General features: G+C 43.9%; 216 protein-coding genes, 4 pseudogenes and 1 other annotated feature (2 of these 221 running past the window's edge). Of the genes and pseudogenes, 32 read left to right on the plus strand and 188 right to left on the minus strand.

Annotation, left to right across the window (positions count from 1 at the left end):
* The 14 genes from PPM_RS17725 to PPM_RS17790 form a co-directional block, all read right to left on the minus strand.
* Positions 1-33, minus strand: the 5' portion of a protein-coding gene (locus PPM_RS17725; protein ID WP_013372147.1) for an amino acid permease. Its footprint begins 1,377 nt before the window's first position; 33 of the gene's 1,410 nt are visible here — the first part of the coding sequence; the start codon lies at positions 31-33; its stop codon lies beyond the left edge, outside the window.
* A gap of 424 nt (positions 34-457) precedes the next feature.
* Positions 458-1,036: a hypothetical protein gene (locus PPM_RS17730; RefSeq protein ID WP_013372148.1), complete on the minus strand. Its 579-nt coding sequence runs from the start codon at positions 1,034-1,036 to the stop codon at positions 458-460.
* A 44-nt stretch (positions 1,037-1,080) separates the two neighbouring features.
* The gene (gene floA, locus PPM_RS17735) at positions 1,081-2,082 is read right to left on the minus strand and encodes a flotillin-like protein FloA (RefSeq protein ID WP_016324559.1); all 1,002 of its coding nucleotides are present in this window, start codon (positions 2,080-2,082) and stop codon (positions 1,081-1,083) included.
* Between the two features lie 43 nt (positions 2,083-2,125).
* Positions 2,126-3,493: an NfeD family protein gene (locus tag PPM_RS17740; RefSeq protein WP_013372150.1), complete on the minus strand. Its 1,368-nt coding sequence runs from the start codon at positions 3,491-3,493 to the stop codon at positions 2,126-2,128.
* Between the two features lie 277 nt (positions 3,494-3,770).
* On the minus strand, positions 3,771-4,214 hold the full coding sequence (locus PPM_RS17745; protein ID WP_013372151.1) for a GatB/YqeY domain-containing protein: 444 nt from the start codon (positions 4,212-4,214) through the stop codon (positions 3,771-3,773).
* Between the two features lie 16 nt (positions 4,215-4,230).
* Positions 4,231-4,404, minus strand: a complete 174-nt coding sequence (gene rpsU / locus PPM_RS17750; RefSeq protein WP_005547957.1) for a 30S ribosomal protein S21 — start codon at positions 4,402-4,404, stop codon at positions 4,231-4,233.
* A gap of 170 nt (positions 4,405-4,574) precedes the next feature.
* Complete coding sequence (locus PPM_RS17755) at positions 4,575-4,934, minus strand: histidine triad nucleotide-binding protein (RefSeq protein ID WP_013372152.1); 360 nt, start codon at positions 4,932-4,934, stop codon at positions 4,575-4,577.
* A gap of 162 nt (positions 4,935-5,096) precedes the next feature.
* Positions 5,097-6,440 carry a PLP-dependent aminotransferase family protein gene (locus PPM_RS17760; RefSeq protein ID WP_013372153.1) on the minus strand — a complete coding sequence of 448 codons (1,344 nt, stop codon included), beginning with the start codon at positions 6,438-6,440 and terminating at the stop codon, positions 5,097-5,099.
* A 348-nt stretch (positions 6,441-6,788) separates the two neighbouring features.
* A complete protein-coding gene (locus PPM_RS17765) occupies positions 6,789-7,202 on the minus strand; it encodes a hypothetical protein (protein ID WP_013372154.1) in 414 nt (137 codons plus the stop codon).
* 261 nt (positions 7,203-7,463) lie between these two features.
* On the minus strand, positions 7,464-10,853 hold the full coding sequence (locus tag PPM_RS17770) for an AAA family ATPase (protein ID WP_016324560.1): 3,390 nt from the start codon (positions 10,851-10,853) through the stop codon (positions 7,464-7,466).
* On the minus strand, positions 10,850-12,034 hold the full coding sequence (locus tag PPM_RS17775; protein ID WP_013372157.1) for an exonuclease SbcCD subunit D: 1,185 nt from the start codon (positions 12,032-12,034) through the stop codon (positions 10,850-10,852). Before PPM_RS17775 ends, PPM_RS17770 begins: the two co-directional genes overlap by 4 nt.
* 30 nt (positions 12,035-12,064) lie before the next feature.
* On the minus strand, positions 12,065-16,084 hold the full coding sequence (gene addA, locus PPM_RS17780) for a helicase-exonuclease AddAB subunit AddA (protein ID WP_013372158.1): 4,020 nt from the start codon (positions 16,082-16,084) through the stop codon (positions 12,065-12,067).
* Positions 16,081-19,647: a helicase-exonuclease AddAB subunit AddB gene (gene addB, locus PPM_RS17785; RefSeq protein WP_013372159.1), complete on the minus strand. Its 3,567-nt coding sequence runs from the start codon at positions 19,645-19,647 to the stop codon at positions 16,081-16,083. The genes addA and addB overlap by 4 nt, the downstream gene beginning before the upstream one ends.
* Positions 19,648-19,887: 240 nt before the next feature.
* Positions 19,888-21,267, minus strand: a complete 1,380-nt coding sequence (locus tag PPM_RS17790) for a class I SAM-dependent rRNA methyltransferase (protein ID WP_013372160.1) — start codon at positions 21,265-21,267, stop codon at positions 19,888-19,890.
* Positions 21,268-21,556: 289 nt separating this feature from the next.
* Here PPM_RS17790 and PPM_RS17795 point away from each other — a divergent pair, with 289 nt between their 5' ends.
* A complete protein-coding gene (locus PPM_RS17795; protein WP_013372162.1) occupies positions 21,557-22,579 on the plus strand; it encodes a Na/Pi cotransporter family protein in 1,023 nt (340 codons plus the stop codon).
* On the opposite strand, the gene PPM_RS17800 is transcribed toward PPM_RS17795, so the two are convergent.
* From PPM_RS17800 to gpr, 21 genes are all read right to left on the minus strand, one after another.
* Positions 22,569-23,003 carry an NUDIX hydrolase gene (locus PPM_RS17800; protein WP_013372163.1) on the minus strand — a complete coding sequence of 145 codons (435 nt, stop codon included), beginning with the start codon at positions 23,001-23,003 and terminating at the stop codon, positions 22,569-22,571. The two genes, PPM_RS17795 and PPM_RS17800, sit on opposite strands and share 11 nt — an antisense overlap.
* A gap of 103 nt (positions 23,004-23,106) precedes the next feature.
* Positions 23,107-24,450, minus strand: a complete 1,344-nt coding sequence (gene mtaB, locus PPM_RS17805) for a tRNA (N(6)-L-threonylcarbamoyladenosine(37)-C(2))-methylthiotransferase MtaB (protein WP_013372164.1) — start codon at positions 24,448-24,450, stop codon at positions 23,107-23,109.
* Position 24,451: 1 nt separating this feature from the next.
* On the minus strand, positions 24,452-25,216 hold the full coding sequence (locus tag PPM_RS17810) for a 16S rRNA (uracil(1498)-N(3))-methyltransferase (protein ID WP_013372165.1): 765 nt from the start codon (positions 25,214-25,216) through the stop codon (positions 24,452-24,454).
* A 160-nt stretch (positions 25,217-25,376) separates the two neighbouring features.
* Positions 25,377-26,069 (minus strand): site-2 protease family protein, encoded by a 693-nt coding sequence (locus PPM_RS17815; protein WP_013372166.1) that lies wholly within the window; start codon positions 26,067-26,069, stop codon positions 25,377-25,379.
* Between the two features lie 2 nt (positions 26,070-26,071).
* Positions 26,072-27,037: a 50S ribosomal protein L11 methyltransferase gene (gene prmA, locus PPM_RS17820; protein ID WP_013372167.1), complete on the minus strand. Its 966-nt coding sequence runs from the start codon at positions 27,035-27,037 to the stop codon at positions 26,072-26,074.
* A 248-nt stretch (positions 27,038-27,285) separates the two neighbouring features.
* Complete coding sequence (locus PPM_RS17825; RefSeq protein ID WP_016324562.1) at positions 27,286-27,471, minus strand: YfhD family protein; 186 nt, start codon at positions 27,469-27,471, stop codon at positions 27,286-27,288.
* A gap of 24 nt (positions 27,472-27,495) precedes the next feature.
* On the minus strand, positions 27,496-27,870 hold the full coding sequence (locus tag PPM_RS17830; protein WP_013372169.1) for a hypothetical protein: 375 nt from the start codon (positions 27,868-27,870) through the stop codon (positions 27,496-27,498).
* Positions 27,871-28,052: 182 nt separating this feature from the next.
* Positions 28,053-29,249 (minus strand): NAD(P)-dependent malic enzyme, encoded by a 1,197-nt coding sequence (locus PPM_RS17835; RefSeq protein WP_013372170.1) that lies wholly within the window; start codon positions 29,247-29,249, stop codon positions 28,053-28,055.
* Between the two features lie 62 nt (positions 29,250-29,311).
* Positions 29,312-30,658 (minus strand): 2-hydroxycarboxylate transporter family protein, encoded by a 1,347-nt coding sequence (locus PPM_RS17840; RefSeq protein ID WP_013372171.1) that lies wholly within the window; start codon positions 30,656-30,658, stop codon positions 29,312-29,314.
* A 120-nt stretch (positions 30,659-30,778) separates the two neighbouring features.
* On the minus strand, positions 30,779-31,486 hold the full coding sequence (dcuR, locus tag PPM_RS17845; protein ID WP_013372172.1) for a two-component system response regulator DcuR: 708 nt from the start codon (positions 31,484-31,486) through the stop codon (positions 30,779-30,781).
* Entirely contained in the window at positions 31,479-33,134 is a 1,656-nt protein-coding gene (gene dcuS, locus PPM_RS17850) for a DcuS/MalK family sensor histidine kinase (RefSeq protein ID WP_080567872.1), read from the minus strand. Before dcuS ends, dcuR begins: the two co-directional genes overlap by 8 nt.
* A gap of 153 nt (positions 33,135-33,287) precedes the next feature.
* Positions 33,288-34,412 carry a molecular chaperone DnaJ gene (gene dnaJ / locus PPM_RS17855; protein WP_013372174.1) on the minus strand — a complete coding sequence of 375 codons (1,125 nt, stop codon included), beginning with the start codon at positions 34,410-34,412 and terminating at the stop codon, positions 33,288-33,290.
* A gap of 246 nt (positions 34,413-34,658) precedes the next feature.
* Positions 34,659-36,494, minus strand: coding sequence for a molecular chaperone DnaK (dnaK, locus tag PPM_RS17860; protein ID WP_013372176.1), 1,836 nt, complete (start codon positions 36,492-36,494; stop codon positions 34,659-34,661).
* 87 nt (positions 36,495-36,581) lie between these two features.
* The gene (gene grpE / locus PPM_RS17865) at positions 36,582-37,154 is read right to left on the minus strand and encodes a nucleotide exchange factor GrpE (protein WP_013372177.1); all 573 of its coding nucleotides are present in this window, start codon (positions 37,152-37,154) and stop codon (positions 36,582-36,584) included.
* 121 nt (positions 37,155-37,275) lie between these two features.
* A complete protein-coding gene (gene hrcA / locus PPM_RS17870) occupies positions 37,276-38,307 on the minus strand; it encodes a heat-inducible transcriptional repressor HrcA (RefSeq protein ID WP_013372178.1) in 1,032 nt (343 codons plus the stop codon).
* Between the two features lie 977 nt (positions 38,308-39,284).
* Positions 39,285-39,761 carry an N-acetyltransferase gene (locus PPM_RS17880; RefSeq protein WP_025674283.1) on the minus strand — a complete coding sequence of 159 codons (477 nt, stop codon included), beginning with the start codon at positions 39,759-39,761 and terminating at the stop codon, positions 39,285-39,287.
* A gap of 156 nt (positions 39,762-39,917) precedes the next feature.
* Positions 39,918-41,105, minus strand: coding sequence for a radical SAM family heme chaperone HemW (gene hemW, locus PPM_RS17885; protein WP_013372181.1), 1,188 nt, complete (start codon positions 41,103-41,105; stop codon positions 39,918-39,920).
* A gap of 417 nt (positions 41,106-41,522) precedes the next feature.
* Positions 41,523-43,337: a translation elongation factor 4 gene (gene lepA, locus PPM_RS17890; RefSeq protein WP_013372182.1), complete on the minus strand. Its 1,815-nt coding sequence runs from the start codon at positions 43,335-43,337 to the stop codon at positions 41,523-41,525.
* 71 nt (positions 43,338-43,408) lie between these two features.
* A complete protein-coding gene (locus tag PPM_RS17895) occupies positions 43,409-43,918 on the minus strand; it encodes a hypothetical protein (protein WP_013372183.1) in 510 nt (169 codons plus the stop codon).
* 26 nt (positions 43,919-43,944) lie between these two features.
* Entirely contained in the window at positions 43,945-45,204 is a 1,260-nt protein-coding gene (locus PPM_RS17900; protein ID WP_013372184.1) for a stage II sporulation protein P, read from the minus strand.
* Positions 45,205-45,436: 232 nt separating this feature from the next.
* Positions 45,437-46,438: a GPR endopeptidase gene (gpr, locus tag PPM_RS17905; protein WP_013372185.1), complete on the minus strand. Its 1,002-nt coding sequence runs from the start codon at positions 46,436-46,438 to the stop codon at positions 45,437-45,439.
* Between the two features lie 198 nt (positions 46,439-46,636).
* Between gpr and rpsT the strand changes: the two genes are divergently transcribed.
* The gene (gene rpsT, locus PPM_RS17910) at positions 46,637-46,909 is read left to right on the plus strand and encodes a 30S ribosomal protein S20 (protein WP_013372187.1); all 273 of its coding nucleotides are present in this window, start codon (positions 46,637-46,639) and stop codon (positions 46,907-46,909) included.
* A gap of 84 nt (positions 46,910-46,993) precedes the next feature.
* Here the strand turns inward: rpsT and holA are convergent, their stop codons facing one another.
* The 6 genes from holA to PPM_RS17940 all read right to left on the minus strand — a co-directional run bounded on the left by holA (position 46,994) and on the right by PPM_RS17940 (position 54,717).
* The gene (holA, locus tag PPM_RS17915) at positions 46,994-48,025 is read right to left on the minus strand and encodes a DNA polymerase III subunit delta (protein WP_016324565.1); all 1,032 of its coding nucleotides are present in this window, start codon (positions 48,023-48,025) and stop codon (positions 46,994-46,996) included.
* Positions 48,026-48,238: 213 nt separating this feature from the next.
* On the minus strand, positions 48,239-49,702 hold the full coding sequence (locus tag PPM_RS17920) for an anti-sigma factor family protein (protein WP_013372189.1): 1,464 nt from the start codon (positions 49,700-49,702) through the stop codon (positions 48,239-48,241).
* A complete protein-coding gene (locus tag PPM_RS17925; protein ID WP_013311184.1) occupies positions 49,699-50,247 on the minus strand; it encodes an RNA polymerase sigma factor in 549 nt (182 codons plus the stop codon). Before PPM_RS17925 ends, PPM_RS17920 begins: the two co-directional genes overlap by 4 nt.
* A gap of 394 nt (positions 50,248-50,641) precedes the next feature.
* Entirely contained in the window at positions 50,642-53,386 is a 2,745-nt protein-coding gene (locus tag PPM_RS17930) for a ComEC/Rec2 family competence protein (RefSeq protein ID WP_016324566.1), read from the minus strand.
* Between the two features lie 79 nt (positions 53,387-53,465).
* Positions 53,466-53,984, minus strand: a complete 519-nt coding sequence (locus tag PPM_RS17935; protein WP_013372191.1) for a deoxycytidylate deaminase — start codon at positions 53,982-53,984, stop codon at positions 53,466-53,468.
* 85 nt (positions 53,985-54,069) lie between these two features.
* Positions 54,070-54,717 carry a ComEA family DNA-binding protein gene (locus PPM_RS17940; RefSeq protein ID WP_013372192.1) on the minus strand — a complete coding sequence of 216 codons (648 nt, stop codon included), beginning with the start codon at positions 54,715-54,717 and terminating at the stop codon, positions 54,070-54,072.
* A 287-nt stretch (positions 54,718-55,004) separates the two neighbouring features.
* Between PPM_RS17940 and comER the strand changes: the two genes are divergently transcribed.
* Positions 55,005-55,850 carry a late competence protein ComER gene (gene comER, locus PPM_RS17945; RefSeq protein ID WP_013372194.1) on the plus strand — a complete coding sequence of 282 codons (846 nt, stop codon included), beginning with the start codon at positions 55,005-55,007 and terminating at the stop codon, positions 55,848-55,850.
* On the opposite strand, the gene leuS is transcribed toward comER, so the two are convergent.
* On the minus strand, positions 55,831-58,269 hold the full coding sequence (gene leuS / locus PPM_RS17950) for a leucine--tRNA ligase (protein WP_013372195.1): 2,439 nt from the start codon (positions 58,267-58,269) through the stop codon (positions 55,831-55,833). The genes comER and leuS overlap by 20 nt on opposite strands.
* 61 nt (positions 58,270-58,330) lie before the next feature.
* Positions 58,331-58,588, minus strand: a binding site (T-box leader).
* 179 nt (positions 58,589-58,767) lie between these two features.
* On the opposite strand from leuS, the gene PPM_RS17955 reads away from it, so the two are divergent.
* The gene (locus PPM_RS17955; RefSeq protein ID WP_013372196.1) at positions 58,768-59,157 is read left to right on the plus strand and encodes a tautomerase family protein; all 390 of its coding nucleotides are present in this window, start codon (positions 58,768-58,770) and stop codon (positions 59,155-59,157) included.
* A gap of 71 nt (positions 59,158-59,228) precedes the next feature.
* On the opposite strand, the gene PPM_RS17960 is transcribed toward PPM_RS17955, so the two are convergent.
* From PPM_RS17960 to spoVAC, 15 genes are all read right to left on the minus strand, one after another.
* Positions 59,229-60,002 carry a class I SAM-dependent DNA methyltransferase gene (locus tag PPM_RS17960; protein ID WP_013372197.1) on the minus strand — a complete coding sequence of 258 codons (774 nt, stop codon included), beginning with the start codon at positions 60,000-60,002 and terminating at the stop codon, positions 59,229-59,231.
* 3 nt (positions 60,003-60,005) lie between these two features.
* Entirely contained in the window at positions 60,006-60,914 is a 909-nt protein-coding gene (locus PPM_RS17965; RefSeq protein WP_013372198.1) for a S1 RNA-binding domain-containing protein, read from the minus strand.
* Positions 60,911-61,258, minus strand: coding sequence for a ribosome silencing factor (rsfS, locus tag PPM_RS17970; RefSeq protein ID WP_013372199.1), 348 nt, complete (start codon positions 61,256-61,258; stop codon positions 60,911-60,913). The genes PPM_RS17965 and rsfS overlap by 4 nt, the downstream gene beginning before the upstream one ends.
* Positions 61,255-61,851 (minus strand): bis(5'-nucleosyl)-tetraphosphatase (symmetrical) YqeK, encoded by a 597-nt coding sequence (gene yqeK, locus PPM_RS17975; protein WP_013372200.1) that lies wholly within the window; start codon positions 61,849-61,851, stop codon positions 61,255-61,257. The genes rsfS and yqeK overlap by 4 nt, the downstream gene beginning before the upstream one ends.
* Positions 61,835-62,425 (minus strand): nicotinate-nucleotide adenylyltransferase, encoded by a 591-nt coding sequence (nadD, locus tag PPM_RS17980; RefSeq protein WP_013372201.1) that lies wholly within the window; start codon positions 62,423-62,425, stop codon positions 61,835-61,837. Before nadD ends, yqeK begins: the two co-directional genes overlap by 17 nt.
* A 17-nt stretch (positions 62,426-62,442) precedes the next feature.
* Positions 62,443-62,739, minus strand: coding sequence for a ribosome assembly RNA-binding protein YhbY (gene yhbY, locus PPM_RS17985; RefSeq protein ID WP_013372202.1), 297 nt, complete (start codon positions 62,737-62,739; stop codon positions 62,443-62,445).
* Positions 62,740-62,807: 68 nt separating this feature from the next.
* On the minus strand, positions 62,808-63,677 hold the full coding sequence (gene aroE, locus PPM_RS17990; protein ID WP_013372203.1) for a shikimate dehydrogenase: 870 nt from the start codon (positions 63,675-63,677) through the stop codon (positions 62,808-62,810).
* A 105-nt stretch (positions 63,678-63,782) separates the two neighbouring features.
* Positions 63,783-64,910: a ribosome biogenesis GTPase YqeH gene (gene yqeH / locus PPM_RS17995; RefSeq protein WP_013372204.1), complete on the minus strand. Its 1,128-nt coding sequence runs from the start codon at positions 64,908-64,910 to the stop codon at positions 63,783-63,785.
* On the minus strand, positions 64,903-65,433 hold the full coding sequence (locus PPM_RS18000; protein ID WP_013372205.1) for a YqeG family HAD IIIA-type phosphatase: 531 nt from the start codon (positions 65,431-65,433) through the stop codon (positions 64,903-64,905). Before PPM_RS18000 ends, yqeH begins: the two co-directional genes overlap by 8 nt.
* A 142-nt stretch (positions 65,434-65,575) precedes the next feature.
* Positions 65,576-67,822 (minus strand): transglutaminase domain-containing protein, encoded by a 2,247-nt coding sequence (locus PPM_RS18005; RefSeq protein ID WP_016324567.1) that lies wholly within the window; start codon positions 67,820-67,822, stop codon positions 65,576-65,578.
* A complete protein-coding gene (locus PPM_RS18010) occupies positions 67,819-69,066 on the minus strand; it encodes a DUF58 domain-containing protein (protein WP_016324568.1) in 1,248 nt (415 codons plus the stop codon). Before PPM_RS18010 ends, PPM_RS18005 begins: the two co-directional genes overlap by 4 nt.
* 3 nt (positions 69,067-69,069) lie before the next feature.
* Positions 69,070-70,029: an AAA family ATPase gene (locus PPM_RS18015; protein WP_016324569.1), complete on the minus strand. Its 960-nt coding sequence runs from the start codon at positions 70,027-70,029 to the stop codon at positions 69,070-69,072.
* A gap of 215 nt (positions 70,030-70,244) precedes the next feature.
* Complete coding sequence (spoVAE, locus tag PPM_RS18020; RefSeq protein WP_013372209.1) at positions 70,245-70,601, minus strand: stage V sporulation protein AE; 357 nt, start codon at positions 70,599-70,601, stop codon at positions 70,245-70,247.
* Positions 70,598-71,620: a stage V sporulation protein AD gene (gene spoVAD / locus PPM_RS18025; RefSeq protein ID WP_013372210.1), complete on the minus strand. Its 1,023-nt coding sequence runs from the start codon at positions 71,618-71,620 to the stop codon at positions 70,598-70,600. The genes spoVAE and spoVAD overlap by 4 nt, the downstream gene beginning before the upstream one ends.
* Entirely contained in the window at positions 71,617-72,123 is a 507-nt protein-coding gene (spoVAC, locus tag PPM_RS18030; protein ID WP_016821646.1) for a stage V sporulation protein AC, read from the minus strand. The genes spoVAD and spoVAC overlap by 4 nt, the downstream gene beginning before the upstream one ends.
* A gap of 184 nt (positions 72,124-72,307) precedes the next feature.
* On the opposite strand from spoVAC, the gene PPM_RS18035 reads away from it, so the two are divergent.
* Entirely contained in the window at positions 72,308-73,387 is a 1,080-nt protein-coding gene (locus PPM_RS18035; protein ID WP_016324571.1) for a M42 family metallopeptidase, read from the plus strand.
* Between the two features lie 93 nt (positions 73,388-73,480).
* Here PPM_RS18035 and PPM_RS18040 read toward each other — a convergent pair whose 3' ends face one another.
* Entirely contained in the window at positions 73,481-74,197 is a 717-nt protein-coding gene (locus tag PPM_RS18040) for a metal-dependent hydrolase (RefSeq protein ID WP_016324572.1), read from the minus strand.
* Between the two features lie 350 nt (positions 74,198-74,547).
* Between PPM_RS18040 and PPM_RS18045 the strand changes: the two genes are divergently transcribed.
* A complete protein-coding gene (locus tag PPM_RS18045; protein ID WP_016324573.1) occupies positions 74,548-75,261 on the plus strand; it encodes an expansin EXLX1 family cellulose-binding protein in 714 nt (237 codons plus the stop codon).
* Between the two features lie 230 nt (positions 75,262-75,491).
* The gene (locus PPM_RS18050; protein ID WP_016324574.1) at positions 75,492-77,753 is read left to right on the plus strand and encodes an AraC family transcriptional regulator; all 2,262 of its coding nucleotides are present in this window, start codon (positions 75,492-75,494) and stop codon (positions 77,751-77,753) included.
* Between the two features lie 72 nt (positions 77,754-77,825).
* Here PPM_RS18050 and PPM_RS18055 read toward each other — a convergent pair whose 3' ends face one another.
* The 5 genes from PPM_RS18055 to PPM_RS18075 all read right to left on the minus strand — a co-directional run bounded on the left by PPM_RS18055 (position 77,826) and on the right by PPM_RS18075 (position 83,447).
* Positions 77,826-79,367, minus strand: a complete 1,542-nt coding sequence (locus PPM_RS18055) for an extracellular solute-binding protein (RefSeq protein WP_016324575.1) — start codon at positions 79,365-79,367, stop codon at positions 77,826-77,828.
* A gap of 111 nt (positions 79,368-79,478) precedes the next feature.
* On the minus strand, positions 79,479-80,372 hold the full coding sequence (locus PPM_RS18060) for a carbohydrate ABC transporter permease (protein ID WP_013372217.1): 894 nt from the start codon (positions 80,370-80,372) through the stop codon (positions 79,479-79,481).
* An 18-nt stretch (positions 80,373-80,390) separates the two neighbouring features.
* A complete protein-coding gene (locus PPM_RS18065; RefSeq protein WP_013372218.1) occupies positions 80,391-81,383 on the minus strand; it encodes an ABC transporter permease in 993 nt (330 codons plus the stop codon).
* A 232-nt stretch (positions 81,384-81,615) separates the two neighbouring features.
* Positions 81,616-82,392 (minus strand): NAD-dependent epimerase/dehydratase family protein, encoded by a 777-nt coding sequence (locus tag PPM_RS18070; RefSeq protein ID WP_013372219.1) that lies wholly within the window; start codon positions 82,390-82,392, stop codon positions 81,616-81,618.
* 167 nt (positions 82,393-82,559) lie between these two features.
* Positions 82,560-83,447: a DMT family transporter gene (locus PPM_RS18075; RefSeq protein WP_013372220.1), complete on the minus strand. Its 888-nt coding sequence runs from the start codon at positions 83,445-83,447 to the stop codon at positions 82,560-82,562.
* A 147-nt stretch (positions 83,448-83,594) separates the two neighbouring features.
* Here PPM_RS18075 and PPM_RS18080 point away from each other — a divergent pair, with 147 nt between their 5' ends.
* Complete coding sequence (locus PPM_RS18080) at positions 83,595-84,344, plus strand: YdcF family protein (RefSeq protein ID WP_013372221.1); 750 nt, start codon at positions 83,595-83,597, stop codon at positions 84,342-84,344.
* Between the two features lie 104 nt (positions 84,345-84,448).
* On the opposite strand, the gene PPM_RS18085 is transcribed toward PPM_RS18080, so the two are convergent.
* Entirely contained in the window at positions 84,449-84,910 is a 462-nt protein-coding gene (locus PPM_RS18085) for a DUF523 domain-containing protein (protein WP_013372222.1), read from the minus strand.
* 387 nt (positions 84,911-85,297) lie between these two features.
* On the opposite strand from PPM_RS18085, the gene sigK reads away from it, so the two are divergent.
* Entirely contained in the window at positions 85,298-85,999 is a 702-nt protein-coding gene (gene sigK / locus PPM_RS18090) for an RNA polymerase sporulation sigma factor SigK (RefSeq protein WP_013372224.1), read from the plus strand.
* Positions 86,000-86,107: 108 nt separating this feature from the next.
* Here the strand turns inward: sigK and PPM_RS18095 are convergent, their stop codons facing one another.
* Positions 86,108-86,479: a hypothetical protein gene (locus PPM_RS18095; protein ID WP_013372225.1), complete on the minus strand. Its 372-nt coding sequence runs from the start codon at positions 86,477-86,479 to the stop codon at positions 86,108-86,110.
* 349 nt (positions 86,480-86,828) lie between these two features.
* Here PPM_RS18095 and PPM_RS30185 point away from each other — a divergent pair, with 349 nt between their 5' ends.
* Positions 86,829-87,038: a hypothetical protein gene (locus PPM_RS30185; protein WP_013372226.1), complete on the plus strand. Its 210-nt coding sequence runs from the start codon at positions 86,829-86,831 to the stop codon at positions 87,036-87,038.
* Positions 87,039-88,315: 1,277 nt separating this feature from the next.
* Here PPM_RS30185 and PPM_RS29685 read toward each other — a convergent pair.
* The 3 genes from PPM_RS29685 to PPM_RS18110 all read right to left on the minus strand — a co-directional run bounded on the left by PPM_RS29685 (position 88,316) and on the right by PPM_RS18110 (position 89,211).
* Complete coding sequence (locus tag PPM_RS29685) at positions 88,316-88,492, minus strand: hypothetical protein (RefSeq protein WP_013372229.1); 177 nt, start codon at positions 88,490-88,492, stop codon at positions 88,316-88,318.
* A 56-nt stretch (positions 88,493-88,548) separates the two neighbouring features.
* A complete protein-coding gene (locus tag PPM_RS18105; RefSeq protein WP_013372230.1) occupies positions 88,549-88,863 on the minus strand; it encodes a hypothetical protein in 315 nt (104 codons plus the stop codon).
* A gap of 144 nt (positions 88,864-89,007) precedes the next feature.
* Complete coding sequence (locus PPM_RS18110; protein WP_013372232.1) at positions 89,008-89,211, minus strand: hypothetical protein; 204 nt, start codon at positions 89,209-89,211, stop codon at positions 89,008-89,010.
* A gap of 208 nt (positions 89,212-89,419) precedes the next feature.
* On the opposite strand from PPM_RS18110, the gene aiiA reads away from it, so the two are divergent.
* From aiiA to PPM_RS18135, 5 genes are all read left to right on the plus strand, one after another.
* Complete coding sequence (gene aiiA / locus PPM_RS18115) at positions 89,420-90,178, plus strand: quorum-quenching N-acyl homoserine lactonase AiiA (protein WP_013372233.1); 759 nt, start codon at positions 89,420-89,422, stop codon at positions 90,176-90,178.
* Between the two features lie 14 nt (positions 90,179-90,192).
* A complete protein-coding gene (locus PPM_RS18120; RefSeq protein ID WP_013372234.1) occupies positions 90,193-91,515 on the plus strand; it encodes an MFS transporter in 1,323 nt (440 codons plus the stop codon).
* A 45-nt stretch (positions 91,516-91,560) separates the two neighbouring features.
* Positions 91,561-92,949, plus strand: a complete 1,389-nt coding sequence (locus PPM_RS18125) for an Asp-tRNA(Asn)/Glu-tRNA(Gln) amidotransferase GatCAB subunit A (protein ID WP_013372235.1) — start codon at positions 91,561-91,563, stop codon at positions 92,947-92,949.
* A gap of 29 nt (positions 92,950-92,978) precedes the next feature.
* A complete protein-coding gene (locus PPM_RS18130; RefSeq protein WP_013372236.1) occupies positions 92,979-93,170 on the plus strand; it encodes a hypothetical protein in 192 nt (63 codons plus the stop codon).
* 159 nt (positions 93,171-93,329) lie between these two features.
* On the plus strand, positions 93,330-93,941 hold the full coding sequence (locus PPM_RS18135) for a TetR/AcrR family transcriptional regulator (RefSeq protein WP_013372237.1): 612 nt from the start codon (positions 93,330-93,332) through the stop codon (positions 93,939-93,941).
* A gap of 1,482 nt (positions 93,942-95,423) precedes the next feature.
* On the opposite strand, the gene PPM_RS18155 is transcribed toward PPM_RS18135, so the two are convergent.
* From PPM_RS18155 to PPM_RS18165, 3 genes are all read right to left on the minus strand, one after another.
* Positions 95,424-100,016: a fibronectin type III domain-containing protein gene (locus PPM_RS18155; protein WP_013372238.1), complete on the minus strand. Its 4,593-nt coding sequence runs from the start codon at positions 100,014-100,016 to the stop codon at positions 95,424-95,426.
* A 232-nt stretch (positions 100,017-100,248) separates the two neighbouring features.
* Positions 100,249-101,127, minus strand: a complete 879-nt coding sequence (locus tag PPM_RS18160; RefSeq protein ID WP_013372239.1) for a hypothetical protein — start codon at positions 101,125-101,127, stop codon at positions 100,249-100,251.
* A gap of 210 nt (positions 101,128-101,337) precedes the next feature.
* Complete coding sequence (locus tag PPM_RS18165; protein ID WP_013372240.1) at positions 101,338-102,804, minus strand: Ig-like domain-containing protein; 1,467 nt, start codon at positions 102,802-102,804, stop codon at positions 101,338-101,340.
* A 334-nt stretch (positions 102,805-103,138) separates the two neighbouring features.
* On the opposite strand from PPM_RS18165, the gene PPM_RS18170 reads away from it, so the two are divergent.
* Positions 103,139-103,627, plus strand: coding sequence for a hypothetical protein (locus PPM_RS18170; RefSeq protein WP_013372241.1), 489 nt, complete (start codon positions 103,139-103,141; stop codon positions 103,625-103,627).
* Positions 103,628-103,664: 37 nt separating this feature from the next.
* Here the strand turns inward: PPM_RS18170 and PPM_RS18175 are convergent, their stop codons facing one another.
* The 11 genes from PPM_RS18175 to moaA (PPM_RS18225) form a co-directional block, all read right to left on the minus strand.
* Positions 103,665-104,495 carry a hypothetical protein gene (locus PPM_RS18175; RefSeq protein WP_013372242.1) on the minus strand — a complete coding sequence of 277 codons (831 nt, stop codon included), beginning with the start codon at positions 104,493-104,495 and terminating at the stop codon, positions 103,665-103,667.
* A gap of 26 nt (positions 104,496-104,521) precedes the next feature.
* Positions 104,522-104,959, minus strand: coding sequence for an AAA family ATPase (locus PPM_RS18180; RefSeq protein WP_013372243.1), 438 nt, complete (start codon positions 104,957-104,959; stop codon positions 104,522-104,524).
* Between the two features lie 3 nt (positions 104,960-104,962).
* A complete protein-coding gene (locus PPM_RS18185; protein ID WP_013372244.1) occupies positions 104,963-105,700 on the minus strand; it encodes a tRNA(His) guanylyltransferase Thg1 family protein in 738 nt (245 codons plus the stop codon).
* Positions 105,701-105,805: 105 nt separating this feature from the next.
* Entirely contained in the window at positions 105,806-106,153 is a 348-nt protein-coding gene (locus PPM_RS18190) for a DUF2294 domain-containing protein (RefSeq protein WP_013372245.1), read from the minus strand.
* Between the two features lie 185 nt (positions 106,154-106,338).
* Positions 106,339-107,004, minus strand: coding sequence for a molybdate ABC transporter permease subunit (modB, locus tag PPM_RS18195; RefSeq protein WP_013372246.1), 666 nt, complete (start codon positions 107,002-107,004; stop codon positions 106,339-106,341).
* A gap of 27 nt (positions 107,005-107,031) precedes the next feature.
* On the minus strand, positions 107,032-107,847 hold the full coding sequence (modA, locus tag PPM_RS18200; RefSeq protein WP_013372247.1) for a molybdate ABC transporter substrate-binding protein: 816 nt from the start codon (positions 107,845-107,847) through the stop codon (positions 107,032-107,034).
* Between the two features lie 74 nt (positions 107,848-107,921).
* Positions 107,922-109,001 carry a thiazole biosynthesis adenylyltransferase ThiF gene (locus tag PPM_RS18205; protein ID WP_013372248.1) on the minus strand — a complete coding sequence of 360 codons (1,080 nt, stop codon included), beginning with the start codon at positions 108,999-109,001 and terminating at the stop codon, positions 107,922-107,924.
* A gap of 89 nt (positions 109,002-109,090) precedes the next feature.
* Positions 109,091-109,795 carry a molybdenum cofactor biosynthesis protein gene (locus PPM_RS18210; protein WP_013372249.1) on the minus strand — a complete coding sequence of 235 codons (705 nt, stop codon included), beginning with the start codon at positions 109,793-109,795 and terminating at the stop codon, positions 109,091-109,093.
* Between the two features lie 62 nt (positions 109,796-109,857).
* Positions 109,858-110,106 carry a molybdopterin converting factor subunit 1 gene (gene moaD / locus PPM_RS18215; RefSeq protein WP_013372250.1) on the minus strand — a complete coding sequence of 83 codons (249 nt, stop codon included), beginning with the start codon at positions 110,104-110,106 and terminating at the stop codon, positions 109,858-109,860.
* A gap of 134 nt (positions 110,107-110,240) precedes the next feature.
* Complete coding sequence (fdhD, locus tag PPM_RS18220) at positions 110,241-111,053, minus strand: formate dehydrogenase accessory sulfurtransferase FdhD (protein WP_013372251.1); 813 nt, start codon at positions 111,051-111,053, stop codon at positions 110,241-110,243.
* A 40-nt stretch (positions 111,054-111,093) separates the two neighbouring features.
* Positions 111,094-112,107: a GTP 3',8-cyclase MoaA gene (gene moaA, locus PPM_RS18225; protein ID WP_016324579.1), complete on the minus strand. Its 1,014-nt coding sequence runs from the start codon at positions 112,105-112,107 to the stop codon at positions 111,094-111,096.
* Between the two features lie 602 nt (positions 112,108-112,709).
* Here moaA (PPM_RS18225) and fdhF point away from each other — a divergent pair.
* Together fdhF and PPM_RS18235 are read left to right on the plus strand one after the other, a co-directional pair.
* Positions 112,710-115,652 carry a formate dehydrogenase subunit alpha gene (gene fdhF / locus PPM_RS18230; protein WP_013372253.1) on the plus strand — a complete coding sequence of 981 codons (2,943 nt, stop codon included), beginning with the start codon at positions 112,710-112,712 and terminating at the stop codon, positions 115,650-115,652.
* A 12-nt stretch (positions 115,653-115,664) separates the two neighbouring features.
* Positions 115,665-116,147, plus strand: a complete 483-nt coding sequence (locus PPM_RS18235; RefSeq protein ID WP_013372254.1) for a DUF1641 domain-containing protein — start codon at positions 115,665-115,667, stop codon at positions 116,145-116,147.
* 82 nt (positions 116,148-116,229) lie between these two features.
* Here PPM_RS18235 and PPM_RS18240 read toward each other — a convergent pair whose 3' ends face one another.
* The 6 genes from PPM_RS18240 to PPM_RS18265 form a co-directional block, all read right to left on the minus strand.
* The gene (locus PPM_RS18240; RefSeq protein ID WP_013372255.1) at positions 116,230-116,583 is read right to left on the minus strand and encodes a hypothetical protein; all 354 of its coding nucleotides are present in this window, start codon (positions 116,581-116,583) and stop codon (positions 116,230-116,232) included.
* A gap of 145 nt (positions 116,584-116,728) precedes the next feature.
* Positions 116,729-117,730 carry a 2-keto-3-deoxygluconate transporter gene (gene kdgT / locus PPM_RS18245; protein WP_013372256.1) on the minus strand — a complete coding sequence of 334 codons (1,002 nt, stop codon included), beginning with the start codon at positions 117,728-117,730 and terminating at the stop codon, positions 116,729-116,731.
* Positions 117,731-117,778: 48 nt separating this feature from the next.
* Entirely contained in the window at positions 117,779-118,786 is a 1,008-nt protein-coding gene (locus PPM_RS18250) for a tripartite tricarboxylate transporter substrate binding protein (protein WP_013372257.1), read from the minus strand.
* A 129-nt stretch (positions 118,787-118,915) separates the two neighbouring features.
* On the minus strand, positions 118,916-121,357 hold the full coding sequence (locus PPM_RS18255; protein WP_016324581.1) for an AraC family transcriptional regulator: 2,442 nt from the start codon (positions 121,355-121,357) through the stop codon (positions 118,916-118,918).
* A gap of 204 nt (positions 121,358-121,561) precedes the next feature.
* Positions 121,562-123,226: a methyl-accepting chemotaxis protein gene (locus tag PPM_RS18260; RefSeq protein ID WP_016324582.1), complete on the minus strand. Its 1,665-nt coding sequence runs from the start codon at positions 123,224-123,226 to the stop codon at positions 121,562-121,564.
* A gap of 27 nt (positions 123,227-123,253) precedes the next feature.
* Entirely contained in the window at positions 123,254-124,258 is a 1,005-nt protein-coding gene (locus PPM_RS18265; protein WP_016324583.1) for a BMP family lipoprotein, read from the minus strand.
* A 271-nt stretch (positions 124,259-124,529) separates the two neighbouring features.
* Between PPM_RS18265 and PPM_RS18270 the strand changes: the two genes are divergently transcribed.
* Positions 124,530-127,706 carry a bifunctional cytochrome P450/NADPH--P450 reductase gene (locus tag PPM_RS18270; protein WP_013372262.1) on the plus strand — a complete coding sequence of 1,059 codons (3,177 nt, stop codon included), beginning with the start codon at positions 124,530-124,532 and terminating at the stop codon, positions 127,704-127,706.
* A gap of 89 nt (positions 127,707-127,795) precedes the next feature.
* Here PPM_RS18270 and PPM_RS18275 read toward each other — a convergent pair whose 3' ends face one another.
* The 4 genes from PPM_RS18275 to PPM_RS18290 all read right to left on the minus strand — a co-directional run bounded on the left by PPM_RS18275 (position 127,796) and on the right by PPM_RS18290 (position 131,209).
* Entirely contained in the window at positions 127,796-128,392 is a 597-nt protein-coding gene (locus PPM_RS18275; RefSeq protein ID WP_013372263.1) for a restriction endonuclease, read from the minus strand.
* A gap of 167 nt (positions 128,393-128,559) precedes the next feature.
* Positions 128,560-129,969 carry an aspartate ammonia-lyase gene (gene aspA, locus PPM_RS18280; protein ID WP_013372264.1) on the minus strand — a complete coding sequence of 470 codons (1,410 nt, stop codon included), beginning with the start codon at positions 129,967-129,969 and terminating at the stop codon, positions 128,560-128,562.
* Positions 129,970-130,167: 198 nt separating this feature from the next.
* Positions 130,168-130,698, minus strand: coding sequence for a GNAT family N-acetyltransferase (locus PPM_RS18285; RefSeq protein WP_013372265.1), 531 nt, complete (start codon positions 130,696-130,698; stop codon positions 130,168-130,170).
* A gap of 109 nt (positions 130,699-130,807) precedes the next feature.
* Positions 130,808-131,209, minus strand: a complete 402-nt coding sequence (locus PPM_RS18290; protein ID WP_013372266.1) for a VOC family protein — start codon at positions 131,207-131,209, stop codon at positions 130,808-130,810.
* 450 nt (positions 131,210-131,659) lie between these two features.
* On the opposite strand from PPM_RS18290, the gene PPM_RS18295 reads away from it, so the two are divergent.
* On the plus strand, positions 131,660-132,823 hold the full coding sequence (locus PPM_RS18295; protein ID WP_013372267.1) for an aminotransferase A: 1,164 nt from the start codon (positions 131,660-131,662) through the stop codon (positions 132,821-132,823).
* A gap of 510 nt (positions 132,824-133,333) precedes the next feature.
* Here the strand turns inward: PPM_RS18295 and PPM_RS18300 are convergent.
* The 7 genes from PPM_RS18300 to PPM_RS18330 form a co-directional block, all read right to left on the minus strand.
* On the minus strand, positions 133,334-134,407 hold the full coding sequence (locus PPM_RS18300; protein ID WP_013372268.1) for an ABC transporter substrate-binding protein: 1,074 nt from the start codon (positions 134,405-134,407) through the stop codon (positions 133,334-133,336).
* Positions 134,404-135,225, minus strand: coding sequence for an ABC transporter permease (locus tag PPM_RS18305; RefSeq protein WP_013372269.1), 822 nt, complete (start codon positions 135,223-135,225; stop codon positions 134,404-134,406). The genes PPM_RS18300 and PPM_RS18305 overlap by 4 nt, the downstream gene beginning before the upstream one ends.
* Positions 135,215-136,027, minus strand: a complete 813-nt coding sequence (locus tag PPM_RS18310) for an ABC transporter permease (protein WP_013372270.1) — start codon at positions 136,025-136,027, stop codon at positions 135,215-135,217. The genes PPM_RS18305 and PPM_RS18310 overlap by 11 nt, the downstream gene beginning before the upstream one ends.
* The gene (locus tag PPM_RS18315) at positions 136,017-137,126 is read right to left on the minus strand and encodes an ABC transporter ATP-binding protein (RefSeq protein ID WP_013372271.1); all 1,110 of its coding nucleotides are present in this window, start codon (positions 137,124-137,126) and stop codon (positions 136,017-136,019) included. Before PPM_RS18315 ends, PPM_RS18310 begins: the two co-directional genes overlap by 11 nt.
* A 76-nt stretch (positions 137,127-137,202) precedes the next feature.
* Entirely contained in the window at positions 137,203-138,339 is a 1,137-nt protein-coding gene (locus PPM_RS18320; RefSeq protein ID WP_013372272.1) for an N-acetyldiaminopimelate deacetylase, read from the minus strand.
* Between the two features lie 182 nt (positions 138,340-138,521).
* Entirely contained in the window at positions 138,522-139,235 is a 714-nt protein-coding gene (dapD, locus tag PPM_RS18325) for a 2,3,4,5-tetrahydropyridine-2,6-dicarboxylate N-acetyltransferase (RefSeq protein WP_013372273.1), read from the minus strand.
* A 212-nt stretch (positions 139,236-139,447) separates the two neighbouring features.
* Positions 139,448-140,353 carry a hypothetical protein gene (locus tag PPM_RS18330; RefSeq protein ID WP_013372275.1) on the minus strand — a complete coding sequence of 302 codons (906 nt, stop codon included), beginning with the start codon at positions 140,351-140,353 and terminating at the stop codon, positions 139,448-139,450.
* Positions 140,354-140,586: 233 nt separating this feature from the next.
* Between PPM_RS18330 and PPM_RS18335 the strand changes: the two genes are divergently transcribed.
* Positions 140,587-141,531 carry a DMT family transporter gene (locus tag PPM_RS18335; protein WP_013372277.1) on the plus strand — a complete coding sequence of 315 codons (945 nt, stop codon included), beginning with the start codon at positions 140,587-140,589 and terminating at the stop codon, positions 141,529-141,531.
* A gap of 74 nt (positions 141,532-141,605) precedes the next feature.
* Positions 141,606-142,469, plus strand: coding sequence for a sulfurtransferase (locus tag PPM_RS18340; RefSeq protein WP_013372278.1), 864 nt, complete (start codon positions 141,606-141,608; stop codon positions 142,467-142,469).
* Between the two features lie 143 nt (positions 142,470-142,612).
* Here the strand turns inward: PPM_RS18340 and PPM_RS18345 are convergent, their stop codons facing one another.
* From PPM_RS18345 to PPM_RS18465, 25 genes and pseudogenes are all read right to left on the minus strand, one after another.
* Positions 142,613-143,617, minus strand: coding sequence for a phosphotransferase enzyme family protein (locus PPM_RS18345; protein ID WP_013372279.1), 1,005 nt, complete (start codon positions 143,615-143,617; stop codon positions 142,613-142,615).
* 68 nt (positions 143,618-143,685) lie between these two features.
* Positions 143,686-144,285 carry a YdeI/OmpD-associated family protein gene (locus tag PPM_RS18350; RefSeq protein ID WP_013372280.1) on the minus strand — a complete coding sequence of 200 codons (600 nt, stop codon included), beginning with the start codon at positions 144,283-144,285 and terminating at the stop codon, positions 143,686-143,688.
* A gap of 176 nt (positions 144,286-144,461) precedes the next feature.
* Complete coding sequence (locus tag PPM_RS18355; protein ID WP_043886018.1) at positions 144,462-144,830, minus strand: hypothetical protein; 369 nt, start codon at positions 144,828-144,830, stop codon at positions 144,462-144,464.
* A gap of 137 nt (positions 144,831-144,967) precedes the next feature.
* Positions 144,968-145,591, minus strand: coding sequence for a class I SAM-dependent methyltransferase (locus tag PPM_RS18360; protein ID WP_013372282.1), 624 nt, complete (start codon positions 145,589-145,591; stop codon positions 144,968-144,970).
* A 22-nt stretch (positions 145,592-145,613) separates the two neighbouring features.
* Positions 145,614-146,069 carry a DinB family protein gene (locus PPM_RS18365; RefSeq protein WP_013372283.1) on the minus strand — a complete coding sequence of 152 codons (456 nt, stop codon included), beginning with the start codon at positions 146,067-146,069 and terminating at the stop codon, positions 145,614-145,616.
* Positions 146,070-146,073: 4 nt separating this feature from the next.
* Positions 146,074-146,451 carry a hypothetical protein gene (locus PPM_RS18370; protein ID WP_013372284.1) on the minus strand — a complete coding sequence of 126 codons (378 nt, stop codon included), beginning with the start codon at positions 146,449-146,451 and terminating at the stop codon, positions 146,074-146,076.
* A 200-nt stretch (positions 146,452-146,651) separates the two neighbouring features.
* Complete coding sequence (locus PPM_RS18375) at positions 146,652-147,383, minus strand: class I SAM-dependent methyltransferase (protein WP_013372285.1); 732 nt, start codon at positions 147,381-147,383, stop codon at positions 146,652-146,654.
* A gap of 186 nt (positions 147,384-147,569) precedes the next feature.
* On the minus strand, positions 147,570-147,812 hold the full coding sequence (locus tag PPM_RS30190) for a hypothetical protein (protein ID WP_013372286.1): 243 nt from the start codon (positions 147,810-147,812) through the stop codon (positions 147,570-147,572).
* 348 nt (positions 147,813-148,160) lie between these two features.
* Positions 148,161-149,042: pseudogene (locus tag PPM_RS18385) on the minus strand (class I SAM-dependent methyltransferase).
* Positions 149,043-149,090: 48 nt separating this feature from the next.
* On the minus strand, positions 149,091-149,306 hold the full coding sequence (locus PPM_RS30195) for a hypothetical protein (protein ID WP_013372287.1): 216 nt from the start codon (positions 149,304-149,306) through the stop codon (positions 149,091-149,093).
* 84 nt (positions 149,307-149,390) lie between these two features.
* Complete coding sequence (locus PPM_RS30200) at positions 149,391-149,588, minus strand: hypothetical protein (RefSeq protein ID WP_013372288.1); 198 nt, start codon at positions 149,586-149,588, stop codon at positions 149,391-149,393.
* A gap of 129 nt (positions 149,589-149,717) precedes the next feature.
* On the minus strand, positions 149,718-150,143 hold the full coding sequence (locus PPM_RS18400; protein ID WP_013372289.1) for a hypothetical protein: 426 nt from the start codon (positions 150,141-150,143) through the stop codon (positions 149,718-149,720).
* Between the two features lie 71 nt (positions 150,144-150,214).
* A complete protein-coding gene (locus tag PPM_RS18405) occupies positions 150,215-150,838 on the minus strand; it encodes a hypothetical protein (RefSeq protein ID WP_013372290.1) in 624 nt (207 codons plus the stop codon).
* A gap of 29 nt (positions 150,839-150,867) precedes the next feature.
* The gene (locus PPM_RS18410) at positions 150,868-151,452 is read right to left on the minus strand and encodes a hypothetical protein (RefSeq protein WP_228392867.1); all 585 of its coding nucleotides are present in this window, start codon (positions 151,450-151,452) and stop codon (positions 150,868-150,870) included.
* A 629-nt stretch (positions 151,453-152,081) separates the two neighbouring features.
* Complete coding sequence (locus tag PPM_RS18415; protein ID WP_013372292.1) at positions 152,082-152,933, minus strand: aminoglycoside phosphotransferase family protein; 852 nt, start codon at positions 152,931-152,933, stop codon at positions 152,082-152,084.
* The gene (locus tag PPM_RS30205; RefSeq protein WP_228392935.1) at positions 152,927-153,145 is read right to left on the minus strand and encodes a hypothetical protein; all 219 of its coding nucleotides are present in this window, start codon (positions 153,143-153,145) and stop codon (positions 152,927-152,929) included. The genes PPM_RS18415 and PPM_RS30205 overlap by 7 nt, the downstream gene beginning before the upstream one ends.
* A 2-nt stretch (positions 153,146-153,147) precedes the next feature.
* Positions 153,148-153,375: a hypothetical protein gene (locus PPM_RS30210; protein WP_013372294.1), complete on the minus strand. Its 228-nt coding sequence runs from the start codon at positions 153,373-153,375 to the stop codon at positions 153,148-153,150.
* Between the two features lie 198 nt (positions 153,376-153,573).
* Complete coding sequence (locus PPM_RS18430; protein WP_013372295.1) at positions 153,574-154,020, minus strand: hypothetical protein; 447 nt, start codon at positions 154,018-154,020, stop codon at positions 153,574-153,576.
* 224 nt (positions 154,021-154,244) lie between these two features.
* Positions 154,245-154,775, minus strand: coding sequence for a hypothetical protein (locus PPM_RS18435; RefSeq protein WP_013372296.1), 531 nt, complete (start codon positions 154,773-154,775; stop codon positions 154,245-154,247).
* Between the two features lie 197 nt (positions 154,776-154,972).
* Complete coding sequence (locus PPM_RS18440) at positions 154,973-155,503, minus strand: hypothetical protein (RefSeq protein WP_013372297.1); 531 nt, start codon at positions 155,501-155,503, stop codon at positions 154,973-154,975.
* 183 nt (positions 155,504-155,686) lie between these two features.
* Complete coding sequence (locus PPM_RS18445) at positions 155,687-156,160, minus strand: hypothetical protein (protein ID WP_013372298.1); 474 nt, start codon at positions 156,158-156,160, stop codon at positions 155,687-155,689.
* Positions 156,161-156,273: 113 nt separating this feature from the next.
* Positions 156,274-156,816 (minus strand): DMP19 family protein, encoded by a 543-nt coding sequence (locus tag PPM_RS18450; protein WP_102163622.1) that lies wholly within the window; start codon positions 156,814-156,816, stop codon positions 156,274-156,276.
* Positions 156,817-157,004: 188 nt separating this feature from the next.
* Positions 157,005-157,418: a GNAT family N-acetyltransferase gene (locus PPM_RS18455; RefSeq protein ID WP_013372300.1), complete on the minus strand. Its 414-nt coding sequence runs from the start codon at positions 157,416-157,418 to the stop codon at positions 157,005-157,007.
* A gap of 88 nt (positions 157,419-157,506) precedes the next feature.
* Complete coding sequence (locus PPM_RS18460) at positions 157,507-157,956, minus strand: GNAT family N-acetyltransferase (protein ID WP_013372301.1); 450 nt, start codon at positions 157,954-157,956, stop codon at positions 157,507-157,509.
* Between the two features lie 524 nt (positions 157,957-158,480).
* On the minus strand, positions 158,481-159,050 hold the full coding sequence (locus tag PPM_RS18465; protein WP_016324596.1) for a TetR/AcrR family transcriptional regulator: 570 nt from the start codon (positions 159,048-159,050) through the stop codon (positions 158,481-158,483).
* Positions 159,051-159,289: 239 nt separating this feature from the next.
* Here PPM_RS18465 and PPM_RS18470 point away from each other — a divergent pair, with 239 nt between their 5' ends.
* Positions 159,290-160,039, plus strand: a complete 750-nt coding sequence (locus PPM_RS18470) for an SDR family oxidoreductase (protein ID WP_013372304.1) — start codon at positions 159,290-159,292, stop codon at positions 160,037-160,039.
* Positions 160,040-160,289: 250 nt separating this feature from the next.
* Here PPM_RS18470 and PPM_RS18475 read toward each other — a convergent pair whose 3' ends face one another.
* The 16 genes from PPM_RS18475 to PPM_RS18555 all read right to left on the minus strand — a co-directional run bounded on the left by PPM_RS18475 (position 160,290) and on the right by PPM_RS18555 (position 175,432).
* The gene (locus PPM_RS18475; RefSeq protein WP_016324597.1) at positions 160,290-160,745 is read right to left on the minus strand and encodes an NUDIX hydrolase; all 456 of its coding nucleotides are present in this window, start codon (positions 160,743-160,745) and stop codon (positions 160,290-160,292) included.
* Between the two features lie 888 nt (positions 160,746-161,633).
* Entirely contained in the window at positions 161,634-161,984 is a 351-nt protein-coding gene (locus PPM_RS18480; protein ID WP_013372308.1) for a hypothetical protein, read from the minus strand.
* 775 nt (positions 161,985-162,759) lie between these two features.
* Positions 162,760-164,481, minus strand: coding sequence for a helix-turn-helix domain-containing protein (locus tag PPM_RS18490; protein ID WP_013372309.1), 1,722 nt, complete (start codon positions 164,479-164,481; stop codon positions 162,760-162,762).
* A gap of 108 nt (positions 164,482-164,589) precedes the next feature.
* Complete coding sequence (locus tag PPM_RS18495) at positions 164,590-165,369, minus strand: (2Fe-2S)-binding protein (protein ID WP_013372310.1); 780 nt, start codon at positions 165,367-165,369, stop codon at positions 164,590-164,592.
* 1 nt (position 165,370) lies between these two features.
* Positions 165,371-166,411: an ABC transporter substrate-binding protein gene (locus PPM_RS18500; protein ID WP_013372311.1), complete on the minus strand. Its 1,041-nt coding sequence runs from the start codon at positions 166,409-166,411 to the stop codon at positions 165,371-165,373.
* Between the two features lie 108 nt (positions 166,412-166,519).
* Positions 166,520-166,834, minus strand: a complete 315-nt coding sequence (locus tag PPM_RS30215) for a hypothetical protein (protein ID WP_016324598.1) — start codon at positions 166,832-166,834, stop codon at positions 166,520-166,522.
* A gap of 205 nt (positions 166,835-167,039) precedes the next feature.
* Positions 167,040-167,417 (minus strand): retropepsin-like aspartic protease, encoded by a 378-nt coding sequence (locus PPM_RS18510; RefSeq protein ID WP_013372313.1) that lies wholly within the window; start codon positions 167,415-167,417, stop codon positions 167,040-167,042.
* The gene (locus PPM_RS18515) at positions 167,418-167,660 is read right to left on the minus strand and encodes a hypothetical protein (RefSeq protein ID WP_013372314.1); all 243 of its coding nucleotides are present in this window, start codon (positions 167,658-167,660) and stop codon (positions 167,418-167,420) included. It lies immediately after the preceding gene.
* Between the two features lie 179 nt (positions 167,661-167,839).
* Complete coding sequence (locus tag PPM_RS18520; protein WP_013372315.1) at positions 167,840-168,478, minus strand: hypothetical protein; 639 nt, start codon at positions 168,476-168,478, stop codon at positions 167,840-167,842.
* A gap of 293 nt (positions 168,479-168,771) precedes the next feature.
* Entirely contained in the window at positions 168,772-170,133 is a 1,362-nt protein-coding gene (locus PPM_RS18525) for a caspase family protein (RefSeq protein ID WP_016324599.1), read from the minus strand.
* Between the two features lie 271 nt (positions 170,134-170,404).
* Positions 170,405-170,821: a DUF2569 family protein gene (locus tag PPM_RS18530; protein ID WP_043886020.1), complete on the minus strand. Its 417-nt coding sequence runs from the start codon at positions 170,819-170,821 to the stop codon at positions 170,405-170,407.
* A 247-nt stretch (positions 170,822-171,068) separates the two neighbouring features.
* The gene (locus PPM_RS18535; RefSeq protein ID WP_016324600.1) at positions 171,069-171,503 is read right to left on the minus strand and encodes a hypothetical protein; all 435 of its coding nucleotides are present in this window, start codon (positions 171,501-171,503) and stop codon (positions 171,069-171,071) included.
* A gap of 275 nt (positions 171,504-171,778) precedes the next feature.
* Positions 171,779-172,384, minus strand: coding sequence for a class I SAM-dependent methyltransferase (locus tag PPM_RS18540; RefSeq protein ID WP_013372319.1), 606 nt, complete (start codon positions 172,382-172,384; stop codon positions 171,779-171,781).
* A gap of 955 nt (positions 172,385-173,339) precedes the next feature.
* Entirely contained in the window at positions 173,340-174,152 is an 813-nt protein-coding gene (locus tag PPM_RS18545) for a class I SAM-dependent methyltransferase (protein ID WP_013372320.1), read from the minus strand.
* A 212-nt stretch (positions 174,153-174,364) separates the two neighbouring features.
* Positions 174,365-175,024 (minus strand): hypothetical protein, encoded by a 660-nt coding sequence (locus PPM_RS18550; RefSeq protein ID WP_013372321.1) that lies wholly within the window; start codon positions 175,022-175,024, stop codon positions 174,365-174,367.
* A 183-nt stretch (positions 175,025-175,207) separates the two neighbouring features.
* Positions 175,208-175,432 (minus strand): helix-turn-helix domain-containing protein, encoded by a 225-nt coding sequence (locus PPM_RS18555; protein WP_010345209.1) that lies wholly within the window; start codon positions 175,430-175,432, stop codon positions 175,208-175,210.
* A 153-nt stretch (positions 175,433-175,585) separates the two neighbouring features.
* Between PPM_RS18555 and PPM_RS18560 the strand changes: the two are divergent.
* Positions 175,586-175,858 (plus strand): annotated as a pseudogene (locus tag PPM_RS18560) (DUF6809 family protein); the annotation flags it as partial.
* Positions 175,859-176,030: 172 nt separating this feature from the next.
* On the opposite strand, the gene PPM_RS18565 reads toward PPM_RS18560, so the two are convergent.
* The 11 genes from PPM_RS18565 to PPM_RS18615 all read right to left on the minus strand — a co-directional run bounded on the left by PPM_RS18565 (position 176,031) and on the right by PPM_RS18615 (position 188,501).
* Positions 176,031-176,519 (minus strand): hypothetical protein, encoded by a 489-nt coding sequence (locus tag PPM_RS18565; protein WP_013372323.1) that lies wholly within the window; start codon positions 176,517-176,519, stop codon positions 176,031-176,033.
* 159 nt (positions 176,520-176,678) lie between these two features.
* Positions 176,679-177,308, minus strand: a complete 630-nt coding sequence (locus PPM_RS18570) for a hypothetical protein (RefSeq protein ID WP_013372324.1) — start codon at positions 177,306-177,308, stop codon at positions 176,679-176,681.
* A 111-nt stretch (positions 177,309-177,419) separates the two neighbouring features.
* Positions 177,420-178,376 carry a hypothetical protein gene (locus PPM_RS18575; protein ID WP_013372326.1) on the minus strand — a complete coding sequence of 319 codons (957 nt, stop codon included), beginning with the start codon at positions 178,374-178,376 and terminating at the stop codon, positions 177,420-177,422.
* A 167-nt stretch (positions 178,377-178,543) separates the two neighbouring features.
* Complete coding sequence (locus PPM_RS18580; RefSeq protein ID WP_013372327.1) at positions 178,544-179,056, minus strand: hypothetical protein; 513 nt, start codon at positions 179,054-179,056, stop codon at positions 178,544-178,546.
* Positions 179,057-179,240: 184 nt separating this feature from the next.
* Positions 179,241-179,996: a hypothetical protein gene (locus PPM_RS18585; protein ID WP_013372328.1), complete on the minus strand. Its 756-nt coding sequence runs from the start codon at positions 179,994-179,996 to the stop codon at positions 179,241-179,243.
* A gap of 512 nt (positions 179,997-180,508) precedes the next feature.
* Positions 180,509-181,465, minus strand: a complete 957-nt coding sequence (locus PPM_RS18590; protein WP_013372329.1) for a DUF2971 domain-containing protein — start codon at positions 181,463-181,465, stop codon at positions 180,509-180,511.
* Between the two features lie 135 nt (positions 181,466-181,600).
* Positions 181,601-182,137, minus strand: coding sequence for a hypothetical protein (locus PPM_RS18595; RefSeq protein WP_013372330.1), 537 nt, complete (start codon positions 182,135-182,137; stop codon positions 181,601-181,603).
* A gap of 137 nt (positions 182,138-182,274) precedes the next feature.
* Entirely contained in the window at positions 182,275-182,712 is a 438-nt protein-coding gene (locus PPM_RS18600) for a tyrosine-type recombinase/integrase (RefSeq protein WP_013372331.1), read from the minus strand.
* A gap of 283 nt (positions 182,713-182,995) precedes the next feature.
* Entirely contained in the window at positions 182,996-185,059 is a 2,064-nt protein-coding gene (locus PPM_RS18605; RefSeq protein ID WP_013372332.1) for a methyl-accepting chemotaxis protein, read from the minus strand.
* 285 nt (positions 185,060-185,344) lie between these two features.
* The gene (locus tag PPM_RS18610; protein ID WP_013372333.1) at positions 185,345-185,884 is read right to left on the minus strand and encodes a CueP family metal-binding protein; all 540 of its coding nucleotides are present in this window, start codon (positions 185,882-185,884) and stop codon (positions 185,345-185,347) included.
* A 229-nt stretch (positions 185,885-186,113) separates the two neighbouring features.
* Positions 186,114-188,501, minus strand: a complete 2,388-nt coding sequence (locus PPM_RS18615) for a polyprenyl synthetase family protein (protein WP_013372334.1) — start codon at positions 188,499-188,501, stop codon at positions 186,114-186,116.
* Positions 188,502-188,678: 177 nt separating this feature from the next.
* On the opposite strand from PPM_RS18615, the gene PPM_RS18620 reads away from it, so the two are divergent.
* Positions 188,679-189,248, plus strand: coding sequence for a TerD family protein (locus PPM_RS18620; protein WP_013372335.1), 570 nt, complete (start codon positions 188,679-188,681; stop codon positions 189,246-189,248).
* Positions 189,249-189,291: 43 nt separating this feature from the next.
* Here PPM_RS18620 and PPM_RS18625 read toward each other — a convergent pair whose 3' ends face one another.
* The 4 genes from PPM_RS18625 to PPM_RS18640 all read right to left on the minus strand — a co-directional run bounded on the left by PPM_RS18625 (position 189,292) and on the right by PPM_RS18640 (position 193,531).
* Entirely contained in the window at positions 189,292-190,212 is a 921-nt protein-coding gene (locus PPM_RS18625) for a hypothetical protein (protein WP_013372336.1), read from the minus strand.
* Positions 190,213-190,425: 213 nt separating this feature from the next.
* The gene (locus tag PPM_RS18630; protein ID WP_013372337.1) at positions 190,426-191,367 is read right to left on the minus strand and encodes an ADP-ribosylglycohydrolase family protein; all 942 of its coding nucleotides are present in this window, start codon (positions 191,365-191,367) and stop codon (positions 190,426-190,428) included.
* Between the two features lie 83 nt (positions 191,368-191,450).
* On the minus strand, positions 191,451-192,539 hold the full coding sequence (locus PPM_RS18635) for a hypothetical protein (RefSeq protein WP_016324602.1): 1,089 nt from the start codon (positions 192,537-192,539) through the stop codon (positions 191,451-191,453).
* Entirely contained in the window at positions 192,536-193,531 is a 996-nt protein-coding gene (locus PPM_RS18640; protein ID WP_013372339.1) for a hypothetical protein, read from the minus strand. Before PPM_RS18640 ends, PPM_RS18635 begins: the two co-directional genes overlap by 4 nt.
* 217 nt (positions 193,532-193,748) lie before the next feature.
* Here PPM_RS18640 and PPM_RS18645 point away from each other — a divergent pair, with 217 nt between their 5' ends.
* The 3 genes from PPM_RS18645 to PPM_RS18655 all read left to right on the plus strand — a co-directional run bounded on the left by PPM_RS18645 (position 193,749) and on the right by PPM_RS18655 (position 195,780).
* Positions 193,749-194,399: a hypothetical protein gene (locus tag PPM_RS18645; protein WP_013372340.1), complete on the plus strand. Its 651-nt coding sequence runs from the start codon at positions 193,749-193,751 to the stop codon at positions 194,397-194,399.
* Positions 194,400-194,433: 34 nt separating this feature from the next.
* A complete protein-coding gene (locus PPM_RS18650) occupies positions 194,434-195,003 on the plus strand; it encodes a DUF1697 domain-containing protein (RefSeq protein ID WP_013372341.1) in 570 nt (189 codons plus the stop codon).
* Positions 195,004-195,195: 192 nt separating this feature from the next.
* The gene (locus PPM_RS18655; RefSeq protein WP_013372342.1) at positions 195,196-195,780 is read left to right on the plus strand and encodes an RBBP9/YdeN family alpha/beta hydrolase; all 585 of its coding nucleotides are present in this window, start codon (positions 195,196-195,198) and stop codon (positions 195,778-195,780) included.
* A gap of 105 nt (positions 195,781-195,885) precedes the next feature.
* Here PPM_RS18655 and PPM_RS18660 read toward each other — a convergent pair whose 3' ends face one another.
* The 9 genes from PPM_RS18660 to PPM_RS18700 all read right to left on the minus strand — a co-directional run bounded on the left by PPM_RS18660 (position 195,886) and on the right by PPM_RS18700 (position 205,526).
* The gene (locus PPM_RS18660) at positions 195,886-196,422 is read right to left on the minus strand and encodes an SMI1/KNR4 family protein (protein ID WP_013372343.1); all 537 of its coding nucleotides are present in this window, start codon (positions 196,420-196,422) and stop codon (positions 195,886-195,888) included.
* 53 nt (positions 196,423-196,475) lie between these two features.
* Positions 196,476-196,910, minus strand: coding sequence for a hypothetical protein (locus PPM_RS18665; RefSeq protein WP_013372344.1), 435 nt, complete (start codon positions 196,908-196,910; stop codon positions 196,476-196,478).
* A 29-nt stretch (positions 196,911-196,939) separates the two neighbouring features.
* Entirely contained in the window at positions 196,940-197,599 is a 660-nt protein-coding gene (locus tag PPM_RS18670) for a DUF2625 domain-containing protein (RefSeq protein WP_016324603.1), read from the minus strand.
* A gap of 36 nt (positions 197,600-197,635) precedes the next feature.
* Entirely contained in the window at positions 197,636-198,154 is a 519-nt protein-coding gene (locus tag PPM_RS18675; protein ID WP_013372346.1) for a hypothetical protein, read from the minus strand.
* A 30-nt stretch (positions 198,155-198,184) separates the two neighbouring features.
* On the minus strand, positions 198,185-199,345 hold the full coding sequence (locus PPM_RS18680) for an immunity 26/phosphotriesterase HocA family protein (protein ID WP_013372347.1): 1,161 nt from the start codon (positions 199,343-199,345) through the stop codon (positions 198,185-198,187).
* A gap of 84 nt (positions 199,346-199,429) precedes the next feature.
* Positions 199,430-200,437 carry a phosphotransferase gene (locus PPM_RS18685; RefSeq protein WP_013372348.1) on the minus strand — a complete coding sequence of 336 codons (1,008 nt, stop codon included), beginning with the start codon at positions 200,435-200,437 and terminating at the stop codon, positions 199,430-199,432.
* A gap of 93 nt (positions 200,438-200,530) precedes the next feature.
* A complete protein-coding gene (locus tag PPM_RS18690; protein ID WP_016324605.1) occupies positions 200,531-201,529 on the minus strand; it encodes an AraC family transcriptional regulator in 999 nt (332 codons plus the stop codon).
* Positions 201,530-201,557: 28 nt separating this feature from the next.
* Positions 201,558-202,751, minus strand: a complete 1,194-nt coding sequence (locus tag PPM_RS18695) for an MFS transporter (protein WP_013372350.1) — start codon at positions 202,749-202,751, stop codon at positions 201,558-201,560.
* Between the two features lie 24 nt (positions 202,752-202,775).
* Positions 202,776-205,526: an alpha-L-rhamnosidase gene (locus tag PPM_RS18700; RefSeq protein ID WP_013372351.1), complete on the minus strand. Its 2,751-nt coding sequence runs from the start codon at positions 205,524-205,526 to the stop codon at positions 202,776-202,778.
* A gap of 261 nt (positions 205,527-205,787) precedes the next feature.
* On the opposite strand from PPM_RS18700, the gene PPM_RS18705 reads away from it, so the two are divergent.
* Positions 205,788-206,792, plus strand: a complete 1,005-nt coding sequence (locus PPM_RS18705) for a hypothetical protein (RefSeq protein WP_013372352.1) — start codon at positions 205,788-205,790, stop codon at positions 206,790-206,792.
* A 128-nt stretch (positions 206,793-206,920) separates the two neighbouring features.
* Here PPM_RS18705 and PPM_RS18710 read toward each other — a convergent pair whose 3' ends face one another.
* From PPM_RS18710 to PPM_RS18725, 5 genes are all read right to left on the minus strand, one after another.
* Entirely contained in the window at positions 206,921-207,322 is a 402-nt protein-coding gene (locus PPM_RS18710; protein WP_013372353.1) for a hypothetical protein, read from the minus strand.
* Positions 207,323-207,344: 22 nt separating this feature from the next.
* Positions 207,345-207,671 carry a hypothetical protein gene (locus tag PPM_RS18715; RefSeq protein WP_013372354.1) on the minus strand — a complete coding sequence of 109 codons (327 nt, stop codon included), beginning with the start codon at positions 207,669-207,671 and terminating at the stop codon, positions 207,345-207,347.
* A gap of 94 nt (positions 207,672-207,765) precedes the next feature.
* Positions 207,766-208,116: a CbrC family protein gene (locus tag PPM_RS18720; protein ID WP_013372355.1), complete on the minus strand. Its 351-nt coding sequence runs from the start codon at positions 208,114-208,116 to the stop codon at positions 207,766-207,768.
* Complete coding sequence (locus tag PPM_RS29435) at positions 208,094-208,237, minus strand: hypothetical protein (protein ID WP_013372356.1); 144 nt, start codon at positions 208,235-208,237, stop codon at positions 208,094-208,096. Before PPM_RS29435 ends, PPM_RS18720 begins: the two co-directional genes overlap by 23 nt.
* A gap of 115 nt (positions 208,238-208,352) precedes the next feature.
* A complete protein-coding gene (locus PPM_RS18725; protein WP_016324606.1) occupies positions 208,353-209,555 on the minus strand; it encodes an MFS transporter in 1,203 nt (400 codons plus the stop codon).
* 360 nt (positions 209,556-209,915) lie between these two features.
* Here PPM_RS18725 and PPM_RS18735 point away from each other — a divergent pair, with 360 nt between their 5' ends.
* Complete coding sequence (locus PPM_RS18735) at positions 209,916-211,676, plus strand: methyl-accepting chemotaxis protein (RefSeq protein WP_080567874.1); 1,761 nt, start codon at positions 209,916-209,918, stop codon at positions 211,674-211,676.
* Between the two features lie 296 nt (positions 211,677-211,972).
* Positions 211,973-213,568: an S-layer homology domain-containing protein gene (locus PPM_RS18740; protein ID WP_013372360.1), complete on the plus strand. Its 1,596-nt coding sequence runs from the start codon at positions 211,973-211,975 to the stop codon at positions 213,566-213,568.
* A gap of 88 nt (positions 213,569-213,656) precedes the next feature.
* Here PPM_RS18740 and PPM_RS18745 read toward each other — a convergent pair whose 3' ends face one another.
* Entirely contained in the window at positions 213,657-214,619 is a 963-nt protein-coding gene (locus PPM_RS18745) for a helix-turn-helix domain-containing protein (protein WP_013372361.1), read from the minus strand.
* Positions 214,620-214,749: 130 nt separating this feature from the next.
* A complete protein-coding gene (locus PPM_RS18750) occupies positions 214,750-215,145 on the minus strand; it encodes a hypothetical protein (RefSeq protein WP_013372363.1) in 396 nt (131 codons plus the stop codon).
* Between the two features lie 125 nt (positions 215,146-215,270).
* Here PPM_RS18750 and PPM_RS18755 point away from each other — a divergent pair.
* Positions 215,271-215,618: pseudogene (locus PPM_RS18755) on the plus strand (transposase); the annotation flags it as partial.
* A gap of 143 nt (positions 215,619-215,761) precedes the next feature.
* On the opposite strand, the gene PPM_RS18760 reads toward PPM_RS18755, so the two are convergent.
* From PPM_RS18760 to PPM_RS18840, 17 genes and pseudogenes are all read right to left on the minus strand, one after another.
* Positions 215,762-216,208, minus strand: a complete 447-nt coding sequence (locus PPM_RS18760) for a DinB family protein (RefSeq protein WP_016324608.1) — start codon at positions 216,206-216,208, stop codon at positions 215,762-215,764.
* A gap of 280 nt (positions 216,209-216,488) precedes the next feature.
* Complete coding sequence (locus tag PPM_RS18765; RefSeq protein ID WP_013372366.1) at positions 216,489-217,472, minus strand: sensor domain-containing diguanylate cyclase; 984 nt, start codon at positions 217,470-217,472, stop codon at positions 216,489-216,491.
* A gap of 24 nt (positions 217,473-217,496) precedes the next feature.
* Positions 217,497-218,303: an alpha/beta fold hydrolase gene (locus PPM_RS18770; RefSeq protein ID WP_013372367.1), complete on the minus strand. Its 807-nt coding sequence runs from the start codon at positions 218,301-218,303 to the stop codon at positions 217,497-217,499.
* Between the two features lie 86 nt (positions 218,304-218,389).
* The gene (locus PPM_RS18775; RefSeq protein ID WP_013372368.1) at positions 218,390-218,740 is read right to left on the minus strand and encodes a hypothetical protein; all 351 of its coding nucleotides are present in this window, start codon (positions 218,738-218,740) and stop codon (positions 218,390-218,392) included.
* Between the two features lie 111 nt (positions 218,741-218,851).
* A complete protein-coding gene (locus tag PPM_RS18780) occupies positions 218,852-219,688 on the minus strand; it encodes a methyl-accepting chemotaxis protein (protein ID WP_013372369.1) in 837 nt (278 codons plus the stop codon).
* A gap of 226 nt (positions 219,689-219,914) precedes the next feature.
* Positions 219,915-221,137 (minus strand): annotated as a pseudogene (locus tag PPM_RS18785) (glycoside hydrolase family 1 protein).
* Between the two features lie 28 nt (positions 221,138-221,165).
* Entirely contained in the window at positions 221,166-223,082 is a 1,917-nt protein-coding gene (locus tag PPM_RS18790) for a beta-glucoside-specific PTS transporter subunit IIABC (protein ID WP_013372370.1), read from the minus strand.
* A gap of 116 nt (positions 223,083-223,198) precedes the next feature.
* Positions 223,199-224,026: a BglG family transcription antiterminator LicT gene (gene licT / locus PPM_RS18795; protein ID WP_013372371.1), complete on the minus strand. Its 828-nt coding sequence runs from the start codon at positions 224,024-224,026 to the stop codon at positions 223,199-223,201.
* A 202-nt stretch (positions 224,027-224,228) separates the two neighbouring features.
* Positions 224,229-224,414: a hypothetical protein gene (locus PPM_RS18800; RefSeq protein ID WP_013372372.1), complete on the minus strand. Its 186-nt coding sequence runs from the start codon at positions 224,412-224,414 to the stop codon at positions 224,229-224,231.
* Between the two features lie 10 nt (positions 224,415-224,424).
* A complete protein-coding gene (moaA, locus tag PPM_RS18805) occupies positions 224,425-225,441 on the minus strand; it encodes a GTP 3',8-cyclase MoaA (protein ID WP_013372373.1) in 1,017 nt (338 codons plus the stop codon).
* Positions 225,442-225,510: 69 nt separating this feature from the next.
* Entirely contained in the window at positions 225,511-225,744 is a 234-nt protein-coding gene (locus tag PPM_RS18810) for a MoaD/ThiS family protein (RefSeq protein ID WP_013372374.1), read from the minus strand.
* Positions 225,737-226,180, minus strand: coding sequence for a molybdenum cofactor biosynthesis protein MoaE (locus PPM_RS18815; RefSeq protein WP_013372375.1), 444 nt, complete (start codon positions 226,178-226,180; stop codon positions 225,737-225,739). Before PPM_RS18815 ends, PPM_RS18810 begins: the two co-directional genes overlap by 8 nt.
* A gap of 86 nt (positions 226,181-226,266) precedes the next feature.
* On the minus strand, positions 226,267-227,286 hold the full coding sequence (locus PPM_RS18820) for a ThiF family adenylyltransferase (protein WP_013372376.1): 1,020 nt from the start codon (positions 227,284-227,286) through the stop codon (positions 226,267-226,269).
* A 108-nt stretch (positions 227,287-227,394) separates the two neighbouring features.
* Positions 227,395-228,591 carry a nitrate/nitrite transporter gene (locus tag PPM_RS18825; RefSeq protein WP_013372377.1) on the minus strand — a complete coding sequence of 399 codons (1,197 nt, stop codon included), beginning with the start codon at positions 228,589-228,591 and terminating at the stop codon, positions 227,395-227,397.
* 208 nt (positions 228,592-228,799) lie between these two features.
* Positions 228,800-229,447, minus strand: a complete 648-nt coding sequence (locus tag PPM_RS18830) for a response regulator transcription factor (RefSeq protein WP_040103856.1) — start codon at positions 229,445-229,447, stop codon at positions 228,800-228,802.
* Between the two features lie 7 nt (positions 229,448-229,454).
* The gene (locus PPM_RS18835; protein WP_043886023.1) at positions 229,455-230,519 is read right to left on the minus strand and encodes an ATP-binding protein; all 1,065 of its coding nucleotides are present in this window, start codon (positions 230,517-230,519) and stop codon (positions 229,455-229,457) included.
* A gap of 1 nt (position 230,520) precedes the next feature.
* On the minus strand, positions 230,521-230,686 hold the 3' portion of the coding sequence (locus tag PPM_RS18840; RefSeq protein WP_013372380.1) for a GAF domain-containing protein. The gene runs 287 nt beyond the window's last position; the window shows 166 of its 453 coding nt (coding positions 288-453); its start codon lies off the right edge, out of view; the stop codon is at positions 230,521-230,523.

Genomic DNA, 230,686 nt, shown 5'->3' on the forward strand with positions numbered 1-230,686 from the left:
AATATTCTTCTTTCTGAACAAGAAATTCCCCATCCATCCCATCCTCCTAAACATAAATTTTTACTTTTTTTGTATAACCCTGTAATATCACCTCGATATAAATCAAATTTTAGCTAAATATGGGGTAAATTTTCATAAGTTCTATCGTTGTGAACATTATATATAAAAAAGAAAAAATGAAAACGACTTTTGGAAAGCTTCGTTCACATTGTTACATTTGATCATTTTTCACGAATATATTTTCACAAATCAGATCCCAAACTAGACAAAATGCCGTCTTTTTAGATGACAGTAAATGTGAGAAAAATGTAGCATATATGAGATCTTCACATTCGCTGTCAGGTAATTAGAGCATTTGCCGTTAAGTCTTTTTTTATTCCAGCATGTTTATGTATCGCTAAAAACATCGTAAAAAAAGATCCGCCACAGCCAAAGCCGTGACGGATCTACGATTATTTTAGCGTCTTCCTCCATCCATGTAACGCTTGGAACGCGGAGGCCCTAATATCTCTGCCCAAATTACACCTCTGCGTAGGTCAGCTGCATTCACTGTACCACTCTCTTGCGAAGTTTGCTCTAGCCCATCTGTAATTTCCTCCGAATCTCTCGCATTGGATATACGATCGAGACGGGCTAAAACCATCCTTCGCTCTTCTTCCATAATACGAATTCGATCCTCTAAAGTCGTACCGTTATCTAATGAATCCTGGTCCATCCGTTCTGCCTTTTCCAGCCCGTCTCCTACTTCTTCTATACGACGAGCTTCGATCACCGCACGTCGCTCATTAGGAAATTGACGTTGCAATTCTCCAGTAACATCTTGCTGACGTCGCTCTTGCTCAGGTTCCGTTGTGAAAGGTCTGGGCGAGGTCGAGGACCCGCGCGAACCATGATCACCACCAAAAGTAGGCATACCTTGCCGCCGGGGAGATTTCCGATCTCCGCCTTGAATGCTTTTCCCCAAGAAGGACACCAGCGCAAAGCCAATCACGATCAAGATATACAAATGGTCAAAGATCCAGCTGATAAAGTTCATCACTCACCGCCTAACTGCCTAATTCATAGGCTACGTCCCGTTAGTTAATCCCGGCTTTTGTTATCATTTCCCGAGTTCTCATTCGGTTTGCCTAAGGAACTACGCATTTGCGTATCTGCCTCAATATTTTTTAAATTCATATAGTCCATGACGCCAAGTTTACCGCTACGTAGCGCTTCAGCCATTGCCAGAGGCACTTCGGATTCGGATTCCACCACGCGTGCTCTCATTTCTACGACACGTGCCTTCATTTCCTGTTCTTGTGCTACAGCCATCGCACGCCGCTCTTCGGCTTTTGCCTGCGCAATACGTTTGTCAGCTTCCGCCTGCTCTGTTTGCAGGAAGGCACCGATATTTTTACCTACATCAACGTCTGCAATATCAATCGATAAAATTTCAAATGCTGTCCCTGCATCCAAACCTTTGGACAATACGGTTCTCGAAATGGAATCTGGATTTTCCAGCACGTCTTTATGCGAGTTACTGGAACCAACCGTTGTTACGATACCTTCACCAACCCGAGCAATAATCGTTTCTTCTCCGGCACCGCCGACGAGCCGATCAATGTTGGCACGCACCGTAACACGAGCTTTAACTTTCACTTCGATACCATCCTTGGCGACCGCAGCAACAATAGGCGTCTCAATAACACGCGGATTAACGCTCATTTGGACCGCTTGCAGAACATCCCGTCCCGCAAGATCAATCGCAGCCGCACGTTCAAATTCAAGCGGAATATTAGCCCGCTGCGCGGCAATCAACGCATTGATCACTCGGTCAACATTCCCCCCTGCGAGAAAATGACTTTCCAGCTGATTGATATTCAAGCCTAGACCAGCTTTGGTAGCCTTAATGAGGGGATTGACAATTCGGCTTGGCGTGACACGCCGCAACCGCATAGCTACCAGCGTAATGATACCGATCCGAACACCCGAAGCCAACGCCGAAATCCACAGCATCACCGGGAAGAAACTAAAAAACACGCTCAATACAATAATCGCTACTACGGCAATCAGCAAAATGCTGACAATACCCGATTCGAACACTCGCATCATCCTCCATTAATCTAATTCTTCGTTGTTAGCTTGCTTAGACACTTGCGTCTGCCTTGACCACAATTCGCCCGCCTTCTACTTTGGATACGATAATCGGCATATTCGGGGCGATAAACTCTCCATTCGTTACAACATCCACTCGCTCATCAGCGATTAGCACCGTTCCAGCTGGACGTAATGGGGTCAGACTGACACCCCTCTGACCTAGTAACGTTTCCCGATTCACAACCGAAGAAAACCCTTGGTCAGCCGTTAAACGTTCCTGAAGTATAAAACGGTTCCATATCCCTCGGTCCTTAAAGACAACTGCGATGATCGCCACCACGGCAACAGCCCCTGCAAAAGCAATCCCCAAAGATATAAACGCATGCTGCATGTTGTATGCTGCACGGACTACACCCGCGACAAGGCTGATGGAACCCAAAATACCCAGAATGCCAAAGCTTGGAATGAACATTTCAAGGATAAGCAGTGCCAGACCGATAATGAACAACAGCCACGTCTCCGAACCTGCAAAGCCAGCGATATAATTACCAAAGAAATACAAACCAAATCCAAGTACGCCCAAAATTCCCGGCACACCAAAGCCAGGTACAAGCAGCTCAATAACTACACCCGCGATACCAATAAATAAAAGCAAGGTCTGCACGATCGGATTGGTCAATATCTCGGCTGCTTTTTCAGCCCATGTGCGCTCCACACGGATTACATCATCTGTACTGTAGCCCATCCACTGAATAACTTCTTGTTCCGAAGATGCAATGTGATCCGCATACCCCAATTTCAGCGCTTCCTCACTGGTTAAAGAAATGATCTGGCCATTTTCCTTATTAAAGTTCATCTCCGGGATAGATACAGTCGTTTTGGAGTCGACCATGCCTCTAGCGATATCAGGATTGCGTCCGCCAGCTTCTGCGGCAGATGCCATGCTACTCTTCCACCAAGCTATCGTTTTGGGGTCTGTAATAGCATTCCCCCTGCCGTCTACTAACGCGGCTGCTCCGATAATACTCCCCGGTTTCATAGCAATCTTGTTAGCACTCAACGCAATATAGCTACCCGCTGAGGCCGCTTCACCTTTTATATAGGCTACGGTCGGAATAGGACTGTCTTTAATCAGTTTGCCCAGCTTTTCCGCTGTATCTACCCGTCCGCCAGGTGTGTTAATATCCAGTAAAATCAGACCTGCTTTAGAATCAACTGCTTCTGCAAATCCACGCTCCATAAATTTGCCCAGACCCTGTTCAATTTCCTGATCAACTGGTATAACAAACACAGCTCCACCCTTTGTTTGAGCCAGCGCTGATCCAGAATAAACTAAGGGTAACAACAGAACGGATATCATAATCCACAACGTTAAAAAGATCAATTTGCGGCTGGAGTGGTGATGTTCTCTATGCATTTCTTTCCCCCCTTTCAATCTCTCCTTGTTACAGCATACCAAACTTTGTTAGACAAACTATACAGTTTTCAGGATTTAATGTGAAATTATTGGGTATATTGCTAATCCTGACGCCTGTCAAATACTTTACGCCCCTAACAGGCATCACGTTTCACACAATCATAGAAAACGTTTTCAAAAAGACGTCTTCCACCATTCTATTTTGGCAGGCATCACACATATAGAAATAACACCCTCTGTGAACAGAGGGTGTTGTGTTTTCCTGTTTGTCGCAGGTTTATTGCAGAAATTGCTGAACCGCTTGGTTCACGAGCTTACCGTCAGCACGACCTTTTACCTTAGGCATCAAGGCCGTCATTACTTTCCCCATCTCGGCTTTCGAAGAAGCACCGGTTTCCTGGATGGTCTGCTGTACAATAACTTTAATTTCTTCTTCAGAAAGTTGTTCAGGAAGGTACTGAGCGATGATCTCTATTTCTGCTTTAGTGCTTGTCGCAAGTTCATCACGACCGGCTTTTTCAAACTCATGGAGGGCATCTTTTCGCTGTTTGATCTCACGACTCAGAATATCAAGCACTTCGTTGTCGTCCAAATTCCGTTTCAAATCTATTTCAAGATTTTTAATCGTAGAACGAACCATTCGAATGGTGGAGAGTTTGAACTTGTCCTTACTCTTCATTGCTTGCTTCATATCTTCGTTCAATCGTTCGCTCAAATTCATGATTACTTAGATCCTCCTAGAACTTTCTCTTACGAGCAGCCTCGGACTTTTTCTTGCGCTTTACGCTTGGCTTTTCATAATGCTTGCGTTTCTTCACCTCAGCCAATACGCCATCCTTAGCAATGGAACGTTTAAAGCGACGAAGTGCAGCATCAATTGTCTCGTTTTTGCGAACTTTAGTTTCAGACACCAGTTTTCCCTCCCTCCGACCAGACCGTCCAAGAGCAATAACACGGTTCATCAAATTTTATTATAGGTGAAACGGAAACCAGGTGTCAACCTATAAGAAAAAATGAGTACATAGAAGGAACCTTTTTTCCCGTCAGTTCCGCATTACTGAAAAGACTAGCTCTGTCATTTTTAAGAATGCGAGTCCGAAATACCTGTCAAGGCACCTAATTTGGCGCCCCCTAGCAAGTGATAATGCAGATGCCCTACCGCTTGTCCACTATCCGGGCCACAGTTGTTAATCAACCGATAACCAGACTCAGCAATTCCTAACTTTTTCGCAACCTCAACCGCAACACGATGGATCTCCGCGATAAGAGGAAGATCCTCCTCCGTTACAGCATTCATTGAAGGAATGTATTTTTTTGGAATAATGAGCACGTGTACTGGCGCCGCAGGCTGGATGTCATGAAATGCGAGCACATTGTCGGTTTCCAACACCTTTTTGCTGGGGATGCTTCCATCTACAATTTTCAAAAACAGATCGTCCATTCAAAACCCTCCTTTGGCAGTGAGCCGATCATCAGCAATTATACACAAGCAGTCCTTGCTGTCGGCATTCAAAGTTATGTATTTTTCACACCAAACAGAAACATAATCAATCATAATTGGTTATGCCTGTGTTTCTATATGTATCATAACGGAAAATGGGGCTTAATACCAGTTTCCCTTACTAACTTCCTCTATTATAGATTTAACCCCTTGATCAATTTGGTCTGGCTGTGCACGCGAGATACTTATGCGCAAAAATTTTTCTTGTTCCCTGTAGCTTGATAAATAAAAGCCTTTGCCAGCTACAACCTGGATGTTTCTGGCGTTAAGGCTGTGTACCAAACGTTCCAAATTCACCGTCCTCGGCAGCTTAAACTGCGTATAAACGCCTGAGGTTGCAGCTGGAGTTTGGATGTACCCAGTCTGATTGTATCGCTCCACCGCCTTGTTCAAAATACGAACGCGCTCCGAATATAGTTTGGATATCGTGTGTTTATGGCGTTCATACATTCCATTTTTAATATAGATATCAAGTGCTGCCTGAGACAAAATCGATGTGTCAACATATCTTTTATAGCTACTGAACGTCCTTAATAGGCTTTCTGGCAGTACCGCAACCCCTAATCGCAAGCCAGGGAAAATGATTTTGGAGAAGCTTTTCAAGTAAATAGTATGCTCTGTCTGATCGTATGCATAAATGGGATCAACAAGATGATCAACTCCCAAATCAGCCATATAGTCATCTTCTACGATGTACACATCATATTTGGCGGCCAAGGCAGCTATCGTTTTTCGTTCCTCCATGTTATATGAGATACCTAGAGGATTATGATACCTTGACATCGTATAAAAAAATTTGATGTTCTCCTGCTTAAATTGATTCTCCAACTCATGAAAATCCAGACCTTCCGCTGTCCGTGCAATCGTATTGACGGGTATGCTCTCTTCCTCCAAAAAACGCAAATAAATATTGTAGCTGGGCTGCTCGACCAAAATCTTTTCTTTGCCATTGGGAAACGACATTTTTGCGAGTATCTCTAATGCCTGTTGAACACCTGAAGTAACGATAATCCGATCTGTTTTTGCAAATACCTGAGTATCAGCCAAATGGGAGACGAGCGTATGTCGTAATGTTTCCAATCCTTGCGAATCCCCGTAAGTGAACAGATGATATTTGTAGGTATCAATAGCCTGATTTAGACAATGCTGAAAATCCAGATAGGGAAAAACATTTAAATCCGGGGATGCTGAAGCAAAATCAACGCAGTCTGAAATATCGCTATGGTGTACGTCGCTGGGATTTTCCACTACATAGTATCCGCTTTGCGGTATGGAATAAATGGCATGCTTCCTTTCAAGTTCAGCATAAGCTCGCAGAATTGTACTTTTGCTGCACTTGTATAGCTCCGAAGCATCACGGACCGATGGTAGCTTGTAACCAGATCTATATTGTCCCTCGCGAATTTTAAGCTCTATATCTAATAAAATCGAAACATATTTTTTCACGATATCCTCCTGCCTGTTCTGTACATCCTTTTACATGCTTATTCCTTCTTATGTTTCTGTACATGCTTGATGTTAACATGGTTTATAGATAAACAGGATACCTCTTTTCATTAAACTGTACCCATACAGTTGTCATCCATTAATCATTGTAACCTCGCCAAAGGCTGTAACCTTATAGCTCATTTGCATATTGAGACGGTAGATGTGAAAAAGAGGCTGTTTCTTCATACTGGAAGAAACAGCCTTACTTAGTGATGATGTATGGATACGCCTATCTAGCCACTTGTACTGTACAAGAGCTGTAGGCGGGAGAGAGTATACGATGGTTAGGCAACGAAGGAGATCGGATTAGTAGTAAGGCAGTAAGCTAATCGCTGTCAACGCAGCAAGCGGCAGAATCAAACGATTAAAGCGGCGACGTCCATATGGGAATCCGTACGCATAGGCGGGTACTGGGACCGGGTAAGGGTACGGATAAGGATACGGAGGGTACGGAGGATAAGATGCATAGCCGCCATAAGCACGAGAGCCGCATCCACAATTGTTAGGCGGATAGGGGAGATTAACATTTTCCATTTCTTCTCCACCCATAGGAACAGCTAAGTATATCTTTTCATCATCCACATGCTCTACAATTCCGTCATACATTGTCCCGTCCTTTACCCATACGCATACATAACGATGCATATGCTGTTGACATAGTGTTTTAGCATCCATCTGTTGCGATGCTGTAACATTTTCGGTTGTCATGCTTTTTTCCATGGTTGTTTCCTCCTAGGCTCTTGCATGTATACCGTATGTTATTCAAAAACGGGCTATGTGCTACATCAAATTGGGCGAATTCCGGCTTACAAAAAAAAGAAGCACCCCGGGAGCTCTTGGCAGAGCCCCTCTGAACGGACGTATGACGGGAAGATTTCTTCCGCAGCATACGTCCGCCGGGGTGCTGTATGATTAACTTGTCGGCTTAGCTGTATTATAACAACAGTTTGAAACTGTATCTGTGATCCGTATCACATTGTTTCAAAATGTTTCCATAACCACACGAGAGCCTCCACCAGTCTGCTCTGCGGGAAGAACAACTAGCTTGCGTGGGAGCCGGGCCCGCAATTCAGGCACATGACTAATCACACCAACAGATAATTGATCGTGATGCAGCTTTTCTAGCGAGGTAATCACTGTGTCAAGCAGTTCAGGGTCCAACGTTCCAAAGCCTTCATCCAGAAAGAAAAATTGAAGAGGGTATTGGCCTCGCAATTGAATTTGAGCTGACAGCGCAAGCGCAAGCGACAAAGAGGTCAGGAACGTTTCGCCGCCGGACAAGGTCGATACCGGACGTTTGACTCCACCGTTGGCATCATCACTAATAACAAAACCACCGCTGGAATCTACTTCTAGCGCATAGCGCTGCTTAGTCAGAAAACGCAGGCGGCGTGAAGCAGATTGGCTGACCTGCATGAGCTGCTCTTCGGCAATATATTCAACGAAGGCATTACCTCGAAAAACAGACTGGAGCTTGGACATTTTTTCCGCCTCGCTACGCAGATGCAAACGATTGGACTCCAGCTCCATCCAGCGGACGTGCCGACGCTGCAAGTCCTCTAAATCACGCTCAGCCTTGGCGCGATTCTGAAGCGCCTCTTCGTCGCGTGCACGGCAATCACGCAGCCTCGCAGTGGTCGTTTCCCACTGTTCCTCTGTTACTGTTGCTCCATTCAACTGCTCTTCGACATGCTTTAAGCGGGAAGACAGCTCCTTCTCCCGTTCTCGGTGCAAACTCACTTCACGCTCATAACGTGCAGCTTCTTCCGGTCCCAAGCAGCATTCCATGACCTCTGCTTCCGTAGCAAAAGAGGAAGCTTCCAGACGGATACCCCAACGGGATTCTGCCGTCTGCCGTCTTTCTTCTGCCGAGTCGGAGGCCTGTCGCGCTATCAATGAAGCATGAACGGCCTGCTGCTTACGTTCTTCCGCTTCGGTACGGCGGCGTGCAGCGGCTTCGGCTCCGTTTTTCAGTCCCAACAAGCGTGAGGTCGCTTCTTCCAGCAATGAGGCTGCTTGGCCTTCTCCAACCCACTTTCGGAGCTGTTCTTGCTTTTCACGCAGCAAATCATCTTTACTTTGCAGCCCTGTACGACGGGCAATAATGATTTTGTCCTCCTCGATGATGCTTTGCTGTATCTGCTGTACACGCGCTGCCTTTTCTTCAAGGAAGGTCACGCTCATCTCCAGCCGGGATCGTAACTCCTCCGCACGCCGGTCGCGCTCCTGCATAGCGCGATAACGCTCCGCAGCTTGGTCGGGGCCGACATCCGGCAGCTGCGTCGCCCATTCGGCGCGTAGCCCCTCGCTGCGCGTGGTGCATGCCTCACGCTTGCTGCGCGCCTGCGCCAGTGCTGCAACCGCCGCCTCCTGCTCGGCGGCTGCACGGATACGCCGCTGCTGTCCGGCGGCGTCCGCCTCACGCAGTGCCTGTGCCTCGGCAGGCAGCGTATGCGCACGAGCTGCCAGCTCACCCGCAGCACGCTCCAGCGCTGTACAGCGCTCCGCCCATACGGCGACACCGCGAGGCATAGCAGCCGCAGGCGTAAAAGGCTCGCCTGTGGCGGCAGCACCGCTGTCTGCGGCGGCGGGCTGCGCCAGCAGGCTGCGCTGCTCGTGCAACTGCTGGCGCAGCGTGAGGCGCAGCTCCTGTAGGCCGAGCCGCAGGCGATGCAGCTCATCCGGCGCAGAGGAATCCGCGCCATGGGCCGCAACAGCAGCAGGCGCGGGGTGATGCAGAGAGCCACACACTGCGCATGGCTCTCCTTCACGCAGCTCGGCAGCGAGGTGCTGCGCGAGACGTCCGAGCTCCTCGGCACGGAGCTCGTGACGCAGCTGCTCCTCCTCGGCAGCCAGTGCCGACACGTCGGCTGTAATTTCCGCCTCCAGCGCCAGCAACGCCTCAATGCCTTCAGCCACTTGTGCAGCAAGAATAGAACGCCGTGCCTCCGTCTCCTGTGTCTCCTGCTCCATTAGCTTTAAACGTTCGTCTGCTAGCGCAAGCCGTTTCTCCTGAGTGGAATACTCCTGTTCAGCTTCACGCCATTGCTCATTCGCTGTCTCCAGCTGTTGCAGCCGCTGCACAGCCTCTTGTAGCATACGCCGCTCATCTGCCCGCACTTCATTTTGCTTCAACTCCTGTTGAAGCTCCTGCTGCCGCTTCAAACCTCGTGTCTGTAACTCTTGTTCCTTTACGAGACCTGCGGCATGCTCAGCAAGGGTTTGTTCGCTATGCGCCAGCTCGACCGCCAAACGTTCCCGTTCAGTCCGCAGCACTTCCGTATCACGTTCCAGTTGAAGTGCCTGCTCCAGTTGGTCGATCCGAAGCAACAGCTTTGGTTCTTCCGCACTGAGTGCTTGCCGAGCCTGCTCGTCTGCTTGCACAGATACAAGCGCCGCCTCCGCTGCGGAGGCAGCCAGGACTGCCATTTGTTCAGCATTCTTCTGTCGTTTTTCTGCTTCGACAACGGCTTCTTTCCAATCCGTCAGTGCAGGCAGCAACGCCTCCGCTGCAGATGCTTGTCGCAGCTTACGCTCCAGCAAAGCAATGCCTGGTTCCTGTCTTGCCATCTCCTCCAGCTCGTTCACTCTTTGGCGAAGCTCGATGACCAGTTCCCGTGTTTTGTTCAGCGCCTCCGCTTCCCGTGAAACACGCTCTAGCTCGCGGCGCGAAGCCTCTGCATGGTCAATCGCTTCTTTAAGACGCAGCTTTACAAGCTCAAGCGCTTCAGCACTCGCATCCCCCAGCCCTTGCTGCTCCGCTTCCAACGATTTCAGGGCGATGTCGTTGTCCTTCACACGGCGGCTCAGCTTCTGTGTAAGTTGATCTCCGTACTTCTCCAGATGGAACAAACGCTGCAGCATCTGTCTGCGTTCACTGCCCTTTAAGGATAAAAACTCCGCAAACTTTCCCTGCGGTAGTACGACAGCGCGCGTAAAATCGTCCATTTTCAAGCCGATATACTCCTCCACACAGCGTGTCACATCCTGTACCTTGTCGGCAAGCACTTCCTCGCCGTCTTCTGTATACGCAATAAAACGGCTAAGCGTATTATTAACCGATACGCCTCCTGCACGTTTGAAACGTCGTTCTACACGGTAACGGCGAGGTCCTTGAGCTGACATTAATTCAAACGTAAATGCTACAGCCAACGTATCCTCGGCATGATTCATAATGCCTTGTGTACCATTCACCGCCCGCTCCACTTTACCGTACATAGCCAATGTAATGGCATCCAGCAACGTTGATTTACCACTACCCGTTGGACCAAAAATTCCGAACAGTCCCGTTTCGGTCAAATCGTCAAAGCGAATTTCCTGCGACTCCCGGTAGCTTTGCAATCCTGCCAGTTTCAGAAGGATCGGCTTCATACCTCATCCTCCTCAGCTTGGTCTCTTGCATCATCCTGTTCTACCAATTCCAGAAACAACTGTACTAATCCGTCATCCGGCTGTGCTCCGCCCGTCTGTCGTTGGTAAAACGCCCGGAACAGCTCATGAACCGGCAGTTCTGAACGTTGCTGTTCCAACTGTGCCGCAGCCATTTCTGGGTACACGGGGCGAATATGAATGATGCCTTCACGGCTTTTGCGCAACCGTTGAATATCTCCCATTGACATCGCTTCATCCAGCGTAATTTCCAGGTCAATAAAGGCATCAGCATCCAGTCCTTCGTCCAGCCAGCGATATACCTCTTCCAGACCTCCCCGTGCTCGCCACCTCACTAATGGGCGTCCACTGGTAATATACAATTCCTCAACCTGTGCTGGCTTGCCGGCAATCACGTCAATTAACGTAACCGATTTGGCTTGTCCAGCTTCGGAAAAGCTATAAGCCAGCGGAGAGCCACTATAACGCATCAGCCCATCGCCCTTCACATATTGGGGACGATGCAAATGACCCAGAGCCGTATACTGCGCTCCAATGCTCAAAGCAGACGGATCTACGGTATAAGCTCCCCCGACCTGAATCGGGCGTTCCGAATCCGACTCCAGCCCGCCAAGCACATAAATATGGCTCATCGACAAATTAACAGTATCGGGCTGAAACGCTGTACCTAGCTGCGACATCAGCATTCCTACACGGCGGCTATATGCCTCGCGTAGTATGGTTTCATCCCCGTCTTCAGACAATAGCTCATTCAGACGAGACTCGGAGGGATAAGGCAAGGCCGCAATACATGCCATTTCGCCCGTTCGCGGTGTACGAACGTGTACTGCTTCCCCATGAGGCAGTCCCAGCAATGTAATTCCACGCCCGCTCACCAGCGGGGTGACCGAGGCTACCCTTTCCGGCTGATCATGATTGCCGGCAATGACGACGAGCGGTCTTCCTCCAGCCGTAAGACGCGCAGATGCTTCATAAAACAATTGCTCTGCGGCGGCCGAAGGATTGACTGAGTCGTACACATCTCCAGCCATCATAATCAAATCAGCCTGCTGGTCGTCAGCCATTTTCACTAATTCTTCCAAAAACGCCTCCTGCTCCTTCAGGCGGCTTCGCCCTTCCAACGTGCGACCCAAATGCCAATCACCTGTATGCAAAATCCGCATGCTATTCCCCCTCTCCTTATCTATATATAACTACAACCGCACACTCTCTTCAGCTTCTATAAAATACAACCATTTCTCAGCAACCTTATTGCCTGTAATCTCTTCAATCACACGGGCATACAGCTCCAATTGAAAACGATATTGGTCCGTTAAATGTGACAGCGTACGATATTCGGAGACCCGGTCTGTTTTATAATCCAGCAGCACCAGTCCTTCGGGAGTTTCGAACAGACAATCAATGATCCCGTTCATCAGCACTTTATCGTCCTGCCCGCCTTCCGTAACTGTCTTCTGTTCTGGCAGCATCACAGGTAAACTGTGATTCCAGTAATCGGTTGCCCGCATGGTATAAGTAAACGGAAGCTCACGCTGAATACGGGATGAACGCAACATTCTGCTCCCCAGCTCACTTGAGAAAAATCTTAATATTTTATCCGTATCCAGCGCCTCTGCATGAACATCCAGTAAAATGCGTTGATTCAGCAAACGAGCCTTTGTTTCCTCAATAATTTCAGCGCTCATTACTCCATCTAAGGGCAGATGCAGCATCAACGTATGATAGACCGTTCCTCGTTCCGTAGGAGTCAGTCGCTGATTCCCCATAAACTTAGGTCTGCGCAAGTGTAATTGACTGCCCCCAGTGTCAGAATTTTCACAATCTTCTGGTAAGTCTGCTTGTTGGGAGATAGAAGATAGATTCAGCCAATCGTCCGATCCAATCTCCTGCATCTCCAGCCATCTTTTCATCTCTGTGACCGATGTATTGGCTGCTGTCTTGCCCGCCCGTTCATACGGGTAGGTCCAAGAAAGAGCCGCAGCAATATCCGTTTCACTTTCTTCGTCTAATTCGATTAGCTCAACATTTCTCAGTGCTTCAGTTTTCTTTTGGCGTTCTTCGGCCGATACCTCTTCTTCACGATCCGAGTTCACACGAGAGCCAGAAAGTGTTTCTGAGGCTACGATTTTAAATAACCAATCTGCCCCCGGCATGTGTTCCAGTCTGTGATAGTCCCCCTCCTGATCCCCTGCCGCTTTCCTCAGCGAAGTTGCAGAAGGATGCCGAATCAATGCAGGACCTACCCAGTCCAGATAGCTGCGACCTGCCGCCAGTATATAGTCTGGTAATACTGTTTCCGTATGCTCCTTGGCACGCGCCCAACCCGCTGCGCGGGAAGCGAGATCCTTCACGGTTCCGGTCATAATCAGCTTTTCACGCGGACGCGTAAGCGCTACGTATAGCACACGCATTTCTTCAGCCAACAGCTCCAGCTGTGAGCGTCGACGGATCGCTAAATTAGGCAGCGTAGGGTAGCTGACACGGTTTTGTTCCTCCACATATTTAGGACCAAATCCCAACTCCTTGTGCATTAGAAACGGCGCATTCAGATCCTGCTGATTAAACATTTTTGCCGTCCCCGCAATAAACACAACAGGAAATTCAAGTCCTTTACTTTTATGAATGGTCATAATGCGGACAGCCTGATCGGGTTCAGTCCCCCCACTGATCGATCCTAAATCACCGCCCCGCTCCCGCAGACGGGAAATAAAGGTCAGGAATCGGAACAAGCCACGGTTGGACGTAGAAGTCTCATACTGTCTCGCTCGGTCATATAAGGCCCGTAGGTTGCTTTGACGCTGTGAGCCGCCAGGCAATCCACCCACCCAATCTAGATATCCTGTTTCCTCCAGCACATTCCAAATCAATGCACTTAAGCTGCCTTGTCTGGCTTCCTGCCGCCATGCGTCCAAATTACGCAAAAATGAGCGTAGTCGGGCAGACAACGTATTGCCGTCGTCCCTATGGACAGAGTGGGGTGGAGATAGCGAGTCCTCAGTGAAAAGATCCATCTCCAATACGTCAGCAGAGGTCCCTTTTACGCTCTGATCGACTTGTTCAGTCTCTGCTGCCGCCAGCAATGCATCATAAAATAATCCATCCGGCTTCTCTAGCCGAATTTGTGCCAGTTCATCTTCGGTCAAGCCGACAATTGGCGAACGAAGCACGGATGCAAGCGGGATGTCCTGCTGCGGATTATCAATAATGTGCAGGAGGGACAACATCACTTCAACTTCCGTTGCCTTAAAAAAGCCTGTCGTCTGCTCTCCAGAGGCTGGAATGCCCTCAAGCCGCAGTTCCTCGACAATTAAGGGAGCCCATACGCTTGCTGAACGAAGCAAAATGACAATATCACCGTAGACTGCTGGACGCATCGCTTTTAATCCCCTATCGTAAATCAACAGTGGTTGTCCAGTATCTCCAGTCAGCTCCTTAATCCGTTGCGCGATCGCACGAGCCTCCAACTGTGCCGTTTCGAGCTCCGCAAGCTCGGCCAGCTCACTTTCCTGTAAAGCCGATTCGTCCCCCATTTCAGGTAGCTCCAAAGTCTCGGAAAGACCACGTCCACCTTTATCAACTAACAGCAGCTCAGGTGCGTATGCAGACGCAGCTTCCTGCTCTGTCTTCTCGGGATAGGACGCGCCGTGCACCAGCCATGCTCGTTCATCGTATTCAATTTCCGCTACATCCACACTCATAATCTGGCGGAACACCAAATTAACCGCATCGACAACTTCCTCCCGACTGCGAAAATTACGCGCCAGATCAATCAAAAAGCCATCTTCCTGCTCCTGCATACCGTACCGTTGATACTTATTCAAAAACAGCCCTGGCTCGGCCAGTCGAAACCGATAAATACTCTGTTTCACGTCTCCCACCATAAAACGGTTACCCGGTTCCTCGCGTGATACCAGTCTAACGATATCTTCCTGTACGGTATTCGTATCTTGATACTCATCCAGCAACACCTCGTCGAACTGTGCCTTGTATTCAAGTGCAGCATCGGAAGGGAGCAGCTTGTACGGAGTGGAGTCGGGATGTCTTAATATTTTGAGACAATAATGCTCCAAATCCCCGAAATCCACCAGTCCTTTTGACTGCTTGTGCTGTTGAAATCGTTCCCCGAAAGCAATCACGGTCTCCACCAGTTCGTCCATCAGAGGAGCCGTCGCATGCAGTTCCTCCAAATAAGCTTCTGCTCTCCTACCGAACAGGGAAGCCTTCATATCTGTAATCATTTTCTTAGCAGCCTCGCGTAGCGTCTTAACCCGTTCCTGCAATGCAGGCTCGGTTTGATCTTTTTTGACTGGCTTGAGCTTACCAAAGGACGCTGCCTGAAAATGATCATACAAGGATGCCCACGGCTGTGTCTCCAGCTCCTGCAGCAATTCCTTCACCATCGCCGCATCTTCTTGCAGCGTCATGGCATAGGGTGCAGGACCGCCAGCCTGTATAGCTGTTTCATGCGCCTGTTCCAGCAAACTCGCGGCTCCGCGCAACGAAAGTGCAGCATCCGCCAAAATACTGCGAACCCAGGGAGTCTCCCCCAACGCAGCTACATCCTGTACACGAAATGCTGCTGCCGTCTCCCGCAGCCAATGCTCCGGCCAAGGATGACTTTGCGAAAAATCATACAACCGCTGAACAAGCACATACATGGCATCATCGGTGCGTTCTCCACTAAACCAGTCGACCAGTCTGCGGAATGTGCTGCCTTCATCATGGGCCTCATATTTCTCCTCAAACAGTTCTTCTAATAGTTCTTGGCGCAGCAATTCTGTTTCATGCTCATTCATAATCCGAAAGCCGGGATCAAGAGGAATGGCCTGATAATGCCTGCGGATGACCTCCATACAAAAAGAGTGAAGTGTCGTAATTGAGGCGCGATTCAACAACGATAGCTGTCGGCGCACATGTTCACTTTCCGGTTCCTGTTCCAGCACACGTTCCAGGGCTTCGCGTATCCGTTGACGCATTTCAGCGGCTGCAGCCTTCGTAAAGGTCGCCACTAGTAACCGATCCACACTGAAGCCGAGCCGGGGATCGACAATTTTGCGAATAATACGCTCTACCAGCACTGCTGTTTTACCAGAACCCGCCGCTGCCGCGACCAGCATGTTGTTACCAGACTCCGAAATGGCACGCCACTGATCATCACTCCACATACTTCCTTCCGGCTTCGGCAAGCCTTTAGCGTTTGACGTGCCTATCATTGCTTCATTCCTCCTTTCCCTTCCTGTGTATGACCGAGCAGATCCCAGACCTGATCCTTACCCGGTTTCCCCCATTGGTTGTAATCACTGCCTTCCAGACTGTCATCAAATTGACAAACAGGCTTAAAAGAACAGAAGGTACATGCCGTTTCTTGCTGGATGCGATAAGGTTCAATGGCAACATCGCCCTCTGTCATCCGTGTACCAATCGTCCGAATGTTATTGCGCACCGACGCTAACAGGCTATCCCACTGTTCAGGCGAAGCAACGGAAGCACTGCTATAAAAACTGCCGTCTGCTTTCACCGCAACAGGTAAAATAGAGGAATATCCCTTGTCCAATGCTGTATCCATTTGCCCAACTACATCCCGATCCGCAAGCAACAATCCCTTCATCTTAAAGCGTTTCAAAAGCTCCTGACGAGCCTGTTCTGCGCTAAGGCCATTAGGTGATTGCAGCATCGGATTGTGGACGTGAAAATACAGTGTACCCGCCGGATAAGCAGTCTCGCCCAACCATTCCTCCGCCGCATTCAACAGCACATCCAGGTACGTGAGCATTTGCAGGGACAAGCCGTAATACACCTCATGTAGCTTAAGATCCTTTTGGCTGGACTTGTAATCAATGACACGCAGAAGTAATCCTTTTTCTCCTTCTGCCACATCCACACGGTCAATCCGTCCGACAATTTCCATCACAACGCCGTTATCTAGTCGGAAGCTTAACGGAGGAAGCAGCTGACCTGGTCCAAAGTCCAACTCCAGCCCAATCGGCTCAAAGCTACCTCTCCGTGCATGTTCACCCAAAATTAGCGAAGCACGGCTCACGATGTCTTTTAACTTGCGCAAAATATAGCCATACCGCTTGGAGCTCATTAAAATCTCGCCTTGCAGACGAGGTGCCAAACGCTCCACCGTACTTTCCGCCTCTTGGCGACATTCCTCGGTGCTGAGACTTCCCCAGCTGACATTGCGTTCACGCAGATTGATCGCCATCTCACCAAGCGCTGCGTGGAATAATTGTCCGATATCCGGAGCCTTCAGACGATACATTTGACGTTCCTTCAAACGAAGACCGTGAGAGGCAAAGTGAGAAAATGGACATGCGACAAAACGTTCCATACGAGATACGCTGGTGCGCAGCTTGCTGCCATATAGACGGCGACTCGTTTCCTTCTGCATTTCGGCATGATTTTCGTAAAAAAGTGAGGTCAACAGCTGACGCAGCTTGTCCTTCTCACGCCCCTGCTGGCTGGCATACCAGTTATACACCTCCCACCAGGGAGATAAAATATCACCGCCACGCCGCCAATGCCGTAATTGCGCAATGAGCTGCGGCAAAGCCTCGGACGGATGGGAAGCATACTCCCATTGCGTCGTCCAAGCGTCTCCAGGCAAAGGGTATCCGGCCAGTGGACGTTCATCCAGACCAGGAAGCAGTTGCCGCACATGTCGCACTAACTCTGACGGCAGCAATGGCTTGCCTTCTTCATCAGTCACCGCATAGCTCATCCATAGGCTTTTACCGGCTGAGGTAAGGGCCGTATAAGCGAGAAAGCGTTCGTCCAACAGACGTCTTGTCATATCTGGTGCCAGGTCTACGCCTTGTTCGTTCAATGCCGTACGTTCCTGCTCATTCAGCACACCATCCTCATGGAACACAGCCGGCATTACTCCTTCGTTCATCCCTAGCACAAAGGCATGTTGAATACCCGATACACGTGTACGGTCCGTATTTCCGACCAGTACCTGATCCAGAGCCGGTGGAACAAGCCCCATACGGAACTCAGCCAATCCCGTTTCCAGCACACCCGCAAACAAAGCAGTATCCAGTCTCTCATCACCCATCATTTCGACGATTTGATCCAGCAATTCAAGCACCGCATCCCATACCTGGCGGTGCTCCTTCGCCTGCTCAGGATTTCCTGATTCCTCTGCCTGATGAATGAAGGCGTCCAGCTTGTGACCAATTTCTGCATCCTCCAGCAACAGATACACGGCTTCACACTTCTCAAGCGCCGTTCGTGCCTTACCCATACGCTTCTCAAAAGCATGTAAAGGCGTCACAATCACATCTCGGCACAACTCCATCAAATCCAGCGTTTCATCCCGTTGACGGTTCCGTTCCTGTTCCTCCAGCTCCAGTGACAAGCTGGGTACAGCCTGCCATGGTCGGCCATCTGTCCAACGGCTGCCTTGTATTCCACAGGCCAGCACATAGTTTTCCAGACGGTCCATCTGCTCGCGGCTCACTCGACCGTCCAGCGGCAATAGAAGGTCTGTTTTGACCGCACGAAATACATCCTCATATCGCCAGCGTCGCTGCACGATATCCAGTGAAGCCCGAATCAATTCCACTAAGGGATGATGAAGTATACTTCTCCGCTGATCCAAAAATACCGGGACCTGATATTGCTTGAATATCGGTTCCACCCATGGCTCATAGTCTTCAATATGACGCACAAACAAGGCCATCTCCCGATAACGCGCGCCCTCTTCACGGGCCAAGCGGCGCATTTCGCGTACGGCTCCTTCCAGCTCGGCACGGCGATTTGCTGCAGCATACAGCTTTATACCCTCCGGTTGTGTATCTGCCCATTGCTCTCGTAGCTGCTGTAGCCGCATCCGCTGTTCCTGATTCCACAGCCCTGTACGATGTTCGAAATTAGCCTCCAAATACGCCAACGCTGGACGCTCCTTAAATCTCGGCATCGGATCAGGACGTAATAACTGTGTCTGCGTTTCAATCATCAGCTCGTCTGCCATTCCTTTAAGCTTGACGTAGGTAGCCGCCGAAGGATGAAACAAATCCAGCTCATGCGGAAGCTGGCCACTTTCGTAGCTGCGGTTACAGGTCAACGCCACCGTCAGCGAGGAGGCGTGCAGCATAAGTTGCTCCACCACCTTATATTCATGCGGTGTAAACCTTCGGTAGCCATCCATCCAAATGTCTGCTCCGCGTATAAGTGAAGACTGTGCAATCTGTTCTGTTAGCATGCGAAGCGTATCTTCACCATCGATATATTTAAGCGTCAGCTCCCGTTCAAAATCCTCATAGATTAGGCCGATATCCTTCAGCTTGCCTCTTAATATCGGGGCGGACTCCCCCGCAGCATGCATTCTCTCCAGTTGTTCCGGTACAGACCGAGCATCATTTCCGTACTGCTTTAACTCTGTAAACAACGTATTCAACCGATCCACAAAACCGAGTTGGTCTCCCGAATCCTTAAACAAACTCAGTTCATCCTTGCGACGACGAATAATTTTATATAAAAGCATCTTCTTGCCTTCTTCTGTTACAGGCACCAGGGCTGAACCCCCTGTTTCCTGCATGACTAAATAGGCAAGACGATGGAATCCCATCACCTGGGCGCGAACCGACCCCTGAATACCGTTTCCGGCTTCTGTAAGCAACGCATGCTCTGAAGCAAATGACGATTGCTCGGGCACAAGTAACAGCATAGGTTTACCTAGCGGCTCCTCGCGTAACATAGACGTCATTTCATTGCGGATTAACGTGCTTTTACCACTACCAGAGCGGCCAATCAATAAGCGGACCGACATGATGCGGCCTCCTTTCCAACCAAAAACATTCTATTAAACAGTATAGCATATCAGACAAAGGAGAAAAGAACGTACGTTTGCCATGTTGTAGCAATTGAGCCCTTCTCAAAAACAAACAGTCCCGCAGGATGGCTTGGTGCAAGCCTTCTCTACAGGACTGATTTATACTAAAAATGAGTTTGTTTCACCTAGTTATCTTTATCGCCTAAAAATAGATTACCTTTAACAAGGGTATAAAGTCTACAGCCGTGTCCGGCTGCGCACTTCAAAGATGGCAAATTTCAAATAATGACCTTCCTCCACACCTAAAATTTGAGGATGGTCCTTCCCTGCCGCTCTCCAATCTACCAGTCGGAGGGTTTTACCGGCATCTGTCGCCGCTTCCTTAATCGTGTCCAAAAACAGCTCTGGCCGCATATGGAACGAACAACTCGCCGTTACCAAATAACCGCCCTCATTGACAAGCTTCATCCCATGAAGGTTGATATCTTTATATCCACGTGTAGCTCCTTTGACAGCACTCTTCGTTTTGGCAAAAGCTGGCGGATCCAGAATAACTACGTCAAAGGTGCGTCCGCCACCCGCAGTCAGCGGCTTGGATGTATCTCCTTTGCCCCCCGCTCGCGCGGTGCGTTCCTCTACACCTTTCACCTGATTACGTAAATATTGAAAAGCATCGTCGACGACAAACTCGACGCGATCCTCAAAACCGTTCAGCTTCACGTTATCCCGAGCACTTTCAATCGCATGTTCAGAAATATCCAGACAAGTTACTTTTTTCGCACCATGTTTACACGCATTGAGCGTAAAGCTACCTGTATGTGAAAAACATTCCAATACAGTTGCGCCGTCCCAGAATGGGAATTCAACCACCTTACCACTTTTATTCACAGGCTTCATGACCGTTGTGGCGTCATCGCCTGGGGTTGCAGCTACTTCTTGTAACGTAATTCCGCTACGCGCTCCCCAACCTGTCATCAACGGCGCGATAGCCGCGCGATTTTCACGCTGGTCAAAGAAATAGCCAGTCTTTTGGCCCTCTTCGATATCGACCTTGATTTGTAAGCCATTTTCCGTCACCACCACATGGCGCGGGCAATCGCCGTACAAAGGACCTTTCGTCTGTTCCAACCCTTCCAGCTCGCGGATGGATACATCACTACGCTCATATATACCAACTGGCCCCATGACTTCAACAAGCGCATCTCTGATTTCTTCCCTGCGCCGATCCATGCCAAGCGTTAACAGCTGAACGACCAATACATCACCAAAACGGTCTACAATCAGCCCAGGCAAAAAATCAGCCTCGCCGTACACCAAGCGATAAGCGTTCCCCCCAGTCACAAAGCGTTCGCGATGCTCCAAACAATTACGGAAACGTTGGGCAAAGAAGCTTTGGTCCATCACTTCCAGCGGCTCATAGGACATCACACGCACTGTAATTTGCGAAGCAGGATTATAGTAACCTGTCGCCAAATAACGACCTTGATGGTTAAGGATGTTGACCAAATCACCTGCTTCTGGATCACCCTCAATCTTGGCTATTTCATTTTTAAACACCCAAGGGTGTGCTTGCTCCAGCCTTTTTTTGCGGCTACGTTCTAATATTACTGAAGGCAAAATCCTTCACTCCTATTCTTGAATTACTTAAAGTCCTTAAAAGTGTGGTGTTCGATGGGACGCAGCTCTGCGGTTCATTTGTTCGTACGATCGCTGGCGCTTCTCCAGATTCAAATGAACCGCTTCGCTACTGCCCGCCTGTATATCGATGTCACGCTTTTAGAGCTTGTGAAGATACTTCAAAATTATTGTTCCGTAAAAAACTGCTCACCCATGCTTGTCATGGCTGTCCTTGACAGATCATAGGCTGTTACATAAGTATTTTCACCTAGAAAAGGGGGCTATGGCCGTGTTCATACATGTTATACTCCCACTGTGCGGTGGGCTGCTTATTTTTTTAGGTGGAATGAAGCTGATGGAAGCTGCCCTCCGGCATTTGGCTGGCCCCTTCCTTACCCGCTGGCTGAACCGGGCTACGGTTTCCCCTTGGCGGGGAATGCTGTTCAGCTCAGGCATTACCGCCCTACTGCAAAGCAGCACCGCCGTAACGGTGCTGACGATCGGACTGGTCAACGCCGGGCTGTTGACCTACGGCCGCACGCTCGGCATCATTCTCGGCACCAATATTGGCACCTGCCTGACGACCGAGCTGATGGGGCTTCAGCTTGGCAAGCTGGCTGTTCCGTTGCTATGCGGTTCACTGCTCTGCTGGGGCACTGCCGTTCTGTGGGGAGAAACGGTCGCTGGCCGCCAGTATGCAGCTGCCGGAGCTTCACCCAGCTCTAATGGGCTCAGCCGCCCACAGGCTGTACAATTTATCAGCCTCGTCTTTGCCGGATTTTCGCTGATTCTGGCAGGTATCCGTGTGATGCAAGCCGTCGGCCCCTGGATTGAACAGGCCGGACTATTCCGCTGGTTTCTTGATCATGCTGCAGCCAACATGTGGTGGGCCTTCGCTGCGGGTGCCTGCCTGACCGCACTGGTTCACAGCAGCGCAGCCGTCATTGGTATGGCGATTAGCCTGGCTGCTGCGGGTGCCTTACCAGTCGATGTAGGGATCGCCATCGTCATTGGCTCCAATGTAGGCACCTGCGTGACTGCCCTGATTGCCGCTGTTGGCGGCAGCGTGTCTGGAAAATTTGTGGCCTGGTCCCATGTGCTGTTGAACGTAGGCGGGGCATTGCTCTTTATGCCGTTGATCCCTGGACTGGATATGGTCGCCACCTGGATATCTACCGAGCCCGGTGCCAAGGTAGCGCATGCCCAAACCCTGTTTAACGTCATCAGCTCTCTGCTTGCCTTGCCCCTCTGTTATTTACCTATATGGACACGTATAGAGGAGCGTATGTCCCTCCATAGAACTAAACGTTAATTCCTAACATGGACAGCGCCTTGCTTAGAATGACATCATTGTTGTCATATCCACCCTGGCGCTGAAGACGCCAAGCTTCTTCGGGCGTATGCCATGCGACGCCTTTGATTTCTTCAATCTGTGCCTGTAAATTCCCATCCAGTGCCTCTACGAGATAATAATGAACTTCCTTGTCCACTTCCCCATATTCAGGGTGCTGATACGTATAAGCAATCATATCCACATGCTGAATAATTCGTCCGTTCAGCCCTGTTTCCTCACGAATTTCACGTAGAGCTGTTTGTTCGATTGTTTCACCTGGTTCCATTTTGCCTTTAGCCAAAGATATCTTGCCATATCGGTCAGTAATCAGCTGAATTTCAAGTTGCTCCTCCTGTTTGCGGAACACTACGCCACCTGCGGAAATTTCCTTTTTTGCTGCCATCCTGTAATCTCCTTTCCTTGCGCAACAAGGATTCCGTCCTCTCTGTAAGGAAAGGCGAAATCCTTGTTGGCCATCGCTATTGCCTGTTCAGGCTCTTTTTATTTTACAAAGCTGTTTGCAGCCCATTCTCCAATACGCGGACCAATTGGCCTTCACTTTCATTAACGCCTGCCTTCGTCAGCTTCACGCGGCACACCTTACCAACCAGATCCTTATTACCTTCAAACACCAGTTGAATGTAGTTGTCACTATAACCGTAGAGTATGCCGCTATCTTCTGTCCCTTTAGGGGCTACTTCAGGAATAACTTCCAGCACCTGACCAACAAACTTCTCAGCATATGCCAGCTGCATTTGCTCAGACAGTTCAATCAGCTCACGCACACGTGCATTTTTCACGTCCTCGTCAACCTGATCCTCCATACGCGCCGCAGGCGTTCCAGTACGCTTGGAATACGGGAACACGTGCATTTCCGAGAAACCGATTTTTTTCATCAGCTCATAGCCATTGCGGAACATTTCGTCCGTTTCTCCAGGGAAGCCGACAATTATATCTGTTGTAATCGCTACATCTGGCATTGCTTTTCGAATCATAAGCATTTTGTTATAAAACTCTTCTGTCGTGTACTTGCGGCGCATCCGTTTCAGCACGGTATCGTCCCCTGCTTGAAGCGGTATGTGGAAATGGCGAACCAGCTTATTGGAGCGTTTCAGCACGTCCAGCATTTTTTCATCAATCTGGCTGGCTTCAATCGAGCTGATACGAATACGTTCCAGCCCTTCCACTTTCTCCAGGTCCCACAGCAGATCGGATAGGTCATAATTATCCATATCGTCGCCATAACCACCCGTATGGATACCCGTGAGTACGATTTCCTTGTAGCCTGCGTGCACCAGTTGACGCGCCTGTGTGATAATGCTCGCCGCATCACGGCTGCGGGATAAGCCCCGCGACCACGGGATAATACAGAAGGTGCAGAAGTTATTGCAGCCATCCTGAATTTTTAGAAACGCGCGGGTATGATGAGCAAAATCAGGTACATCCATTTCCTCAAACACACGGGTCTTCATTATATTACGCACCGCGTTTACGGGTTGACGCGACTCTTGGATCTCCTTTACAAACGGAATAATCTTATCTCGGTCCTGCGTACCAATAACAAGATCAACACCTGGAATATCCATAATTTCAGCTGGAGAAGTTTGAGCGTAACAGCCCGTCACTGCCACAATGGCATCTGGATTTCGGCGAATCGCGCGACGAATGATCTGACGGCTTTTTTTATCACCGGTGTTCGTAACCGTACATGTATTAATTAAATAGACATCAGCGGTCTGCTCGTCAAAATCCACCTGCTCATAACCTTCTTTTTTGAACAGCTGCCAGATCGCTTCTGTATCATAAAAGTTTACCTTACAACCTAATGTGTAAAATGCCACTGATGGCATATTAAACCCCTCCCATTTCTCCTGTCTCATATAAAATGCATGCCAATGCAACCATACCTGCGGTCTCCGCACGCAAAATACGTCTTCCCAGTCCTGTAGACTGTGCCCCGGCCTGCTCGGCCTCTAGGCTTTCCGCTTCAGTAAAGCCGCCTTCCGGGCCCACAACTACGAGCACACGCGGCTTGTCTGTGGACGCCCAGTGTCCTGCAAAAGGCTGGATTACATCCCGTAGCTGCCGACCCTGCTCTTTTTCATAACAATAACATATCAAATCATACCCAGCAAAAGAAGCCAGAAGTTCTTTCCACGTCAGGGGTGCGCTAACTTCCGGAATCCGATTGCGATGGCTTTGCTCAGCCGCTTCTTTCACAATTTTGCGCCAACGCTCCAGTCGCTTGCCTTCCTTTTTGGCATCATACTGTACGACCGTACGCTCCGATAAAAACGGTACGAAGCCGGTGGCTCCGATTTCCGTACATTTTTGCATCACTGTCTCCATCTTGTCCCCTTTAGGAAGACTCTGCGCGATGGTGATCTGAACATACGGTTCAGAGGTCATCTCCAGCGGTTCAATAATCGTCGCTTTCACATGATCCTGCTCAATCGTATCCAATGCAGCCAGCGCTTCCCTGGATACCCCGTCACTGACTATAATTTTGTCGCCACTACGGCCGCGCATGACTTTGGCAATATGCCGTGCGTCCTCACCCGTAACAATTACGTGATCTTCTAGAAATTGCTCTGCCGGAATAAAATAACGCTGCATTCTCTCACACCTATTCTAAAAATAACTATTATCCATTAACGCTCCGTACAAATTCCGAATAAATCACCAAGCACCATCATATCATCTTTTGCTCCTGTATGACCAGTCTGTTCCCTCTTCTGTTTATGTTATACCGATTCTCGTAAAAAAAAGGGAGCCCTTAGGCTCCGAACAGTCCGGTAATGTAAAAAGAGAACTGCAAAAACTGTATATAAATCATCTGAGACAGCGTGTAAAGAGGTTCAATCGTTACAGCTCGTACCTGCGGAATTATCAGTATAAGCAGAAAAATAAAGATCGACCATTGCTCAAACTGCTGGAGCTTGCGGCGCACAGGAGTGGGAGCCACATCCTCCACAATCCGGTAGCCATCGAGTGGAGGCAGTGGAATTAAATTAAAGATAAACAAAAACAGATTCAAATTGATCAGTGCATTGATAAATAAATAGATTGCCTGTGCCACCCGCTGGTTCTCCATTCCCGGCAATACTTGAAAATGAAGCAGCACAGCATAGATCAGCGTAGTCACAAATGCAAGCAGCAGATTGCTCAGCGGACCAGCAGCCGATACAATAATGCCCATGAGGCGCGGACGGCTAAAATTGTCACGATTGACCGGGACTGGCTTGGCCCATCCAAAGCCTCCGATCAACAGTAACAGCGTACCCAGCAGATCAATATGAACTGCCGGATTTAAAGTCACGCGCCCAAGTAGCTTGGCCGTAGGATCGCCAAATTTATTGGCATAATACGCATGAGCAAACTCATGCACCGTAAACGATATGATCACAGCCAGCAAGTAAAATGGAAGGACATTTAAATTTACCCGAAAAATACTTTGTAAAAAATCCATGCTTACCTCTTTCTCGCCACAAACGCCAGCCAATCTTCATCCCGGTTGATTTCGGCAATCTCAAAGCCAGCAGCTTTCAATGCGGTTTCGACAGCCTCTTCTTTGTTCTTCCAAATTCCTGAAGCAATATAAATACCGCCTGGCTGTAGGGCATTATATACATCATCAATGAACAGCAAAATGATCTCGGCTAAAATATTAGCTACCACGAGCTTGACCGGCAGTTGAATACCCAGCGTTGGATCACTTGCATTGAGCACGGAGAGCAAATCGCTTTCTTTAATGGTGATACGTTCCTCCAGTCCGTTCAAACGCGTATTTTCACGCGCACTCGATACTGCCACCGGGTCGAGATCCAAGGCAAGTACATGCTTTGCTCCCAGCTTTATCGCTCCAATGGCTAAGATACCGGAGCCTGTACCAACATCAATGACTTCTTCTCCACCCTGAATCACGGATTCCAGCGTTCTCAGGCAAAGGGATGTCGTCGGATGTGTACCAGTGCCGAAGGCCATACCCGGATCAAGCTCAATGATTTTTTCATCTTCACTCGCAGGCTCATACTCTTCCCAAGTCGGTTTGATGGTCAAATGATCCGATACACGCAAAGGCTTGAAATATTGTTTCCAGGCATTAGCCCAGTCATCCTCGTTGACCGTTTTCAGCTCATACCGAACCTCGCCAGGGTCAATATCAAATGTTCTCAATTGTTCAACCCGCGGCTCAATTTGTGCACGCACGCTGTCCATGTCTATTTCTTCAGCAAAATAGCCCTTGATGATCGCTTGTCCTTCAGGAATATCGTTCAAAGGGCGATCGTACCACTGTCCATAAGACGTATCCCGCGGCTTGTTGAGCGAACCGGATTCTTCAATGGAAACCCCTCCTGCACCTGCTTCGTGCAGAAAATTCGAAATCATTTCGACAGCTTCCTCGCTTGTATGTATTGTAATTTCATTCCACAACATGGTTTACATTTCCTCCTCATTTCACATGCATACATTACATTGTACTATATACTCGCATAGGAGTTCAAAAAAGCAGATGGACTCATTTTTGAAAATCAAACCACCTGCGACTACTACCTTTGTCTTCAGGCCCTCTAGTTTTAGCGTAACAGCATATAGCGGATAATAAATAGAACAAGGGGAAAACACAAATAAGACGGCTATCCCGCAAATCACCTTTTTAGATGGGATACCCGCCTTATTGTATTCTACTCGTTGTCGTTTATGATACGTTGCTGACGGCGGTCAGCTACTTCACTACGCCGGATCGCTTCCAGATCCTCTGCATCTGCCAGCTCTGCCGAGAACTCAACATCCTCGTTTTTGGCAGATTGCATGCGTTTGATTTTCTCGGTTTTGGTCAGCACTTTATCGAACCGTTTGTTTTTAGACATCGGTCACTGCTCCTTCCAAACTTGTCACAGCATTCCACCCGCTTGTTCCACGATGGACATCGCCTGATGATGAATGGACTCATCCACCACAGCAGTCAATAAAATATCGCGGCCCGTCGGTCCACCTTGTCCTCCGTCACTCATGCCACTGGCAGCAGGGTCAGCCGCAGCCAATATCGCCGGACTACGATCTGTAAATTCCACTCCCTGCGTTAGTGAAGACAAGCTGTTAATCTGTCCCGAAAACACAGGCAGTCCGGCGTTGCCCGTAGACTGCCGCGGATAGCGGCTAAAACGATCTATCGACATATCCGTTACCCGGAGAGCTTCCAGCTTTCTCGCGGCTCCCTGTGCTTCCTCAGGACTTTTGAAATACGCCAAAATATTTTTTTCGCCCATTCCAAAACCCCCTGTGTAGTAATTGAGCGCAACTCTTGTTTGAGAATATGGATCGTTACGCTTTACTTTAGCCTGCTCATTGGCAAGACTTTATATTCTCCACGAAGGGCTAAACAGATACAGACATTATCAAGAACAGCAGGCCAAGACCATGAACTAAAGTTTGTGAAGAACATAACTTTTTATGGATGTAAAGTAGTAGCCGGAGTTTCACCTGACATGGCTACTCCTGTCTCCAAGGCTGCGCGAATAACAGCATCCCGTACCTTTTGAACCACCTTCGCATTAAAAACATTCGGTATGATATAAGTTTCACTTAGCTCCTCAGGGCAAATGGCATCAGCAATGGCAAGACCGGCTGCCAGTTTCATCTCCTCGTTAATCGTCTTGGCATGGCAATCCAAAGCGCCCCGAAAAATTCCCGGGAAGCACAATACATTATTAATCTGGTTAGGAAAATCGGAGCGGCCGGTAGCAAGCACTCGCACATAAGGTAAGGCTATAGCCGGATCAATTTCCGGCTTCGGATTCGCCATAGCGAACACGATAGGATCAGTTGCCATGCTCTGTATGTCTTCCACAGTCAATATATCTGGACCCGACACACCGATGAACACATCAGCTCCCACAATCACCTCAGATAAGCTTCCACTTAAATTATGCGGGTTAGTCATGTTCGCATACTCTGTCCAATGCGGGTTACTGTATTCTACACCACGGTGAATGGCTCCTTGCCGATCCACGCCAATCAGATTGCGTACCCCTGCCTTGAGCAGCATACGGGAGCAGGCCATACCTGCCGCACCGATCCCGGCAAATACGACTTTGACATCTTCCATTTTTTTGCCGCATACCTTTAGTGCATTGACCAAACCTGCTAATACAACAACTGCCGTACCATGCTGATCATCATGAAATACTGGGATGTCGAGTTCGTGCTTCAACCGTCTTTCAATCTCAAAACAGCGTGGCGAAGATATATCTTCCAAGTTAATGCCGCCAAAGGCAGGAGCGATCATTTTGACAATTTGAACAATCTCATCAGGGTCCTTCGTATTGAGACAGATGGGGAATGCATCGACACCTGCAAATTGTTTGAACAGTACTGCTTTACCCTCCATCACAGGCATAGCAGCCTCTGGCCCGATATCTCCCAATCCAAGTACCGCGGTTCCATCTGATACGACCGCTACTGTATTTTTTTTGATCGTTAATTGATATGCTTTGGCTGGGTCATTGGCGATTTCCATGCAAATTTCAGCTACACCCGGCGTATAAACTTTGGATAACCCCTCCATTGTTTCAATTGGCTTCTTGGGTAAGGTCTCCATTTTGCCACCTGCATGTAATTCTCTAATCTCATCTATTAAACTGCTCATATTTTTCTCCGTCCTTTCATGCCTCTATTGGATATGAAACTCAGTCCTGTGTATAAATCTCATCAGCTCCATAATTGGAGTAACAAGGTGGCTAAAATGACCGTGCCCGCCCCGCCAATCCGTGTAGCAATTTGGGCAAAAGGCATCAGTTCCATCCGATTGGATGCAGACAGAATGGCTACATCGCCCGTGCCCCCTAATCCGCCGCGACAACTGGTCACCAAAGCAGCTTCTACGGGATACATGTGAATCCATTTTCCTGTGAAGTATCCAGTAACAATCAATGCAACCACTACAGATGCACAGGTAATCGCATAAGGAACCGTTAGAATCCCAACTACACTATCTAATGGCACATACAAAATACCTAACCCCACCATCAAGGGCCACGTCAGACTAGCGGTTATACATTTGTACAAATGAAAAGCTCCCTGCTCCAATGTGTTCGGCATGATCTGAATACATTTAATTAATGCCGCCGCCAGAATCATGAGAATCGGCCCTGGAATATGGAGATACGGCTCCAGCAGCTTACCCACAATAAAGAAAGTACAGGCCAACAACAGACCACCACCCATTAATGGAAAAGAAACGGATTGTCCCAAGTTTACCGGAGATAACTCACCTTTGTTTTTTTCGAGTTTTAACAACCTTCCGTTACCAGAAGTTTTTGGTTTTTTCTCCGCTAATCTCTTCAAGACGCCTGCACCTATAATTGCAACAATGTTACCGATAATTGCAGCCGGGATAAACTGGGATACGAATACTGCAGAATCCTTGCCCAGTACCATCCCATACGAAATGGACAACGGTAAAATGCCTTCTCCAATCCCGCCGGAAATAATCGGAATGATGATGAAAAAAAATGTATGATAAGCACTGTAGCCAAAAGCCATACCCACCACCATACCGACGGCAACAGCAGCAATAGATCCTATGATAATGGGGGCAAAAATTTTGACAATTCCATTCATCAGCATTTTGCGATCCATACCAAGAATACTGCCGGTTACTAGACATGCGATGTAAAAATAAAGAAAATTCGAGGTTTTCATAAGCGTGTGCACAGCCCCCATCGCAGATGGACTGAACATATTCCAAAATACCATTAACGATGGAACCATAAGGGATAAAATGGCTGGCCCGCCTATATGTTTAAGCAGCGGAAGTTTGGCTCCCAGATCACTGAGCAATATACCTAAAATCATGATGACGGCAAACCCGCCTAATAGATCGTTCGGAAGTCTTTCTGTAATTGCAGCCGCATAAACAATTAGCGCGATCACGGCATATAGCGGAAGAGGAATCACTCCCACCTTTATCCTCCCCAGCATCCTAAACCCATCTACAGTATTTTTACTCCATCTTTGCCCCTTTTGAATGACAGGCTGGTTCGTAGCATTTTCCATAAATCTCCCTCCATAAAGTGAAGAATGATGATCATGTTCCCATTCTACACCTTGGAAAACGCTTTATTTGGTTTTAAAACTAAGAACTAGCTTTTGTAACTAAAGTAATCAGAAATAGGGCTAAATATAACTATTGATGATTCCTTCTGCCTGCGGCAAAACCTGATATTGGTAAACAGGGCGTCCAATGGTACCATATATAGTTTCCATAGAAAGCACTTCAATCTCTGTCATAAAAGCCAAATACTTGCGCATAGACACCCTGGAGATCCCTGCACTCTCCGCAATATCCTCCGTGGAAAATAGAACCTTATGATGCTGCTGGATACAATTCCATATCATAGCCAGCGTGGATTTCGTTATCCCCTTGGGCAACCGTGCCAAGTCTTTAGTCAAGCTTTTATGATAAATCAGTCGATCCAACTCCTCCTGCGATAGTAGACTGCGCTCACGTACAATACTAATGTGCTCTCGATACCCGGTAAGTGCCTCTAGAAAACGGTTAAAGTGGAAAGGCTTGATCAAATAATCCACAGCGCCAAAATTCATCGCCTTTTTGACACTACTCATGTCACTTGCAGCTGAGATGACAATAACATCCACATTCACTCCAGACTCCCGTATGAATGACAGTAAATCGAGGCCATTACTTTCTTGCATATACACATCTAGCAATATCAGATCAATAGCTTGTTCAGCTAAATATTTCTTAGCCTCTTCCACCGAAGAAGCCCAACCGCCACATTGGAATCCCTCTACCTGCTCCATATATTTGCGGTTAAATTCTGCAACCATCGGATCATCTTCTACAATCAGGACATTAATCATGTTCATCATTCCCCGCTATAATGTATGGAATCTTAATCTGAAAACAGCACCCCTGCTCGACTGGGATCAACTTTACACTACCTTGTAGCCTCTTCACGCTTTGCGCCACTAGATAAAGTCCCATCCCTCGTGACTCTCCCTTGGTCGAAAAACCTTTTTCAAAAATAGCCTTCACAAGGTCCTCCGGTATACCCGGACCATTGTCGCACATGATACAGGTCAGACAGCCATGCTTCTGATTTTCCTCATAATAAAGTGAAAGGGTAATCCGCTTGTGCTCCAGAGATTCCATCGCCTCCACCGCATTATCAAACAGATTGCCAAGAATAGTAATCAGCTCGTGAGTCGTTTGAGTTTGACTGGATTCAGGTAAGTGACTACCCGGAGTCAGTTCAAAACTTACCCCTGCCTCTCTGGCCCGGCTTAATTTTCCTAATACAAACCCCGCCATCACTGGGTCCTTAAGCTGCCGAGTAATGGAACCAATCTCTACTTGATGATGTTCGACGGCGTCCATAATATAGTGTTCCAGTTTATCATACATTCGCAAGTGCACCATCCCCATAATGACATGCAGCTTGTTCATAAATTCATGAGCCTGTGCGCGTAGTGCTTCCGTGTACAAAGAAACTCCGGTCAAACGTTCCGCAAGCTGGTTCATCTCCGTCTTATCCCGAAAGGTTACAATGGCTCCGACAATTTTTCCTTTGACCCGTATCGGAACACTGGTGGTCAGCAAGGTAATCCCACCCAACTCCATCTCCTCATCCATCAGTGGAGTGCTTACTTCCAAGACCTCTTGTAATCGGAAAGCAGATAAATAAACAGTAATTTCCTGTCCAGAGAATGAGAAGTCTTCAATCCCCGCTTGCCTCAGTAGACGGATCGCTTCTGCATTCATCAGCATGATACGACCGCATTCATCTACCGCAATGACTCCTTCCTTGATGGATTGCAACATCGCGCTGCGTTCCTCCAGCAAACGTGCGATTTCCGGCGGTTCCAGACCGACCAGCATATTTTTGATTTTACGAGCCAGCACAACCGCTCCTCCTGTGCCAATCAACATTCCGATACCAATGGCGATAGCAATAAGACGGGTGTTGCCTTCCTGGGCCCGCTGTACATCTTGCATGGATATACCAACAACAATTGCCCCTACCTGCTTTCCCGTCACACTGAACACAGGGGAAAAGGCTCGCATGGACATGCCTAATGTCCCCTTTGCAACGGACACACTCTCCTGACCATGAAGTGCAGTATACTCGTCTCCTCCGACAAAGGCTTTGCCAATCCTCCTAGCATCGGGGTGCGTTTTACGAATTCCCTTCATATCCATAACCACGACGAATTGGATATGATTCGCTGTTGAGACCTTCTTCACATACTCCTGCATGGAAGGAGAAGAACCTGTCTGTTGCAATTGCTCGATAATAAGTGGTGTATGGGCGAGTGTACGTGCAATGGACATTGACTTTTCCTCAAGCCCCTTCTCCGTTTCAAGCTCAACTCTCTCCGCAAATAACAGTGTTACTGGCAGGAGCACAAGTGCCATAACCAGACATACGAGCAGCGTTATTAGACCTCTGAGCTTTAAAAGCGGCTTACCTCGACGCAGACTTGTCCGTATTTTTTCGATGGAACTCACTCCTTTCTAGTTGATAGAAGCTCAATAGTTAACTTTGGTTGTACAAAAATGGCTATGTATGTGTTTACGTGAATATAAAAAAAGGGACTATCCCGCAATTGCGGAATAGTCCCCTCGGATTCATGATTGAAGCTCCGCGATTTAGACTTTGGCTTAGTCGCCTCGGAAAGCCCGCTTCACACGATCAAAAAAGGACTGCTCATTCTCATGTGTCTGCTCTCCACTAAGCGAAGAGAACTGACGCAGCAAATCCTTCTGTTCCTCACTCAGCTTGCTAGGCGTTACCACAACTACCTTAATATGCTGGTCACCTTGACCTACGCCGCGCAGTTTTGGCACACCCTTTCCTTTAAGACGGAAATAAGTGCCTGTTTGTGTGCCTGCTGGAACTTTCAGCTTCACTTTCTCGGTCAACGTTGGGATCTCCACCTCATCTCCCAATGCTGCCTGTGAAAACGTCAGCGGAATTTCACAGTAGATATCGTCTCCCTCACGCTCAAAGAAGTCGTGCGACTTCACACGGAATACGACGTACAAGTCACCAGCCGGTCCTCCGTTGACACCGCCTTCGCCTTCCCCGTTGATACGCATTTGTGCGCCGTCATCCACACCCGCCGGAATGCGAATATGAATTTTACGTTTCTTGCGGACACGGCCTGATCCGCTACAAGTCGTACATTTTTCCTTGATAATTTTTCCGGAACCACCGCAATTGGAGCAAGCGCGTCGATTAACCATGCGGCCAAACGGTGTATTCTGTACCACTTCTTCTTGTCCACTGCCATGGCAGACGGAACAGGTCTGTGGTTGAGTGCCCGCCTTGGCTCCTGTACCATGACACGTATCGCATGTTTCCGTACGTTCAATTTGAATGTCGGTTTCTTTACCAAACACCGCTTCTTTGAATTCAATCGTCATCGTATATTGAAGATCGTTCCCTCGTTGCGGTGCATTCGGATCACGCCGACCGTTACCGCCACCAAAGAACATATCAAAAATATCACCAAACCCGCCACCGAAGTCGGCACCACCAAAGCCGCCTCCCATGCCCTGATTTGGGTCTACATGACCGTATTGGTCGTATCTTGCCCGCTTCTGACCATCGCTGAGAACATCGTAAGCTTCTTTTACTTCTTTAAATTTAGCTTCTGCGTCCGCAGCCTTGTTCACGTCCGGATGATACTGACGCGCAAGCTTGCGGTAAGCCTTTTTGACTTCTTCATCCGAAGCGCCTTTTGCGACACCTAGTACCTCATAATAATCACGCTTATCAGCCAATGTTCCACCCCCATGCCTACAACGTGTCTGCACTACATATAAAAGGAAAGCCAAAGGCGCGGGATGACCCGGCTCTGACCTTCCCATCATTTCAAGGCAGTACAACCCGTAATATGCTTATTTATCTTGGAAATAACGGTTACCCTTAGGCTAATTGTTATTTATCAAGGCAGCTACGCTGCAATTACTGTTCAGTATATCATAACGTGCCGGTATACCGTAAAGTTACACTACCCGATCCGTTGCTTAGTCTTTCTTCTGATCTTCGTCAACAACTTCATAGTCCGCATCAACAACATTGTCACGGCCTTTGCTGTCTGCTGCTCCGTCTTGAGCTTGTGCTGCTTGAGCAGCTTGCTCATACAATTTCACAGACAATTGCTGAACGATTTCAGTCAGTTCTTCAGTAGCTTTTTTGATGTCTTCCAGGTTGTCGGATTCCAGCGTTTTTTGCAGATTTTCTTTAGCTGCATTTGCTTTTTCGACTTCACCTGCATCCGCTTTTTCGCCCAGATCTTTAATCGTTTTGTCTACGGAGTAGATCAGTTGGTCCGCAGCGTTTTTCGCTTCTACCAACTCTTTGCGTTTCTTATCTTCTTCCGCATGCAACTCGGCATCCTTCATCATACGTTCTACTTCTTCGTCACTCAAGCCGCTAGAAGATGTGATCGTAATTTTTTGGCTTTTACCTGTGCCTTTATCTGTAGCAGATACGTTCACAATACCGTTCGCATCGAGGTCGAAAGTAACTTCGATTTGCGGTACACCACGTGGTGCTGGAGGGATATCTCCCAATTGGAAACGGCCCAGTGTTTTGTTGCCTGCTGCCATTTCGCGTTCACCTTGCAGCACGTGAATTTCTACGCTAGGCTGATTGTCGGCATACGTCGAGAATACCTGCGATTTGCTCGTAGGGATTGTCGTGTTACGATCAATCATTTTGGTGAATACGCCACCTGCGGTTTCAATACCGAGGGACAGTGGAGTTACGTCAAGGAGAACGACGTCCTTAACATCACCTGTCAATACACCTGCTTGAACTGCTGCGCCCAAAGCTACTACTTCATCAGGGTTTACGCCTTTATGAGGCTCTTTACCTGTCAGCTTTTTGATTGCTTCTTGTACAGCTGGAATACGTGTAGAGCCGCCGACCAAAACGATTTTATCGATGTCGCTAGCACTCATGCCTGCATCTTTCATCGCTTGACGAGTAGGTCCCAAAGTACGTTCAACCAGACCTGCAGACAATTCTTCAAACTTCGCACGAGTCAGGTTCAACTCCAAATGCTGTGGAACGCCATCAGCTACTGTGATAAACGGCAAGGAAATTGTCGTTGTCAGCACGCCGGACAGTTCTTTTTTCGCTTTTTCTGCTGCGTCTTTCAGACGTTGTACAGCTGCTTTATCTTTGCTCAGGTCAATACCTTGATCTTTCTTGAACTCATTTACGAGGTAATCAATAATCACTTGGTCAAAGTCATCGCCACCCAGCTTGTTATCGCCGCTTGTTGCTTTAACTTCGAAGAAACCATCCCCCAGTTCCAAAATGGATACGTCGAATGTACCGCCGCCCAAGTCATATACGAGGATCGTTTGGTCTTCGGATTTTTCCATACCATATGCCAATGCAGCTGCTGTTGGCTCATTGACAATCCGCAGAACTTCCAGACCGGCAATTTTACCTGCGTCCTTAGTTGCTTGACGTTGACCATCATTGAAGTAAGCTGGAACAGTGATAACCGCTTGAGAAACCGTTTGGCCCAGATAAGCTTCAGCGTCAGCTTTCAGCTTTTGCAAAATCATAGCGGAAATTTCCTGTGCGGAATATTCCTTACCATCGATGTTTTCTTTATGATTTGTACCCATGTGGCGCTTGATGGACATGATTGTACGATCCGGGTTCGTAATTGCTTGGCGTTTTGCCGTTTCCCCCACAGTACGCTCCCCATCTTTTTTGAAACCGACAACGGAAGGGGTTGTGCGCGCGCCTTCCGGATTTGGAATAACGACGGCTTCGCCGCCCTCCATAACAGCCACACAAGAGTTGGTTGTACCTAAGTCAATACCGATTACTTTGCTCATCGGACAATTCCTCCTTCTGTATATACGAGGCCCTCAGGCCAGAATGGTTGAATCAAAATGATGTAATTCTAATGTATATAGAAAAAGTTACATGCTAACTTTTACCATCGCTGGACGAAGCACCTTGTCCTTCAGCATGTATCCTTTTTGTACCTCTTCAACGACGATGCCTTCATCATGCTCTTCGCTCTCTACCTGCATAATAGCCTGGTGGAAATCAGGATTAAACGGTTGTCCCACTGCATTCATGGCCGTCACTCCCTCTGCCTGAAGCACACTCTCAAACTGGCGGAAAATCATTTCCACGCCTTTGGTGAATGACTCAGACTCCGCTCCTTGCGATGCTGTTGCCAGCGCTCGCTCGAAGTTATCCAGAACAGGCACCAACTCGGTAACAAGCTTCATAGACGCATATTTAGCAAGGTCTTCCTTTTCTTTCAGTGTACGGCGGCGAAAATTATCAAAATCCGCCTGTGCGCGCAAAAACCGCTGCTGATGCTCCTCAGCCTCTGCACGAAGTTTTGCCACCTCTGTGTTTTCTTCCTCGGCTTCCAGTGCTGCCGCTTCATTCACCGGCTCTTCCTGCTGGCTCGTTTCGGCAGCTTCCTCTGTGCTTACATTTTGTTGTTTTTCATCTTGGAACGCTTGTTCTTCCTTCAAAATGTTTCACCTCCTTCAAGTCATAACTACCCATACAAAAGCACGCAACAATGCACCCGCGCAGGATACAAACCGTATCCCGGCGCGGAACATGTAGGACCGCAACCTGTGCGATCTTGTTCTATTTAAACCGTTGCGTTAGCATTGCGGTCAAATCCTTAGACAGGATACCCAAAATATTAATAACTCTCGCATACTCCATCCGCGTCGGACCCAATATACCTATCGTACCCAACGCTTCTCCGTCTACTGCATATGTAGCAGTAATCAGGCTGCAATTGGCAAATGCTTCATGATCATTTTCTGTACCGATGCGGACTTGAATTTCAGGGGCTCCGGCTACAGGAGTCATCAGTTTAAGCAGCGTTGGTGTTTCCTCCAGCAGATCGAGAATATGTTTAACCTTTTCTACATCTTTAAATTCAGGTTGATTCAGCATGTTCGTCGCACCGCTCAAATACAAGCGCTGATCCGATTCATTATCGAGTGCTTTATCCAGCACCTTCATAGCGTCCTCAAAATGAGACACATGCTTCTCCATTTCCTGACCAAGCGCGGTGTAAAGGCGTGATTTAAGCTGATAAATCGGCACACCGACCAGCTTGCTGTTCAGTAAATTCACAACCTTTTCCATCTCGGAAATTGAAATTCCAGGTGGAATATCCACCGTTTTATTCTCCACCTGACCGGTATTGGTCACGATAATCGCCACAGCCGTCGTTTCGTTGAGCGGCAACAGCTGAAAATGACGCAACGAAGTATGAAACACCTCCGGCCCAAGCAAGATGGAAGTATAATTGGTCATATGGGACAAAATGCCTGATGCATGCTGAATCACTTGCTCCATTACATTCAGCTTTTCGGCGTAAAAGGCTTTTAGTTCCCGCATTTCCATAGGCTTCAGTGTATTTAGTGGCACCAAATGGTCCACATAATAACGATAACCTTTATGAGACGGGATGCGTCCCGCAGAAGTATGGGGTTGCTCCAGATAGCCCTGTTCCTCCAAATCCGACATTTCATTACGGATCGTGGCTGGGCTGAATCCGACATCCTGCCTTTTGGATATGCTGCGGGAACCCACTGGCTCAGCCGAACGAATGTAGTCATCAATAATCGCATTCAAAATGAGTCTCTGACGTTCGGTTAACAAGCGAATCCCCCCTTATCGTTTATCCATAATAGCATGATTGTTAAATGGAATCATTAGCACTCGTTCGCGATGAGTGCTAACTGATAATACAAAAATACCAAACCGACCTGATCATTGTCAAGTCAGATCAGTATTTTCAATAAACGAGATTTATTACATCCATTTTGATTATTGATATGGAAACAGAGCGTTTACACTTTTTCACATAAACCCTCATTATTCATCATATCCAAACCGTATTTATGTATAGGGATACAGAATGCAAAAAATTGAGACTGTGTCTCCAAACTGTTGTAACTTTATTGTCTTTGAGGAGGAATAGGATCTGAGAAGCCAGCGCCGCAACCTTTTATACGCATTAATCGCTCTTTCACCTACAATTTGTATGTTTTACATTTTAATCGAATTGTTTCCGTACACAGGCCTAGGAAGAATCCTTGCTTTGCCACTAGTTTTTATTCTGAACGCTGCCCTTATGATTTCAGTGATCCATTTAATTCGTAAATTAAGACCCTTGTGGTGTGCCTTAATCTTGATCCCTACAATACTGTTAAGCATATGGAATACCATTTTATTTTACCCACAAGAATTCAGTCCAAGCATTCCCAAGCAAATAAAATATAGTGTCACTGCTATATTACATTATGATGATTTAACACCAGCTGATTGGGAAGAGTACACATATCGTCCAAGCCGAACTGGAGAGTCTGAAAAATATATTGTCGCCTTGTATAAATACAAAGGTCAAGTCCCGTTAGATGGCACTACATACTTTTATAATGATACGGATTACCATAAGGACCATCCCATAAGAAGCCTGAGTGATATACCTTCGGAACTGGAGCCTCATCATCAATTTATTTGGTGGTTACTCCAAACATTTGAGAAACGAACAAGGGCACAATAATGTAAGCTGTAACACATACGCAAGGCTGCGTCCTGATAAAAAAACACTGAACTGCCTCATTATTGACAGGTCAGTTCAGTACTTTCAACACTGCGATTTCATCACAATTGTTTTGTTTACTGCAATGAATGCAGTCAGTCCATACCTTTTCAGGGAAAATCTCTTTGCTAACTACATCAAAACCGTTTTTTATAAAAAAGGATACCTCGTAGGTTAGTGCCATAATTTTAGGAATATGTTGCCGCCGTGCTTCTCTAATAAGGCCTTCCACAAGCTTGGAGCCGATTCCCATTCCTTTATGCCCCTCAGAGATACCAAGGGAGCGAATCTCTACCAAATCAGCCCCCAATTTGCATAAAGAACCACAACCAACGACTTCGCCGTCCACCTCTGCAACAATAAACAGCTCCAGTTGGCGCGTAAGCACTTCCCTTGAACGTGGCAGCATAATCCCCCGCTCTGCATAGCCGCTAATCATTTGATATAAAGGCTCCACATCCTCAGGAACCGCACTTCTGCACAATACATCTTTACACACTGAAGCCATTTTGCTCTCCTCCTGCCGCTTGCCGCATATAATGAATAAATATACAACATTACGCATATAATCGCAATACTCCATTTACCCTGCTGTGGCAGAATGGTGTAATAAAATGATGGCCCAGCTTACGAAGTCAAAATGTACTGTATTGAAGCTTGCAACTTATGAATTTACCGTGATCGAACCGATGAACTCTGCAAATACGTCATTTCCGAATAAAATACCGCGTTCGCTCAAACGATACCCATCCTCGATTGATTCGATTAACCCTGCATTCAGCATTTTTCTAAGAGGAACTGTAAACGTGTCTTCCAATGTCTGACCGAATTGAGCTTCAAAGCGGGATTTGGACACACCCTCCAGCATTCTCAAACCGACCATGAGAAAGTCCTCCATAGCTTCCGCCGTCGGCACCTCAAAGCTGTCCAAACGCGGTAGGCCATTCCGAGTAGCCTCCACATAAGGGTTAATGCCCTTAATGTTCATATGACGCTCTCTGCCAACATAACCATGTGCCCCAGCGCCAAGACCATAATAATCCTCATTCCGCCAATAAGTCATATTGTGCTTACTACCCAAACCTGGTTTAGCGAAATTGCTAATTTCATACTGTTCATAACCCGCTTCTTTCATGCGACGCATAAGGAGCAAATACATTTCCAGTTCGTCATCTTCATGTGGAAGTGGCAGCTGATTTTTCTGGTATAACGTGTGGAAGAGCGTGTTCTCTTCAACCTTCAAACTGTAGATAGAGTAATGAGGAAGATCCAGCTCCAGCGCTCTACTGACGCTTTCATCCAGCATGTCGACCGTTTGGTTCGGCAAACCGAACATCAGGTCAATCGACAGATTGTCCAAGCCGGCCTTACGTGCGTTTTCCAAACTACGATAGACGTCATCTGTACTATGAATACGACCTATGCCTGTAAGCAGATCATTCTGGAAAGCCTGCACACCAAAACTGAGTCGATTGACGCCGCCCTCTTTCATCACAGAAAGTTTTTCAAAATCAGTTGTGCCTGGATTGGCTTCCATGGAAAACTCAATATCTTCCGCCCAGTTTGGAAAATAGGTACGAACGCTCCTCAGGAAATATTCCATTTCCTTCGGATTGAGGGTTGTTGGTGTTCCTCCCCCGACAAAAATGGTCTTTATCTCTCCTGGCGGGTGAAGTTTGACCGTATGTTCCATCTCCCGTTCTAAGGCATACAGATATTCCATAACAGGCTGATCCTTGAGCACATAAGAGTTGAAGTCACAGTAAAAGCATTTATTCGTGCAAAAAGGTATATGCAGATAAACCGCTTGAGGCGCGGATGAATATTCATGTTTTTGTATGGATGCGGTCATACCGATCCTCCTTGTCGATTCAGGGTATAGTGAGAAAATGAGCCGAGGTCGAGACCAACCGCTTCGTGTTCCATTTGATCTTCTGATCGCTGTTACTCCCCAATTTTCCATTATATAAGCACTCTTAGGGATAAAATTGGGGAGTAAAGGCGAGCGCTACGCTTCTCCAGATTCAAATGGCCCACTCCGCTGCTGCCCACCACGAATCGGTCATTTTTTGTGGTGTAGGTGTTGCAGTAAAAGAAAAACATCTTTATACATACTCTAAAGATTGATTTAAAAATATAGTTGCCATATTACTCTAAATCAGAACTTGAACGAGCTCTCTGTCCTGAATAGCTTGCTCAAATAAAGAACGTCCATTCTCCATGCATGGCAAATGCCTCATGAAAGAATGGACGAATACTTCAAACTGCTTTACTCATCTATCTTCAGTACCGCCATAAATGCTTCCTGTGGTACTTCTACGTTACCGACCTGCTTCATACGCTTCTTGCCCTCTTTTTGCTTCTCAAGCAGCTTCCGTTTACGGGAAATATCGCCGCCATAACATTTGGCCAAGACGTTTTTACGCATAGCCTTAACGGTTTCACGCGCAACAACCTTTGTTCCTACAGATGCCTGGATTGGCACCTCGAACATTTGCCGTGGAATCAACTCGCGCAGCTTCTCACAAATGATACGTCCGCGGTGGTAAGCTCGATCTCTATGCACGATGAATGACAATGCATCGACCTGCTCACCATTCAACAGAATATCCATCTTCACCAGATTAGATTGGCGATAGCCTGAAATCTCATAGTCAAAGGAAGCATAACCTTTGGTGCTGGATTTAAGCTGATCAAAGAAATCATATACGATTTCAGATAAAGGAATCTGGTACGTAATCGTTACCCGTGTTGTATCCAGGTACTCCATGTTCACGTATTCACCACGCTTGCTCTGACAAAGCTCCATAACCGTACCTACATAATCATTGGGCACGATGATGCCTGCCTTAACATATGGCTCTTCTACATGTTCAATACGTCCTACTTCCGGGTAGTTGGATGGGTTATCAATTTCAATCGTTTCCCCGTTAGTCAATTGTACACGGTAAATTACGCTTGGTGCCGTTGTAATCAGCGGAATATTGAATTCACGTTCAATACGTTCCTGAATAACGTCCATATGAAGCAGACCAAGGAAACCACAACGGAAGCCGAAGCCCAACGCACTGGATGTTTCCGGTTCAAAGCTGAGCGAAGCATCGTTCAGTTGCAGCTTTTCAAGCGCCTCACGCAAATCGTTATATTCCGATGTTTCAATCGGGTACAGACCGCAATACACCATTGGATTAATTTTCCGATAGCCTGGCATCGGTTCTGGTGTTGGATTTTTGGCATCCGTTACCGTATCCCCGACACGAGTGTCGCCCACATGCTTGATTCCGGCAACGATAAAACCAACATCACCGATATTTAGCTCATCCACGATCGTCATACGTGGCATGAAAGCTCCAACCTCGATAACCTCAAACGTTTTGTCAGTGGCCATCATCTTAATTTTCGAACCCGCACGGATACTGCCATCTACAACACGTACATATACGATAACGCCTTTATAAGGATCATAATGCGAATCGAAAATAAGCGCCTTGAGCGGATTATCCGGATTTCCTTGCGGAGCAGGCACACTTCTGACCACCTGTTCCAAAATTTCCTTGATACCGATTCCAGCTTTGGCTGAAGCATGTACGGTTTCGCTCGTGTCCAAACCGATAACATCCTCGATTTCCTGCTTTACCCGTTCAGGATCAGCACTTGGCAAATCAATCTTGTTAAGCACTGGCAAAATCTCCAGATTGTTGTCCAACGCCAAATAAACGTTAGCCAATGTCTGCGCCTCTATCCCCTGCGCTGCGTCTACTACCAGCAAAGCACCTTCGCAGGCTGCCAAACTACGAGATACCTCATAGGTAAAATCGACGTGTCCCGGTGTATCAATCAAATTCAAAATGTACTCTTCGCCGTCATCGGCCTTATAAGTGAGTCGCACTGCCTGGAGCTTAATCGTAATCCCGCGCTCACGCTCCAGTTCCATCTGGTCAAGCACTTGCTCCTGCATTTCGCGGGAAGTGAGTGCACCGGTGTACTCCAAGATCCGGTCAGCCAGCGTAGATTTACCATGGTCTATATGTGCAATGATACTAAAGTTCCGAATTTTACGTTGTCTTGCCAAAATGTCAGTCATGCCTTACCCCCACACAATGCCTAGTATCAATCAGCTTATTATAGCAGTTGTAAGGGGGGTCAGCAATATTTCTATTCTGTTACCCCGTCAAATACAGATACAACCCAGCGAATGCCCTGTCTTGACAGGTTTTGAAGCAGTCCAGCCGTTTTGTCAGCCATGGTATCCACCGAAGCCTGCTGCGCCTTTACGGCTAGCAGCTCACGAGGAGTCTCTAGGCCCTGCTGATTATTGTCATCCTGTGCAGTCTTCATATCCCATTCATGTGTCCAGCGTGCGGTCTGTTCCTCACTTCGTTTGTTTGTATTCCCTTCATTCATGTTCGTTTGTGGCTCAAACTCGACCTTTCTACTTGTATTATACGTACGATTATGCACTTGGGCATCAGCTACCGGGGTATCCTCAATCACCGTCTGCTCATATTCAACTTTCTGTTGATTTACTGATGAAACTGGATTCTCGTCCCATTCCGGGCCATAGACTGAGCGCAGACCAGAACCTGCCAGCTGCATGCCAAGTAACACGCCCGCTCCGATCAGAAGCACAAATCCAAGCGCTTTTTTACGAAAATGTCCGGTCATTCTATCCCCCCTAACTGCTACCTTATTTAATTGCCGCTATTGCTCTTTTTGGTGTCAGATACGTTGGTGCCCGCCTTCTGGGCTTTCTGATCCTCCCAATACACTTCACTGATCATATCCGCCAAAACGTCAGAAGTTCGTTTTAACTCCTCCTCCGTGTTGTCAATCCCTCCGATTTCGATCAAAATGCTATGCGAAGACAAGCTTTGATTATATTCACCGTTGTTTCCTTTGCCGCCATCTTTTCCCCATACACCTCGTGATACGCCGTGATAGGATTTTTCCAGCTTTTCATGAATACGAGCAGCAAAAGCTTCATTTTTACGCCAATTTTTGTTGTCATGTCCGATGATAAAATACACTTTGGCATAAGAAAGTCCATTAATGGTGGCTGTTGTTTTTCCATGACGTTGGGAATCACGATGAATATCAAGTAGATAAGTTAAACCTTTATTTTGAGCCAAAACCTCCTTGACTGTTGCGCGTGAATATTTATAGGAGTAGTTCCAATTGTAATTTTGAACTGTGGTGGCATAATCCTTGTTTACATGCAGTGTAGATATCCCTTGCTTTTCCAGTCTCTTCTTTACGAAGTCACCTACCCTTGATACATTAGCTGACTTAGAACCTGAATTGGGGTTAGAACTGGTTTTGCTCAGTAATGGATTATATGCTTCTCTGGGATGAGAATGGTAGATTAATATACGCTTCTCCCCTTTGGCGGCATCACCTGGATCATCCTCACGTGCAGGGTCTGTTTCCGGTGTTGTCGGAATATCCGGCGTAGTAGACGGCGGGTTCTCAGCTGCGTCTGAACCCCCAGGGGTATCTGTCGTTCCCTGATCAGGCTGATAATCCGTAGGACCCTCTACCTTGTCGTTCCCCGAACCCTTGCGCAGCAAGACAGGCGCACCAGCAGACATGCCAGGAATTTCACGAGAAATGAGACTTTTGGGATCCTGCGGATTAATACCTGTAAGCATCTGAAAAACAAATGGCGACCATTGTTCACCCGACAACGAAGAATGCTGCTTCTTTTGTGCCAAATGAGGTACCTCCATACCTAGCATATCCGCGAAAAAACCGCTGGACACCGAGCCTGCCAATCCTTTCATCGAAGAAACAGGAGAGGTTTGCAAACGATTTTCTGCCAACCCTCCTAGTCCCAAAACGACAAATAAAAGCGCCGAGCCCATGATAAGCAGCACAAGCGTATGTCCCATTGCCAAAATTTCGATACCTTTTCTTCTCCATCTTCCGACGTTCCAGGTCTGAATTTTTTTCATGTGAGCCTTGTCCTCCTTCGTCCCGTCGAAACCCGCTTATTACATTCAGAACACAGGGTTCCTATCTGTTGCGGAAATCTCTTATACTTCAACTCTATGAACGGAGAACAATTACTAGAACACAAAAATCTCTATCACAGGTCCAGCCCACCCCTTTTCGAAAGAGATAAGCTACCTGTTAAATAGAGATTTTTGTGTCGTGTCTTAGAAAGATGGTTTTGCTAGCCCTTCATTAATGCGTATAAGCGGCGACATTGTCGGGATCAACAGCCTCATGTAGAGCAGCGTTCAATCCGGTCGCAATGATATTCGCGATATCTTCAATGAATTCATCAATCTCTTTTGGAGTCACAATCAAATCATGCCCTAGTGGTTGGAGCACCTCTTTCACTAGCCCAAGTCTCTCAGGTTCTGATATTTCATCCAACATTCCGAGAATTACTTTGGTAGAAGCTTTTTCTTTGGTAAAATGTGTTTTCATCAGTTCGATTACATTGTTGACGATGGTCGAAGCATAGCATACCGTTGGAACGCCGATAGCGATACACGGAACCCCCATAATATCCTTGGTGATACCACGCCGCTTGTTGCCAATACCTGAACCTGGATGTATTCCGATATCCGCCACTTGGATAGTCGTATTGACACGCTCTAGTGAACGTGACGCCAAAGCATCAATAGCAATAATCAGTTCTGGTTTTGTGCGATCCACAATGCCTTGAACGATCTCACTGGATTCGATTCCCGTGATACCAAGAACACCCGGCGCAATTGCACTCACATCCCGATATCCAGGGTTGATCTGATCAGGTGTCAGTTCAAAATATTGACGGGTGACCATTAAATTTTCAACAACAAGCGGACCCAGCGAATCAGGAGTAACGTTCCAATTCCCCAGCCCTACCACCAGCACCCTTGCCACCTTAGAGATCCCTATTTTTTGTATAAAATGCTCCATTTCTTTGGCAAAGGCAATAGCTACCCGTTGCTGAAGTCCAGTGTCGCCTTCACGCAAGCCAGGTACTTCGAGTGTAACGTAATGCCCTTGTACCCGCCCAATACGGTTGGCTCCTTCTTCATTTAATACATCCAGCCGCGTAATTTTAATACCGTTATCTTCCTCCACATTCTCATTTATACCTGCCAGCGGTACAGGCTGATTCCGTTCTGCCAGCTCTCTTGCCTCTAATGCCAAATCCGTGCGTACCGCATACTTCTGCAAATCCAGATCCATCTTTTAAACCTCCTTGTATACCATCTCTGGCTATAGTGTGCGAGACACCCAGCAGGTTTATGCACATCCATTTTCATCCTGTAATTTGCATCGTCTTAGAATGTTTTCTTATTGCAATTTGAGGTGTGGCGTGCTAAAATATTTTAAGTTGTGAAACGTTTGTGTTCATAAGTAATGCCTTTACAGGAGGTGAATGTAATGCCAAACATCAAATCCGCTATCAAACGCGTTAAAACTAGCGACAAACGCCGTGCGTTGAACGCTTCCCAAAAATCCGCGCTTCGTACAGCAGTAAAAGCTGCCGATACAGCGTTGGTAGGTAACGAAGCTGAAGCTGCTGCTGCTGCTTTCAAAGTGGCTTCCCAAAAGCTGGACAAGGCTGTAACTAAAGGTCTGATCCACAAAAATGCAGCTGCTCGCAAGAAATCCCGCTTGGCGAAAAAACTTAACGCTCTTACAGCTCAAGCGTAAGCAAGAGCTACTTTTATACGTTAATGAAAAAATCCTGACCAGCCTTGGCTGATCAGGATTTTTTAGTTTATAACCTTTATGAGATTAGATTGAAGCACCTGCTCCCATTTTCATCAAAAATAGTTCGAGTCCCAGCACCTTGTCAACAACACCTGTTTTCATATGATAGTCCAGCTCGCCCAGTTCATAGAGAAGCTGGCGCAGCTGCTCAGGACGGAAGCGTCGCGCTTGATCCCCTGCAACTTTCACCCCATAAGGATGCAAGCTGAGCTGACTCGCAATTTGTTGCCGAGAATAGCTTTGACCTGCCAGCTCTTTGACCTGCAACATAATACGAAACTGCCGTGTGATCAAAGCTGCAATCTTGATTGGTTCCTCTTTTTGCTTAAGCAATTCATAAAAAATACTGAGCGCCTTATCCAGCCGCAAATTAGCCAGATCCTCAACCATCGCAAATACGTTTTGCTCTGTATTACGAGGCACAAGGGATTCAATGTCAGCGGATGAGATTGTTCCCTGCGCTCCTGCGTATAAGCACAGCTTATCTATCTCGGCAGCCAAGGATTGAAGCCCGGTACCCGTGTATTGAATGAGTCTCTCAGCCGCTCCTGCTGCCAACTGCACTTCTCTTTCTGCTGCACGCTTATGGACCCAAGCTACAAGATCATCTCCACCCATAGGGGCGAAAGCAATAACTGAGGCATCACTTTTCAGTTTCTTGACGATCTTTTTCCGTTCGTCCAGCTTTTCAGCCTGAACCGTAAAAACGATGACGCTATAGTCAGTCGGGTTATCCATATAAGTCAACAGAGTCTCAAGACGGTGCTCTATTTTGCCATTATCTTTGCCTGCTGCAAATACACTGGTATCCCGTACAATAATTAGCTTTTTCGGCACCAGAAAAGGCGCTGTCTCCGCATCCTCCACAACCACCTCAATTGGCGTCTCGGTTAAATCATAAGAAATAATGGCGAAGTCACGATGCTCCTCCTCCACCACCTTCTCTTTTAGCATATCAACAAACTGCTTCATTTGATATTTTTCACTGCCATATAGCAGATACACTGGCGAAATATCACCTTTGCGAATAGCCCTAGAGGCTGTTTTTACATCCATTTTCCGTTCCCCCCACCCACTGATCGTACCTGACATCCGACCGGAAGGCAAGTCATGACACAAACAAAGGGACCCCGCCTTTAGGCAGAATCCCTTCACCACCATCTATATCAACACGGCAGCAGAAAGCTCTAGAAACTTTCAACCGTCGGGATACGACGTCGGTTCATATAGTTTATTCTCTGTTTCTAAAAGTGTGCCAACTTACGGAAACTATTTTCCAGTGCTACGCGGGACGGTGTACGTATATTTACTTGCAGTCCCATCCTGCTCCGTCTCATACATAAAGGTCTGGCTGTCATCTGACCAGCTTCCTTTGACCCAAGCACCCTTCAGAGTACGGACTTCCAGTGTTGTTCGGTCTACACCGTTATCGGAAAGTTTATACACTTTCAGCTTTTTGCCTTCAATAGCCACTGCATAGCTACCATCAGGCGAGTTGAACTGATCTGTAGAGGCGGACTGGGCACCATAGGTGGAAGCATTATTGCTGTCCGGAGAGACCAGCGAATTAGATACAAAACCTTCTCTACGAACCGGGTCTTGTGACACGGATGATTGCTCATCATTAGAAGCTGCATTGCTGCTATCCGCTCCTAAGGAGTTGCCCGCATCCTTGGTGACACTTTTGGATGTCGTATCTTTCGACGTTTCATTTGAAGCAATTCGACTCTGTACCTTCAATTCCTGACTAAGCGACGAAGATGCATCATTTGTACTTGTATCATCGCTATTATCCTCCTGAGCGGTACCCGTATCTGCTAATGGTGCCTTTTCCATTTTCGGATCCAGCTGTTCATCAGGAGCAATCGTAGGTTGATCAGATTTTTTCTGTTTTAACTGTTTGTCATCGGATTGAGGAGCATCTGCAGATGAGTCATCCTTTGAGGCCTGACGATCGACGTTTGGCTGTCCCTGCTTTTCATCCTGACGGGAAGAATGTTTAGTCGGTGCAGACTTTGTTAAAGGTTCCTCGCCAGCTTGCTGATCATCCACCTTCCCAGCATCCGGTTTGGAAGGATTCTTTTTGTCATCTGAACTGTTTATTCCCTGGTCGCCCAAGTCAGGTTCCTTATCTGCAGGTGTCAGAGAGGAATCGGCTCCTTGTCCCTGTTCAGATGGCGGCTTGGTCGATTCCGCTCCAATGGTTGCATCACGTCCTCCACTCCCATTGGTCGTACCTGGGATTTCCGTCTGATTCTGCTGACTTGTCACCTCGGGCGACTGGGATGTAAGTATGCCTTCCGCATCCTGCACTGTTTTAGGCTCGAAGTTGAATACTACAATCCCCAGTACAACGGCAGCGGCAGCCACGCCCATGGCAGCACGCCCTCCCACCCGGTTCCACCAAGGCACAGGCTGAGTACGTTGTCCAAGCCCTGTTCCAGGCTCAGGATCAGCAGCTACAGGCTGCATTTCCTGAAGCGCGCTTCCCTGCTCTTCACGTGCGCGGTCAATGGCATCAAGCTGAGGCATGATGGAATCCACCAGGCTGAACGCCGGGGAAACCGCAGGCAATTCCTCCAGCTCGCGAGAGAGTGTCTGAAGAATATGAAATTTTTCCGCACAGTCCGGGCAAGTCGCAATATGGTTCATTAATTGGGACGTCTCTTCTTCACCCAGTTCATGATCCACATAACGCTGCATCCAATCCATCACCTCTTCTCCACACTTCATCCTGATACACCACCTTTCTGATACTCCTGAAGTAGCCCTTGCAATTGTTGTCTTGCACGATACAAGTATGACTTGACCGTATTTAGCGGCAAATCCAGAGAATCGGCAATCTCGTTATAAGAGAAATCCTGCAAATATCTCAGGACAATTACCGTCCGGTGGTGTTCCGGGAGCTGTTGTATAGCCTCACGAACATCCTGTGCCATGTAAGAGGTTAACACCTCGACCTCCACGTTTTGGGGGTCGTTAAATATCATGTCATGCTCGTCAATGGAAACCGAAGGCTTCGTTCTTCTGAATTTGTCGATGCATATGTTCGTTACAATGCGTTGGACCCAGGTTTTAAACTGCGCTTTTTCCTCATAAGAGTTAATTTTGGAATATATTCGTATGAGGGCTTCTTGTGAAGCGTCCATGGCGTCCTGCTCATTATTTAGAATGTAATATGCCGTACGGTACACATGCTGTTCTATCTCTCTTAATAGGGTAATGAGAGCGTCGCGATCGCCCGATTGAGCGGCTCGGATGAGTCCCTGCTCTACCACAAAGGATCCCCCTCTCCCTGCAATATTACAGACGTATCCCTTTTGCAAATTGTTGCAGGATAGACGTCTGACGCTAATTTTATTTTTTTAATAAAAAAAATTATAACAAAATGCCCAGAATCCCCATTGTATCCTCCCTTAGAATAACAGAAAAAGGGAAGGTAGTCACCTTCCCTCAGCCCCTACATATATCTAGATACTGAACCTATTGAATTGCATGAAACGTTTTGTGATTTATTGGAAATCAGAAAATCAGATATAAGTTCTAATTGATAAGACAGAGCAATCGGATCTTGAAAATAAAAATCGTCGATTGAGTATTGGTATCCCTTATCTGATATAACGGCAGGCAAATTATTGGCTGTTATAAGCCTGTTTTTTTGTATAATCAAAATCATTTTGTATCTATTTGTTCACGTTTGCGTTGATACCGCACACTCAGCTTCCCTTGCTGCGCACGAATCTGTACCTCTCCCATTGTGTCTGTTCGATATATGGCAGAACCAACTTCCGCCAAACGTTCCAATACCGCTTTATTCGGATGTCCATATGTGTTGCTTGCACCAACTGAAATGACGGATACTTTCGGCTGCCAGTAGGACAACCACTCTTCCGAGGTGGAATACTTACTTCCGTGATGTGCCACTTTCATAACGTCGACAGCTTTCCTTGCATCTCCTATTCCCTCCTGAGCTTTCACACGAGATGGAGAACGGGTTAATTCAGAAAGCAACAGCGACTCTGCAGCATCATCCATATCTCCTGTGAATAAAAACGAGGCCCCCTCCATCTCTAAAATCATGGCAACAGAATAATGATTCTGTTCCTTCATCACAGGCAACTGCTCAGATTCGTTCTCCTCCAGCTTAAACGGATAGAGAAAGCGAATTTTCGTATCCCGGTCCGGTCCCCACTCCATGCTATGATGTGCACCGTACAGCTTGATCTGCTTGTCCAAAGCCGTGTTTAACAACTTCCGGAATGGGGCTTTGTCTGTTAGGGTACCGTTAAAAAATAAGGTGGATACGGGAATTTGGTCAAATACAGCCTGTAGACCTCCGGCATGATCATGATCTCCATGCGTCAAAATGACAGCGTCCAGCCGGTGCACCCCACGTTGCTTTAGCAAGGGCACAATCGTATCCGCGCCTACCTCGTAGGGATCTGTACGCTTGCGCCAAGCGTTTTTTCCTGTTGCAAAGTCCATTGTACCCCCGCCATCCACCAAAATATGTTTCCCTCCCGGCGTTGTAATTAAAATGCTATCACCTTGGCCCACATCCAGATACTGAACAACTCCCGTGTTTCTTTCACTAGGAGATTGGTACCCTATACATAGTATGCCAAGCCAGGCAATACCACTTAAAGCCAGTGCCACATGACGATATCCATTCCACTGTCGACGCGCAAATTTCCCTGCACCCTCGGGTTCATGAGCCGTTTGCAAAATAGCAGCCCACTCAGCAGCAGCCTCTAATCCTGTATACATAGGTGATGTTATGGTAGTAGAATTCACAACGGAAATGTCGCCCGTTTTCCTTCGGGATGTCAACCACGTTTTGAGCCAGTACAAAACACTGTACAAAGCTGCATAATACGCCAGAACCCACAGAATAGAAGAAGACGGCCAAATACTCACATAAGCATCATCTACATTCAGCCATTTCACAAGCCAAAAGGTCAGATCGTTCAATTGCTCTGCCGGCCACGCAAGGATACGAGCACCATCCCCCCATAAAAAGGCCATTCCCATGGCTACCGTACCCAGTGGAAGCACGATATATGTAATTAGGGGGACAAGTACAAAATTAGCCGCAAATGATAATAACGAAAATTGATTAAAGTAGAATACCGTCATTGGAAACGAAACAAGCTGTGCCGTGACTGTAATCGCAACTTCACCACCGATCAGGAGGGGCCATTTGGCGAAAAACGGCTTCATAAGCGGCATATATATGAGCAACCCACCTGTTACCAAAAAGGACAGCTGAAAGCTGACGCTAAGCAGGTAGTATGGATTCCATAGCAGCATAAGCAACGCAGATATACTTAAAATATTAAGTCCGTCTTTGAGCAGCCCTCGTCGGGCTGCAAACAAGCCAATCATCGCCATAATTCCCGCTCTTACAACAGAGGGAGAAGCACCTGTCAGCAGGACATAAGCCGGAATCAGTACCATCACAATCGTAAGAGAGGTTTCACGGCTAACTCGTAATAACTTGAGTAAATATAATAATGTGGCCGCATATACCGCCACATGCATACCTGATATCGCCAAAATATGCGTTAAACCAAGCTGCGTAAATTCATTATACGTTGCTGGGTCCAGCTCATCTGTAACCCCAAGTACCAGGCCTTTCATATATCCTGCCTGAAGAAGTGATGTAAAAGCAGATTCCATTTTTTGACCTAGCTGCTCTCTAAGCTGATCATTCCATCTGAATAATATGTAGCGGTTCCACTGTGAAGCCTCCTGCCTCTGTAACGAGGCGGCTCCAGCCCCCTTGAAAAGCCAGTGAATTTCCTGCGTGTGCAGATATTTACTGTAATCAAAGCTACCAAAATTACCCGCTTTTGCTGGTGCCTTTAAGTTGCCACGGAGCAGGATTGCATCCCCACGCTGCCATGCTGCCGCAAGTTGCTGTTCCTGCTTCGCAGCCAACTTGATATGAACAATGACCTGTTCAGAAATAGATCCTCGATGTTCAACCTTATTGGATTGACTTGCAAAGTGATGGATTGAAGTAACTCTCATCTCAAACTGCGCACGATCCCCATCAATCTCAACTTCTGAAGCAATAAACCCTGCTGCTTGAACAGGCATGTCTTCTATGACAGAAGACGATACATGAAGAGCACCAGGAATACTGCTTACATTATGCATATCATGCCAAAACCAATGAAATCCACCACTACTTAATACAATCCATAGCAATACCATATGTCGGATGGGAATTTTCATCAGTAAAGCTATAAGTGGGGAAATCAGGGTAACTCCCGCCCACAGTAATAAAAGTATCCGTTCCGAATACAGACACGCTCCTGCACTTCCTATAATCCAACAAACAGTGAGACTTAATATAGGCCTAGTAAACACAAGTTGGGCTTGAATACAATCACCTTCCATTCGCAAAAACATTGCTTTCTGTCCAACTCACAAAACAAAAAAAGAACCCCTGACAAAATAGCATTGTCAGAGGTTCTTCCTCGTTTATTGATTAATCTTTAACATCCATCAGCGTTTCCTGTGGTGGATGATATGTCTCCAGCATACGAAAGGCGATTCCCTTTTCCTCCATCATAGCACGAACCTTGTCGGCATCTTTTGGATAAGGTCGGTGATATACAATCTCCACAATACCGCTGTTCGCCAACATATTGGCACATGTCCAGCACGGCTGGTCGGTGACATATACGGAGGAGCCTTCACGGTCAATCCGGTCAGTAAACAGCAACAGGTTCTGCTCCGCATGAATAGTGCGAATACAACGCTGCTTCTTAACCATTTCCTCCCGTCCATCACGGTGAACGACCTCATATTCCTCCGAGATCATACAGCCTGCCTCAGAACAGTCAGGCACCCCGGATGGTGCGCCATTATAGGCCGTCCCCAATAGCTTCTTACCTTGTACAAGTACGGCTCCAACATGACGCCGCGCGCAGCGCGAACGGGTGGATACCATATAAGCGATATCCATGAAGTAGGTGTCCCAGTCCTTGCGTACATCTGCACTCATTTCCATCTCTCCCGTATAAACAAGTTAAACGTAAAACATATCCGTTAAAGCCACTCTCAAAGCCTATACCGTAAACTTAAATAAGTTATAAGCTGACATACGGCTTCATTTTCGCTAACATTTTAGCTCCGATTCCTTTTACACGATCCAAATCGTTCACACGTTTGAACAGCCCGTGCTGATTACGATAGTTCAAAATAGCCTCGGCCTTTTTAGCCCCAACCCCCGGAAGTTCCATTAACTCGGCAGCAGTCGCTGTGTTAATGTTTACCTTTTTTTCACCGGAAACGGATGGAATAACCGAATCATTCACCGTATTTGTCCTACTCGTCGTTGCAGCATCCGAACTGGCAACAGCTGTGTCTGATCTCGAATCCGCAACATCTGACTGCTTTACGGTACTTGAATTCCCCACCATGGAGTTTTCACTCATAGCAGCAGATAGACCAGTAGAACTCTGCTTAGTATTATGCTTCACATTGTCAACAGCTTCGACATTCGCTCTGCGTTCAGTTTGGTCTGAAGCCTCTTTTACAGCATGCTTTCCTTGGGTATACTCACTGCTTCGCTGCGACTCAATTGACTCCGACTCTATCGCCAAAGCATGCTCCACCTTATGGTTAAGCAAACTCCACTCTTCTTGTGGCTCAGAGCGCTGCCCTCCGGCAAACAAAATAAGTCCACTCCCGATTACAGCAAGCGTTATTGCCGTTCCTGTCCATACGCGTTTCATTTTTCGTATCGTCCCCTACTCCACATGGATTTCGGAATTGAACCGACTGAAGACCAACGTCTCAATCTAACAGAGCAAATCTGTCCAATTTCCGTCAAACCGGAGGTTTATAAACACCTCCATACGGTCTCGCTGTGAGCATTTATACAAAGAGTGGTGCGGCCCCAAGCATGATCTAATGTGTTCAGACATAAAATTCGTCATGTCGGCCAAGACCAAGTGCATACACTAAGAAGAATGACAGCACAGCGTCTATACCGCAAAGTATGAAAGGAGGACGTTGAACAATGAAAGTTGGATTTATCGGGACTGGCAGCATGGGAAGTCTGCTAATTGAATCTTTTATTCATTCGGACGCACTCAAACCGCAGCAAATATTAGCAAGCAACCGAACGTATTCCAAGGTAGCCGAGCTAGCCCGTCGTTATCCAGGTTTGCATGCAGCTCAAAGCAACCGTGAGACGGCAGCGGAAAGCGATATTCTATTTATCTGCGTGAAGCCGCTGGAATCAAAAACCGTAACGGATGAAATACGCAACGTCATTACAGAAGAGCAGATCGTCGTTTCTATCACAAGTCCAGTACAGATCCGTATTTTGGAGCATGCACTGAAAGCCAAAGTGTCCAAAATTATTCCGAGTATCACTCACCAGATTGGAAGCGGAGTCTCACTATGCATCCATGGAAACCGGATTACAGAGGAGGATCGCTCCCTTCTGGAAGAGCTTATGTCCCACATCAGCAGGCCAATTCGGGTTAAAGAGTCTCATACACGGATCACATCGGATTTTTCGAGTTGCGGCCCTGCTTTCTTGGCCTTTTTTATGGACCAGTGGATTCAAGCCGCAGTTCAAGCTACGGGTATAGACCGTATGGAACTATGTGCATTGGCCGGTGAAATGATCATCGGTACTGGAAAGCTGCTTACGGAAGGCGGGATGACACCAGCCGAGTTACAAGCAAGAGTAGCGGTTCCCGGAGGGATCACCGCCGAAGCTCTCGCATTGTTGGACATCAGCCTGCATAGTGTCTTCCCTGAGCTAATACGAGCCACGCACAACAAGTATGAAGAGGACATGCAAAAGATAGATGTCTCCTTCGGCCTAAAGCCGATTAACCGGCAACAATATTAACCAGCTTACCAGGAACAGCAATTACCTTGCGAACCGTTTTACCAGCCAGTGCTTCCTGAACGCTGTCCAGCGACAAAGCAAAGGCTTCCATCGCTTTGGCATCAAGATCTTTGGCAATCGTTGCACGCTGTACAATTTTACCATTCATCTGGATGACAATTTCCACTTCAGCGTCTACCGTCCATGCTTCATCATAGGCAGGCCAAGCCGCGTACGTAATGCTCTCGTTGTGTCCCAGCAGCTGCCACAGTTCCTCGGCCAGATGCGGTGCAAGCGGAGACAGCATTTGCACGAAGTTTTCCATCGCTGCACGCGGCAGAAGGTCTGCTTTGTATGCATCATTGGTGAAGATCATCAGCTGGCTGATTGCTGTATTGAAACGCAATGCGTCCAGGTCCTCGGTTACCTTTTTCAGTGTTTTATGCCAGGTGCGTTTGAACTCATCACTACCGCCGTCATTTTTAATTTTTTCGTTCAGGCTACCATCCTCGGAAACAAACAGGCGCCATACGCGGGACAGAAAACGATGCGCTCCCTCAACCCCATTCTCATTCCATGGCTTGGTCGCTTCCAGCGGCCCCATAAACATCTCATAAATACGCAGCGTATCGGCGCCAAACGTATTTACAATATCGTCAGGATTGATGACATTACCGCGTGATTTACTCATTTTTTCATTGTTGTTGCCCAAAATCATACCCTGGTTGACCAGCTTATAGAAAGGCTCTTTAGTTTCCACTACGCCGATATCATACAGTACTTTGTGCCAGAAACGGGCATACAGCAAGTGAAGAACCGCATGTTCCGCTCCGCCAATATACAGATCAACAGGCATCCATTCGCGCTGTTTCTCTTTGGATACAAGCTCTTTATCATTTTTCGGATCAATAAAGCGCAGGTAGTACCAGCAGCTTCCTGCCCATTGCGGCATCGTATTTGTCTCACGACGTGCTTTCATACCTGTCTCAGGATCAACGATTTCTACCCAATCTGTCGCATTCGCCAGCGGGGATTCACCTGTACCTGAAGGCTTGATATTGTCCATCTCTGGCAGTACGAGCGGCAGTTGATCCTCAGGAACCGTTTTGATCGTTCCATCTTCTAGATGAATTACTGGAATCGGCTCGCCCCAATAGCGTTGGCGGCTGAACAGCCAGTCACGCAGACGATAGGTAACTTTGCCCTGTCCTTTACCCTCAGCTTCGAGCCATTCGATCATTTTCGGAATAGCTTCCTCATTGGTGAGTCCATTCAGCAAGCCTGAATTGACATGCGGGCCATCCTCGGTGTATGGCTCTTTGTCCACGTCTCCACCTTGAACGACCTCAGTAATTTTCAATCCGAACTTCTTAGCAAATTCCCAGTCACGTGTATCATGACCCGGTACTGCCATAATTGCACCTGTTCCGTAGCCTGCTAGTACATAGTCAGCAATCCAGATTGGCAGCTTTTCGCCGTTCACCGGATTCACTGCATAAGCTCCTGTGAATACGCCTGTTTTGTCTTTGGCCAGATCCGTGCGCTCCAAGTCGCTTTTCCGAGCAGCTTGTTCACGATACTGTTGTACAGCGTCCTTTTGCTCAGGTGTAGTAATCATATCCACCAATTCCTGCTCAGGGGCCAGCACACAGTAGCTTGCGCCGAACAGCGTATCTGGACGGGTTGTAAATACTGTGAGTTGCTCGTCATAGCCTTCAATTGGGAAATGAACCTCTGCACCGGTAGACTTACCAATCCAGTTCCGCTGCATATCCTTAATACTCTCGGACCAGTCCAGCTCCTCCAAATCATCCAGCAAACGATCCGCGTATTCCGTAATTTTCAGCATCCATTGACGCATTGGTTTGCGGATAACCGGATGACCGCCACGCTCGCTCTTACCGTCAATTACTTCTTCATTCGCCAGGACTGTTCCCAGTGCTGGACACCAGTTAACAGGCACTTCAGCTACATAAGCGAGACCGCGCTTATACAGCTGGATGAAGATCCACTGTGTCCATTTGTAATAATCAGGATCAGTTGTGCTGATTTCACGGTCCCAGTCATATGAAAAGCCAAGTGATTTGATTTGACGGCGGAAGTTGTTTACGTTCTTTACCGTAATTTCGCGTGGGTGCTCACCTGTATCCAAAGCATGCTGCTCGGCAGGCAGACCAAAGGCGTCCCAACCCATCGGATGCAGTACGTTGTAGCCACGCATTCTTTTATAACGTGAAACAATATCTGTAGCTGTGTATCCCTCCGGATGGCCTACATGCAGACCAGCTCCAGACGGGTACGGAAACATATCCAAAGCATAAAACTTCGGTTTGCCCGGCTCTTCCCCAGTGCGGAACGTCTTGTTCTCATCCCAATATTTTTGCCATTTTGGTTCAATACTTTGCGGTTGATAGCCGTGCTTCGGCTGTGTGTCTGTCATTGTCTTTTCCTCCTCAAACGGTATGCAACAAAAAAACCTCTGCATCCCGTAGCGTGTCAGCGCTAGGGACGAGAGGTTATATTCCCGTGGTACCACCCTAGTTAGCAGAAAGCGTTCTTCGCATTCTACTCCCTTTGCACCTGATAACGGAGGTGATCCGATGCATGTTAATAACAGAATGCTAACACCGATATAGTGCTTTCCTGCGTTGGACGCATATCTCCGAGGTGAGTTCGCTTTGCACTGTCAACCGGCTTGCACCACCCGCCGGCTCTCTACATGTCCAGTCAAAACTACTATTCCTCATCAGCGATTGTTTAACCGTTAATAATGGCACTATTATATTGAAAACCGCGAAAAAAGTCAAATAAAGACTACATTTGATACTAAACCCCATCTTCATACTAGTTGTCCATGACACATGAATACGAATGTTTTATAATAACTCCAAGTTGCAATAATTCAAGTTGAGATGAGATAAGAAAGGTGAGCTGAGACATGGCACAGATTAAAATTTTCGGAATCAAAGAAAAGCTAAATCCGATCAAAAAGCAACTTTCAGAGGTAATTCACTCTGCCGTGGTGGATGCGTTCAACTATCCTCCAAACAAAAGGTTTCATCGTTTCTTCCCTATGAATCATGAAGACTTTATATACGCCGATGGTCGCTCCGAGGCGTACACCATTATTGAGATCAGTATCTTTGAAGGCAGAACGACAGAAGCTAAGAAGCAACTCATCAACCTGTTATTTCAAAGAATTAACGAACTTTTGGGGATTTCTCCACAGGATCTTGAGATTACTATATTTGAAACCCCGAAACAGAATTGGGGTATTCGGGGTGTACCAGGTGATGAACTTCAGCTGAACTATAAAGTGAATATATGAGTGCAAAAAGACGCCCTTCATGACTTCATGAAAAGCGTCTTCTTTTTCTATATTAGGCCAATGATTCCTGGCTATTTTACAGCGACATAAAAAAGTCTCGCCGCGTCATCTTCTGCTTCTACCCATTCAAAATCTGCATATACCTTCACATCACGAAAACCCGCTTTGGACAATTCTGCCTTCATCCAGTCTGGATCATAAGCACGCTGTACATGAATTTCCTCAAAACGCTGGTACAGATCGCGTCCTTCATGTTCTGCTCTCGCAAAGATACTGAGATGATGCTCAATTTCACAACGTGGAGTGTCCAATGCGCATGTCCAGATATACGAGATAGAGCGTTCATCCAGTACGAATGGTTGTTCTTCATCATAACGCAAAAAAGTCTGGGGGTGATGTACATCAAACAGAAAGGTTCCACCAGGCTTCAGACCAGTATACGTTCTGCGGAAAGTAGAAATGATATCTTCTTCCTCAAGTAAATAATTCAGGCAATCGCAAAAAGAAATGACAGAATCCACGGGCTCCGGTAAAATCCATTCTCGCATATCCTGCTGTATCCAGCGAACGCTTCCCTCACGAAACAATCGCTGTCCTTGAGGAGTGGTTTCCATTTTGCGACGGGCTACTGCCAGCATGTCAGAGGATAAATCGATGCCAGCCACCTCGAAGCCCGAGTTAACCAGTGGAATCGTAATTGAGCCCGTTCCGCAGCCCAGCTCTGCCACTGTATGTGGCATACCGTATCGATCCCAAGCCTGCCGTGCAAAGCGCAACCAGTCCGGGTACGGCATGTCCTGCATTAGCTCATCATACACATAGGCAAACTTGCGGTAAGAAGCCATCTTTTATTCCCCATTCCCGTCCTTCGGTTTAGGCATTGTCTCCACCAGGTAGGTCCAGTTTTCTTTTTGTGTAACCAGTCCTTCCTTCATCAGCTTGCCCATCGCACGCTTGAAGGCGGATTTACTGATACCAAACCGTTGTTTGATAATATCCGGCGGCGTTGCGTCAGAATATGGCATGCCGCCACCCGGACGTTCCTTCAGAAATGCAATTAACCGATCCGCATCCTCATCACGGCCTACTTCCTTGCGTGGCGACATCGCCAGATTGACCCGACCATCTTCGCGAACAAGCGTGACCCGTACCTTAACCTCCTCGCCCAAGCGAAGCATGCGGTTACGTTCCGAGGAATGAATCATCCCTATTGCACCAAATCCAAGCACACCCCCGTCCACCAGGACGAATGTGCCCATCTGAAGCGGCTTGTACACCGTCGCCTGCACCCATGTATTAAGCCACGAACTAGGAGCATGGAAGCACAATGGAGCCAGTTCCTGCTCCCCTGCCAGCTTAGCTCGCAGTCTGCCTTGTTTGTCATGCTCCATAATGGCATACACGTAGTCACCCACACGAGGATGCAGATCCCGGTTTTCTGGCAACTCACGAATCGGCAGCAAAAGTTGACGACCCAGTCCCATCTCCAGGAAACATCCCAAACGCGGATGGACATCGGCCACCTCGAGCTTTGCCATTTCTCCCAAAGACAAGAACGGTTTTTTCATAGTTGCAGCCAAACGGTCCTCTGTATCGTGGAAGATAAATACCTCCAGTCGTTCACCCACCTCGATTTCACGAGTCAGCTCCGTATAATGCAGCAGCACATCCTGCTCGCCGACGGTAAGGAAGTAGCCGAAAGGCGATACTTCACGATCCACCATAATGGTGACATAAGTACCAGCGATCAAACTCATACCTTCTCCACAACCTTAGCATCCGACCAGAGTCGTTCAATGTTGTAATATTCGCGTTCGTCGCGATGGAAGACATGCACTACAACATCTCCCAAATCCATTAGAACCCAGCGAGCAGAATCCATTCCTTCGATTCCTTTGATGGCTACACCTTCATCATGAGCGCGTTTGCGAATTTCTGTTACAATCGCCTGTACTTGTGTATCCGAATTACCGTGGCAGATTACAAAATAATCCGCGACTAGCGATACTCCACGCAAATCCAATGCTACAATATTCATTGCCTTTTTATCATTAGCGGCCTCAACCGCCGTTTGCATTAATTTCTCATTCGTTAGGGTCATTCATGAACCTCCGTTTTTTTCTGTTTTAGCTGTTGAATCAAGTCATTGCGCGACAAGACCGTCAGCGGAAAAATAACCTTTTGCTTTTCCAGCAACAATGAAATTGTAGAGTCAAATCCAGCAATAAGGCCCTGCTCCAAACTTTTCTTTGCCTGTTTGCGGATATGTTCAACCCCGGGGAAATCCCGCCCTGGTTCGATGTAATCAGCCAAACACACGACTTTGTCCAGCAGGCTCATACCTACACGTCCTGATGTATGCCAGCGGATCGCATTCCTTATTTCCGGATCATCCACTCCATAATCTCTTGCTGCAACGCAGTACCCTACCTCTGAATGCCAGAGCTGCTTGTCATGCTCCAATAGCTCCTGATCACATTCAGGATAGTTACGAATCACTTCTTCCATCTGTTGAACAGGCCAATATTTCGCCACATCATGCAAAATAGCCGCCAGTTCCGCCTTATCCGGGTCTGCTCCATAACGTTTTGCAAGCTCCACAGAGGTATGCATAACACCCAGCGTGTGTTTCCAGCGTTTTTCAGGCATCTGACCAGATACGGCTTCCATTAGCTGCTCACGGCTGTACTTCATACAAACCGCCCCTTGTAATATAGTCATGTACACGATCAGGCACAAGATAACGAATGGTACGGCCTTCTGCAGCACGCTCCCGTATATCCGTCGAAGAAATGTCCACCACTGGCATATCTGCCAGCAGTACCTTGTCCTGCAAATAATGTGGCAACTCATCCAACGCAAGCTGGAAGCCTGGTCGCCGCACCCCAATAAAACAAATCCGCTGCGCCAATTCCTCAATTCCCTGCCAATGAGGCAAGTAGTTCACCATATCCGCACCAATAATAAAATAAAAATCTACAGCAGGATGCAGCTCCTGAAGCTTCTTGATCGTGTCAATGGTATAGGATACCCCCCCGCGAAGCACTTCAATATCCAGCACTTCAAAAGCAGGATGACCCGCCACCGCTTCACTTGTCATCTCCAGACGCTCCTTGCCGCTTGCCCCCGCTTGATGCTTGTGCGGAGGAATATGAGAAGGCATAAACCATACTTGATCCAGCTCATAGGCATCTCTTGCCGCTTCTCCAGCTAGCAGATGTCCAATATGAATCGGGTCAAATGTACCACCCATAATACCGATTTTCATAATTTTCTCCCCGCGTATTATCCTCTAGGCAACTCGATTTGCTTATGATCACGAGATTCCTTGTACAAAATAATGGTGCTTCCAATAAGCTGTACAAGCTCGGAACCCGTCTCTGCTGCCAGTTCTTCCGCAATTTCATGTTTGTCGTCCAAACAGTTGTTCAAAATTTGTACTTTCATCAGCTCACGCTTTTCAATCGCATCATTGATATGACGCATAAGATGCTCATTCGTACCGTTTTTACCTACTTGAAAAACCGGGTCCAAATGATGCGCCATCGAGCGCAGATATCTTTTTTGTTTACCTGTCAACATGTATATTTAACCCCTTCGTCGCCACATATGCAATGCGGCATTTCCATAATTTTAATGTATAATCCGACTTACGACAGGCTTCTCAGCACGGCCGCTCTCATTTGGTCTACTGCAGGGGCCACCCCCGTAAAATACTCAAAAGCCACTGCCCCTTGGTACACAAACATGCCCAAACCTCCATGTACAGTGCAGCCGCGCTGTTCACGGCTTTCGCGTAAAAGTCTCGTTTCCAGCGGGTTATAGATCAAATCACTCACAATGATTCCTTCCGGAATCAGACTCGTTTCCACTGGAAGCTCATCAGATAAAGGAGACATTCCCACCGAGGTTGTATTAATCAACACATCCACTGTCGTGAGCACATTCCTAGCTTCCTCGTTGGAATAGCCCATTACTGGAATTGCTTCTGTCGTCCACTCCAATGCCAGTTGTTCAGCTTTGTCACGTGTTCGGTTCAGAATAATGACCGATTCAGGTTGCTCCTCCAACAGGGCATGAATCACGCCCCGAGCAGCCCCACCGGCTCCTAAAACAGCAATTCTTGCACCCTTTAACTCGACAGAAGTCTCTTCTTTGAGGGAACGCACGTAGCCAATTCCGTCCGTATTATAGCCCTTGAGCCGCCCATTGTCATTCACTATCGTATTGACAGCGCCAATGAGCCTGGCCCCTTCATCAATCTCATCCAGATATTTCATAATCTCAACCTTATGGGGAATCGTCACATTGACTCCGCGGAAATGCAAAGCACGAATCCCCTTCACGGCATCCTCCAGCTGATCCGGTGTGACATGAAGAGGTACAAAATCTCCATCAACCCCCGCTGCCTGTAAAGCTATTTTATGCATAAGGGGCGATTTGGAGTGCTTGATCGGATCACCCAATACGCCCAATAGTACAAGATCTCGTTCGATCGCTCCAGACTCCCCGCTGCTCATCGTTGTTCTCCCCCATATTACAAAATATTAGGCCGCTCAAATACATGAATGGCGGCAGGAACCAGGTTGTGTTCCTTGCCGCCCTATCACTTGGTTACAGCATTGTTAAATCAACGCAGGCCGCAAAAGCACACGGACTCCCCGAGGAGCATGAACCGCTACCAGAGCTCCGTTCTCGCTATTTACCCTAATCCATCCCAAACCGGATATATAGATGTCCGATGGAGATTTGCGTGGAACACGGAACTCATGTCTGGTCCATTCCGGCATCTCTGCCAATTGATCGCGTGTTGGCGGAGACAATAACTCCCCGGCATGATCAGCGAACAACTGATCAGCTCGCTCCAGCTTCGTACGATGTATTTTAAGACCACCGTTAATGTAGCAGGTAAATGATTGGTGCTGACCATCTACAAAATCAAATCGGGCCATACCGCCGAAAAACAATGTTTGTCCGGCATCAAGCTGATATGCAGCAGGCTTCAGCGGCTTGTCCGGCATAATTGCGCTCAAGTCCTGGCGGGAGACGATTTCACTGAACCGCCAAGGGTACACAATACCCGGAGTATCAATAATGTGCTTGCCGTCGTCGAGCGGAATATTCACCATATCGAGTGTAGTTCCTGGGTAACGGGATGTTGTGAGTTCCTGCTCCATATCGCTGTAATCACGAATCAAGCGGTTAATGAGCGTGGATTTACCCACATTTGTGGCTCCGACCACATATACATCGCGGTTACCACGCAGTTCAGATACCACATCCAGCAGACGGTCAAAGCCCTGATTTTTTTTAGCTGAGCACAGTACGATTTCTTCCGTACGTAGCCCTTGCTCCTTCGCTTGCTTTTGTACCCAGTTACGTACCTTGTTCCAGTTTGTCACCTTAGGCAACAAATCGGTCTTATTAACTGCCAGTACAACCGGATTCGAGCCTACAAAACGCTGTAGACCGGAAATCAAGCTACCTTCAAAGTCAAAAATATCTACAATGTGGATGACGAGCGCATCCTTGTCCCCAATCTGACTAAGCAGCTTCAAAAATTCATCTTGATCTACCGTCACCGAAGACGTTTCATTATAGTTTTTGATCCGGAAGCAACGCTGACAGATGACTGGTTCGCGAGTTAATAATTTTTCCGGAATATATCCCGGAAGGTCCGGGCCAGTGGTCTGCATGACGATACCGCAACCACTACATTTGACGGCAGTTCCGCCGTCAGGTCTTTCAGTCATTCTTCTTTTCCTCCTCAAGCCATAAGCCTTTCTTACGTAACCTTGTGAGCGCGATTCGCTCCAACCGTCGATTAAATCGGGTCATGACTCCTTCATCATGAATGGATATCGGTAGTACCAGAACGGTATGCAATCCCATTCGGTTGCCTCCCAACACGTCCGTCAACATTTGATCCCCGACCATAATAGTCTCTTCCGGAGTAAGCCCCATCATACGAATGGCTCTACGAAAGGACGAGTTGGATGGCTTCCGGGCGGCATGTATAAATTCAATGTCCAAAGGCGTAGCAAACACGGATACACGGTCCATATTGTTATTAGACACGATGACAAGCTTAAAACCCGCCTGTTTGACCTTTTCAAACCAGGCCACCAGCTCGGGAGTTGCGTTCGGCGCTTTTGCACCAACCAGCGTGTTATCTAGATCCGTAATAATGCCGCGATATCCTTGAGCATACAAGCCTTCAAGATCAATATCAAAGACGGTATTCACCCGTAATTTGGGCATCAGCATTTCAAACAACGTCGGTCACCTCAGTTTCATACGACAAACTATACCATATTACTATGGTTTAGTAAAAAGCTATCCGCAACAAACGGACAGCTTTTTACTAAACATATAGATTAAGATTAAAAATTGCGGCATCAAACCCAGTAAAAACAGACTAGCCTTCATCCTTCTGATCAGGCTTTGCTCTTCGTCCAGCCCATCGTTTCATCCAGGGTCCCTTCTGCAATAGGGAGGCTTGCTGGCGAACACTACGCCAATCCTCCGCGGTTACCGACGAAGGACTATAACGCGCTTGTTCAAAGCGTCCTAGCAACTGATGTAAAATCGCAGCGCGTTCCGGTGCTTCTTGTGACCATCTATCGACTGATTCCCTCAGTGTCTCATGGCTGGCACGGACAAAGCCTTTCCTTCGCATGTACCGTAACCAGTGTTCAGTTTCGACGACCACCTTTTCATCCGGGGTCAGCGGCTTACCTGTCCGTAAACGCAGCAGGTAAAAGTGAATGTCTGCCCGATTACGCCAGATGATATAAGCTACCCACAGCAGAAGAATGGCAACAGCAGAGCCTATGATTACAGGATGAATCTTAAATCCTTCCCCTGGATCCATCTGCGGGGCCTGCTCAGGCTGCTCTGGTTCTGGTTGATCTTTGACCTCTGGGGCGTCTGGAGTGTTTGAATCCTCCTGCTCCGTAAGCAACGGCATATCAAAGCCGGGCGTAGCTTCTACCGGAACCCAGCCATATTCGCCTAAATATACTTCTGCCCAGGAGTGAGCATCCGCATTTGTCACGGAGTAAGAGGACATACTTTCGTCACCATCGCCCGTTGTTGCATCATCGGAAAATGTCTGCTGGCCAGGTGCATACCCTTTGACCCAACGAGCTGGAACCCCAACGGAGCGAGCCATCATGACTAATGAAGTGGAATAATAATCGCAGTAGCCCTCCCGAATCTCAAACAGAAAGGCATCCACGAAATCCCTGCTTCTTTTCCGCGAAAGATCCGGATTATTCGTATAGGCATAATTTTGCTGTAAATACTGCTGTAGCAATCCGACTTTTTCATACGGCGTTTTGGCCGTTGACGTTACGTTCCGAGCCAAATCACGAACCCGCTGCGGCAATTCGTCTGGAATTTGCAAATAGGCTTCCTGTTTGCTTTTTCCATACAACTCATTAAAACTTTTTGTACGCAGTTCTTTCTCAGGGATTACAGGAACATGAGATACCAAGGTATACGTTTTAGGATAAGCAGTTCTTCGTGAGGATGGATTCCAAAGAAGTTCTGCCTGTTGCGGGTTCCAACGCAACCCGTTTGCCCGTGAATCTCTATCCACCGATTGGACACGATGCACCGAATAGGCACCAAACAGAACCGGGTAGCTCTGATCATTTTGCATTGTAACGGTCTGTACGACTTGTTCAGTAGAATGCCGCGTTTCTTGTGTGTTTTCAAGCTCAGCGGTCATCGGCACCTCATTTGGCGTTAGATCATCGTTCCCACCGTCACTCCAGCCTGTACCGGAATAGATTCGTTTTGTTTCTCCCCGCCAATAGCTTCGCTGATTAGTTGTGATGGTCATAACGGGCGAATAATCAAAATTAAAACCTCCACCCAACCGATTATCCTGGCGACTATAACCCGATGCAGTGTTCATGCGCTGATTAAGCGCCCCAGATCCATTGGTGGTTCCGGCGGTGGTTGAGCTGATACGCTGGGTCCACGCTGTATAGGGGTCCGTCAAAGCAGGCTGCACCTCGGGCATATTCACACCCGCCATAATAATAAGCGCAAAAATGACAGCAATATTGGCCGCAATTTTATACGGATAACGCCGAATATGCTTCCATCCTTGAGGATAATGCTGACGAAAATACTGCAAATGCTGTGTCACTAGCCATCCCATACCAGCAAAGACGATCCAGGCAACCTCCTCCCACAGCACAGTTGGTGTGAAGGAATCAAGCACCGCCAGAGCTGCGATATTAATGCCCACAAAAACTAGAATCCGCTGCTTCGTTGTAACGATGAGCGGCACCATTTCAATAACTAACCAAGCAATGAGTGAAAACCAAACATAAGGAGACATGTTAGATATAAATTGATCCAGACGATTGGCTACCCCACCGAAGGGGATAATGATGGAGTAAGACACTAATGTCCGATACAAAATAAAAAACAGCGTTACCGCCTTAACGACAAATTCAATCCATGGACGGAATGGTAGTAAAATCTTCACCAGCGCCAGCATTGTAATGGTCGTCAGTACAAGTGCTCTTGTCTCTTCCAGCCACAATTCGGAAGCAAAAGACACCCATTGCATGGCAATAATAATAATCCACAAGAAAGTAAAGGCGAGGGCCCAGGAGCTCTTTAACGATTGTAACCAGGTTTTCATTGTGTCCCTCCCCCCATTACAGCCGGGAGCTCTTCGAGGCTCTCAACATCGTAGCCCTTAATTCCCCTTGCACGAAGCATGCTCATCCACTTTTCAGCTTCTCCCTGGGCAGAGCCTTCCCCGATATAGACGTGGCACGGGGTCATCCCCCGCGTATCAGCCCAACGAAGAAGTTCCAGTGCCTGATGATCCTTCAGCGGACTAATCAGTATAAAATAACAGCCTTGCGGAAATTGGCGCACACAGCTTTCTACAGCGGTCATCAAGCTGCCTTGCGAAGTGGTGTGGATGTCTACCAAGTGATGCATCATTCGTTGTCGTTCCATCGTCTGCTCACTTGGCTGAAAAACAGTCCCCTTCTCTCCAGCTGTACACAGTCCGACCCCCATCCGCTCCCGTCCACCATATTCCAGCAATGAAGCAGTAGAAGATACAGCTAGCTCAAACTGATCGGCGTTTACATAATGGTTTGTTTGTACGTCGAGCACAAGCATCGTTTTGGGAACGGTCTCATGCTCAAATTCCTTGGATTTCCAACTGCCTGTACGAGCCGTCGCATTCCAATGGATGCGTGAAAACCGATCTCCATATACATAATCCCGCACGCCGTTGATTTGTGTCGTTTCACGACGCGTTCGAGTTTGAACGGTCTGCGGTCCAGACATCCTTGAACGGCGATCATTGATCTGCCAGTAGGGGATAAATACCGTTCGGGGGAGCACCCGAAATTCACCACGTGCATTCAACCTGCCCTTGTGCTCCAACAGGCCAAAGATGTCCTCGCTCACACATTCGGTTTCCTCAAAATAGTAGCTTCCTCGTTCTAAAGCAGGGGTTTGAAATGTAAGCTGGCCGCCCCCTTTCATACTGGGGATGACACTGTCTTCAAACGACCAGGATTCCCCCGTATGCCGCTTGAGCACCTCGCGAACAATGACATAGGGTAACGGAAGAAAGCCCGGAATGCTCAGACTGAGCTTTACGTGTACCTGATCTCCCGCATGCAGTAGTTCCCCGAACTCCGAGCCTTGCGAAAGCTGCCGATGGCCCTGAACGCGACGAACTCCACTCAGACCAACCATCCACAGATAAACGATTAACAGCGTAACCATTGACAACAGCATGACCGATGTTTTGCCACCCTGAAACAACAAATAAAGCAGGCACACCACCCATATAAGCAACATAAGCCAGATGCGACCTGATAGCCGGGGAAGCCTGCGCTTCCTTTTGACCATGTTCATTCCCTAAGAACGCTCCATTCGTACGGGTACATGAACCTGTCGGAGAACGGACTGCAGCACGGACTGGGCGTTGGAGCTATCGAGGCGTGCTTCGGGACGAAGCAGCAAACGGTGCGTCAGCACATAAGGTGCCAGTGCCTTCACATCATCAGGCAGCACATAGTCACGCTTATCCTGAAAAGCGTATGCCTTGGCAGCCATGACAAAAGCAAGTGCGGCGCGTGGACTAGCTCCGAGCAACACGGATGGATGTTCCCTCGTCGCACGCACAATATCGAGTAAATAGGACGTCACCGCTTCATCCATATAGATATCTCTGATTTCCTGCTGGATGTCAGCAATCTGTTCCATATGCGCTACAGCCTCCAGACGGTCTGCTGGCTGGCCCGTCTGATGATGAAGCAGCATGTTTCGCTCCGTCTCCAAATCAGGATAGCCCAAGCTGATTTTGAGCATAAAACGATCTAATTGTGCTTCCGGCAGCATATAAGTACCTTCAAAATCAATTGGATTTTGAGTGGCACACAGCATAAAAGGATGAGGCAACATATGAGTGTCCCCATCCACCGTCACACTTCGTTCTTCCATAACCTCCAGCAGAGCTGACTGGGTTTTCGTCGTCGCCCGGTTAATTTCGTCTGCCAGTAAAATGTTAGTCATAACTGGACCCGGACGGAAATAAAAACGCTCGTCCCGTGGATGAAATATAGATACCCCTGTAATATCGCTCGGTAGAATATCAGGATTACATTGAACGCGGCGATAATCACCACGCATGGATTTAGCAAGAGCCTTGATCATTTGCGTTTTCCCCGTACCCGGAACGTCCTCGATCAGAATGTGTCCACCGGCCAGCATAGCCGTAAGCAGTAATTTTATTTCAAAGGATTTCCCTAATATGCATGATTCCAGATTAGAACGTATTGCAGATACAATCTGCACAGATTCTTGACGCACGGGCATAACTCTGTAAACCTCCTAGATAGCAACATGTTTCCTATTATTGTACATGAAGGTGGACATAGAGTACACTTAACTCCCTGCCCATATTATTCAAGCTCCATCTTCTCTTGCACGTACATGTTTTTCGGAACAGTCAAAAACCCTTCGGCTATCAAATCCGAAGGGTTGATTGTATACAGTTTATTTTACTTTTGTCCTATTGTAGCACCCTGCTTTTATATGCTTCCTTTTGGACGAACAAACAAACATGCCAGAAAAGAGAAAATAATCGCCGAGGAAATCCCTGCACTGGTCAGACTAAAGATCCCTGTAATGACACCAAGCCATCCGTCCTTTTCCAATTCGGTTAATGCACCGTGTACGAGTGAGTTACCAAAGCTGGTAATTGGAATCGTCGCACCCGCTCCGGCAAATTTGATAAGCGGATCATATATTCCGACAGCGTCCGCAATTGCACCTGCTACCACCAACGTACTCATTGTGTGTGCCGGAGTCATTTTGATAACATCCATCATCAACTGACCCACGACACAAATGGCACCGCCTACTAAAAAAGCCCATAGAAATATCATACTTTTCCTCCCGCTTCAAAAGCTACAGCATGTGCAACACAAGGAATGCTTTCACCCTGCTGTGTAGTCAAAGGAGATAATAACGCCCCGGTCGCCACGACCAGCACCTTTTGTAGTTCTCCCTTTTCGATCCGCTTTAACAGATGCCCATAGGTTACAACAGCCGAGCATCCACAACCACTTCCACCTGCAATGACCTTCTTTTGCTTATTGATGTCGTAAATCAGTAAACCGCAATCATTAAATTCCGTTTGATTCATATCGAATCCATCTTTTTTGAGCAGCTCTTTGGCAATCGGCAGCCCTACAGAGGCTAAATCCCCTGTTACAATAAGATCATAGTAGCCTGGGTCCCTGCCTGTATCTCGAAAATGAGACAAAAGCGTGTCCGCCGCCGCTGGAGCCATGGCTCCGCCCATATTAAAGGGATCTTTAATGCCCATATCCATTACACGCCCAATGGTAGCACAATCCACCACCGTCCCTGACTTCGCATGTCCCACAATGGCCGCACCGGAACCGGTAACAGTATACTGGGCTGTGGGGGGCTTCTGTGCTCCATATTCATTAGGATAGCGGAATTGCTTTTCCACGGTACAGTTATGGCTGGTTGTACCCGCCATTACGTAGTCGCCCGCCTCTGAATCCACAATAAGTGCTGCTAAAGCCAAGCTTTCCATCGACGTTGAACAGGCTCCAAAAACGCCTAAATAGGGAATAGCCAGCTTGCTAGCCGAAAATGAGCTGCTGACAATCTGATTCATCAGATCACCACTGATGAAAAATTGCACTTCCTCTTTGTTTAAATTGGAATTAATTAACGCAAGCTCTGTAGAATGCTCAATTAATCTTCGTTCCGCCTTTTCCCATGTTTTCTCGTTTATTTCGATATTGTCATAAATATAATCGAAATCTGTGGACAACGGCCCCTCTCCTTCATCCGGGCCTACAACAGTTGCACTACCAATGATGCGCGGTCTCGACTCAAACTTCCAGGTTTGTCCTCCCTGTCTTCTCATAAGTGGTTGCCCCCCACACCGAGGATCGCGTATATAACGCCTACGATAAATGCGGCCACAACACCGAATACGACAACTGAGCCTGCCAGCTTGAACATATTTGCGCCCACTCCAAGTACCAATCCCTCGGAACGATACTCCAATGCAGCTGAACACATCGAGTTCGCAAAACCTGTAATCGGTACAGCGGTTCCCGCTCCTGCCCATTGGGCAATCTTATCGTAGACCCCGATGCAAGTTAATATAACAGACAACAAGATCATCATGGATGCAGTCGGTGCCGCAGCCTCTTTGGCGGGAATATGCATACCTGCCATAAAGGCTTCCTGGATCGCCTGCCCAATCACACAGATGACGCCTCCAACCAGGAAAGCACGCACACAATTGGCAAATACTTTTCTGGAAGGTTCATGCTTTTGGGAAACACTTTGATAGTCTTTCTCATTTATGGACAACGGCGACGAATTGGTACGAAAACCGCGCTGTCCTGACTTAGCTGGCATCATTCACCACCCCTTATTCGTAAGTTCCGCGCTTGGCGGTTCAGATTGCTTGGCTCCTTAACATTATGAGCTTTTAGGGGAAATGTTATGTCAGGAAAATGATATCGTGGACATTCCGTACAAATCCATTCATACTGAATACATGACGACCACTGGTTAATTAATAAGGAGTGAGGTATACATCATGGAAGCAAAAACATTGGAATTGTTTAAAACCTTAACAGAGTTCCCTTCTATTCCTGGACATGAGCGAGAGCTGCGGGCATGGGTTAAAGAACGAATATCCGGTTATACGGATGAAATCGTGCAGGACCGTTTGGGCAGTCTTTTTGGTGTGCTACGCGGGCAAGAAAGTGGACCACGTGTAATGGTCGCAGGACATCTGGATGAAGTTGGTTTTATTGTGAATGGCATTACGGAAAATGGAATGATTCGTTTTCAGCCGGTTGGAGGCTGGTGGAGCCAAGCCATCATGTCACAACGTCTTCAAGTATTGACCCCAAATGGCCCAATCATTGGTGTAGTTGGATCTGTCTCACCACATTTGCTTGATGAAGCGCAACGCAGCAAGCCGATGGACATCAAGCATATGTACCTGGATATCGGCGTAGACAGCAGACAGGAGGCGCAAGATCTGGGGATTGTACCCGGAACGGCTATTGCCCCGATCTGTGACTTCACTCCACTTGCGAATCCCAAAAAAATCATGGCTAAAGCATGGGACAATCGATATGGTGTAGGCCTGGCGCTTGAGCTGTTGGAGGCATTACATAAGGAAAAGGACCAGCTTCCCAATACATTGTATGCAGGAGCTACTGTGCAGGAGGAAGTGGGACTGCGCGGTGCGCGCACAGCTGCCAATCTGATTCAGCCGGATATTTTCTTCGCACTGGATTGCAGTGCTGCCAACGATATGGGTGGAGATCCGAATGCATACGGACAGCTTGGTAAAGGAGCACTGTTGCGGGTATTTGATCCAGGTATGATTACTCACCGCGGGATTGTGGAGTATGTGCAAGATATGGCCGATACCCACAAAATCAAGTACCAATATTTTATCTCCACTGGGGGAACGGATGCTGGTCAAGTGCACTTGAGCGGAATTGGTGTGCCATCCACCGTCATCGGCATATGTGGACGGTACATCCATACTTCCTCGTCCATTATTCATACTGATGATTATGATGCGGCCAAGGAACTGATCATTAAGCTGGTTCAAAATCTGGATCGCACAACGCTGAATACCATTATTGAACGAGCTTAAGAAGTAACAGAGAATAGGAAGCTATAAAAAAACAGTCAAGACACATACAACGTGTACTTGACTGTTTCTTTAATAGAAGAAAAAATAGAAGATTCAAATTAAATGTTTGTACCGAAGTAAAGCAATAACTACAAGTACAGCTGTTAAAGTAATACAGATATTTTCTACCTTTGTTCCCTTCCGGGTTCCGGTACTCATTAATCTAAATCGTAGCTTCCATTTGAATGGTGGCAAAGGCTTAATCCCGTTATTCGTCAAGGAATCTGCCAATAAATGCAGTAAGTACGCTATCCCTCCAGCCAGCCATATGCTATCGCCATGCAAACGTGTCGTACCATAAAGCAGCGCGGTCCATGCTACTGTGCCATACACCGTGTGCGTCAATCCTCGGTGCGGAACAAGCGTACATATGATCAGCAGACACCCGGCGATATAATTCCACGGTGCATATGATTCCCCATACCAGGCTAGGCCGATACCAATTAGAAAAATGATAACTTTACGCATAGACCGTGAAGGCATAAAAGAAGCGCTGATCATCAGCAAAGCCAAAACAAGATTCCAGGGCGGCGGAGCCAAACGGGTGAAAAACACCCAACCCGCAGCCCCAATCATTAGAAGCTGTACGAGTCTAAGCATTTTGTTCGGTAACGCACGGCTAACAAGCATGGAGTTAGGCTCGTCAATATCCGGTAGCAATGAACCAACCACAGAGGCTGCCACGGCAGCCGGAGTCACTTCGTATCCACTTAAGGCTAATACCGACAGGGAGACCCCGGTTCCAATAATTAAATGGGCTCTTCCCATCATGATGCATAACATCCTTTCGTTGCAGCATACACAGAGTCGACATCACTCTATTTGAATCAGCATGATTCGATTGTATACGACAATCAAAACGAGAACAATAGTTCGCTTATTCTATTTAAAAGACTTCATCCAAAAGTCCTAGTTTCGCCCCCATTACTTAACTCTCCCCTTATTTTTTATCTGTACAGCCATTTCTTAAAAAACACCCCATATGGCCTATAGGTAGGTCGATAAATATTTCCAACATTTTCTTTTTGCCTCAAAGTCCTATTGTACAATTTGGAATATTAGGTAATATAGTGTTTATATTTACTATATAAATCTATTAAATGAACAAGGAGGAAATGATTATGCGAGAAAAATATCTGTTTCGAAAGTTCAAAACTATCGGTCTGACATCGTTGCTAAGTGTCGTATTGTTCGCCCTGCCCGCTTCAGCTGCTTGGAATGATACATACACCGGGTACGCCACATATACAGGATCAGGTTACTCTGGAGGAGCATTACTGCTTGACCCTATCCCTTCTGATGCCAAAATTACAGCGCTTAACCCCACACAACTGAATTATAACGGAATCAAAGCCGCATTAGCTGGAGCCTATCTAGAAGTTCAAGGCCCCAAAGGAAAAACGACCGTCTATGTAACAGATTTATATCCTGAGGGTCCGAGTGGCGCACTTGATCTATCTCCGAATGCCTTCAACCTGATCGGCAATCAAAAGGATGGAAAAATCAATATTTCATGGAAAGTTGTCAAAGCTCCGGTTAGCGGCAATGTGTCTTACCGCATTAAAGAAGGCAGTAGCCAATGGTGGGCAGCCATTCAAGTACGCAATCATAAATATCCGGTCTTAAAAATGGAAGTCCAACAAAACGGACAATGGCTCAATCTCGAAAAACAGGATTACAACCACTTTCTGGGTACTAACTTAGGAAAACAGCCTCTGAAAATACGGATTACGGACATTCGCGGTGTCGTACTGAACGACACCATCCCAGCTCTAGCCGAAAATGGCACAGGCCAAGCCTATATCGTTAAAGGTAATGTTCAATTTCCAGACTGATTGAATTGCCGCCTCATCTTTGCTTCTTTTCATTTGAACCAATAAAACCGACCGGGAACCGACGCAATCCAGTTTGCGTATACGTGTTCTCGGTCTTTTTACGGAAAAATCATTATTTTTCACAAAGAATCGGTTTGTTCACTGTCCTGTTCATAAGATCATACGTATAATGAATACATAAATAGGGTGTACTTTACAGCTACGTGCACACAGACAGGAGGCCTGTTCATATGAGCAATTTCAAAAAGCATCATAAGCTACACAGCAAATTGCTGGTCAGCATTACGTTATGTATAACACTAACATTGTTGGTATCCACCACTGTATATTATTTCTACTATATCCGCGTGGAAAAGGAGCAGGCGTTCGAAGCCAATCACAATAGCTTGACGTTGAGAAGCAAAGAGGTCATCAACATGACATCTATTGCTCAATCGTTGGCATTCCAAATGTACCGCAGCAGTACCCTATCCAAGCTGTTGTATTATCCCAAACCCAATGTATATGATGTAACCGCTGCCATGACCGAATTAAATAATTATCTTAACTCCATGCCGTATATTGAATCCATTTATGTGTATAACCCTAAAAGTGACACTTTCTACATTGCGTCATCACAAGGCCAAAACGGGTTATTCAGCAAACATGAACTGGCTGATACAGATATCATTCGCGTGCTCGATCATTATCAGGACTACAAACCCTTTACGCCTATCCCACGTACGTATCCGTTGCTGTCTGCCTCAGACTCCGGGGCTGGCCTAGAGCAAGCAAGCCCAGACATCGCAGCCTATACGTATTTATGTTATGACGCAATCAACTCGAACGAAGCGATAAATTCGGCAGTGATTGTGAATGTATCGGCGGCCTGGATGAACAAGGAAATGGCGGCGAGCCCCATCTCAGGCGGGACCGCTTATATTTTAGACGATCAAGGCAGACTGTTATCTGGGACGACGTTGACAGACGAAGCTTTGAACGAAAAAGAACAGCTATGGCTGCATACCAGAGTCAAAAAACAGGAAACAGGCTATTTTGTAGAAGAATTTCATGGTAAAAGATCACTGATTTCCTATACTTCCCCGGATGGACTAGGTTGGCAGTATATTAGTGTCACACCGTATGAAAGCGTTATCAAAATGGCGAGTGTTATTCGTAATGCCATGGTACTGATCGCAGCCATCATCGGAATGGCAGGATTTGTGGCTTCCTGGCTGCTGTCCAAAATGTTGTATACGCCTATTGGCCAAATTGTTGTGCATATGAATTCACTGGAATCGGAAAAACGCAACAGTATGTATACGATCCGGCAAAACATTTTACGGAATGTGATTAGGGGAATCCGAAATCTTCCTGCTGGTGAAGAACCGGAACGACTGCGCGAGCTCGGGATTACGTTCCAGTTCGACAAAGACTATCGCCTTGTACTCCTGCGCATAGATGAATATGCCCGATGGCAAAGCGAGCGTGGACCTGATCTGCTACCCTACAAGTTTGCAATCATGAATATCGCTTCCGAAATATGCGGGCAGACATACCGGGTGGAAACCGTTGATATGGATGAGGATAGCGTCCTGCTGATGCTCAATATTCTAGACCCCGCCGAACATACAGACACGGTACTACTGGAGACCCTATTACGCCAAATACGTGAAGCTTGTTTTGAATATTTGAAGCTGAGTGTATCACTAACCTACAGCGCGATTACCAGTCAACCAGAACGGCTACATCTGCTGTACCGCCAGGTAGAGAACGCATCTATGCACCGTTTTTTTCAGGGTCATGGCTGTATTATTAATGCACGAAACACTACAGATGAAGATGTCCAAAATACTTATGTGTATCCATCGGATAAAGAAAAAAAATTGCTGGATACGCTGCTATCTGGTCATACGGAGGATGCGCACCGGATGTTCAAAGATCTGTTGATGCATATGGAGAAATATCCGTTTTCCTCTGTTCGGGTGGCAATATCCCGGCTCATCATGAGTGTGAATAATGCCGTTCGGCATATAAGTGAACTCAATGGATTTGCTATCGAATCTAAACCTGAATTACCATCCGCAGATCGATTAGAGACCGCCGAGGATCTTATTGATCATTACCAATTAGTCTTTGATCAGATTCGCTCCAGTCTAGCGGAAAAACGAAATACGAAGCAAGAACGCTTGGTGCAACAGATCAATGAGCGAATGGAACAGGCCTATACAGATCCTAATTTCTGTCTCAATCAGATTGCGGAAGAGTTGGATTTGTCTCCAATTTATGTAAGTAGGCTTTATAAGCAACAAACCATGTCTACCATCGTGGACGTCATCCAGCAGCTCCGTATTCGCAAGGCCTGTGAGCTGCTGGAACAGACCGACTGGTCAGTGGCTGACGTGGCAGAACAAACCGGGTTTGCGAGTAGCTCTTATTTCCACCGTATGTTCAAACGTAGCTTGGGCGTGACGCCCACAGATTTTCGCCGTTCTAAAGCGAATGCGCAATAGGTAACATCAAAAAAGCAAGCCTCCAATTTTCTGGAGACTTGCTTTTCTGCTTTGTATCACTGCTCTTATGTTTTACTTGATCCCCTTCTCCTTCACATAGGCTTTCCATTGTTTTGTATATTCGGTTTGAATTTTCTCTAAGCCAGCTTGGTTCGCCTTTTGCATGAAGGTCTCAAGACCTTGATCAACGTTGTCGATCAGTCCAGCTTGGAGCGGGTACAGGTATTGCTTCTCAACCTGTTCCAACGCTGCTTTTTCTGCTTGGTAGGTCGTATAATCCTCTGCAAAGCCGGTAAACAGGTCAGGCTTCTGGATTTTATCCAGCTCAGCAAAAATCTTCTTCACACGGTCAAAACCTGAATCAAATAACATGTATTCCGGGTTACGCCAAGCCCAGCTGTTCATACCTTCCCGTGAAAATCCATTCGTACTACCGCTACCTATCATTTGATAGTAACCATCTTTGACTTCGTAGTTTTTGCCTTCGATACCATATTGCGTAAGCAGGTTATAGCGTTTGTCTGTCACCAGCTTCTCATAAAAGGCCAATGCGCGGGCTGGGTTCGGGCTGCTTTTTGGAATTGCAAAGCCATTATGAATCGGATGCACCGGAGTTGCATAACCCGTTGTCAGCGGGAATGGATAGTACTCAAGCTTCCAGTCCGGGTGGGATGCTTTGAGCTTAATGACCATGTCATTAAAGCGGGTTGGATTGTCGCCGAAAATACTCGCTGCTTTACCAGAAGTGACTTGATCCTGAAGCGTATCTTTTACGTTTAATACGTTTTTAGGAATGAATCCTTTATCAGCCCAGCGTTTGTAAGTATTCAGCTCTTCTTTTTGTTCATCTGAGCCCCAAAACTTATATACCTCTGTTGGTTTTTCATATTTGATACCAATGCCATAAGGCAAAGCACCCACACTCTTTGTTACTAATTCGGTATATCGATCATGCAGATTTCCCTTGATATCGCTGTTCAGAGATAAGGTTTTCATATTTGGTTCATGCTGACGTATCCCATCCATATAAGCCTCGTAACTTTTGATATCGGTCGGTTTAGGCAAATTGTACTTTTCGCGTAAATCCTCACGCCATACAAAACCGTTTGTGACATATTCTTTATACGTGCCAGGTACAGTATAAATTTTGCCTCCGATTTTAACCCCATCCCACATATCCTGAGGTACAAATTTTTGCAAGGCAGGTGCGGCCTTAGGCAGCAGATCGTCTAACGGCAGGAATGCGCCCTTCTTGGCATAGGCCTGATACTGCGTCCAATCTGCTGTGAAGATGAGGTCGATAGGCTGACCCGAAGACAATAACAGCTTATATTTTTGATCCCAGTCGGTCCACGTCGTATAGTTAAATTTGACGGTGGCATTCAGATCTTTTTCTGCCAACTTATTGATCTCTGCCTCAATGGTAGGCAGATCCTTAGGAGCATCACCCAGCATATAAAATTGCAGCTGTACTTTTTGGGATTTATCATCCTCTCCATTTGCTTTTTGTGCGCTGTTTCCGCTACCGCCTCCACATCCAGCTAAGAGCGCCATGATGACCATTACTGCAATCAGGATGGACATGCGTTGTTTTCTTTTCTTTGTGAATGTCATGTGAATCCTCCCTTTGAAATGGTAGTCCGTTTTAATAAAACGCTTACAAAAAGTGCTGCTTGGATGGCACGCCGTCAGCACGTCATGCCATCACAGCTCTATAGTACCGCTTTATCCTTTTACCGCACCAATGGTCAATCCCTTGACAAAGTAACGCTGAATGAACGGGTACAGTAGCAAAATGGGACCCGTAACCACGATCGCCATTGCCATTTTGGTCGACTCTGTCGGCATATCGTTGGAAAGGGACACGCCGGTACCTGCACCCATTTGAGCAATAAATTGCATGGAGTTAATTACATTATACAGATAATATTGCAACTGGTATTTGTGCGGGTCATTAATAAAGAGTGAGGATGAGAACCAGTCATTCCAGTAAGCCAAGGCCAGAAACAGCCCCACAGTGGCAATACCCGGTGTAGATAAAGGCAGTACAATTCGATAATAAATTTTAAAATCACCCGCACCATCAATTTTAGCAGACTCGAACAGCTCTTCCGGCATGGAGGAACGAATGAAATTTTTCATCAAAATAATCAGAAATGGAGTCATCAATCCCGGAAAAATAAGCACCGTATACGTATCTAGCAGCCCTAAATACTTCGTCAGCATAATGTACCAAGGTACCAATCCGCCTCCAAACAACGTCGTAAAGTAAATATAGAATGAAAACGCATTGCGGTATTTAAAATCTTTACGCGCCAGCACATATCCGGCCATCGTCATCAGGAACAGGCCCAGCGTCGTGCCTACAACCGTGGTAAAAATCGTCACCCCGTACGCCCTTAACACCTCTTCAGGAAAGGTGAACACCGTCCGGTATCCTTCCAGCGAGAATTGCTGTGGAATAAAGTGATAACCATCCCTGATAATCGATTCATTACTGGTTAGTGAAGCCGAGATAATAAGTAGGAACGGGAGTAAACAAGCAATGGATGCCACAATGATAACCACATAAGAAATGACTTTAAAAATCCGAGTGTATACATCCTCTTTGATCGCCATCCGTTTCGGTCCTCCTTTCTAGAATAAGGCATATTCGTCGTTCAGCTTGCGGATGATATAGTTCACGGTCATGATCAGTACAAATCCGAACAAGGATTGGTACACGCCTGCCGCCGAAGCCATACCCACATCAAAAGTCACTTTCAAGGAACGATACACATAAGTGTCCAAAATATCTGTCGTGTTGTACAGCACTCCGTTATTACCAATTAACTGATAGAATAGATCAAATTGTCCTTTCATAATACTACCCAGCGCAAATAACAGCAGCACAACGAATGTTGACTTGAGCATAGGAACGGTAATGTACCAGATTCGTTGAAAAATGTTAGCTCCGTCTATTTTAGCTGCCTCATAATATTCGTCACTGATCCCTGTAATCGCTGCTAGGTAGATTACCATACTGTAGCCGAGATTTTTCCACAAATAGAACAGGATAATCAAGAAAATCCACACCCATGGTTTGTTATACACATCCACGCGTTCACCGCCGAATTGCAGCAGCAGCGTGTTCAGAAAACCATTATCATAATTAAATATGTTATACACGATGACACTTAGAATAACGAAGGAAACAAAATATGGCAGAAACATCACAGATTGAGTGATCTTTTTAAAGTAGCGACCTCGCAACTCATTCAGTAAAATGGCAAGGACAATCGCTAACACGTTGCCGAGTAAGATAAAAGCCGCGTTGTATCCAACCGTATTCAATGTCAATTTTGTCAGCGTGCCGGATTGCCATAGAAAGCGAAAATTCTGGAGTCCGACGAACTGGGCCTCAAAAAGGCTGGTATTGAAGTCGAACTGGGTAAATGCATAATAGATGCCGACCATAGGAATGTACGAATTTATGAAGAAAAAGATTAAAGTGGGCAACAACATCAGAAATAATACTCGATTGCGGATCAGTTCATAGAAGAAACCGTGTTTCCTACCTGTTCCCAGCCTACCGTTCAAGCGGGAATCCGTCGTAAGCATTGCAGAATTTTTGGGCATAGGCTGATTCAATGTGAGTCACTCCCCCTCTATATACATTACCGACTGCAAGGTTTGTAACTTCGCCGCCGTATAACTATATATTATGTAAGCGCATTCAAAACGAAAAGTGAATCCTCTCATGCTTCATGAACAAAGGAGTGTCTAGAGGAGTGAACAATTCGGATATTTGTGAAGTTTTGTGTAATATGAGGCGCCTGATCGACGCCTTAAGCTAATATAAAGCACATTTGGACAATCTGCTCTATTCCTTTTGTCCACCCTGAAAAGTGGTTTCATCTTGTTTCACATGAAATCCAATTTTCTTGGCCTGCTCCAGCAACTCAGCAGCATTATCCTGCGGCTTATATCCGATTCGTTTTTCCAAGTAGCCAATATCATAATAATTATCCGTATTGGCTGATGTCCCATACAAATTAAGATAATTCATCTCTGAGGGGGCCTCGATACAGCAGACGGTCAGATGGATCATATCGCGCTCAGAGATCCAAATATGAGCAGCGCGCTCCGAATGCGGTCGATCATCCCCAGGAAAATTACCGATGCGGATATTCATTGAAGATATTTTGCCCTGATCGGCATATAGCCGTCCTAGCAGTTCAATGTAGCACTTACTCAATCCATAAAAACTATCTGGTCGGTAGGGATCTTCTACATCTATGGTTTCGCCTACTCTATAAAACCCCGTGGCATGATTGGAACTGGCAAAAATAATGCGTTTTACCCCATTTTTAACCGCAGCTTCATACAGCTTATAAGCTCCGCTTACATTGCCAGACAGCACTTTGCCGAGAAAGTCCCCTTCATCCTTAATCCATGCAAAATGTAGTACCGTATCCACTCCGTGTGTAAGCTCAGCCAATCTTGCAGCATCATGTATATCCAGTTCGACAATCCCTGCTTCTTCATCCCTCCTTACATCTGCGGCGGTTATTTTATATCTTCCTTCCGCTTTTAGCCCTTCATAGAGTACTTTCCCAATTGTGCCCGCCGCTCCTGTAATCAACAATTTCCGTGCCATCGTCCGCATCTCCCTTCTTCTTTGACAGTGTGCCGTCATCCATAGCTTAACCAACTACCTAGAGAGGGAACCTTGTTACTATCATTCACTGCATTCTGTTACCTATAAAAAAGGACCCTGCTACCTGAGCAGAGTCCTTACTTGTTGCTTTTTTTAAGATATTAATTTCAAGCTTGCCGTACTACCCTCACTCTGCGATTAACCAGATAAATGCTAAAGCCGATTAATACCAGACCGATTAGCAGAAAAGCCGTAATCGATTCGTGAAGCAGCATAGAACTGACAAATACTGAAATCACAGGCACCAAAAACGTATAGGAAGCGACCTTACTGGCATCCCCCGAATTGACCAACGTGAAATACAGCAGCCAGGATAGTGAAATTCCCAGCACAGTTCCGAATACCAGCCCTGACACATACGGAACATTCCACACGATGTCCGACCAGCTTTCCGTAACCGATCCAGCTCCTGTTAACACGATGCCTCCAAGTGTACATTGAAATGCGACCAGCCACAACGAATCCACACGCTGGTTGACCTTTTTCACATATACGGTTCCCAATGCCCAGCTCACTGCTGTAATAATGGCGATAATTACACCTGCGATAGCCACATGTCCTGAAAACCCTCCGACACTGACAGCTGCCACACCTAGAAAGCCAATGATCAATCCAATCACCTTGAGTTTGGACATTGATTCTCCCAGCCACATCCATGCAAAAATGCCGACTAGCACCGGCTGAAGATATACCAGCACAGAGAACAAGCCAGATGGAACATACATAAGCCCTACTGTTTGCAAACCATAAAACAGGACTACGTTAAAAATACCTGAAATAGCATACACTCGCCAATTTTCTTTCCAGCGAATACGATTCCATCTCGGTGCTAAAATCGCTCCCAATAGCAGACCACCCAACAGTGTGCGTAGCCCTGCAAACAAAAGGGGCGGCGTGTATTCCAGTGCAACTTTATAGATGGGCCAAGAAATGCCCCACAATACAACCAGTAGCGCGATCATCATTATCCGCTTGGCTGTCGTTAACTCTCCCATGATGCTCTCGCTCCTCTATGAAAAAAATCACTAGATTTTATATATTACGCCTACAAGACAACTTTATCAACAGAGGAATCCAGTCAATTGCCTATGTTACAATGTATCCAATAGATAGAACTTATAAGGTTAGGAGGTTATCAGCACTTGATTTATTTCATCAAATTTCTATACAGCTTCGTGCTTCCTCCCGGTTTGTTTATCCTCGTGATGGCAGGGCTTGTAATCTGGCTATGGAAACGGGCGCGTAAACCTGCGATTGTACTGCTCCTTGTCACATTGCTGCTGTATATTTCATCGACCAATTTGGCTGGAGATGTGTTAATTCGTAGCCTAGAAAAGCAGTACCCACAGCCCCTTACTGTTCAAGGGAATGTTATTGTCGTACTTGGGGGCGGAGCTACAGAGGGAACTCCCGACATCAATGGACAAGGTAATCTGCTAGGGTCTGCGGCCAACCGACTGCTCACTGCAGCTAGACTTCATGAAGCAACAGGTTTACCTATCCTTTTTTCCGGTGGACAAGTGTTTGGAGACAGTGGTAATGAAGCGAATATTGCGCAGAGGCAGCTATTAGGACTCGGTATTCCGGCAAAGGATATCTTCATCGAAAATCGTTCCTTGAATACACAGCAAAATGCCGTATATACCTCCAAAATCCTAAAACAGCACCAGCTCACAAAACCTATTCTGGTGACCTCCGCATTCCATATGCCACGTGCTGCACTGGAATTTCAGCGCGCAGGTATGCAAACGACAGCTTATCCAACCGACTATCTGGCAAGTGAAAAATTGTCACTGTATGCTGCCAAGCTCTCACCGTCTGCTGGGGCCATATCTACAACCGGGACAGCCCTCAAAGAATATTTAGGAATTTTGGCATTAAAGCTTAAATAATGTTGATACACAGGTGTAAAACGGACACAGCACAAACAAGCGTCTTGCGCCCACAGTTTATAAGCTAGTAAGCGATCAAGACGCTTGATCTACCATTACATATTCTAATGCAAGAAAATTTCCGATATTTGTTCTTCTGAAATAACTTTAAAGCCTTCCCTTTTTAACAAAGCCGAGGTTACCCCGTTGCCTGCGATTTTACGGTTTTCGAATGCCCCATTATAGATCGCTGCCGACCCACAGGATGGACTATTTTCTTTTAAAACAATAAGTGACGCGTTAACCTCTCTGGCTATATGCAGAGCTTCGTACGCACCTCTAATGTACATATCACTGACATCATTGCCTGAAAACTCGATCACCTTAGCTGTGCCACTCAGCACATCCTCCCCTGTCCCTCCAACAATCTCAGCAGGCTCTCTCGGCGTCATAAAGCCCCCAAGTAGCTCAGGGCAGATCGTCATTGCCTTTTTTTCCTCTACCAACTTCTGAATATGTACATCCAGGCTATCCGTCCCGTTATATCGCACCTTCATGCCTGCCAAACATGAACTTACCAGAATCATTAGTTCACCTCATATCCATTGCTTTCATATTAAGTAATTAAAGTATAAACAAATTTTCTCAAAGAGTCATCGTGCGAAAATTTAGACTTGCTGTTCTCTCTCTAACGGTTGTTGCTTCTGCGGGCATCCAATAAACCAAGTGAAATCTTTCCTTAGATAAGGATGTCGTGCAATTGATGACACACTCATGATCCTGCATATTGATAATGCTCCTGACGTTTTGAATTATGTATTAATGCTGCTCAAGAAAGATATCCGGCAATTTGTTACGAAGCAGTTTTCGGAGTACAGGCACGGATGGGCACCTGCCTACATACAATAAACAGACCGCAAGCCTGGTAAGTAACAAAGGTCGTAAGTTTGCAACTACCTCAGGAGGTGTCATCCGTGCCCGGACTATTTAGTGCTATCGCTCTGTTCATCAAGGAATTGACGCTACTCGTTTCCTACGTGAAAAACAACGCCTTTCCGCAGCCATTGACTGAGAAAGAGGAAGCTCGACACCTAAAGCTGTTTGCCGAAGGCAACGCACATTCCCGTAACACACTTATTGAACATAACCTAAGGCTGGTGGCCCATATTGTGAAAAAATTTGACAACACCGGCGAAGATTTGGAGGATCTTATATCCATCGGCACCATTGGACTGATCAAAGCTATTGAAAGCTTTCAGACCGGAAAAGGAACAAAACTGGCAACATTTGCAGCCCGTTGTATAGAAAATGAGATCCTGATGCATTTAAGATCCCTGAAAAAAACACGTAAAGACGTATCTCTCCACGATCCTATTGGGACTGACAAGGAAGGTAACGAGATTACTTTAATTGATATCCTCGGTTCCGAGGCGGACGATATTGTAGATAAGGTACAGCTCAAAATCGAGAAGAGCAAAATCTATCGCAATCTGGATATTTTAGATGAACGTGAAAAAGAAGTGGTAATTGGCCGATTCGGCCTGGAAGCCGGAGGAGAAGAACGAACACAGCGGGAAATTGCACGAGAACTGGGAATTTCTCGCTCGTATGTATCACGAATTGAAAAGCGTGCGTTGATGAAGTTATACCATGAATTTTACAAGCAGAAGGGATAATGAATAAACAGATACCTACCTAGAACTTTTGACTATTTGGAGGCCCTATACAGGGCCTTTTTTCATGATTTGAATTTCAATTTGTTTTCCTTTTTTCTTAAATAAGTACTAACTTTTTTCTAAATATGACAATGGAAGTGGGGAATAGACTAACGTATCTCCATCCTCATCTCGTTTTAAAATAATAGCGAACTCAGCACCATTACTCTCATCGCCTCTTGGCAACGGGAAGATCATAGCGGGACAACGCAACTCATAATTATGAGGAAATTCTTTTTGAAAATCCTTTAAAGCATAATTCAGAATTGCATCTATTTTATCGGTAAGCACATGAAATCCACCTATTACAAAATCATTGGACTCTTGGGAAGCGGTATACTTCTCAAATAACTGGGTCTTGTATTCCTCAACAGTGCTAAAACAAACTTCCCAATCCAAAGGGAATACGCCATTTGCCAAATAATAAGTGTATATTTTCATATTCTATACATTCTCCTTCTCGCACCTAAAATAGTTATTTATATTGTTTCTCTCAATCTTTTTCGATATAAATTAGCCTAGCCTTTAGAATGAGCTTGTTAAAGACCCGAAAATAGCACCCTTTTCTTATTTCCTCCTATATCGTTTGAATTTTTAATTACGTAGGTTCTTATCCCGTCCATTGCTAGTATAGTTCATGAAATAACTAGTTGCTATTATAATGCTTGGCCACTCATTTATGATTATGCCTTTTTTAATTAAGGAATACATTCATTGAGAGTTTCATATAGATCATATACAACAACATATTTAGCAAATTAGAAATAATAACTAAGGGAGGCAGTTCAACATGACAAAATTCAGTCAAAATCCAGATAGTTATTCGTTTTCCATGGAACCTGTCGTTATAGCTGAAGATAAAGTTTCAACGAATGGAGATACCAAAAATACTTTTCCGAAAAATGTTTTGATCGATAATAATCTCTATTGGAAGAGCAGCTTAAGTGGTAAAGGTGGGGAAATCATCTTCAAATTAGATACGGGAAAAACGATCAAATGATATCATCTTAGCCCAGCCACCTTCTCGCGCTTTTATACTTTCGTTTTCGTTTCATGGCTCGAGTGACGGAGAAAACTAGTATAGGTTAGGACAAGTCGAGGCTGTACCAAGCACTGCAAAAATAACCTATCAGTTTAGTAATGAAATTCCTTTTTCATATTATAAAATAGCTGTACTTTCCTCTGGATTGAATAATACAACCACCTATTATGGTATCCGATACATTCAACTAAGAACCGCGCTAAACAATGGCGTTCCTGCCTACAGAGCGTCCAATATAAATCCAGCTATTGCGGAATAAGGCCAGTACAAAATACAAAAAAGGGGGCTGGACAACGCCCCTATGAGTAATGGCTATACTTGAGACAAAAGTTATTCTTACATTCCTAAAATTTCTAGTTATAAGTGATACTTTCTTGCTTTATAACTGAGACTTTTTACGTTTTTTTGGATTATAACTGAGACTTATCCTCCAACAATAACATAATCACACCCTAATATGATCACTCGTCATTCTATAACTGTGAAGAGAAATGAGAACCAGTAGATTCCTTTTAGCTACTGGTGTTCTACCTGAACCGCAACAGCGACACAACATCCGTTTGAGTAAACTGTAGGCGATCTGCCCGGCTAAAAAAGTCTCAGACATATACCAATAGCCAAATTCGTCTCATGTATTACCGTAACTCATGCCTGTGTCAATATGCCGGAAGTGTATTCAATAAGATATCCTTTTTCACGAGCATATTTGATTGTGTTTCTAATCCGACGCTGAAACTCCATTGGTGATTTAACCTTTCCGATATGAATTTCTATCGTATTATCCCACCGAAAATAGCTGTAAATGTTCGTCCCTTTACCAGGAACTCGTAGCCACCAGACTATTCGTATTAAAGCTAAGCAATCCAAGAAGAATGCCATAAAATGTCGATTGACAACCATGAAACCGGTGCATGACCTAAATACAAGAATAATCCAACGAGAAAACTAAATATAAAACTTATGCAAACAGTTTCAAGCGAACGCCCTTGATAAAGCCTGAAGCAAAATTTGAATCTCTTAAACATTTCATCCCACCAATCCTTAAATCTCTGCAGTTGTCTCCATGCCGTGGATTTTCCACCATTTGATCACAGTAACCGCTGACTCCCCAAGATCCTGTAAGTCAGTAACGTGTACAGCATGACAACATTCAAGCTTTTACCCGGACTAGATGCCCCTCATGGATCGAAATCCATTCGTACCGAGAGGAGTGAATTCTAATCGGGCTATCTTTCTCAAATGATCACTCGTATCTCCCTGGTATCCAGCCGCCCCCCAAATTTAACCTCCATGTAGCTACCCGCTTGGATCGGCTTACCGGCAACAAAATGCCGCAGGCCATTGCTGCTGCCTTTGTGTCCAAGTGTAATCAGATCTTCAATCATTCCATCTTTTTTCGGCTGCGGAGTCATCGGGTCCTTCTCCCCAACCCACTTCCTGACTTTCAGTTACAGCCCAGGGATCGGTTCTATCCAATCCGCATCCTAATAATATGTTCCGGTGTGATTCCGAAGTTATCCGCTGTAAATAGTATTCTAAGCTGACTAAAAGAGGGCACTGTCACAATTTCCTCTCCTACTTCGGGGTACCGTCGTAAGATTAAATCGGACCACACTTCAGATACAAATTCATCGTTGCTTTTCAATTCAAATCGTGGCAGATGACTAATAAACTCGGATCGCTTTTTGCCAACTGCCTCTGCATCTTCTTGCTTCCGGGATGCGTAAGGGTAGAGCAGATACATACCAAAATGATATAGATGAATATCTATCTTATTGTCCATGAGCTCGTCCACCAGGTACTTGAGCATTATGAGACGGTCAGGTTTCTTTTCGGCATTCAAAAAGATATCATATCTGTGTCTCAGGTTTCGAAAGAATCTTTCCAGGTATTGGTATACATATAAAAAATCCCCCTTTTCAAGTCCTCAAGTATTGGCATACATATCGACCTGCGCCCGGCTGCAGGCTGGCCACTTCCCCAATCGATCAAAAACCTTAATTTCAAATCCCGATTCATTTCTCCATACTTCAAACCGGATGTTCTCCTCTACCGCCGGCCCTCCAATTGTAACTTGATCTCCTATCAGCATACCTTCAAGATTAGCTTTTCGACTTAGGCTTAGTTTCATAAAACTCATCCTTTCCTTATTAATTAAGTCCAACTGATCGACTCCACAGCCCGTAGCAGTTATTCAATCAATCTTTACTTGTTGCAGGTGTAAGGCTTTTGCCGAAGCCCAACCGCCGATGACAAATTGACATCGGACAATTTGTCCGATATAATCAAAACAAAACGGACAAACTGTCCGAATTTATAATATGGAGGGTGAAACTGGGATGTATATCAAAAAGTTGTATTTTTTACCTGTAGGTGAATGTTTCCTAGATCAATCGGCAGTTAATCGAACCCTTGCCCCCGGGAAATTAGTCGGAATGCCTGTGTGGTCTTTTCTATTGGAAACGACCAGCGGGCCGATACTCATCGATACGGGAATGCCCGACGCTTTTATCAACAATCCCGATTACTACAAGGGGACTAGACGTGAAGGGCGCGTCGTCCCCAACATGTCTGACGGCGACTCGATCGTAAATGTGTTAAAGCGTGTCGGTTATCGACCTGACGATATTCAAATGGTCATTAGCTCCCATTTACACTTGGATCATTCTGGGGGAAACGGGCATTTCCGCAATACGCCGATCCTTATTCAAAGGGCAGAGTATGATGCGGCCATAAACAATGAGGATTACTCTCCATTAGAGTGCAGGCTGCCCGATTTACAATATCAAATCATTGAGGGTGACCATGAATTGATTCCGGGGGTTCAAATTTTATTCACTCCGGGTCATTCCCCTGGCCATCAATCAGTCCTTGTCACAACGGAAAAGTCGGGTCCAGTGCTACTGACAATTGATGTTGCTTATACTCGGGAGAACTTCGAGAATAGCGTACCGTTCTTGACATTCGATCAAGAGATGGCTGCCAAATCGATTACTCGCATGCAGGAGTTAATTCAGGATGTTCGGCCGTCCTATGTTTTCTTGGGACACGATAGAGATCAGGCGCAAAAATGCCGCACCTTTCCTGACTTCCTGTAATGGAGGGACAGGCTATGGATACTCAATCAATGGCTTTATCCGGCAATGAGCGGAAATTAATGGGGACACTTTGCTTGCTCATTATTTTCGGAAACATCAATATGACCATGTTTAATTTGTCTATTCCTTCGATTTCCGCTGACTTTGCCCTGACCTCCTCGCAGGTGAGCTGGGTTATGGTCGGTTACAGCATTTTGATGGCTATCGGCGCCGGTACTTACGGCAAGTTAACGGAGTCCTTTTCCTTTCGCCAGCTGTATGTCATTGGTTTAATCCTTTTAGCTTTCGGCTCTATGATCGGCTTTTTTGCAGCTTCATACTTGCAAGTCATCATTGGAAGACTGCTGCAGGCAGCAGGGGCCTCATCCATCTCTCCCCTGTCTTATGCGGCAGTAACCCTGTATTTTAAGCCTACAGTCAAGGGACGGGTGCTGGGAACCTTATCCGCCACGATTGCCTTTGCTTCCGGCTTCGGGCCTGTGTTCGGCGGTTTCGTGGAGCAATACTTTGGTTGGCGTGCTTTGTTCATCGTGTCCAGTCTGAGCCTATTTGTTATCCCTTTGATATTCAAGTATGTTCCTGACAAGAAACACGACCGCGGTTCATTCGATTTTCTCGGAGCTGTTTTGTTCTCCGCGGGACTGGCGTTGGTGTTGCTAGGGGTTACGAACTATTGGTTTATGCTCATTGCAGGAGCAGCAGTTCTTCTATGGTTCGGTACTCATATTCAGAAAAAAGAACATCCATTTATCGATGCATCTTTCATGAAAAATGCTCCTTACCGACGAATTCTAGGGATTGGATTCCTTACCTTCGTATGCAACACGGGGTTAACCTTTACTCTTCCTGTCATGATGAAGAATTCCTTTCATTTACCAACTAGTAAAATCGGTCTGCTGATGCTTCCCGGTGCCGTCTGTGCAGCCTTGCTCGGATCCCGGATCGGAGGTTGGACAGATCGTTTCGGAAGCTCCCGCGTGCTTGTCATATCGCAAAGTCTCGTCGTCAGCGGATTTATACTACTGGGGGTATCCGTACATTTGCCGCCATGGATCGACGCTTTATTGATCATTACCCTTATGATTGGATTCAACGGTGTCCTCACCTCTAGCAGCAATTTAGTTTCGACGACACTCCGTTCGGCTGAGCTGGGTGTGGGGATGGGTATTTTCACACTGGCCTATCTCCTAGGCGGAGCATTCGGCCCTGCGCTGGTCGGCCGACTGATTGATCTAAAGATGCCTTTTTTTGTTGTTTATTTTACCATTTCCCTGTTGGCAATCCTGACATACTTATTCGCAAGAAAAGCAAATCCTAGCGGAAGCTATGGTAATTAGTTTGGTAGACTTACGACATGTCCGAAAGATATGGAGGATGAATAGATGAGTAAATTAAATTCCCAACTGTCCTTTGCTGCTATTCATGAGCTGGCCGAGGGGATCCGAACAAGGAAAATATCCCCGGTAGAGATTACAGAACATGCGCTTCACCGCATCGAACGTTTGAATCCGAAACTGAACGTTTTCGTTACCCAAACGTCCGAACTGGCGATTGAACAAGCGAAGCAATCGGAACGCGATATTATGCATGGTCGGTACAAAGGGCCCCTTCACGGGATTTCCATCGTTCATAAGGATCTATATTACACTAAAGGGATCCGAACAACTGCCGGTTCAAAAATATTGAACAACTTCGTCCCCGATTACGATTCGACGGTTGCAGCTAAGCTACATGAGGCTGGAACAGTTCTGCTAGGCAAAGTACAGACTCACGAGTTCGCTGCGGGATTGACAACAACTAGCCCGCACTTCGGTCCTTGCCTCAATCCGTGGAACACTGAACTTGTAACGGGAGGTTCAAGCGGCGGTTCGGCTTCTGCTTTAGCGGCTGGACTTACTTATCTGGGTACAGGCTCGGATACCGGAGGTTCGATCCGCATACCCGCTGCTTTGTGCGGTGTCGTAGGGATGAAGCCGACGTACGGTCGGGTCAGTCGGTATGGTATCATTCCAATGGCCTGGTCATTGGACCACCCGGGTCCGTTAACCCGCTGTGTCATGGATGCGTCCCTGTGCTTGGATGTGATGTCTGGCTTCGATCCAAAGGATGAATCGACTGTCGATCTGCCTGCGCCAGGTATCAAGATGTATCCGAATGGTCTCAGGGGTGTGCGTATCGGATTGCCGACAAGCTACTATTACGAGGATTTGATGCCGGAAGTGGAAGCTGCGATGAAGGCCGCTATCAATAAATTCCGAGAACTGGGAGCAGAAATCATCGAAGTTAGCCTGCCCCTGATCAAACATGTTAGAAGTGCGACGATGGCCATTATGATGACGGAAATGTACTCGTACCACGAGAAGTGGCTTGAGACAGAATTGGAACAGTATGGACCGGACGTCCGAATGTTTCTTGAAAGCAGTAGAGATATTCCGGCTTCCATTTACCTTCAGTCTCAGCGGGCCCGGCAACTAATTGTCAATGATTTTTTGAATGCATTGTCCGGAATCGACATCTTGTTGACGCCAGCAACACCGATCACTGCGCCACGTGCAGATGATGATGCTAGTGTATTCAGATTGAACTCATTTACGCTTCCGACCAATTTGACTGGCTTGCCTAGCCTGAGCATGCCTTGCGGCTTCTCACCTTCCGGTCTGCCGATTAATATGCAATTGATTGGCCGCCCCTTCGAAGAAGCAACAGTACTAGGTATCGGCAATACTTATGAAATGAATACAGACTGGCACAAGAGACATCCGGATTTGTAAGCCTGACTATATTTGATGGAGGGTAATCTATGGATCAAAAGCAACTTAACTCTGAAGTTAGCAGGAAAGCATCAACCGAAACCGGAACAGATACGACGAGCGACAAGAAAAAAGCATACGAGCAGTTTATTCCTACGATCGCAAGTTTAAAGGAACTGGACCTATCGGGCATTGAGCCGCATTTGCCTCCAATTTACAAAAAGCACTATACCAAGAAATAAAAAAAAGCTCATCGGTCACCCAAATGAATGTATTTTTAATTTTTCACGAAATGTATTATAATTATGAAGACGGACAACATGTCCTATACACGAAAAACGGACATATTGTCCGTTTTTCGTGTTAAATAACAGTTAAATTAATGATGAAGGGAGATGTTTATGGTGAATTCAGAATCGCAATCTGTCTCTCTGAAAATTCCCAGAGAGGAGTTAAACCGAAGACGAATTTTGGCGGCGGCTAGAGAACTTTTCATCAAAAACGGTGTTTACAATGTCAATATGCATCAGATTGCGAAGACTGCTGGAGTAGGACAAGCAAGCCTATACCGCCGCTACTCGGATAAGGGCGACATATGTCAGGAGATCGCGTATGAAGAATACCAACCTTTGTTTGATGAAGTTCAAGCATTTCTTGATCAATCCCCAGAAACCGCTGCCTTGGACCGGCTTTACCATGTAATCGTAAGATATGTCTCTTTTTTAGAAGCGAAAGTTCCTTGGCTCTGTGAGGTCAGCCGGGCCTCAACCGGGCATCGTCCGTTACAATCTCCGTTATGTCAATGGATGCGCAATATAAGCAGAAATCTGCTAAATGAGGCCGTTGAACAGGGAGACGTATCCGGGGTGGACATTTCATATACTATTGAAGCCCTGCTGGCCGTGCTTCACAATATCGATTACCATCTCCAAGATGAAGGCTTTACAAGCCAACGAGTTCTTGATGGATTACACCGCATATTTATTGAAGGTTTAAGAGCTAATAGACATTAATTGAGGGGCTGGCCACAAAGCCACATAACATGGATGAGGGATAGTCCTGCGTAACTCCTCTTTTTATCTCATTATGGTATATTGAATGTACAAAGAAACCATATCCTTTCAAATGGTCGGGTGGTACCTCCATTTTACCCAGGAACGGTTTCTTATTGTTTTACAATTGGAGAATAGGACGTCCCTAGTCATTTTTATGACTTATGGGACAACCCTTTTTTTCTGCCAATGGCTGCTATGCGAGTTGAAGAGATTTGTACAGCACTTGGGGATTTCATTAAAATTTAGTCTATCTTTCTCCTTACGGATATACAGTAATACTTCGGGCATAGATTTATATAAAGTATGGTAAGATACCCCCGTGTATTCTAATACTGTACAAACTGTTATCCGGCCGGCTTTTTGGAGCAAATCGGAAATCACGAAGTCTACATCAGCCTTATATTTATTGATTCTTTCCTGTCTTAGTTTCTCTTTAGTTTCTTCTATTTTTGAAGTTATTTTATTGTTTAATTCGTTATAATTCGTGATTATATTGCTATAAGACATCCCTAAAAATGTGACTACATCCCTTAATGTAATTTGTTCATGATCGTGTGTTTTGATGTACTCATTTGCAAGTGACCAAAGATATTTTTCCTTTAACTTTGTGGTTTTGCTTTCTAATTGCTTTAGAGATTCTATTACCCAGTCTGTTTACTTCCAAGTCAGAAAATGGAATTTTTAGATATCGAGCAATTGCCTTATGAGATATTTTAAGATTTTCATACACAAATGTTTGAAGAGCTTTCTCCAATTGATCTACAAGTTCAGCACTGTTATAATTCTGACGTTCTATTGTTTTCCTTTGATAATGTTCTTTATCAAATAGGGCATTAAATATAAAATACCATTGCACAGCAGGATCAAATAAATAATAGGAGAACGTTAATATTCCAACCTAAAATCGCTCTTGAGTTCTGTAGTAATCCGAGTTTACCCTCCCAATTTAAAAGCCCTCTAAAAATCTGTACCAAATCACTACTACATGTTCTGGTTGGACCGAATTTTTTAGATAACTCCCTTGACAAAAGCTTATTTTTATTTAAATATCCCATGATCTTGTACACAGTATTATTGGACCTTCCTAGTCCACGTGCTATTTCACTCACCGATTGTGTATTCTTTAGAATCTCCCGTGTTCTCTCAATCATACCAACCCAGTCATTAATTGATTTCCACATGTTATCTGAGGTATCAATCCCGTATTCCATCCAACATACTGTACAGACGGAATGCCTATTATATTTCTGACCTTGTACCATATGTTAGCATATATAGGGTAGATATAGTAAATAGAAACACAAAAAAACCAATAGAAACAAGGGTTTTTATTTCTACTGGTTTAAAAATGTCTCAAACATATACCCAAAAATGTCTCAGTTATCAACCAAATCAGTCTCAATTATTACCGTTACTCACAGCCCCCCTCCCTAATTTTGGTTATTTCATTTGAAGCATATTATAAATCATCTCAGCAGCTTCCGCACGCGTAACTTCCTGTTTGGCACGGAAGCTGCCATCTGGATATCCTTGTACTAAATTAATCTCAGTAAGACCAAGCACATCCTTTCTGGCCCACTCAACAATTTGAGAAGAATCTGAGTATACATTGCTTTCTTGCTGTGGTGTAGCCTTAATAATGTTATTCACCATTTTAGCAGCCTGCTCCCGGTTTATGACCCGATCTGGACCAAATACTTTGCTACTAAAACCTCGAGCGACTTGATCCTTAATTGCTGTTTTGAGTAGATCAACGTACCACGCCGATGGAGTAATATCCTCGAATTCTAGAGCCATATCCGTTTCGAGCGGTAATTTTAGAGAACGAACAAGCATCGAAGTGAATTCCATACGTGTTACAGGTCTGTTTGGTTCAAAAAGCGTGCTGGACGTCCCTTTCACTACACCCAAATCGGCAAGCGCATTTATTTTCTCTCTATTAAATACCCGCTCGATGTCACTAAAATGATTTGGCTTCGTCTCGATTGTTAAGCCTTGAAAGAACTCTGTTTTTATTTCTGTCGGCTCCTCTACAACAGTCTGAATCGGTTTTGCACTCCCCGCGCCTCCTGCTCCACCACCAGTATCCACAGTGTTCCCTGTAGTTTTGCCGTTTGCTTGTTTTGCCTCCGTGCGTTTTCCTTGACTATTTTCTGCCCAAAGTTGAACGGTATACAATTGCTTCTCTCTCAGTTGTCTCCAGATAAAACCTCGATCCTTGCCACGATATAGCTCAGTTCCTTCTTCACTGGCGAGGACGAAAATATCATTTTCATGTTCTGACTCCCAATGGATGATAAATTCACTATTGGTTGTTTCTGTCTTCGAAAACGCAAACGCTGGAGACGGTAGCGTCTCTACCTGACCTTCTGTTCGCTTACCTTCACCGCTTGTGTTCACTGGCTTAACAGTAATACGATACAATGTAGAACTGTCTAAACCGTCTACTTTAAACTCATGAGCAATCGTATGACCAATAAGCATCTCATTTTTATAGACATTATAAGCATCTGCACCTGGAGCTTCTTGCCACGTAATAAGCAGATCGGTATCCGTTACGCTTTTAACAACCAAGCTACGATCTGCTATTTGACCTGGCAACGCGCGATACGTAAGAGGAGTTATGTCGCCTTCCCCCGTTGTATTCATCGCCTGTATACTAAACGAGTAAATTATACCGGGCTGGATGTCTGAAAGTATAATATAAGCCTTTCTAGTGTTAAAAATTTCTCCTGTATCTTTGCGGATTACAGCATATTGTGAAGCGCTTATGATTTCATCCCAGGTCAGCGAAATCTTTCCATTCCCAAGTTCCGTGACTTTTACATTTTGTACCTGAGGCGGAAGCGTCAGCAGTTGACCCAACGCTGGTGGGCTGTAACCACTGCTGTTCCCACTGCTCACTTGAAAATCGTAGTTTTTCCCACCTGTTAAACCAGATACAACTACCCGTGGTTCCGTACTATAATAATTTTGACCGTTGATTGTTACCTTATATTGAGTTGCCCCATCAACCGGCGCCCATATCAATGTGGCATCATGCTCGCGAACATCTACAGCTGCAAGTTGTATAGGTGAATTAGGTAGTGTTACTACGTTGATAGATGTATCCCGACCCGTACCACTTCGATTGTAAGCCCGAATTTTAATATTGGCAGATCTGCCTGCTGGCAAGCCCTCAAAAGTATATGAACGGATATCACGCGGAATCTGCACCTTTGGTTCATCGTTAACATTCAAGATGTACCCTTCAGCCCCCTGCACATCTTGCCACGCTACACCGACAGAATATACATCCTTGGTTACACTTGAAAGTGTAGTTACCCGATCTGGCAATGTCATAACGCCGAGATGAGCGTAGTCTCCAAATCCTGTTGCATTTTCGGCAGATATACGATAGCTATACTCCGTTCCTGCCTGAAGCTCAGTATCGGTAAATTCTGTATATACATCGTTATAAACCGAGACCTCGTCTCGCTCAAGGGCGTAGTAGGTGGCAGTGATTACAGAATTCCACTTCAAGTCGATTCCATCTTCTCTTATGGTTACATTTCGGAATCCGCTTGGGCTGTCTGGTAGACTTAAAAAAGATACATGCTTTGCTGCCCCCTCTCCCGTGTCGTTTATAGCGGATACAGAAACTTCGTAATACTTACCAGGCTCCATCCCCTTAATTGAGTTATACACATCCTGTGTAACCGTATCCTTAAATATGATTTCTCCCGTATTTGCGTCCGCTGCTGTAATACTATATTTATTAGCTGAAAAAACTGGCGTAAATTCGGCCATAATTTCTGCTGAATGACGAGAGACCGGTCGCAACTGGACGTGATCTGGGGCATCAGGTAACGTTAATACATGCACTCGATTGGAATACGCATTGCCACCTACATGATTACTACATCGCACTTCATACTCATATTCATGTCCTCCTAGTAGCCCTGTATCTGTAAAAGAATTGGTTGGATGGCTAACATCCCAAACCTCATTTGTTGTTAGATTCCGGACTGTATAGACATAACCATCGTTAAGACCAGAGGGTAGAGTCCATTGCAAATCAACCTCTGTGTTGCGTACAGATGTTGCCGACAGCACAACCGACTGCGGTTGCTTTTGAATGCGAAGTGCACTGCTGACCCTTTCGTAGATGTTTCCTGCCTGGTCTTTTACCTTCGCATGGACATACCATTCACCTTCATTTGAAAGATCCAGCTGGACTATGGGATCGACTGCAGTCTCCCAGTTTTCGGGTGAATCGGGACTGTTCGTGACTTTATACTGCATTGTCGATGGTTCAATCCCCGAATGCTGGTCAGCATATTGTATCTTCACGTCAATATGGGTATCCTTCCATTCACGCGAGTTGGGTGTCAGTTGGATGCTCGGCTGTTCCAAATCGATATAAGTTTTTGCAGTCACCGGAACGCTTCGATTTCCAGCTGCATCTACAGCCTGAGCAGTTACTTCTACAATCCCTGAACTATTTAATATTCCCGATGAACCCGGCACATAAGCGCCAGACCCCAATTGATATTCATAATGTAAGGCTGTAGTATCCGTTACACCTGAGAGCGTAAATTGTACTGGCTTATTGATATATCGGGTAGGATTCGTTACCTCAGAAAACGCAACTTTCGGAGGAGTTGGTTTGGTACGATCAATCAGGACCGATTGAGTCACAATTGGACTAGACACATCAAGATTATTGATCGTCCGCGCTGATAGCTCATAACTCCCTTCTGCATTCAATGTAAAAGTGCCATTGTATGTCAGCCACTCCCCTGTTGGACTCAAACGATACTGTGTCATCTTAATTCCATTTGTAGAGTCACTTCCTGACTCAATGGCAATATTCACATCACGGTTTGTTGGACCTGTTTCGCTAACCCGTATAAGAGGAGCCGTCGGCCCCTTTTTATCAATCGTGACTTCTTTGCTTACCTCCCGGCTCACATTACCGACGCTATCGATGGAACGAGCATATATCGTGCTTTTGCCGTCTTGATTCACATGAAACACTCCACCGTAATCCTGCCAATCCTGATTCACAACGCCGGTCAAACGAAATTGAGTATGAGCTAGTCCAGAATAATCGTCTGCACCCGGTTGTAATAAAACGGCATATTCATTACTGTTTCCTGTTACGTCTATATTGGGGGGAGTGGGTGGCATCCTGTCTATCCGGGCATTCGCGGAAGAAAGACCACTATACTGGTTATTCACATCCACTGTACGAGCATAAATTGTATTTACACCATGGTCATAAACAGTGAAAGGCCCGATAAATTGCTGAAATGCTCCTCCATTCAGGCTATATTCATAGTGTTTTAATCCTTCAGGAGCTACATCTCCATCGATCCACACGGTTACAGGCTTTTTGGTCCACCCTGTAACAGCTTGTCCCCCTGCGTCTGCGTGAATCTGGGGTGGTTTAGGCATCAAGTCTGATTTGGGAATAATACGGATTCCAAACCTGGATATTTCATTACTTGTCTGTTGACTAGTTCCCATCGCTCTGAAATATCGAACATCCCTTAATGTAATAGAGTCGGTGATATCTATCCATTTTCCCTGGTAATCGCTATTGGCATAGAATTTCGTTACATTAGTCCATGTATATAAATTCGTTCCGTTAGGTCTCCAACTGTCGCCTGCTGCGGCATTAGATGTATATATATCGGTATGATAAGACCCCTCAATGTAAACAAAAACCCTGTAATCAGAAGTCTTAATAGATCTTCCAATATCAATAAAACGATTTGTCGGCTGTGTAGTCCCATCACATTTATACCTTGCCGAGCCCATGCCAGTGTATACTTCCGTTGCTCCTATCCCACTTCCTGACCAAGAGCCCCAACTGTCGCCCCCACCTGGCAAATTGTTTTGGCAAAAAGGGCCTCCTATGATTTCTTGGGTAGCAGCTGATACCCTTTGCGGGAATATAGGAATGGTCATCAATAAGAGGAGTAAAGCCAGTGCTCCATACACCCATTTACTGTGCTTCCTAACCCTTCGTTTATTTTTTCGATACATATCACTTCTCCTTACTTTATTTTATTTTCAAAGATTTCTACGTACTCGCTTTGACTAAAATAGAAAAAGCACCCCAAACCAAGGCAATAATGCCTGAGTTTGAGGTGCTTCCTCAAGTTCACGAGTATGTTTTGAAGCTATTATACTTCGTTCCAAGCAGGATGTAAACAGAACAGCAAAATGAACTGTAATAAATTCTCGAATTTCTCATCTCAGCGATCGTTTTGAAGTTTTAATCAACCTGAACACCCAAGTTTCGAAAAAATCCCCGCATATTCTGCATGTAAGAGTCCTGAGCAGGAGAAGATTCCTTAAGAAGATTTTGCATACTGTTCATAAACGCAGAAGCTGAGGATGTATCCGCTTTGTCAAACTGATTCGTTAATTGTGGTTTATTTAACAGCTCTTCAGTCTGTTCTGTACGCTCTTTGTATTTATTAATCCAATCGGGGTTTTGAGGAACCTTTTGTGCAAAACTCAACAGCTGGCTTAATCCATTTCCTCCACCTTTGATGTCATTCATGAACGCAGTATATTTTTGAGGATCTACCTGTTTCATCACTTCCGATAGTTTAACGTAATCCTCAGGGGCACCTATCGGACGATCTGCTGGAGTCGTGTAGCTAATATCCCCGGTCTCTGAATCCATAGTTCGTGTCAAGGCAATACCAGCTATCTGGTTCATGGTTTTCATAAATTCCTTGGCTTTATCGCCTTCCATGTAACGATCTGCAATATACTTGGATTGGGAAACTCCCATTTCCAGCAGCACCGCGCGCTGCTTCTCATCCGTTACCGTTCCGTCGACGATAAAATTGGATTGAATCATGTTGTATACTGCATTGGACACTTCTTCCGGCTGATCTTCCAAAACTCGGTTTAATGCATCATTGATCTGTGTTGTGCCAAAATACTTGGCAGCATGCGACACGATGGCCCCTTCAGCCAGCTTTCTGCCAGCTTCACTAATCTCCACAGTGTCCTGAACGACGAACCTGGAGAGTTTTTCTTCATGTAGCTGGGGGGATAGAACTTGCTTGCTTGCCGGGTCTATCCGTAAGCTACCAGAGCTAAGAACCGCTTGTTGTGCTCTAAGAGGTTCAAAATTCATCCTATTTCCTCCTGTCATGTTTGTAACAGGCAATCTAAGGCGTATGTACAATCTATGTAACCCTGTCGCTATATATATCGGACAAAGCATATATGGAATGAATATATGCTTTGTCCTAAAAATGAACAATTTTTGAAGCAAGCTCCTGACTCTGAATGTGAATTGTTAAACAAACAAGCTGACGCTGTCACTGCTTAATAGAACAGTACATCAACCGCCATAAATGCTATAAGCAAAGTGATATACAATATCTGTAGCTGTAAGTGAAGTACCTGACACCTGGGCAGCTACACCTGAAAGATCATAGTAATGTGTAAAGCTTATGGGACCAGACAAGTATTCTGCAATACTTCCCGTAGAATGCGGCAGGGAAAGGGTCACACTAAAGGCTCCATTTTGATCCGTATAACCAGTACCTGTACGAGTTCGATTCCCGCTGCTTTCAGTCCAGTTCTGGTTCAACCATGTCACATTAACTGGTGCATTTGCTACTGGATAATTATCCGTTGTAGTAACAACACCCTTTACAGTCAGGCTGGTGTTTCCATTAACCCGATAATGGCGACCGTAAGAGTAGGATGGATAGTCATTCGGACCGTTTTTAGAGTCATAACCGTTAATTACAATTTTTCCAGCCCGAAGTACTGGTTTAAGTGTGAGTGCATATAAATGGTCGGGTGAATACTGGTTTGTGGTGTACACTCGCACATAGTAGGTTCCCGTATTCAAAGTGACATTATGATTGGTTTGCGGCAGAAGCGCCATTTGGTTGCCACTAAGAGCCCCATAAACTTCCGCTTTGTAACCGTAGCTTTCCGAAGTGCTGTCCAGTTTGACATTCAAACCATCATAATTGCGATTCGCAGGAATTGTGATTTGATACCAATCATTGTCAATTCCTGAATGAATGGAGCGTGAATTAAGGGTAGATCCCCCTGTACTAAATGTAAAGTTATAGGCATGAAAAGCACTCTCATCCGGTTCATAGGCATCATATTGGGAGTTTACATCCACGGTTAAATAGAAAGGATCATTTATGCTCGATCCCTTTTTGGAATGGACTGCAACTGCGTAAGCTTTCTCAGATCCGGTAGCATTGCGGCTTCCTACGTTTTCAGGAAGTGATGCCGATCCCTGTTCATACTTGTTAAAATAGGTTCCATAGGTGGAGGCGTCAATAGCATTGGGGTTGATATCCCCTGTTGTCATATCAAATTCGTACAAGTATAAGTCATAGTCAAGCTGCTCTGAAAATGGACCATCCAACTGTGCCTGCAACAATTCACCTGGCTTCACATAAATCGGATATAAAAACTGCGTGCCTCCCTCTTCCGTAATTGTACCTGAATACGTAGCAGAAGAAGCTGTGGCTGCCGTTGGACTAGCTTTCAGGGAAGGAAGGGTCTCCCTTTTCAAAGAGAATGTCTCTGGTGCTTTGAAATTGATATTTTCCTGCATGTTATAAACGGAGGATGTAATACCTTCAGGCTTGTCCACCCGGGTTAAACGCTCAATAACATCTTCGTTGTTCGTTGTTAGCTGAAAACTGGAATCAGCTTCAATAGCTTGTTTCTCCTTGTTCAACTCTGTACCTTGACTCGCGTTTGCAGTCATCCCAAAAGCAAACAGGAGCATCAAGCTTAGCATAACTGAAATAGCCTTTCTGAACCTCTTCATACTGAAATCCCCTCTCAAATGGTTTAAGGAATTCCCGCTATACCCTGGAGAACCAGGGCAATTCTAGGCTGTTGTCTCTATCATAAAACATTCTTGGTTCTAATGGAATATATTGTGTAAATATTTTTTAGTCTTCATTCCCTAAAATAGAAACCCCTAGAGTCAATAGATTATATGATAATTCTGGGACAATAAACTTATTTTAGACACTATTTTACCATAAAAACCCTACCAATCTCTTGTTTATACGATATAATAAATAGATATGGGTAGTACTTTTAGCCTATATGAGCGTCGAATTACCCATAAACATACATAAAAAAGGGGAATACAGATGAAAAAACTCACCGTATTTATGCTAGTATTGTGTTGCTTTTCAATTTTGTCAGCTTGCTCTACCGATCCAGTAAAAAAAGATTTAATTACCTATGTGAATGACGGAATGCTTCCGTTAGCACAAGATGAAAAAGCAGTAACTGAAAAATATGAATCCGTGACCGGGGATAACTTCACAGATGATGAAACACTATATAATACGTTACGAGATGATATTATCCCAGAATACACCAAATACCTGGATAAGGTTGAGGCAGTAAAGACGGAAACTCCTGAGGTACGAGCTGTCCACGAAACCTACATCAAGGCAGTTAGCACTCAAAAGGAAGCACTCATTACGATGGTCGATGCGTTGGAAAAAGGGGATCTGAACTTAATTAATGAGGGTAATACCAAGCTAAGCGAGGGTAAAAAGCTATTCAGAGATTTTGGTGAACAGGTTAACACACTTGCTAAAGAGCACGACGTGAAGATCAATAAGAAATAAATTTTAAAGCTCCCGTCTGGGGAGCTTTTTCTATATCCTAGGAATACTCGAAGCAAATTACCGCTTTCTTTAATTCTCGATCATAAAATAAGTAAACCGTATCAGCTCCAAACGCTTGAAAATAATACCCGGTGAAAGAACCGATATATGTAAATGTCTCACCATTGGTACGTTTAGGCACATGAAGCAAGTTAGTTTGCTCGAACTTAAGCATCTCTTCCAAGGATTCGTCATATTCCTTGATGTAGCTTTGAGCCTCATCAGACTGAAATGCAATATCATCCAGAATACCGTTGACTTCGGGAAAGCTTAGCCCCCAACCACTGGATTGCTTTTCCTCAAAATCGTGGGTGAGCTCTTCCACAGACTTTTTGGCCTCTCCAAAGGAGGAATAAGGATAGATTTTATTATTTTCTAAGAAAAATGCTTTGCGAGCTTCGTAATCTTGTTCATTAGCTGTGTACACCTGCTCCAGTCCGTCCAACGCCATGACTTCTCTCTTCATACGTAGGTACGCTTTATCCCCGGTAGATTTCAGCGCTTCATAGGTAGCTTCCAGCTGCGCTTTCTGATGAAGACTAAAATAATTCCAGTCTGCTTCGAATTTGTATTTGCCGTCAATTACATCGAATCCCAGCATATCTTCCTTGGTATATAAGGTATGAAATTGCTGAGTATTTTCACCCACACAGCCTTCGTGGATTTCTTTTACGGAAACAAAATGAAGCCACTCGTCCTGCTCTGGAAATAAAAATTGGAGATTAATCGAGCAAATTGGCAGAAAGTGTTTGCGGTGATGTTCAAGATCGCTGGCAAATACGTCCTCGTATGCTGGAAAACGTTTGATAAATCTCTCTGGTATGTTCATAGATGCTCCTCCTAAATTATACGGTTCTATGGTTGCTTTTCGATCCGAAACGTCCCCTCACTCGAAATCACGCTGTAAATTTCATCAAATCCTTCTTCGTAACTTGGGACCTCTAGTTTACTCATTACACTTTTAATACCGATTTCAGGAATATACTCTTTGCCTGTGCGCTGCTCATTACGCTTAATAGATTCAGCATAATCAGGTTCAAAGTAGTAGCCAATGATTTTAAATCCCTTGTTTTTACAAGCATCTATATATTTCTTTCGTTCTTCGACTGTGGGATTTGTATTGTCCACTACAAAACGCTGCATCGTTTCGATGGAGGTCTGAAGGTACATATTTTCCCTATTTCGTGTTTTAAGCATATCAAGATTTATTCGCATATGTGTTTTGAAGAATCGTTCTTTATAAAAAGTCGATTTGCCCGAAGCCTGAATTCCTATAAAAATGACACACTCCAAACCTCACACATCCTTGTTCAGATATACATATTGGTTAATATAATCTCTATTTTGTGAAAAGATTGGCGTGTCATGATCAACATCCCACTTGCTTCTGACGGCTTCTCCTTTGTTATACTGTTGTTTGGTAATACAGATTCCCCGCTTTTGCCAGACCGGAAGGTCGTTCCAGTTCAGTCCTTTTTCCACAAAAAGCTTGTCTTGGAGCTGACTTCCGTTCAATCCTTGTAGTTCTGAATGCTTAAAATAAGCTTGAGCTACCATAGAAATGCTGTTTTTAGTAGCATCTTGTTGTCTCCATAGAAAGTAGTTGGCAACCTCATCGTGAGGCAAAACCCATGCTCTTGCATCAAAAGTGGCTAGAGGCTTATCCGGATAAACTTTCTGGATTTCCTCATTAAATTTGGCAGTAGCCAAAGAGGCAGATATAGACACCATCTTTTGAAGATTATTTTCAAACCATGATTGTGTCGTTAATTTGTCATAATTCGTAAGAAGCAGAGAGATTTCATCACTCTGATGGTACACCAGTTTACAGCCCATAATATTATAAGCCAAATATTTGCACGTCTCCCATAATGCAAAGATTAACTTTTCATCAAAAGGTTTCGTCATCCCACGTGTAAAAGTATGAAAATGAGCACCATCGATTCTGATAATTACGGGTAAACGGCGGGGCAGACTTAATCTATAAGCATTTTCATATTCCTTCATTCTATTTCCAAAATCATCTTTTTTCATAAACTATGTAGCTCCTTCACTTTTCATTGCATCCAAACATCGAAATCAATCAAAGGTGCAGCCGAACTCTCCAACAATATGGATATTGTGGGTTCCAATTTCTTTTTATTTCACAGCAATATTATCCTCGAACACAAAAACGGAGATGGCTATATCCTCCTCCACTTTAATATCTGAAAAAAGATGCAGTAAGCGGGAATCCATATACTCCTCCAGTTCTTTATTGAACTGTACAGGATAGATTTTTTGTACCATTTTGGTTCGAGCTGCATGCACCATCTCTCTTCCTGCAACCTCTTGTGCAAGAAATTTTTCAGATGGGGTTAAATTGCCGTATAGCATTGTGATGGCCATATTATCTACAAAGGTTGTATGTATGCGTTCCGGGCCTTTTCCAAATAGCTCTTTACGTACTTTTCGAATAATTTCGTTAAAACCCGTTTCCTTTCTCATATCGCACCGCTCTCCTAAATCTACTAAAATCCTTGTTACTATTTCCATCATAACCGATTCCTATCATATAAAACAGAGATGAAGCGAAAGTGATTCTTGGAACATGCTTACCATTGAACGTCATAGAAAAGAAAACGCAGCCCGCCCGATCGGACAGACTGCGTATATTACTGAATCCAAACGGACTAGTCCTTCACCAGTCGATTCGATAGCATCAACATGATAAAAGAGAATAGGATAATGACGGCTACCCAGCTCCAGGAGAGTGTCATATTTCCGACCTCGGACGCGGTGTAAATCGCCGTAGGCAGGGTTTGAGTCTGTTCAGGAATATTACCCGCAAGCATCAGTGTAGCACCAAATTCCCCTAACCCTCGGGCAAATCCGAGAATGTACCCTGAAATAAGCGGTCGGTAGGCAAGGGGCATCGTAATATGGCGAAACACTTGCCATTCGTTGGCACCTTGCGCACGTGCAGCCTGCTCTACTTCGGGTTCTACAGCTTCAAAACCTGCTTTGATCGTCCGATAAGCCAGTGGAAAAGCAACAACTACGGCCGCCACCACTGCGGCTCCCCACGTAAATACAATGGTCTGCTGGAACAGGCTTTCAAAGGCAGTGCCAATCCAGCTTTTCCTTCCCAGCAAGATGAGCAATATAAAGCCGACAACAGTGGGAGGCAAAACAAGTGGAAGAAGTAGAACGGTCTCAATCACACTGATTCCTCTCCGCAGCTTGCAGTTCGCCATCATCCGAGCTACCACAGTTGCTAATAAAAAGACAATAATGCTGGCAACGACAGCGACTTTGACAGATACGATAACCGGAGGAAGAAAAGCCGACCAATCCAACGGGACCCCCTCCTTTATCTGTGAATTCTATTTCTTTTCTGTTGGAGCTGAAAATCCATCTTTACTGAATACGCTCATGGCTTCATCTGTACGCAGAAAATCGACAAACTCGCCTGCTTCCTTGCTGTGTTTGGTTGCTTTTACAATACCTTCTGGATACAGGATAGGTGCATGCAATTCCTCAGGTACTTCTAGTGCTACGACTGTTTTATCGGATGATTTGGCATCTGTCAAATAAACGAGTCCAGCATCGGCATTACCTGTTTCAACATAGTTTAATACCTGTCTTACGTCTTTGGCGAATACCATCTTCGGTTCCAGCTTGTCCCACAATCCGGCCTTTGTCAGCGATTCTTTGGAATATTGTCCGGCTGGAACGGTAGTAGGCTCCCCAACAGCAAGCTTTAGGAAAGAAGGATTTGTCAGATCATTGAGTGTAATACTTTTGTTATCCGTGCTGTTCGCCTTATCTTGCGGAACAACCACAACCAGTTTATTTTGAAGCAGTACGCTATCTTTTTCCACTAATGAAACATCGGTTAAAACCTTCATTTGCTTCATGCCTGCCGATATAAATACGTCAGCGGGTGCACCCTGCTCAATTTGTTTTTGTAAAGTACCGGATGAAGCATAGTTAAAGGTAAGCTTGATATCTGGGTGCTGCTTTTCATATTGATCCTTGAGCGTATTCAGACTATCTTGAAGACTCGCAGCGGCAGATACAATCAACTCTGTTTTGGGTGCGGACGGTGTCGACTGTACAGCAGCCGGAGACGAACACCCAGCCAGAACCCATGCCAACAATCCAACAAACGTGAATATGTACCCGAATCTCTTTTTCAATTTGTTTTTCCCCTGTCCTCTAAATTCCGAAATGAGTTGACAATGCAATCTCATAACGGTCCAAATCTATTGGGTCAACCCAAATATTTGTGATAAATAGATCTTGCCTCGGCGATATCCTTGGTGCCATGGATCAGAACACGTCCATCCTGAAAAAGAACCAACCGATGCGCTCCAATGACAACGGATACTAGATATGGATTATGCTCCACTTTGCCCCCTTGGCGGGATAGCAGGCGTGCCGCTTCGTTCAGATCACGTACAGCACCCGTGACTGGTCGAATCTGAACCGTATCACGTCCGCACAGTACAGCCGTTTTAGCCTGATGCTCCGATTGTAGAAATGGATACACTGGATGCTCACCACACGTCGGACAATCTATTTTTTTCATGGCGCTGATCTGGATCGCCTGATGTTGATTATTCCATAGATCGAAGGAAATCAGCTTGCCTTGTAAGGCTGAATTGTCCCCAGTCAGCAGCTTCAATGCTTCGGCACTTTGGTAAGCTGCCACCATTTGTACAGCTGGACTAATGATACCGACCGTATCACAGGTGGCACCGCCGAGCGGTACAGTTCCGAGCAGACAATGCAGACAGGGTGTCTGTCCTGGAACGATCGTAAAGGTTGTCCCGTAGCTACCAACACACGCTCCATAAATCCAGGGGATTTGGTGCTTTACAGCGTAATCGTTCAAAAGCAGACGTGTATCGAAATTATCAGTGGCATCTACGATGAGGTCCACCCCTGCGGCAATATCGCCGATTTCCTCCAGTGATACATCTTGGACTAGCGCACGGATGTCCACGTCCGAATTGATTTGCTGCAATCGCCTCTGGGCGGCCACTGCCTTGGGTATCTGTTCATGGGCATCCGCTTCGTCGTAGAGCTGCTGGCGTTGCAGGTTGCTCCAGTCTACATAATCTCGGTCTACCAACGTCAACCGTCCGATGCCCGCTCGCACCAGCATGTCCGCGTTCGCAGTTCCCAGTGCTCCAGCACCTACCATTAATACATGCTTGCTGCGGATATTTTTTTGTCCTGTCGGCCCGATTTTTCCGAATAATTCCTGCCTTGAATATCGGGCGTGAGACGCCTGCGTGTGTGCTTTTGCATCAGCATCCGTTATTGGGTCCTTTTTCATTTCAGACATGTTAATTTACGCCCCCATACTTCTTATCCATTAATTGCTGCAAGTTGATCAGACAAGATAAAAGTCCAGATGTCCCGCCTAACTCGAAGTTATGGGGTGTTATGAGGATTCCAGCCACCTAGCTGGTGCCCCTTCCACTCCGAGCCGTCCTCCCACACTTCCTTTTTCCAAATCGGTACGATTTGCTTCAAGCGTTCAATGGCATGGCGACTGGCCTCGTAGCAAGCATCACGGTGCGCAGCAGAAACAGCAATCACGACGCTGGTCTCTCCAATCCTTACCGTACCAAGCCGATGTGTAATAGCAGTGCGCGTTGACGGCCAACGATCTGCAATTTCGTCACCTATCTGCTTCATCGTGTTCATGGCCATCGGCACATATGCTTCATATTCAAGCAGCACCGTTCGCTGACCTTGTGTAAATTCCCGAGTCGTACCATTAAAGGTCAATGAAGCCCCATGTGAAGGGTCGTGTACCTTGGAGGTTACCTCATCAGCATCAATCGGATCGTAGGTAATAGCGTATAAGCCACATTTTGAAACGACTGTCTCCATTCCGGGTGCTGACTGATGAAGAGCAATTGCGTCTGATGGAAGCACAAGTTCATCTGGAGAAGCCAACTTCTTATGATGGGTAAAAAAAGAACCTGACAGTTGTGAAGCTATCTCCGGGTACAGCTCATTCAGCCTTGTTCGAATGTCTGCAATGGTCACCGTTTCCTGTGAAAGTTCCATAGTGATCACGTCACCAAATTGTTCCGCCATACCTGCGAATAATTGAATATGATATTGCATTATGCACCCGCCCCCCTTTAATACACCCTATCTATCGAATTCACCTAATCTGTTATTGAAACTCATCCTCCTGAAACCGGAGGAATAATCGCAATCTCATCATGTATACTAACCAGATCCTCAGGAGCGGCGTAGGCCTGATTTCTGGCAACAAAAGCCCCCTGCAACTGGGCCGCTGCTTCAGGAAAATATTTGGACAGCAAGTCTTTTAATTCGCTGACGGTCATCGTTTCCTGATCAGCAGACACCGTGATCATAGGCTTTCCCATCAGTTCTGCAAGTCCGGCAAATACTTGAATATGATAGTTCATTAAGTAGGTTCCCCCCTTTCAGTACAAGAATGACCATCGCATATACACCAAGAAAAACCAACATGAACTAATACCTCGAAAGGTTTTATTCCATGCTGGTTAACGATGATGGTCTACATTGATTATTTTTTATATTATATTTTAGATTCTACCAGTTCATCAATCCGCTCCGTGTGCGTGTACACGTTCAAAGAACGACTTCGTATAAAACCTACGGTAGTAATCCCGAGATCCTCTGCCAATTCAAGTGCAAGCTCTGTGGGAGCTGACTTGGACAAAACAACCTCACAACCAATTTTCGCAACCTTCAACAAAATTTCAGACGAGATGCGCCCACTGAATACGATGATTTTATCTTGTAATATAATATCATGCTTTAGGCAGTACCCATAGATTTTATCGAGCGCATTGTGTCGGCCGATATCCATTCTGGACAGGATTATTCCGTCTTTATCACACAGCGCAGCATTGTGAACGCCACCAGTCTCCTGAAACGTATGTGCCGAGGTTTGCATCAAATTCATCAGCCGAAAACAGTCATCGAAAGATACCGTAACATGAGCATCATTCATTCTTTTTGCCACTTTGGCATCATTTATAAAGTAAAATCCCTGTCTACTTTTTCCGCAGCAGGAGGTAATGTATCGTTTGGAATGAAAGTTTTGATAAAACTCATTCATCCGACGGGTTTTAATATGAACAAATCCTTCTTTTTCCTGAACCCAAATATCTTCGATATCATCATACCGTTGAATGACGCCTTCAGAGGCCAAAAAGCCTACTGCCATATCCTCTACATACTCTGGTGTACAAACCATGGTGGCAAATTCCTGCTGATTGATTTTAATGGTCACCGGATACTCCGTCACCACTGTGTCTTCAAAACGCTTGATTTGACCGTCCCGGTAACGTAGGATCTCGCGTTTTACCTCAGCCGGCTTTTCCATGTGCTCAACTCCCTTGTTTCTGACAGGCTGGCTCTTTGGTTCACCCGCCGATATGTGACATTTCAATTTTGGACGATGCTTGCTTTGTATGAGTCAACCGTTCCTCTGAATAGCGGTCGGTACGTCCTCTCCATACACGCTCAATGTAAGATCTAATCTCATCATCGGATTGCTCGGACCGCAGCATCGTGCGAAGCTTGTACCCTTTAGACGCAAACAGGCATGTGTACAAGGAGCCCTCAGCAGAAATTCTCGCCCGTGTACATGTGGAGCAGAAAGCGTCCGTAACGGATGAAATAATGCCGATTTCCCCGTCTCTGTCCAGATACCTATAGCGCGTCGCTACCTCACCTTTGTATTGGGGTGGAACAGGTTCTAACGGCATGTGCTCGTGGATCGTTTCGATGATCTGTTGCTTGGAAACAACCTGATCCAATTTCCAGCCATTGGTGTTGCCTACATCCATAAATTCAACAAAGCGCAAAATATGCTTTTTCTTTTGAAAATAGTCGGCCATGGGCACGATATCCTGATCGTTAAAGCCCTTTTGCACGACCATATTTATTTTCACCTGCATTCCCGCTTGAGCTGCAGCCTCAATACCTTCCAGCACCGCCTTTACACTGCTTCTCCCCCCGTTCATTCGGCGGAATCGATCATCATCAAGCGAATCCAGACTAACTGTCACTCTCTTCAGCCCCGCCTCCCGTAGTGACGCTGCATATTTAGGCAAAAAGACACCGTTTGTCGTCATGGCAATATCTTCGACCCCATCGAGTTGAGTTAGCGAATGAATGAGCGAGGACAAATCTTTCCTCAGCAACGGCTCACCCCCAGTAATGCGCAGCTTTGTAACACCCAGCGAGACAAAGATACGAGAAAGGCGGGTAATTTCCGCAAAGGTCAATATTTTTTCTTTTGGCAAAAACGGATAGTCATGGCCAAATATTTCTTCAGGCATACAATATCGGCACCGAAAATTACATCGGTCTATGACGGATATTCTCAAGTCCCGTAACGGACGATTCCATTGATCGTCGCTGCGGTTCGCCATCCCGTTCACCTCAATCCGTCTTCATTAATAAACCTCTTTAAACTCTAAACTGAACCAAAAAACCGGCATCACAACAACTTCTTCGCTTATGAATACCGAAGAATCTGCTAAATGCCGGTTAATTTATCTACATCAGGATTTTACGAATCCTCACATCATGTGATATAGAAAAATCAAACTAACAAGCGCTGCGCCAAATAAAATATACGCGATTCTCACGTACACTCCATTCACGAATGCTCTCAAATAGATACATTCCTATTGTTAGCAATCCTGGAACGTTTGTCAATGATTTTTCGCTTTCTCAATTGATAATCATTATCGATTAAAAATTTTAATAAATCACCGTTGAACTATCTTAAATTTTACGCTATAGTTACACCAGATGACATGCAGAAAATGACATATTCAATTTATTGATATACAGACGGTGCGTACTGTCTGGTATTAATACATACTTCTATGGCGGATTGGCCTCCAGGACCTAGAGCTTGGTCACTACTCCACCATAAACACAAGTGCTTAAACACGAGCACTTGTGTTTATGGTGGAGTTTTTTTGTTCCCAATTTTAAAATTCAAAATCTGAAAGGAGCCTGAACCGTGACGGATAGTACGATCAAAATTACATTAAACGGACAGGAACTGAAAACGAATAGCAGTGCAACCATTCTTGAAGTAATCAACGAAAACAATATTGCCCATCCCCAACTGTGTTACGTTCCCGAAGTGGATCCGATCCGCACCTGTGACACATGTATCGTGGAAGTAGACGGAAAGCTTGTACGCTCCTGTTCAACACTTGCTACGAATGGAATGAATATTCATCTACATTCAGATCGCGCAAAAGCAGCTCAAACCGAGGCTATGGATCGTTTGCTGGAAAATCACCTCCTCTACTGTACAGTGTGCGATAACAACAACGGTAATTGTAAACTGCATAACACCGCAGAGCTTATGGAAATTGAACATCAAAAATATCCATATCGACCGAAGGTTGATCCCACAGAAGTGGATATGTCCCACCCTTTTTACCGTTATGATCCCAATCAATGTATTGCATGCGGCCAATGCGTAGAGGTATGTCAGAACCTTCAGGTCAATGAAACACTGTCCCTCGACTGGGAGGCTGAACGCCCTCGCGTGATCTGGGATGAAGGAGTTGCAATTAACGATTCCTCCTGCGTCAGCTGCGGTCAGTGTGTAACGGTCTGCCCATGTAACGCCTTGATGGAAAAGTCCATGCTGGGAGAGGCCGGCTTCATGAGCGGCATAAATAAGGATTTATTAAATCCAATGGTTGATCTAATTAAGGAAGTGGAGCCAGGCTACAGCGGTATTTTTGCAATTTCGGAAGCTGAAGCAGCGATGCGTGAAACCCGTACGAAAAAAACAAAAACCGTCTGCACGTTTTGTGGTGTAGGTTGCAGCTTTGAAGTTTGGACCAAAGGCCGCAAAATTTTGAAGGTACAACCTACCTCTGAGGGGCCTGTTAACGGCATTTCGACATGCGTCAAAGGGAAATTCGGTTGGGATTTTGTGAATAGCGATCAGCGTTTGACCTCGCCTTTAATTCGTCAAGGAGACGAATTCGTGGAAGCAACCTGGGAAGAAGCCTTGAGCCTGATGGCCAGCAAAATGGGAGCGATCAAAGAAACCTACGGCGGCGAGGCACTCGGCTTTATTTCTTCGTCCAAATTTACCATTGAAGAAAATTATCTGATGCAAAAGCTGGCTCGTCAGGTGTTCCAAACGAATAACGTTGATAACTGCTCACGGTATTGCCAATCTCCTGCATCATGGGGTCTACAATACACCGGAGGCATCGGCGGAGACAGCGGTACGATTAAAGACATTGCCTCAGCAGGTTTGGTCATACTGGTCGGCTGTGCGCCGGGAGAAGGACATCCTGTGCTGGCTACCCGCATCAAACGTGCGCATAAGCTGCATGGTCAAAAGCTGATCTCGGTGGACCTGCGCAAACATGAAATGGCAGAACGCGCAGATCTGTTCATGCGTCCGAAGCAAGGTACGGATTATGTATGGTTATCCGCTGTAGCCAAATACATCATTGAGCAAAACTGGCATGATGCTAAATTCATTGAGGAACATGTAAATTTCTATCCTGAATATTTGAAATTGCTGGAGAACTTCACCTTGGAATTCGCCGAACAGGAAACTGGCATTTCCAAAGAGACGCTGATTCAGGTAGCAACCATGATTCACGAAGCGGATGGCACGGCCATTTGCTGGGGTATGGGCGTGACACAAAACATCGCAGGCTCCTACACTTCGATTGCAATTGCCAACCTGCTGCTGGTGACTGGCAACTTTATGCGTCCGGGTGCAGGCGCATATCCGCTTCGTGGTCATAACAATGTGCAGGGCGCTGCCGATATGGGTACGATGCCAGATATTTTCCCTGGCTATCAGCCCGTAACGAACGATGCCATTCGTTCCAAGTTCGAAGCGGCCTACGGCGTACAAATTCCAAGCCAACGCGGACTGGACAACATTCAAATGCTGGAAGCCATTGAGACGGGTAAGCTCAAAGGTATGTATATCGCTGGAGAAGAAATGGCATGGGTGGATGCGGACTCCAACCATACCCAAGAAATGCTGGCGAATTTGGATTTCCTTGTCGTTCAGGATGTATTTCTGAGCAAGACAGCTGAATTCGCTGATGTCATTTTGCCAGCCGTACCTTCACTCGAAAAAGACGGAACCTTCACAAACACCGAACGTCGCGTACAGCGTTTATACGAGGCGCTCCGCCCTGTAGGAGACAGCAAACCGGATTGGTGGATTTTCAGCCAATTTGCCAAGCACATGGGATTTGATTGGGATTACAGTCATCCGAGTGAAATTTTTGAGGAAATGGCGGCGCTCACTCCATTTTTCTCCCAATGTAATTATGACGTATTGGAAGGCTGGAACAGCTTCCATTGGGGATCGCCGGATGGTAGTAACACACCGCTTCTGCATACCAACGGCTTTAACTTTCCAGATAAAAAAGCACGCTTGGGACTTTTCGAATATGTACCACCAAAAGAGTACCCCGCTGAATTCGATCTGACCTTAAATAATGGTCGACTGCTCGAACAATTTCATGAAGGAAATATGACGACAAAGTCAACAGGCCTTCAGCTCAAACTTCCAAAAGTATTTGTGGAAGTTTCCCCTGAGTTGGCTGAGGAGCGTGGAGTTACAGACGGATCGCTGGTTCGGCTGGAATCTCCCTATGGTGCGGTCAAGCTACGTGTTCTGGTGACGGACCGGGTACAGGGAACTGAAATTTATGTGCCAATGCACTCTACCAGCCATGAGGGTGCTGTCAATCTATTAACTGGTGGAGCATTTGATGTCATCACCCGTACACCAGCCTATAAACAAACCAAAGTACGGATGCAAATTTTGGAGATCGATGGTCAGAATCCACTGCCTCGTATCAATCCACGTTATAAAAAGCGGCATCCGCAAAATGGGGTTGAAGTGAACCGTAAGTGGAATCGTCCCGGTTACGTCGATTTGGTAGATCAAAAATAAGGAGGTCAAACCATGGCTAAGCCTATTTCAATTGTGAGAAAACGTATTTTGACAGCAGAAGAACGGCAAAAACAATCCCTGGATCAACTGACTGCCGATCTGGCGGACAATGGGGCAGCATTGCAGAAGACACTTGAAATTGTACGGGAGCTGCACGACAGCGGTCTTCTCGAAGCAGCCCAGTCTATGCTAAAAGCCAAAGAAACCATCGCCAAAATCGCTGTAGGACAAGCGACGCGCAAGCCTGTGACGAACATGATCAATAATCTGATGGGTGCAGCAGGGATGCTGTCCGAGGTAGACCCCGGGCTGATGAAAAAACTGGCAAACAGCGTCACTACAGGTTTGAATGAAGCCGAAGAGCATCTAAAGCAGAATAAAAAGACGCGGCTGCGTGATCTTATGAAGGCCATGAATGACCCGGATGTAAACCGGGCAATGGGGTTCGGTATTCATTTTCTCAAAGGCATGGGAAAAGGTTTGTCTGATCAATAGCTTAATAGATGAATAGTTGGAAGACTACTAACCACATTCAATAAAAAGAGCTGGCTCCGTAAACGGGGACAGCTCTTTTTATTTACTTTTTATCCACTTGCAACAACGTCACCGTTTTATGAGAAACCGCATCTTTTATTTGCTCGTCTGCGATGACCTTAAGCTTTAGCAAGCTGGCAATTTTTGAAGAATCTGGTTTTGAAAACAAGCGCCATAGTTGAGGATCGGGCAATGCATCATACAATTTCGCATGATCGTATTCCTTGCGGTGCTGCTGTACAATCCTGACTCTGTAGTTGCCAATTTCCCAATCGGATACTTCCTGCTCTGCACAATGAGCGGTAATGTCATTACGCAAATCAGCCAGTTCGCCTTCAATTTCTTTTTGCTTTTGCTTTAACTGGTAATAGCGACGCACCTTGTTTTCCAATTCCATCACGCTCCTCTGCTTACATATGTATGTTGGCAGAAGCGTTTTAGGACAAGTTTTATCATGTCAGGATATAAGGTGTAACTGTAACTGACACAACATTTCCCGGGTAATGGTAACGTCGATGAATTGAGCCCTCATTATTCAAACTTTATTTAGGTACATTCGCCCCTGGAGTTACAGGTCCCGCTCCTTTGGACTCCCCCTTGCGCTTCATATAATTGGCCCAGTATGCCGTCAGAATTGGCACCAAAATAGAGGTCACTATGACCGAAGCGGCTACTAATGCTGTTGCAGATTGTGCAACAGGCAAAAATTCAGGTTTGATATTGGCAACAATGACTGGATTGGCTACCGCTGCACCTGCTGTGCTGGAGGCTGCAATTCCTGCCGTACCATTGCCACCACCAATATATTTGTCCGCCAGAATCAGCGGAATACCTGTAATGATAATGACAAAAATACCCAACAAAATACCTAGTACGCCTGTCTGAACAATAACACTCAGGTCAATGGAACACCCCAGTGCAAAACCGAAAAATGGAATCAGAGCCTGTGTCGCGTTTCCAAAATATTTACGGAAATCATGATCCAGATTGCCCAACATAAAGCCGACCAAAAATGGTAATACGGCACCGACAAATGTTTGCGGTTCAAAAACGGCCAGTCCGGTACTACCTAGAATAAGCATGGTCACCAGCGGGCCCGATTCCAGTGACATCAGCACAAATGCTCCTGCCTCTTCCTTGGAGCCATACTGCTGCATAATGGAGGCATAGAGCCCGCCGTTCGTCATATCCATAGCAGAGATCAGCGCCAGCACCGACAAACCTGCAAATAGCCCACTTTCTACGCCGCCAACAGGCAGCAATCTGGACGCTATGATCGCCACGACCCAGGCGACCGCGATTTTAGTCAATACGAGCGTTCCTGATTTACGCAAAACAGTGCCTGTCGCTCGCACATCTATGGAAGCACCCATACAAAAAAACCACACTGCCAAAATGGGCACCGTACCGGTCATCAATCCCTTGGTAAAAGATCCAAAATAGTCACCTGCCCATGGAGTAAACGTATGAAAAAGTGCGCCAATAAACAGCGGCACCAGCATAATGCCCCCAGGAATTTTATCGATATTTTGTTTGATTTTCATAACTTCATTCAACCCTTTCGTTTTTGCCAATGCAAAAACAAGGCCGTTTTACTTGCGGCTTAAGCCAAGTTCAGGAATTAATTTGGCGAAAGTATCATGACTATCCTTCAGTTGACGTGCGAATGCCTCTGCATCCTGGACACGCAACCCTAACCCATGCTTCCGCATTTCCTCCCTGAATTGCTCGTCTTTCGTCCCCTTGATCAGTGCATCCGCTAACGTTCGAGCCACCTCATTCGGTGTATCCTTGGGTACAGCCAGCCCTCTCCAAGTGCCAATAAAATGGACACGTAGCCCAGTCGCCTGCTGAAGTGTCGGCACCTCTGGAAACGCTTCCGAAACAGTGTCTGCTTGGATCGCCAGTATGCGAAGCTTCCCATCGTCCACGTATTTCTTTACTTCTGCGGGGCTGACGGGTACAGCATCCACGAATCCACTCATTAAAGCAGAAACTGCTGGGCCTGCTCCCTCATAAGGAATATGGGTAAAGCGGACTCCGCTTTTCTGCTCCAGCATCGCGGCAGCGAGGTGCCAGATGCTTCCTGTGCCTGCATTACCCATTTTCAGCTTGCCTGGATGGACCCTAGCATCCTCCAGAAATGCCTCCGCTGTCTTCCAAGGCGCATCCGCCCGAACCGTAATGGCAGAAGGGTCCATATTGGTTTGAAGCAGCGGCTTAAAACGCTCGTAGGTGATGGGTAGCAGTCCCAAATGTGGTAATGTAGTCAGTTCAGCGACCAGATACGTTACGGTATAACCGTCCGCCTGCGCCTCAGCTCCCTCCATCAGCCCGACAGAACCGCCACCGCCTGTTCGATTAACGACGATGATCGGCTGCCCGAGATGCTTTTCGGCGGCTTTAGCCAACGCTCTTGCGGTAATATCTGTACCGCCCCCCGCCGCATATGGAACGACAAGCGTTACTGGCTTCGCAGGAAATATACGACTGTGATCCTGCAGGGTACGGTGATCCACATATTCACTGATACTCAAGGCAGAAAGCATAGCCACTCCTGCCGCAACCAGCACATATTTTTGCCATGGCTTTTTCTTCATTACGCTTCCTCTTCTCCAAAAATGAACTGGGCCCATCTTGCACCCGTTGTCACCTCCAACCTTTGCAGACATATTGTTCACGCTTACATGAAGTCAATGTACCGCACCGTGGAGGTCCACATCTATCGCCTAATCCTCGTATTTATCTTCGATTTCACCAAAGCGCCGATCTTTTGACCGATCTGCATATTCATTAGAAGATTTGTTGATTTGTCTGAATTTCCCTGGGGTCACTTGTTTATACTTGCGGAATACACGAATAAAGCTGTTCTCATTTCGGTACCCGACCTGTTCTGCAATTTCACCAATTTTCAAATGCGTTTCACATAGCAATACGCATGCCTTTTTGACACGTAATCCAGTCAAATAATCGTAAACGGTAGTCCCCGTTTCCTCCTTGAACATACTGCTCACCGAGGACACGCTCATGTGAACATGATCCGCAATTTCCTGAAGCCCGATGTTCAAATGCAGATAGTTTTCCATATAGTCGATCGTCTCTTGTACGCGTACAAAATCTTTGGACTGTTGGCGTCCATGCCATTTTTCTGCAATATCATTCAAGATAATGGCCAGCAAAAGCTCAATGTCTTGAAGGTCTAGCGTCAGAATCTGATTCCAATGATAATCAGCGAGCTGATCTGGCGGTGTCACACTCTGAGTGGCACACCATTTTAGCAAATCTTCCAGCAGTTCATGAACAAATAGGTAGACCTGGTTTGGAGATGTCCTATAGTGTCGAAGTTCTTCTACCCACTGGCTGACTAGCTTTGCACTTGCACCAGGCTCCTGTGACTCCACAGCACGAATCAGATCCACACGCCGATGGTCCAGTAATCTTGCATCCTGAGCCTGATCCTGTGATTGCACATCCCCTATGCAATCCCATTTCACATTTATGTTGCTGCTCATATTCATATGTGAACGTCCATACCCCTCGTATAAACGTAAATTAAGCGCCTCTTTTCCTTGTATAAAAGACGCCCGTACCTCTTGAATATCTGTGACCTTATGGCCGATCCCTACCGAAATAGTCATGGGAAGATACTCCCCAACAACCTGAATTAGCCTGTCAACGCTCTTACGAAGCCATGTTCTCTCTTTGGCTGCTCCCTCTGCTCCAACTTCATATACACTCTCCCTGAGCTGCAGCAGGACAACCAGACCATTCTCCTCCTCCGGCGCACTGACTGCTTTCCACTGAGGCTCAAGCATCTCCAGCAAAATATTGTTCAGCGCATATTTGAGCAGCATTTTGTCCTCTTCTGGAAAGCTTGCTGTCCATATAGAATACCGATCAATCGACACGACCATAACAACCAAAGAAGTACGGTCCCAATCAGAAAAATACTGCTCCCATTTCGTACGCATTTCCTGTACACCCATTCTACGCTGGATGACATCTTCTATATATTTGGAACGCAGCTCCGGCAAGCTTCGCTCTACCACCAATGATTTGCGTTGAAATTCTCCAACCAGCTTGCTAATCACAGGTTCCAGATCATACAATCCTCCCTGGCGTGTTCCTTTATTGCCTGAATTCAGGAGACTATTAATTTTTTTCATGGGGCGAAAAGCGGCATAATTGTAATAGTACACCGCTGAGCACCCAGCCAGAATAGAGATCAAGGCCAGCCACAGCATCATATTACGCGCCAGCTTCACATTTTTCAGTAGCTTGTCCATCGGTACGAGGGATACTAGACGCCAGCCCGTGACATCGGAGAAGGTCTGGTTCGCCATGTATTCCATATCTCCAATTTCTACATAAGCGTAAGGATTCACATCCAGCTCTTTCAAAACCCTGCCCATCTCATTTAAGGGTAAGGACGATCTCAGCTTGGGATAGATCAGCTCACCCTCCAGATCATAGACGTATTGCGAGTTGGATAAATGAATATACAATTTGGAGAAAAAACGGTCGTAATCCAAATTGATTAACACTGCACCGATGACCTGTCCATTCTCTACTATAGGCCTAGCCAGCGAGAGTAGTTCTATCGTGCCATGCTGTTGATCCGTGCCATACCATCTTCGCTTAATCAGTAGCGGCTTTTTGTGAATGTTCTGAATCCAGGGAACCCAGGTTGTATCCGGTGCCTGGTTCCAATCGGGCAAATAACCATAATTGCTGGAGATGAGAGCATGATTCTCCAAAGAAATGACTTCAACCGAATAAATTTCTTCGCTCGAAGAAAGGGTTTTCAAATATTTCTGAAGCCGATCTATAACGGAAGCTTTGTTGGATACCGACTTTCCGTCCGTATGAATACGTATAAAAGACTCTACATCCGGATGGTAAGCCGCATCCAGCGCCTTGTTATCCGACTCACGGAAAGCCCGATTGGTCACATCCAGATTGATTTGCAACAAATCTATATTAGGTGTGTTCAGCTCGGTATCCAAACCTTCACGGTATCTTGAATACGATAGCAAGCCGATCACGCTGATCACGAGCGACACGCACAGCGTGAGCAGCAGGATCAGTCTTGTCTGCTTATTTTTCAGTATCAAACGAAGCTTAAGTCGCAACATTCCTGTAACTTCATCCTTCCGGACTACGTTGTCCATCTTCCTCTTACTCTATATTAGATGACATATTACCTCTACATCTATTTGACGCATGAAGTGGAATTTCCTGCCTTTACAAATCAAACTTAACAGAAGTCTCATCATTAAAAATAAAAAGAAGAAGTCTCCCTGTACAAGGTAGAACTTCTTCTTACGTGCTGCCTGCCTTCATTGGTCAGCAGCATAGGTATTCGTATTACAGTGTCAGCTCGTCTTTTCCACCTGAAAACGATTCAGTTCCCGCTGCATCTCCTCGCGAATCTGGCGAAGCTCCTTTACCTTCTCAGCCGATTCCTCGAAGGAACGCTTCTGCTCCACCGTGGAAGCCGTAATCTCTTCACTGCCTGCGGCGGACTGCTGAGTGATTGCGCTAATATTCTCAATAGCTTGCTGCACCTGTACACTCAGTTCTCGCGATACATTCATGTCTATGGATAACTTGCTGACTTGGCCGGCAATTTGCTGCACTTTGCCACTAATCTCTCTAAACGATTCTCCGGTGGAGGAGGTTGCCTTCTCCTGCTCGCGGAACAGCTCCTGACTTTGCTCCACAGAAGCCTTCACCTTATCCATAGCCTGCGTGATCCCCTCAACAGCGGTATAAATTTTCTTTACAGCAGATTCAGATTGACTCGCCAGCTTTTTCACTTCATTGGCAACAACAGCAAAGCCTTTTCCCGCTTCACCCGCACGTGCAGCCTCAATCGACGCATTCAAGGATAAGAGCGACGTCTGGCTGGCAATTTCAGATACATAACCGGTCATAGTTGTGATCTCGGCTGCATTAGACTCCAGCTCTCTGACTGTTTGCTCCACTTCGGACATTGCTGAACGATTCTCCGCAACGATTCGCATTTGATCACTCATGACACGCGCACCCTGCTCAATGACACGCAAAGCATCCTCACTATACGCGGTGGATTGCGTGGTCTCCAGCAGATTTGATTCAAACTTCTGCTGCATATCATCCACCACGCCAACCGTCGATGACAGGTCCTCAGCAATTTTCTGACTACCTATCGCAAGTTCCTCTGTTGATGTGCTGACTTGTGTCACAATTTCCTTCATGGCCTCATTGTGCTGATCAATATCCCGAGCCATCAGATCGACACGATTCCCCGCCTGATCAATGGAGAGTACAATGCTGCGCAAGTTCCCAATCATAACACGGAAAGATTCATTGAGCTCGTCCAGTTCATCTCGGCCCTTTGTTTGAGGAAGTTGAACGGTTAAATTCCCCTCGGCAATTTGCTTCGCTGCATCCGTTAACTTGCGGGTTCTAAGGGCAAGCTGCCTGGAGGTATATGTATTATATAGCCCAACCGCCACTAGAAGTAGAACTGCGCCTGTCAAGGCTAATTGCCAAGTAAAACGAATACTCTTGGTCAACTCTTCTGTGTATTGGTCGTAACGCGCCTTGGTCAGTAGATCCAGCATAAATACATCGTTCTGAATCCCCTGGGCACGCATGGCCTCTCGTTTGGATTCTGGGCTGTTCTGAGCACTCATCGCTTTTTCCGTTGCTGCTTTCAATTGGTTAAATTTTGTTTTAATCGTATCCAGTCGCTTTTGCTGTGCTTCGGTCTGCATCATGCCCTGTGAAAGCAAAGTAATCGTTTTTTCAGACTGAGTTAGCTGATTTTGCACATCGGCTTTGTTGCTCTCCGTCATGGAAGTAGAATAATTTTGCAGCGCCTGCCCCGACTGAATCAAATAGGCATTAAGCTGCTGTACATTCAACATAGCTGGAACAAGATTACTGCTTTGAGCGTTAATACGTAACAATTCAAAAATGATATAAGCTACTAAAGCCAGGCAAGCGATCAGGGAAATCATCGCGTTAAGCACCAGTTTACCTTGCAGTTTCATCAGTATTCATCCTCCGTTTGCGAAAATTTATTGGGTGGGTACAGTAAGTGTGCCGGATTTGATTTTTTCCATTAAATCATCCATCACCTTTTGCTGATCCGGATTCAGTGTCACGACACGAATAGGCGCCAAACCTATACCTTCTTCCGCAAGTCCAAACACCATATCCTTCTCCGTAAATTTTCTTTGATGATCTGCAAAGCCTTTGACTACTGTATAAATTGCAGTGTCTACATTTTTAATCATTGAGGTCACTACCGCTTTTTCCGCAATAAAAAACTGGTCGCTATCGACCCCGATGGCGAATTTATGCTGCTTCTGCGCTTCCTGTAATGCACCTACACCGGTTAGCCCTGCTGCTGCAAAAATGACATCAATCTGATTCTGGTTGATCATGTCATCTGCAATTTTCGTACCCAGCTCCGGCTTGCCAAAATCTCCTGCATACGTTGCCGTAACTTTCGCATTAGGTTTGACTGATTGCACCCCTGCACGATACCCAATTTCAAACTTTTTCAGCAGAGGAGATTCCGCACCTCCAAGAAAACCCACCTGTTCCGTACGACTCGTCAAACCGGCAACAACTCCGGCCATAAAACTGCCCTCTTCTGCTTTGAACGTAATGGAGGCCACATTCGGCAATTCCGATGTTTCATCCACGATTAAAAATTTACGGTCTGGATTCTTTTTGGCAACGGCCTCCAAACTGTCCTTCACCATATAACCCAACCCAATGATTAAATCTGCTTTTTCTTGAACAAGCTGATTAAAAGCAGCATCATACGTCTTGGTCTCAGTTATTTCCCGGTATTCAAAAACAATCTTCCCCTCATCCCGTGCCTTGACTAAACCTCGAAAAGCCGCGTCGCTGTAAGATTGGTCACCCAGACCAATATCTGACAGTACGATTCCCACCTTAATGGGTTCGGCCTTGGTTTGTACGTCTGATTGCCCACATGCACTTAGCAATAATGCAAAGATCGTGACAATGGGAATCCACCTAAAAGTTAATAATAGAGCTCGTTTCTTCATGACATATCACCTCAACATAAAATGCAAATCCCCAACATCTTTATATCGGTTATAAAAGCATATTTTTTCATAAGAATTTCTGTAAATTCATTGTTAATAGAAGTGTGATAAGTGTGATGTCTTTGTTTATTATGTAAAAAATGTATATTTTTCATTGTTTTTATTATACGAACTGTCTAAATTCATTTATCTCCGTTTATCTCGAAAGATTAAAGTGTAATTTCCATTGAAAAACCTAGGTATTTTGAAACTGAAAGGAGCTACATTTAGAATGACTTCAACAAATTCAATTCCGCAGCCTAAAACATATGGTCCCTTAGGAAATCTGCCCTTGATCGATACACATGCCCCTGTCCAGTCTCTGGTTAAGCTTGCTAATGAGCACGGTCCCATCTTTCGCATGGATCTGCCTGAAGGAACGAACATTTATATTTCCGGTCATAAGCTGGTCGCAGATGCTTGTGATGAATCCCGTTTCGACAAACAGGTGTGGGCTCCCTTACAAAAAGTACGAGCTTTTGCCGGAGACGGACTATTCACAAGCTGGACTGAGGAACCGAACTGGCGCAAGGCCCACCAAATATTGCTACCAAGCTTCAGTCAGCGGGCTATGAAGGGTTACCACAATATGATGCTTGATCTTGCTGTTCAGCTGGTACAGAAATGGTCTCGGCTCAATCCAGATGAAAGTGTAGAGGTACCGGAAGATATGACCCGGCTGACTTTGGATACCATCGGATTATGCGGCTTTAATTATCGTTTTAACAGCTTTTACCGCGACCAGCCCCATCCGTTCGTGACCAGTATGACACGCGCACTGGATGAAGCAATGGGTCAGTTGCAACGCCTCAATTTGCAAAACAAGCTGATGTTATCGAAGAAAAAACAGTTTAAACACGACATCGAAACGATGTTCTCTCTAGTGGACAGCATTATTCAAGAACGCAAAACCGTGGGCAACCAAGGTGAAGAGGATTTACTGGCACGTATGCTGGAAGGCAAGGACCCGGAAACAGGTGAAACGCTGGATGATGAAAATATCCGTTATCAGATCATCACCTTTCTCATCGCCGGTCATGAAACGACCAGTGGGCTTTTATCCTTTGCCATTTACTATTTGCTTAAAAATCCACGAACGCTAACTAAAGCCTATGAAGAAGTAGATCGCGTGCTCACCGATTCGCTGCCTTCCTATACTCAGGTGCGTGAGCTCAAGTACATAAGGATGATACTGAATGAAGCTCTGCGACTATGGCCGACAGCGCCCGCCTTCTCTCTCTTTGCCAAAGAAGATACACTGCTCGACGGAACCTATCCGCTTAAAAAAGGCGACAGCGTCAATGTACTCATCCCGAAACTGCACCGTGATACCGAGGCTTGGGGCGAAGATGTTGAGGAATTTCGACCGGAACGCTTCGAGGACCCTTCCGCCATTCCGCAAGATGCCTACAAACCCTTTGGCAACGGTCAACGGGCCTGTATTGGACAACAGTTCGCCTTACAGGAGGCCACCCTTGTGCTGGGGATGGTACTGAAACATTTTGAGCTGATTGATCATACTCATTATGAGTTGAAAGTCAAAGAAACGCTCACACTCAAGCCGGGAGGCTTCACCATTCAAGTACGTCCGCGCAGCACACAGACTACCATCATGTTGCCAGGTGCCGCTCAAGAACTTCATGAAAAGGAGGAACAAAAAGTTGCAGCCCCCCATGCCGAAAAGCATGATACTTCTTTGTTGTCTTTATACGGCTCGAATCTGGGTACAGCTGAGGGACTTGCAGGTGAACTAGCCGATTTAGGTCGGAATTGGGGTTTCAAGAGCAGCATAGCAACTCTGAATGATCATGTGGACCATTTGCCTAAAGAAGGCGTGGTACTTATTACGACCGCAACTTATAACGGGCATCCGCCGGATAATGCTGATGCCTTCGTAGAATGGTTGAAGGAGGTAGATGAGGGACAATTGGCAGGCATAAGGTACGCTGTCTTTGGTTGCGGTGACCGGAATTGGGCCAGCACGTATCAGCGCATTCCAAGGATGATCGATGAACTGATGACTGCCAAAGGGGCAAAACGACTGTATGATCGCGGCGAGGGCGACGCTAGTGGTGACTTCGAGAAGGATTGGGAAGTCTGGAACCACGGCTTATGGCCGGAATTGCTGAATGCTTTCGGGATAGAGCACAGTGATACAGAACCACAGGACACCAGCAGTCTGAGCATAGAGTTTGTAAGCGACGTACTTAGCGCTCCTCTGGCGGCCAACTATGAGGCAGCTACTGCCGTTGTTACTGTGAATCGTGAACTGCACGCTGCTGAAAGTGAACGCAGTACTCGGCATCTGGAGATCCAATTACCAACCGGATTGTCCTATCGCGAGGGTGATCATCTGGGTGTTTTGCCGCGTAATCCTGCTTTGCTGGTGAATAGGGTAATGCAACGCTTTAAGTTGCAGGATCAAAACTACATCGTATTGAGAGGCAGTGACCGGGATGCGGCGCATCTCCCCTTAGATCGGCCTGTCAGCGTAGGAGATTTGCTCACTCTCAGTGTGGAACTGCAAGAACCGGCAACCAGAGCCCAGCTACGGCAACTGGCATCCTTTACAGTGTGTCCTCCGCACAAGAAAGAAATCGAAGCTTTGCTAGAGGATACCACCTTTGATCAAGAGATACGAAAGAAGCGTGTCACGATGCTAGATATTCTGGAGAAGTATCCAGCCTGTGAGCTGCCATTTGAAAATTTCATCTCACTGTTACCACCACTCAAGCCTAGATACTACTCCATCTCCAGTTCTCCGCTTGAATCGGAGAATTCAGCGAGTATAACTGTGAGCGTTGTGCGTGGACCAGCCCGTAGCGGACAGGGCGAATACCTCGGTATTGCCTCCAATTATTTGGCACAGCTCCAACCAGATGATCCGGTTGTCATTTTTGTGCGAAAGCCTCAGTCTGGCTTCCGTTTGCCGGAAGACCCGACCGTTCCTGTCATCATGGTCGGTCCGGGTACTGGCGTTGCCCCATTCCGCGGATTTCTCCAAACACGCCATGTGCTTAAGGAGAGAGGAGAACAGCTCGGCGAGGCTCATTTATACTATGGCTGCCGTGATCCAAAGCTCGATTATCTATACAAGCAAGAGCTGCAAACCTGGGAGCAGGAAGGAATCGTTACGGTTCATACAGCCTTTTCACGTCTGCCTGGTCAACCTAAAAGGTATGTACAGCACGTTATGAATGAAGGGGCAGACACTCTGATTCACTTGCTTGATGAAGGAGCGCATCTGTATGTATGCGGTGATGGTAGCCGGATGGCCCCCGACGTTGAAAACACGCTCTGTGCGGCTTACGCGGATATACACCATACAAGTAAAGAAGAAGCGCAGCAATGGTTGGATCATCTCCAACAGGAAAAACGCTATGCCAAGGATGTCTGGACAGGTATCTGATGATAACGGTATTTAAAGATCCATCATGTTAAAAATAAAAGGGACTGACTACCAGGCATCGATCTCGTTGGCTAGTAGTTCAGTCCCTTTTATGATTTGCTCTTGCTCCACCATTTGGAGGCAACCACCTCTGCCCTACTTTCTATACGTTCCATGACCTCCTCACGACGTTTGGCTTTAAACAGGTCAATCATATCCACCAAATCATTGCGGTCCAATAATTTAACCCCGTTGACAGCAGCAAGTGTTTTACAGGATTCCGTGTAACGTCCGGAGGTGATGACAACAGACTTATCGGCCGCATAATAACGCATAGAAGTGTAAATTTCCTGTACAGCCCCCAAGCCGACTGGATGTTGTACAGCATAACGCTTGGCCTGAATTACGACTCTGGCGCCTTCACGGTCTGTAAATACCAAATCCGCTCCAAAATCGCGGCTGCTGGTTGTTTTATAAATGTCCTTATAGCCAAGTGCGGATAATAGCCGCTGCAAATAAAGCTCAAATTCCGAGCCGTCCTCCATACGATCTATATCCTGAATTCCAATTTTACGCGGGTCCAGATCACGTAAAATCCGATTCCGACGATCACGTACCATCCCCCTGATGGTGAGCACAAGCAGTAATAGTAATACAATAAGTCCTATTCCTAATTCCTTATATGCCGATAATTGCTCCAGCAGCATTCCTCTTCCCCTTTTCTACAGCAGGTATGCGAGCGGTATATTCCTTAGTAGGCTTACCGTTACCACCTATCACACTGACACAGTTTTACACAAAAGCAACCCCGCCGAATTCGACGGGGCTGCCTTCATTTTATCTCAAAGTTGCCTACATTCTAAACTCCGCAATATTATTCACGATTCAGCAAAGATTCTCCGGCAATACCAGGCTGAGTCATCTGGTACGGGTCCAATATAATGTCCAATTCTTCCTCAGTCAGTACATTATACAGCAGACACAATTCACGTACCGATTTGCCAGTCGTAATTGCTTCGCGGGCAATGCGTGATACTACCTCATATCCGAGGTGCGGATTGAGCGCTGTAATAATACCTACGCTGTTCTCTACATATTCACGGCACCGCTCCACATTTGCTTCAATTCCTTCCACACAATGAACACGGAAAACGTGGAAGCCCTGCTTCATAATTTCCAGCGATTGCAGCAAATTATAGACAAGTACAGGCTCCATCACGTTCAGCTCCAGTTGGCCCGCCTCCGAAGCCAAGCAGATTGTATGATCATTACCAATGACCTGAAAAGCAATTTGGTTAATGACCTCACACATGACTGGATTTACCTTGCCCGGCATAATGGATGATCCTGGCTGACGAGCAGGCAGACTCAGTTCTCCCAAACCAGCACGAGGTCCAGAAGCCATCAAGCGGATGTCATTAGCCACCTTGGACATATTCATCATACAAATCTTCAAGGCAGCAGACACTTCGGTATAGGCATCCGTATTTTGCGTGGCATCTACGAGATGTTCATCTGCTTCCACAGGAAAGCCACTGACCTCAGCCAGTACCTCAGCGACACGCTGAATATAGCGGCGGTCTGCGTTCAAGCCAGTACCCACCGCTGTTGCACCCATATTAATCGTTAGCAGGTGCTCCTTGGTCGCACGGACACGTCCGATATCACGGCCCAGTACACGCGCATAAGCCTGAAACTCCTGCCCTAATCGGATCGGTACTGCATCCTGCAAGTGGGTTCTACCCATTTTGATCACACTATCAAACTCATTGGCCTTGCGGGAAAATGCTTCCTGAAGCTCACTCATGGTGACTAACAGCTTATCAATCATACTTAATACAGCCAAATGTACGGCCGTAGGAAAAGCATCGTTTGTCGATTGCGCCATATTAACGTGATTATTAGGACTGATCTCCTGATAGTCTCCTCGCTGCTTGCCGATCAGCTCCAGCGCACGGTTCGCAATCACTTCATTTGTATTCATATTAATGGACGTGCCTGCGCCGCCCTGAATCGGATCGACGATAAAATGATCATGCAACTGTCCTTGAATAATCTCGTCAGCAGCCTGAATAATGGCCTCTGCTTTGGAGCGATGTAGACGGGTTAGTTCCATGTTTACCGTCGCTGCTCCCTTTTTTACAATCGCCATGGCTTTAATCAACTCAGGATGCAATCGTTGGCCTGTAATTGGAAAATTTTCTTTTGCTCTTAGAGTTTGTACACCGTAATAAGCATCTGACGGCACTTCCTTGGTTCCTAAAAAATCATGCTCCAGCCTCATATTCTTTGATTCCTCCGCTGTGTTTGCTACGTTCTTCAATTCAGTACAGTCAAATGACAAAAAAGACCTTTTCGGATCTCCTCTTCATTATACGTTCCAATTCTCGTGCTTTACCAGTCGAATAAACGCGGAAAAAGGTTATGTAATCCTATGACAAGTTATGATTACCCGTAAATACCACGGTTATTCGGCAAATGCTCAGCTATAACTGGAATACAGATTTAAAGGCTTATAATAATATCGAGTGGCGTGCAGCTGACCATCGGCTGATTGAGCGTAGTTCGGAATAACACCAGCTTCCACAAACCCGATCGACTCGTATAATCTATTAGAAGGATCTCCCACTCGCGTATCCAGTACCAGTAGAGTTCTATTCTGACGCACTGCCTCTTCTTCGGCTGCCTTCATTAACTGTCGTGCGATCCCAAGCCTGCGTCCAGACGGATGCACCATAAGCTTTGCAATTTCCGCACGATGTGTAGCGTTTGCTTTTTGGGCTAACTGAAGCTGAACCGTCCCAACAGGTACTCCGTCCTTCTCGGCAATCCACAGTACTACACCGTCCTCAAGCACACTGTTCCAATAAGCTGCTGCCTCCTGATACCCTAGGGGTGGTAAGAAACCTATAGATGCACCATCAGCAACCACGTCAATCAACAGCCTGCTTAGTGAATCTGACAATGTTTCGCTGAGCACTTGAACAGGGTATATTCTCACTTCGTTAGACATTGTAATTCCTCCTGATGAGTTCGATAACATGCAAGAAAGAAAGTAAACTATCTTTTTAGGACAGATTACTTACCATCATACTTCGTTTACTTAATCACCCTTACTTCTATTACTGCTCTGCCATATAAAAGAACTCCCACAGATGACCATCCAAATCCTGAAAGCTCCATCCATACATAAAACCATGATCTTGAGGCTCATTTGAGGGTTTGCCGCCTGCTTCCAAAGCTTTGCGGACGATCTCGTCTACCTTTTCTCGGCTCTCCACCGAAAGAGCAACAATCGCTTCTGTGCTTTTCGTGGCATCTGAAATTTCCTTTGTAGTGAACGCTTTAAAACGTTCTTCAACCAATAGCATGACAAAAATATGCTCACTAACAACCATGCAGGTTGCATGTTCATCCGTGAACTGAGCGTTGAATTCAAATCCGATGGTAATGAAAAAATCAATGGAGTGTTGCAGGTTTTTAACTGGTAAATTCACAAAGATTTGTTTAGCTGTTACTCCCACGACGCTTCACCTCTTCCTTCTACTTTATCATACGACTTCTCCACAAAAGATAACTTAACTATCTCACAAAGTCAATCAATCTGACATTTACATAGTTCTATGGTCGATAAGTCAATTGGCTTGCTTGCTACGCTCTTTCCGAGTGTTTTTCACCGAACTACCAATGCTTACCTTATCTCCTAGCTTTACACCATGACTAGGCTAGTACATCAAAATGGCTTCAGATGTTTTTCCATCCTGAATCACTTGATCATCCACTCTTAGATATAGAAGCTGTCCCCCTCCCCAATTTTTCTATGATTACGCTTACAAACATATCCTATATTTAAGATACCACAAATTAGCCAATTTAGTACCTTAATTATGTAAAATGAATTCTTCTTGCCGTAGCATAATCAGATCATATTATTGTAAACTTGTTCTAATACAGAAAAAGGTGGCACACACGCTATGGAGCATTTGCTTAACGATCAGGTCAAAAATATTCAAATCAGCGGCATCCGCAAAATCGCCAATAAAGTTGCCGCATTACCCGGAACTCTGTCATTAACGATTGGGCAGCCGGATTTCCCTACCCCTGCGCATATTATGGAAGCTGCCCATCGGGCAATTGATGAAGGTCGGACCACTTATACACCTAATCCGGGACTGCCGGAATTACGAGAAGCTGCAGCAGCGTTTGTAGCCCGTAAATACGGTCTGAATTACCGTGGACTGGATGAGGTTATCGTGACGAACGGAGCCAGTGAAGCCCTGGATATTACCCTCCGCACGATTTTGTCACCTGGAGACGAGGTTATTCTACCTGTACCCATCTATCCAGGATATGAGCCATTAATCCGTTTGTCAGGCGGCATTCCTGTGTTGGCTGACACCCGTAACAGCGGCTTCAAGCTAACGGCAGAGGTACTGGAACCGTATCTGACCGAGCGGACAAAGGCAGTTATTCTCGGTTATCCTTCGAATCCAACCGGACGAGTGATGAGCCGCAAAGAACTGGAAGCAGTCGCAGATTTGCTTAAGGAACGCGATTTGTTTATCATCACGGATGAAATATACAGTGAACTGATTTACGATACACCGCACGTATCTATTGCAACTCTTCCAAGTATGCGGGAGCGTACCATCGTCATTAACGGTCTCTCCAAATCACATTCCATGACAGGATGGCGCATTGGTTTTACACTTGCACCCGCTGAGATTACACAGCATATGGTCAAAGTGCATCAGTACAACGTGACCTGCGCTAGCTCAATTAGCCAATATGCAGCACTGGAAGCCCTGACCGTCGGGGTAGACGATGCACTTCCGATGCGTGAGGAGTACCGCAAACGTCGCGACTATGTACACAAAAGGCTGACAGATATGGGGATTCCGCTGGAGAAGCCTGAGGGAGCCTTCTATCTTTTCCCTTCCATCGCCCATTTTGGATTAAGCTCAATGGACTTCACCTTGAAGCTGCTGGAAGAGCAAGGAGTAGCCGTCGTGCCGGGAGATGCTTTTTCTTCCTATGGCGAAGGTTATATTCGCTTATCTTACGCTTACGGACAGGATGTACTGGAGCAAGGGTTGGATAAAATAGAGAGGTTTGTTAGGGGAATTGTTAGGAGTTAAGGTGGGAGAGGCGCTACGCAGTCCATTTGATCTTCCGATCGCTGTTGCTGGGGGATTCTTGAATGGATAAAACACTTATAGGTAAGAATCCCACAGCAAAGGCGAACGCTGCCGCTTCTCCAGATTCAATTGGCCCGCTTCGCTCACTGCCCGCCTTAAAGTCCCACAATTATCTAACGTGTGTGGAGTGGTAGGGTTAAAAACATTACTCACCCGCCTCACGCGGTGAGTAAACAAAACAGGCCCTTGAATCACCTACACGGGTGGTTCAAGGGCCTGTTTGCTTTCACTACTCCCTCACCGTCGGCGTGGGATTCAGGGGTACGTTGCTTTAAGCACGGCGCAGCGAAGGGGGCGGAATGGTGCTGGACAAGCGAAGCGGTCGCCTTTAAATTCCGATTTTCACCTTTATGCGTAATCATAAAAATCGGAATTTAACAGCGATGGTAAGCACCATCCGCCTCCGCAGCGGCCTTTAAAGCACCACCTCGTAATCCACACGCCACTCTCCTACTTTAAATGCATTTTGAATTGCAGGAACAATTCGTTATAATGAGCGAGCATTCGCTTGCCTAGGTTATCGTATACTTCAAGCTTATCTGTAATTTCAGATGGAGGATAGAACCGCTCATCGCCAGAAATATCTTCAGGCAGCAATTTCTTTGCATCCTTGTTTGGTGTGGAATAACCCACAAATTCAGCATTTTGAGCGGCTACATCGGGCTGCATCATAAAATTGATAAATTTATGAGCCGCATCCACATGGGTAGCCGTTTTTGGAATAACTATATTATCAAACCACAGGTTGGACCCTTCATCTGGCACGACGTAATCCAGCTTATCGTTCTGATCCATGATTTCGGACGCATCACCGGACCATACAACTCCAGCAGCAGCTTCCTCGTTGGCTAGCAGCATTTTAATCTCGTCGCCAACCACAGCCTTGACATTAGGTGCTAGCTTTTCCAGCTTCGTCAAAGCTTGCTGCAAATGCGCCTTGTTTGTATCATTCAGGGAATAGTGGAGACTGTTCAGCGACATGCCCATAATCTCCCTAGCTCCATCAACCAGCAACAGGTTATTACGCAACTTCGGGTCCCACAGGCCATCCCAGCTATGAAAATCAATGCCTTTGGTCAGCTCCGGGTTAAACACAATCCCGACTGTACCCCAAAAATACGGAACCGAATATTGATTATTTGGATCAAACGAAAGGTTTAGATAATGAGAATCTACATGCTTCAAATTCGGCAGCTTGCTATGGTCCAATGGGAGCAGTAGATGTTCTTGCTTCATTTTAGCCAAAGCGTATTCCGAGGGAACCGCTACATCAAACGAAGTTCCTCCCTGCTCGATTTTCGTCAGCATCGCCTCATTGGAATCAAATGTCTGATAAATGACGGTAATCCCCGTCTCCTTCTGAAACCGTTCCAGCAGCTCAGGATCAATGTAGTCTCCCCAGTTGTACACCGTCAGTGTGTTACCACCGGAGTAGCCTTGACTAGAGTTCAACCAGGCTGCCACGCCCATCAGACCAAACGAGATGATGAAAATGGACAGAAACACGCGCACAAGCGACTTCATCTAGGCACCCCCATTTCCGCCGCAGGCTCTTTTTTACCATTACGATTCGCCTTGCGCATAATAAAGTAATAGCCCACCACCAGCAGCACAGTAAACAGGAATATGAGCGTGGACAGTGCATTGATGGACAAGGAAACCCCTTGACGGGCCCGTGAGTATATTTCCACCGATAAGGTCGAATAGCCACTGCCTGTCACAAAAAAGGTCACCGCAAAATCATCCAGCGAGTACGTTAACGCCATAAAAAAGCCTGCATAAATCCCTGGCTTGATAAAGGGCAAAATCACCTTGGTTAGCACATCCAGCCGGCTGGCACCCAAATCACGCGCAGCGTCCACCAGGGATGGGCTCATTTCCTGAAGCCGCGGCAAAATCATAATGACCGCAATCGGCACACTAAACGCAATATGGGATAACAAAACAGAGTAAAAACCCAGCTTAATGCCAACCATCGTGAACAAAATGAGGAAGGAAGCGCCAATAATGACGTCCGGGTTCACGATCAGTACATTGTTGAGCGACAACAACGTATTTTTGACTCGACGGTTCTGCATCTGATGAATAGCCAGCGCACCCATGATACCAATAATCGTAGCCAACGCAGACGACAGCAAAGCGATTACTAAGGTGTTAATAACAATAATGATCAAGCGGGTGTCTGCAAACACCTCTTTGTAATATTGAAGTGTAAAGCCTTCAAACTCGTGCATGGTCCCGCCGCTGTTGAAGGAATAGTACATCAAATACAAGATAGGCGCATACAACACGAGAAAAACAATCACCAAATATATATTCCCGAATCGGTTTTTATTTACCATGCCGCACCCTCCGTTTCGTTCGCGAGGTGAGCAACATAATGATCGCCATCGCCAAAATCAGGAACACAGCCACTGTTGAGCCCATACCCCAGTCCTGAGTAACTAGAAAATGCTGCTCTATCGCCGTCCCCAGCGTAATTACACGGTTACCTGCAATCAGACGGGTAATCATAAACAGCGACAACGCTGGAATAAACACAGCCATACAACCAGACCGCACACCCGAAAGTGTTAACGGGAAAATAACCCTGCGAAACGCGGTCCATTTGGATGCGCCCAAATCACGGGCTGCGTCCAGCAGTGAAGGATTCAAACCTTCCAACGCATTATAGATGGGCAAAATCATAAAAGGCACAAAAATATAAACAGATACAAACACAAAACTGGAGCTGGTAAACAATATTTGCTGACCGCCCAACCCAACCATGCCTAATACCGCATTTACCGGACCATAAGTCCCGAAAATCCCGATAAAAGCATACGTTTTGAGCAACAGGTTAATCCAGGTCGGCAAAATAATGAGCAACAGCCACAGTTGCTTATGCTTGGTGCGAGTAAGCAAATATGCCGCCGGATACGCCACGAGCAGTGAAAATACAGTGATCAGAAATGCATACCAAAACGAGCTAAGCGTCATGCTTAAATAAACAGGTGTCAGAAACTGAGCGTAGTTGCTGAATGTGAGATGACCATCCACATCAAACAGTGAATAGTAAAATACAAGTACAACTGGAGCTGCCACGAACAGCACAATCCATAAATAGTAAGGCAGCAGATACGCTGCTCTTGTATTACCGGACATGCTGATCCACCTCTTCATAGGCTTCCAGACGCCGATCGAATTCTTCCTCTGTTTCCCCGAACCGCATGACATGAATGGCTTCCGGGTCGAATCGCAGACCGATTTCACTGCCCAGCTCCGCCTTTTTGGTAGAATGCACCAGCCATTCCTGTCCTGAGTCATCATAGCAGCTTATTTCATAGTGAACTCCACGGAACAATTGGGTATCCACCTGAACACGCAGCTTGCCTTCAGCAACACTGGTAATCTCCAAGTCCTCTGGCCGAATTACAATTTCAATAGGTTCGTTCGGACGCAATCCTCCGTCGACACATTCAAACTGTCGGCCGTTGAATTCCACTTGGTAATCCGCGATCATACGTCCAGGAACAATATTCGATTCGCCGATAAAATCAGCAACAAACCGATTAATCGGCTCATCATAGATATCATTTGGCGTCCCACTCTGCTCGATCTTGCCCTTGTTCATGACAAAAATTTCGTCTGACATGGCCAGTGCTTCCTCCTGATCATGCGTAACAAATATAAAAGTGATTCCAAGTCGCTGCTGCATTTCACGCAAAATATACTGCATTTCTGTCCGCAGCTTTAAATCCAGTGCCGACAATGGTTCATCCAGCAAGAGAACATCAGGCTCATTGACGATAGCCCGTGCAATAGCTACACGCTGACGCTGTCCCCCGGACATTTCAGAAATTTCCCGTTCGCCGTAGCCTTCCAGATTGACAAAGGACAACGCCTGTGTCACCTTCTCCTGAATGTCCTTTTTGTTCATCTTTTTAATCCGCAGACCAAAAGCGACATTTTCAAACACATTCAGATGTGGAAATAGCGCATAATCCTGAAAAACCGTATTGACCTGCCGCTCGTTGGCTGGAACACGATTAATGAGTTTTCCATTCAAATAAATAGAGCCCTCTGTCGGCTCTGCAAAACCTGCAATCATACGCAGAATCGTCGTTTTACCACAGCCGGAAGGACCCAGCAGTGTATAAAATTTGCCACGCTCAATCTCAAAGCTGACATCCGCCAGCACTGGGGGATCGTTGTCATATTGTTTGGTCACCCGTTCGAATCGGATGATGGTTTGCTCTCCCATAACACCCTCCTTCAAAAAATTCGACTTCATTCCACCACATTCTCTTCATTAAACATAATTATTCAGACCGTATCATTCACCCTTGTGACTTCCATGTAAAATAGTCTGTCAACACACGGATAGCTACCTCGATGGCTTCCTCTGCAGGCTCCAGCTTGGCATGGTGCAAGCCATAAGGCGTATCCACGCCAAGCCAGAACATCAAGCCAGGAATTCGTTCCAGAAAATACCCGAAGTCCTCTCCGGTCATCGCTTCTCCGCATTCAACAAGCTGCACATCCTGCCGATTACTAACCCATTTCATGAATTCCTCAGTCACCTTGGCTTCATTGTATACTTGCAAATAATTGGAGCCATAATGAATCTTCGCTTGGCATTCAAATCCAGCTTCCACACCGCGCACCAGCGCCTCAATCCGCGATTTAACCAGCGTCATCGTATCGGCAGACAACGTTCGGATCGTACCTTCCAAACGGGCGGTTTCCGCGATAATATTCTGCTTCGTGCCTCCGCTAACCTTACCAACCGTAATGACCGCTGCATCCAGTGGATTCACATTACGGGCTACCACCGTCTGTAATTGTCCCACCAGCTGACAAGCAGCCACTACCATATCATTCGCCTTGTGTGGATACGCCGCATGCCCCCCCGTACCCTTGAGGTCGATGAAAAGCTCCGATGTATTGGCAAATAGGATGCCCGAGCGAGTGGCTATGGTGCCTACAGGATATTCTGGTGCAACATGCAATGCGACAATTTCATCCGGCATCCAGTCGGCCAGCTCCGTGCTGTCCCGCATAGGCAAGGCTCCACCAGGTCCTTCCTCAGCTGGTTGAAACAACACGACCAGATCATCCTTAATCGGATGACTCGCAAAGTGTGTTACAATTCCCAATCCAATCGTCATATGTAAGTCGTGACCACAAGCATGCATGTAGCCGGGATGAGTCGAACGGAAATCGTAACCCGTCTCTTCCTCAATCGGTAAACCATCCATATCACAACGATATCCATAGCGGCGCTCAGGAGCCGTTCCATGAATAAGTACTAACACGCCCGTACGCCATGTACGAATGTCCAGCCGCTCCTGAGGGAGCGTTTCCAAGTAGTTCAGCAAGTATCGTTGTGTTTTATATTCCTCAAACCCTGGTTCGGGAATTTGATGCAGATCCCTTCGTATTTGAACAAAAGAACGATCATCAGCTGTGCTCATTATGCTGCCACGCCTCCTCTTTATAGCTCATCAGCTCTTATCGGGCAAAAGAATAAAAGGACAAAAGCCCGGCGCAGCCGCCGAGCCTTGTCCGTTGTGCTTCGTCCCTAAGTTATGCTGTCAGTGCATCATGCTCCTGACAAGGAATCGTTCACCTTTGGTACCTAAAAAACGTTGCCTTCTTACAGAACGCGCAGTTCTTTCAAAATCTCAGTTTTGGATTTGGTCTTGTCATCGACCTGTTTGATTACACGTGCAGGTGTACCAGCTACTACGGAGTATGGAGGCACATCTTCAGTTACAACCGCTCCGGCTGCAACAACTGCACCTTTACCGATGCGTACGCCTTCCAGTACAACCGAGTTCGCACCGATCAATACTTCGTCTTCTACAATGACAGGCTGTGCGGATGGTGGCTCAATGACACCTGCAAGGACGACGCCTGCACCGATGTGGCACATGTTGCCGACTTTAACACGACCGCCCAGCACAGCATTCATATCAATCATGGTGCCTTCACCAATCGTAACGCCAATGTTAATCACTGCGCCCATCATAATGACTGCGTTGTTACCAATGCCCACCATATCGCGGATATAGGCGCCTGGCTCAATGCGTGCATTGATGCCTTTCAGATCCAGCATTGGAACAGCAGAGTTACGGCGGTCATTTTCCACCACATAATCTTCTTCTTTCGCGTTTGCGCTATCCAGTACAGGCTTGATATCGGCCCAATCACCAAATACCACACCGCTGTCTCCAGAAATAAAAGCTTGAACATTCTCGCCAAAAGATGCGGAAGCCAAAGCCCCTTTTACATATACTTTAACAGGCGTCTTTTTCTTGCTGTTTTTAATCACGTTGATGACTTCTTGTGTATTCATTTCGATGGACATATTAAATCTAACAACTCCTTCATCGCTTCATACGACTTCGCAAGCCGGAATGATCTTATTCTCTCATCCTTTATAGCACAAAAGTGCAGGTCTCGCAATTACAGATTAGACCTTCGAATCGCTAATCCAGTACGTAAAACAACAAATTTCAGCAGTTTGACTGCCTTAAATTCATGATTATAAGCCAGCGACCACCTTAATTTTAAACAGGATTATTTATTAGCTTGCAGGCTCTCCAGCGATGTATAAATGAAGGATTCGAATCCTTCAGCAGGTTCACCATGTGGAATGTTCACTTTCACGCTGAAAGCGCCCGTAGTATTTTCCACAACAATATATTGTTGGGTGATCTTCGAACCGTTCGCTTGCAAGAACAGACGGCTGCTGGTCAGCGCTTGAGGCACGGCTGCTTTGTCCAGCTTTTGCACCTTGCCAATGGAAGCCAGGTCCTTCTCGCCATCTTTTTGAAGTTCATCTAAATTAAAGTTGGAGGGCAGCTTCGTAATTTCGGCGTAGTAGTTATCATCTACCGCTAAAGCGACACGGTTTTGATCGGGAAACAGGGACATCGGATCAAACACATACAGCGAATAGCCCTCTCCCTTTGCCAAAGTTGCTGTCTGCTTTTCCTTTTTCCCTTCAAGGTTAAGCTCAAAAGTTTGAGTTTTCGCGCGATTCCCGCCTACTTGTTGACCAGAGCTTCCGTTTTGACTGCTATCTGTTGAAGCCTCTGTCTTTTGTATTTTCGTTAAAGTCAGTTGCTTCGCTGTCGCGTCGTCCTCTACTGCTTTTTCGGTATATTCAAACGCTACTGGATCACCTTCCTTAAGTCCAGCAATTACTGTATCCAGTCCTTCCCCCAGTTGGAAGGATTGGGCTTCGCCATTGGTTTCAATCTCTACCGTATGCGGATCAGCAGCTCCGTTGTATACACCTGTGCCTTTTTTAACCTGCGGCTCAGCGACCGGCTCCGGAGTGGCTTGCGGCTGTTGCGTTTGCGGTTGATCTGCCCCTTGAGGTGCATTGTTATTGGTTTGCGGTTTCGTACCACAGGCTGATAGAGCCAGCACTGCCACGACAGTCAGTAGTATGATTGAAAATGTGTTATGTTTTTTCATAAAATCCACCTCCACGATGATAGACGAGCTTGTGCAGCAGAAGTTCTATACAGCATCTCACTTAAAATCCTTTCCTCTCGCTCCCGTTTATTATATTCTCAGGATTTTGCAAAATCCTAATACCATGGGGATGCCAGGTACGGTATAATGGGCTATATTAAACCTCATTTTCGAGATACCGTTAGAAGGAATATTAACGTATTTATTTTCTTCCATACGGATGGAGCTGCCACATGAATCAAGCACACAAACCGTCGTTTTCCTTTGAATTATTATACATCATAGGTATTATCGCTATTTCGTTCTCCTCGATCTTCGTCAGATGGTCTGAAGCCGAGGTGTCCGTCATCGCTATGTACCGTTTGTACCTGACCAATCTTCTGATGCTGCCATTGGTCTGGAAATACCGCACCGAGCTATTCAGCCTCACTCGCAAGCAGTGGATGATGATCCTCTGGTCCGGTATCGCGCTAGGGCTGCATTTCTTGCTGTGGATGGGCTCGCTGCGACTGACCACCGTTGCAAGCTCTACTGTTATTATGACATTGGAACCGATCCTTGTCATGCTCGGTTCTTTTTTGTTTTTCCGGACAGGCACAAATCGCGCTATGCTCTTTGGAATGGGCATGGCCTTTGTCGGCTCACTGGCCATTGGCGCAGGGGATTTTCATGTCTCAGGACAAGCTCTGCTCGGAGATGCGCTGTCCTTCTTGGGTATGGTAGCCGTGTCCATCCATATGCTGATGGGCAAGCATCTACGCGAGCATTTGAGCGCTTTTGTCTATAATTTTTGGGTTTTTATCATCGCAGCCACATCGCTTGCGCTGTATAATGTGGTCAATGCCATACCTTTTACTGGATATGCCCCACGCGAATGGGGACTGTTCCTGCTGCTTGCCATTGTGCCTACACTGTTCGGACACTATCTGTTTAACTGGCTACTCAAATACATTAACGCCACCGCGGTGTCGATGGCGGTACTCGGTGAGCCCGTTATTTCCTCCCTGCTGGCTTGGGTGCTGCTCGGGGAAAGGCTGTCTACCTTACAATTTGGTGCAGGCTTTTTTATCCTGTTCGGGGTATGGGTTTTTATCCGATACGGAACAGATTTTAAAAAGCAAGTTGTCCATGAAAGTGAAATACCCGACAATGAGCGCTCCCTGAAGGCTAGCTCTTAGCTTATTACCCCATTTTCATAAACCATACTCAATGGATTAAATTTACTTCTAAAAAAAGGAAGGCGGAATCCTCTATGAAATCCATCGTATCCAAACGCTGGTTGCTGGCCCGATTGTACGAACCTGACATAATCATTGCCGACTGCCGTTCCCTGCTTGGACAAGCCGGAGCTGGACGAAACGAATTTAATGAAGACCATATCCCAGGGGCGGTTCACTTCGATTTGGAGGAAGACCTTACCGCTCCTCTAGGCGAGCATGGTGGTCGCCATCCATTACCTGACGTGGATACACTTGCTGCACGTCTGAGCCGTGCCGGAATCAATGCAGCTTCACGCATCGTTGCTTATGATGACCAAGGGGGCATGATGGCCTCCCGCTTCTGGTGGCTCCTGCGCTATCTTGGGCATGAACAGGTGTACGTACTGGAAGAAGGCTACAACGCTTGGAAGGAAGCGAAGTTCCCCGTTACGGCAGACCAGCCGATTCGCATTCCCTCGACCTTTGTGCCAAATGTTCAGCCACAAATGCTCACAAGTATGAAAGAAGTACAACGTATATCCGAAACTTCTGTTCCTGTTGGCTCCTATATCGGTTTTTCACCTATATTGATCGACTCCAGAGAGCGTCCGCGCTACCTGGGGCTGGAAGAGCCCATAGATCAAGCAGCGGGGCATATCCCCGGTGCAGTGAATTTCTTCTGGAAAGAGGTCTTGGATGAAAAGGGGGCATTTAAAAACGAAGAGCAGTTAAAACAGCATTTCTCAGACCTTGATCAGAACGCTGAGATCATCGTATATTGCGGATCAGGCGTATCTGCCTGTCCAAATGTCCTGGCCTTGAATGAGGCAGGATTTAGTAATGTGAGACTCTATCCGGGGAGCTGGAGCGATTGGATCAGCTATGAGGAAAATCCGGTGGCGACTGGACAGGAATGATCCATTTTTAACAGATATACAGGTTCTAAAGACAAACACACTGCCTTAAGCGAATAGGCGCTTACGGCAGTGTGTTTACTTAATTTTGCAATAGGTCTCTGGGTTGATTTCCGAATATGGTTACCATTAACTTATCGTACTAATTAAAATATAGGGTTTAATTCCAACCACTTTTGAAGCAGTTTAATATCTTCATCGACATTTTTGATGACAGCAGAGTCTCCCCAAGTATTTGGAAGATAAGAAATGTATAGAGTACCAATATTAAAAATTCTTCTGAAGGGAATAAAGAGGGCAATAGAATCTACTTCACTTTGACTCATTGCTCTAACCTTGTTATATCCATTTAAGAATTGATATTTTCGTTCCTCTCTCTTTTGTAGTTTTGTTTCGTCACATCCCATGCCAAATGGGAAAGCATACAAAGATATGTCATATGCTCTCCATCCATTTCCACAGAAATCAAAATCAAAAAGGATAGGATTACTGTTAGCGTCAACTCGGATATTCCCACTATATATGTCGCCGTGACATATACCATATTGCGGTCTTTCAACAGTCAAACACTCTAGTTTATCGCTCACATTCTTTGCAACTTCCTCTAAAAAATGCAGGTCAAAATCATGAATGGTTGAGAACTGCCTTATAGCATCCATAGAATTATCTATAAATGAGTCAGCATCTAGATTCCATCGTTTTTTTCCAAGCTCACATTTGTCCCAAGCATTATGAATTGTAGCAATATAACTACCTAGTCTCTCGTTTAATTCAGCTGTTTCCTCAATTTGGTTAAACTCATGTTTTCCAACAGACGTATATAGTACTCCATACCTTATCCCATTTGCAGTGTTAAACTGTGAAATAAATTTTCCATCATGTCTTGTAACTGGTGTAGTAATTTCAATGTCTGATAATTTTAGGTGATTGAGCAAATCTACCTCTGTTTGTATTTCTTCCATGCTTCTTATTCCTTTACGGTATACCTTAAAGAAATACTCTTTTTCGTCTGCATTAACTCTGTATATGTCATGTATACCTCTATAAAATAACCGGCATTTAAGTAAGGCATAAGAAAAATATTCTCTTGAAATGTACTCACGGAGTGCATCTGCAGATAGTACAGATATCTCCAACGGAAAAATTTCCAAATGAATATCTCCCTTCAACATTATTCATTCGATGTACCCAGCTGCATATGATCCGGTATCAACTGACTCTATCGATCGTTTAATCCCTTTCCATTGAGAATGTCCTGCATACATTTTTCAATCCTTGATTCACGAGTTTTAGATTGCTTGGGCGCAGAAAAATGCATAACGTATGCTCTTTGTCGTCCCGGCGTCAATGCAGCAAAAGCAGTTTTCAAGGCAGGATCTTCATCTAATTTAGCCTGAAATTCCTCAGGAAATATGAGTTCTGTATTCTTTTTAAAATCCACTTTCAAACCGGTTTTTTCCACTTCAATGGCTTCATTAATATAGTCCTTTAAGATGGCTTCCATCTCAACAATTCCTTCAACATTAGTGAACCGTATCTGGCGCCCCGCCTGCGTATCCTCCCCAGGTTTGATTAGAATACCATTGGGGTCTTTTAACAAAGCACCTTTGAAAAACATAAGCGCACAGTGTTCTTTAAATCCTTGTATTATAGCTATGTTACTATTCTGAAACATGTAACATGGTTTACCCCACTTCAATTCTTCAGTGAGCTGGCAGTCAAGCATGATCGCTCTCAACTTCTCCATTTCTGCCTTCCATTTTTTCACTTTATCTAAATATGCATCAACTTTAGGATTTATTTCCTCTCTGCTTGTCATGTTAGCTCTCCCCTTATTTGTTTTTGCTCATCCTGTTTATGTATATATATTTACAGAAAACCGATTTTCGATACGAAATATAGAAGAAATCACGATACAAAGGGGCAACCCATAGCGATATTTTTTGTCATACGGATTCAGTTATTCGAAGAATAGCCGTCACATTGCTATATTTATTATACGTTCACCTCATCCCATCTATAAATTACATAACCCAATTGACATATAACTAGCAATAAATAAACTACGTTTATGCATAGATATATTTTAATTTTTTTCTTGTATTTATCTAAATCTACTTCTTCGTTCACTTCTCTTTCTTTTATTTTCTCACTCCAACTCATTATTCTTGAGAATTCTACCGCACCCAATACTCCCCATAGCAATGGAAAGACTAGAAATATGGCATTTACTAGAGACAATAATATACCCATCCCTACATCATCCATTGTTCTTATTGATTTAAAACAAATGTGCACCACTAGTGACAGACTAAATAATCCCAAGCCTATAACACTTACTATCGGTTTGTCTTGCATTCTCATTTTTTTATTCCCTTCGCTTCCAATTACATATAACAATCTGTATTCATGATGTCCCAGCGCTTTAGGACTAATAGTCCGTCTGTTACTTGCGGCAGTTAAGCGGTTGATGTATCTGTTGAATTGCTTCCCCGCAATAGCTATCCAATATTTTGAACAACTACATATCTTAATTCATATTCTTGTTGTTTTTCTGTATATGTCAGACATTCTCTTATGGAACCCATTTCTAATATATTCAAATTATTAAAATGTTCTATTAAATTTTCTTCAGTAAAGAAGTGAGCATATTTCCCTTTCTTGTATTCATATGTTCCTTCCTCAACGTTCCTACCCACACCATTATTAAAATCGCTATCAGAAAAACACGTAAAATACATCACTCCCTGTTCCTTCAAATGCATCACACAATTCTGTATCAGTTTTTTTCGGTCTTCTAACAAAAATAAATGTAATAAATCATAACAATATATGCCGTCATACCTTTTGCTTGTACGAAACTCTAACACCGATTCTTGAATAAAATTCGTTTTTAAATCCCATTCTTTTGCTAGATTTATAGCTGAACTAGATATCTCAATTCCATCAACCTCAAAATAAGAAGAGAACATCTTGGTATTTCTCCCATACCCAGCACCAGGAACCAAAATATGATGTGCATTATTCTTTTTGAACAAATCTATAGCTTGGGTTACAGTTTGACTTGGTTCACAACCCCAAATCATTCCTTCTTCAGCAAACCTTTTGTTCCAATAATCTCTCATATTATTTCACCTGCCTATATACTCACATAGCTCTTCTTTTAAGCTCATCAATCTGTCTTATATGATGTTGATCATGCCAGATAAAATCTCTTAGATAAGATATTACAGTAAACTTCCCGTCAGCATATTCTTTAGTAAACTTATCATCTTCCAAACTCTCTATACTCTGCAATATCATGTTACGGTACTGAATAGTCATTTCAATTAATTCTTCCTTCGTTTTTGTTTTCCCATATTCAACAGCACCCTGATTAAATTGATTAAAATCAATATGTGTTAATGTCACAGGCGTATTGTTTAATATCGGATGTATGGCTGCTTCAAAAAAATATTTATCCCACAGCAATATATGACTTACGATATCGTGAACTGACCATTTATCTTCGGCAATCTTTATTTGCCAATCCATTTCACGAATCTCAGAAACAAAACGTATCCATTCCTTGAACTCCTCTAGTAACTGCGACTTCTCATTCATGGTTTCAGACCCCTCTTTTCAGATTTGAGTTAGTTAGAATAATGTATTTGTATTCATGAACCCCAAAAGTGGGGTTTGCTAAAAATTTTTTTATGAATTTTCCCGTTTCTTTAAGCACAATTCCTAGCTTCAATCTAAGATCCTCAACCCTCACTCCCTCCTCGACACGTCTCAAAAATTGATTATTTTCAGGTATCTCATAATTTTTCAACCAGTCGAGTCTAACTTCTTTTTCAACATTCCTGCCTGGTAAAAATTCATAAATCCCCGGTCGCCATGTGAGTTCATGTATTTTATCTAAATCTTCTAAAAGATATTCCCGAAGGATAATGTCTTTACATTCTATAGACAGGCTATACGTGGAATCCTCTTCAGAGTGCATGTTGACTCTCCTTTGATTGTATTGGTACTACAATGGATTCGCACTGCTTTCCTATAATGTTTCTGTGTTCGCGAGATCTGCCGCTAATCGGATGTGTCTGGCTAAATCCATTCCCCAAAATTCCTCTGTCAGACTGAGGGCGTTAGCCTGATGTGTGAAACTTTTATTAGATGACTCCTTCCAGACTTCATTGTACTGACTTACACTAATTTCTTAGCTACAAAGGTTATACAATCCATTGATAGTTTCACGAGTTGTTTATTTCTTTCAATTTCATATTCCAGTTGCTTTACTAATCGTTTTTTAACTTCCCATCCAATGTAGTGATGTCTTAATAATTCCATCATACTTTCAGTCGAGATATTTACTTCAAACATTGGCTCTAATTGTTGTGCATCCTTCATTCTCATCTCTTTTATATTCGTTCCAACAACAATGCAATTGGTTCCATTTATTTTTGTTCCTGTAGTCATTTCTTCAATTTTTAATTCCATTTCCCTTTCCGATCTTACATGCTCCAAAGCAGATACAGCTATTATAATGTCATACTCATCTTGTTTAATATTGAAGTTTTCAATATCAGATAATTTTGTTTCAATAAATTGTTCGACACCATACTTTCTACTATAATTTTCCAATTTATCAATAGCAGACTTTAATAAATCCACGCAAACTACTTTTCCTTTTCTAATCTTCATGGATTCAGCTATAGGAATACTATTTCTACCAATTCCAGCTCCTAAATCAAGCACCGATAGATTATCGTAATCTTTATATTCAGCTAGAAGGTCCAATACCGTTTGTACCGGTCTATGTAACCAAGAACCGGACTCAAACAAATTGTAATTGTCATAACAGAAATCATGATACTTCTTCTCTTCTAATCTTATATTCTCTACCTTATCCAAGTTCTCACCACGAGCTTTCTGCATGTTTTATCTTTAACGTCTCTGTATTCACACGAACTCAAGGGTTGTCTGCTGAAAATCTCTCGCCGAAATCCATCTTGGAGACCTAGCTCCATAAGGAGCCGCAGACCAAATATTATGATATAAGATTTTTGAGTCTAACATTCTAATGCCCATAATTAACCATCTAAATAAAATGAATATTCTGTACTAACCAAACCAGAAAATCACTCTTACATCTTCAGCATTCCCTAATTTCGATAATTTTGGAATTGTTTCATTGATGAAACCCGAACATGTATCCATAATATTTCTATATTCCATAAATTGATCACAATAATAATTTTCATCCCATTTAAAATTAATTAAATCCTTCAATAATAGCCAACTGTGGTCATAAAAATCATCTTTATCCTCGAATGCAACTTCACTCAATTCAGGGGAGATATCCACCGGAAGACCTCTTGGCAAAGATAGAAACTTTAGATTATGATCATTCCTAGTATTCGATAGAATACTGAATAAATCATAGTTCCTATCGCCACTATAAAATTCATAAGGATCACTTGGTTTCAATTTAGCAGTCTTGTCTTCAGGATATAGATAGTAATCTGGGTTAACATTCCACTTATTGCACTTACCCAAATAGCAGTATCATTTAATTCTGCCTTACTCTTTTTAATTTTTCTCCAAGTACCATCAATCTGTTCATATTCGTCTCTGAAGTGCCTTTTCTCTACAAAAACCAAATATCTGTGCCCATATAACCTCCCAATTATGTTTTTTGAATACATCCTACTTTTAAAGTCTCTGTACTGTACCAATAGAAATCTTCATATTAGGTGCATATACTAACCAAGATTTATCACTGAACTCTTCAGAAAAAGTTGCTTCTGCTTCATATTGTTTTTGAGCTTCCATTTCGTTTAATACTCTGGCCAATAAATTTTTGAGTACCTCTGAAATATCATTAGGTTCTTGTCCCAAGCCTTCTTCTTTCAAAGAACTATAAAGCATGTTTTTACTTTCCGAGTCCATATTCTAATCAAGAAAGTTCACCTTATCGCTAACCCTACACCCTATATTTCTTAAGCCTAGCTGGCTTAGCATGATCGGTATTTGGATGCCTATATTTCCGTCTTTATCTGTACGCTTATGATCTCTCTCATATAACTCCTGTAGAATACCTAACCGAATGACATTGCTTTGTTCAATTCCATCTAAATAATAATTCGCCATATTACCAATCCAGTGTGGTTCAAAACAGATAACCATCCCATTATCCTGAACACAATTAACCATCTTCTGTAGAATGCTCTTTGGATTAGGCATATGTAATAAAAAAGCATGACTGACTGCTATGTCATACTTCTTTTCTAATTCCACTTTTTCAATATCACACTCTATAAATTCAGCATTATAAGAGAGTTTCGAAAATATTTCATTGGCTTGCTTTATTAATTCCATGCCTTTGTCAATGCCAGTATATGTTGATCCATTTGGTAGCAATGGAAGAAGCTTTAGTCCCAAATATCCAAATCGGCATCCATAATCTACGATCTCTACAGGTTTATTTATCTTCCACACCTTTTGTATAAGAAATTCCAAATAATCATCGTTATAGTACAACCAGCGGGTATTTCGTAGGTAATCAATTTTATTGTCCCAATAATATTCAGACATAAAAATCCCCCTAGTTATTTTATTACGTCGCTTCTCCGACAACTTGCTCTAATGACTAAATTCCTTTCTAATCATGTCCTTCTTCTCATCTATTATTTCCTTTAACTTAATAGCCTCTTTTTCTGTTATTTCTCCATTTTTTCTTTCAGCTTCTATTTCTTCTTTAATATCCTCTAATAAGGCTCTTGTCTGATATAACCTCAATCCAGTCCATTCAGAAATAAAAAAATCATCCTCTACCGTACCATCTAGATTGAAAATCATCCTATAATAACCTATATGACTTGTTCTATATTCGATTCTAATTTTCACTTCAACATACTCAAGATCTCTATTGCTTGGGTCTAATTATTCCAAACTCTTGATATGTAAGGAAAAATCCTCTATTAAAATCTTTAAATAATCTTTATCATAGTCCCAAAACAACTCATCAAATTGCTCAGGCTCCTCGAGCTTGTAGGTATTTAAATTAAGCCAAAAAGCTTCTAATGCCCGGTTTCTTATATTGTGTTTGTCTACCCAATCTCTTAGTTTTTTTACATCCATAAGATCCATCACCCCATAAAGTATTTTGTCGTATTTCTGATAATGTTTCTGTGGCCATAACGCCCGACGCCTTCGTAGACCAAGGAAGCGAAAGCGACCACAGTGTGAATTACTTAATTCAATTTCCCTTTAGGGCTCTACTCGAACTAATACCTCTTCCATAGTCATTTCTGGAGTTATAATTATCGTTTTGTTTAGTTTTCGACTTAGGTCTTTTAGAAGATTCATGAGTACATCTATTTTTTTCTCTGAGTCTATCTGTATTGGTGAAATATCAAATTCAATAACACTTCCTTCATACAAATACCCACAAATATCAATTTCATTATATTCAATAGTTACCCCAATACTTGCTTCTCTTTTAATTCTTAACAATTCAGCAATATCTCTAATTTTAGTTATTAACCCATCTATAGTCACTCGATAATTAATTTCATTGCTTTCCAAATACTCAAAAATTATAGCCCATATTTGGATGTCTGTATCCAATATATAAATGTCCCTTAGACTTCCATCTTTAAAGAATACTTCATTCGCTACTTCATCGTAATTCATGCAAACCTCCTAACACTCCGCGTTTCACCTAACGTTCTTGTATTTCACGAGTCCTCACTATCTATTTGCTTCTAATCTTCGTTCATTCTATCTGCTCGTATCCAACTCATTTCCTCAATGTTTAATAATTCTTTAAACTCTTCTACTAATTGATGCTCAGATTCTAATTGTGTATAATAATTATTATTCAAAATATCGTCTAATTGTTTTATTTGTTCATTATCCAGTTCAAAAAATCTAAATGTTTTTAGATTGCAATTTGTAAACTGTTTTGCTATTTTCTCATTGTATTCATTAGATCTCAGAACTTCTTCAATTAATTCAATTCTGATTTTGTCCCCTCTAGGGTCTACATATAAAAATTCAATGTGATCTTCCTCTGGATATCTTTCTTCTGCAAGCTTAATAATTGAAGTATCTAATAAAACATATGATATATGAAGACTTGCTATCTCTTGTAAATTGTAAACTACACGGTATCCCCAACAGTGATCTTCAAAATTATAAAAATATAACACTGGGATTTTTCCTGAAATTTGAAATAGGCTTTCCGGAATTTCTTCACTTTCTTCTGTATCTTTGGTTATAAAAACAAACCATTTGTCATTTAAATCCTCCGCGTATACAGGATCATGCTCAAGAATTGCCTCTTTATATTTCAATAGTGATAAACTTCCTGAAGTCAATTCACTCATTGTTTTGGCTCCTTTTTAGTCATATCTCACTAATACTCTTCAAATTTATATTTTGTTAATTTATTTAATTCGATCACTTGTTCTTGATTAAAATAGCCCACTAGGCAGCCTTGATCTAAAATTGAAATATACAATTTCATGGATTGTTCAGTCTGTGTTAACTCATTAAATTTCTTGAATATCTCCATATCCAACCAATCATCATCTACTTTCATTTCCCATCTTGTAAGTTCATTCTCATATTCAAAGGAGGCCCATGCAGTACTATTCTGAATATCTACGTAATCCGTTATCTTATTTAAATTAAGTTTTGTCATATTTTTTAACCGCATTATTACTCTTGCATAGTCTCCATGGTCCTCAATACATTCAGCATCCAAATACCAAATTTCATCAGATACATTTATAAATTCACCATTGACTTCAACTTCTCCACCTAAAGTAAGTAGTAGCAAGTTGTAGGGATCTTCTTCATATTCAATTCTTGAAGTTTCTTCTAAAAATAATTCTTTTTTTAAATCTAATCTCATGAAGATGCCCAATTCAGAAAGTTGGTTTAGTTGAACTTCAAATATTGTTTTCTTTTTCTTAAATAAACCAAACAACTTAAACACCTTCTTTTTATAATTTGCATCCCTTTCCTATAACAATACTCCCAAGATGTTGATTCTATATATTCTTTATTATACTTTTTTCGTATTATTCAATTCGATCTGTTGCATGCAACTCATTATTAAAACTATCAATAAAGAAATTATAACTTCCCATTTCAATATTAATAATGTTTCTGAATCAGGATACAATATACTTTGAGAGGATAGTCCCCAATTCTGTAGTTTAGGGCATGTGATAGTAATGTTGAAATTGATATTAATATCCAGTTCTCTATAAAGTAATAATTGTTATGATCTTTATTGAACCAACCATTAATAACTACTAAACAAAAAGGAATAATTATGGTTGTTCCCATTGCAGAAAAGAAAGTAACAATCCACAATTCTTCAAAAACATTTATCAACATCCAAATAGGTAACAAAGTTAGATGAAATATAACTATTGGCAATATGTTAATGGTAAAAAGGTTTCTTCGTATTATTGCAATTAGTTTTGTAATTTCTATCCCTCTTTCTATTGTTTTTTGAGGACTAGAGATTTTCTGATAACGTTTTTGTACCTACGAACCGGAGAGGCTTAAGTTGCAATAGGGCTGACTGCTCAAATACAAACAGGACGTTAGCCCACATTAATTTTTTATAATGGTTTGTAATTTATCTATAACTTCATTCCGATCTTCACCGTTTACTTCACATACTCGAGCCGCTAAAGTTGGTGCCATCCATTCCTCAAGGACTTTTGGGTTCATTCCAGATAGCATTAAATACTCTCTTAGATACTCTCTATTAAAAAATTCACGATATTCGCTCTTAATTAGCCAACTGGGAGCATTAGACGGTAGTGCGTGTGATTGTATCATCATCGAAGTTCTAGTAACATCTGCCGCTTGATTACCAACCAAAACATTCATCCAATCAATAATTATAGGCCCATTGGATGAAAGGATAATGTTGCCGGGGTGAAAATCATAATGACAAAGTGCATTACCTTCAGGCAATACATTAAGAACATCTATAGCAATTTGCTTCTCATATTCTTTAATCACTTCAGCAGTATTAATTTTGTTGGTTAATTCAGTTTTTAGATTTGAATTAAATTTGATCTCAATATTATGTAATTCAAAATGAAGTTGCGCCATTAGCTTAGCATAATGAGAAACACTTAATTTCGTTGGTTCTATTTGTTTTAGCATTGTTGGCCCATCAATTTTCTCATAAATAAGACACGACGTGCCCTCATACTCCAAAAGGCCAGAATAATTAGGTGCTCTAAGATTTAAGTTATTTATAATCTCAGCATTTTTTGCTTCCTTTTTTGCCTCGTGCATTGAGCGGCTTTGATCATGAAAAATCTTTATTACTTCGGTTTTCCCCCATTCATAGACACTTGCAGTATTACCAATACCAAGTAATTCACCTATCATAATTTGTCCCTTTCTTCGAGCAACAAGGCGTTGCGTTTGCTCTCTCCAAATTAACATTCAAACGCTTTGCTTGCTTCTGTTAATTCATCATTGGCCTCTAAATATTTTAATATTTTTTCAATATCATCGTGGTCGATTGTCTTCGCTATAATTAGATGTTTAATATTAAGTCCTGGTATTTCCATTTCTTTTTTGAAGTAGTTTAATAATTTTCGAGGGGTTGTCACCAAACTCCATCGTTTACTTCCATCCGAAAAAGTAAGGGTCACCTCTACCAAATCAAACTCTTTGGATCATCATCAAACTTCCATTTTTCTAAATAAGGGACTTCTATATTTCCTTCAATAAAATGAGCTTTTGATATCCAAACTACTTTTCCATGGTTTCCAATAATTCTATACTTATCCCCATCTTCTTTTTTTACGATGTATTTATTGCCCCTTGTAAGTGCATGAGCATATACGCCTATACTTTTACAAGTTATGATTGGTCCCTCCATCAATTCACTTCCATACCGTATTTAATTTACTGAGGTTTCGCACACCTTTTCTCTATTATTTTTAACAAATGGCGCATAAGAGGTAGTCTGCTAAATGCCTTCCCGGAATCTATTCCACAGACCAAGGCACCGTATGAGTCGCTGCTTTGCTTGAATATGATGTTAAGTGATGTCTTTGCTTCTTCGAATCAGTGTACATTATTGTTTTTCTATTATTCCAAAAGTATCATGAATGACTCTTTCATAGTTTGCCCATTCAAAATAAAAAGGACCTATATTTATTGGTTTGTTCTCATGCTCCAACTTGAAATCCTTCCATACTACAATTTCTTCCTCTCTGTCAATTTTCACTGAGATATAACCACACTCTTCATCTCCACACCAAGGACATACAAGTATTGGATATCTATAATACATATGCTCATGTGGTTTTTTTAGCAAAAAGTATTGAATCATTTCTTTTTGGTGATCTTCGCTTCCCCATCCTAAGGATGGAACCAGATCGTGTTTCTTGAGCATTTGGTAAAGTGATCTTCCATCAATAATTAAATCTGCAAATTTTGTGTTCTTATTCTCATCTTGTTCTGGGTCAAATTCATCATATCGGCTGGAAAGTTTAGTTTGTAGAGTATTTATCGTTGTCATTGGTTTCTCCTTTGTTGATTATCTCACATAGATTTCATATGACATTCTTATATTCACGAATCCTCACTGGCTTAAAGACCGAATGCCTGGCGTGATGCGGTTAATCAGTGCAGGGCTGTCTCGACAGTCACTTCATCGCCTAGTGCTCCCAAAACCAAGGATCGACTTACCTCGGCTTTAGCATAAAAAAGGCGAAGCATTGTAACTTTTCTTATCTGATTTAATCATTTATTATAATTTGCTCGCCCTTTCATCTCTTTAATTAATTCTCTATATATTTCTACATCATATTGAAAATTCAAGTCATGCGTAATCATAATGCTCTTTAGTTCATCAAATTTATGTATTAATTCTTCTAAAAAATCGATTATTTGGTTCCAAGAGAAAGCAAATTTATTAGAAGTCTTAACGAATTGTTCCTTAAAAGGCGATTGCTCAGTTAACCAAAACAATCTATCATCCTTATGATTGACTTCAACATAGTATCCACCACAACCGAATATACCGCAAGTACAAGTGAACATAGGATACTTTCCTGGACAAATTAATGATTTTAAAAACTCTTCTTCAACAAACACTTCATCTTCGTCCAACTTATTTCCGTTTATATATAAAGCTATCCTCCAATCAATAACATGGACCATTCGCCCAGAATGTCTTGTTATATTTTTGTATTCTTTTCTTATGTCAATTTCCATATCTACTGGCAGCACATCAAGTCTATTTTCATCTACTTTATTTAAGGATATTTTCATGGTTTCTCCCTGAACTTGTTGTATGACCACCATATTTCGCCTAATGTTTCTTATATTCATGAACTCCCTCAGGGGTTGCTGTCTGCTCTGGCTTCTTTAAAATCTCTCTGGCAAACCAAGAGCTCTGCATGACCCGAAGCATGAATATTATGTTATATGATTGTTACCATCTTCATGAAATACCTACAGTCCTTAATTCAGCTTCCATTATTGCAAAGTATACATCCATGACAATTTAAATAGATACCATGTTTTTCGCATTTGGGATATCCTCTTGGAATTGTAGGGTTATCATCCCCCTCTTCAATCTCTGACCATTCTGTATAATTATTCATGTCAACTTCTTCTTTATTGAATGCTTTAATCATTAAGCCAAATTGATTCAAACAATTAACAACCCAATCTTGCCGTGGTTTATAGCTTAATTTCTCCCACCCTAAACCATCTGCTGCATTTGAAATAGTATCTAGTATAAAATCTTTCTCACTTTCAAAAGAGTCTATAGTCCAAGGCATTTCATCAATATCAAAACCAACTGTTCCTATTCCAACTACAGACTGGTCCCTTTGTGCTAGCCAAATAATTAATTCTTTTTCTCGATTCGTTTTAGCTAGTAGTGATCCACTAATAGCTAAAATTTCGATAAAAACTGAAGTTAATCCATTTGACATACCTATGGGTTCAACTACATCATTTAATTGTTTTGGTAATGAAATGGTGTTCGTCATACTATCCTCCAACACTTGGTTTATATGGTGATTTAACACCTCTGTATTCATGAACCCCAAAGGGGTTACCTGCGAAATTCCTCTTCGAAATCCATCTCGCAGACCAAGGCTCCATTCGAGAGCCGCAACTTGAATATTATGTTAATATAATGTAACTGTCATCTTTAACTGCTGGCATAATGCCTATATGGTGTTATAATAGATATTCTTTATGTATATATGATCCTCATAACGAATTTCTTTTGGATATTCTTCACTGTTGATATCCAACTTCAGTAAATCATCATTACTCTCATTCATTTTACTTTTGGCCTCTGCCCTTAAGTGAATATTATTGAGGATATACCTTATTCGCTTATCATGTTTAATTTCACAACGAACTCCTAATTTCACCATGTTATGTTGATCAGTAAAATCATTGAACAAATCTATTAATATAAAACTATTCTTATCGTATTTCGTGAAAAACACAAAAACATCTCCCTTCCCTACTCTGGAGACACCCTCTCCATATGATAAATACTGGTTATATAATTCCATAACATTAAAACTTATATTTAGTTGTCTCATTAATTCCTCTAAACTAAACACCCCATCTGTATCATCTATCAAATCAAAAAATGGTAAATAGAAATAAAATTCAATATATTTCTTCATTCTTGCTTCCTTTCATTATTTCACAAAATTAATTTTTGCATATAATCCATATAACGTTCTTGTATTTATGAATTCCAATAGGATTGTCTTCTGAAACTACGCACTTCTGCGAGTTATTTACAAACATCTTTGAGCTCTTTCAACAATACAATCCAGTTGTCAGAAAGATAACCAGTTAGGTAGTCAAAAATATCTCTATCTATTGAATATACATACAGTCCGTCGGCCAACTCTTTAATTCTTTCAAGTATCCTTTCATTAAGGTCATGTCTCTCTTCAAATGTTGTAACTTGGTATGGTTCTATTTTTATTTGCCCATTAAAATTAATACCTTCAATGAGCTCTTTTATCTCCTCCAGAATAGACAAATCTTTTTCTGCTTTAATTAGCTTTAAAGCAGAAATGGTTTCATTCAAATACTTTCCAGTGGAATTTTCCAGAAACCCAAGAATCCCATTCATTGTTAATTCTGTATCAAAGTCTATTAACAAAATAATAGTCCGCACAGATTCGGGTACCTCATAAATCATGTCTCTTATTGAGCCAGCCTCTTCTCCGTAGATAACACTACCTATGTGTTCCACAAGATCTGCAGCCGAAAAGTTATTATGGGGCGGAATTAGTAGCTTTATAACATGATTTGGGGTGCTCATCATATTCACCTTGATTTCTTAATTTTGATTTTGCATGGTGTCGTCTAATATTTCTGTATCCATGAACCCCAAGGGGCCGTGTGCTGAAATCTCTCTTCGAAACCCAACTCGCAGACCTAGGCTCCATTGAAGACGCAGCTTGAATATTTATTATATTTTAAAGGTCACTTCCTTCATTGATTTCCTCAACGTCAATTCTTGTTCAACTCCTTTGTCAATATTATTTCCAGAGGTTCGTTCTCAAGCATTAAGCATCCAGCATCTTTATACCCAAGCTTCCTATAAAAATGTTGAGCTCCTTCATTCGACTGTGTTGAGGTCATAACCAATTCAAATCCTTTTTGTTTCATTAATTCTTCCCAATACTGGACAACTTTTTTACCAATACCTGTTCCTCTGTACTCCTCATCTATCCATATCATATTCATAAATGGTGTGTTGTCCAAAAAAAAACCGTATCTCATCCAACCTATTTCTTGATTGGATTCTCTGATTATTAGGATTTCATTTTCTTTTATTTTTGGTCTTATCAGTGTTTTATGTATGTGCTTGTCTCTTAACGAGATATACTCGCAATCTGATTCAATTGCAAAATCAATCTGCATTGTAAATCCTCCCTTTCACGCTTTTCATTGAATATCTTCTTGGTAACACTTAGCATTGATGTCTCATAATGTTGTACAGTACATAAGTTTATAAAGTCTTTTTAAAAATGTATAAGTCGCCTTCTTCTCTAACTTTAGTAAACCCACACTTTGAATAGAAGTGATGATTCTTCACACTCCAGCTAGGAGTATCCAGCCACCATTCAGTGCTATCTGGAAATTCACTTTCAATTTTCTCCATCATCTTCGTTCCGATTCCTTGATTTTTAAAATTTGGATCAATAAAGATCCTTCCTAGATTATGCACTTGATTACATTCTACAAATATCATAGCTCCCCCGATTATTTCTCCATTAAAGAGTACCTTGAAGTATTCGCAATTTTGCATCATCTCTTCTTGCCAACTTATGGAGTCATACCCTATGGGCCCAACGGTTTCGTTAATATTAAAATACTTTGATTCATCCTCAAAACTGGCCTTTTGTATTTCAGCAAGTTTTTGAGCATCATTTTTTCTAGCTTTTTCTAATGTCAACACCCAACATACCTCCATTGTCTTTTTATTTTTTCCAGGGTTGTCTGTTGAAACGCCTCCTCGAACTCCATCCCAGCAGGTCAAGGCTCCGTGAGGATTCTTATGCTTGAATATTATGTTATCAGAAGTTACCGAACTTCTTCACTATGCATTCAAAATCAATCTGCAATTTTTTTATTAGCGAAATTTCTTATATAGTCTTTTTTCATTTTGTAGTTTGATTATTAGTTCATATGCATCTCTTCGAATTATATTAATCCCATAATTGGCAAAGAGTATATCCATAAAATGACCTCAGATCTTTCGCGTTCTTTATACTATAGTTTTTAGTACTTTTGAGATCTAATTATTATGTTTTTAGTAATTCAAGAATTTCTGATAGCGTTTCTGTATTCATGAACCCAAAGGGTCTGTCTGCTGAAATCCCTCTTCGAAACCCAACTCGCAGACCTAGGCTCCATTAGAGATGCAACTTGAATTCTCTTCATTATGGGTGCCAGCCTCAAAAAAGCCTCAAATTTAGAGACTCAAATGGACGATGTTGGTTCGTTTCCCTCGACACCACAATTCAGCAATTTCCAAAATTGTTCAACTATGACCGATGCCGGATACGGCACCGAACGGGTAATCCACCATTCCAATACCCCCACTGCCGCTGAAATTAAAAATTGCACCGTAATGTCCCTGTTCATATCCTGATCGAGGTTGATCGAATCCAGATGCTTGCACAGACTTTGCCGGAACATTGTCTCTATTTGGTTTCGAAAAACCGTACTTCCCTTGTTCGTCAGCATTATAGAGTAGAATGAAGCATGCTGCTCCAAATATTCAAACGTACGCAGTAGTGCGGTTTTGGAAGGGAGATGAAAGAAGTTATCTTCAGACATACAATTGCGTAGTAACTCTTTAATTTGAGCTTCCATGCATTGATCGCGCAGATCGTACTTATCAGCGAAATGCAAATAAACCGTTCCGCGATTGACATTCGCTTCCTCCGCAATTTGATTGATCGTAATTCTCTCGAATTCCTTTTCTGACATCAGCCTCATAAAAGCATCAATAATGGCTTGCCTCGATTTTTGAATACGCCTGTCCATATCCTTCTCCCCTTTGTACCATCCGAAAAAATGAACATTTCGAAGTCCTCTGTTGAAAAATCAACAACCACGCTTGTTTTAACCATTGAACCCCACATACCGCTCTGATACATTCACTTTATAAAATTTATGTTGATGATTCAACATATGTTCAATTCTGGAGGAGCTGTAATCATGAAATCTATTGTTTTACAATCTTTTGAATGATTTAAATCATATTGAATTAGGAGGTTTAAAAATTGAAACTTACAGGAAACACGATTTTTATTACAGGCGGCGGTTCGGGAATTGGACGTGCGTTAGCAGAAGCTCTCCACAATCTTGGAAATAAAGTTATTATCTCCGGTCGACGTAAAGAGCGTCTGGAGGAGACGATTAAAGCTAATCCCGGCATGTCCGCAGTGGAATTGAATGTACAAGATCCTGCCAGCATAAAGGCGACCGCCAAGCAGTTAATCGAAAAATACCCGGATGTTAATGTCTTGATTAACAACGCCGGCATCATACAGTCCGATGACGCGGCGGGCGTGATCGATGAGGATGTTTTGATTTCGACTGTCACTACAAACTTGCTTGGCCCCATTCGGTTGACTTCTGCATTCATCGAGCATTTGAAGGCCAAAGAAGAAGCGGTTGTCATCAACACGACTTCAATACTTGGATTTGTACCGTTAGCGACAACTGCTGTATACTCCGCGACGAAGGCAGCACTTCACACCTATACGCTGTCCCAAAGGTACATGCTTAAAGACACATCGGTAAAAGTAATAGAAATTGTGCCTCCATGGGTTCAAAGCAACAACGATGAACCGCGTGCGATGCCACTTGATTCATTCATTGATGCAACAATAAAGATACTTGGTACGGATACAGACGAAGTTCTGGTGGAAGAAGCGAAAATGTTTCGAAATAACCCTGGCCCGAACGAAGGTGTTTTTGTGACCCAGCTTAACGATACGATGAATTCTGAACCTCCAAAGATCCATTGATCCATCTGTAATTCAATTCTCAAAAATTTAGGCGAACATGAAGTAAACACTCAGTTCCGTCTACTTCATGTTCATTTTTATTGTAACTTGCTCGTGAAGTAAGAAGAAACGTCAAGCAGTCACACCCATGTTTACCTTTTACCTTTTAAATAATTTTGTTGATTTCACATAACGTTGGGTATTCCTGAAGTTCAAGCAGCCCTTTGTTAGGTGATGTCGGGGACATCCTCGATTTACTTAAAAAATGTTTTCATGATCTTACTTCATTTAAAAATCTTGTTATTATCGGTAGGTCGGGAGGACTTATTTGATTGGGTATCTTGTTTAAATCAAAAAATCGTATATCTTGTACTTCAGCTTCATCACCTTTAATTATTCCACTGTATTCTTTACATATATAAGCTGCAACTACGTTATATACTTCATCTCCATGCGGATATCGATAGTAAAGTTCCGGGCCTGAAAATATATCAAGTAATTCTAACTCTTCAGCTTTTAAGCCTACCTCTTCAAAAAGTTCCCGGCTTGCAACCTCCTTCATATTCTCACCAGGCTCCATTGAACCTCCTGGTAATCCCCATAGACCATTGTCAGTTCTTTGCTGCAATAATAATCGTCCCTCATCATCTATGAGAATCACACATGCTCCTGCCATAATTATAGGTCGGGTACCTACTAACTCTCGTAATTCTCTTATGTAATTCAATATCTTCACGCCCCTTCGAGATCCTCCAACAGACCAAGGCTCCGTTAGGAGCCACTGCTTGAATTTAACGTTATATGACGGATTCACTTCTAAAATCTACTTTCGTCAATGGATAAGGCACGTAGCCGGGTGGCTCTTCCACTTAACCGGTTGAATATGTCCGGTGAATTCGCTCCTCCGAGATGCATCTTCCGGGGCTAAGGGTCGGGCTTGTCTCGGCCAGATGAGTTGAATGCTATGTTAGATAACGTTGACCTTTTTCGAGTTAAGTAATTATTATTCTCGTTTCCATTTATGTGTTTCGAGTAGTTTTCCAGTTTCATAAAAATACTTTATTACTTCAAGCATAGGAATTAATTCTATACAAATGTTATCGCAATAATTGCCTAACTAGCCACCAGCAACCGGATGAATTTCACCGTTTCCCTGTTTATCGTTCATAAGAGTATATATATTACCATCAATTGTAATAGACACTATAAAATATTCCGGTCCGCCTCCAACCAATGCTGAATCTGTATCTGATACCTCAAAAAAACTAATGTAAATTTATCTCCATCGAGTTTTTTTAAAAAACTTAAAGTGTCTGCCCACGTAGGATTCATAACTATTTCTTCATTGAATGTGGTCCCAATCTATTCATCAATACTAATAGATTTTATCACTTTTCCTTTTCATCCTTTTTAGATGGTTTTATTTATTCGGGGGCTTTCATCTAACGATTCTACATTCACGATCCCAGCGAATGCTCAGGTGTCCTGCAGCTATCTCCTTTTCCGAATTCCTTCAGCCGAACCGAGGAGCGAATGCGACGATGCTTGGATGTGATGTTATACAAAGGTACCATGAATTCATTGAATCTACTTAGAAATCCTGTATAATTCACCATCACCATTCTCTCCATTCTTCTGTAATATCTTGATCTTCCTCAATTTCTAATCCAGCTAGTCTTGCTGCCTTGTCTATAAATTTAGCCAATTCTTCACGCTCCATCGTTTCAATAAAATAATCGTTCGCATCATTCAATTCATTAAAAGAAATTACAATTTCTTCTACAGCCTTCATAATACTTTCAGGATGTTTAGTTTCTTGTAATAATATTAATTGGTTTAGATAGTTATCCAGGACTTTATCACACATTAATAATCTCTCTTCCGTAAAAAGGTCATCTCCGTATTCAACCATTCTTTTGTTCCACAATTGAGTTGGTTTTTCATTAAATAGGTCCTGTAATGTCATTGGCATATCCCTCATTTTCTTGTTTTTGTTTTAATAGATTTTTAAAATTGTTGCATAGTATTTCGCATATGAGTTTGCTTACTAACTTGCTTTTCACTTCACTTATCTAATTTTTTCTTTAATTCATCTTTTTTCATCTGTTAGTACACCCTTAATGAAAGACCAAGTACGGTCAACACCTGATCAGTACAGTTGGCTTGGAGGGTTTATTCCCTTCTAAGTCTCAGGTAATAAAAACCCACCTTCGGCTCTTAACCTTTAGGTGATTTTTTACCTTCTCTTGTTGTTATTGATGTATGTCAAAAGTGCAAGAATAAAAGTTCAACATAGTAACATTAGAGTCATCGCATCTTTTACTTCCATGGTCTCACTTTTCGAAGGAAAACCATACCCACCCAAGAGTCAATTGTATCTATATTTTACCTGTGTTCACTTCCACAAACAAGTGTTCTCATTTATTTTCTTTCATTTTTCTTTTACTCTATTTGTTTCCATCATTTCTAGCATATAACGTTTCTGTGTTCACGATGTCCCTCTGACTTATGCGAACGAAATGAGCGGCCGCCGTGCGTATGTGTCCGCCTGCCCCCACTCCCTGGCAATCCTCTTTGCCGGACCGAGGAACCGCCAGGCTCCGATGCGTGGATATGATGTTATCTGATGGATTGGCCATAAAAAAACAGTTCAACTTTCCCTCTTTGACATAAGGCAAAGATGAACTGTCTTTAGTTCCTGTTAAAATCTCTATGCGCACAAGTAGCAACTTCTTCTCCCATCAAGCCAACAAAGCCTGAGCGATCTGATCCACAATGCCATTGATGCCTGTGGGTCCATAACAGCCGATCCATGTCGCGGCATCGACCGAGTGTATGTGCTGGCGCTCAACGGTATCAAGCATTCCCCAGACACGTTGCTCTGTCGCGGATATTCCCTCCTGCATGAGTTCATGGCTAAGCAAGAAGTAATGGCTGGCATGTACAGCCGGTAGTCTGTCAACTGAGATGTGATAGGCTGTGTCAGAGGTACCTGCCACGAATAACGGAACAGGCAGACCTAGATCATGGTACAGCACAGCCCCTGTACGATGAGAGGCAGAATGCACGCGAACCAGAGAATCCAGCGGACGGATCAGTGCCACGCTCTTGCCTGCCAGAACGGGAGCAAGTTCTTCGGACAGCAATGTGGTTCGTCGGTGATAATCCGCTATAATACGCTTTGCCTCTTCTCGTTTGCCTGTCAGTTCACCGAACAGAGTCAGAATAGTCTGCCAGTTTTCATTGCGCTTAAACATGAGAACTGGAGCGATCCGGCTTAACTGTTCATAGTGCGGCTCATGTACCTCGGTGCAAATAATTAGATCCGGAGATAGTCGTTCCACTGCAAGCAGGTCGGGGTACTCATATGTTCCGAGTAATTCAGTATTCTGAAGTCCTGCCCTGATCGTTTGAGGAAAATGTAACACTGCATTGGCTAGTCCTACACTACCTGCTGGAGAGAGCCCCAGCGCAAGCAAATGATCGGCATATTGCACATCGAGTACAGCGATACGCTTCGGAGATCCGATAACATAGTATTCCCCTCGCATATGGCATATCACCGAGCCTTGGGCCGACTCATATGAAGAAGCTGTGCGATTCCGCTGCAAGGAATGAGCATAGTCTATATCTGTTTTCGAAGCGGCATCAAGCCTATAACGCAGCGGAGGGACGCTATAATATTTCTTAAACGCCCTACTGAAATAATACATGTCGCGATAGCCCATTCTGTCAGCAATTTCACCGATGGGAGCATCCGTGTGACGCAGCATCCGCGATGCACTCTCCATGCGCAACTGAATGACATACTCAGTCAGTCCGAGCTGCTTCTCTTGTTTAAATCGTCGCTGCAGCTGTCTTAAGCTGCATCCAGCAAGGGCTGCCAGCTCTTTAAGCTCCAGATTCTGGCGATAATGCGACGCTATATATGAAGCGACAACATCCACCATGTCAGACGCTTCTCCTCCCTGACCATGTTCGTAATCCATGACCAGTTCGTAGATCATACCCTGAAGCAACGCATTGGCATGAAAACGTTCCATTCCTTCGCCACGACGCCATTTGGCAACGATTTTTTCTGCATTCTCGATCCATTCTGCTTGGGTTACCGAATTTTGCACAAATGAAGTGCGCAACGGGTGTTTGCGATATGAAGGCAAAACAAGAGAGGCTCCCTCCATGGAAGAAGCCTTGTACATGATCACGATATAATAAATGTCGTCTGATCTGGCCGTCAGCGTTAAGGATGTTCCCTTAACAACATGACCAGCAAAAAAAGCTCCAATGTGGCAAACCTCACCATTCATTGCAAGCTCCCCTTCCCCTCCATATGCCAGCAACAACACATTCGAAGTTAATTCCGTTTCGCGAAGAACACTGCCTGTCTGCAAAGTACCGCTAAACTCGTCAAGCATCTTGATCGTTGTATCACTCCATAGACTTGTCTGTTCTTGTAGCGGCATTTCTCTCATCTCCTGACAATAGCATCCTTTGCTAGAGTGACTCTCATGACTGGGCTTACCCAATTAACTACAACCAGGCCTGTTAGCAAAGTAAAATTGTTGCTGTTGTCATTTTAATTGAGATTTATTCTCATTGTCAATTTTCGGACATTTTCTGCAATATTCCCCTGACATCTGGTAATAAAAACAACAGGTGGTACGCTTGCTTTTCACGGCTGGAATGCTGTCCTTATTTTTTGTGAACCGGGTGAACGGATTTCTTTTTACACCGAACAAATGCCCGGGCGCTCCTTGCGTCAGATATGAAAAATCTGCCTGGATGATGTGCTGACTTTCTTGCTCAGCATTGTCTACTTCAGGAGTATATAATGGGACAATGCGTATCATGATATTCTCCCAAAGGATACTCATCGAAAGAGGAGCAATCGCAGCAAGCGTCTTTAACAGCGGTGCAAGGTGTAACGCAAACATCTCCTTTACCACCTTTTCCCGCCACACTTCCCTGTCTCCAGTTAGTGCTTCTGCCCGAAGCCCGTTCATAGCTAGAAAAGGAAAATGCGTCCCCCCCTCATTAGCTGTGAGCGTCGGATGATAGAGAAAGCTGTTGTCTAGCCGAAAAGAAACATGCTGATGATGAACGGTCATCGCTGTCAGCAACGGAGCAATCCACAGGTAGCCGATTCGCTTAGCTAACATCGAAGCAGCTACCCTCATGTCAGGCGCACCAATATACTCTTGAAGCCAGCTTAAATACTCTCGGCATGCAGCTTCTTCATGTAGTTGACTCAAAGCAATAATACGGACATTATCTTCAGATGGCTCACCAAGCCGAATCGAGTGTTCTTCCACCGTTTGCCGCCATAAGTCAGTCGATAGATAATGGTCCATTTTAATTCGATCCCAACAGTGCTTCCGATGCCTGATCTACAATAATATTAATTGCAAGTGGGCCATAATAAGCGATCCAAAGTGTAGAATTAACATCATATGCACGGTTATTTTTGACTGCATCAAGGGATTTCCATACTGAACTGCTATCCAAAGCCTCTGCCTCTGCCGCAAACAATTCATCAGACAGAACAAAATAATGATCTGCTCCAATCTCAGGAACTTTCTCCATCGAGATTTCAACGGAGGTATCATCTTTGATCTTCTGGACTAATGCAGGCATTTTTAAGCCCAAATCCTCATACAGAATGCCGCCTGTTCGATGCTCAAGACCATGAACACGAATGCCTTCTTTTCTCGGACGAATAAGTGCTACCGTTTCCTTTCCCAACTTCTCCGACAGCTTCTCCTTCAGTCCTGCAATTTTGTCCTCATAAGCCTTACGCACAGTTTCTGCCTCTGCCTGCTTACCTGTGATCGCAGCCACCGTATCTAACGTATCTCGCCAATCCTCGTAGAAGTCAAGTACGATTGTGGGCGCTATTTTGCTTACTCTCTCATACTCTTTCTCTTGAAAATCAGTCATTAAAATAAGATCCGGGTCCAATGCTACAATCGCTTCCAGGTTGGGCTTGTCCCGTGTACCTAAAACCTGTACGTCACCCGGCTTATCGCCTAAATATTCTGGAAATGTGGTATTGCCTTCAGCGATAACACTGCCTGCCGGCTGCTCGCCAATGGCTAGCAATTGATCCAGAAATTTGACATCAAGCACAGCAATTTTTTTGGGCTTCTCGTTAAGCGTATACTCACCCTTCTTATGCGAGATCGTAACCGGGAAGGCTCCGGCAGTCTGAGGCGCTTCATTCGAAGGCGTGTCCGTTGGAGTTGTAGCAGACTCATTGCCGCCATTTGTACCTGCTCCGGCACCGCAAGCCGTCAGTACAAGAACAAGGGCCAGCATCCAGCCCATTAAAAATCGTGATTTATGGTCAGCATGTGCCATGCTTCCGGCAGCTCGCCTCTTTGTTCCTTTATTCATGGTGAATCCTCCTTATGTATGATAATGATTTTCATTATCGAAATATAAGGCGAGTATAATATATCTCCACATCGCGTTACCATGTACTTTTGCGACATTTCAGCCGGACTAATGCGACATGTAAACCGCTATATCTTCATTTACAATTCTATCAGCTCTTTTACTAATTACTGCATAATCATCGTCTAATGTATCAAGCCAACAAAACCAAGAATCTCCCATTTTTTCTTTCCATTGATTTCTACCTCTTGCATCAATGTACATTCCATATCCATTTGTTCCATTGAAACTACAACAGAGGTTTGTATGATAAATTTGTGGGTACTCTTCATTAAATTCTGAATGTGGAAACTCATAAAATGTTCCTTTGGATTCATAAGCCATTTTCGGTGGAACATCTATCTTTAATACCCTTTCATCCACAGATATTTCTAAAACATTTTGCTTTCTCCTTTTATCAAGTATTTCCTATAACGTTCTTGTATTTATGCACCCGTTAGAGGGTGTCTGCTGAAATTCCTCTCCGAAATTCATCCCGCAGACCAAGGTTCCATCGGAAACATAGTGTGAATATTATGTTAAGTGAAGTTCAACTTTTTTTTGAATAACCTTTTTAAATTTAATGGCTTTATGAACGAGAGAGTTTAAAGTTCTCTAGATCTACATTGAATTTGCCTTTTACCAATATGTCTAATCCCAATAATCCGTTGATATTGTGATATTTAAATGAAGTAAAATCTATGAGTACATCTCTTAAAATAAAATCTCCTACCTGTATTCCCTTGATCCGTTTGGAAAATGCGTGTTCTTTCCCTCCAATTCCGTAACTTGTTATGATTTCGTCATCCATCCCGACCTGAATCCCAATATCATCTACTTCATCCTGTGAAATCAAGGTATGGCTTGCTCCTGTGTCAATAACTATGTTATTTATGACTTTCTTTTCTCCATTAAAATGGACTGTTATTTCGGTGAACAACAGCCCATCCCTATATTCAATTTTCATTTATAGATTTCTCCTTAAACCAACATTCTTCCGAACCTTCACAATGACCTGGTCCTTAGAAGTATGATAAACCAAGGTTTTGTCTCGGCTATTCAACAACTCTCTTGTTGCTTCTTCGTCACTTACAGGACCAATCACAGCGACGTCATCTATGATTTCTTTATTTTCTGTCTCTTCGAAATGAAGAATTTCAAACTTTACAAATTGATTCGGGAAGATTTGTTGTACTTCTTGCCACTTCACATTAATCCCTCCTGTCCTTTTATGGTTACATTATATCATTTAATTAGAATTTCACTTAACGTTCCTGTATTCACGACCCTAGCGAATGCTGGGATGTCTGGCCTCTGCCGGACCGAGGGTACAGCCCGGTGCGTGAGTATATTGTTTAAGTAAAGTCACTTATCTTCGAGTTATATTCGTCACGATTTAGAAAAATTCTCAATATAATGTTTCATAAAAATTATATAATTATCATGACTTGAATCAATATTAAATATCTGTCTATCTGTTACACCTTTCTCTCTTACTTCTATTTTTATGTTTCTTTGGTTACGTTTAAACTTGATATCTAGAAAAACTTCTTTTATTAAATCGTGTTCTATTTGACTATCTCCCGGGAAATTAAAAATATGTTTTTCTGTACTTGCATTGAATAGTGCAACAATATCTATAAAGTCTGACACTTGTTCTTTATTTGGAACAACAAATTCATGTTCAACTAAATTCCTTACAGAATTTATTTTATTTAATATTCTAGGAGCAATAATTCCTAAGTTTTTTAAAGTCTCTATCTTCTTAGGTACATTCCATTTTTTTGAATTTCCAAAAAAACCAAATGCAATCATCAAACAATCAATTTGGCAGTCAAGAGATCTCTTTGCATTTGAGAGAGCATTTATTAAACTGTGTTTTTCAGTTCCCGATTCTAAATCAAATTCAGCAAAGGACAAGTATTCTGAAGGCGTAACATCAAATGGTATATCTATTTCTTCATGTCCACGAGAACTCCAATAACTATTATCATTACTTAGAAAATCAATCACCTCAGAAAATTCCATAAGATCAACTCCAATTTAGTATTTAGGTGATTTCACTTAACGTTCTTGTATTCTCGAACCCGAGAACCTTAAGGCCGGCTTGACCGGGCGGGTTCGCTTGCAGACTTAGGTTCGCAGGGTTATCTGCCTGACTTCACTTCCTCGAAATGCCTCGGGCAGATCAAGGCTCCGCCAGGAGCCGCAGCGTGAATATGTTGTTATCTGATGAATCTGCCCTACATCTCCGAATTAAGACAGGACGTCGACCCACATTTAATTACTAATGTTATAATATATTTCAACTGAATATCTATTTACTCGTCAATTTCATTTAATAATTCTTTTTCAATTTCCTTTTCAAGCAAAAAATATCTTCTAATTTCATCCCAGCAATCCGAAAAGATTTCTTGAATCTCTACTTCCTCTACATTGTAATCACTAGAATCTGTATATATTTTAAGTTCATCGTTAGCAACGTCGAATTCAGAATCAAATATTGTATCACCCATTGGGTGTAGGCCTGAAATTTTCAAGGATAGCCCCAGAGAAACAGTTATTTCTCTCGTTTTGTCATCTTCGTAAAGAAATGCACTAATGTTGAATTTATCATCACTTCTCTCAAATATAACTTCTTCCTCCCACTCGTACTCCATTAGAAAATCCATAATTTCTTCTAATATCTTTCTTATTTCATTCTTAAGCTTACTAATCCTTATACAATACGCCTCTACATCTATTTCTTTCAATCCTTCATAATCATACATTAGAAAATGTCTTCCATCATTCTCGAGACCTCTAAGATAAGCAATTATCAAGTCATTTTCAAAATCAATAATAAGTCTTTCAGGAATAAATATAGAATCAATATAATTATTACTTCCTTCAGAACTAGCTCCTGAAACTTCAAAAATAATAAATGTATTTGAGCTAGAGACTTCGGCCCATGGTTTTTGAGTTCCTCTTATGTCTGTACTAGATTTAATATAATCCGGAACTATTTTGCTTAAATAATTCTGCAATGATGTGCTAGTAATAAATCGTTCACGTTCAACTGCTTCGGGGGCTTCTCCATTTAATGCCTTTATCAGAAAATGTGTCCATATTCCATGTCCTAGTTCTGGACTACCGTATGATTTCTCTCCACGTGAACATGACAGAAACATAGCTCTATAATTGCTTGATCGCACAAAATCGCTAAACTCTTTGGTATTCATATCAGCAATAAAATCTCTGCTAACTAATTGCTCATCAATATAACTCGCACATGCATCTATAAATATCAAACATTGATTACATCTTGAGTTTCTTAGTGGCTCCATTAATATTCGGTTTAGTGAAACAGTAGTTTCTTGTATATTATTGGGGTGAGTGTCCCACGTTGTTATTTTGTTATATCCTCCATCATAAAATCCATGACCAGCATAATAGAAAATAAATCGATCACTTTCAGTAAGATTTGATATCTCATATTGAAGTTCTTCATTAAGCGCGGATTTTGTCGCATCAACATCAAGCCAAAGCTTAATATTTTCTTGAGGTACTTTAAGATTATTTATAAGCCATTGTTGAAATGCTATTGCATCATTCCTCGCATAATCAACTGTCTTGATTCTAAATTGATAATTTTCCACTGCTATTATTACTGCGAATGTATTCCCATGAAATCCTGAATTCATAAAACACCACCCATGAATCTGTATAATTTCTTCGAGCAACAGGACGTTGCGAATATAATACTTTCACTCTCTCTGGGGCAGATCTTTCAGATAACGTTCTTGTATTCACGAACCCTCACTGGCTTAAGGAGCGAACGCGCCGGGTCCGACGGACTTAGCCAGTGCAGGGTTGTCCGGCTGCTTCCACTCCCCCAAAAATGTCTCTGCCGGACCGAGGGCCGAATGGCCCGATGCGTGAATATTTTGTTATCTGATGCCAATGCCTTCTTGATTAACTTTCAAATGTTGCTTTGACTCGTTTTGAGTTTTTAAAATACAAAATCCATATTGATCCAAAAATAATTGTAGAGATTAAACTTGGGAGTTCATCTATTTTGTTAATTGTGAGAATGAAGTTTAAAAATCCAAATATTATAGTGATTATTTCAATTTGAATTATTATATTTGGTCCTTTCCTTTTCTTCTTCAATATAAGCACTAGAGAAACAATAATTAAGACTTCAGAAAATAAATATATTCCGACAGAAATAGTTCTAGCAAGATTCCAACCAATTGTTCCAACTAACATATAAATATAAAATTCGAAATAAAGATCTATTAAATTACTTATAAGTAGATAAAAAGAATAGATCACAAAGAAAAGCAGCCAGCCTTTAATTCCACTCATACTATTCTGAGATAATTGCATTATTGGCTCCTTAATTTTTGTCTTTTATTTGCATTGAGCATTGGTTTCAGATAACGTTGTTGTATTCACGACGCCCCACCACCTTAAAGGAACGAGGTGACTGGCCGCAGTGCGGTTGGGTGGTGGGGGTGTGTTCGCCTGAATCCACTTTCAGCTTTGCCTCATCGGGCGAACCGAGGGCCGAAGGGCCCGAAGCGTGAATATTTTGTTATCTGAAGGATCGGTCTGCTTGAACTACTATCAATAACTATTCAACTTTTACTTCAGCAATAAAGAAATTCTCTCCAGGTATTGAATCTCCAGCCATTCTTCTTATCATTGACAATTGACCAACATGTGTCATTGCATCTGATAATGGTCCTTGAATCAGTTTTTCGATAATTCTATCTTTGTTTGGTATTCCATTTGATTTCATTAAATTGTCTAAGTTATGCAGCTCATTAAAAAATGTCTGTACTTCGTCATTCCAGTTTCCTGATTCTTTCTTAAGTTGTACTTGGTTATCAAAAACGGATTGGGCATATCTTATGACATCAGACATGTGTGCCAAAATTTCAATTGGAGTTCTTACACCGTTACCGAGCTCATAATTCGGGTAATTACTTGGAGCATTTAGAATTGCTTTTGAACATCGATACCTGAGAGACGAGAGGTAATGTCTTAAAAAGTAAATTTCATCCATTTTTATTATCCCCCTTTTCTAATTCTTCTCTTTTTAAAGGTCTACCGATCTTTCATATAACGTTCCCGTATTCACGACGTCTCAGCGCCTTAAGGCCCGTATAGGGCCGGCTGCCGCTTGCGGCAGTTAGGCGGTGGGATGTGTCCGGTGAATTCACTCCCCCGAAATGCCTCTTCCGGACCAAGTGGCGGACTTGACCCGCCACGCAGCGTTGAATGCGATGTTAACAGATGTCCACGACCTCTTCGAATTACATACGATAAATCTTTATATATTCATTTCTTTAATATGTAATCAATAAATCCTTGTCGTATTTTTTTGCCCTCATAGATTCTTTCCAAAACTCGATCTTCTTTATAGATTAATTTCATATCATCAAACATCGCATCAGCTTCATTGTAATCATAATACGAATGGATAACTGGCTCATTATCTTCAATCTGTTCATATTGGTTATCTCCTAAATCAACACCTTCTCCAACCCGAAAATCCTTAACGGTTAGGAAATTCACAAATAATACTCCATTGGGTTTCAATACCCGTTTCATTTCATTGATTGATTGTTTCACATCTTCTTTTCTCATATGAAACACCGAGTTATATGAATACACAAAACTAATCGACTCGTCACTAAATGATAAAGATCTCATATCACCATGTTGTATATTTAAATTCTGTCCTCTCATTTCTGCAAATCGATTCGCTTTTTGAAACTGTTCAACATTCATTTCTATTCCAATAGTTTTGTATCCATAATGGACAAATAGACTTAATGGAGGGGAATCACCTCCCGCCCCGCAGTCCAATACCGTTCTTTCCATACCGCTTTCATTACATAAAGCTAAAAATCTATACAGTGGTACTTGTCTGAAAAGCTCCACAACAATCGTCTCCTTCGTCTTTTGGTTTTATAGTTTTATTGTTTCGTGGATTTCTGCTAACGTTTCTGTATTCACGACACCCAGCGAATGCTGGGTGTGTCCGACTGTTCCTGCCTCCCAGAAACCCCTCAGCCGGACCGAGGGCGCATGCCCGCAGCGTGAATATTATGTTAAGTTGAAGTTACCGACCTCTTTGAAATTCTATCTAGGTCCTTATTATCTTTACATATGTCCTTACTGAATCAGACTCAGCCTCAATATTTTTATCATTTGTTTTATTTTCAATTATTTGTAGCCCATTAAAACATGCGTTTTCTTTGTACCATTCAATTAATTCAAATAGTGGTATACTTTGTTCTACCACACTCGTATCTTCATAGTAAGAAGCTAATGTAATTATAAATGTCGGCGCCAGAGCGTCGGCACTTAAGTAAAATACAAATTCCTTATCTGTATAATGCTTTTTAAGATATAACTCTACTTCTTTCTCAAGAAAAGAAAACGCTTCTAATAATTTATCTGATGGTACTCTTCCATCTTTATAAGCCTATTAAATCCATGAATATAAATAAAATTATGACTTTCTTCAATGCCAATTAGCTTAGGATCATTTGAAAATAAAAAAACTGGCGAAGTTATTATTTTAGTGATTTCTCGGTATGCCTTCTAAGCGTGTTTTTTTAAGTAATCTAGAATCAAGTTCTTACCCTCTCTTGGTAATTTCACTTAACGTTCAGGCATTCACGAACCCTCACTGCCTTAAGCGACCAACGGGAGCGGCCGCGATGCGGTTAGGCAGTGCAGGGTTGTCCGCCTGTTAATCTTCCCTGAAAATCCTCGGGCGGACCAAGAGGCGCGACAGCGACCCGCAGCGTGAATGTTTTGTTATCGGATGTCAATACCTTCCTCGAACCTCTAAAAATCTTGGAGTCAGTTTCGCTTTTGTTTTTATATCTTATAGTTTTCTTGCCTTTATCACAAAAGTTACTGGAAGCATTTTTGCTCTCTTTGCCATATCGCTGTTATCATCCCGCAATTGCATAAACTCATAATCACATTCCTCAATCATTAGCTCAATTACAAACCCAGCTTTTGCAAGCGCGTTTACATAAGTTGACAGCATACGGTCCGCTAACAATAGCTCACCTTCATCAACTGCCACCGGATACCAACCTTCATTAAAGTAACTCTTATTAATTACAAACCTATCATTTTCTGTAGTAACCCATCTGTGTATAGGGTGAGACCAACTGAAAATAAATAGCCCGTCTTTTTTAAGGTAAGAAGATATTCGTCGAAAGGTACCCTCAAGATCGGTGGTCCAACCTATGGCATAAATTGAATAAACATAGTCAAAATAATCCGTTGGGATGCCGCATTCTTCTTCCATGGGAGAACATATCAATTTTGCTGCTATTCCACATGACTTCAAATGTTGCGCTGCCTTTTCAATTTGTCTTTCTGAAATATCCACAGCCCATAGTTCAGATGCGTTTCGTTCCCCTTGATATTGCAAGGATTGACCATTTCCGCAGCCGATCTCCAGCAGTTTTTTTCCTGAGATATCACCAAAGAGCTGGCAATTTTCTTCTGAGATAAATGCTCCATAATAAGGGAGCACGATTGCTTTTAAGAAGTCATTGCCTTTGGTATCCCAATATAGGCTGTTTGTTTTATGAACAACATTCTTTTTTAAGTCTTCCGAGCTGCCGACACCATTTTCCCCGTCAACAATAATGCTTCTTCTATTTAATGAATTCTTGTCCATGAAGGCACCTTCTCTTAGTAGATATTTATATTTGAGCATTTCAGATTTGCATTAATTTCTGATAACGTTTGTGTATCTACGAACCCTCACCACCTTAAGGACCGTAGGTCCGGCCGCGATGCGGTTAGGTGGTGCAGGGTTGTCTGGTGAATAGGCTTCCTCAAAATCCCTCTTGCAGACCAAGGCCGTCAGGACGCAGCGTATATACGATGTTAACTAATGTTCCGGCCTCCTTCGAAATAATCAATACTCTGGTCTTTAAATAGTTCTTTCAATTCCCTTGATGTTTCACTAACAAAGATCTTAATAATTTCTGCTTTAAAATAGATAGGTGCTATATGAGGTTCATTCTTTAGATCTTGCAGCCATCTCACCTTATTATCCCTATACTGATTGACTTCAAGCTGCGTAATGTAAGGATTTATTGTATATCCCTTAGCTTTTAAGAGTTTTGTAAACAGTTTTTCAGTACTTCCCATTGATCTTAAGAGATCAAATTCTACTTGGCTAACTTCAAGGTTATATGTCTTTCTAACATCATTCTTTTCGCCTCTGTAGTTTTTCTCAAAATCGAAATAGACGGTATCTGTCCACCTTAAATCTGTATAAATATGTGAAAAGTAACCTATAACAAAGTCCTTCCATTCTGGCCCCGCTTGCTTCAGTAAATATTCCTTGCACTTCTCCATGATCAATTCCTTGGCTGGTAATTTATCGTTATGTACGAGATGAGTCACACCTTTTTCTTCCCTGGATACCTTCCCTCTCATATGAATCGCATCCGGAGCAATACTGCCTAATAAAAAATTGGGTGAGGGGTCATTAATAGAAAGGTTTTCTGAAATTGCAAAGTGTACCATAGGCCAAGGCAAATTAATTCCTCCTTTGATATTTCCTTCAATCATGAACTTGTCGGAATTTCAGTTAACGTTCCTGTATTCATGACCCCCGAAGGGGTTGTCTGCTGAAATGCTTCCCTGAAATCTTCTCGCAGACCAAGGCTCCAAAGGAGCCGCTGCTTGAATATTATGTTATATGACGGAATCGCTTCTTCACTACTGGTTTTCTTCGGGTACATACTCAATTAAATCTGATAATTTGCAGTTAAATGTATCGCATAGCTTGAATAAAGTTTCCAGCTTTGTTGTTTCTATATTCGTTTCCCTATACAACTTGTTGATTGAATTCCGACTTAAGCCCGATTTCGCCATCAATTCTGTTATATCATCTATTCGATGTTCTGCCATGAGTTCTCGTATATTGCACTTGATTACGTTCATCTTTTCCCCTCCATAATTCTATCTTATCTCCCATACCAGCAATCATCAACGAAAAGCGAAGTTTTAACTCTATAACGTCAAATATTCACCTTGCAATTAACTTTATAAGGTTATATAATAACTCTGTAGAGTTAATTAGAGGAGGAATAACATATGATTAATACATTAGAATCATTAACAGAGCCGCTTATAAGAATACGTTTAGAATTACTCTATACTGAGCTTCTGGAGTGTCATAAGGAGTACACTCAGCTTTCTTCGGAGACATATCAATATTTTAAAACGCTTCGTGATGCTTTGCCCGATCAACTTCAACATACGGTTTTTCTTTACGAAGACGCCCAAATTTCTCTACAATCCATCCTAGAAAGAAGTATCTACATACAAGGTTTCAAAGATGCTCTACAACTATTTAGTGAATTGAAAATTCTAGTATTTAGAGGGTCATATGACCCTCTTTTTCTATTGTTCTTGATTCTGTCGTATAACGTTCTTGTATTCATGACCCAGCGCATGCTGGGTGTCCGGCGACTGCCGGAGCGAGGACGAATGTCCGATGCATGAATATTATGTTATCTGCTGTTTCTCACTTCTTTGACTAAACAGTAAGCAAGTCTTTTAACGACCATTCATTATCATTTCCGTCTTTTGAAACAAACCAAATATGAGTGTATTTTTCTGGCTTGTATATCGCATTTTTATTTCTAAGAAAATCACTCATTCCGAATATAGGAGAAGCGTTCCTAATTAAAAGCGCTATTGGATATGCAGCATCATACTTCTCTATCTTTTTTTCCTTCTGTTTCAGTAGTTCATTAAGAACCTGAATATAGCTGGCTGAATTTTCTAATCCATGCATTTCCTCAGCCGATCTTCCAAATAACATTTTAGCTTCGTCGGCATCGTAGAATAGGTGAGTTACTTCTAGACCTACTAATCCATCTTTTATGCTCTTTAAGATATAATCTGGACGCTCACGTCTCTCTATTACTTCTAAGTGATCTTCGCGATTTAAATTATATAAATCTACAAAGATGCTAACGGCAGCTTCTTCTAAGGCAGATTTTTCATCATCATGATTTTTCATTACTTCTCCCTCCCTAAATATATTTGAGAAATTGCAGATAACGTTCCTGTATTCACGACCCAGCGAATGCTGGGTGTCCGGCTGCCTCTTCTTCCCCGTTATCCTCCCATGCCGGACCGAGGGCGTATGCCCGATGCGTGAATATTATGTTATATGTAGTCATCTGACCTCATTGAATAAACTCACATATTCTTGCTCAATTATAAGAAGACCGTTCTTTATTACTATTGTTTTGTAGTCACTTTCAAGATTCTCATGTTTCTCAAAAAGTTCAAATCCCATGATTGAAAATGGATCCGTCGAAGTTAATTTGCCCTTTAAAACTTCTCTTAAACTAACAGGTGCTCCTAATTCTCTATAAGTTTGCACCATATTCAATCTATGTTTTTCCCAAATTTTCACTGAGAGATTTAGTAGAGGAGCGATTTGTTCTCCATTGAATTTCCAACTGTCGTCATCCAACTCTACTTCGTCTTCCGGTAATATCAGATGTAAAATGATTTCATTGGATTGATACGTCCAAAATAATCTTAAATGACTAAATTGATTCGACTGTAACAATACTTGTTTGTAATTATGTCTGACATGCTGATCAAATTCCAATTTAAACTTATCTGACAGTAGTTTAGAATTCCATGAGATAATTTCTTCAAGGTTATTATCTTCAGAATTCCAATAACCTGATTTAAAAGAAAAACATTCAAATATCGTTTCATAGATTTCTTGAGTAAAGTTAGCAGAGAAATAGTCATAGGGAAAGGAATACTGTATTGAGAAATATGTTGGCATACTTCCTCCTAGTTTTAAGATGATTACATATAACGTTCCTGTATTCACGACCCAGCGAATGCTGGGTGTCCGGCAAATCCGGATCAAGGGCGTATGCCCGCAGCGTGAATATTATGTTATAGGTTTTGTGAATTCATCAATTAAGCACTTCATTTGACTAGGGCTGCCACTCATTTTAATAGTATGAATCTTTTCTGAATTATCATAATGATATCTATAAATCACATCTTTGAGATATAAGATTTCTTCGTTGCAAAGAAAAGAGAAGCTTCTATCTAAAACTGGCACGTATTCAGTAGTTAGAGTTCTTAAAACAATTTCTACTGAAAATCTCGGATCTTTACTACTTATATTTTTATCTGTCTTTAATAATTTTTCACATGCACCATATATATATTCTGCAAATAGATTTATGCTTTCAAAAGACTCGACTATATATTTCTTTTCAACTGTAAGCTTGTAGCCTTCAAATTTATATTTTTTTCTATAAATATCATCCGTTTTTCCAATTCGATGAACTAAAATATTTCGTCTATCATGCATTTCTACGATTTTTTTCAGTTTGACCTCAGATAAATTAAAATCGATTTTAAATTTCTTTTTAAAATATTCGCTGACCTTTTGTATTCCTTGATTTTGTATTCTTCTACACTCACTATTAATAATATTTGTATGTAAGCTTGATAGAGAGTCAAAAGAAAGAATCTCCCCTTGGGAGTATTCAATACGTTCATTCGTTTGAAATAAATCTTTACGAGTAGCAAATAATTCTTTTATCAAATCCATAAAAAAATTCTCTAAAATCGAGATTAAACGTATGAAAATTGTCTCTCTCAAAACTTGTGGTAACTCTATTTTCATAAGCTGGTCAAATTCTTGCTTGTTTGAGGAGATAGTTACTCGGAAGTTGTTTCCTTGCTCATAATAGATAGGGTCATTTTCTTTAATAAAACCTGCTTCAATCCTCTCCGAATTCCTTAATTTATTTTGCCAATATGAATTCACAGAGCCTGCGTATAGCAATTCGATTTTATGCATTTCTTCTTTGAAATTTTCGTAGGCTTTCATAGCATTACTCCTAGTAAATTGAATTTTGCTTAACGTTCTTGTATTCAGGACGCTCGGCGAATGCCGAGTGTGTCCAGTTGCTTCTACTTCCCCGAAATTCCCCTGCTGGACCGAGGGCATATGCCCGATGCGTGAATATTATGTTATACGACGGTGAATTGAAACTACTATCTATAAAGATCTTTATACATTTCTAAGTTTTGAATCTCTTGCTCATATCTCTTATAAAGCTGATTTTCTTCATAGTCATTGAGATAACCTAGCATCTCATTCAAACTTTCTATTCTTATCATAACCGACATATCTGCCAGGGCATTTGAGTTTATTATTGTTCTACGGTACTTCTCTAATTCAAGAAATCTTTCAATTAATTCTTTGAACCCGCTTAGCGAATGTTCCTTAAAATCAAATTCTCTATTAAAGTCAATATTTTGAAGTTCATTTTTATAATCATTAATACCTTTTTGACGTATTAATCTTGATGAATCCGCAGCGCGTTGCTGTGGACCAAATCGAAACTGATTTCTCCACTGGATTATGGTATTTTTAGGTACATTAAGTATGCTACTGATTTCAGCTGGGATAAGATCTTTCTCAACACAATACTCATACATTATTTCTTTTAACTCTTTCCCCAGTTCCTTCTCCACTTGTAATTTATAATCATTGTTTGTCATCATATGAAACACTCCTCAAGAGTTATTCTACTCACTGTCGTATAACGTTACTGTATTCACGACCTAGCGCATGCTGGGTGTCCGGCGAATGCCGGACCCAGGACGAATGTCCGTAGTGTGAATATTATGTTAAGTGATGTTGATCATTTTTTGAGTTATTGAATCTTTTTATCAATAATGAGATTTATTAAAATGCCGATAATACTTGCGAAACAATAATTTTTTTAGTTTCTGAATCCAAATCCAATATCTTTCCATCAAGCCACTTATCAGACTCTAATTTCTCGCTGTGATACGGGCTGCTCTCCCAGTTCTTTTTGGTGTGCAAACTATTAAACTCAACAGCAAAGAACCCTTCCCTTGGTTCATTTAAAATTAACTCATCATAGAACCAACCAGAAATCTTTATCGAATTTAAATCCTTATAGTCTAGTTCAAAGTTAAATCCATAGTGAGTTTCATATCCTTCTTCGTCATATAAGTCATAGGCATTTGAAGATTTAAGCACTTGTACAAGTGGATCAGTAGATTTTAAGAAATACCAGACTATATCAACAAATTCCTTACATCTTTCTTTTTCGGGTGGATCTGCATCATTATGCTCAATGTCATTTCGAATAGTAAGTAAGCTTTTCATCAAATATGGTCTTACTAATCCAAAATCTTCCAGAATCTCTAAGTATCCTTTGTTTCTCCATGAAGGATGAATACTTCTAAGATTATAAGAACGTTCTATCAACTGTAGTCTATGATTTAGTGCTCTTTTTAAATTAGCAATCCCATCTCCTAATTCAAATTCTGTTGTTGCGTTATCTACTAAAGCTCTTGAGTATTCCCACATTTCATAAGGTCGTTCCCATTTATCATCTGGTAAAATAGTAGCCCATTGTGAATAATAGTCCCAATCAAAAATTGTTTTCGAAAGATATATAATGTTTTCCATCAGATGCTCCTCTACTCAATACAATAATGTCTTCTTAAGCTATAGATTTCTCAGCTTATATCTTCCTGCCAATTTCACTTAACGTTCCCATATTTGCGACGCTTGGCGTATGCCAAGTGTGTCCGGCTGTCTCTGCTTCCCCGGAATCCCTCTGCCGGACCGAGGGCGTATGCCCGATGCCTGAATATATTGTTATATGTTGTTAAATTGGCGGACTTCGGAGCATCTACTCCCAAATTTCAATCCCACTCTGCTTCCGCTTAGGAAGCATTCCTCGTCCGCTCTTCGCTCGTAACTTTCAATCCTTGATCCGCATAGGATCTACCTTCCGTTCTTTCCTGCTCTTATCTATCCTTGTTCTTCCAAGCCGAATTTAATGATCTTATAACGTTCCTGTATTCACGACCCGACGCATGTTGGGTGTCCGGCGGATGCCGGACCCAGGGCGTACGCCCGCAGCGTGAATATTATGTTAACTGATGTCAACGACTTCATGGTTAACTTACAAATCACTACCTATATGTGCTCTTGGATTTAATGATATTTATATCTGTTGCCTCGTACCCATAGTAGCTCAATATCTGGTAAATATCTCCCTCTTGTATATCTGATTTAGGGCCTATTATTATTTCGTTAATGATATTCTTCGCATACGCTTTAAAAGATAAGTCAAAAAACGATACAATTCTATTCCTATAAGCTTTAAATTGCAGGCCATTAGGAAATAGCACTGCCATATCGCCACTTAACAATGATTTATCTTCTACTTCATCATACCAATCTTCCCAGTTTGTATATTTATCTAATTCGTCATCAAAAACTATTCGCCATTCTGCCTCTTCCTTGAAAGAGGGATTTTTATATTTTATTGACTCTTGTATAAAGATCCTTGAAGATATTTCATGAAATACATCAATTGCGTAAGTTTCTCTAGAGAAAATTTTTTTTGTATCCCCCTCTGTAATTGCATGCAATACACTTTGTAATATATCTTTTGAATGCTTTCTAATCTTCTCAGAGGAGCTATTATTATTTTTCTCTGGGTACTCAACTTGTAATAACTTTAGACTCTCCTCTTTATTGATTAATGTTTTTAAAGAGTCAATACTAAATCCAATAGATAAGCCATAACCATCGTCTGCGTAACCTCTCCATTGGCTAAGTTTATCGCCTTCTTCAGAGAAACAAGCTACATAAAATAGTTCTTCACTTCTTTCTAACATTTTTTCTTTAATAGATTTAACAATGAGTTCCAAGGATGTGACTTCGTCTAGTCCGTAAATCAATTGTCCTCTAAAAAATGAATGTTCTTTATATTGACGAACTATTTCTTCTCCAATGTATTCAAACAACCATTTTGTTTCTTTATAGTCGTTTGATTTAGAAATATCCGACAATCTTATTGTTTTATTTTTTATAATGTTCAAAAATGTATCATTACTACAGTAGTGATATAATGAATTGCTCATTTAAAACACCTCATTTCGTTGATTTCAGTTAACGTCCCTGTATTCACGACCCAGCGCATGCTGGGTGTCCGACGACTGTCGGACCAAGGGCGCATGCTCGCAGCGTGAATATTATGTTATCTGAAGTGCCGTTCTTTACAGTATTCTTTTCCCTTCTTTAAACCATATTAGTTCAGTTTTTTTGATTTTTTCCATTCCAGTTTCGAATTCAATAAATAAGCCCCAATCATATTCCAAATTATTGTATCTTTCTTTATCCGTATAACATTCTAATTTTTTAAAATCAAACCTTCTATCAAGTCTATTTGTCGATTTTTTAATCTCTATTACTAAATAGTTGTCGGTATTCTTTCCTCTCCGGTGGATCACTATATCTGGAAAAGTTGATAACCCCATATATTCTGTGTCGTCATCAACAATGTCTTTAATAAAATCCTTTTTGAGTCTTTTACATTCTGACTCTAGAACATAGATTCTTTTCTGTTTGTTCGCTTCGTCAACATTTCTATTGTATTCACAATCCACATTGTACTCTTGGAATTCTTCTTGAAGATATACCGCTAACTTATGTGCAATTGTTCTTTCATTTAAATCGTGACTTAACAAATGATGATCTTTTTCAAACAGCTTTGAAATAGCTATGTTAATTCCCTTTGTTATTGTTGGATTCATTTTATTACTCCATTTTTATGTTTTAGGCATTACAGATAACGTCTTATTTACGAACTTCCGAAAGAATACTCTCTTTGTCATATTCACGAACTTCGTGAATCCTGCACTTTTCTCCTTATTCCCGCACTTTCTGCGTTTCAATCCTCCAGCTCGCTCATCCGATCCAACGGACTTTGAATCCGCCCAATGTCCCGTCTGCTCACATGTGTACACCGCTCCGTCGTTCGCACACTCTGATGCCCTAGCAGTTCCTGAATATAGCGAAGATCAATCCCATTTTCCAGCAAGTGGGTCGCAAAGGAATGCCTTAGCGAATGGATACTCACCTGTTTGCGAATGCCCGCTTCAGCCAGCGCTTTTTCAAACACTTTCTGCGCTGAACGTTCCGTCAGGTGGCGGCCTTCCCTCTGCCCTGGAAACAGCCAGTCTGCTGGCTGCTCCCACCCTATATACTGCTCGACCACCGCAAAAGCCGCTTCGGATAGCAGCGTTTGCCGATCCTTCCTGCCCTTTCCCTGACGAACTTTCAGTACTTTCCGTTCACGGTCGCAGTCTTCAAGACGCAACCTCACCACTTCGCTTACCCGTCCAACCGTACGCCAATCGTTTTTTCATCCCGATAAAGTAGGTTTATCTTCATCTCACTTGCCTCCTTAGTATATCAGCCGTTCAAAAAATTGGAAATCTAATTTTACACAAAAAAAGGGACTTAAGATGGATATTCATCTTAAGTCCCTGATTCTTTCAGAGTGAATTATTGATCCATTAAGTCCAATTTTCATCATCATAAAGTGTCTTGCCTTTACTTGTCCAGTTCCTCCGTCACATCATCCCATAGCATCGCCGCCACCTACCATGTTACTCAACCTTAAACTGCTTTAATTCGTCTTGCAGCTTAGTGGACAATTGGTTTAATTGTTTGGATAGTTCAGCAACCTGTTCGAAGCTTTCCAATTGTTCCTGCGTGCTGGCGCTGACCTCTTCGGTTGAGGCGGAGTTCTCTTCTGTGGTGGAAGAGATGATTTCCAGCGCCTGCAAAATCTCATCTTTGTGCTTGTGGACTTTGGAGGTGTTGTTGCTGATCTGGATCATTCGCAATTTCAAATCTTCCAAATCCTTGTTAATGCTAAAGAATACTTGCTTCGTGTCCTCTACCGATCTGGCATTTTCTTCTGCAATTTTCAGACCGTGAACGGTATGCTCAACCGATACGCTGGTTTTTTCTTCAATGACACGTACTTTCTTGTAGATTTCCTGTGTCGCCCGTGCGGTCTGCTCAGCCAGCTTGCGAACCTCCCCGGCAACTACCGCAAACCCTTTGCCCTGTTCTCCTGCACGTGCAGCTTCAATGGAAGCATTGAGTGCCAGCAGGTTGGTCTGCGTTGCAATTTGGTTGACCGTATCCACAATGCTCGAAATCTCATGACGGCTCAAATCGATATCCTGAATGATAGCCGACATCGCTTGTGTGGAGTTATGATTTTCTTCTGCCCATTTGGATAGTTGATCTACTACTGCAAGCCCTTGTCCGCTTTGTTCGGCTGAGGTTTGCACCATTGTTTCGATGGTTTTGGCATCATTGGCAATTTCGTCAATTTGGCCGGATAAGGCTCCGGTTTTTTGTAAAATGTTATCTGTTTCGATGGATTGGTAGTTCGTTGCATTGGCAATCTCATTAATTGCTGTCGCCGTATCGTTCATCGTGATCGCGGTTCTGGAAGAAATGGATTGCAAATCATTTGAGGACTGATTCAAGACTTGGGCTGAGCCGCCCACCATTTGGAGCATGCCTTGAATTTTTTGAACCATATTGTGAACCCCTTGAGAAATTTGCCCGATTTCGTTATGGGAATTCGTATCAAACGGAACGGTCAAATCTCCATTTTCAATCAGCTTGATTTTGGCAAGCAATTTCGGAATGGATCTCAACAGGTAACGGAGCGTTATATAACAGATTACCACGAGCAGAATGGTGGCTGCGGCAAAACCGCCAATCGTAATCCAGGTAAAGGTTCTTAATTCTGAGAGCGCCTCTTGTTCAGAAATGGTTAAGCCTACAGACCATCCTGTATCTTTGCTGGTTGCATACCCAATGTAGCGACGTTCGCCATTATCATTAATGAGCTGTACTCCAGACTCGCCAGCAATCATTTTCTTACCGATCTCGCCAAGATCACCTGTGCTTTCGTTAATCTTTTCTTTCAGCACTTTATTTTGATCAGGGTGATACAAAATATCACCTGTTTTGGATGCAAGAATCGAATAGCCTGTGCTTCCAAGCGAATAGCTTTGCATAACGGCAGGGATGTCTTTGAAGGCAATATCCACAGCTGCAAAGCCGATTAATTGGTTGCTGCTATCTTTGATCGGATAGAAAATGCCCATGACCACATTCCCTGTATTGACGTCCTTATAGGGTTCTGAGTAGTACAAACCGTCTGCTTCAACAGCTGGCTTGAAGTACGGACGCGAATGGATATCGAAATCCGGCTTGGAAGCAGCACCATCATTCTGAAGAAAGAAGCCTTTACCATGTATTCCTGCAATCCAGGCGTCAGCAAAAGATGGCTCTTCCTTGACAATCGCTGCCAGAGTCGCTTGGGTTGCCGCAGCATGTGGAGAAGTTTTCGCCATCTCTGCTGATTCTGTGGTTTCTATATATTGTCTAAACAAAGTGTTGGTTGACATTTGCTTGACTAGCGAGCCCTTTTCCTTAAATAACGCGTCAAATTGACTGACGGTGGCCTGCGTCTTGGTCTGGAGCATGGCCTCTTGCTGCTTGACAAGCATGCTTTGCGTGCTCGCATACATGAACGTCCCCAAGGTTGCAAAGACGACAACGATAATAACTAACAAGACCATGGCCAATGTGTTGGCGATGCTGGATGATCTGAATGCGCGCTTCTTCATATTTTGTGACATGCTGCCATCTCCCCGAGGAATATTGAGCGAAAAGCTCTTAGATAATATGTCGGAAGTTTGCAGCTGTTTGAATAGGTTTTTAGTATACACAATTTAAAGTTTTGCTATCTGATTCCTCATAGATTTCTTCCCAACCTGTTCGGTAACTCTAGCAAAAGATTAGAGCAGCACAAAGAGCCTCCGTCAGACGCAGGCTCTTTACTAAAAAAGCTATGAACACGCGAGGTTTTGCAGACTTAAAGTGTACGAGCAATCAAGTAAGCTCAACCTCTTTATTCTCTATCGTTAACCCAACTGCATCGTTGTGATACATGTATCGTTTTTCTCATATGTAGAGAATTCCGTTTGGGCCGTTTTACCTTCATGGTTCACACTAATGCGGTAGGTTTTATCTCTTGGCAGCCATAGATCAATAAAACCATTGGGTTGTGATTTCATGGCAGCATTCTCCATGATGATATTCCCTTCGGAGTCGTGAACAGTCACATTGAACGCCCCATTTTTTATTTCGCCTTGGCAACCGGTTAGACTATGAGTTGCACAAGGGTGGGTCTGGTCTACATATGGCGCAATCGAAACAAAAAACTCGTTGTCAGGCAAATTATAAGTTATGGGTTGTGTATTGTTCCCGGTGACTATCAACTGACTGGAATTAATAGAAGCGGATTGGGCTGTTGCCTTGCCTGCACTGATATCATGCACCAATTGCTTGATATCTGTTGTCCCGAGCTTGTCCGCTCCTTCTTTCTGAAAATTTCCTGCAATCAGGTACGTGCCTAATGCCGCAACAACCAACCCTGAAGCGACCAAGATTCCTTTTTTCATCTGGAGTTCATCTCCTTGTCCGTTTTTAAACATTATAATGTAGAACGCATCGTAACGGACAAAATACAGCACTGAAGTCACCAGATATTCACATCTTTGCTTGTTTATTCAGACGTATCTGCGTTACATTAGAGGATCATTAAGGAGGAGCAAGGGAGTATGAGCAGCTCTGCTGTCTCAACGTACAATCACCCCACCACTCCTATGGAGTCATGGGACACAACTCTTTTTAACGATCCCGGTTCACAATATAATTCATTAGATGCTTCAAAAAAGAGATATTGCGGGGCACCTCTTTTAATGCTTCCATGGCAAGACAGTAGTGCCCCCACATCTCTTTACTAGCACCTTCATAGCCAAGGATGGACACGAAATTTGAATTATTGTTATCCGAATCCTGACCCACAGGTTTTCCAAGTAAGTGCGTATCTCCTTCCACATCAAGCAAATCATCTTTGATCTGAAAAGCAATCCCCATATGATAGGCGAATTTCTGCAAAGCAGCAATCTCTGATTCCTCGGTCTGTGCAAGCATGGCTGGCATAACGAGACAAGCCTCGAACGCCACTCCTGTTTTGTAAAAGCACATCATATTCAGCTGCTCCAAGGTCAAAGCCTTTCCTTTGGAATCCAGATCCATCGCCTGACCCATACACATATCCTCTGCCTTACGGGCCGAGTATTGGATCAAGGCAAGCACAGTCTCAGCGTTGAACTGACTCAGTGATGCTTGCTCCCCGATGGCCTTCTGGATCAGATATAGTCCGGTTAATTCCGCAGTAGCGCTATTGTGCACCTGATGTAATGTCTGACGCCCTCTACGGGTAGACGCGTTATCCTGGGAAGGCAAATCATCAAAAATCAGGGAGGCTGTATGCATATATTCCAATGATCTTAGAAGAGGCACGATTGCCAATGCGTCTAAGCCATATTCGTTCACACCCATGACCCAGGTCAATATAGGGCGTATCCTTTTCCCATCCCCCTCAAGACTATAATTGGCAGCATCAATAAGCTGTTCTTTCATGGCCTCGATCCCAGAAGGCTTGGTAATTTTCAATTGGTTGTTAATCTGATCACGGACTGTTTTGACCGTATTCATAAAGTCTTCCTTTTCCCTCGAATCGTTTTTCAGATGGGTAATCATCTGGTCCCGAAGCAGCTTATCGAAGAAATCTACATCCTCTGCTTTGCCCACCATTTTCTGAACGAGACGTTTGAATTCAGGATTCCCGGATGCAAAAATCTCCATTATCTCATTGTACTTTTCTGCACCTACTCGTTCTTTATAACGTTTGAGTCCATTTATTGCACGGTCCAGTATCACCTCACGAGCCGTGGCATCGGAATGATACACGTTATGGATCAAATTAGAAATGACCGCCCAGTATAGTTCGAAGGGATTGATCAAATCCGATCTTTGCTGATGATATTTTAAATAATAGGTATAGGGGGTTACTGCACCGTCTCTCATATCGTCAGCCATATCCGCAAAATCATCAGCAAGCTGGTTATAGATACCATAATAGAATGTTCGTTGCTCAAACCCTTCATCCTCAGGAGCACTAATGACGGAACGGACAATCAAGCGGGAAGAAGCAGATTTTAAAATAACGGGTATATAAAGTTCTTCATTGGTGTAATGAGTTCGCGTTAGATCCTTATCCCGGTCGATATCTTGAGAATGAAAAAAAACATAGGACTGCTCGAAAAAGGTTTGCTGTGTGTCTGGCTGCTGATGTGCCTTAATATACTCAAAAGCATACGAGAGCTCCGAATGGATATAGCGAATGAACTTCATATGATCGCCGGACCAGTCGCCTAGTTCTGGCACAGATCCGGTAAGAAGCGCGGTACGTATCATATGGGAATATTGTTCTTTCTCTTGAACGGTCAACAGCTGAGAATCGAGCAGATCATCAATAAAAGGATAGGTCAGCCCATAGGAATACCCAAGCCTGATGGCTTCATCCAGCCTGCGCGAACGTTCAACAGGTGACACGGCTTCGTCCATTTCTTCCATCACATGCAGAATAACCCCAATGATGATTTTAATCAGTTTCCGCTGGGCATGCTCTGCATCCATTTCCTCAGGAATATGAGAAGATACAGCGTTAAGCTTGTTGATTAGCCAGATTACAGTGGTTTCGATCCCTTCCTTTTGAGACCACCGATACACCCCCGCTAAATTCATAAACTCCGGTTGATCTCTCCTGTTAGCATGGGTGGGTTGAAGCAAATATCTTTTTACGTCAGCAATGACGCGCTGAATCCGGGTCTGTGTGTCGGCAGAATCCAGAGCCTTGCCTAGATCCCTCATGTAAATATAAGAGACACTCCGCTTCAGATAATCATCCAGTTTCCCTGTGTAACTCAGCCATTGAATATATCTGTAGTAATCCCGGGTATCCGGCTTTCTCTTATTCCGCGAAAAGAAGGATAACCATGAAGAAGAATGGATATGATTCCTTTTCCATCTATGGATATCTTCTGTAAGAGAGGTCACATAAGTTTTATCCTTGACCTGATTATAGAGTGATGCAAAATACTGAAGCGCCTTCTGTTCAGCCAGCTGATATCCTGTATCGGCTTGAAATTTTTCATTCATATGATGCATTACCTCAACTTCTCATTTTGTTAAACATGGTTGCATTTCTCCCTGAGGGAACGAATTTGGATCATGTTTTTATCTTTATACGGAATAAAGTCTGTGAAGTTACGAATAGATTATATCCTTCTATATATATGCTACAATTTCAGAGTAGAACGAAAATAATGATAAGGGGGCATAACGTTGAGTATTAGTCTAGTTAAAGGGCAGAAGGTAGACCTAACCAAAAATAATCCACACTTATCCGTGCTGAAAGTAGGGCTTGGATGGGACCCTATGAAGGGTAGAAACATGGATATTGATGCGTCAGCGCTGCTTCTTAATGAGAACGGCAAGCTAACTCAGACGAAAAATCTAGTATATTTCGGAAATAAAAATAGCCCTTGCGGGGCCATCGTACATAGTGGTGACAACTTGACAGGACATGGTGACGGTGATGATGAAGTCATTACCGTATCCCTCCAAAAACTACCACCTGAAGTGCATAGAGTCGTATTTATAGTGAATATATTCCGTTTTTTTAGTTTTGGTAGACGTAAGGATTTCAGTATGGTAAACAATGCTTATATTCGAATATTGGATGCGTCGCAAGATGAAGAGATTCTCCGATACAACTTGACAGAGGACTATAAAGGGATGTGTAGTATCCGTGTAGGTGAAGTATACCGCTATGGAGGGGAGTGGAAATTCGGTGCTATTGGAGAAGGAAGCACCATTACCTCCCTGAATGAGCTTGTCAAAACGTATGAATAAGCATTTTTGATGTTAAGGAAAAACCCACGTCTAACGTGGGTTTTTACGCTAACTCTCCTATAGTCACCTGATACAGCAGAGAACCTTCTCGGAGCAGCAGGCGGTCTTTTCGGAAATCCTGTTCGTGCGGCTGAAGGAACTCTTGCTCGTCATTTAAAAAACGAATGTGTTGTCCTTTGCTCAAGCTACCTGGCTTCACATTCTTTTTCAAGACATATTGGCCATTTTTTCTATACCCGCCGTCGAACAAAAAGTGATACCCATCTGTAGCCACCCCAGAGCAACCGGAAATGCTCGGATTCATAAACGTAATCTTCGTACGATCGCTACCGGAAATGCACCCTAATGAAAAATCTGAATAGTAATAAAACCAGATTTCCTGTTCGCTGACTACGTTCAAAGCATAGCAATCATGAATATCTGCCGCTTGGTTTTCATATATTTTGTGACCCTCTTTATTCCAGGCGACAAGGCCGGAGGACCCCACAGGCTCATTCCAACCATAATTCCCAAATATACCTTCATCAAAATAGCTGGTCCAGATCGTACCTTCCCCTGTAACCTGAACACTCTGGATACCGTCCCCAAGCAGCAGTTCATTCACAGTACGGCCTTCATAATCAATAATTTTACCATTTAAATCATATTGCCCGGATCCATAACAATGACATCGCGCTCCGACGAGCAGTAGATGATGATGTAGAGGCTGTACATAATGATAGTTAAACTGCTGTCCCTCCATATACACTTCTTCAATATGATCGTCTAGAATGAGTATCTTGTAAGTACGTCTCTCTTTAAGAGAGGCAGGCGGGAACATCCCCCGCACTCGTTCTGGGACTTTATCAATTAGCAAAATATACACGCGCCCATCAGGGCCAAATTGGGTTGAAACAATCTCAAACCCTTTAGTATAGTTGGAAATATCGACAAATGAATGAAGCTGTTTATTTAGATGTGACAACGTAGTTCCTCCTCTAAAAGATTAGTAAAGTGAAGTGTTATTTGTACTGGACTTCATTTTGTCATAACGACATGTAACTGAGGAGGGCGGAAGTATGGCGATATGGATAGTAATCCCAAAGGATGAGCCATCGGCAAAAATATAGTCAACAAAAAAAGCTGGGTTCTGCTTCATAAGAAAAGCAACCCAGCTTGATCTTTATAGATGTCCCTCTTAAAGTATCTGGCCCTTGTCGGCCTTCTGCCATAAAGCCTCCGTCAGCTCATCAATAGTCTCCTTCATCGCCAGCTTCTCGAGCCAGTGACTCGGGATACCGCTTTGTCCGTAATAAGCTCCTGCAATTTGCCCATACACCGCCCCGGTCGTATCGGCGTCATCCCCCAGATTTACGGCCAGTAGTGCCCCCTCTTCAAACGAAGTCGAATGGTGAAATGCCCACAGCGCAGCCTCAAGGGAACGAATGACATAGCCGGTTCCCTGTATTTCGGGCGGCTCCTTATCCTTGTAAGATCCCTGAATGATTTCTTCAATGGCTGCCGAATAAGCTGGCTGTTCCTGCCGCCGCCACTTATAGCAGATGTCGGCTGATAACATGGATTCTTTGTCCGCTCCCCGCAGACCTGCCACAAGGATTGAAGCAAGCACAGCACAGGCCTCCACACTTTCGACTGCTCCATGGGTGGTTCGCGAGCTCAGCTCGGCGTACATCACTGCCTCTTCCGGACGGTTCGCATAGGCCATTGCAACAGGTGCAAGCCTCATAATCGAACCATTACCGGCAGTCATGGGGTCAACGGACCCACTATACGGCTCTCCAGTGGCCTCGAAGCGATGCAGTGCTGCTCTCGTCGCACCACCGATATCAAAACACGTTCCCGTGCTACTCATATATCCCAGGTGATACCAATTGGTGTAGCGACGCATTTGGTCCGCTGGATCAAAGCTATCTTTTTGCACCATACTCTCGGCTAAACAAAGTGCCATAGACGTATCGTCGGTCCACTGCCCCGGCTTTAACCCAAAGACACCGCCGCCCACGATATCCGTTACAGGTTCAAATGTACCTGGACTGCTGAATTCCACAGTGGTTCCCAAAGCATCACCCACGGCCAGTCCAGCGAGACTTCCATAAAAACGATCCTTGATCAGTGCCATTTTGATCTAAGCTCCTTTATAATTGTTATAGCTAATGCATATTTTCCCATACACTAGGAAGGAAGAAAGTCCGATACCGTCGTTTATTCGTAGCTTAAGGCTGTACAACCGCTATCTGGATTTAATTCAATGAAAATCCCTGCCTCATGATGGTAAATGAGTGGAAATCGCACCGTATCTACATATTCCCTCACACCGCTTGAAAGCCGCCATACCTGGAGCGGTACTCCTTTTCCCCACAAGAATAATCGGTCACCGGAAACGGCCATATCCGCTTGGGGATATGGGTAAATCCCGTATTCATCAGGCTTACAATTTAGAGGCGGGATCGCAGGAAGCACACGTCGGTACCCTGGCTGAGTCATATCGAATAGGACAACCGCCGGTTCCACTCCTTCCTCTCCCCAATCTTCCTCCTCCAGTAAATCGGCATCCATCTGTCCCCAAACCGCCAATCTATCGGGTCCTGTCCAACATACTGGCCCATCCCAATCTATGGTTTGCCAAAGATGGCGAACTGACGGACCATTCTCCGATTCCCATGAGTTCAGCAGCCAATTAGATAAGGACCAAGTTCGGACTACTCCTAATGGAGCCCATACCCATCCCGTATCCGCAATCCACTTTCCCTCTGGAGAAGTCAGGAGCCTCCCATGAAAATAATTTAGATAATGCTCATCTTTTCTTTCGCTGTTATAAACAGGGGTTGGTCTTGCTGTCAAAAGCATCCCGGTTTCTACATCCGTCAGATCCAGCCGGTTCCATTCCGTCCCATGAACAAGGATACATGCACCATCTCGATGAACAAATGCCAGGGGAAACATACTTTTATCGTAGTGGTATTCGTCCCGTGATAATTGCATTTTTTCTTGAGCATGGACTAAATCATACACTGCCGCATGTCGGCCAAATCGATTGGAGATCGCCACGTACTTGCCGTCAGGACTGGTAACCATTTGGACAGGTTGCAGGGGATTAAAATCAGGAATACAAATATGTGTGCATAATTCTGCGCTGCCAGAGCGAAGTTCTAGTCTCCACAGTTCTGCCTGTGTGTTTAGTGCTAGCAGGGTTATGCTTCCCTGAGAGCCACCCTTTAGTGGATGAATGGCCGTAAGACGTCCGATAGTCTGTGGTAAATCAGGTAAAGAAACGTGATGAAATGGCATCATTTAACCCCTTTTAATCTGGATAAATAATAATTTATACCCGTATTTGTGAAGCTGGATTTATCGATAAAAAATCTGATTTCAAGCAATGCAGATAATACTTTCATAAAAACTCCCGGTTTTTTCTTGCAGAAACATTTAAAATATGTAATTTCGCTAGGATTACTTTTGAGAATAAAATAGGAGTAATTCATCAAGATCAAATTGGAGATGAACTTCTCTGTTGGCGATTGATGCTCATTTATACAGTCGATCAGCACCTCTAATACCCTATTTTTATTAGAGTTATAGGCATGTATAAACATCGTTGCTTCTGCAAACGGCTTGTTGAAATCGTCATACGGAAAATCATATACATCATGACTGCCTAGGATGAAGCTGACCAACTGACCTTGCAAATTTTTTATTTTTCCTAGCGCTGCTCGGGTATCTATATCCATCTCATTTTTGTTAATATGCTCATGCAAAATGTCAATTAGAATATGCATATCATACTGCCGTGCGTCTTCCATGCTGTACATCAGCTTATTATTTTCAATCGTTAGACGATCATAAATGTCATCCCCTAAACCCAGTTCAAATAAGAGTTGGTGAAGAAAAAGTAGCCTGTCCTGAGTAGGCGAGAATTCATTCCCTCTCTCTGCTAGATGTGAAACTTGATATTGATAATAAACACAACATAAGTTTTTTTGGCTATAAGCAATATCTTTATGTATATCAAAAATGTTAAAAATGAGCGAAAGCAATCGAATCAGACGTTCAGCATCTGCTACGCTTAGAATGGGATGATCCATTTTTGTAAATAACGACCTGTCAAATAAATCATGCCATCGCACTAAAGAAATATGATCCTGCTCATTTATATTCAGAGTTAATATTCTTAAATTTTGCTCTTGATCAGGATAGGAATAAAATAGATCTTCATGACTTAAATCAGAAATACGCTCATTAAAATAGGCTCTTAATTTGTAATCGTATATTTTAGAAAAAGACATTTCTCTCCTCCTTGCACAGCAAGACAAACTTCATGTTGAACCTGGCATAACACATTAATCCGAACTCCTATATTGTAAAATTAATCTGGATCGACTGGCAAGGTGACATAAAATAGAGAAACGTATGTTCTTCCTTTTTATATTATGATATCTTTATGCTAGGAATGAAACGTTATGACGAAGGTCATAGTCTGCGATTAGAAAGGAATGAACACCTATGAAACAGCTAAGCGAAGCTCTGGCCCGGTTTGTACAACAACAAGACTTGTATAATGCAGCCCACGGGCTGTTCCAAGACCACGACATCCAGCCCCGGACGGAGAACCTGACAGATTGCTGGGACAACCGCATACCTATATCCCCTGAGCTTGAGTACCTATATAGCCATTATGAATTGATTGATGCCAAGGCAGCGGGAACACACAAATTAAAAAATGCAGCCGTTGAAATTGGGGATGCTGCTGTTCTCTTTTTTGCCGCACCAGAACATTTATATCGCCAACAGCTAGGCTATCGCTGGATTACATCGGGTGAGCTTGTCCAAGAGTCTTCTTCGTGGCCCTCCCATCATGTTGTAATTGCCACGTTTAATGACGATCCACTCATTGTCGATACTAGCGCACCCGATTCCCCTGTATATGCTGCTATTGAAGGTGGCGCAGCTCGGCAGGTTGCCAAATCTTTAGCTAACTTCTTTACGGCTCTTTCCATCCTGATTGAAGGTGCCTGTACCTTTAAGGGAGAATTGATAGATGAAGATACATACGAAACCAAAGCAGCATATATCGAGCACGTAAAACCATTGCTGCATCATTTGTTGGGCGAAAACCAAACCACGTATTTGCTGAATTACCTATCCTTTTGTTAGAAATCCTATTGGTTAAAGAGAGGTGGGGCTTTTTATGATCTATATCGCATTACTGCGGGGCATCAATGTCGGCGGCAACAACAAGATCGAGATGAAGAAGCTCAAGCAAACGTTTGAACATGCAGGTATGGGGCATGTGACGACTTACATTAATTCTGGAAACATTATTTTTTCCAGTCAGGAGCGGCCCAACCAGGAGCTATCGCTCGTACTGGAACAGGCGATTCTGGAGGATTTTAGCTTACCTATCCGCGTCATCGTCCGTAATATGAAGGAGATTCAGAGCATTATGGGGGCCCTGCCGAATGAATGGGCTAATGATACACAGATGAAAAGTGACGTAATGTTTCTGTGGGATGAAATTAACAGTATTTCCGTTCTGGACAAGCTTCCTTTAAAACCGGGAATTGGGCATGTCATGTATACGACCGGAGCCATTCTGTTTTCTGTCAGCAAGGAACAAGTCACAAAAAGCGGGTTAACAAAATTAGTCGGCACCAAGCTGTATCAGCAAATGACGGTGCGGAATGTGAACACAGCACGGCAGATTTATAAACTGATGCAAATGGCTGAACAAGAAGAGTTGCAGGATATGGACGCATGACTGTAGTCGTGATTAAATAGGGATAGGCAAGATCAAAAACTCGCCAAAACTCATTAAAAAAATTATCTATATAATCAACAATTTCTGATACTATAGGCATAGAGATTTTGCTAAACTGGAAGGGTTCTCAGACGTAGAGGGACACCTATCATCAGCATGAACTAAACACTGAATAATGGGAGAAAAAACACTGTGACAAACCTACAAAATCAAAAACAAGTATATATAATCCACGGCTACACAGCTTCGCCAACAGATCATTGGTTTCCTTGGTTACAAGATAAATTACAGGAAGACGGGGTTTCGGTAAATATACTAGATATGCCCAACTCGCAAGCCCCCAAACTTAATGAGTGGATTGAGCACCTATTGCAAAATATTAAAGCCCTACATAAAGACATCTATTTTATTGGTCATAGCTTGGGTTGTGTATCCATATTAAGATACCTGCAGCAAGTCAACATCCCGGAACCACTAGGTGGCACCGTTTTCGTTTCCGGTTTTACTGACCCAGTGCCAAGCCTGCCGTCATTAAATGAATTTACAAATGACCATTTGGATCATCAGCAGATCACGGATTCGCTAAAAGCACGTGTAGTTATAGCTTCAAAGGACGACGCAATTGTCCCCTTTGCACTTAGTAAGAAACTAGCGGAAGATATGCAGGCTGATTTCCACGAAGTAGATCATGGGGGGCACTTTTTACAGAGTGACGGCTTTACCACTTTACCGATCGTCTATCAAGTTTTAATAGAAATGATGAATGAAAATAAGTAGCGTTAATAACCCGCAAAATAGACCTAGCAAAAGGGTCCAGCTTGCGGGTTTTACATTTTCTACTGGATGAGCTATGGAAAATAAAGCGTATGTTTAGTCAAGATATTAATACAATGCCCATTTTTCCGTGCATAGCTCCATAAAAGAATGAGCAACCTGTTCACATTCGTCATACCCCAAGCTACCAGAATGAGCAAAAAGAATGGGATATTCATTGTTTCTTTTTTCCTCTCTCATATCAAACATATAATGGTTACCGCATCCATCCATCGCAAACGACACGGCACCCGGCATATACTCTGGCAGCTCGTAGGCAAGGTTCATTTCTCTCAAATCTTCAGTATTGAAAAACTGGAAATAACGTTCTCCATTCTGAAATTCACCGCCATTAGAATATTTCAGCAATTCTATGTAACTATCAGGAAATTGTCCTTGGGGCAAATGCCAGCTAACAGGATCTAGCGGTTTATATTGATCATAAAATGGAGACGATTTCGGAAAAGGGTTCACTTGTCTTTGTTGGATTTCGCGAATCTCCTGCTCCGATAGCTTGATGTTCCATGTGCTCAAAAAAATCGCGATTTGTTCACCAGTTGCTTCCGGGCATTTTACAAACTGTTGCTCAAAATGAATACTCCACATAATAACCAACCTCCCTACCTTGATGTCTCTAAAAGTTGTTGTTAGTACCTTTTTCAACCTTTTCCATCTTTTTCAACCCATTCAGCCACACTTTCATGAGGTTGAAGGTTCTCACGTTTATAGTAAAAAACGGTCTTGAGCTCGTAATCCAAGCTTTCAGTAGCAATGAAAAATCGGGTACCAAACGTTTGATCCTCCATACAAATCACAGGCCCCTCAAGAAATCCGTAAGAGACGGTTTTTAACATTTCCAATTCCTTGTCATTAGCCAGTCTAAAGCATTCAATTGAAAATACACCGCCCGGACAGGAAAGAAACGAGACCTCGTAAAATGTAATCTCTATGTTGTGATAATAGCTAAAGTCAAAGCTCCCTGCTAGTACCAGCTTGGGGCGACTTGTATAATCATAAATGTAGTAATGGTCAATGTTATTTTGAGAAAGTATTTCATTCAGCTGCATCAGTTTGGATTGAATGGAATGATTCATGATCCTATGTCCCCCCTCCCCACTCGCGGCTATTCCCGATCCGTCGCCGCCTGCCACGCTTCTGTTATTGCTATAGGTGATTTGTGGCTGGTCTCTCCGCCACCTTCCTGAGTCCATAGCGGCGGATAATAAGCAAATATCTCTCCTGGCTGAAGTTGCTCCATATCCGACTGCCAACCATTCCAACGGAATGTCTGGTAGAACAAGCCCAAATCTCCCTCAGCCAACCAGCTCAAGAAACCGGAATAGGCCAGCTCAGTGGATTCCCACTCCAATGCATCCGGTGCAAAATAGTAGATATGGCCGCTCCGTCCAAACTTTCCTGTATCCAATCCAAAGAAGCCACCTGCTGCATCATAGGCCACAATCAGCATTCCCCCAAGTGCAGGAACGCTCGCTGGCTCTTGCAGCCCGTTCCACGAAGCCAAACTACCGTAAACTCCGGGCCCACCTGCACCCAGTAAGGTGATCCATCCGTGGTCAAATATGATCCCTCCTGTTTCATAGGCAACCGTTCCCAAGTACGATTTTGTGCTCACTTGCAAACGGTAGAGCGAATCTCCCCTAACAGATTCCGATTCTGCCAGTACAATGCGATATGGATTATTCCCTTCTTGCAGAATGTTTCTGACCTCTTCCCATGCATGGTTGTCCTGATCCATTAGCTCATCCACCGTTAATGTATGCATGTTCATTCCCCTTCCTGTATTCCAAGATCCATTTTTTCAACCTGTGAACTTATTTTTGAAAACTTGCGTTTGCTCTAAAATCACCCACTGATTCAGCTCGTCGTAGCCTTGGACAATCGCCGTGACCTCATGCCTCGGATACATCCACTCGGATGGGGTCTTTTCCGCATATGAATGGGTGTCTGCCAATCCGACTGCATTGTGCTGGAAAATATGAATTAGTGTTCCGTGTGGAAAAAAGGCTTCAATATATCCAGTTACCTTAGTCCCAACCGGCAGTGCGGTTTTGACTTGATGCCATTCCTTGTTGGAGGTGTGAAGATTGTTGGACCAGACTTCTTCAAACTCTTTTTTTGTAATTTTCGTATAATAGGGCTCTGTATCATCAATCGCTTTCTCGGCTAACAAGAAATGATATTGCTCGTGCTTACGATTAGAAGCAATATACGTGCCATCATCCTGGATCACAATTTGCCGATAAGCTACGCCGTTTGAATCTATTTCAAAGTACCAGGTTCCCATGCCTGGTTCCGGACAATCTTTAAGATATTTCATTCGTACCTCCTAAAAGGATGTATAACCGTGTCATTTCATCTTTCTTTTTCCGCTATAAGTCCTTGTCAAATATGCGAGATATTCCGAACGCGTCAGGCCTCCTGTTTGGCGGTTGAACTCATCGTACGAAATGTCTTCCGGGAATCCGAATTCGGCCAGTGCTTTTCGGCGCTCTTCCCGATACAACGGGTTATCCAGCGTGTGGTGCCACTCCCGCTCTTCCCAAGGACCAAAACAGTCTGCAATGACACCTGAATATACACCATTATTTAACAATTCGCGCGAAGACTTGAAGACTGTCTTCCCTTCCGGTTTGGAAATTGTGCCCGTTCCCCAGGAGAGTCTATATATTCTTTCTTTACTGCTATCTATGCTACTGCCGTAACCAATCGGAAACACAATATCCTCTTCCGCCAACGCTTTATGCCCTATCCGCTCGTAGGACCCTCGCATAAAGGAATCATCCATGACAATCCAGGTTGTATCAGATAACGGGGCGGCCGTGATGGATTCCAAAGTTATTGAACGGTCACGACTTGTACACAAATACGGACGTACGAATAAAGGCATCGTCATGACACTGTTCCATATGCTCTCCTTTGCAAACAACTGATCCTTTTGCATTTGGCGCAAATCTCCGACGACCAGTACATAGCCATCTGTAAAAAGGTCTATTTCCACGCGAAAGATGTCTCCCGGAATGGTTTTATAACGCAGGTTTTTCCTATGCTTCAATCGTTCCAGCTTACGATCATAGTCGTTAGGCACAAGCGACGGGTAACGTTGAAGCCAATCGATGATCTCTTCTTTACTATGTAAATGCTCACATCCAGTGATGGGCAATCTCACGCCAGTTTTGCTATTCACAGCAGTAACATAACTAATATTACGATCTCTTCGAATGCCTGCTGAAAAGGACACACCTTCTGCTGTGATGCTCGAAACACTTGTATAATTCAGTTTTTTCTCTTTGCCACGAGCCGTTTTAGGCAGAACAAATGCCCGATCACGAGTAAAAATCTCTACATCAGCTTCTCCATAAGCATCCTCTTTGGAAGAAATTCGCTTGCGAATAACATCTCCATCCATGCAAATAAAATATCCTTCTTTAATTTCTACTACGTCCCAATGTTCTTCCAGCGTCTCCAGCCCAAAATAGGGTCGTAACGCGTTCGTTAACCAACTATTCATCTGCTCCTCCTGTTCCGAGTATAATTCAGTAGACTTCATTTCTGTTATTCCAGAAATTATAACATAACACGGCATGTAGCTCGTTTATTCATACATTGTTCCAGCTTGGACCAACTCCTCCTGAATCCAGCTACTGCTGGTAGACAGTTGGAGCAAGTCGGCCGTGATCTGTTTGATCTGTTCTTGCAGCACGTGTGGCTGATCTGTTCCTTCCAGAAAGCGACTCACAAAATGAAGAAAAACGTCTACCTTCCTAAGCAGCATTAACACAGGCAAAGCGTCAACCTCGGATTGGCTTAAACGAACCTGACGGCTGAAGCCCCGGCAAAAATCACGAACAGCTGTCGTTTCCTCCGGTTGTCCCAAAAATCCTGATAAAATGACCGCCGGATCCATGGCCCGAACGTCCAGCGTACAAAATTCAAAATCAAGCAGTGCAGCCACCTGACTAGGGTCAGAATCTTTTACCAACAAATTGGAAGCGTTCAAATCTCCATGTACAAGCTGATGCGGCAAGTCTTCCAATGCATGAAGTGAATCTATAATCTCTTCATATACTTTTCCTATCAAACGCAGCTCCTCATGTAAATCTTTTAGAGGCTCCGGCGGGTTTAAACAAAAGCCTTGGATTACTTCCCGGTTACATAATGGATAGGATTGCTGCAAAGCATAATACGGCCGGTAGACTGGAGTCATATCAAAATTAAGTGTTGCAAGTGCAGCAGATAATTCGCCAGCTGTCTCGCCAAAAGAATAGGCAAAGCTAGGATCCTGCTCCGATGGGGATGTGCCTTCTATGTATTCGAACAGACACACATATTTGCCACTATCCTTCTCAACCTGTACAAGTGTCTCTCCCATAATCGTTCGGATTGGCATTGGAACCCTGAATGATAGAGAATGCCTGCTCAGTTCCTGCAAAACCGCATGCTCAAATTCGATTTTGTTCCGATCCCTGTGTGTATCGTAGATGCGCAGCACCCCCCTTCGCCCACCGCTCTTAACAAAATACGTCGTATTATTCCAACCTCCGGTTCGTCTCTGTAGTGTCCCGTCCCACTCCGGCCAGTGCCGTCTTAATACCGCTTCCAAAATGTATCCTCCCTATTAAACATCCGCTTATGAATTTGCAGTTATTATAACAAATATAGACGCCCATTAGAATTGGACGTCCTTGTGTATCCTTTATTTCCTCATTTGTTTGTTTCGGATATTCTGCGGGGTGGCACCATACGCTGTTTTAAATTTTTTATAGAAAAAACTCATGCTGTTATATCCGACCTGCTTAAAGATCATTTCGAATGGCAGGTTGGTATTCACTACCAAAGAATAGGCCGCATTAAGTTTAATGTTGGCAATAAGCTGCGTGTAAGTAAGACCGGTTACTTTTTTCAACTTATTACTTAAATACGTACTATTGTAGTTAAAATGAGTAGATAATTGCTGGAGGCTTAAATGCTGATAATGCTCTTCCATGTAATTCAGAATAGAAGTAATATTACTTTCCTGCTGGTTTAAGTGAATATTATGCTCGCTTTCCAATACACGGACCAATTCCCCAAATACAATGGGCAAATAAGCCTTGACCAGCTCCATGGAATCCTCTTGCCTGGAAAAATATTCGATCAAGATTCTACGCAATATATATTGAAGGTTTTCATTATGCTGTGACTCAAAAATAATAAAGTGATTATGATGCTGATGCTGGAGGACTGAATTGGCAAGAAACTCGCCGATCAAACTTTTTTTCTTAGATAGCCGCTGTAGAAATAGGGATGAAATCGTTTCTCTTTGCAGGAGGATATTAATCAGTATATCGTTTTCTCCCAAAGGTGCGATGCTGTGCGGCACATCCTTATCGAGGACACACACTTGGCCTTCACAAAGCTCAATCTCTTTGCCTGCTATGATTTGGTTGCACTTACCTGAGTAAACATAGTTTAATTCAATAAATTCATGCATGTGCTCCAGCATCGGAGCAAACCTGTTGTGCTTGCTAATATAAATATCATGTTCTCCGAAGAAAAATAAAGCAGGCATTCGATACATATTCTGATTTATATCAAAAAATCGCTCATTTTCCGATTCTTTGGAGAGATCATTAATCACTTGATTGTTTTGCTGTTGTAAAAGCTCAATTTCAGTTTTACTTCTCAGCAACTGATCCAGCTCATGAAGGTTCATAAACACAGACTCCTCCTTCAGACTCCCATTAACTGTGAACTGCCGTCTGTGTTTTGCTTCCCTTTCCTCTAATAGCGATTCCCAGACAGAGGAGCGCAGCAATCATAAATACAATCGCAGAGACAAGAAAGGAAAATGAGGCAGTTTCATTCCCAGACAACACCCCAACTAACTTGATAACATAAGGCGAAGCAAACGCTCCCAAATTGGAGCCTACCATTGCAATCGAAATAGATATCGTCTCACTGCCTTTAGGTACGATTTTAGTTAGTATCGTAAAAATATAAGGAATAAACAGCGCAAAGCTAAAGCCAATGATCAGCATGGCAACCGTAACCATGGTCACATTCTGAGCAAACCACAGCAGGACAAAACCTGTCGCTGTTAATAAACTGGAGATAAAAGGTGCGTAATTTCTGAACCATTTATATATTCTACCGAACAAGAAGCCTGCAATCATAGTTGATAAGGAGAACAGCGTCAAAGCGGTCCCTAAAAACCCTGCGTTAGGCATACTCTTTTCAGCAATCATAATACCTGTTTTGGTATACACAATCATGATAAAGGTCATAAACAGGAAAAGTGCAGCCCCTAATCCAAGTACAGGTAGGGACATTCCCCCGCTCTTGTGGCCCGTTCCTGTCGTGCTCGCTGTAGGCTCCTCACGCTCTGGTTCAGGAATGATAAAAAAGAACAACAGTGCGATCGGAATAGTGATCGCATAGCACAAAAAAGCAAACGGCCAGTCGATTAGGGCAAGCTGTCCTGCCACGAAGGTAGCCAAGCTGCTTCCGAGCCCTTGTACAGCGCTTTGAAAGCCTACCAATTGAGCACGTTCGTCCCCTTCAAAAAAATCACTAATTAAACTGACAGCCAGCGAATTGAACATCCCCAGACCTGCACCTAACACCAAACGCAACGCGAGAATCCATGTAATGTTCGTAGTGAGCATAGGAAGTATTCCGCCGATGACCACGAGCAAAAGTCCTAGCAGGACTGTATTTTTTTTACCCAAGCGGGAAGAGATCGGACCACTCAACAGCACAAACAGCATCATCGAGAAAGATGGGATTGTAACTATGCTTTCAATCAGTGAACTGGAGACTCCCGGTAATTGGTTCAGCATCATCGGGATGATAGCTGAAATAGCACTCGCTGATGTCAGGACTAAGGAAATGGACAACAATGCTGTTTTAAACCATATTTTGTTTTTAATATTCATCAAGCTTCTCACCTCTAGTCTATGTTATAGCTTCTGGTTGTATTTGTACTGGAACGTATACTGTCCAGATCCGACGGTAAACGTCAATTCATGATCTCCACTCAGTTGGAAAATCGCCTGTTCTCCGGGAGAACCTGATTTCCCGGCCAGCTCTTGTGGCACATTACCAGGCGGATACTGAATCGACGGGTATTGCGTAGTAATGGTCTGTTGTAATGCTTCTGGCTCTAGAACGCCCGGAAGCGTAATCTCAGCTGTCGTATTATGTGGTACGTGAACCGTCATCCGCATTTCTTCATTCACGATTTCCCAATGGACAGCAACCTCACCATAAGGTGTCTCCAGCTTGCCATGGGCCGAAGTAAGATTAACAGGCGGTTTGGGTGCTAACCGTGACTTTTTGTAGCCCGCTTCAAGCACATCGATTCCGGCAATATTTTGGTACATAAAGTCTCCAACTGAACCGTACGAATAGTGATTGAACGAGTTCATATCGGTGCTCCAGAACGAGCCGTCCACTTTGATACTGTCCCAATGCTCCCACATGGTCGTTGCTCCCCGTTCAACCTGATAGAGCCAAGAAGGATAATCTTTCTGAAATAAAATTTTATAAGCTATATCTGTATAGCCATTGTCGGATAAAACCAGGCATAGATAGGGTGTGCCTACAAAGCCAGTATCCAGATGCATATCATTTTTTTCTATCAGCCGTACGAGCTCCTGAACCACTTGCTTTTTATATTTTTCTGGTACCAATCCGAAGTGCAAAGCCACAACCTGTGCAGTCTGGGTATTCGAAGTCAGTTTGCCAGCGTCATCAAAATAACGGTTCGCAAAAGCGCTTCTAATCCCCTCATGCAAGCTTTGATAGGTGTTGTAATCGGTATACCGATTCAGCAGTTTGGCCGTCTGCGCCAAGATATGAGTCGAATACGCAAAGTATGCAGTCGCTACCAGCGTTCCATCGGTCGCTCCAAAATAGCTTCCTTCCTCGCTATCCAGCGCCAGCCAGTCTCCCAGCTGCAAACCAGTATCCCACAGATGTTCCTCGGTCCCCTGGGCACGAATATAATCGACCCATGCTTTCATACTGTCATACTGCTGAGCTAGAATTTGCTTATCCCCATAACATTGATAGATAGTCCACGGACATATAACCGCTGCATCTCCCCATGCGGCTGTCGTTTGGTCCATATTGTCTGCAAAGGTTCCTTTGAGGACATCCGGCACGACAAAAGGCACAGCCCCATTCTCCAGCTGGTTGTAAGCCAAATCTTTCAGCCACTTTCGAAAGAAGGAAGCACTATTCATATTGAAGCTGGCCGTTCTGGCAAAAATCTGTGCATCGCCGGTCCAGCCTAATCGCTCATCACGTTGCGGGCAATCGGTCGGCACATCCAGGAAGTTCCCCTTTTGTCCCCATACAATATTGTGCTGGAGTTGGTTCAGCTTTGGATCGGATGTCTCGAACAAGCCAATTGTCGCCATGTCTGAATGCAAAACAACGCCTGTAAAATCTTCAATGGCTACGCCAGCCGGAAAGCCCTCAAGCTTCACATACTGGAAGCCTTGAAAAGTGAAATGCGGCCTAAATATCTCCGTCCCCTTGCCGCTGCAAATGTACGTAATCTGCTGCGCTGCATCACGCATATTATCTCGGTAAAAATTCCCTTGCTGATCCAGCACTTCACCATGAACCAGATTCAGAACCGTACCTTCGGGGGCTTCCACTTTAAATTCCAGCCAGCCTACCATATTTTGACCCAAGTTAAGTACTAGTTCGCCTTTAGGAGTCCGAATCAGTTCAACAGGCTTTAATCGGTTCATTACACGGACAGGTTCGTTCTCCTGAGCAACCAGATGACTTAACGGAAACGGGACGACCTGCATCATTTTCCGTTCGTTCAAGAAGCGATGTTCGGCTGCCTGCTGCTCCAGTCGAGCATCATAGATTTCGCCGTTATAAATATCTGACATCAAAATGGCACAGCTCGTTTCCTCCCAGGAAGAATCAGAGCAAATGAGTTCTGAACGGCCATCTTCATAGCTAATCTTCATTTGAAATAGCAAAGCATTCGTGTTCCCGTAAGTATCCTTGCGCTTTTGCCAGCCTAGATAGCCGCTGTACCAGCCTTCTCCCACCGTTGCTGTGATGCGGTTATGTTGTTCTCGAACGGTAGAAGTCACATCATAGGCTTGCACCTGAACACGATCGTTATAATCTGTCCATCCCGGGGTAAAGTAGGCATCGCCTACTCTTTGTCCATTGAGCTCCAGCTCATACAGACCAAGGCTTGTGGCATAAATGACTGCTTTTTTCACTTTTCCCTCAACCAAAAAACACTTGGAAGCGGCAAAAGGGGCTCTTGTCTGAAACTTTTCATGAATGCTTCGCTCCTTCACTGTAATCCATTGTGCCTTCCAGTCCTGCTCATGGAGCAGCCCCATTTCCCAAAAGCCAATCTCACTCCATTCCGATTCCTCCGGTTCGGTGTCACCCGCTCCCTGAGCCCATACTTTTACCCGGTAATAATATCTTTGTCCTGATTCGAGTGGAGGACCTTCATAGGGAAACAGAATGGATTGTTCCGAATAGGAAAAATGATTCCAGAGCAGCGGTTCAAAAACAGGATTTATGGATACCTGCAATTGGAAGCGTTTTTGGAAAACATATATGTTGTCAGATTCAATTTGCCAACTTAATCGAGGCTTTAGACAACCCAGTCCAATCGGATTGTTTACATGTTCACATCTAAGCGCTTTCACTTTTAGCATTCTTATGTCCTCCCTGAGATCTTCTTTTGTGTTTCTATACTCAAATTAAAACGCTTTCATTAATTGTGCGCAATGTTGTATCCCTGCATGTTGTATGCTTGATTTACAGGTGTTGAATGTCCATCCCTCATATTGAATCTTAAAATGGGTCTATTAGAAAAATATGTACGTGTGACAGCGCAGTACTCAAAAGGAAAACTCTTGTTTTTTGTACATATGGATTGTAGTATTAAGCCGATCCGTGAAAGGAGAATTACAGTAATGGAAACGAACTACAAAAAGCTGCTGGATCAGATGATGGCACCCTATGATGAAATGCTGCAGAGTCTAATAAGTGATCACGCCGATTATTCGAAGGTTGACTATTTGGAGAAATATAGTGAGGAATATGGAAAAAATGATGCCAATTATACCAATCGCTTGAAGGTGCTTTTGGCTATGTATAATCGTGAGGATCGATATGCCCCGTATTATGAACCGATTGTGAGAAGACTGCTCGTTAATGAGATTATAGACAGGGAAACGAACAGTTTTCAGGGGATTGGCGATGCTCTATACTACGCCGTTTTTTTACTGCAAAAATATGAGCGTGAGCAGGACCAAGTTTTGTTCCAGCAGGCCAAGAAAGCCAATTTCGATACATACGCCGGGTTTGATCCTGAGTTGATTTTGGAAACATATTTGTTCAGCAAAGATACAGCTGATCTTGAAGATTGCATCAATATCGCAAGTGAACTCGGGGAAGATGTATATCTATCATTATTTATCGATCTGTGGATCAGAGAGCAGACGGATTGGGACAAAGAAAATTTGCGGACACTCGTTTATCATGAGAGATGGCGCAACCATGCAGAAGGTGAAATTGAAGCTCTCAAAAAGCTGGCCGAAATGGAGAAAATAGAAGAAAATTCTAGTAACTACTGTTCTACTGCATCCAGCTTGGCAGAAAAGCTCATTGAAACAGGACGATGGGATGAAGCTTGGGAAACGATGGCAACCATCATTCCGCTTATTACGAAGGAAAAAGAATGGTTCCTGTACGGACTTGGCCGCAATATAATTACAGCCTGTATCCACATCATCATGCATTTTGGAGCAAAAAGCCGACAGGCTACTTCGTTATGGCAAATGATAAAAGGGGTTCTTCAACCTGCCACTAACAATATGGGGACCATTCAATATCAGCTTGCTGTATCTGTCAGCAAATTTATGGGTGATACCAAATTGGAGCAAAAGTTACTCAGGATTCGGAAGCAACGTCAATAATCCAGTTGCCATAAGGAGCCTGTCGCATGCAATGTAAAGAACGAGGCATTTGACCCAGCAGCTCGCTTTCCAGTTGCCCCTCGAAGCGAGGGGCAGCGAAAATACGGATTGCAGTGCATTGCCTTCCTCTACAGATTTCCGGTCACGATAATACCATCTGCTTGCTTCAAATGCGCTCTGACCCATGCTGTAAAGGAATCGATAAATATGCGTAATTCTGGCTCCTTGGCAGGCCAAGCATCCAATTCTGTTAATATTTCATGCCATACCGACGCCTGAATCGGATTATCCCAGCAGGCATCAAAAGCCTCAGACGTTTCCCCCGTGTCAGGATCGACAAGTGGATATTTGGACTTTAACACAGACAGCACGATATCAAAGTCATCTGCGTAGATGAAGATCATCTCCTCCAGCTTTGGCTCATCTGTATCTCCATAGCGCAGCGGTTCAAAAGTATATCCAATATTGGCTCTTGGACCACTATAGCGATAGATTAGTGTCTGAATCTCTTTTTTGTCCTTCTTACTCAATTTCATCTACTCCTTTCTTCGGCTACAACTCGAACCAATCCGCAGCGCATTTCTCTTCTTCCAGTGCCCTACACATTCCTTCCCTCAACCTCATCGCATCTCCGCCGCCGATATGAAATAGACAATAGATATAAGGTTCATCATCTTCTAACCCTTCAATATTTCTTGCCTCTTCCACTGAAATCTGAAGCGCTTCAGGCCAATCAGAATTATTCTGAAGCAGAACAAAGCCATCTTCATCCCTTTGCATCCGATATCCCTCAATCCTAGGCAATGCTTCAGCTAAGCGTTCCATTAGTGCTTTAATATCCTTAACATCTGCGACCTTAATTCCATACTCCCACCCCATCTGCATTCCTCCAATTTTATGAACTCCTCCTTAATTAGAACCACCCCTAAATTGGGTTTCACCTTCTCATTCACCTCAGGAAATTCACTTGGATTCAGTCATAGTCCGCATATAAGAGGTATTCCTTGCAATGCCTGCACTGAAATAAATAACCCCGAAACGATCCGTCACGTTCCATGCTTTCCCGTATTCGACTCTTAGCCTCTTTTTCATTATACAAAGCCAAAATAGGCATAAACATCAGGTTGACATCATTTTCTATCCCTCTACTGACAAGCTCCTTCCAGCCCACAAAATCTATAAAAACACAGTAGTCATCACAGTGATCCAGCCACGCGGCGGTCTGCCATGCCTCATAACCGGGAGTCCGATGCAGTAACTCATCCAGTTTTGGTTCCTCCAGTTGTGCACAGCAAGCAGGATCATGAAATGTTCCCTGTAGCATGCTCGCTTTCTAAGCCCTCAAGCTCTTCCTTCAATTGGTACATGGCTTGTACAGCCTCGGGACTGGGTGCGTGCAAACTATATCTTTTGTTTAGTGCCACCCATTTTTGCTGGATTTCCATAAGCCCCTCACTTCCTTCTGATTTTCCTGAAATTTCTTATAACTTATTATAATAGATATAGGCTTCCGGTGAGTATACCCCGGAAGCCTATGGATTCATCTAACCAATCTTTTATTTATTTTGCCTTATGAGACACAGGCTCACTATTCCCGTTTCTTTTTCTCACTACCAACATAATAACAGCCATAACAGCTACCAAGACTGCTATAAGCATAAAGGGAATATATTTGTCCACTCGATACAAGGTGGTCGTCAAAATAGGAGCAATGATCGCGGAAATTCCCTGTACCGCAGCTACCAGCCCCGCTGCTCCCCCTTGCTGCTCTTGACTGACCGAAAGCGAAGCACCTGCCATAAAACCGGGCATCAGTAAGCCTGTGCCTATGCCAAACATAAAGAATGCTGCATAGTAAACGGCCAAGCTGGCTGAAATCAGAAATAATGCCATTCCAGCAATTAGGAATAGAGAACCAAGCAAAATCATCAGTTTAGGCTTCCATTTAAGCCATTTCATCTGGATGATCTGCACAATCAGCATCGCTGCCCCGGAGAACATAAGTCCAAAGGACACGACTCTTGCTGTTTCTTCGGATGTAAGACCTAACTGATCTTGAAAATAAAAACCACCTATAACCTGAATAGTCACAATACTTATCATCGTAACCAATCCTGCAAACAAATACATTCTTAGACCTGGCTGGAGGGGGTTAATTCGAGCGGGTTTTTGCTGAATAACGGGCTGGGCCGCCGGAATCGCCAGCAGAGACACCACGAATGCAACAGCGGCAATGACAATTCCAAAATATAAGGGCCATAACAGCCCTATTAAAGTAAAAGCACCTGCAATCGCGGGGCCAAATACCAGCCCAAGCCCATTCGCCGCACTAATAATAGCCATACCACTTCCACGCTCTTCTCCTTCCGTTACATCCCCCATATAAGCTTGAGACGATGACAACACCGCCGGGATAAAGCCGCCAATTAAGCCGCGTGTAACAATCAGCAGGACTAACAGCAGCCCCCCACTAAGCCAACCATTTAATCCTGCAAAAAGAGTAAGTGTAAACAACAGACAGCTTACACACATCCCTATGAAACCAAGCAGAATCACCGGCTTGCGTCCCTTTGCATCACTTAGATTTCCCCATACTGGAGCCATTAAGGCCATCGTTATAGAACCAAGCGATATAATTAATCCGGAATGGCTTTCTCTTAAGCCTAATTCACGAATAAGGGGCGGCATAATTGGAGCAATAAGCATGAGCCCTAGCATAGCCACAAATACACTGAAAAAGATGCTCCCTTTTATTCTATTCATCCTCGCACACTCCTCTGTTAAAGATTCTCTCTATGCAGAAGTATACGGAGCATACCAAAACGCTACTGCCTATAGACGGATAAATTTGCGGTTAAACGGATTTAATTTTGCGTATAAAACAGCAGCCAGTCTTCAGACAGTAAAAAATGGCCTGCATTCTATGGCCCAATGGGCGTCGTTAATTATAGAGTCGCTCTTTCGTTGTGAAATGAACTACATCGGTCTCTTCATTGCTGACTGGATGGAAGGGCTTCATTTCCTGGCATGTTATTACGATATATGATGTACAGTCTTTTGCCTTTAGTAATTAGCGTAGCTGTGGGTTGAGTCTGTATATCGATGTCTAAGGGGGAAATCTCAGTGAAAACAAAAATAGGATCAATCATGAAGGTAAGATCGTTAAGAACGAAGTTAACCATAATGTGCTTGATTATTTTAATTGTACCCACATTCGTGATTGGAATCAGTTCTTATGTTGTTTCCAAGAATGAAATGAATGAATCAGGCAAAGTAGCACTTAAGAATAGTGTGCAAATGGTAATTGGTATGATTAGTTTCCTCAATGGGCAAGTCGAAGCCGGTAATTTAACATTGGAAGAAGCACAGGAAAAACTGCGCATCGAGCTGCTCGGTGTAAAAGATGCTAATAACAAAAGACCGGTTAAGATTAAATATACTGTAGGTAAAACAGGTTATCCGTGGGCAGTCAACCAAGATGCCGTTTCAGTGATGAACCCTTCAAATGAAGGCCAGGATTTAATAAATGCCGTATCGAAAGACGGTGTGCATGTGGGAAAAGAGTTTGTAGAAGCCGGTACAAACGGCGGGGGATTCGTCACTTATAAATGGGCTTTACCTGGTACAGATCAAGTGGAGACGAAAATTTCGTACGTTGAAAGGGATCCTTATTGGGGATGGATCATCGGCTCTGGAGCATATTTTAACGAATTTAACAGCGGGGCGACCAAGGTCCTTTATATTGTCCTGATTATTACGACTATTGCAGTTATTCTGGGAGCAATTATCGTAAGCTTTGTTTCGGGACGTTTTACGAAGCCTATTATCATGATTGCAAAGCGGCTTAACGCAGTTGCGGACGGTGATTTAACGGTCGAAGAAGTCAAAATGAATTCAAAAGATGAGGTTGGCGAGCTGGCACAGGATTTCAATCATATGATTAAAAATATTAGATATTTGATCGGTGAAGTAAATCTCTCCACAAAGCAGGTAGCAGCTTCCTCGAAAGAATTAACCCTTGGAGCAGAGCACACTGGACAGGCAACCGAGCATATTACCATTGCGATTCAGGAATCGGCGGCCGGTGCGAAGGAGCAGCAACTGATGCTCCAGAAGACAACCAGCTCGCTTGAAGAAATTTCAATAGGCATGCAGCGGATCACGGATAGCTCCTTGACTATTGCTGAATCGTCTGCAGACGCGATGGAGATGGCGAGCCTTGGCGGTACTGCTGTACAACATACGGTGAAGCAAATGGACTTGATTAACCATTCCGTCAATGAAACCGATGCGGTTATGAGAATGCTGGATGAACGCACTCAACAGATCGACACGATGCTACATGCCATTACGGATATCGCACAGCAGACCAATCTGCTTGCCTTAAATGCTTCGATTGAGGCTGCCCGTGCAGGCGAAGAAGGCCGCGGTTTCTCCGTAGTTGCTTCAGAGGTAAGAAAGCTGGCCGAACAATCGAACCAGTCTTCCGGGCAGATTTCCGAGTTGATTCAGAATATGCGCAAAGATATGGAGCATTCGCTTAAGACCATGGAACGCGTAAAACAGGATGTAGACTCCGGCATTAAAATTGCCAATGAGACGGAGCAGCAGTTTAAGAAAATTGTGGCGTCCACCAATCATATCGCACAGCAAACGGAAGAGCTCGCGAGCATCACGGAGCAAATAACCGCAAGTGTCCAGGAGATTTCAGCGAGCGGAGAGAACGTATCCAGTCTGGCGCTTCAAGCAGCGGACAACTCGCAGAATATTGCAGCGTCTGCAGAAGAGCAGCTGGCTTCGATGCAGCAGATCACCAGCCTGGCAACGACCTTGTCGGATATGTCACAAAAGTTACAAGATCTAACGGTCAAATTTAAATACTAACGGAAATAAGTCTTTCCAAAACATCGCGCTAAACTGTTATTCATATTATAAGGTCAACCAGTTCTTTCTGGTTGACCCTTTTTGCATTGTTCTGAGGAATTACTGAAAAGGCTTGCAAATCATAATTCCCTTCTAGCGATGTGAATTGGACACGGTTTTTGTTGATTTGGTTCAGAATTGGTTCAGAGGCATTTAGTATAGTAATTCAGTAGTGTAAGAAAATCATATTCGTAGGTTAGTCATCATGGAGATCTTAGTAAGCTCATCGTGACACCGGAAATTTATGGAGGAAGTTTATGAGTAAATTCAAGTCTTTTTGTTTAACTTATCTTGCTGTTATCGTCTTATTTGGAACCTGGACATGGAGTTTTTCCGAGAGTACTGTGTATGCAACCTCCTCACCAGCACCTAGTGTAACGGATGCTGTGTATGCTACTGAAACCACGGTAACGAGTTGGACAAATCCTTCTAAACAAGGTCAATCCGTAACGTTTAGCATCAAAACCATCTCAACCCCACAAATTACGAAAGATTTAACCGGCTCGGTTATCCTTATGGACGGTACGGATATATTAGATACGCTGACGATGAGGCCAAATGGCATTGCGAATGGATATGCCACTGCGACCTACACCACAAGCGATTTAAGTGTGGGAAGTCATCCGATTACTGCTATATATAGTGGGGATGCTCGATTTGCCCCCAGTACATCTGAGCCTTACGTTCAGGTCGTAAATGCATCTACACCTACGACTACACCTTCACTGAGACCTACAGTAACTACAGTACTGAGTTCGCCAAATCCGTCTAGTCACGGCCAAGAAGTAAGGTTTAGCGTGAGGACAACTTCGAACCCACAAACTTCGGGCGATTTAACCGGAACAGTCATCCTTATGGACGGCACGAATATATTAGGTACGCTGACGATGGAGCCAGTGGGCATTTCGAATGGTTATGCCAATGCGTACTACACTACAAGCAACTTAAGTGTGGGAAGCCACCCGATTACTGCTATATACAGTGGAGATGTTCGATTCGCGCCGAGTACCTCTGAAGCGTATATACAGGTTGTAAACGGAGATGCAGGCACTGGTGGTACTGGAAGTACGAGCGGAACCGGTGCTACTACTGGTAACGACAGCAGCAGTAGTAATAAAAAAGATAAGAAGGATAACGCGGATAGCAGTGATTCATCTTTTTCCAGTGAAACAACCACATCTTCATCACCATCGGTTTCAACAACGGATGTACCGACTCCGGAAATCATGCCCGTAGAGCAATCCGAGGTTGCGCATGAAAAATATATAACGGGTTATCAGGATGGTACATTCCGACCGGACCAGTCCATTACACGAGCTGAAACCGCCGCGATGATGGCTAGAATTATGAAGCTGGAGACAAAAGAAGGCTCAACGACATACAAAGATGTACCTAACATGTATTGGGCAAAGGATTCGATTATAGCGCTTACGACACAGCACCTCATGAATGGATATGCAGATGGAACATTTCGGCCAGAGCAACCCATTACCCGTGCAGAAATGGCAGCAATACTCGCATCCTGGAAGCAGCTTAAAGGTACACAAACCGCAGCGTCTCCCTATACCGATATCGAAAAGCATTGGGCAAGAGATTCCATTGTAGCGCTAGCTAATGCAGGATGGATTACCGGTTATAACGACAACAGCTTCCAACCCAATAAATATATAACACGAGTAGAGACTGTTACCATTTTGAACACTATCTTAAAGCGAGGACCCCTGGAAGGAACAATTCAGGCTACTTGGAAGGATGTACCAGTAGATTACTGGGCATTCAAAAATATTGAAGAAGCGTCTCGTACCCATACTTCAACCATCAATTCAGAGGGTACAGAAACTTTCGTAAAATAAGCACCAAATAAAAAGCTGGCATCCTTTCTATAACAGGGTTCCAGCTTTTTGTTTACTTGATATCTTTAGAAGGGTCAAAAAAGAAATTTTAAAATACTTTCTTCAAGGATGATGGTTTCACTCCGTATTCCCGGAAAAATTGCTCTGAAAATGCACTCACATTGCTGTACCCTACAGCCATCGCAGCTTCTGTTACATTGCTCTCCTGGCTTCGAAGCAGCTTCATCGCATAATCGAGACGAATTTGGCGCAAATATTCAAATACAGTCGTTCCAAAACATGCTTTGAATCCTTTTTTTAATTTAAAATCGTTTAATCCTACTTTTTTGGATAATGCGATCAGTGAAGGAGGATCAATCATGCTGGATTCAAGGATTTGCCGAGCCATAAGCAACTTTCTGACATCTTCTTTAGATAAGCCTTCGGGCATGGGGGTTAAATCAAATAATTGAATCATAAGTCGATTTAAAATCTCTAGTGCTGCTGCTTCCATTAATAAAGGCGATCTATGCACACTTTTCAAGTCTTTGATCAAATGTTCAATCATCACTATACTTCTGTGATCCAGTTCAAAACCAAAGTGATGGAATGCAGCCCCCTTCAGAATTTGATTAAATTCAATAGCTACCTGTCGACGAGCCGCCAACTGTGAAGCCGCATAATTAAACAACGAAACAGGAATGCCAAGTGCAAATGATTGGTATTGTTCGTTAACCGGAGGATGGAAGCGTGCTTTGAAATCCTGTAAAAAAATAAGAGCCCCCCGCCCCGACGGGAGTGTATAGTCCAGACCAGCTATATTCACATGACGTTGCCCCGAAAGTGCAAATTGAAGTTCAATCATTTGTCCTCTGGAAGCAAAGTTCGTCGGGTAAGGCCCGTGATATTGAATGTGCGAATACACAATCTCGATTCCGCTGTAAGTTGTAACTCGGTAAATATGTCCGTTACCCGCTTCTGGTAACATCATATAGGTATGCTCGTTTTGTTTTCTAAACGGAGTTTTTTCTAAATAATGCTGATATATTAATGATAACGAATTTGAATTCACAAGCATCCACCTCAAAGGTTTTCGTTCATTTTGATGATTCAAATGAGAATCGTTATCATTAATATTAGCTGAATTTGAATGGTTTGACCAGACTTATTGGAGTATGCTGTAGTGATATTCGGGGAATCTATTAATCCCAATCCATATAAAACGTTGCTTTCAATTTCCCCTTTTCCCATGCTGGGCAACTCAAATGAACAGGCACATTGTTTTCAATGTGTTCCTGCTCCATAACACTCGCGCATCTAGGACAAGCATAAGAAATTTTATACTGTGATGAGTCCGATATCATCTCAATAAACAGTTCATTGCGGATGGCCTGACAGACCGGACATACATATATCGCGTCATAAGCATCATATCTCGTCGAAGGGTTGCCTATGAATTCCCCAATACGTCGTTTAAGGACAGTATCCTGTACAAACGAAGCAATGGATTCCAAACTCATATATGAAAAACCAAACCCTACAAATATGTTCTTAGTATAAGCACAGGTATCACAGTCCAGCTTGTACGCTTCCCCCATGTTTATCACTCCACATCACTCATTCTTTTTATAATGGCTTTGTTAAACTTTGTTGTTGATATTAGATAGTAACGAACAAACGTTCTATAATATAGGCAATATCACTATTCGGAGATGGTTTACCTATGGATTTAAAGGAACTGAAAAAGCTTGCTAATGCCGATAGCGAAAAACGAGAACTTGTTTACTTTTTGCAGACTCGAACGACGGGGATTGCTAATCAAATACGGGCAATTGATGAAATTCAAGAGCAGAAGCACAAAGATGGGCTTGTTTGTCCGCATTGTAAAAATCATTCTGTCGTGCGATTTGGAAAGTACGCTGTAAAAACACGCACTGGAGAGGTTAAACGTCAACGTTACCGTTGTAAGTCCTGTCGCCAAACGTTCAATGACCTTACAAACACCCCTCTTCAACGCACGAGAAGACCTCATATTTGGGTTCGTTATATTGAATGCATGATTGAGGGGTTTGGTTTCAATACCTAGACAGCAAGGAATATGAGAATACCGCATCGAATAAGAAAAATATGTTGGTCAAATCGTGCTTGTTTACTGTAACCGACACGAATACCAAACTTCGGATTTCTGCTTATTCTTGTTAAGCTAACTGGCAGTTATGTACTAAAAATTTGTTCGAGATGGTGTTCCAAGTGCTCAACATAGTCTTTTATAAGCCACTCTAACGTAACAAGTTTTTCTTCACCAATGTCGCATAAATACAGCAACTTGTCTTCAGGAATGTTTGCAATGACTACAGCCACTTGCTTATTCAATATAACCCAAAGAGCCAAAATATGATCAATACTTAGGTTTTGGTAATTCATGAGTTCCACCCAATGATTCTGGGCGTATTTTAACACTGAGTAAGGTTGAGATTCATATTGAGAACGCACAAATATTTGTAAATTAGTAAGTGCGGAGTCACACAGATGCCCTAGTATTTCCTTTTTTGACCAACTGTTTGGTCGGGTCCGAATAGAAAAATCGAGTTCAGAATAAGTATGGATTCTGGATGGAACATCAGTAATCCTAAAATTAAGATGTTGTAAGATGGCTTCCATGGTATTTCCTCCAATTTGTTTTTATAGATTGTACCAACACTAATATTGTGGGTCAACAATTGGTTATTACGCTAAGGTTTTTTTCATGGGTAATTCTTAAACAAACGGGTACGATAGCTTAATGAACCGCCTTTCAACTGAGGCGGTTTTCTTATGGTCAAATATCAACATTAGAATTTAACATAGCCTTTATAATAAAAAGCCCGCCGTAAGAGGCAGGCTAGGCTAATTAGCTCTAAGGCGCGTCGGCTCTTAATTCCCTTTATTAATAAGCCTCTATCTATTTCTTTACAAGACTTGCTGAATGCGTGACCCGGTTTCTCCCGCCACTCTTGGAAGCATACAGTGCAAAATCCGCTTGATGAACTATCGATTGTTCCGTATCCGCTTGCGTAACCGTTGCCACACCGATACTCACAGTAATGCTGTATTCTCCCCAATCCCTTGAGGCCGTCATGGAACGATATCTTTCTGCCGTACGAATGGCTTCCTCTTGATCGTTGCCCGGAAGAATAATGACAAACTCCTCGCCACCATAACGAGCGACAATGTCCATCTCCCGTGACATGGATTGTAGTAACTCAGCCAGATTAGTGAGCACCAGGTCGCCCACCGGATGACCATAAGTATCATTAATGCTTTTGAAACGATCAATATCAATGATCAGCAACGAGAAAGGTATTCCGGTCTCTTGAAAAGAGGCTAGACTGACTAATAATTGATCTTGAAAATATCTTCTATTTTTAAGCCCGGTTAACGGGTCGGTTGACGCCATCGTTTCTAGCTGGAGATTGATTCGCACCAATTCCTGCTGTTTGATTTCATATTCTGCGTGCAACCGTTCAAGCTTCTGGTTTGCTTCATTCGTCGCCTGATATAATTCCTGAAGCTTGGTTTTGGTCTGTAGTATATCTTTTTCATGTTCAATTCGCTTACGCATCATTAGCACTACACAATCAATAACAGCTTCTCCGTTTCGTTCCTGGCGAACCCCGTTTAGAAGTACAGGCACATCCTGTCGATCACTTGTCCGAAACGAAAAGTACATCTCATCGACACGCCCGTACAACTGGATATAGGGATAAAAATAAGTATGAAAAAATAGCTTGTTCGTAACAGACATTGTCGTTTCAATCGGCCGTCCAAGCAATTGATCGTGTTCATAAAGAAGCATGTCCAATAAAGTTTGATTTACCGATTGAATGATCCCAGCGTCCGAAATTGAAAAGTATCCACAGGGAGCTTTATCTAATTGAATATCCATTGTATGACTGCCTTTCATTCGATATTACACACTGGCTAAATATTCTTTGATTAAATCGCTCGTTTCTCCTGGTTGGCTTAAATGAGGATAATGCCCCTTTGCTCTCATCTGCTGAAGTCTGCTATTTCTAAGATGGGTATGCAAATAATCCCCTACCTCAATCGGAGCAATACTATCGTCTGAGCACTGGAGAATAAGCGTAGGAACCGAAGCATGCTGAAGATCGACACGGCAATCTGAAAAAAATGTAACCTCTGCGAATTGCCGTGCTATATGAGGATCTCTTGAACAAAATGCTTTTTCCAATTCTTCGGTTAAGTTCCCTCGCTCGGGATTCTGCATAGCAATGGGTGCCATGTAACTAGCCCAGCCAATAAAGTTCATTTGCATCATATCCAGTAATTCATCAATATCACTCTTATCGAAGCCTCCATAATAAGAAGGCAGGTCATTCACATAGCGTGGAGAAGGACCGAGCATGACAATGCGTTCAAAATATTGAGGGCTGCGGATGGAGGCGAGCATTCCGATCATACTGCTAACGGAGTGTCCGACGAATATGGTATTTCGTAAGTCTAACACTTCCATAATATCCAGCACATCTTGGGCATACCCTTGCAAGTCACTGTATTTTTTGGAATCATAGTATTTTATTTGAGAATCTCCGGAACCAACGTAATCAAATAAGACGATTTGGTAGTTGTCGATAAAGCTAGGGACGATATAACGCCACATATCCTGGTCGCATCCAAAGCCGTGAGCAAACACAATCGTCTGGCTACCTGTGCCCAGCACTTTTACATTATTACGTAGGAGAATATCAACGGTCATTGTAAATCACCTCTCTGAGGTAGTATCTGTTCTATGGCTTCTCTTCCCTATTATATCGGAAAAGATTTGATTATGGATAATGGATCTCATTCATAAATCCAGCGTTTAATGATCCCTTTTACCTTGTGCACATGTTGCTGTGATAAGGAACAAATAATAACTAATTCGTTTTTCCCATTCGTATCTAACCAATAGTGTACGTCATCCTCTTCATGATCCGTTTCTTGAATGAGTCTGATGGATTTATGACTTAATTTTGATTTAGCCGAAAAAATGGGGTTCATATCCATGACTTTCTGACCATTAGAAAAAGATGTGTTGTAATAAGGAATCACCCAGTTCTCCTTATCCTGATCTTGTACTACATTTAGAAATACACGCACCCAATAGTCCTCTAGTTCTGTGTAACTCTGTTCATTCAACCCATTCAAATTCATACATGTATCCACTCCAAGTTATTCATCTATAAACTTAAAAAAGTCTCACCCTGTGATCTACATTTCCATGACGGAATGCACAATTCACAGACCGAGACTTTTTTTCAATCTTTATTTTGCATCAACATCATTCGTGATTTTCTCTATTAAACCTCTCAAACCTTGGTTAGTTTCATTTAATTGATCGATAATATTCATAAACTCCGACACAAGCTTGGCCTGCTCTTGGGAAGATACCGTAATCTGCGTAATCTCTTGTTCCATGTTATAAACGGATTGTCTGACAGCTTGCAAGGATTGCTCGATTCGTCCAGTTGCTTCCTTAGTGCCCGTAGACATCTTGCGGATTTCTGCAGCGACAACTCCAAACCCTGCTCCTGCCTCACCCACCCGAGCAGCTTCAATGGCTGCATTTAATCCAAGCAAGTTTGTCTGCTCTGAAATTTCCTTGATGTAGCCTGCCACCTCAGTCACATTACCAGAATCCTCAACCGCCTTTTTCGTATTGCTTAAAATGTCCTCGGCCGTCGCACTAAGCTCCTCCGAATGGGCCGCCACATGCTGAATCCCTTCAACTAGCTTGCTTGTAACATCCTCTGCTTGACTCATCAACTTCTTCAGTTGATCTTGATTATCCGTACTATAGGTGATGCACATTACTGCCTCGATCTCATTCTGTTCATTCTTTATCGGATGAAAGTAAGAATCAGCAGCAAACCCAAAAACTTCGGCATCATAGCGCACTCTGGTCTTTTCTCCACCTACTAGCATTTTGAAGTTCTTGTGTACATCAGGAAGAGGGTCGCCTGCCTTGAAGTCATAGACTAAACTTTTACCCGACTGAAAGAATAGAAATTTTTCCCTATCCAATACGGAAATTAAAACATCTTGTCGTGCAGCTTCTCTGATATACGGCATGGCAGTCAAAACAGCTTCTACTTGATTCATAATATGTATCCACTTCCTTATATTTTGTTATCCATCCTACCCTCTATTTCGACATTTTCATCCCATGTGTTTAGTGAATTAACATACTATTGGCTAGGTTGAGTCCCTAATCTGTATACATTTACCGTAGTTTCCTGAAGGGGAGTCGTTTTTAAATCCAAACAGCGCATACCTATGGAATAGGCACGCGCTGACTGTACAACTTTTTGAAGACACACACGAAGCATTAATCCAGCTGTTCTCCATTGGTTTCGATCACGCTCTTATACCAATAGAAGCTCTTCTTTCTGGATCTGGCAAGTGTTCCTTTACCTTCATTATCCTTATCGACGTATATGAATCCATAGCGTTTTTTCATTTCACCGGTTCCCGCACTTACCAGATCAATACATCCCCAAGGCGTATAACCTATTAAATCTACTCCATCAGCAATGGCTTCTTTCATTTGCTCAATGTGTTGCTTCAGATAATCAATTCGATAATCATCCTGAATGGAGCCATCTTCTTCCACGGTATCCACAGCACCCAGACCATTCTCCACAACCATTAACGGAATTTCATATCGGTTATAAATGTTATTGAGGGACCATCTCAATCCCTGTGGATCGATTTGCCAGTCCCAGGCGCTTGCTTTTAAGTTGGGATTCTTTAATCCCATGGATAAATTTCCACCCACCTTCTCCTGATTGGGGTCTGCACTGACACAAGTAGATGAATAATAACTGAAGGTATAAAAATCTACGCAACCTTCTTTTAAGACATCCTCATCATTGTCCTGCATCGTAATTTGGATATTATGTTCCTTAAAATATCGTTTAGCATATCCCGGATAAGCACCTCTTACTTGAACATCTGAGCATAGGAAATTACTCAAATTATCCTTTTGTTGAGCCAGCAAAACATCATCAGGGTTACAGGTAAGTGGATATGAACACATATAAGCAATCATACAAAAAGCACTTCACAATATCTTACATAAAAATCGACGACTCTGCGGTCTGACCAGCCATTATATTTTTGGGCTAAATGGAACGGTGCTTCATAATGTGAGATTGTAACCAAAGGCTCAATGTTGTACTTTTTCAATTCTGCGAACACACGATCATAGAACTGCAAGCCTTGCTCATTCGGCTCTGTATCATCTCCGTTAGGAAATATTCTGGACCAAGCAATCGACATTCTAAAGACCTTGAAACCCATTTCAGCAAATAATCGGATATCCTCTTTATAATGATGGTAGAAATCAATAGCCTCATGACTTGGATAGTTTATTCCTTCTTCCAATACAGGCGTAATTCTTCTGGAAATGGTATGAGTCCCGGCTGTTATGACATCAGCAGTGCTTAGTCCCTTACCATCAACGTTATACCCACCCTCAAATTGGTTAGCAGCCGTGGCCCCTCCCCATAAAAATCCTTGCGGAAACTTCTTGGTTATATTATTGTTCATTGTTCATTCCTCCTAAAATATTGGTAGCTTAGACCATGACCGTCAATAAATCATCTTTATAACCAATCTTCTTTTTCTCCGTTTCAATGACATCCAAGTAACTAGCAGTGTTGGCAACGATCACAGGGGTAGTCAGAACGTAACCTGCCTCTTTGATCGCCTCCATATCAAACTCCATGAGCAATTGCCCTTTTTTGACGGCTTCCCCTTGTTTTACTTTGGGATAAAAATGTTTACCTTTTAATTTGACCGTATCCTTGCCTACATGGATGAGGATCTCCACGCCCTGATCACTGGTAATTCCGATGGCATGACCTGACGAAAATAAGGATGTTAATACACCATCTACAGGTGAAACAACCTTGCCTTCGGAAGGCTCAATGGCAATCCCTTTACCCAAAGCACCTGTGGAAAAGGCTTCATCAGTTACCTCAGATAAAGGCTTTACGTCACCCATTAACGGACTGATCACCGTCTCCTGCCTTACTAATACTTCCCCTCCTTTTGCTGCCCCTGTTGTACTCGCTTCTTTTTTCGTTTCTTTTACCTCATCATCTCTGAATCCGCCAAAGAACATAAGCAAGAAGCCTAATACGAAACTTACCAGGATACCGATAACAGCCCCATAAAATCCGCTGTCTATTCCTGATGGACTGATATAGCTCGGAATCGCGAAAATGCCCAAGCCGCCAATGATATAGCCTTTCGTTCCCATCATGCCTATAATACCGCCACCTACCGCAGACGCTATACAGCTTAAAATGAATGGTTTCTTACGTGGTAATGTAATCCCGTAAATCGCTGGTTCTGTTACACCAAAGATCCCGGAGATGACAGCTGGAATGGAAAGGGATCTCAGCTTTACATTTTTGGTTTTGAACAAAATCGCCAGCACAACACCTGTTTGAGCAAAGGAAGCTCCCAGCGTCGCAGCAAGGATCGGATCGAATTTGAGCACCGCCAAGTTGTTCATAGCGATAGGAACAAGACCCCAGTGTAACCCAAAAATAACAAATACCTGCCAGAAAGCGCCCATGATGATGCCTTCAATAATTGGGCTTAAGTTATACACAAAGAGCGTTGCTGCGCCAAGCAGTTGACCTGCCCAAGTCGAGAGCGGTCCAATCACAATCAGTGCTAATGGAACAATAACTAACAAGGTGAAAAACGGTACTAAGAATGTTCTCACTACGCTAGGGATGACCTTTTTAAAGAAATTTTCTATTTTTGAGCCTACATAGGTGGATATGATAATCGGAAGAACAGTTGATGCATAGCTCATCAGAATGACCGGAATACCTAAGAAGGTGATGTATACTGGTGACTCAAATATAGTGCCGCTAAATAGAGTGTATAGCGGTTTACCCGAGGCTGTTATCGTGCTAAAGGTTGGATAAACAAGTGACGCCCCGATCGCCATACCTATAAAAATGTTGGCATTGAACTTTTTGGCCGACGTATACCCCAGGAAAATAGGGAAGAAGTAGAACAAGCAATCTCCTAAAGCATTGAGAATTTGATAGGTACCTGATGTTGCGGTCATCCAGCCCAAGGCTACAAACAATGCTGTAAAGCCCTTAATCATACCCGTGGCACTCAAGACACCCAGCGTAGGTGTAAATACACCTGAAATGGTATCAATAAACCTATTGAACAAACTCACTTTTTCACCTGATGCTTCTTCTGAGTCACCTGCCTGGAAACCACCTATCGTGGCAACATCCGCATAAACCTCGGGCACATGATTACCGATCACCACTTGGTATTGCCCGCCGCTTTTTACCACAGTGACAACACCATCCATGTTTTTCAGAACCTCTGTATTGGCCTTATTTTCATCTTTTAGCTTGAATCGCAAGCGTGTAATACAATGAGTTAGACTATTTACATTTTCTTTGCCGCCGACATTTCTGATGATGTCTTGTGCTAATGTCTCATACTTCATTGTAACTGCCCCTTTATTTGTATTTATAAAAAAAGGCAAAACCAAAATAGATCAAATTCGATCTAGGTTGGTTTCGCCTGCATTACCAGTAACAATCCAAGGAGTTATTCAATTGGTCATTGGGTTACGCGCTGAATATGAATCGTTATATACAGTTTTTCTTCATCTGACAATACCGTGTCCAAGTATTTCTCAATCTTTAGCATACAGTTGTAAGCTTTTTTGTACTTTGCTTTCACTTGCCTTAATAGAAAATCATCTTCCAGTGCTAATTTTTTTTCTTTTTGAATTAATCGTTGAAAGAAAAACCTTAAATGCGTAATAAATCGTTCATAGCTGGTCGATTGTTCGTCTAGCGTAATATTGTAAGAGTACTTAATAATATTTAAGATATCCTGTATTTTTTGAGTTTGTTGAGCAACATCAGCTATTTTATGGTAGGAGCTGTTGACTTGAGCATTGATTAAATGAAGAGCTATGTTACCTGCCTCATCTTCAGACAATCGTTTACCTGTTTCGTCTTCAATAAACTCCAGTGCTTTTAAGCCAACTCCAAATTCTTTAGGATAAAATTTTTTAATTTCCCAGATGAGCGGGTTCGCATTTTTAAATCCTTCATCAAACATTTTAAATGCATTGTTCATGTGATCTGTAAGCGAAACATATACATAGTCACTCAGTTGCGCTTCCAATATGCTTTTTCCATATTCAATGATGTCATAGCATAACGAAACATATTCTGTAGGGACATCCTCTAACAATAATTTAAATTTTTCTGAAGCATCTTTTTGTTTAAGTACAAACACCTTTTCAATTAAATGCTCTTCTACTTGTTCTCCTGCATTCTTTTTGAATGCAATTCCACGACCCATAACAACAAATTCATGCCTTTTTGAATCTTTGGCTATTATGGCGTTATTATTAAATATCTTTGTTATGATCATTCTGGCTGCCCCCTGATCCCGTAATAATTTAAAAAAGGATTTAGATGCTGGGCGATATTTCAGATAGGTCACAAGACGGTAATAGCCGATCAACTTTCATTGCAAACAAACTGTAAAGTGCAGTAAAGATCTACAACTCCATTGTATTGAAAGCGCATTCATAAAGAGAGATAAGCCCTACATCATCACTCACCTTTCTGCGTTATTGTAAATCTGTATACAAAAAGAAAAGGCAAAACCCAACACATGGAAATCCAGTTCCATGTCCCGGGTTTTGCCTTTTCAGTAACAATCCCAAGATCATAATAACATCAAATTTAAGTTTTGCCAACAAAAATGTTTGCGCTTTCTCTTTGGGGGCAACACCTTGAATACGGCCCATTGCCATGATAAAAATGTCAGCCCCCAATATAGGACATGTTAATTTTTTTTCGGTTGTTTGCAGTCTCTTCAGTACGTTCATCGGAATACCGATCTAAGCGTTGTTCCCATACTGAAGTAATCGCATCGAGTAGTTCCTCATTATTCGCCCCGTTACGAAGCATCTGGCGCAAATCGAATCCGTCTGAAGCAAATAAACACGTATAAAACTTGCCATCAGAAGATAGACGGGCACGCGTGCAGGATGAGCAAAATGAATCAGAAACCGAAGTAATAAAGCCAACTTGCGCGTCGCTGTCTTTATAACGGTAACGTTTTGCCACTTCTCCAAAGTAATTTTGATCTATCGGCTCCAGCTCGTACGCATTCTTAAGACGCTCAATAATTTCTTCTTTTGTTACTACCTTTTTGAAGCTCCACCCGGTATCGTTACCTACATCCATAAACTCAATAAAACGAAGGGTTATTCCCTGCTCCTTAAAATAAGCGGCCATTGGTAAAATTTCAGAATCATTAACACCTTTTTGAACTACCATATTGACCTTGATCTCAAAACCGATTTCTCTTGCACAATCGATCTGCTTCAAAATAAAAGCAGGCTTAATGCCCCGTCCATTCATCCGCCCAAATAGCTCGGGGTTCAGAGCGTCTACACTGACATTCAGTCGTCGCAGCCCCGCATCATAGAGGCGCTGAGCCTGTTGCCCTAGTAGCAAGCCATTTGTGGTCAACCCCATATCCTCCACTCCGTTGATAGACAAAATTCGGGAGACAAGGTCGGGAAGATTCGGCCGCATTAATGGCTCACCGCCTGTGAGCCGGATTTTTTTGACCCCAAGGCCTACAAAGAGCTCCGTAAGGCGATGGATCTCTTCAAACGATAGGCATTCGCTTTTGGGAAGAAAGGCAAAATCGTCGCCGAAAATTTCTTTTGGCATACAGTAGGAACAGCGGAAATTGCAGCGATCCGTAACAGATATACGTAAATCGCGGATCGGACGCCGCAATAGGTCTTTCAGTGAATGTGAACTCATGTGACCACCTTCTTTTTTTCATTAGCTGTAGTTGACGTTGCAGAAATGGACACATGACGAGCATTTTCACTAGCCACCGCTGACAGGCGGAATAAATGCTGCGATATCTCCATCCTGCAGTACATCTGTAAGCAACGCGTACTCTTCGTTTACTGCAATTCGTGTAGACTTGATCGACATATCTGGATATTTATCTGTAATCCAACTGCATAATTCTCCTACAGTTTGTCCTGCCAAATCTGCCATTTCTTCAGATTTCCCCGTCACCTCACGGAGTCCTGCAAAATAGTACAGCTTAATCATGCCTGATTTCCTCCGGTTTTTTCTTTTGTTGTCCGATCCATTGCGTTCCGTCTTCCCAAATCTCTCGTTTCCAGATCGGAACGATTTCCTTGATTCGCTCGATTGCGTATTCATTCGCCTGATATGCATCCGAGCGGTGTGGTGAGGAGACGGCGATGACAACGGCAATATCACCGATCTGAAGTTCACCAATCCGATGTGCAATTGCTACTCTTGTCCCTTCCCATTTCTGTTCAATTTCGCGGCCAATCTCTGCAAGCTTTTTCTCGGCCATAGGCACATAAGCTTCGTATGCAAGGTATAACGTCCGTACGCCTTGGGTCCACTCTCTTACATGCCCTGTAAATAGGGTCACTGCTCCTGCTTCCGGTCTTAAGACATAGTCTGCATAAGTCTGCGGAAGAATGGGCTCCGTCACGATTTCAAATACTCTCATCTTTTCCACCTTCCAGCCACCTAACAAGCTACTCTGCTATGAAAACTCTATACATTATTTACATTTATCGGATCTATATCTCTTGTTCAACCAAACAACTGATGGTATAGCTTTTGACCTCTGGCAACACTTCCGATCCCGTGAATGAGGAGTCTTCCGTTTTTAAATAAAATCATTCGATGCTTAAAGGCATAAAATTCAACGAAATAAGGGGTCCTTTTTACATGTTCCGCCATAAGCCTGCCCATCTTCTCTGCATCGTCCAGCGTGATCGGACGATGAGGGTCTGGAAGAACCTGCACCACATCCCGCCCGCACAGCGCCGCATATGCCGAGCGATGGGTTGCTGTCAGTGCAGGAAACTCAGGCTGTTCTCCACAGGTTGGACAATCCTGATTCCGGATGCGGGAAATCCCTATGTCCATTTGCGTATTTTCCCATAGATCGAATAGATGAACCTTGCTGCGCATCTTATCACGTTTGCCGCTCAGCCACTTCATGGCTTCTGCACATTGGAGGGCGGCCGTCACTTGGACAGCAGGCGATATGATTCCAGCCGTATCACAGGTCTGATTGATCGCTGGCAGCGAAGGCAGAAGGCAGCGAAAACATGCCGACTTGCCCGGCACGAATGGAAAAACAACGCCTGTGCTTCCAACACAGGCGCCGTAAATCCATGGAATTTCAGCCTTTAGTGCAGCATCGTTTATAAGTAACCGAGTTTCAAAATTGTCCGTTGCATCCATCAGCAATGTGCTTTTACCAGCAAGCTCTTGAGCAAGCCCGGCATCCAGGCTGTCGAGATAGGTATACAAGCGTACGTCTTCTCGTATCGCCTTCAGTCTTTTTTCAGCAGCCATAACCTTGGGGAGCATTTGTACAGCATCCTGCTCCGTGAATAACTGCTGGCGTTGCAGATTCGATGTCTCCACATAATCACGGTCAACCAGGTGAATCTCTCCGACGCCCGCTCTTACTAATGTTTCAGCAATGGCGGAACCTAGTGCCCCGCAGCCGATAATGGTGACAACAGCTTCAGACAGATTACGTTGTCCTTCACTGCCGATGGGTCTAAATAAGATCTGTCTTGAATAACGTTCCTTCATCACAATGTCCCCCTAACGTTGAAGAGCGATCGTTAACTTTGTGCTTATTCCTGTGGCTCTCGCTAGAAACGTTAAAGGTGCCTTTATAATTTCTTCACTCTTAATGCTTTACTGCTGAAGTTCCTTTTGTTTCTCAAAGTGGTTCTGCTCGGCAGCTACAGGGAAACGTGCTTGATAATATAGCCATATGACGAGAATCAGGCTAGCCAATGCCACTTGGGAGAGTAACATGAACCCAATGGAATATTGGCCAGTAGCCGCATGAATCGTCGATAACAAGATCGGAGGGAAAAAGCCACCAAGACCACCCATCATGGATACAATTCCGTTCACTATGCCTGCCTGTTTATTAAAATAAAATGGAACTAGCTTGAAAATGACACCGTTCCCGATTCCCGCACTCACAGCGATAGCCAAGCACCCTACGGTATACAGTGTGATATCTGGTGAAAAAGCCAGAAGAATCGCAGCAACCGTATACACAGCAAACGTACCTACCAGCAGGAACAAGGGCTGAAAACGATCCGCCAGCCAGCCACCGATAGGGCGGAAGAATGTGGCAATCGCGATAAAGCCTGCTGTACGCATCCCTGCATCCACTTTATCCAGTTCAAAGTTCGATACGAGGAAATTCGGTAGATACACCGTGAACGCTACAAATGAGCCAAACGTAATAAAATAAAAGAGCGAGAAAAACCAAAGCTTTTCATTTTTGTAAACCCCTTTGATTTGCTCCATAATGGGGGTTTTGACTTTAGTTTCATGACGGTCCCCAAAGAAGAAATTCAAAACGATAAAAACAAGCAACAGGATCAGATACAGCTTAACTGTAAGTGCCCATCCTACCTGCGTCGCTACAATCGGAGCGGAGAAGGTCGTTACCGCTGTCCCCAAGTTGCCCACACCATACATCCCGTTGACAAAGCCATGTCTTTCCTTCGGATAATACTTGGGCAGTGAAGTCACTCCAACCGAGAACACCGCTCCCCCAATTCCAAGGAATAAGCCACCGATAATTAAATCCGTCATCGTAGAAGCTTCACTGATATAGTAGACCGGAAACAAAAGCAAAACAAAGCTAACGAGGAAAACGATTCTCGCCCCGAAAATATTGGCATAATAACCAAGCGGAATGCGCAGAATCGATCCAAGCACGACCGGAATCGCCGTAACCATGGCCAGTTTTCCGGGTGGAATCACGATATCCTCCGTAATGAACGGCATGAGGGAAGAAATGATGACCCACACCATGAATCCAAGAATCAAGTTCAATGTTTGTAGTGGCAACTGCATTTTTCTAATCATTTAACTCACCTTTTCAACTTTATTCTGTCGAATGTTTGATTTGTATTTTTCTGTTCCCATTGTAGCCGCTAGCCCTTCCTTTCGAATATAGGGGACTCCCCTTTCCCAGTCAGGGGAGTCCCTGAAAATAAAAAAAGCCGCTTCTCGTAAGAAGCTGCTTGATTCATTCTAGATATATTATTGGACTAAAAATGATCTTCTTCATAAACTAAAAATCCAGCATTTTTTTCTTTAAGGCATATTGGACCAGCTCAGGCCGGCTTTTTAAGTTCAACTTCTCCATAATTTTAGCTTTGTTCGCTTCCACGGTCTTGACAGAGATGAACAGCTTTTCGGCAACTTCCTTGTTACCGTATCCCTTTGCGACCAGAGGGAGAATCTCCAGCTCACGCTTGGACAGGATCTCATAAGGATCTTCGGTTTGTGAGGTTGTGTCTTTTTTGATGAACTCACGCACGAGAGAAGTAGCCATTTTAGGATGGATATACGTCCCACCCCCATGAATGGTGCGTATGGCAAGCAATAGCTCCTCATCGGGTGCATTTTTCAAAACATACCCTGAAGCACCGTTCTTCAAAATATGAAATAAATATTCTTCGTCATCATGCATGGTTAAAATCAGAATTTTAGTATCGGGGTGGTCCTCTTTAATTTTGCCTGTAGCGATCAATCCACTTTCGCCTGGAGGCATACTAAGGTCCATAATGAGAATATCCGGCTTATGTTTAGCTACCATAGTATACGCTTCAATACCGTCCGCAGCCGTTCCTACAACCTCCATATCCGATTGGAAGTTGAGAATCATGGAAAATCCACTTCGTACAATGGCATGGTCATCCGCTAATACAATTTTGATCAAGTTTCTATTCCTCCTCATGTCCAATCGGAATTTGTAAAAAGACTTTGGTTCCTTGACCAACATTAGAAAGGACGCCAAAACTTCCGCCTACCAGCTCTGCTCGCTCCTGCATACCATACAGACCAAGTCCCGTTCCAATAGGTTTGCCCCCTTTATCAAAGCCAATCCCATCATCCTCTACAGTTAAACGAAGCGAATGTTCATGCTCGGACAAAGAAACTTTAATGGTGTCGACCTGGGCATACTTCAACGCATTGAGCACAGCCTCCTGGCAGACGCGGTAAATGACTGTTTCTTTTTCGCTTCCATACCGCTTTTGGGGAAGATCAGATACGAACTCAACCACTAGACCAAAGCTTTGCTCGACCCGCTTAAAGTGGGAACGGAATGCCGCTTCAAGTCCAAAATCATCAAGGGTGGCAGGCCGGAGTTCCACAGACAGGTTACGGATATCATCCAGCAAGCGTGTCATGGATGCTTCCGTCTGCTTCATGTTTTTAATGAGCTGATCATCATTCGTCATGTATTTTAACACTCGTAGTTCAACAACCGCGCTCATCAATTCCTGGGCGACGCTGTCGTGCAGCTCTCTGGAAAGCCGTTTACGCTCGTTTTCCTGTGCTTCAATGACATGCTTCATCATTTTGTTTTGATACAATTTTTCCTGCGTCTGAAATTGCGGGGTCAAATCTCTCAGCATCAGCACCCGGATTCCATTTGTAGAATCAACGGTATGGAAAGAAGCGGCATAGGGAACCATCCCATTGCTTTTTGTTTCCAAATAGACTTGAAAAGAAGCAAATTTGTCGGATTCAGGCACATTGAAATAACAGTCAAGGCAGGTGCGGGGCTCTGTGTCGCTTGTGTAGCCCCTGCATGTTCCGCATAAAGCTCTGTCCTGTCCTTCATAGAGTTGAATGAGAACGTCATCGCCTACAATCTCCTCAGCCGCCGGATTCATGGCTAGGGTTTTCCCTTCCCTATCAAAAAAGAAGATAGCTTCTGTGCTGTTCTCAAACATCTTCACCATTAGCGCACTCAAAGAGTCTGTCCCAATAGACAATGTCAATTCAAATCACTTCCTTCCCGTTCAACTCTCCAAATCCCTCATGTGCCAAGGCTTCCAAATCACGCATCATGGCTTCGGTCATCAGTTGTTCTTCTCGAAATCCACCCAATAGTACGCCCGCGACGCGAGCATCGTTCCACAGAGGCACAGCCCCGAGACTCTTGAGC

The sequence above is a fragment of the Paenibacillus polymyxa M1 genome, from assembly GCF_000237325.1.
Lineage (GTDB): Bacteria > Bacillota > Bacilli > Paenibacillales > Paenibacillaceae > Paenibacillus > Paenibacillus polymyxa_C.

What these genes read in the sequence shown, in the direction of transcription:
- PPM_RS17730 (WP_013372148.1), bottom strand. Translation starts at nt 1,036, where the DNA reads ATGAACTTTATCAGCTGGATCTTTGACCATTTGTATATCTTGATCGTG.
- PPM_RS17740 (WP_013372150.1), bottom strand. Translation starts at nt 3,493, where the DNA reads ATGCATAGAGAACATCACCACTCCAGCCGCAAATTGATCTTTTTAACG.
- PPM_RS17745 (WP_013372151.1), bottom strand. Translation starts at nt 4,214, where the DNA reads ATGAATTTGAGCGAACGATTGAACGAAGATATGAAGCAAGCAATGAAG.
- PPM_RS17755 (WP_013372152.1), bottom strand. Translation starts at nt 4,934, where the DNA reads ATGGACGATCTGTTTTTGAAAATTGTAGATGGAAGCATCCCCAGCAAA.
- PPM_RS17765 (WP_013372154.1), bottom strand. Translation starts at nt 7,202, where the DNA reads ATGGAAAAAAGCATGACAACCGAAAATGTTACAGCATCGCAACAGATG.
- PPM_RS17770 (WP_016324560.1), bottom strand. Translation starts at nt 10,853, where the DNA reads ATGAAGCCGATCCTTCTGAAACTGGCAGGATTGCAAAGCTACCGGGAG.
- PPM_RS17775 (WP_013372157.1), bottom strand. Translation starts at nt 12,034, where the DNA reads ATGCGGATTTTGCATACAGGTGATTGGCATTTGGGTCGCACGTTGGAA.
- addA (WP_013372158.1), bottom strand. Translation starts at nt 16,084, where the DNA reads ATGATAGGCACGTCAAACGCTAAAGGCTTGCCGAAGCCGGAAGGAAGT.
- addB (WP_013372159.1), bottom strand. Translation starts at nt 19,647, where the DNA reads ATGTCGGTCCGCTTATTGATTGGCCGCTCTGGTAGTGGTAAAAGCACG.
- PPM_RS17800 (WP_013372163.1), bottom strand. Translation starts at nt 23,003, where the DNA reads ATGGCAGCAAAAAAGGAAATTTCCGCAGGTGGCGTAGTGTTCCGCAAA.
- mtaB (WP_013372164.1), bottom strand. Translation starts at nt 24,450, where the DNA reads ATGCCATCAGTGGCATTTTACACATTAGGTTGTAAGGTAAACTTTTAT.
- PPM_RS17810 (WP_013372165.1), bottom strand. Translation starts at nt 25,216, where the DNA reads ATGCAGCGTTATTTTATTCCGGCAGAGCAATTTCTAGAAGATCACGTA.
- PPM_RS17815 (WP_013372166.1), bottom strand. Translation starts at nt 26,069, where the DNA reads ATGGATTTTTTACAAAGTATTTTTCGGGTAAATTTAAATGTCCTTCCA.
- prmA (WP_013372167.1), bottom strand. Translation starts at nt 27,037, where the DNA reads ATGTTGTGGAATGAAATTACAATACATACAAGCGAGGAAGCTGTCGAA.
- PPM_RS17825 (WP_016324562.1), bottom strand. Translation starts at nt 27,471, where the DNA reads ATGTCTAAAAACAAACGGTTCGATAAAGTGCTGACCAAAACCGAGAAA.
- PPM_RS17830 (WP_013372169.1), bottom strand. Translation starts at nt 27,870, where the DNA reads ATGGGCGAAAAAAATATTTTGGCGTATTTCAAAAGTCCTGAGGAAGCA.
- PPM_RS17835 (WP_013372170.1), bottom strand. Translation starts at nt 29,249, where the DNA reads ATGAGCAGTTTAATAGATGAGATTAGAGAATTACATGCAGGTGGCAAA.
- PPM_RS17840 (WP_013372171.1), bottom strand. Translation starts at nt 30,658, where the DNA reads ATGGAAAATGCTACGAACCAGCCTGTCATTCAAAAGGGGCAAAGATGG.
- dcuR (WP_013372172.1), bottom strand. Translation starts at nt 31,486, where the DNA reads ATGATTAATGTCCTGATTGTAGAAGATGATCCGATGGTTGCAGAATTT.
- dnaK (WP_013372176.1), bottom strand. Translation starts at nt 36,494, where the DNA reads ATGAGCAAAGTAATCGGTATTGACTTAGGTACAACCAACTCTTGTGTG.
- PPM_RS17880 (WP_025674283.1), bottom strand. Translation starts at nt 39,761, where the DNA reads ATGGCTTCAGTGTGTAAAGATGTATTGTGCAGAAGTGCGGTTCCTGAG.
- hemW (WP_013372181.1), bottom strand. Translation starts at nt 41,105, where the DNA reads ATGACCGCATCCATACAAAAACATGAATATTCATCCGCGCCTCAAGCG.
- lepA (WP_013372182.1), bottom strand. Translation starts at nt 43,337, where the DNA reads ATGACTGACATTTTGGCAAGACAACGTAAAATTCGGAACTTTAGTATC.
- PPM_RS17895 (WP_013372183.1), bottom strand. Translation starts at nt 43,918, where the DNA reads ATGACCGGACATTTTCGTAAAAAAGCGCTTGGATTTGTGCTTCTGATC.
- PPM_RS17900 (WP_013372184.1), bottom strand. Translation starts at nt 45,204, where the DNA reads ATGAAAAAAATTCAGACCTGGAACGTCGGAAGATGGAGAAGAAAAGGT.
- gpr (WP_013372185.1), bottom strand. Translation starts at nt 46,438, where the DNA reads ATGGATCTGGATTTGCAGAAGTATGCGGTACGCACGGATTTGGCATTA.
- rpsT (WP_013372187.1), top strand. Translation starts at nt 46,637, where the DNA reads ATGCCAAACATCAAATCCGCTATCAAACGCGTTAAAACTAGCGACAAA.
- holA (WP_016324565.1), bottom strand. Translation starts at nt 48,025, where the DNA reads ATGGATGTAAAAACAGCCTCTAGGGCTATTCGCAAAGGTGATATTTCG.
- PPM_RS17920 (WP_013372189.1), bottom strand. Translation starts at nt 49,702, where the DNA reads ATGAAGTGTGGAGAAGAGGTGATGGATTGGATGCAGCGTTATGTGGAT.
- PPM_RS17930 (WP_016324566.1), bottom strand. Translation starts at nt 53,386, where the DNA reads ATGTTTTTGCGAATGGAAGGTGATTGTATTCAAGCCCAACTTGTGTTT.
- PPM_RS17935 (WP_013372191.1), bottom strand. Translation starts at nt 53,984, where the DNA reads ATGAGTGCAGATGTACGCAAGGACTGGGACACCTACTTCATGGATATC.
- PPM_RS17940 (WP_013372192.1), bottom strand. Translation starts at nt 54,717, where the DNA reads ATGAAACGCGTATGGACAGGAACGGCAATAACGCTTGCTGTAATCGGG.
- comER (WP_013372194.1), top strand. Translation starts at nt 55,005, where the DNA reads ATGAAAGTTGGATTTATCGGGACTGGCAGCATGGGAAGTCTGCTAATT.
- leuS (WP_013372195.1), bottom strand. Translation starts at nt 58,269, where the DNA reads ATGACAGACACACAGCCGAAGCACGGCTATCAACCGCAAAGTATTGAA.
- PPM_RS17955 (WP_013372196.1), top strand. Translation starts at nt 58,768, where the DNA reads ATGGCACAGATTAAAATTTTCGGAATCAAAGAAAAGCTAAATCCGATC.
- PPM_RS17960 (WP_013372197.1), bottom strand. Translation starts at nt 60,002, where the DNA reads ATGGCTTCTTACCGCAAGTTTGCCTATGTGTATGATGAGCTAATGCAG.
- PPM_RS17965 (WP_013372198.1), bottom strand. Translation starts at nt 60,914, where the DNA reads ATGAGTTTGATCGCTGGTACTTATGTCACCATTATGGTGGATCGTGAA.
- rsfS (WP_013372199.1), bottom strand. Translation starts at nt 61,258, where the DNA reads ATGACCCTAACGAATGAGAAATTAATGCAAACGGCGGTTGAGGCCGCT.
- yqeK (WP_013372200.1), bottom strand. Translation starts at nt 61,851, where the DNA reads ATGAAGTACAGCCGTGAGCAGCTAATGGAAGCCGTATCTGGTCAGATG.
- nadD (WP_013372201.1), bottom strand. Translation starts at nt 62,425, where the DNA reads ATGAAAATCGGTATTATGGGTGGTACATTTGACCCGATTCATATTGGA.
- yhbY (WP_013372202.1), bottom strand. Translation starts at nt 62,739, where the DNA reads ATGTTGACAGGTAAACAAAAAAGATATCTGCGCTCGATGGCGCATCAT.
- aroE (WP_013372203.1), bottom strand. Translation starts at nt 63,677, where the DNA reads ATGAGCAGCGGGGAGTCTGGAGCGATCGAACGAGATCTTGTACTATTG.
- yqeH (WP_013372204.1), bottom strand. Translation starts at nt 64,910, where the DNA reads ATGACTGAAAGACCTGACGGCGGAACTGCCGTCAAATGTAGTGGTTGC.
- PPM_RS18005 (WP_016324567.1), bottom strand. Translation starts at nt 67,822, where the DNA reads ATGAAAACCTGGTTACAATCGTTAAAGAGCTCCTGGGCCCTCGCCTTT.
- PPM_RS18010 (WP_016324568.1), bottom strand. Translation starts at nt 69,066, where the DNA reads ATGAACATGGTCAAAAGGAAGCGCAGGCTTCCCCGGCTATCAGGTCGC.
- PPM_RS18015 (WP_016324569.1), bottom strand. Translation starts at nt 70,029, where the DNA reads ATGCCCGTGCGTCAAGAATCTGTGCAGATTGTATCTGCAATACGTTCT.
- spoVAE (WP_013372209.1), bottom strand. Translation starts at nt 70,601, where the DNA reads ATGATATTTCTATGGGCTTTTTTAGTAGGCGGTGCCATTTGTGTCGTG.
- spoVAD (WP_013372210.1), bottom strand. Translation starts at nt 71,620, where the DNA reads ATGAGAAGACAGGGAGGACAAACCTGGAAGTTTGAGTCGAGACCGCGC.
- spoVAC (WP_016821646.1), bottom strand. Translation starts at nt 72,123, where the DNA reads ATGCCAGCTAAGTCAGGACAGCGCGGTTTTCGTACCAATTCGTCGCCG.
- PPM_RS18035 (WP_016324571.1), top strand. Translation starts at nt 72,308, where the DNA reads ATGGAAGCAAAAACATTGGAATTGTTTAAAACCTTAACAGAGTTCCCT.
- PPM_RS18040 (WP_016324572.1), bottom strand. Translation starts at nt 74,197, where the DNA reads ATGATGGGAAGAGCCCATTTAATTATTGGAACCGGGGTCTCCCTGTCG.
- PPM_RS18045 (WP_016324573.1), top strand. Translation starts at nt 74,548, where the DNA reads ATGCGAGAAAAATATCTGTTTCGAAAGTTCAAAACTATCGGTCTGACA.
- PPM_RS18050 (WP_016324574.1), top strand. Translation starts at nt 75,492, where the DNA reads ATGAGCAATTTCAAAAAGCATCATAAGCTACACAGCAAATTGCTGGTC.
- PPM_RS18055 (WP_016324575.1), bottom strand. Translation starts at nt 79,367, where the DNA reads ATGACATTCACAAAGAAAAGAAAACAACGCATGTCCATCCTGATTGCA.
- PPM_RS18060 (WP_013372217.1), bottom strand. Translation starts at nt 80,372, where the DNA reads ATGGCGATCAAAGAGGATGTATACACTCGGATTTTTAAAGTCATTTCT.
- PPM_RS18070 (WP_013372219.1), bottom strand. Translation starts at nt 82,392, where the DNA reads ATGGCACGGAAATTGTTGATTACAGGAGCGGCGGGCACAATTGGGAAA.
- PPM_RS18075 (WP_013372220.1), bottom strand. Translation starts at nt 83,447, where the DNA reads ATGGGAGAGTTAACGACAGCCAAGCGGATAATGATGATCGCGCTACTG.
- PPM_RS18085 (WP_013372222.1), bottom strand. Translation starts at nt 84,910, where the DNA reads ATGATTCTGGTAAGTTCATGTTTGGCAGGCATGAAGGTGCGATATAAC.
- PPM_RS18095 (WP_013372225.1), bottom strand. Translation starts at nt 86,479, where the DNA reads ATGAAAATATACACTTATTATTTGGCAAATGGCGTATTCCCTTTGGAT.
- PPM_RS30185 (WP_013372226.1), top strand. Translation starts at nt 86,829, where the DNA reads ATGACAAAATTCAGTCAAAATCCAGATAGTTATTCGTTTTCCATGGAA.
- PPM_RS29685 (WP_013372229.1), bottom strand. Translation starts at nt 88,492, where the DNA reads ATGACTCCGCAGCCGAAAAAAGATGGAATGATTGAAGATCTGATTACA.
- PPM_RS18105 (WP_013372230.1), bottom strand. Translation starts at nt 88,863, where the DNA reads ATGGACAATAAGATAGATATTCATCTATATCATTTTGGTATGTATCTG.
- PPM_RS18110 (WP_013372232.1), bottom strand. Translation starts at nt 89,211, where the DNA reads ATGAAACTAAGCCTAAGTCGAAAAGCTAATCTTGAAGGTATGCTGATA.
- aiiA (WP_013372233.1), top strand. Translation starts at nt 89,420, where the DNA reads ATGTATATCAAAAAGTTGTATTTTTTACCTGTAGGTGAATGTTTCCTA.
- PPM_RS18120 (WP_013372234.1), top strand. Translation starts at nt 90,193, where the DNA reads ATGGATACTCAATCAATGGCTTTATCCGGCAATGAGCGGAAATTAATG.
- PPM_RS18125 (WP_013372235.1), top strand. Translation starts at nt 91,561, where the DNA reads ATGAGTAAATTAAATTCCCAACTGTCCTTTGCTGCTATTCATGAGCTG.
- PPM_RS18130 (WP_013372236.1), top strand. Translation starts at nt 92,979, where the DNA reads ATGGATCAAAAGCAACTTAACTCTGAAGTTAGCAGGAAAGCATCAACC.
- PPM_RS18135 (WP_013372237.1), top strand. Translation starts at nt 93,330, where the DNA reads ATGGTGAATTCAGAATCGCAATCTGTCTCTCTGAAAATTCCCAGAGAG.
- PPM_RS18155 (WP_013372238.1), bottom strand. Translation starts at nt 100,016, where the DNA reads ATGTATCGAAAAAATAAACGAAGGGTTAGGAAGCACAGTAAATGGGTG.
- PPM_RS18160 (WP_013372239.1), bottom strand. Translation starts at nt 101,127, where the DNA reads ATGAATTTTGAACCTCTTAGAGCACAACAAGCGGTTCTTAGCTCTGGT.
- PPM_RS18165 (WP_013372240.1), bottom strand. Translation starts at nt 102,804, where the DNA reads ATGAAGAGGTTCAGAAAGGCTATTTCAGTTATGCTAAGCTTGATGCTC.
- PPM_RS18170 (WP_013372241.1), top strand. Translation starts at nt 103,139, where the DNA reads ATGAAAAAACTCACCGTATTTATGCTAGTATTGTGTTGCTTTTCAATT.
- PPM_RS18175 (WP_013372242.1), bottom strand. Translation starts at nt 104,495, where the DNA reads ATGAACATACCAGAGAGATTTATCAAACGTTTTCCAGCATACGAGGAC.
- PPM_RS18185 (WP_013372244.1), bottom strand. Translation starts at nt 105,700, where the DNA reads ATGAAAAAAGATGATTTTGGAAATAGAATGAAGGAATATGAAAATGCT.
- PPM_RS18190 (WP_013372245.1), bottom strand. Translation starts at nt 106,153, where the DNA reads ATGAGAAAGGAAACGGGTTTTAACGAAATTATTCGAAAAGTACGTAAA.
- PPM_RS18205 (WP_013372248.1), bottom strand. Translation starts at nt 109,001, where the DNA reads ATGTCTGAAATGAAAAAGGACCCAATAACGGATGCTGATGCAAAAGCA.
- PPM_RS18210 (WP_013372249.1), bottom strand. Translation starts at nt 109,795, where the DNA reads ATGCAATATCATATTCAATTATTCGCAGGTATGGCGGAACAATTTGGT.
- moaD (WP_013372250.1), bottom strand. Translation starts at nt 110,106, where the DNA reads ATGAACTATCATATTCAAGTATTTGCCGGACTTGCAGAACTGATGGGA.
- fdhD (WP_013372251.1), bottom strand. Translation starts at nt 111,053, where the DNA reads ATGGAAAAGCCGGCTGAGGTAAAACGCGAGATCCTACGTTACCGGGAC.
- moaA (WP_016324579.1), bottom strand. Translation starts at nt 112,107, where the DNA reads ATGGCGAACCGCAGCGACGATCAATGGAATCGTCCGTTACGGGACTTG.
- PPM_RS18235 (WP_013372254.1), top strand. Translation starts at nt 115,665, where the DNA reads ATGGCTAAGCCTATTTCAATTGTGAGAAAACGTATTTTGACAGCAGAA.
- PPM_RS18240 (WP_013372255.1), bottom strand. Translation starts at nt 116,583, where the DNA reads ATGGAATTGGAAAACAAGGTGCGTCGCTATTACCAGTTAAAGCAAAAG.
- kdgT (WP_013372256.1), bottom strand. Translation starts at nt 117,730, where the DNA reads ATGAAAATCAAACAAAATATCGATAAAATTCCTGGGGGCATTATGCTG.
- PPM_RS18250 (WP_013372257.1), bottom strand. Translation starts at nt 118,786, where the DNA reads ATGAAGAAAAAGCCATGGCAAAAATATGTGCTGGTTGCGGCAGGAGTG.
- PPM_RS18255 (WP_016324581.1), bottom strand. Translation starts at nt 121,357, where the DNA reads ATGGACAACGTAGTCCGGAAGGATGAAGTTACAGGAATGTTGCGACTT.
- PPM_RS18260 (WP_016324582.1), bottom strand. Translation starts at nt 123,226, where the DNA reads ATGAAACTGCAAGGTAAACTGGTGCTTAACGCGATGATTTCCCTGATC.
- PPM_RS18265 (WP_016324583.1), bottom strand. Translation starts at nt 124,258, where the DNA reads ATGAAGAAACGAGCTCTATTATTAACTTTTAGGTGGATTCCCATTGTC.
- PPM_RS18270 (WP_013372262.1), top strand. Translation starts at nt 124,530, where the DNA reads ATGACTTCAACAAATTCAATTCCGCAGCCTAAAACATATGGTCCCTTA.
- PPM_RS18275 (WP_013372263.1), bottom strand. Translation starts at nt 128,392, where the DNA reads ATGCTGCTGGAGCAATTATCGGCATATAAGGAATTAGGAATAGGACTT.
- aspA (WP_013372264.1), bottom strand. Translation starts at nt 129,969, where the DNA reads ATGAGGCTGGAGCATGATTTTTTAGGAACCAAGGAAGTGCCGTCAGAT.
- PPM_RS18285 (WP_013372265.1), bottom strand. Translation starts at nt 130,698, where the DNA reads ATGTCTAACGAAGTGAGAATATACCCTGTTCAAGTGCTCAGCGAAACA.
- PPM_RS18295 (WP_013372267.1), top strand. Translation starts at nt 131,660, where the DNA reads ATGGAGCATTTGCTTAACGATCAGGTCAAAAATATTCAAATCAGCGGC.
- PPM_RS18300 (WP_013372268.1), bottom strand. Translation starts at nt 134,407, where the DNA reads ATGAAGTCGCTTGTGCGCGTGTTTCTGTCCATTTTCATCATCTCGTTT.
- PPM_RS18305 (WP_013372269.1), bottom strand. Translation starts at nt 135,225, where the DNA reads ATGGTAAATAAAAACCGATTCGGGAATATATATTTGGTGATTGTTTTT.
- PPM_RS18310 (WP_013372270.1), bottom strand. Translation starts at nt 136,027, where the DNA reads ATGTCCGGTAATACAAGAGCAGCGTATCTGCTGCCTTACTATTTATGG.
- PPM_RS18315 (WP_013372271.1), bottom strand. Translation starts at nt 137,126, where the DNA reads ATGGGAGAGCAAACCATCATCCGATTCGAACGGGTGACCAAACAATAT.
- PPM_RS18320 (WP_013372272.1), bottom strand. Translation starts at nt 138,339, where the DNA reads ATGAGCACAGCTGATGATCGTTCTTTTGTTCAAATACGAAGGGATCTG.
- dapD (WP_013372273.1), bottom strand. Translation starts at nt 139,235, where the DNA reads ATGTCCATCGAAATGAATACACAAGAAGTCATCAACGTGATTAAAAAC.
- PPM_RS18330 (WP_013372275.1), bottom strand. Translation starts at nt 140,353, where the DNA reads ATGAAAAAACATAACACATTTTCAATCATACTACTGACTGTCGTGGCA.
- PPM_RS18335 (WP_013372277.1), top strand. Translation starts at nt 140,587, where the DNA reads ATGAATCAAGCACACAAACCGTCGTTTTCCTTTGAATTATTATACATC.
- PPM_RS18340 (WP_013372278.1), top strand. Translation starts at nt 141,606, where the DNA reads ATGAAATCCATCGTATCCAAACGCTGGTTGCTGGCCCGATTGTACGAA.
- PPM_RS18350 (WP_013372280.1), bottom strand. Translation starts at nt 144,285, where the DNA reads ATGACAAGCAGAGAGGAAATAAATCCTAAAGTTGATGCATATTTAGAT.
- PPM_RS18355 (WP_043886018.1), bottom strand. Translation starts at nt 144,830, where the DNA reads ATGAGAATGCAAGACAAACCGATAGTAAGTGTTATAGGCTTGGGATTA.
- PPM_RS18360 (WP_013372282.1), bottom strand. Translation starts at nt 145,591, where the DNA reads ATGAGAGATTATTGGAACAAAAGGTTTGCTGAAGAAGGAATGATTTGG.
- PPM_RS18365 (WP_013372283.1), bottom strand. Translation starts at nt 146,069, where the DNA reads ATGAATGAGAAGTCGCAGTTACTAGAGGAGTTCAAGGAATGGATACGT.
- PPM_RS18370 (WP_013372284.1), bottom strand. Translation starts at nt 146,451, where the DNA reads ATGCACTCTGAAGAGGATTCCACGTATAGCCTGTCTATAGAATGTAAA.
- PPM_RS18375 (WP_013372285.1), bottom strand. Translation starts at nt 147,383, where the DNA reads ATGCAGAAAGCTCGTGGTGAGAACTTGGATAAGGTAGAGAATATAAGA.
- PPM_RS30195 (WP_013372287.1), bottom strand. Translation starts at nt 149,306, where the DNA reads ATGATTTTCAATCTAGATGGTACGGTAGAGGATGATTTTTTTATTTCT.
- PPM_RS30200 (WP_013372288.1), bottom strand. Translation starts at nt 149,588, where the DNA reads ATGGATGTAAAAAAACTAAGAGATTGGGTAGACAAACACAATATAAGA.
- PPM_RS18400 (WP_013372289.1), bottom strand. Translation starts at nt 150,143, where the DNA reads ATGAATTACGATGAAGTAGCGAATGAAGTATTCTTTAAAGATGGAAGT.
- PPM_RS18405 (WP_013372290.1), bottom strand. Translation starts at nt 150,838, where the DNA reads ATGAGTGAATTGACTTCAGGAAGTTTATCACTATTGAAATATAAAGAG.
- PPM_RS18415 (WP_013372292.1), bottom strand. Translation starts at nt 152,933, where the DNA reads ATGTTAATTTGGAGAGAGCAAACGCAACGCCTTGTTGCTCGAAGAAAG.
- PPM_RS30210 (WP_013372294.1), bottom strand. Translation starts at nt 153,375, where the DNA reads ATGGAGGGACCAATCATAACTTGTAAAAGTATAGGCGTATATGCTCAT.
- PPM_RS18430 (WP_013372295.1), bottom strand. Translation starts at nt 154,020, where the DNA reads ATGACAACGATAAATACTCTACAAACTAAACTTTCCAGCCGATATGAT.
- PPM_RS18435 (WP_013372296.1), bottom strand. Translation starts at nt 154,775, where the DNA reads ATGAAAATATCCTTAAATAAAGTAGATGAAAATAGACTTGATGTGCTG.
- PPM_RS18440 (WP_013372297.1), bottom strand. Translation starts at nt 155,503, where the DNA reads ATGACGAACACCATTTCATTACCAAAACAATTAAATGATGTAGTTGAA.
- PPM_RS18445 (WP_013372298.1), bottom strand. Translation starts at nt 156,160, where the DNA reads ATGAAGAAATATATTGAATTTTATTTCTATTTACCATTTTTTGATTTG.
- PPM_RS18450 (WP_102163622.1), bottom strand. Translation starts at nt 156,816, where the DNA reads ATGATGAGCACCCCAAATCATGTTATAAAGCTACTAATTCCGCCCCAT.
- PPM_RS18455 (WP_013372300.1), bottom strand. Translation starts at nt 157,418, where the DNA reads ATGCAGATTGATTTTGCAATTGAATCAGATTGCGAGTATATCTCGTTA.
- PPM_RS18465 (WP_016324596.1), bottom strand. Translation starts at nt 159,050, where the DNA reads ATGGACAGGCGTATTCAAAAATCGAGGCAAGCCATTATTGATGCTTTT.
- PPM_RS18480 (WP_013372308.1), bottom strand. Translation starts at nt 161,984, where the DNA reads ATGACATTACAGGACCTATTTAATGAAAAACCAACTCAATTGTGGAAC.
- PPM_RS18490 (WP_013372309.1), bottom strand. Translation starts at nt 164,481, where the DNA reads ATGCCGCTACAAGAACAGACAAGTCTATGGAGTGATACAACGATCAAG.
- PPM_RS18495 (WP_013372310.1), bottom strand. Translation starts at nt 165,369, where the DNA reads ATGGACCATTATCTATCGACTGACTTATGGCGGCAAACGGTGGAAGAA.
- PPM_RS18500 (WP_013372311.1), bottom strand. Translation starts at nt 166,411, where the DNA reads ATGAATAAAGGAACAAAGAGGCGAGCTGCCGGAAGCATGGCACATGCT.
- PPM_RS18510 (WP_013372313.1), bottom strand. Translation starts at nt 167,417, where the DNA reads ATGAAAATTGAATATAGGGATGGGCTGTTGTTCACCGAAATAACAGTC.
- PPM_RS18520 (WP_013372315.1), bottom strand. Translation starts at nt 168,478, where the DNA reads ATGGAATTTTCTGAGGTGATTGATTTTCTAAGTAATGATAATAGTTAT.
- PPM_RS18525 (WP_016324599.1), bottom strand. Translation starts at nt 170,133, where the DNA reads ATGAATTCAGGATTTCATGGGAATACATTCGCAGTAATAATAGCAGTG.
- PPM_RS18530 (WP_043886020.1), bottom strand. Translation starts at nt 170,821, where the DNA reads ATGCAATTATCTCAGAATAGTATGAGTGGAATTAAAGGCTGGCTGCTT.
- PPM_RS18535 (WP_016324600.1), bottom strand. Translation starts at nt 171,503, where the DNA reads ATGGATGAAATTTACTTTTTAAGACATTACCTCTCGTCTCTCAGGTAT.
- PPM_RS18545 (WP_013372320.1), bottom strand. Translation starts at nt 174,152, where the DNA reads ATGGACAAGAATTCATTAAATAGAAGAAGCATTATTGTTGACGGGGAA.
- PPM_RS18555 (WP_010345209.1), bottom strand. Translation starts at nt 175,432, where the DNA reads ATGAACGTAATCAAGTGCAATATACGAGAACTCATGGCAGAACATCGA.
- PPM_RS18565 (WP_013372323.1), bottom strand. Translation starts at nt 176,519, where the DNA reads ATGAAAAATCATGATGATGAAAAATCTGCCTTAGAAGAAGCTGCCGTT.
- PPM_RS18570 (WP_013372324.1), bottom strand. Translation starts at nt 177,308, where the DNA reads ATGCCAACATATTTCTCAATACAGTATTCCTTTCCCTATGACTATTTC.
- PPM_RS18575 (WP_013372326.1), bottom strand. Translation starts at nt 178,376, where the DNA reads ATGAAAGCCTACGAAAATTTCAAAGAAGAAATGCATAAAATCGAATTG.
- PPM_RS18580 (WP_013372327.1), bottom strand. Translation starts at nt 179,056, where the DNA reads ATGATGACAAACAATGATTATAAATTACAAGTGGAGAAGGAACTGGGG.
- PPM_RS18585 (WP_013372328.1), bottom strand. Translation starts at nt 179,996, where the DNA reads ATGGAAAACATTATATATCTTTCGAAAACAATTTTTGATTGGGACTAT.
- PPM_RS18590 (WP_013372329.1), bottom strand. Translation starts at nt 181,465, where the DNA reads ATGAGCAATTCATTATATCACTACTGTAGTAATGATACATTTTTGAAC.
- PPM_RS18595 (WP_013372330.1), bottom strand. Translation starts at nt 182,137, where the DNA reads ATGAATCCAACAATAACAAAGGGAATTAACATAGCTATTTCAAAGCTG.
- PPM_RS18605 (WP_013372332.1), bottom strand. Translation starts at nt 185,059, where the DNA reads ATGTCACAAAATATGAAGAAGCGCGCATTCAGATCATCCAGCATCGCC.
- PPM_RS18610 (WP_013372333.1), bottom strand. Translation starts at nt 185,884, where the DNA reads ATGAAAAAAGGAATCTTGGTCGCTTCAGGGTTGGTTGTTGCGGCATTA.
- PPM_RS18615 (WP_013372334.1), bottom strand. Translation starts at nt 188,501, where the DNA reads ATGCATCATATGAATGAAAAATTTCAAGCCGATACAGGATATCAGCTG.
- PPM_RS18630 (WP_013372337.1), bottom strand. Translation starts at nt 191,367, where the DNA reads ATGGCACTGATCAAGGATCGTTTTTATGGAAGTCTCGCTGGACTGGCC.
- PPM_RS18635 (WP_016324602.1), bottom strand. Translation starts at nt 192,539, where the DNA reads ATGATGCCATTTCATCACGTTTCTTTACCTGATTTACCACAGACTATC.
- PPM_RS18640 (WP_013372339.1), bottom strand. Translation starts at nt 193,531, where the DNA reads ATGTCTTTTTCTAAAATATACGATTACAAATTAAGAGCCTATTTTAAT.
- PPM_RS18645 (WP_013372340.1), top strand. Translation starts at nt 193,749, where the DNA reads ATGAAACAGCTAAGCGAAGCTCTGGCCCGGTTTGTACAACAACAAGAC.
- PPM_RS18650 (WP_013372341.1), top strand. Translation starts at nt 194,434, where the DNA reads ATGATCTATATCGCATTACTGCGGGGCATCAATGTCGGCGGCAACAAC.
- PPM_RS18660 (WP_013372343.1), bottom strand. Translation starts at nt 196,422, where the DNA reads ATGTGGAGTATTCATTTTGAGCAACAGTTTGTAAAATGCCCGGAAGCA.
- PPM_RS18665 (WP_013372344.1), bottom strand. Translation starts at nt 196,910, where the DNA reads ATGAATCATTCCATTCAATCCAAACTGATGCAGCTGAATGAAATACTT.
- PPM_RS18670 (WP_016324603.1), bottom strand. Translation starts at nt 197,599, where the DNA reads ATGCATACATTAACGGTGGATGAGCTAATGGATCAGGACAACCATGCA.
- PPM_RS18675 (WP_013372346.1), bottom strand. Translation starts at nt 198,154, where the DNA reads ATGAAATATCTTAAAGATTGTCCGGAACCAGGCATGGGAACCTGGTAC.
- PPM_RS18680 (WP_013372347.1), bottom strand. Translation starts at nt 199,345, where the DNA reads ATGAATAGTTGGTTAACGAACGCGTTACGACCCTATTTTGGGCTGGAG.
- PPM_RS18690 (WP_016324605.1), bottom strand. Translation starts at nt 201,529, where the DNA reads ATGAACCTTCATGAGCTGGATCAGTTGCTGAGAAGTAAAACTGAAATT.
- PPM_RS18695 (WP_013372350.1), bottom strand. Translation starts at nt 202,751, where the DNA reads ATGAATATTAAAAACAAAATATGGTTTAAAACAGCATTGTTGTCCATT.
- PPM_RS18700 (WP_013372351.1), bottom strand. Translation starts at nt 205,526, where the DNA reads ATGCTAAAAGTGAAAGCGCTTAGATGTGAACATGTAAACAATCCGATT.
- PPM_RS18705 (WP_013372352.1), top strand. Translation starts at nt 205,788, where the DNA reads ATGGAAACGAACTACAAAAAGCTGCTGGATCAGATGATGGCACCCTAT.
- PPM_RS18715 (WP_013372354.1), bottom strand. Translation starts at nt 207,671, where the DNA reads ATGGGGTGGGAGTATGGAATTAAGGTCGCAGATGTTAAGGATATTAAA.
- PPM_RS18720 (WP_013372355.1), bottom strand. Translation starts at nt 208,116, where the DNA reads ATGCTACAGGGAACATTTCATGATCCTGCTTGCTGTGCACAACTGGAG.
- PPM_RS29435 (WP_013372356.1), bottom strand. Translation starts at nt 208,237, where the DNA reads ATGGAAATCCAGCAAAAATGGGTGGCACTAAACAAAAGATATAGTTTG.
- PPM_RS18725 (WP_016324606.1), bottom strand. Translation starts at nt 209,555, where the DNA reads ATGAATAGAATAAAAGGGAGCATCTTTTTCAGTGTATTTGTGGCTATG.
- PPM_RS18740 (WP_013372360.1), top strand. Translation starts at nt 211,973, where the DNA reads ATGAGTAAATTCAAGTCTTTTTGTTTAACTTATCTTGCTGTTATCGTC.
- PPM_RS18750 (WP_013372363.1), bottom strand. Translation starts at nt 215,145, where the DNA reads ATGGGGGAAGCGTACAAGCTGGACTGTGATACCTGTGCTTATACTAAG.
- PPM_RS18760 (WP_016324608.1), bottom strand. Translation starts at nt 216,208, where the DNA reads ATGGAAGCCATCTTACAACATCTTAATTTTAGGATTACTGATGTTCCA.
- PPM_RS18765 (WP_013372366.1), bottom strand. Translation starts at nt 217,472, where the DNA reads ATGGATATTCAATTAGATAAAGCTCCCTGTGGATACTTTTCAATTTCG.
- PPM_RS18770 (WP_013372367.1), bottom strand. Translation starts at nt 218,303, where the DNA reads ATGACCGTTGATATTCTCCTACGTAATAATGTAAAAGTGCTGGGCACA.
- PPM_RS18775 (WP_013372368.1), bottom strand. Translation starts at nt 218,740, where the DNA reads ATGAATTTGAATGGGTTGAATGAACAGAGTTACACAGAACTAGAGGAC.
- PPM_RS18780 (WP_013372369.1), bottom strand. Translation starts at nt 219,688, where the DNA reads ATGAATCAAGTAGAAGCTGTTTTGACTGCCATGCCGTATATCAGAGAA.
- PPM_RS18790 (WP_013372370.1), bottom strand. Translation starts at nt 223,082, where the DNA reads ATGAAGTATGAGACATTAGCACAAGACATCATCAGAAATGTCGGCGGC.
- licT (WP_013372371.1), bottom strand. Translation starts at nt 224,026, where the DNA reads ATGATCATAACAAAGATATTTAATAATAACGCCATAATAGCCAAAGAT.
- PPM_RS18800 (WP_013372372.1), bottom strand. Translation starts at nt 224,414, where the DNA reads ATGGCAATGGGCCGTATTCAAGGTGTTGCCCCCAAAGAGAAAGCGCAA.
- moaA (WP_013372373.1), bottom strand. Translation starts at nt 225,441, where the DNA reads ATGAGTTCACATTCACTGAAAGACCTATTGCGGCGTCCGATCCGCGAT.
- PPM_RS18810 (WP_013372374.1), bottom strand. Translation starts at nt 225,744, where the DNA reads ATGATTAAGCTGTACTATTTTGCAGGACTCCGTGAGGTGACGGGGAAA.
- PPM_RS18815 (WP_013372375.1), bottom strand. Translation starts at nt 226,180, where the DNA reads ATGAGAGTATTTGAAATCGTGACGGAGCCCATTCTTCCGCAGACTTAT.
- PPM_RS18820 (WP_013372376.1), bottom strand. Translation starts at nt 227,286, where the DNA reads ATGAAGGAACGTTATTCAAGACAGATCTTATTTAGACCCATCGGCAGT.
- PPM_RS18825 (WP_013372377.1), bottom strand. Translation starts at nt 228,591, where the DNA reads ATGATTAGAAAAATGCAGTTGCCACTACAAACATTGAACTTGATTCTT.